This window comes from Streptomyces sp. NPDC048481, assembly GCF_043200075.1.
GTDB lineage: Bacteria > Actinomycetota > Actinomycetes > Streptomycetales > Streptomycetaceae > Streptomyces.
Genome location: NZ_JBICXC010000004.1, coordinates 1 through 226,629, shown reverse-complemented (window position 1 = coordinate 226,629; position 226,629 = coordinate 1). Strand labels below are relative to the sequence as shown.

The following is a 226,629-nucleotide window of genomic DNA, read 5'->3' as shown; positions in this document are numbered from 1 at the left end:
CGGTGTTGACGATGTCCGGCACGGACGCCTCCTGCGGTGGAAGACAGAGAATGGGCGTGTGCCCAAACAGTATGGGCACATGCCCAGACTGGCAATCCCCGCTACCATCCGAGGGCTACGGCCTTCGAGGCAGAACGGGAGAGCGACTCATGTCACCGCGCGGAGTGGCGACGCCGGACGTGCGGGAGCGGCTGTTCGCCGCCGCCGAGCGCGTCGTGGAACGGGACGGGCCCGGCGCCCTCACCAGCCGGGCGGTCACCGCCGAGGCGGGCTGCGCCAAGGGGCTGCTGCACGCCCACTTCGCGGGACTCGACGAATTCGTGGCCGAACTCTGCCTCGACCGGTTCGCGCGGACGGCGGCGAAGGCGCAGGCCTTGTCCCGCATGGCCGGGCAGCGCTCGGTGGCGGACAATCTCGGCGTCGTCGTCCTCGCGTTGTTCGACTCGGGCGGCCCCGCCCTGTCCGGTCTCGCCATGAGCCGCACCGAGGCCGCGCAGCGGGTCCGGGCCGCCCTGGAAGCCGGGGCCCCCGGCTTCACCGCGATCCAGGAGGCCGTCGCCGGCTATCTGGAGGAGGAGGCCGGGCTCGGCCGTGTGGCGGGGTCGACCGACCCGGAGACGGCGGCCCTCGCCATCGTCGGCACCGCCCACCATCTCCTGATGACCAGTTGGCCGGGCGCCCCCGACCCCCGGCCCGCGATGACGCGCCTGGTCGCCACGCTGGTGGGCTGAGCGCAGCCGCGCGGCAGGGCGCCGGCCCGTCCGCCTCCCCGTCGTCCGTCGGCAGCTCTCCGTGCCGCGCGGCCCCCTGATCCCTGCCGCCTGCCGCCTGCCGCCTGCGGCCGCCGCCTGCCGTCCGTCGGCGAGCAGGCCGAGGCCGGTCTTTTCCAGGACGCCGCGGGGAGCGGGGCCGGGAGCCGGCGAGGCCCCCCGCCGGCACGGCGCTCGCCCCGCCGCCGCCCCACCCTCCGACCGGGCCCTCCGACGGGTCCCCCAGGCCTGGTCCCCGCGGCCAGGACCGGCTCGTCCAGGCGGCGGAAAAAGGCACCTTTGCACTCTGCAAAGGTGGGTACTCGGCGGTCGCGGCGGCAGGGAAGGAGACCGGCGGAGCCGCGTCGGCGTGTCGTCGCGTGCGGTGAACGGCTTGGGAAGGCGGATCGTGCCATGAATCACCCCCTCACCGACGCCCCCGTGCCGGATGTTCCCGGGCTGGAGGCGGCGCTGCGCGCAGCCGTGGACGGCGAGGTCCGCTTCGACGCGGGCAGCAGGGGCGCCTACGCCACGGACGGATCGAACTACCGGCAGGTGCCCGTCGGCATCGTGGTGCCCCGCACCGTCGAGGCCGGGGCGAGGGCGGTGGAGGTCTGCGCCCGCTTCCGCGCCCCGGTGCTGTCGCGCGGCGGCGGCACGAGTCTGGCGGGCCAGTCGACGAACACGGCCGTGGTGATCGACTGGAGCAAGTACTGCCACGCCCTGGTGAGTGTCGACCCCGACGCGCGCACCTGCGTGGTCGAGCCGGGGATCGTCCTGGACGAGCTGAACCGGCGGCTGGCGGACCACGGGCTCCAGTTCGGGCCGAAGCCGTCCACGCACAGCCACTGCGCCCTCGGCGGCATGATCGGCAACAACTCGTGCGGCGCTTCCGCCCAGGCGTACGGCAAGACCGTCGACAACGTGCGCCGACTGGAGGTGCTCACCTACGACGGCGTGCGGATGTGGGTCGGGCCCACGTCGCGCGCCGAGCGGGCGCGGATCGCCGCGGAGGGCGGCCGCCGCGCCGAGCTGTACGACGGACTCGACCGCATCGTCGCCGAGTATCTCGCCGACATCCGGCAGGGCTATCCGAAGATCCCGCGCCGGGTCTCCGGCTACAACCTCGACTCCCTCCTGCCGGAGAACGGCCTCGACGTCGCCCGGACCCTCGTCGGCAGCGAGGGCACGCTGGTGACCGTGCTGCGCGCCGAACTCGACCTGGTGCCCGTGCCCGCCCGCCAGTCGCTGCTGGTCCTGGGCTACGACGACATCTGCGCGGCGGCGGACGACGTCACCCACCTCCTGGAACACTGCCGACCGGATCAGCTGGAGGCGCTCGACGGCCGCATGGCCCAGCTGATGCGCGAGGAGCACGCCTACCTGGAGTCGCTCGACGCCCTGCCCGAGGGCGACAGCTGGCTGATGCTTCAGTTCGGCGGCGACAGCCAGGAGGACGTCGACGCCCAGGCCCACGCGCTGCTGCGCGCCGTCGGCCGGAGCGAGAAGGACGCCACGGTCGCGTTCTCCGACGACCCCGAGCGCGAGCAGCGCATGCTCAGGGCGCGCGAGGCCGGCCTCGGCGTCACGGCACGCCCGCCGGACGACCGGGAGACCTGGGAGGGCTGGGAGGACTCCGCCGTCCCGCCCGAACGGCTCGGCGACTACCTGCGGGACCTGAAGAAACTGTTCGAGGAGTTCGACTACGACCACCCCTCGCTGTACGGCCACTTCGGGCAGGGCTGCGTCCACACCCGGATCCCGTTCGGCCTCAGGACGGCCGAGGGCGTGGCCCGCTTCCGGCGCTTTTTGGAGCGCGCCGCCGACCTCGTCGCCTCCTACGGCGGTTCCCTGTCGGGCGAGCACGGCGACGGCCAGGCGCGCGGCGAGCTGCTCACCCGCATGTTCGGCGACCGCCTGGTGACCGCGTTCGGCGAGCTCAAGACGCTGTTCGACCCGGACGACCGGATGAACCCGGGCAAGATCGTCCACCCCCACCCCGTCGACGGGCAGCTGCGTCTCGGCCCCCACTGGCGCCCCGCGACCCCCGCGACGCACTTCGGCTTCCCCGACGACGACCACTCCTTCAACCGGGCCGTGATGCGGTGCGTCGGCATCGGCAACTGCCGCGGCCACTCCGGCGGCGTGATGTGCCCCTCGTACCGGGCGACCCGGGAGGAGGAGCACTCCACCCGCGGCCGGGCCCGGCTGCTGTTCGAGATGCTCGGCGGGCACGCCGACTCGGCCGTCGAGGACGGCTGGCGCTCCACCGAGGTGCACGACGCGCTGGACCTGTGCCTGGCCTGCAAGGGCTGCAAGTCGGACTGCCCCACGGGCGTCGACATGGCCACCCTCAAGGCGGAGTTCCTCTCTCACCACTATGAGGGCCGGATGCGGCCGGCGGCGCACTACTCGATGGGCTGGCTGCCCGTGTGGGCGCGCCTGTCCCGCCTGGCCCCCTCCCTGGTCAACGCGGCGCTGCACGCGCCGGGACTCTCCCGCGCGGGCAAACTCCTGGCCGGCGTCGACGCGGCCCGCTCCGCGCCCGTGTTCGCCGGGCAGTCCTTCGTGCAGTGGTGGCGGGCCCGCGACGCCGAGGCACCCGATCCGGCGGACCCGCGCACCGTCGTGCTGTGGCCCGACACCTTCAGCACCTACTTCCACCCCGCGATCGCCGTCTCGGCCGTCCGCGTCCTGGAGGACGCCGGTTTCCGCGTCGCCGTGCCCGACCGGCCGGTCTGCTGCGGCCTGACCTGGATCTCCACCGGCCAGCTGCCCCGAGCGCAGAAGGTCCTGCGCCACACCCTCGACGTGCTGCGCCCCTACCTGGAGGCCGGCACCCCGGTCATCGGCCTCGAACCCTCCTGCACGGCCGTCTTCCGCTCCGACGCCCCTGAGCTGATGCCCGAGGACCAGGACGTGCAGCGGCTGGCCGGGCAGGTCCGCACCTTCGCGGAACACCTCGTCCACCACGCGCCCGACGGCTGGCGGCCGCCCCGGCTCGACCGGCACGCGACCGTGCAGACCCACTGCCACCAGCACGCCGTCATGAAGTTCGACGCCGACCGCGAACTCATGGGCCGCGCGGGCCTGGACGCAGACGTCCTCGACGAGGGCTGCTGCGGGCTGGCCGGCAACTTCGGCTTCGAGAGCGGCCACCACGAGGTCTCCATGGCCGTCGCCGAACTGGGCGTCCTGCCCGCCGTCCGCGGCGCGTCCCCCGACAGCCTGGTGCTCTGCGACGGCTTCAGCTGCCGCACCCAGATCGAGCAGGGCGGGACCGGACGGCGGGCCCTGCACCTGGCCGAGGCGCTGGCCCTCGGCCTCGACGGCCCGCTGCCCGGTGAGCACCCCGAGCAGTCGGCCATGCGCCCGGCACGGCCCTCCCGGGCGGTCCGCTGGTCGACCACGGCGGCCGCCGCCGTCACCGTGGGCGCCGCCGCCACGGCAGCCGGCAGAGGGGTCCTGCGCGCGCTGCGCCGCGCGTAGCCACCGATCGCACGCCCGTCAGGAGAGGGCACGCCCACCAGGAAGGGCACACCCACCAGGAAAGGTTCTGGAACATGTCGAAGAAGGTCTCCGACCACATTCTCGAGCGCCTGCGCGAATGGGGGGTGGAGCACGTCTTCGCCTACCCCGGCGACGGCATCAACGGGCTCCTCGCGGCCTGGGGCCGGGCGCAGGACAACCCCCGCTTCATCCAGGCCCGCCACGAGGAGATGGCCGCCTTCGAAGCGGTCGGCTACGCCAAGTTCTCCGGACGGGTCGGCGTGTGCGCGGCCACCTCGGGACCCGGCGCCATCCACCTGCTGAACGGCCTGTACGACGCGAAGCTGGACCACGTGCCCGTCGTCGCGATCGTCGGCCAGACCAACCGCAGCGCCATGGGCGGCTCCTACCAGCAGGAGGTCGACCTCGTCAGCCTGTACAAGGACGTCGCCTCCGACTTCTGCGAGATGGTCACCGTCCCCGAGCAGTTGCCCAACGTGCTGGACCGGGCCATGCGCACGGCGATGGCACGCCGCTCCGTCACGGCCGTGATCGTCCCGGCCGACGTGCAGGAACTCGACTACTCGCCGCCCGGGCACGCCTTCAAGATGGTGCCCTCCAGCCTCGGCATGTCGCAGTACGCGCCCGTGCCCGCCGACGCCGACCTCGAACGGGCGGCCGAGGTCCTGAACGCCGGCGAGAAGGTCGCGATCCTGGTCGGGCAGGGTGCGCGCGGAGCCCGCCAGGAGGTCATGGCCCTCGCCGACCGGCTCGGCGCGGGCGTGGCGAAGGCGCTGCTCGGCAAGGACGCCCTCGACGACGACCTGCCCTACGTCACCGGGTCCATCGGCCTGCTGGGCACCCGGCCCTCCTACGAGCTGATGACCGGCTGCGACACCCTGCTGGTCATCGGATCGTCGTTCCCCTACACCCAGTTCCTGCCGGAGTTCGGGCAGGCGCGGGCCGTGCAGATCGACATCGACCCGCACATGGTGGGGCTGCGCTACCCGTTCGAGGTCAACCTGGTCGGCGACGCCCGTGCGACGCTGACCCGGCTGCTGCCGCTCGTCGACACGGCCGCGCACACCGGGTGGCGCGAGAAGGTCGAGAAGGACACCGCGCGCTGGCAGGAGGTCATGCAGCGCCGGGCCGCGGTCGACGCCGACCCCGTCAACCCCGAGTACGTCGTGCACGCGCTGAACGACCTGCTGCCGGAGAACGTGATCCTGTCCTCCGACTCCGGATCGGCCGCCAACTGGTACGCCCGCCACCTGCGGCTGCGCGGCGCCATGCGCGGCTCGCTGTCCGGCACGCTCGCCACCATGGGACCCGGCGTGCCCTACGCGATCGGCGCCAAGTTCGCGCACGGCGACCGCCCGGCCATCGCCCTCGTCGGCGACGGCGCGATGCAGATGAACGGACTGGCCGAGCTGATCACGATCGCCAAGTACTACCGGGAGTGGGAGGACCCGAGGCTCGTCGTGGCGGTCCTGAACAACCGGGACCTCAACCAGGTCACCTGGGAGATGCGCGCCATGGAGGGCGCCCCGCAGTTCGAGGCCTCGCAGTCGATCCCCGACGTCGCCTACGCCGACGTGGCCCGCCTGTTCGGCCTGGAGGGCATCCGCGTCGAGAAGCCGGGCGACGTGGTGGGCGCCTGGCAGGCCGCGCTCGCCGCCGACCGGCCCTGCGTCCTGGACTTCGTGACCGACCCCGCCGTGCCGCCCATCCCGCCGCACGCGAGCCTCGACCAGATCGAGGCGGCCGCGATGTCCGTCCTCAAGGGCGACAGCGACCGCGCGGGCATGGTCCGCCAGGGCTTCAAGGCCAAGGTGCAGGAGTTCCTGCCCGGAAGCCGCCACCGCGAGGACCGGCCGGGCGCACAGGACGGCACATGAGCGACACCCCCGTCGTGACCGGCGTGGACACAGCCGTCTACACCGTGCCCACCGACGCGCCCGAAGCGGACGGCACCCTCTCCTGGGACAGCACCACGCTCGTCCTGGCCACCGTCCGCTGCGCGAACGTCACCGGCCTCGGCTACACCTACGCGCCCGCCGCCACCGCCCGCGTCGTCCACGAGCTGCTGGCCGACGTGATCACCGGCCGCCCGGTCCTGGACGTGCCGCGCCTGAACGAGGCCCTGCGGCGCGCGGTGCGCAACGCCGGAGCGCCCGGCGTCGCCGCCCAGGCGATCGCGGCGCTCGACATCGCCCTGTGGGACCTCAAGGCCCGCCTGCTCGGGCTGCCCCTGGTCCGCCTGCTGGGCGCGGCCCGCGACGACGTGCCCGTCTACGGCAGCGGCGGCTTCACCACCTACGACGACGACCGCCAGGAACGGCAACTGCGCGGCTGGGTCGAGGAGGACGGCATCCCCCGCGTCAAGATCAAGATCGCGCAGTCGTGGGGGCGCGAGGAGGCACGCGACCGGCACCGTGTCGCCCGGGCACGCGCCGCCGTCGGCGACACAGCGGCCCTCTACGTCGACGCCAACGGCGGCTACACGGCCAAACAGGCCCTGCGCATGGCCGAGGCGCTCGACGACGAGGACGTGACGTGGTTCGAGGAGCCCGTGTCCTCGGACGACCTGACCGCCCTCGCCGCCGTCCGCCGCCGGACGACCCTCGACGTGGCGGCCGGCGAGTACGGCTACACCCTGCCCTACTTCGCCCACATGATCGCCGCGGACGCCGTCGACTGCCTCCAGGCCGACGTCACGCGCTGCGGCGGAATCACCGTCTGGCTGCGGGCCGCCGCACTCGCCCAGGCCCACGGCCTGGAGATCTCCGGGCACTGCGCCCCGCACGCCCACGCGCACGCCGCGGCCGCCGTGCCCAACCTGCGGCACCTGGAGTGGTTCCACGACCACGTCCGCATCGAGCGTCTCCTCTTCGACGGCGTGCTCGCCCCGGACGGCGGAGCCCTGGCCCCGGGCGCCGACGGCAGACCCGGCCTCGGCCTCGCACTCGCCGAAGAGCGGGCCCGCCCCTACCGGGTGGGCTGAGAGGCCGGGACCGGACCGGCCGGGCACCGAGCAGGAGGAAGCACCACCCATGAGCACCACGTCGCATCCCCTCACCGGCAGCACGTCGCAGCCCGCGCACGCGCTGCACGACTACGCCCTGCTGGCCGACGGCGAACGCGGAGCCCTCATCGGCCCCGACGGCGCCGTCGACTGGCTGTGCGCACCCACCTGGCACGACGACGCCGTCTTCGCCGCCCTGATCGGCGGCCGCGGCGCCTGCACCGTCACCCCGCACGGACGGTACGTCCCCGGCGGCTACTACGAGGAAGGCACGCTGATCTGGCGCAGCCGCTGGGTCACCACCGAAGGCGTCGTCGAGTGCCGCGAGGCCCTGGCCTTCCCCGGCGAGCCGGACCGGCTGGTCCTGCTGCGCCGGCTGATCGCCGTCGACGGGCCGGCCGACGTCCGCGTCGTCCTGGACCCGCACGACGACTACGCCCGCGCACCGGCCGGCCCGCCGCGCCGCGACGACGACGGCGTGTGGCACATCGACACCGGCCGCGTCCGCCTGCGCTGGCAGGGCGCCCCCGGCGCCGCCGCCCGCCCGCAGGGCCTGACCGCCGACGTCCACCTCGACGCCGGCGCCGTACACGATCTGGTCCTGGAGTGCTCCACCACCGCACTGCCGCACCGGCTCCCGGCGGCCGACCGGGCGTGGGCCGCCACCGAACGGGCCTGGCGCGAGGCCGTGCCCCCGCTGACGCACACCGTCGCCGCCGGGGACGCCCGGCGCGCCTACGCCGTCCTGCGCGGGGTCACCAGCCGGGGTGGAGGCATGGTCGCAGCGGCCACCACCAGCCTTCCCGAACGCGCCGAGACCGGCCGCAACTACGACTACCGGTACGTGTGGATCCGCGACCAGAGCTACGCCGGACAGGCCGCGGCCGCCGCCGGAGCGCCCGGCCTGCTCGACGCGGCCGTCCGCTTCGTCAGCGAGCGGCTCCTCGCCGACGGCCCGCGTCTGGCCCCCGCCTACACCGTGCACGGCGACCCGGTACCGCGCCAGCGCGACCTCGACCTGCCCGGCTACCCGGGCGGCTTCAGCCGCGTCGGCAACCACGTCTCCCAGCAGTTCCAGCTCGACTGCTTCGGCGAGGCGCTGCTGCTGTTCGCCGCCGCCCACCGCGCGGGCCGGCTCGACGGCGACGGCTGGAAGGCCGCCGATCTCGCGGTACGGGCCATAGCCGAACGCCGGCATCAACCGGACGCAGGAATCTGGGAGTTGGACGCCAGGCGGTGGACCCACAGCCGGCTCGCCTGCGTCGCCGGGCTGCGCGCCCTGGCCGGCGCGGCGCCCCGCCGTCCCCTCGCCGGCCCCTGCACCCGCCTCGCCGACACCGTGCTCGCCGAGATCGCGGCCGACTGCGTCCACCCCGACGGCCACTGGCAGCGCGCCCCCGACGACCCGTCGGTCGACGCCGCCCTGCTGCTGCCCGCCGTGCGCGGCGCCCTGCCCCCCGACGACCCACGCACCCGGGCCACCCTCGCCGCCTGCCGCGACCGACTGGCCCGCGACCACTACGTCTACCGCTTCCGCCACGACGACCGCCCGCTGGAGGAGGCCGAGGGCGCCTTCCTGCTCTGCGGTTTCGTCATGGCGCTGGCCGAACACCGGCAGGGCCGGACGACCGATGCCTTCCGCTGGTTCGAACGCAACCGCGGCGCCTGCGGGGCATCCGGTCTCTACGCCGAGGAGATCGACATCGCACAGCGCCAGCTGCGCGGCAACCTCCCGCAGGCCTTCGTGCACGCCCTGCTGCTGGAGACCGCCGTCCGCCTCGCCCAGGACCCCGACCCACGCGGCGCCCGCCGCGAGCAAAGGAGCTGACCCCATGTCCGAGACCGTCGTCATCACCGGAGCCAGCGCCGGCATCGGCCGCGCCACCGCCCGCCTGTACGGCGAGCGCGGCGCCGACGTCGTGCTGATCGCCCGCGGCAGGGCCGGGCTCGAGGCGGCCGCGAAGGAGATCGAGTCCCTCGGCGGCCGCGCCCTCGTCCAGATCGCCGACACGGCCGACGCCCGCCAGGTCGAGGCGGCCGCCGACGCCGCCGAGGAGGCCTTCGGGCCCATCGACGTCTGGATCAACTGCGCGTTCACCAGCGTCTTCGCACCGTTCGACGAGATCACCGCAGAGGAGTACGACCGGGTCACCCAGGTGACCTACCTCGGCTTCGTCAACGGCACGCGCAGCGCGCTGAAGCGCATGCTGCCCCGCGACCGCGGCACCGTGGTGCAGGTGGGCTCCACGCTCGGGGAACGGGCCATCCCGTTGCAGTCGGCGTACTGCGGGGCCAAGCACGCCATCAACGGCTTCACCTCGTCGCTGCGCACCGAACTGCTGCACCGCGGGAGCAAGGTGCACGTCACGGTCGCGCAGATGCCCGCCGTCAACACGCCGCAGTTCTCCTGGGTGCGCACCCGCCTGCCCCGGCACCCGCAGCCGGTGCCCCCCATCTACGAGCCCGAGGTGGCCGCACGGGGCGTGCTGCACGCCGCCGACCACCCGCGCCGCAAGCAGTACTACGTCGGCGCGACGACCCTGGCGACGATCCTGGCCAACCGGCTCGCCCCCGCGGCGCTCGACCGCTACCTGGCCCGCACCGGCTTCGACTCCCAGCAGAGCCCGAACCGGCCCCCGACCGGCGAGAGCAACCTCTTCGAACCTGTCGACCGGCAGGAGGGCGACGACCACGGCGCGCACGGCGTCTTCGACGGGAAGGCGCACAGCCGCTCCTTCGAGTCGGCCCTGGCCCGTCACCCCGCGGCCGTCGCCTCGGTCCTCGCGGCCGGAGCCGCCGTCGCGGCGAGGTCCCTGGCCACCAGGCGCGGCCACACCTCATGATCCCCGCCGCCCCCGGACCACAAGCCGACCAGGACCGCGATCGGGAGCCGGCATGACGAGACGCGAGACAGGACCACGCACAGGACCCGAGCCGGAAGCCGGCCCCGACCCGGCACCCGGGTCCGGCCCGGAAGCCGGAACGGGGCACGGACCGGATCAGCACGAACTCGACCGTGAGGCAGAGGAGCTGAGCGCCGTGGTGATGGCCGCCTCCCGTCTGTTCGTGGCCATCTCCGCCCGTGCGCTCGCCAGCGCCGCCCGGACGCTCACGCTTCCGCAACTGCGGGCGCTGGTCGTCCTGGACACCTGTGGGCCGGTCAGGCTCACCGCGCTGGCCGCGACCCTCGGCGTCAACCCGTCCACCGCCCTGCGCATGGCCGAGCGGCTCACGGCGGCCGGCCTGGTCGACCGCAGGACCAATCCCGCCAACCGGCGCGAGGTCCTGCTGAGTCTCACGGACGCCGGAGGCGACCTGGTGAGCACGGTGCTGGCCCGCCGCAGAGCCGAGATACGCACCCTCGTCGAACGGCTGCCCGCCGAGGAGCGCGCCGCGCTCGTGCCCGCCCTGAGAGCGCTGACTGCGGCGGCCGGCGAGATGGCGGTGGAAGCGGACCCGGCACCGCGCACGGTCGCGGACGTCCTCTGACACCGGACGCCTCCGCCCCGGCGGACGCAACCCGTCCGCCACCGGAGTGAAGTGTCGGACCGGCGTGAGGCCGCCCGCGCCCGCGTGGCAGGTATCGGTGCTGGGCGGCCGAGTCGGCGAAGGGCCGGACGAGGCCCGTCGCCCGGCGGCCTCGGAGCGTCAAGGAGTGGAGAACGCATGGGACACGGCGGCAACGTCATCCAGGAACTGACCACGGACCACAGGGAGGTGGACGAGCTCTTCGCGCAGATCGAAGCACTGCCCGGGACCGACCCGCGGCGCCGTGAACTGGCGGACCGGCTCACCATGGAGCTGATCCGGCATTCGGTGGCGGAGGAGGAGCACCTGTACCCGACGGTGCGCCGGTACGTCGACGGGGGCGACGACCTCGCCGACAAGGAGCTGGCCGACCACGCCGAGGTCGAGAACATGCTCAAGGAGCTGGAAGGCTGCGAGCCCGGGGACGGCAGCTTCGACACGCTGATCCTGCGGCTGAAGAACTCCGTCACGGCCCACGTCGCCGACGAGGAGAACCGGCTCTTCCCGATGCTGGCCGACGTCTGCTCCGCCGACGCGCTGGACGAGCTGGGCGACAAGGTGCGCTCGGCCAAGCGGCACGCTCCCACCCGCCCGCACCCGGCCGCGCCGGACACCCCGCCCGCGAACAAGCTCCTCGCCCCCGGCGCCGGCATGGTCGACCGGCTGCGCGACATGCTCACCGGGCGCGGAAAGCAGGACTGACCCGCCTCGAAGAGCAACGCGGCCGTCCGCCCGGACGCGGGGGTCCACCGGGCCGGCGGCCGACGACGCCGACGGTGCCGACGGCAGGGGAACGCCGTCGGCACCGTGCCCGGAGGAAGGTGAGAAGGTGGGACCGTGACCGACGCCGCGTCCGCCGACCCGGCCGCGGGCTTCGGCCGCGAGGCGATGGAGTCGCTCGCGCTCGACTTCGCGCGCGAGAGCGGCGCCAGCGTGGTCGCGGTCTACCTGCTCGCGCCGGACGAACCCGTGCTCCAGCTGGCCCTGCTCAGCGGGCTGTCCTGGCGGATCGCCGTCCCCTGGGCACGGGTGGCCCTGGACAGGCCGACCCCGATCGCCGACGCCGTCCGGGAACGCCGGCTCGTGTGGATCGGCAGCGAGGAGGAACGGGCGCGCTCCTACCCCAGACTGGCGCTCGTCCTGCCCCACCCCTTCGCCCTGGCCGCCGTCCCCGTCACGACGGGCCCGGTCGCCTGGGGCGGCCTCGTGGCGCACTGGCCCGCCTCGCACCCGGCCGCCCTGAGCCCGAGCGAGCGGGACGCCCTGTACGCCGTCGGCGACCGGCTGGGCCTGATCCTGCGGCAGGCCGCCGAGAGCGGACACCGGGTGCGGGCCGGGACCGAGCCGCGGCTCCTGCCCCCGAGGCCGGCCCGCACCGCGGCGGACGCGGAGGCGCAGGCCGCGGTCGGCTTCGCCGAACGGCTTCCCGACGGCTGCTGCGCCCTCGACGTGGACGGACGGATCACGTTCATCACCACCGCCGCGGCCGGCCTCCTCGGCGTCGGCGTCCCCGAGCTGCTGGGGGCCCGGCCCTGGGAGGCGCTGCCCTGGCTGGACACCCCCGTCGCCGAGGACCGCTACCGCTCGGCGGCTCTCAGCCGTGAGCCCACGTCGTTCACGGCCCGGCGTCCCCCCGACCACTGGCTGTCCTTCCACCTGTACCCGGACGCCACCGGCATCAGCGTGCGCGTCGTCCCCGCCGAGCCGGGCCACACGGCGGATCCGCCCCGGCTGGTGCACCCGGCGCCGCCCGTCGAACCGGGCCGGGCGACCGCGCTGTACGCCCTGACGCACCTGGCGGTCGCCCTCACCGAGGCCGTGGGCGTGTCCGACGTCGTCGAACGGGTCGCCGACCAGGTCCTGGCCGCGTTCGACGCCCGCGCTCTCGCCCTGACGACGGTGCAGGACGGGCGGCTGCGCATCATCGGCCACCGCGGCTACGACGCCGGCCTCATGGAGCGCTTCGACGCCGTGCCCCTGACCTCCGACACCCCGGCCGTCCATGTGCTGACCACCGGCATCCCGTCGTTCTTCGCCGATTTCGCCGAGCTGAAACGGGCCCACCCCCCGGCCGTCCTCCAGGACGGCATGGCCTCCTGGGCGTTCCTGCCGCTCATCACCACCGGCCGCCCCATCGGCTCCATGGTGCTCGCCTACGACCGGCCCCACCCCTTCGCCCCGCAGGAACGCTCCGTCCTGACCGCCCTGGCCGGACTGATCGCCCAGGCGCTGGGCCGCGCCCATCTCTACGACGCCGAGCACCACCTGGCCCGCAACCTCCAGGCCGGCCTGCTGCCGCACGCCCTGCCCCAGGTCCCGGGCCTGGAGGTGGCGGCCCGCTACCTGCCCGCCGGCCACGGCACGGGCATCGGCGGCGACTTCTACGACTTCATCCGCCTCGACGACACCTCCGCCGGCGCGGCCATCGGCGACGTACAGGGCCACAACGTGCAGGCCGCCACCCTCATGGGACAGGTCCGCACCGCCGTCCACGCCACCGCCGGCGCGCCGCCCGGCGAGGTCCTCGCCCGCACCAACCGCCTCCTCACCGACCTCGACCCCGGCCTCTTCACCAGCTGCCTCTACGTCGCCCTCGACACCGCCCGCCACCACGCCTGCCTGGCCACGGCCGGCCACCCCCCGCCCCTGCTGCGCCGCCCGGACGGCCGCACCGACGTCCTCCCGCTCACCCCCGGGCTGCTGCTCGGCATCGACCCCACGGCCGACTACCCGGCCACCGAGATCTCCCTGCCTCCCGGCGCCGTGCTCGCGCTGTACACCGACGGGCTCGTCGAAGCGCCGGGAGTCGACCTCGAGGACGCCGTCCGCGGCCTGGCCGGCGCCCTGTCCCGAGCCGACACCGCGAGCCTGGAGGCCCTCGCCGACCACCTGGTCGAGCACACCCGCCCGTCGGCTCCGCAGAGCGACGACATCGCCCTGCTGCTCATTCGCGCGCTGTAGTCGGCGGGGACGGGAGAATGCGTGCGGGCGCGACCCGCGACCCTGCCCCGCCCTCTTGCACCACCCCGACCCGACCCGACCTGACCACCGGAAGGTGCGCACACCATGAGCAGCCGACGCGACCGCTGGGCCGAACTGACCGGCGGACAGGACGGAGAGGCGTACGCCCGGCGGTTCGCGCGACTGGCCGAGGCGGGCCAGGACGTCCACGGCGAGGCCGCCTTCTGCCATGCGCTGCTGGAGCCCGGCGCCCGCGTCCTGGACGCCGGCTGCGGCACCGGACGCGTGGCGATCCGGCTCGCCGAGCTGGGCCACCACTGCACGGGCGTGGACCTCGACCACTCCATGCTCGCCGTCGCCCGGCGCGAAGCCCCCGGACAGACCTGGATGCACGGCGACCTGGCCCGCCTGGACGAGCTCGGCCTCGACCCCGGGTTCGACCTCGTCCTCGCGGCGGGCAACGTCGTCCCCCTGCTGGCTCCCGGGACCGAGCCGGCCGTCGTGCGCGGACTCGCCGCCGTCCTGCGCCCCGGCGGACTGCTCGTCACCGGCATGGGGCTGGACGCCGCTCATCTGCCCCTGCCGGAACCGACGGTGACCCTGGCGGACTTCGACCACTGGTGCGCCGAGGCCGGACTGACCCTGCGTCAGCGCTGCGCCACCTGGTCCGGCGAGCCCTACCGGCCGGGCGGCGGCTACGCGGTCAGCGTCCACGCCCGCCCGGCCGCCTGACGCCCGCCCGGCCGCCTGACGCCCGCCCGACGGCTGCCGACGAAGGCCGGCGAAAGCCGGGTGAGCGACGTCTTCGCAGGCGTCATGCGCCCTGTGGGTAGCCTTCGTTGTCATGATGCGCGCCTGGATCCTGCCGCTACTGCTCCTGCTCTGCGGCTCGGTGGTGGGCGCCCGGACGGCGTCCGGCGGGAGCCCCGGTGTCGCCGTCGCGGTCCTGGCGGTGTTCCTGCTGCTCGCGGGCGCGAACTCACCGCTGGTCTTCCCGCGGTCGGTCGGCGCCCTGGAGGCGCGACGCCGCAGCGAGGCCGACGGCCGGCCGATCGTCTACTGGCGGCCGGGCTGCCAGTACTGCGTGCGGCTGCGCCTCCGTCTGGGCCGCACCGCCCGCCGGGCGCACTGGGTCGACATCTGGCGGGACCCGGCCGGAGCGGCGGAGGTGCGGGCGGCCAACGGAGGCGACGAGACCGTGCCGACGGTCGTCGTGGCGGGCCGGCCGCACACCAACCCCGACCCCGCATGGGTCCGGGAACAGCTCTCCCACGCCGCCTGACCTGACCTGATCCGGCCGCCTGAGGCGTCCCGCCGGCGGCTCCGAGGCAGCCTCCCGGGGACGTCGGGCCGCCGTACGCCGGGGGACCGGAGCCGCGGCCCGGCGCCCGGCCGACACCCACGACCGGCGGGACCCCCTGCCCTGCCGTGCCCTGCCCGCCCCGCTCGACCTGACGGCCTGACGACCTGTCGGGCCGTCGTGCGCACCCGTGCCGCGGTGCGTCGCTCCGACGGTGTGTGCGGTATCACCCCATTCCGATCCCGCCCAAGTTGTGTGAGTCACAGCGGAAATGTCCCATTGGCGGCCATGCTCGACACGCGGCACGCACAACGGCTCCCGTACACGGAACCCGTCGCCATGGGTGTGCGCCGGTGAAGCGGCCCATGGCGCAGTCCTCGTGCCGTCCTCCCCCTTCCCCTGGAAAGGTGCCCCAGCATGGCCGCTTACCTCTGCCCCCCTGCCGTGATACACGGTGAGCACGCCGTGGAGACCAGTCAGATAGTGGCGGAGGTGCGCGACCGGCACCCGCATGCGCCGTGGGCGCCGCGCGTCGACGGCATCGCCCGGAGCACCGGCATCGGCAGCCGGGGCTGGATGCTGCCGCTCGAGACCGCCGTCGCCCCCGGCAGCGGCGGCGGGCTCGGCGCGGTCGGCGCCGCTCCCGTCCAAGAGGCGCTGGCCCGCGACGGTTTCGCCCAGCAGGACGTGGACCGCGTGATCGCCGCTCTGGAGGCGATACCCGCGCCGCAGACCGTCCAGGAGCGCACCGCCCCGGCCTGGGAGGCCGTGCAGGCCTACGGGGAGCGCGCGGCGCGCGGGGCCCTCCAGATCGCCGGCCTGGACGCCGCGGACGTCGACTGCCTGATCACCAGTCACTCCACCACTCCGGCCCTGCCGGGACTGGACCTCGCCCTGTCCAACCGGCTCGGACTGCGCGGCGACGCGATGCTGCTGCCCGCCACCCAGTGGGCGTGCGTCGCGGGAACCCGCTCCCTGGCGCTCGCGGCGGACCTCGTGGCCGCGGATCCCGACCGGGTGGTCCTGGTCGTGATCTCGGAGGCGCTGAGCACGACCTACCAGCCCGCGGACGACACCCTGGAGTCCCTGATCGTCCGGCTGCTCTTCGCGGACACCGCGGTCGCCGCGGTGGTCACCGGCCGTCAGAAGCGCGAGTCGGTGCTGCGCCTGGACGCCGCCTGGCACCACACGCTGCCCGGCACCCAGGACCTGCACCGTCTGGAGACGCGGGCGGACGGCGCCCACTTCGTGATGGACCGGCGCGGACCGCGCGCCGTGCAGGAGACGGTCACCGCGATGTGGGAGTGGCTGCGCCTGCGCTACCAGGACGACCCCGGCTCCTGGCACCCCGACGTCCTGCTCGCGCACCCCGGCGGCACCCGCGTGCTGGAATACATGGAGCAGACGATGCCCGACACCTGGCCCGCCGGGCTGCTGAAGTACAGCCGGGAAAGCTACACGAGCGGCAACCGCGGCGGCGCGGCCGTGTTCGACATCCTGAGGCGGGCGCACGACGCGGGGCAGAAGCCGGGCGACCACGCCGTCCTGTACGCGGCGGCGCCGGGCCTCACCGCCACCGCCCTGGCGGGGGAGTGGCTGTGACCCGCCACTCCTGCCGGGCCACTTGAGCCGCCCGAGACGCTCGAGCCGCCTGCGCCCCTCGCCCCGCTGACGCCGTCGGAGCCGGGCACGCCCCTCCGCGCGCGGCCGGCGCCGGGACCGGTCATCCCGGGACCTCCGCCCACACCACCTTGCCGGTGTCCGTCCACCGCACGCCCCACCGGGCGGTGAGCCGGTGCACGATGTGCAGGCCGCGCCCGCCGTCGTCGAGCAGGCCGCCCGCGCTCAGGCGCGGCCTGCCGTTGCCGGTGTCGCCCACCTCGCACAGCAGCCCGTGCCCCGCCCTGATCAGCCGGACCGTGACCGGGCCGGAGGCATGGCGCACCGCGTTGGTGACCAGCTCGCTGACCAGCAGCGGCACGTCGTCCCGGGTCTCGGCCCGGGTGCGCCACTGCGCCAGCACCGCGCTCACGTGCGCGCGGGCGCGGGCCGGAGCGTCGTCGCGCGCGGGCAGCCGCCAGGTCGCGGTGTCGCCCTTGCGGTAGCCGATCATGCGCGCCAGCAGCAGCGTCACGTCGTCGCGCTGACGCGCGGGCGCCAGCGCCGAGACGACATGCCGTGCCGCCTGCTGGAGGGCGTCCCAGGGGTGCACCGCGGACACGACCTCCGCCAGCCTGCCGATGCCCTCGTCGATGGACAGCGCGGGATCCTCCACCAGACCGTCGGTGTACAGGGCGAGCAGGGAACCCGGCGGCGCGGCGAACGTGTGCACGTCGAACGGCTCCCGCAGCGCGAACTCGGTGCCCAGTCCGGGGTGCGGGCGCAGGGCGAGCGGGCTCGCGTCGCCGTCCGGGAGCACCAGGACCGGGGGGAGGTGGCCGGCGCTGGAGAGCGTCACCTGATGGCTGACCGGGTCGTAGAGGGCGATGCAGCAGGTGGAGCCGAGGGCGCTGTATCCGGCCGCCAGCCCGGACTCCGCGTCGTCCAGCAGGGTGACGGTCTCGTCCAGGTGCTCCAGCACCTCGTCGGGGGCCAGCCCCGCGGACAGCAGTGCCCGCGCCTCCATGCTCAGCTGGCCCATGGTCGCCGCGGCTCCCAGGCCGTGCCCGACGACGTCGCCCACCACCAGCGCGGTGCGGCCGTCCGGCAGCGGGAAGCTGTTCACCCAGTCGCCGCCGACCCCCGCGCTGTCGGGGGTGGCGGGCTGGTAGACACTGGCGATGTCGATCGTGTGGCCGCCCGTCCTGGGCAGCAGCCGGCGCTGGAGCGCGAGCACCTGGGTGTGCTCGCGCTGGTGCTGGCGTGCCAGGTCGACGTGGTGGGCGGTCCTCGCCACCAGTTCCTGGAGGTCGAACAGGTCGCTGTCGTGGAAGGGGCGGTCGGCCCGCCGCCAGACCTCCGCCACGCCCAGCACGACGGGCGGCTCGCCGTCCAGGACCAGCGGGATGCAGGCCACGCTCGCCGACCGGTCGCCGGGCACCAGGGCACGGATCACGCGCGGACTGCCGAGCAGCCGCTCCACCGACGCGCGGTCCGGGATGACGATGGCCTGCGGGGCGTCGTTGCGCCGTACCGCCTGCGCCAGCAGACGGCTCGCGTCGTTCGGAAGGTCGCCGCCCGGAGTCACATACCCCTCGGGCCACGCCCGGTCCGGGACCAGGGCCGCCCGCCGCAGCCGGATGCGTCCCTGTGCCCGCTCGGTGACCCCTTCGCCCGTCCACACGGCGAAATCGAGGTCGACGGCGGCCACGTCGCCCCAGGCCAGCAGGGACTCGGCCAGTGACTGGGCGGTCTCGCCGATGTCCAGCGAGGTGCCGATCGCGGTCTCCGCCGCGTACAGGTGCAGCCGCCTGGCCATCGCGATCAGGGAGACGGTCAGGCCCTCCTGCGGGGCGGCGGCGGGCAGGATGCTCATCGACACGACCAGCTCCGAGCCGTCGCCGCGCCGCAGTCGCTGGATCCGGGCGACGTGCGCCTCGCCGATCTCCAGGACCTGCCGCAGCCGCCGGGTCACCGTCGGCACGTCCCCCGGGGGCAGCAGCTCGGCGAAGGGCCGGCCGGGGGCCGCGTCGAGGCCCGCGAACACGGCGGCGTCCAGGTTGCTGCGGGTGATCCGCAGCTCCCGGTCCAGGTTGACCACGGCGAGGATCTGTTCCTGACGGTCGGCCGCCGGGTCCTCGGGCGCCGGCCCGCCCGGCGCCGGCTGCGCCCGCGCGTCCTCACGGCCGGCGGCCGCCGCCGGTCCGCCGCCCGGGACATAGCGCCCCAGAGCGCTGCTGACCAGGTCGAACGGCGACGAGGACGGGGAGGAGGGCGTGGAGTCCATGCGGCTCTCTCAGCAGTCCCCGGCACAGCACCGGGGCTCGTTACTCGGACCCGTGCGTCGGGGCCCCGAGATCCCTGGCGCACACCTCATTGAATAACACGGGGGGTCGCACCGCCCACACCAGCGACCCCGGCCCACGTCGGCAGACCCCGGCCCTGCGCACGGACCCTCGGCGGAAAAACTCCCGGGCCCCGCGCGAGGTGTCACGACGGGGCCGGCCGGGGTCCCCGCGACGCGGGACCCCGGCGGTTCGCCGCGCAGGCTGCGAGCCGCATCCCCGGGCCAGCCCGCCCCCGCCGGGCCTCAGCTCCCGGCGGGGGCGGGGTCCTCGTGCGGGTGACCGCGCTGGGCCGGCGCAGCCGCCCGGCGGCCCGCCGCGTCCGGGGCCCGGTCCTCCGCGGCGTCCGCCGTCGGGCGCAGGCACTCGATCAGGTAGTCGCCCGTGTCCGGATCGACCGTGACGCCGTGCGTCTCGCTGCGGAAGCCGGGGAAACGTCGGTCGAAGGACTCCAGGGCGCCCAGATAGCGCAGCAGCGGGCCGTCCGGGCCGCCGACGCCCTCGCCGGGCATGAGGACGGGGATGCCGGGCGGGGTGACCGTGACCATGGCGGCCGCCACCTGCCCGGCCGCCTCGGCCAGCCGCACCCGGTGCGTGCCTCCCCGCACCAGCCGCTGGTAGCACAGCTGCGGCGGGGCGACAGGCTCGGGCAGCTCGCGGAACGCGGTGTCCAGCAGGTCGACGAGGCGCGCAGCACGCAGATGGTCGTGCATGTCCTGGCACAGCGCGCGCAGGGTCAGACCGGCGTAGCGCCGCGGGTGCTCGGCCACCAGGGCGGGCAGCACCCGGTCGAGGCGGGCGTCCTCGTCGTACAGGGCCTTGAAGTCCATCAGCGCGTCGAGGAGCGTCCCCCACTTGCCCTTGGTGATGCCCATCGAGAACAGCACGAGCGTGGTGTAGCTGTCGGTCTTCTCCACGACGATGTTCCGCGTGGCCAGATAGGCGGTGAGCACCCGCGCCGGGATGCCCCACGCGGCCGTCCGCCCGGTCGCGTCGATGCCCGGGCACGTCACCGTGACCTTGACCGGGTCGAGCATGCAGTAACCGTCGGCGAGTCCCGGGAACCCGTGCCAGTCGGCCCCGGGTTCCAGCTGCCAGCACGACGGCTCGGTGCGCAGCAGGTCGGCGGGGGCGTCCTCGAACGGCAGCCGCGCACCGGTGCCCGGGTCGGTGACCGCCTCGGGCTGCCACACGCCGAAGAACCACGGCGGGCGGTCGCCGGCCTCCTCGACACGGCGGCGGACGCGGACCATCTCCTGCCGGAAGCGGACCGCCTCGGTCACCGCCTCGTCGAGGAGCCAGCGCCCCTGCGGCCCGTCCATCATCGCGGTCGCCACGTCCAGGGAGGCGATCATCGGATAGAGCGGGGACGTGGTGCCGTGCATCATCAACGCCTCGTTGAACCGGTCGTGTTCGACGGGCGCCCGGGGAGCGGGCCGCACATGGACCATGGCGCTCTGCGACAGCGCGGCCAGCAGCTTGTGCGTGGACTGCGTCGCGAACACCGTCGGCCGGTCCGGGCCGGGGAAGGCGTCCTCGTCCACCGACATGCCGTAGCGGCCCGCGTACAGCGGGTGGAAACGGGCGTAGGCGAACCAGGCCTCGTCGAAGTGCACCCGGGGCGTGCTGGCGGCGAGCGCCCTGGCCGCCGCCGAGGCGTCGTAACACAGGCCGTCGTAGGTGGAGTTGGTGAAGACGGCGTACTGGGCGCGCGGTGACAGGGCCTGCTCGGTCAGCGGGTTCGCCGCGATCCGGGCGGCGACCGCGTCGGGCGCCAGCTCCGCCGGGGGCAGCGGCCCGGCCAGTCCGTAGCCGTTGCGGGTCGGGACGAGGTACACCGGCCGTGCGCCCGACACGACGAGCCCGTGCAGCACCGACTTGTGGCAGTTGCGGTCCACCAGCGCGATCTCGTCGCGGGTGACGCTGAAGTGGCCGACCACACGGTTGCAGGTGGAGTCCCCGTGCAGCACGAAGTACGTGAGGTCGGCGCCGAACACCCGCGCGGCGTTGCGCTCCGCCTCGCCGATCGGACCGGTGTGCTCGAACAGCGAGCCGAGTTCGCCCACCGAGATCGACAGGTCGCTGCGCAGCAGCCGTTCCCCGAAGTAGTCGTGGAAGGCCCGGCCCGCGGGCGACTTCAGCAGGGCGACGCCGCCGGAGTGGGCCGGCGTGTGCCACGAGTACTCGTGCGCGTCGTCGAAGCGGCGCAGGGCGCGGAAGAACGGCGGCAGGACGGCCTCCCGGTAGGCGCGGGCGGCGGTGGCGATCCGGCCCGCGATGAAGGCGGGCGTGTCCTCCAGCGGCCACACGTACCCCACGACCGACTCCGACACCCACAGCGGCAGATCGGTGACGCCGTCGCCGGTCATGACCAGGAAGACCGGCAGATCGCGGAAGCGCCGGCCGAGCGAGCGCAGCACCCCGGCCCCGCCGGGCTCCTTCCCGCCGGCGTCGTGGTCCGGCAGCTCCCAGGCGATCAGCGCGGCCGTCAGGCCCGCCTCGGTCCGCAGCACCGCCTGGGCGTCGGCGGCGTCGACCGCCCACCGGACGTCGAACCCCTGGTGCTCGACGGCGTCCCGGATGCGCACCAGTTGCCGGGCCACCGCGCCCTCGTCCCGGGGGTGCTCCGGCACCGCGATCAGGAACCTGCTGTCCGACATGGGCCTCCCTCGTCCCGGCGGCAGCGCGCCGCCCCGGCAAGTCTGCGAGGGCAGCGGAGCGCGCCCGCGGCCGCACGAGCGCAAACCACCCCTGAGACGGAAAGGGGGGCGGCCGCGGCTGACGAGGCCCGAGGGGACGGGCGGAGCGGACGGGCACGGGGGGCAGGAGAGGCCGACAGGAGGGGCGAAGCCGCCGGGGCTCAGTCTGCGGCAGGGGTGCGGATGGCCGCGATGTCGAACTGCAGACGCACCTTCTCGCTCACCATCGCGCCGCCCTCGGCCAGCCGGGCGTTGTAGGTGAGGCCCCATTCGGAGCGGTCGATCGTGGTGGTGCCGTCGAAACCGGCGCGTTCGTATCCGAACGGGTCGACGACGTGGCCGATGTAGGTGAGTTCGAGGACCACCGGACGAGTGGCGTTTTTGATGGTGAGGTCGCCGGCCATGCGGTAGACGTCCGGCCCGGCGAGTTCCACGGCGGTGCTCGTGAAACGCATCTGCGGATAGTTCGCGGCGTCCAGGAAGTCACGGCCGGTCAGATGGGCGTCGCGCTGCTCCACACCGGTGTCGACGCTCGCCGTGGCCAGCGCGATCTCGGCCCGTGAGCGGGAGGGGTCGCGTCCGTCGAACCAGAGGCGGCTGCGGTACTCGGTGAAGGCCCCGCGCACCGTCGTGACCAGGGCGTGCCGCACGGAGAAGCCGATGCGGCTGTGCGCGGGGTCGATCATCCACTCGCCGGACAGCGCCGCCAGGGCGGGGTCCGGCGAGAAGGCGGGCGTGTCGACGGCTGGGTGCGGACGTCGGGCGGACGCGCCGCGGGTGAACAGGTTCATGGTGCACCTGGTTACTGCACGGCGGATACCGTCGCAAGCCGTCCCCGCCGGCGGCGGCGGACCGAATCCGTACCGAAGGGCCTATAGGCAGGCACCGCGCGGCCTCCGGGTACAACACCCACACATCGCCGTCACCGGAACACCAACGCGAAGCGGCGCGCGCGGACCTGACGGCGTGACTCCCGTGACGCGCCCGACCGACGCCCGAGGGACGCCGTTCCGAGGGGGGCCGCTCGGCTCGTTCGCGCCCACCCGTCCGCACCCGCCCCTGTGCACCGTCCTGCGCGACATCTTGACGTGTACTCGACGCAATGGCTTCATGGGAGCGCTCCCACATGTTCGAGACCGTCTCCCTTCCTTTCCCCCCACCGTCGCCTGGGTCCCTGGGCCTCACTTCTGGAGTCGCAGTGAGAACGCCGAGAAGCACGTCCCCACGCACGACCGGAAGCGCAACGAGCAGCACGACGAACACGATCAGCACGACGAGTACGGCGGCCGGCAGCGCGGCCGCAGGCGCGAGCGGCTTGCCCGCGGGGCGCGCGGGCCTCGCCCTGGGCACGTTGCTGACCAGGCTGGCGGCCCTTCTCGGCCTGGTCCTCCTCGGCGCGCTGTGCCCGTCCGTCGCGCACGCGCAGACCCGCTCGCCCGAGGCCCAGGGCGCCGGACTCCACATCAGCGACGGCCGCCTGGTGGAGCGCAACGGGAACGACTTCGTGATGCGCGGCGTCAACCACGCCCACACCTGGTACCCGGGCCGGACGCAGCAGTCGCTGGCCGACATCAAGGCGATGGGCGCCAATGCCGTGCGCGTCGTCCTCGCCGACGGCCACCGCTGGAGCGCCAACAGCCCCTCCGACGTCGCGAACGTCATCGCCCAGTGCAAGGCGAACCGCCTCATCTGCGTCCTGGAGGTGCACGACACCACCGGCTACGGCGAGGACAGCGCGGCCGGGACGCTCGACCAGGCGGCCGACTACTGGATCGGCCTCAAGGACGTCCTGGCCGGCCAGGAGGACTACGTCATCGTCAACATCGGCAACGAGCCGTGGGGCAACACCGATCCGGCGGGCTGGACGGCGCCCACGACCGCCGCGGTCAAGAAGCTGCGGGCCGCGGGGCTCCAGCACACGATCATGGTGGACGCCCCCAACTGGGGCCAGGACTGGCAGGGCGTGATGAAGGCCAACGCCCGGTCGGTGTACGACGCCGACGCCACCGGCAATCTGATCTTCTCGATCCACATGTACAGCGTCTTCGACACGGCGGCGAAGGTCACCGACTACCTCGACACCTTCGTCGACGCCGGACTGCCGCTCCTGATCGGCGAGTTCGGCGGCCCCGCGGACCAGTACGGGGACCCCGACGAGGACACCATGATGGCGGCCGCCCAGCGGTTGAGGCTCGGCTACCTGGCCTGGTCGTGGAGCGGAAACACCGACCCGATCCTCGACCTGACGCTCGACTTCGATCCCGCCCGGCTCAGTTCGTGGGGCAAGCGCATCTTCAACGGTGTCGACGGCATCGCCCAGACCGCGAAGGAGGCGACCGTCTTCGGCGGCGGAACGCCGGGTGACACCCACGCCCCGACCGCCCCCGGCGCCCCGGTCGCCTCCGCGGTGACGGCGACGTCGGCCACGCTCTCCTGGGCCGCCGCCACCGACGACGTCGGCGTCACCGGCTACGACGTCGTGCGGGTCGACGGGACCACCGAGACCGGCGTCGCCGCGTCGACCGGCGCCACGGCCACGGTGACCGGCCTGACGGCGAGCACGGCGTACACCTTCGCCGTCTACGCCCGGGACGCGGCCGGCAACCGGTCCGCCCGCTCGGCCGCCGTCGCCGTCACGACCGCGAGCGCGCCCGCCGTGGCCTGCTCCGTCGGCTACCGCGTGGTGGGGGAGTGGCCGGGCGGTTTCCAGGCGGAGATCACCCTGCGCAACACCGGCGCGGCCCCGGTCAGCGGCTGGCGGCTCGGCTTCGTCTTCGCGAACGGCCAGAGCGTGGCCAGCATGTGGGGCGGGACCGCGGCCCAGAGCGGCGGCTCGGTGACCGTGACCCCCGCCGCCTACACCTCCACCGTCCCCGCGGGCGGCTCGGTCACCGTCGGATTCATCGGCAACAAGGGCGCGACCAACACCGCACCGACCGCGTTCACCCTGAACGGCGGGGCGTGCGCCACGGTCTGACGGGCCGCACCGCGGACCGGCAGGCCGGCGGCCGGCGTGAGGCGTTCGCCGCCTCCGCCGGTCGCCGGTCCGCCTCGCCGGGCACACCGTACTGTGTGGCCATGTCCACGACGCCCCGCTGGCTCAACGCCGACGAACGACGAGCCTGGCTGGCCTACGTCGAGTTCTCCACGCTGCTCGGGGACCACCTCAACCGCCAGCTGCGGCGCGACGCGGGGATGACGCACGCCGACTACAGCCTGCTGGCCTACCTCTCCATGGCGCCCGACGGCACCCTCGGGATGTCGGACCTCGCCGAGCGTCTGAAGATCACCCGCAGCCGGCTCACCCATGCCGTGGACCGGCTGCGCGAGGCGGGGCTCGTCGACCGCCGGGTGGACCCCGCCGACGGCCGCGGACAGCTCGCCTTTCTCACCGGCCGGGGCAGGGAGCTGCTGGAGGAGGTGGCCCCCGGCCACGTCGAGGCCGTGCGCCGGGCGGTGTTCGACGTCCTCACGCCGGAACAGGTGCGTCAGTTCGCCGAGATCGGCGAGGCGATCAGCCAGGCCCTGCACCGGGCCGAGAGCGCCGAGACCGACCCGGCCGCACTGCCCTGGCGCCGCCGGTAGCGGACAGGACGCGGACACGGCGCGGGGCGCGCCCCGGACGGCCGCCCGGCTTCGGCCCCTGCCTCCGACCGGCCGACCGGCCGACGGGACCCGGCACCCGAACATCCGCGATCCGGCGGGCGGGCGGGCGGCAGGCAGGCGGCCGTGTTCCGCCGGGAGTCGGCAGGCCGTGGTCCGGGCATCGGCCGGAGACGAGCCGGAGATCGATCAGGGCTCGACGGGGACCGGCGGGGGACGAGCCCGGGATCCCGTCCGCGACGATTCGGCGCGGAATCGAGAAGAACCGGCCGCCGGTCCGTACCTGGGGGTACCGGGGGCCGCCCGCCCCTCCGACCGCGCCATCGATCCAAGGGACGTACCTCGTGAACGCAACCGCCGCCATCGGCGTCACCGGCCTCGGCGTGATGGGCCGCAACCTCGCGCGCAACTTCGCCCGCAACGGCTACACCGTCGCCGTCCACAACCGCAGCGCCGGTCGCACCCGTGCGCTCGTCGAGGAGTTCGGCCACGAGGGCGCGTTCGTCCCCGCCGAGTCGGCCGCCGACTTCGTGGCGGCGCTGGAACGCCCCAGGCGACTGATGATCATGGTGCAGGCGGGCGAGGTCACGGACGCGGTCATCGAGGAGTTCGCCCCGCTCCTGGAGCCCGGCGACATGATCATCGACGGCGGCAACGCCCACTACGCCGACACCCGCCGCCGCGAGGAGGCCCTGCGCGAGCGCGGCCTGCACTTCGTCGGCGCCGGCGTCTCCGGCGGTGAGGAGGGCGCGCTCAACGGGCCCGCCGTCATGGTCGGCGGCTCCCCGGAGTCGTACGACGTCCTCGGCCCGATGTTCGAGTCCATCAGCGCGAAGGTCGACGGCGAACCCTGCGCCACCCACATCGGCACCGACGGCGCCGGGCACTTCGTCAAGATGGTGCACAACGGCATCGAGTACGCCGACATGCAGCTCATCGCCGAGGCGTACGACCTGCTGCGCCAGGTCGCCGGCTACAGCCCGGCCGAGATCGCCGGCATCTTCCGCACCTGGAACGAGGGCCGGCTCGGCTCCTACCTCATCGAGATCACCGCCGAGGTGCTCGCCCACACCGACGCCGGCACCGGACGGCCCTTCGTGGACGTCGTCGTCGACGCCGCAGGCCAGAAGGGCACCGGCCGCTGGACCGTGCAGACCGCCCTGGACCTCGGCTCGCCGGTCACGGCCATCGCGCAGGCCACCTTCGCCCGCGCCGCCTCCGGCCAGCGCGAACTGCGCGCCGCCTACGCCGGGCTCCCCGGCGGCACCACGCCCCCGCTCAGCCGCACCGAGGCCTCGCGCTTCACCTCGCAGGTCGAGCACGCCCTCTACGCCTCGAAGGTCATCGCCTACGACCAGGGCTGGAAGATGATCCAGGACGCGGCCGCGGAGTTCGGCTGGAAGATCGACCTGGGGGCGGTCGCCCGGATCTGGCGCGGCGGCTGCATCATCCGCGCCTCCTTCCTGGACCGTATCCGCGCCGCGTACGCGGCCGACCCGAAGCTGGTCAGCCTCCTCGGCGAGATGGAGTTCGCCATGGAGATCACCGACGCGCAGGTGCCGTGGCGGGAGACCGTGGCGTCGGCCGCCCGCCGGGGCATCCCCGTGCCGGCCTTCTCCGCCGCGCTGGCCCACTACGACACCCTGCGTTCCGAGCGGCTCCCGGCGGCCCTGCTCCAGGGCCAGCGTGACTACTTCGGCGCCCACACCTACGGCCGCACCGACCGCCCCGGCGCGTTCCACACCCACTGGGCCGAGTCCGGCCGTCCGGAGACGTCCGCCTGACGCGACCGTCCGCCGGGCGGGAGCCGCGGCGGCGGAGGCGGGGGACGCGAAACGGCGGGGGCGGGCACTCGTGGAGTGCCCGCCCCCGCCGTCCGGTTGCGGCCGGAGCCGGTCAGGCGCTCGTCGCGGGGTACGTCGGGTACTCGACGCCCGAGACGTGCTGGACGACGCGGACGACCTGGCAGGAGTAGCCGAACTCGTTGTCGTACCAGAGGTAGAGGATCGCGTTGTCGCCGTCGACCTTGGTGGCGCCGGCGTCGATGATCGAGGCGTGGCGTGAACCGATGAAGTCCATCGAGACGGCGTCCGGCGCCGTGGTGAAGTCGATCTGACGCCGCAGCGGCGAGGTCAGCGAGATGCCGCGCAGGTACTCGAGCACCTCCTCGCGGTCGGTCTCACGGCCGAGCCGCAGGCTCAGGATCGCGATCGAGACGTCCGGCACCGGCACCCGGATCGAGCTGCCGGTGATGGGCGCCTTGAGGTCGGGCAGCGCCTTGGCGACCGCGGACGCGGCGCCGGTCTCGGTGATGACCATGTTCAGCGGCGCCGAACGCCCGCGCCGGTCGGCCTTGTGGTAGTTGTCCAGCAGGTTCTGGTCGTTGGTGAACGAGTGGACCGTCTCCACGTGGCCGCGCAGCACGCCGTACTCGTCGTTCATCGCCTTCAGTGGCGGCACGATCGCGTTGGTGGTGCAGGAGGCGCAGGACAGGATCCGCTCGTCCGGCTTGATCGTGTCGTGGTTGACGCCGTGCACGATGTTCGGCACGTCGCCCTTGCCGGGCGCGGTCAGCACCACCTTGTCGATGCCGGGCCGCAGGTGCTGCGAGAGCCCCTCGCGGTCGCGCCACTTGCCGGTGTTGTCGATCAGGATGGCGTTGTCGATGCCGTACGCCGTGTAGTCGATCTCGGACGGATCGTCGGCGTAGATGACCGTGATCTCGTTGCCGTTGGCGATGATGCGGTTGCTGGCCTCGTCGACCGTGATGGTGCCCTGGAACTGGCCGTGCACGGAGTCGCGGCGCAGCAGGGAGGCCCGCTTGACGAGATCGTCGGCGGCCCGGGACCCGCCGCCGCGCACCACGATGGCGCGCAGCCGCAGACCGTTGCCGGAGCCGGACTTCTCGATGAGCAGCCGGGCGACGAGCCGGCCGATGCGGCCGAAGCCGTACAGCACGACGTCGCGCGGCTCACGGCGGTCGATCTTGCCGGCGCCGGTGGCGCCCGCGACGGCCTCGGCCGTGAAGTCGAGCACCGACAGGCCGCGGTCGTCGGCGCGGTGGCTCTCGGCGAGGATGCCGATGTCGATCTGGGCCGGACCGAGGTCCAGGGTGGTGAGGGCCTCCAGGAACGGCAGCGTCTCGGTGACCGAGAGCTCCTCGCCCGCGATCTGCCGGGCGAACCGGTGGGTCTTGAGGATGCTGACCACCGACTTGTTCACCAGGGAGCGGCTGTGCAGCAGGACGGTCACGTCCCGCTCGCGGTGCAGCTTCCCGATCATCGGGATCATCGACTCCGCGATCTCCTCGCGGTTCTTCCAGTCAGTGAACGAATCGTCGTTGAGCGTCACGGGCCTATCTTTCGAGCTAGGTGGCGCTCATATGCTAACCCTAGGGATTTTCGATCATTCCAGCGGCCCCGCGCTCAGGTGTGCGTGGGGAGCGCGCGGGTGCACGCGGGCCCGCGAGGCAGAGCGCGGGGCGGGGCCGAGGAGCCGTGGCGACGGGGTGCGGCCGGGACGCGCGCCGGCCGCCTGCCGCCGGTCAGGGGGCGCCGGGGCTGTCCGGCGTCTGTTCCACCGGCTGCCGGCGGCGCGGGATGCCCAGGGCGCACAGCGCGCCGGCGAACACCACCGCGACGCCGACCCACACCGCGGGGTGCAGCCCGTCGACGAACTGCCGGGGGCCCAGCATGCTGCCGTGGGCCACGAACACGGTGCTCAGCACGGCGATGCCGAGGGCGCCGCCGATCTCGCGGACCGTGCTGTTGGCGCCGGACGCCTTGCCCGCGTGATCCCTGGCGACGGAGCCGAGCACCACGGCCGCCGTCGGCGCGAACACGAAGCCCATGCCGACGCCGGCCACGACCATCGGCCCGACCAGTGCCGAGTACGCCGTGTCCACGTCGGCCACGAGGTTGATCCAGCCCAGGCCGACGCCCTGGAGGAACAGGCCGAGGGCCATGAGCCGGCCGCCGCCCACCCGGTCCGTCAGCATTCCGGCGACGGGGGCGACGAACATCGGCATCAGCGTCCAGGCCAGGGTGCGCACACCGGCCTCCAGCGGCGTGCGCGCGGGCACGATCTGAAGGTACTGGGCCAGCAGGAACAGCGAGCCGAAGACACCGAAGTACATGGTCGCCGAGACGATGTTGGTGAGCGTGAACGAACGCGCCCGGTAGAACGACAGCGGCAGCATCGGCTGCGGCGTCCGCGCCTCCCACGCGACGAACCCGGCCAGCAGTGCCGCGCCTGCCGTGAACCCGCCCAGCACCCTCACCGACGTCCAGCCGTCGGGCTCGCCGTGCACGATCGCCCACACCACCGCGCACAGACCGGCCGCGGCGAGCACCATGCCCACCAGGTCGAGCCGGACGCCGGGCAGTGCGCTCTCCCTCAGGGCGAACAGCACCAGCGGGATCGCGATCACGCACACCGGCACGTTGATCCAGAAGATCCAGCGCCAGTCCAGGCCGTCGACGACCGCGCCGCCGACCACCGGGCCCATCGCCACGGCCAGACCGCTGATCCCGGACCACACGCCCAGTGCCATGCCGCGCAGCCGGTCGGGCACGGCCTGGGCGAGCAGGGTCAGCGACAGCGGCATCACGGCCGCCGCGCCGAAGCCCTGGACCGTGCGGAACGCGATCAGCTGGGCGCTGGTGTCGGCGAGGCCGCAGCCGACGGAGGCCAGGGTGAACACCGCGATGCCCGCGACGAAGACCCGCCGCCGCCCGAACCGGTCGCCGAGCGCCGCGCCGGTCATGAGCAGACACGCGAAGCTGAGCACGTACGCGTTGACGAACCACTGCAGTTCCTGGGTGTCCGCCTCCAGGTCGACGGCCAGGGTGTGCAGGGCCGTCGAGACGACGAGGTTGTCGAGCGCGACCATGAACATCGGCACGCTCGCGGCGACGACGGCGAGCCACAAGGGGGTGCGGCGGCGTTCGGACGGCGGTGATGCGGCCGGTCCGTCGAGGACCGGGCTTCTCTCGGACAGCGTCATGACGGTGCCTTCTCTCGGGCGGCGCATGGGAAGATTGGATACCTCTACTCTCCAAGTTGGAGAGTAGAGGTATCCAATAGCTGCCGCAAGACCGAACACCGAACCGGAGCCGACCGCATGCGCATCTCCGAACTGAGCCGCCGCAGCGGCGTGTCCGTGACGACGATCAAGTACTACCTGCGTGAGGGGCTGCTCCCGCCGGGCCGTCAGACCTCCGCCACCCAGGCCGAGTACGACGACCACCACCTGCACAGGCTGCGGCTGATCCGTGCGCTGACGGGCGTGCGCGGTCTGTCGGTCGGCGCCGCCCGGGAGGTGCTCGACGCCCTCACGGAGCACGCCGGCGACATCCACCGCACGCTGGGGGTGGCCCTGGGATCCGTGCGGGTGGGCGGCACACCCGCCGAAGGCGCCGCGGAGGCGGCCGAGGTCGCCGAACTCGTCGACGAGCTGGGCTGGCGCGTGCACGAGACCGCGCCCGCCCGCGCGGTCCTGGCCGAGACCCTGAGCAGTCTGCGGGCCCTCGGCGTCCCGCTCGACCGGCGCGCCCTCCTGCCGTACGCGCGCCTGGCCGAGCGCACCGCGGTCCTCGACCTCGACCAGCTCGACGGACTCGACGACCCCCTGGAGGCCGCCGAGCGTGCCCTGCTGCTGACCGTCCTCCTCGAACCCGCGCTGATGGCGCTCAGGCGCCTGGCCCAGGAGAACGAGTCGGCCCGCCGTCACATGCCGTGACACCCGGCGCCGGAGCGTCCCCGGGCGCGCCCGCCCGCCCCCGGCCGGGGGATTGAGCCCCGCACGGTCGGGTACGCGAGGCCGGACCGCCGCTACCAGGGAGCTTCCATGGAGACACCCGCGCACGACCGCTCGAACAACCCCGCCGCGCTCGCGCTGGACGCGCTGGCCCGGGACACCGAGAACACCGTCGCACTGGACACGCTCGCGCACAGCGACGTGCTCGTGCCGGTGCCCGACGACGCCACCGACGAGGACGTCACCGACCCGACCACGGTCGCCCTGCCGGTCCTCGAACAGCCCGGGGGCGCTCCGGTGGTGCCGGTGTTCACCTCCGAGCCGGAGATGGCCGACCTGCTGCCGGAGGTCGACCGCTACCGGCTGGTGCCGCTCGCCGCGCTCGCCGCGCAGTGGCCGAGCGGGGAGCTGTCGCTCTCGATCGACGGGGCCGGCGACCACCCGCTGACGCTCACCTCCGAAGGGGTGCGCACCCTGCTCGTCCGCTGAGGCGACGGCGGGCGAGGCCCGTCCGGCGATGCCTCAGCGCCGCCCCGGCCCCGCTCATCTCGCCCGTCGCGCCCGGGTGGGCGTACGTCGTCCCGACGGCCGTCACCGCCGGGCGGGGCGTGACGCGGCAGGCGCGACGAGGGACACCGCCGCACGCCGGGGCGGGCGCCGTCCCGACGACGTCTGTCAGGCGCCGTCCGTCCAGCGCCGTCCGGCCGCGGCGGTCCCGTCATGCGCACGCGGTCATGAGCCAGGAGTCGTGAGCCGCGAGTCAGGGGTCCGAAACGTGCCGGACGCCATCGCCGCCGAGCGCAACGCCGGGGTCAGGGCCCCGTCAGCATCCGCTCCAGCACCTGCCGCTGGAGCGGCAGCACCTCGGCGTGCAGGTCACGTCCCTTGGGGGTGAGGGCGACGTACACCCCGCGGCGGTCCTCCACGCAGACGGACCGCTCCACCAGGCCTTCCTTCTCCAGGCGGCCGATGAGCCGGGACAACGCGCTCTGGCTGAGATGCACGCGGCCGACGAGGTTCTGCACCCGGCACTGGTCGCCGTCCCGGGGCGTCTCGGAGGCGAGGATGTCGAGCACCTCGAAGTCGCTCGCGCCGAGGCCGTGCGGATGCAGTGCCCGGTCGATCTCGCACATCGTGCGCGCGTGCACCGACAGGATGTCCCGCCACCGCTCCTCGAGGCCCGCCCCGGCCGTTTTCGCTGCCATACCCGCACGGTACACCGATCGGGCTATTCATTGACGGTGCAACTAGTGCGGGTGCAAGCAGGTCGGCGCGACCGTGCTCAGGCGGCCGGGTCCTGGATCAGGCCCACCAGGTTGCCGTCCGCGTCCTTCACGAAGGCGATGAGCCGGCCGCCGCCCACGTCCTGGGCGTCCTGGAGCAGCTCCGCGCCCGCCGCGAGCAGCGCGGCGAGACGCTCGCGCAGGTCCGTGACGTGCCAGTAAGGCACCGGTCCGGTCACGCCCTTGGCGTGCCCGCTGGGGTCGAGGCCGACGTCCTGACCGGCGGCCTTGAAGCCGACGTAGTAGGGCTCGTCGGCGTACGGCTCGACCTCCAGCAGCGCGCTGAACAGGGCCTTCGCCCGGTCGAGGTCCTTGACGGGGTAGATGATGGTCTGCAGGCCGGCGGTCATGACGTTCTCCTCGTGTGCGGTGCGGGTGAACACGTCCGTGTTCTCGCACCACTCACGCTAGGCCGGGACGGGGCCCGACGGCTTCTCCGATCCTGACCGGTCCGCCCGACCGGCCGCGGGAATTCACCGCCCGCCTTCCCGCCCGCCCTCCCGGTCCCGGCCGCCACCGGCCGGGTGAGCCCGCGGGCCGCCCCACCGACCCACCGGCCCACCGATCGGCCGGGTGCGGGCGCCGTCAGGTCGACTCGCGTCTGACCAGTTCCGTCGGCAGGATCACCGCCGCCGGGTCCTCGCCGCCGATCTGGGCGAGCAGCACGCGGACCATCTCACTGCTGATGCGGTCCCAGGGCTGGCGGATGGTGGTGAGGGTGGGGCTGGCCGCGGTCGCGGCGGGGGAGTCGTCGAAGCCGCCCACCGCCACGTCCTCGGGTACCCGCCGGCCCGCCCGGTGCAGCGCCGTGAGGACGCCCTGCGCCATCAGGTCGGACGCGACGAACACCGCGTCCAGCTCCGGCGCCCGCGCCAGCAGCTGTTCGGCGCCTGCCTCGCCGCTGGCCCGGCTGTAGTCCCCGGAGACCACGATCCGCTCGTCGTACTCGACGCCGGCCTCGGCGAGCACCTCCCGGTAGCCGGCCAGCCGCTCCACGCCGCCCGGGGTGTCCAGCGGTCCGGTGACCACGCCGACGCGCCGGCGGCCCTGCGCGAGCAGATGGCGCACCATGTCCCGGGCGCCGTCGCGGTCGTCGGCGGCCACGTAGCTCACCTTGGAGCCGATGCCGATCGGCTTGCCGCACGCGACCAGCGGCACGCCCGCCTCGCGCAGCTCCGTCGCGATCGGGTCGCCGGAGTGGCTGGAGACCAGCAGCACCCCGTCGACGTGTCCGGCGGTGATGTACCGCGTGATGCGCCGCCGCTCGTCCTCGGTCCCGGCCAGCATCAGCAGCAGGGGGACGTCGTGCGCGGCCAGGGCCTGGGTGCAGCCGCGGAGCAGGACGTTGAAGTTGGGGTCCTCGAAGAACCGTTCCTGAGGCTCCGTCAGCAGGAAGCCCACGGAGTCGGAACGGCCGGTGATCAGCGAGCGGGCGTGCCGGTTCACGACGTAACCCGTCCTGCGGATGGCGGCGTTGACCGCCTCGGCCGCGGTCGGGCTGACGTAGTGCCCGCCGTTGAGCACGCGCGAGACGGTGCCGCGCGAGACGCCCGCCTCCCGCGCGACGTCGTGGATGGTCGGCGGTCTGCGCCGGCCCCCGGCCCCATTGTTCATAATCATGACTTTACGGCTCCGGAGAGCAGATCCAGACTCCAGAACCGCTGAACCACCAGGAAGAGCGCCACGAGCGGGATCACCGCGAGGAGCGCGCCGGTGATCACCAGGGTGTACAGGGCCGGGGTGTTGGCGCCCTGTTCGAGGAGGGTGAACAGTCCGAGGGTGATCGGGAACTTCTCGTCGTCGCTCAGCATGATGTAGGGCAGCAGGAAGTTGTTCCACACGGCGACGAACTGGAACAGGAACACCGTGACGAGTCCCGGGATCATCATCGGCAGCGCGATGCGGGTGAAGATCCGCCACTCGCTCGCCCCGTCCATGCGGCCGGCCTCGACGACGTCCCCGGGGACGGCCGCTGCGGCGTAGATGCGCGCGAGGTAGACGCCGTAGGGGGAGAGGATCTGCGGCAGCAGCACCGACAGGTACGAATCCGTGAGGCCGGCCTTCGCCAGCAGCAGGTACTGCGGGACGGCGAGAATGATCGGCGGCATCAGCACGCCCGCCAGCAGGATGTTGAACATCGTCTCGCGTCCGCGGAAGCGGTAGGTGGCCAGCGCGTATCCGCTGACCGCCGACACGCATGTCGAGAGCAGGGCGCCCAGGCCGGCGTAGAGGGCGGAGTTGCCCATCCACCGCCAGTAGACGCCGTCGCGGTAGGCGTTGAGGTCCTTGACGTTGTCGGTGAAGCCCGTGCCCGGCAGGAACGTGAACGTGGTGAACAGCTCGCGCCCGGACTTGGTGGACGCGATCACCACCCACGCCACGGGCAGCAGGCAGTAGAGCGCCCCCAGGAGCAGCGTCAGCGTGGGGACCGGCGCGATCCGGCGGCGCAGCGGCGGACGGCCGCGGGCGGCGTCCGCACTGCCTGCCGCCGAGGGGGCCTTGTGGACGGCAAGAGAACTCATCGTGCTGCCTCCTGCTTGTTGCGACGGTTCGCGCCCCGCAGGAAGCCGAAGGACAGCACCAGTGTGGCGAGCGCGATGATCACGGCCTCGGCGGCCGCCTGGTGGACGTCCCCGGTGCCGAACGCGTCCCGGTACACCTTCATCAGCGGACTCCAGGTCGTGGAAACGGAGTTGGTGAGGGGCTTGAGGGTGGTCGGTTCGCTGAACACCTGGAGCGTGGCGATGATCGAGAAGAAGAAGGTCAGCACCAGCGAGGGCGCCACCATCGGGATCTTGACGCGCAGCGCGATCTGGAGCGGGGTGGCGCCGTCCAGCTTCGCCGCCTCGTACACCTCGGCCGGTACGGCCTGGAGCGAGGTGTAGATGACGATCATGTTGAAGCCGGTGCCGCCCCAGACCGCGATGTTCGACAGGGCGAGGTACAGCGGGCCGCCGTCCAGCAGGTCCGGCTGCGGCATGCCCAGCTTCTGCAGGACGTAGTAGAAGGGGCTGACGTCCGGCAGGTACAGGAAGCCCCAGAGCAGTGCCGCCACGACGCCGGGGACGGCGTACGGCAGGAAGATCGCGAGCCGGGTGAACGGGGCGAGCCGCACCCGCTCGGAGTCGAGCATCAGCGCGAACAGCAGCGCCAGGCCGAGCATCACCGGGACGACGATGCAGCCGTAGCCCAGGACGCGCAGCGCGCCGTCGAGCAGTTCGCCGTCGGTGAAGGCGTCGGTGTAGTTCTCGACGCCGGCCCAGACCTCCTTACGAGCGCCCGAGCCCAGGCCGAGCCCGGAGACGCGCACCTTGTGGAGGCTGAGCCAGACCGCGTAGCCGATGGGCAGCGCGAAGAAGAGGGCGAAGAGGGTCGCCGCCGGCAGGAGGAAGCCGTACGGGGCCGCCTCGACCCCGTACGGCCTGCGGCGGTGTGCGGTGGTCACTCGGAGACCTCGAAGCCCTGCTTCTTCATGTCGGCGACGGTGGCCGACTGCATCTTCGCCAGTGCGGCCGAGAAGTCCGACCTGTCCTTGGCGGCGGCGCCGAACGCGTCCTTGAAGGTCGTGTAGGCGACGTTCACGTTCGGGCCCCAGGCCGACGGCGCCGTCGTCTTGGCGATCCTGGCGGCCAGGGTGTAGAAGTCCGCCTGGTTCGAGAAGTAGTCCGGCGGGGTGGTGAAGGCGCCGCTGAGCTGGGCTGAGGTGGAGGCGGGGTAGATGCCGCCCTCCTTGGCCAGCGCGTTGAGGGCGTCGCCGTCGGTGTTCAGCCAGGCGGCGAACTTCGCGGCGGCCGCCTTGTGCTTCGAGTCCGTCGTCACGCCCGTGGAGGAGCCGCCCCAGCTGCCGGTGACATCCTCGCCGTTCGACCACTGGGGGAGCGGGGCCATGGCCCACTTGCCCTTGGTGTCGGGTGCGGCGGTGGTCAGGGTGCCGGGGGCCCACACGGCGGAGACCCAGGCGATCTGCTTGCCGGTGTCGAGCGCCTTGTTCCAGGCCGGGGTGTACATGGGCTGGTTGTCGACGACGCCCTCCTTGACGAGACCGCCCCAGAAGTCGGCGACCTTCTTGGTGGCCGGGTCGTCGATGGCGACCTTCCACTGGTCACCGGAGGTGGTCCACCACTTGGCGCCGGCCTGCTGGGCGAGGCCCGCGAAGAGGCCCGAGTCGTTGGCGGAGAACGTGGTCAGGTCCGTGCCGGGGGACTTCTTCTTCAACGCGCGCGCGGTGTCGGCGAACTGCTCCCACGTCGTGGGGACCGTCAGGCCGTACTTCTCGAAGAGGTCCGCGCGGTAGTAGAACATCATCGGGCCGATGTCCTGCGGCACCGCGTAGACGGCGTCGGTGCCGAGCGTCGTCTGCTGCCAGACCCCGTCGGCGAACCGGGCCTTCGCGTCCCCGACGTCCTTCGCTATGTCCGCCAGCGCGTCGTTGCTGACCAGCGTCGGCAGGGCCTGGTACTCGGCCTGCACCAGGTCCGGGGCCTTGCCGGCCTTGTGCGCGGTGAGGATCTTGGTGATCAGGGTGTCGCCGGACGCCTGCTTCTTCACCGTGACGGTGATCCCGTCCTTCTTGCCCTCGCCCTTGTTCCACAGGTCCACGACCTTGTCCATGCCGGGCGTCCACGTCCAGTACGTGAGCGAGACCGGGCCGGACGCGTCGGCGTCGTCGTCGGACGAGCCGCAGGCGGCGAGTGCGGTGGCGCCGAGGGTGACGGCGAGGGCGGAGGCCGCGCCTCTGACAAGGAGCCGACGGCGCTTCGTGTTGGGCATGGATCTCTCCCCTGACCTGGGCTTCCGCCCGATGCGGAAACCTGCCATGCGAATCGCACGACCGGGGGTCCGGCCGTCGCCGGACCCCGTCATGCTGTCTGTGAGCGTTCACAGTAGAGAAACATCCCGGACACTTGTCAATGGTTGTTGCTGTGCGGTTATGTTGGCCTCAGAACGACATCGCAGTGTGTGCACGTTCCCAAATGATCGATGACACGGGAGACATCCATGCCGGAGACCAGCCCCAGGGGCCTCACCAGGCTCGCCTTCGGGGGGGACTACAACCCCGAGCAGTGGCCGGAAACCGTCTGGGAGGACGACGTCCGGCTGATGCGGGAGGCCGGCGTCACCATGGTCAGCGTCGGGATCTTCTCCTGGGCGCTGCTGGAGCCCGCGCCGGGCGTCCACGACTTCGGCTGGCTCGACCGCGTCCTCGGCCTGCTGCACGACAACGGCATCCGCGTCGACCTGGGCACGCCCACGGTCGCACCGCCCGTGTGGTTCTACCGCGACCATCCCGAGGCGCTGCCGGTCACCGCCGACGGCGTGCGCTACGAGTTCGGCTCCCGCGGCGCGATCTGCCACAGCAACGCGGACTACCGCGCGGCCGCGGCGGACATCACCACCCGCCTCGCCGAGCGGTACGCCGGCCACCCGGCGCTGGCGATGTGGCACGTGCACAACGAGTACGGCGTCCCCGTCTCCGCCTGCTACTGCGACTCCTGCGCCGCCCACTTCCGCCGCTGGCTGACCACCGCGTACGGCACGATCGACGCCGTCAACGCGGCCTGGGGAACCGCCTTCTGGGGCCAGCGCTACGCGAGCTTCGAGGACGTCAACCCGCCCCGCGCCACCCCCACCGTCGGCAACCCCGGCCAGGCCCTGGACTACAGGCGGTTCGCCGACGCCACCATGCGGGAGAACTTCCGCGCGGAACGCGACATCCTGCACCGCCTCGCCCCCGGCGTCCCGGTGACGACCAACTTCATGACCGCCCTCAGCCAGTGCGACTCCGTCGACTACTGGGCCTGGGGCCGCGAGGTCGACATCGTCACCAACGACCACTACCTGATCACCGACGGCCGCCGCACCCACGTCAACCTGGCGATGGCCGCCGACCTCACCCGCTCCGTCGGCGGCGGCGCGCCCTGGATCCTGCTGGAGCACTCCACGTCGGGCGTCAACTGGCAGCCGCGCAACCCCGCCAAGGCCCCCGGCCAGATGGCCCGCAACTCCCTGGCGCACGTGGCCCGCGGCTCCGAGGGCGCCATGTTCTTCCAGTGGCGGCAGTCCCGGCGCGGCGCCGAGAAGTTCCACTCGGCGATGGTCCCGCACGGCGGCGCCGACACCCGCGTGTGGCGTGAGGTCGTCGAGCTCGGCGCCTCGCTCGACTCCCTCGCCGCCCTGCGCGGCACCCGCACCGAGGCCGACGTGGCCGTGCTGTGGGACTGGCAGTCCTGGTGGGCGCAGAACCTCGACTGGCGCCCCAGCGAGGACGCCGACCCTCGCGAGCGCGCCGACGCCTTCTACGAGGCCCTCTACGACCGCCACCTCACCGTGGACTTCGCCCGCCCAGAGGCCGACCTGTCGGCCTACCCGCTGGTCGTCGTGCCCGCCCTGTACCTGATGACCGAGGCGGCCGGGGCCAACCTCCGGGCCTACGTGGAGAACGGCGGCACCCTGGTGGTGTCGTACTTCTCGGGCATCGTCGACGAGCACGACGCCGTCCACGAGGGGGCCTGCCCGGGGGCGCTGCGCGACGTCCTCGGCCTGACCGTCGAGGAGTTCTCCCCGCTGCTCCGGGGCGAGAGCGTGCGGCTGACCGGCCCCGACGGCGGCGGACTCGACGGCGACGTCTGGACCGAGTTCGTGGTGCCGCGCGGCGCCGAGACCGTCTGGCGCTACGCCGACGGCCTCACCGCCGGCCGCCCCGCCGTCACCCGCCACCGCCTGGGCGAAGGCGCCGCCTGGTACGTCTCCACCCGCCTCGGCCAGGACGGCCTGGACGCCGTGCTCGGCCGGGCCGCCGAGGACGCGGGGATCGCCCCCCGCACCGGCCTGCCCCGCGACGTCGAGGTCGTGCGCCGTTCCGGACCGCAGGGCAGCTACCTCTTCGCCATCAACCACACCGCCGCCGACGCCAAGGTGGCGCTGGAGTCCTCCGGTGCCGAACTGCTGACGGGCGAACGCGCCGCGGGCCGCCTGGCGGTCCCGGCCGGAGCCGTCCGGGTCGTGCGACTCGACGGCTGAGCCGACTCCCCTGCGCCCGTGGAGCCGCGAGCCGCGGGCGCAGGGGGCCCCTCACCCACGAGGGAACCCCCACCCCCATCACGTCGAAGGGACGACGGACGACGATGTTCCATCCCAGACGCACCCTCAGGGCCCTGCTCCTGCCGCTCGCAGCCGGGCTCGCCCTCACCGCCCTGCCCGCGCAGAGCGCGCGGGCGGCCGCCACCCTCGCCAACGCGGGCTTCGAGAGCGACGCGACCGGCACCGCGACCCCCGCCGGCTGGTCGACGTACTCGGCCGCCGGGCAGAACTCCGCCTCCTTCACCGAGTCGGGCGGCCACGGCGGGAGCCACCGCCTCTCGCACTGGTCGGCCTCCGCCTACAAGGTCGAGACGTACCAGTACCTGTCCGGGCTCGCCAACGGCCCCTACAAGCTCACCGCCTGGGTGCGCTCCGGCGGCGGCCAGAAGGCCGCATACCTGGCCCTGAAGAACTGCGGGAGCCCGGAGCAGCGCACCGACCTGCCGGTGTCGTCCAGCAATTGGGTGCGGATCGTCACGTCGGTCAAGGTGACCAACGGCCAGTGCACCATCAGCATCAACAGTGATGCGAACGCGGGCAACTGGATCAATGTTGACGACCTGACCTTCACGCCGGGCTCGACCGGACTGTCCGTCAAGGGCGCGGACATCTCCTCCCTCGCCAAGAGCGAGGCCAGGGGCGGTGTCTACCGGACCGCCTCCGGCTCCGTCGGTGACGCGGTCGCCATCCTGAGGAAGGCCGGGATGAACTACGCGCGACTCAAGGTGTGGGTCGACCCCGCGGACGGCTACAACGACAAGACGCACGTCCTGGCCACGGCCAAGCGGATCAAGGCCGCCGGCATGAAACTGCTGGTCGACTTCCACTACTCCGACACCTGGGCCGACCCCGGCAAGCAGACCAAGCCCGCCGCCTGGACGGGCCACTCGTACAGTCAACTGAAGACCGACGTCTATCAACACACCTACGATGTCCTCAACGCCCTCAAGGCGCAGGGCACCACGGCGGACATGGTCCAGGTCGGCAACGAGATCAACGGCGGCATGCTGTGGTCCGAGGGCTCAACCGACAACTGGCCGCAGCTCGCCGGGCTCCTCAACTCCGGCTACAGCGCCGTCAAGGCGGTCTCCTCCGCCACCCCGGTCGCGCTGCACCTGGCGAACGCCGGCGACGACGCCACCGTGCGCTGGTGGTTCGACAACGCGAAGACGTACGGCATCGCCTACGACGTGATCGGCCTGTCGTACTACGGCTACTGGCACGGCTCTCCGGCCGCCGCCCAGACCACCCTGGACGACGTGGCGTCCCGCTACGCCAAACCCGTCTTCATCGCCGAGACGGCCTACCCCTTCCGTCTCGACAGCGACGACTCCCTCGTCAACCAGATCGACACCACGGGCGAACTGGTCGCCGGCTACCCGGCGACCGCCGCGGGCCAGCTCGCCTGGATGAACACCGTCGCCGACATCGTGGAGGCCGTCCCCGGCGGCCGCGGCCTCGGCGTCTTCTACTGGGAGGCGACCTGGACCGCCGTCACGGGCAACGGCTGGGACCCGGCCGACGCCGCCTCCGGCAACGGCTGGGAGAACCAGGCGCTGTTCGGCTACGACGACAGGGCACTGTCCTCCATGGCCTGGTTCGGCCACCGCTGAGCCGGCGCTCCGACCGGACGGGGCCCGGCCGCGGCACGCGGCCGGGCCTCCGCCCGTCCCTCGCGCACCACGGCGAACAGCCCCGCGCGGCGGGGGAGTTGCATCCCGGCCAAGGCTTCCGGAGTCCGGGACACGGCGGCTTCGGCTGCGTCAGAGTGGGAAGGCGCGGTACGACGGAGCCCCGAGCCGGGGCGGAGGGGGGCCGAGGATGCTGAGGACTCCGGTGAGCGAGAGGCGGCTGACCATCCTGGAGTGGCTCAAGGAGCCGTCCCGGCACTTCCCGCCGCAGCGCCACGGCGACCCCGTCGAGGACGGCGTCCCCGCCGACGTCATCGCGACGAAGCTCGGCGTCCGCCGGCAGGTGGCGGACACCCATCTCCTGCTGCTCGCGCACCTCGGCGTGCTGCGCGCCAAGCGGATCAGGCGCCGCACCTACTACCGGCGCGACGAGATGCGCATCGCGGAAGTGGCGCGCATGTTCGACAAAGGGTGGTAGCCGCGTAGCTCGACGACGGCGACACACGGCGGGGCCGCCGCACAAAGCACCCTGCCGCACAAAGAGCCTCGGCGGGTCGCGGGGTTCCCGTACCCCCGCGGCTCCCCGCCGCTCCGCAGCGTGGGCCGCCCCTCCTCGCCCGGTGGCGCGCCGCGATCCGCAGGGTGACCGGCGTCCGCGGGACCGGCGGCCGGCCGGCCCCCGGCACGGCCCGGTGGAGCGGGGTTACGCTGGTGCCCGGCCGTGATCACCCCCAGGCGCTGGAACGGCCCCGGACCGGGTGGGAGACGTACGACATGACAGCTCCGCAGGCCGGACGTCTGCGTACCGGCGTCCCGCGCGGGCCTCGCACGGCGGGGCAGCTGCCGGTGGTCGCCGTCGTGGCCGTCGGCGGCGGCCTCGGCGCCGTCGCCCGCTACGCCGCCGCGCTGTGGTGGCCCGCGCGGACCGGCGGGTTCCCGTGGGCCACGTTCTGGGTGAACGTCACCGGCTGCGCGGTGATCGGCGTGTTCCTGGTGCTGGTCACCGAGGCGGTGACCGCCCACCGGCTGGTGCGGCCCTTCTTCGGCACCGGTGTGCTCGGCGGCTTCACGACCTTCTCTACGTACGCCGTCGACGCCCGCGGGCTGTTCGGCGCGGGCCGGCCGGCGACCGCCCTGACCTACCTCGCCGCGACGCTGTGCGCGGCCCTCCTCGCGGTGTGGCTCGCGGCCACGGCGACCCGCCGCGTCCTCTCCCGGAGGCAGCGATGACCAGGCTGACCGGCAGTGCCCTGCGGCTGACCGTCCTCATCGGCGAGAACGACACCTGGCACCGCAAGCCCCTGTACACGGAGATCGTGCACCGCGCCCACGCCGCCGGGCTCGCGGGCGCCAGCGTCTTCCGCGGCATCGAGGGCTTCGGCGCGTCCTCGCGCATCCACACCTCCCGGCTGCTCTCGCTCAGCGAGGACCTGCCGGTGGCGGTGGTCGTCGTGGACACCGAGGAGCGGGTGCGCGCCTTCCTGCCTCAGCTCGACGAACTGGTCACGGAGGGCATCGTCACCCTCGATCCGTGCGAGGTGATCAGGTACGTGGGGCGCGGCGGGAACCGGGGCGAACCGGGCACGAAGGGTAAGAACTGGTTGTGAACTGGCTGCTCGTCGTCCTCGGCGGGGCGGTCGGCGCCCCGTTGCGGTACCTGACCGACCGCGCGGTGCAGTCCCGGCACGACTCGGTCTTCCCGTGGGGCACCTTCGTCGTGAACGTCACCGGCTGCCTGATCCTCGGCACGCTGACCGGCGCCGTCGGCGTCGCCCCCGACCTGCGGTTGTTCCTGGGTACAGGCCTGTGCGGGGCGCTGACCACGTACTCCACGTTCTCCTACGAGACGCTGCGCCTGACCGAGACCGGGGCCGGGCTCTACGCGGCCGCCAACGCCGTGGCGAGCGTGGTGGCGGGGCTGGGGGCGGCGTGCGCGGGGGTGGCGCTCGGCCAGTGGGTGTGGCCTTAGGCGGTCGAACCCGCGTCCGGTCTGATGCGGGCCTGGTAGGACTGTGCACGACACCGGACCGTCCAGGCCTGTCGTGTGGATCGGCTCGCAGGGCGCAGGCGGCGGCTCGTCGCTGCCGCCCCCGCGTCCGCGAGGTGATCCGGACGGCGGCCCCGCGACGCCGTCGACCGATTCGTCTTCTCAGAACTGGATTCCATGAGCGCCATCTCCGTCGGCCAAGCCGTCGTCCTCGGAGCCGTCGAGGGAGTGACCGAGTTCCTCCCCGTCTCCTCGACCGGCCATCTGAAGATCACCGAAGGCCTGATGAACATCCCGGTCGACGACGACGCCGTCGTCGGCTTCTCCGCCGTCATCCAGGTCGGAGCGATCGCCGCGGTGCTCGTGTACTTCCGCAAGGACATCGTGCGGATCGTGTCGGCCTGGTTCCGGGGACTGCGCGACCGCGAGGAGCGATACCACCACGACTACAAGTTCGCCTGGTGGGTGATCTACGCGACGATCCCGATCGTCGTCGTGGGGCTGGCCGCCAAGCCCCTCATCGAGGGCCCGCTGGCCTCGCTGTGGGTGGTGGCCGGCTCGCTGATCGTCGGCAGCGGCGTGATGTGGGCGGCCGACCAGATGGGCCGGCACAAGCGCGGCGAGGACGACACCTCGTTCAAGGACGCGATGCTGGTCGGCAGTTCGCAGATCCTCGCGCTGCTCTTCCCCGGCTTCTCCCGTTCCGGCGCCACGATGTCCACCGCGCTCATCCTCGACCTGGACCGGGTCGCCGCCACCCGGCTGTCGTTCTTCCTCGGCATCCCCGCCCTGACCGGCGCCGGGATCTACGAGCTGAAGGACGCGCTGGGCACCGGCGCGGGGGCGGCGCCCCTGGCCGTCGGCACGGCCGTGTCCTTCGTGGTCGCCTACGCCTCCATCGCCTGGCTGCTGAAATTCGTCGCCAAGCACTCGTTCAACGCGTTCGTCGTCTACCGCCTCGTCGTCGGTGTGGCGCTGTTCGGCCTGCTGGCCTCCGGGGTCCTCGAAAGCTGACCGGTCGACCCTTCAGGGGGCGGGAAATCGCCATTCAGGCGACCCGCCCCCTGAATCTGTTCTTTCATCCGTCTTGACAGGGGCCTCGGCCCCCCGGAGTATCACTCCCGTGAACCTGTCAGACAGCCAGACAGGTGGTCGGGCCCCGCGGCGCGTCAGCGCCATGGAAGCGGTCCTCACCCACCTCCGCGGCGCCATCGAGCGCGGCGAGTACGCCATCGGCGACAAGCTTCCCTCCGAGGCGGAGCTGTGCCGCACCCTGGAGGTGTCCCGGCCCGTCCTGCGCGAGGCCCTGCGGGCGCTTCAGACGATGGGGCTGACCGTCGCCAAGACGGGCAAGGGGACCTTCGTCATCGCGAACACCGTCGAGGACCCCACCTTCGGCGACTACGCGGCCAGCGACCTGCTGGAAGTGCGCCGTCACGTCGAGATCCCGGTCGCCGGGTACGCGGCCCTGCGCCGCACCCCGGAGAACCTGGACCACCTCGCCCACCTGCTGGACCGCATGGAGCGCGAGACGGACACCACCGCGTGGGTCGCGATGGACACCCTCTTCCACCTGGCTGTCGCAGAAGCCGCCCAGAACCCGGTCTTCCGCCGGGTCATCGAGGAGATCCGCGACGCACTGGCGCGTCAGTCGGCCTTCCTCAACGAGCTGGGCGACCGGCGCGAGCAGTCCAACCGCGAGCACCGGGCGATCGTCGAGGCCCTGATCGACGGTTGCGAATCCGACGCCGTGGAGGCCATGAGCCACCACCTCGACCGCGTCGAGACCACCCTCACCGACATCCTGCGCGCCCCGCGCGCGGACACCCCCCTGGAAGGCGGACCCGAGGCGTGAGCGAACAGCACCTCAAAGACGAGACGCGCCCCTCGACCCCGCACGTCGACGCCGGAGACGCGGGCTACAGCAAGTCGCTGAAGTCCCGGCACGTCAACATGATCGCCATCGGCGGCGCCATCGGCACCGGCCTCTTCCTCGGCGCGGGCGGCCGGCTCGCCGACGCCGGACCCTCCCTCTTCATCGCCTACGCGGTGTGCGGCGTCTTCGCCTTCCTGGTCGTGCGCGCCCTCGGCGAACTCGTCCTGTACCGGCCGTCCTCCGGGGCCTTCGTGTCCTACGCCCGCGAGTTCATGGGCGAGAAGGGCGCGTACACGGCCGGCTGGATGTACTTCCTGAACTGGGCCACCACCGGCATCGCCGACATCACGGCGGTCGCCACCTACACCCACTACTGGGGCATGTTCTCCGACATACCCCAGTGGGTGATCGCCCTGATCGCCCTGGCCGTTGTCCTCACCGTGAACCTCATCTCGGTGAAGATCTTCGGCGAACTGGAGTTCTGGTTCGCCATCGTCAAGGTCAGCGCGCTGGTGGTCTTCATGTGCATCGGCATCTTCCTGCTGGTCACCCGGCACCCGGTCGACGGCGCCACCCCCGGCCCCTCGCTCATCACCGACAACGGCGGCGTCTTCCCCAACGGCCTGCTGCCCATGCTGCTGATCATCCAGGGCGTCGTCTTCGCGTACGCCTCCGTCGAACTGGTCGGCGTCGCCGCCGGCGAGACCGAGAACCCCGAGAAGATCATGCCGAAGGCGATCAACTCGATCATGTGGCGCGTGGGCCTGTTCTACGTCGGCTCGGTGGTCCTGCTGTCGATGCTGCTGCCGTGGAACAAGTACACCTCCGGCGAGAGCCCCTTCGTGACGGTCCTGTCCAACGTCGGCATACCGGCCGCGGGCGGGGTCATGAACCTCGTCGTGCTCACCGCGGCCATGTCCTCGCTCAACTCCGGCCTGTACTCCACCGGCCGCATCCTGCGCTCCATGGCGATGTCCGGCTCCGCCCCGAAGTTCACCTCGGTGATGAGCCGCAGCCAGGTCCCGTACGGCGGCATCCTGCTCACCAGCGGTATCTGTGTCCTCGGCGTCGCCCTGAACTTCGTCGTCCCGGCCGACGCCTTCGAGATCGTCCTGAACTTCGCGGCGATCGGCATCCTCTCCACCTGGGGCATGATCATGATCTGTCACCTCCTCTTCTGGCAGAAGACCCAGAAGGGCGAGCTGACCCGCCCGGCCTACCGGCTCCCGGGCTCCCCCTGGACCGAACTCGTGACGCTGTTCTTCCTCGTCTCGGTCCTGGCCCTCATGTACGCCGACGGCGGCGCCGGACGCACCACCGTGCTGTGCCTGCCGCTGATCGTCGCCGCGCTCGTGGCGGGCTGGTACGCCGTCCGCCGCAACCTCGCGCGCACCTCGTCCAAGGCCGGCGCGTGACCCCTGCGCCGGCCCACGCCCACCCACAAGTGATCAGGCAGTGATGTTCAGCAGTTCCCTCGCCGAGGCCCCCGCGATCCGCGAACCCCTCCACGCACCCGTCGCCCACCTCGTCCGCGGCGGGGTGACCGAGGGCGTCCACCACGGCTCCGTCGTCGTCCTCGGCGCGGCCGGTGCGGTCGAGCTCCAGCTCGGCGACGTCGAGGCCGCCATGTACCCGCGCTCGGCGCTCAAGCCCGTCCAGGCGGTCGCCATGGTCCGGGCCGGGCTGCCGCTCGACGGCGAGCTGCTCTCGCTCGCCGCCGCCAGCCACTCCGGCGAGGAACGCCACCTCGCCGGGGCCCGCCGGATCCTGGAACTCGCCGGCGTCGACGAGACGCACCTGCGCAACGTCGAGGACATGCCCTACGGGGCACCGGTCCGCGACGCCTGGATCCGAGCGGGACGCGCGCCCTCCCGACTCGCCCAGAACTGCTCCGGCAAGCACGCCGCCATGCTCTACACCTGCGCGCTCAACGGCTGGTCCCTCGACGGCTACCTGGACCCGGCGCACCCCCTGCAACAGGCGATCGCCGAGATCGTCGAGGACCTCACCGGGCAGCGGATCGCCCGGGTCACGGTCGACGGCTGCGGCGCTCCGCTGTTCGCCGTCTCCCTGCACGGTCTCGCCCGGGCCGCCGCCCGGATCACCGCGGCGGCGCCCGGCACCCCCGAGGCACGGGTCGCCGACGCCATGCGCGAGCACGCCGAGATGGCCTCCGGAGCGGGCCGCGACGTGGCCGCCCTGATGCGCGCCGTGCCCGGACTGCTGACCAAGGACGGCTTCGAGGGCGTCCAGGTCGCCGCCCTCCCGGACGGCCGGTCCGTCGCCGTCAAGATCTCCGACGGCGCCGACCGGGCCCGGGTGCCGGTCACCGCCGCGGCCCTCGCCCGGGCCGGCGTCGACCCCGCCCTGCTCACCGCGTTCGCCGGCGGGCCGCTCCTCGGCGGCGGCGTCCCGGTCGGCTGCGTCCGCCCGGTGCGCGCGCTGGACCCGGTCACCGTGCGGGCCTGCGCCTGAGGCTCCGGTGGCCACCGGGTGTGCGCGGTGGCCACCGGCGGACCCGGCCCGCGCGGCCCGGCACCCACCCCGGCCGGGCCGTGCGCCCGGCCCCCGGACCGCCGTTCCGGTCACCACCGGGCCGGCGCCCGACCGGCTCGGGCGGACGCCATCCCGTACCGCCCGAGCCGGCCGCCCCTCGCACCCTCCCTCACCCGCACTCTTCCTCGCCCCGCACGGTCCTTCACCTCGCCACCCCGCCCTCAGAAAGAGGCCGCACCCTCATGACCGCCTCCGCCGCCACCCGCAGCGAACACGACCTCCTCGGCGACCGGGACGTTCCCGCCGACGCGTACTGGGGTGTCCACACCCTGCGTGCCACGGAGAACTTCCCGATCACCGGGATGCCGATCTCGGCCTACCCGCACCTCGTCGACGCGCTCGCCGCGGTCAAGGAGGCCGCGGCCCTGGCCAACGAGGAACTCGGCCTGCTGGCCCCCGAGAAGGCCGCCGCGATCGTGGCCGCGTGCCGGGAGATCCGGGCCGGGAAGCTGCACGAGCAGTTCGTCGTCGACGTCGTCCAGGGCGGCGCGGGCACGTCGACCAACATGAACGCAAACGAGGTGATCGCCAACCGGGCACTGGAGCTGCTCGGGCACGGCAAGGGCCACTACGGTCGTCTGCACCCGAACGAGGACGTCAACCTCGGCCAGTCCACCAATGACGTCTACCCGACCGCCGTCAAGATCGCGACGGTCTTCGCGGTGCGCGGGCTGCTCAAGGCGATGGCCGTGTTGCAGGACTCTTTCGCCCGCAAGGCCGTCGAGTTCCGCCACGTGCTCAAGATGGGCCGTACACAGTTGCAGGACGCGGTGCCCATGACGCTCGGTCAAGAGTTCTCGGCCTATGCCGTCATGATTGACGAGGACCGCAACCGACTTGACGAGGCCGTCCAGTTGATCCATGAGATCAACCTGGGCGCCACGGCCATCGGCACCGGCCTCAACGCCCCCGCCGGATACGCCGAGTCCGCCCGCCGCCATCTCGCCGCGATCACGGGTCTGCCGCTGGTCACGGCCGCCAACCTGGTCGAGGCCACCCAGGACTGCGGCGCGTTCGTCCAGATGTCCGGCGTGCTCAAGCGGGTCGCGGTCAAGCTGTCGAAGAGCTGCAACGACCTGCGGCTGCTGTCGTCGGGGCCGCGGGCGGGACTGGGCGAGATCAACCTGCCGCCGGTCCAGGCCGGTTCGTCCATCATGCCCGGCAAGGTCAACCCGGTGATCCCCGAGGTCGTCAACCAGGTCGCCTTCGAGGTGATCGGCAACGACGTCACCATCACCATGGCGGCCGAGGCCGGACAGCTCCAGCTGAACGCCTTCGAGCCGATCATCCTGCACTCCCTGTCGGAGTCCATCACCCATCTGCGCGCCGCCTGCCTCACGCTCGCCGAGCGCTGCGTCGACGGCATCACCGCCAACACCGAGGCACTGCGGGCGAGCGTGGAGAACTCCATCGGCCTGGTCACCGCCCTCAACCCGCACATCGGCTACACCGCGGCCACCGACATCGCCAAGGAGGCGCTCGCCACCGGCCGCGGCGTCGCCGAACTCGTCCTCGACAAGGGTCTCCTCCCCGCCGACCGCCTGGCCGCCCTGCTTCGCCCGGAAATCCTCGCAGGCAGCGGCTCACCTCTGGCCTGACCCCGGCGCCCCTCGGGCGCGCTCTCCACCCCCCTTCGACATCCCCTTCGGCCCTGCTCGAAGGCCGCCGGCCGGCGGCGGACGCGTCAGGACCGGCACGGAGGCAGAATGGCGATCATGACACCGACGTCGTCCCCCGTCTTCCAGCCGGTCCTGGAACGCATCGCCGAGGAGATGGAGCGCACCCCGGGGCGCGGCCGGCCCGCCGACTACATCCCCGCCCTCGCGGCCCGCGACCCGCGCAGTTTCGGCATGGCCGTCGCCGAACTGGACGGCACGGTGTACGGGGTGGGGGACTGGCGGGAGCCCTTCTCCACGCAGTCGATCACCAAGGTCTTCACCCTCGCCCTCGACCTGGCCCGCGAGGGCGACGAGCTCTGGGAGCACGTGGGCCGCGAGCCCTCGGGCAACCCCTTCAACTCCCTGGTGCAGCTGGAGTACGAGCAGGGCATCCCGCGCAACCCCTTCATCAACGCGGGCGCGCTGGTCGTCACCGACCGGCTCCTCACCCGCACCGGGGACGCGGCGGGGGAACTGCTCGGCTTCCTGCGCGCCGAGAGCGGCAACCCCGCGCTCGACTTCGACGAGGACGTCGCCGCCTCCGAGGCCGCGCACGGCGACCGCAACGCCGCCCTCGCCCATTTCATGGCGTCCTACGGCAACGTCGACAACCGTGTGCCGGTCCTTCTCGACCAGTACTTCCGCCAGTGCTCGCTGACCGCCTCCTGCGCCGATCTCGCCCTGGCGACCGGGTTCCTCGCCCGCCACGGCATCCGCGCGGACGGCAGCCGGCTCCTCACCCGCAGCCAGGCCAAGCAGGTCAACGCGGTGATGCTGACGTGCGGCACCTACGACGCGGCCGGCGACTTCGCCTACCGGGTCGGCCTGCCCGGCAAGAGCGGCGTCGGCGGCGGCGTCATCGCCGTGGTGCCCGGCCACTGCACGCTGTGCGTGTGGAGCCCGGGTCTGGACGAACGCGGCAACTCGGTGGCGGGGGTGGCCGCCCTGGACCGGTTCACCACGCTCACCGGCCTGTCGGTGTTCTGAGTCAGGCCCGGCCGGGCCGGTCCTCGTCGGATCCCTCCCCGCTGCCCAGGAACCCGGTCAGCAGCGGGAGCAGCACCGTCGTGCGCCGCATCAGGGCCATGTGCGTGGTCGCCGGCAGCACGGCCAGTTGCGCGCGCGGGATGAGGCGCTGCATCTCGGCCGCGTGCTCGATGCGCACGAAGTCGGTGTCGCCGATGACGAGGAGGGTGGGCGCGCACAGTCCGCGCAGGTCGTCGGCCGTCCAGGGGAGCGGGGCGTGGGCCGCGGCGGTGCACTTGGCGACGAGGTCCTGGAAGCGCTCGGGATGCGGTGCGACGGCGGTGTAGGCGTCGGTCATCTCCTGGAAGTCGGCCTGGCCCGGCAGCCGCGGCGAGCCGTGGCCGGGGGCGACGACCTCGTCGTGGTAGCCGTCCTGGGAGTACGGGGTCGCGGCGAGCACGAGCCGTCCGACGCGTTCGGGGCGTGCGAGCGCGAGGTGCAGCGCGGTCAGGCCGCCCAGGCTGAATCCGAGCAGGTCCGCCTGTTCGATGTCCAGTTCGTCGAGCAGCGCCACCACGTCGGAGGCCAGGTTCGCCGGTGTCATGGCACGGTCGACGTCGGCGGTGTGGCCGTGCCCCTGGAGTTCGGGCGCCACGACCCGCCGGCCGGCGGCCAGGGCGGGCAGCACGCCCGCGAAGGACAGCCCGACGGTGAGCACGCCGCCGTGCAGGAGCACCAGGGGACGCCCGGCCGCTTCCTCGCCACCGTGGCTCTCGTAGTACATCTCCAGGCCGTTGACCTTGGCGTAGTCGGAGCTGCTCGGCACGTTCACCACGTCCGTTCGGTAGGGGGGCGTCACAGGAGAGACCGTCCGGGCGGACGGAACTCATCGCGGCGACCCCGCCGGCTCCGGCGAGCCGGGCGACACCGGGCCCCTCGGCTCGCGTTCGGCCCACCGGAGCGGGCGCCCGCGGCTCGGTCCGCCGCTCGGTGGGCCGACCGGCCCGCCGGTCATCTCCCGCTGTTACCGCGGCTCGCGAGCCGCAGCACCAGGGCCATGGCGGCCCCGCCGAGCGCGGCTGCCCCCACGACGAGCCCCGCCTCGGACCAGCCGCCGCCGTCCCCGCCGACGTCGGCCCGGAGCGTGGCCGCGCTCGCGGAGGCGGCGGCCGGGGCGGAGCGCGTCGGCGGGACGGAGCGGTCCGACGGCGCGGGGGAGGCCGTCGAGCGCATGGAGGGCCCGTGCCCGGGCGCCGGCGGCGGCGTGGACGCCGCCGCGGGTCCGGACCGGGGGTGAGGTCCCGGGCGCGCCCGCAGAGCGTCGAGCGAACCCACCGGATCGACGTGGCCGGCTGCCGCGAAACCCCAGTCCAGCAGCTTGCGCGCCTCCTCGTAGACCGTGAAGCCGCCGCCCGCCTGAGGGTTCATCACCGTCACGACGAGGGTGCGTCCGCCCCGGCGGGCCGCGGCGACCAGGGTGTTGCCGGCATTGCTGGTGTAGCCGTTCTTGATGCCGATCAGCCCCGGATACGCTTCGACGCCGTCCGCCCCGGTGAGCAGCCGGTTGGTGTTGGCGATGCCGTAGGACCCGTCTCCGTCCCCCGGGAACTGCGCCTCGGCGGTGGCGCAGTAGCGCGCGAAGTCCGGGTTGCGCAGTCCCTCCCGTCCGAACACCGTCAGGTCGTAGGCGGACGACACCTGGCCGGGGGTGTCGTAGCCGTCGGGGGAGCGCACATGGGTGTCCAGCGCGCCCAGGGACCGTGCCTTGGCCTGCATCCGGCCGGCGGTGGCGTCCCAGCCGCCGCTGAGGTGCGCCAGTACGTGCACGGCGTCGTTGCCGGAGTTGAGGAACACGCCTCGCCACAGGTCCGAGATCCGGTAGGTGTGGCCCTCGGCGACGCCGACGAGGCTGCTGCCGGGCCCGATGCCCGTCAGTTCCTCCGGGCTCACCCGGTGCTGGAGCTCACCGGGCAGCACCGGCAGCACCGTCAGGGCGAACAGGGTTTTCAGCGTGCTGGCGGGGGGCAGCGCCCGGTGTGCGTTCGACGCGGCGAGCACCTCGCCGCTCTCCGCGTCGGACACCAGCCACGACAGGGCGGAGACGTCCGGGACCTCGGGCGCGCCGCGGCGCGGCCTGACCTGGGTGCCGGAGCGGTACAGCAGCGCCGGCCGAGGGATCGCCGCGCCCGGTGAGCCGGCTTCGCCCGGCGCGCCGGGCTGCGCCGGGTCCGCGGCGGTCGGGGCGGCGGCCGCCGAGGACCCGAGGGCGAGGACGCCGGCCACGCAGAACGCGCAGGCCGTCGATGCGGCCCGAGAAGAGAATCCGATCGTCATATGATCAACGTAGGAACCCGGGACGGCTTCCCCGCGCTGCCCGTGCCGGACGGGCCCGCGCGAGCACCCGGATGCCGCACGCCCCGCGAACCGCCGCCCTCCGGCCGCACACCGCTGCCCCGCCGGCACCTGCCGGCCGGTGGGTGGCTAGGCGGCGGGCAGCGTGGGCTGGATGCGACGCAGGAAGGCCGCGTTGTCGGGGGTCTCGCGCATCCGCTCCAGGAGGGTCTCCAGGTTCGCCTGGCCGTCCCGCGTCTGGAGGGCCCGGCGCAGGCCGCGCACGGCGGCCGACTCGGCCGGTGAGTGGAGGAGTTCCTCCCGGCGGGTGCCGGAGCCGTTGACGTCGACGGCCGGGAAGACGCGGCGGGAGGCGGGTTCGCGGTCGAGGCGCAGCTCCATGTTGCCGGTGCTCTTCAGCTCCTCGAAGTAGAAGTCGTCGGCGCGGGAGCCCGTTTCGACCAGGGCGGTGGCGAGGATCGTGAGCGAACCGCCCTCCTCGGCGGCGCGCGCCGCGCCGAAGAACCGCTTGGGGCCGATCAGCGCGGTCGCGTCGACGCCGCCGCTGAGGGTGCGGCCGCCCGCGGCCGCCGTGTTGTTGTGGGCCCGGCAAAGCCGGGTCAGGGAGTCGAGGAGGATCACGACGTCCTCGCCCGCCTCGACGAGCCGCTTGGCCCGTTCGACGACGAGTTCGGCCAGGGCGATGTGGTGGGCCGGCGCCCGGTCGAACGTCGAGGCGTACACCTCGCCGCGCACGGAGCGCCGCATGTCGGTGACCTCCTCGGGCCGCTCGTCGAGCAGGACGACCATCAGCCGGGCCTCGGGGTGGTTGCCGGCCACGGCCGCCGCGATCTGCTGGATCAGCACGGTCTTGCCCGTCCTGGGCGGCGCGACGATCAGCCCGCGCTGTCCCTTGCCGACGGGCGTGAGGAGGTCCACGACCCGTCCGGCGAGACCCGACGCGCGGTGTTCGAGCCGGAGGCGCTCGTGGGGGTGAAGGGGGGTCAGGTCGCGGAAGTGGCGGCGGCCGTGCAGGCCGTCGGGGGTGCGGCCGTCGACGCGGGTGACCTCGGTCAGGGTGCGCTGTGCGCCGCGCACCCCTTCGACGAGGTCGCCCTTGCGCAGGCCGTGACGGCGGATCAGCGCGGCCGGGACCTGGAGGTCGTTCGGTGTGGGCAGGCAGTCGGCGGCGCGCAGCCGTCCCTTGCCGCTCCCGTCCACGTCGAGGACGCCGAGGGCGGTCCGGGCCGGGGACTGCTGGAGCGGGGGGTGTTCGAGAGTGGTGGTCATGGTCGCGCGGTCCTTTCACGGACGGAAGGCATGAGGCATGCGAAGAGGGGGAAGCGGCCGCGAGGGGAGGGCGCCAAGCGCGCCTCGGGCGGCGGGAACGGCACCGCGGCACGGCGTAGCAGAGCCGTGGACGGTGGTGCGGGAAAGCCGCTGCACCGGCCGGAGACGGCGGGTGGTGGACGGCGGTTCGAGAGAGAACGGCACTGGCGCCCGGCGGGGCGTACACACGTGCCAATCGCACTGTAGCACAGGCGTTGGCCGGGGCGGGGAAGAGGCGGGAGAGGGCGGGAGAGGCGGGGTGAGGAATCCGGCCTCTTCGAGGTTTACCGCAGATGTCCGCAGAGAGTAACGATCTGTGACGGCGGCGGACTTGACCGCCATATCTGCCTTATCTTCACGTCATGTCCACGCCGCCTCAGTCTCCGCAGCAGCCGGAGCAGCCGTCCGGGGCGCCGGCCCAGCCGAGCGCGTATCCCTATCCGCATCCTCAGTCGCCGGCCGCCGGCGGGCCGATGGGCTTCCCGCCGGCGGCGCCGGCGACCCAGACCGGTCCGCAGAGCATCTACGCGCAGCCCACGCTGGTCGGCCATCCCGTCCAGCCGCAGCCGGGCAACCCCTACGCCCAGCCGGGCCCGTATCCCGTCGTCGGCCCGCCGCCCGCGGGGAGCGGCGGCGGCGCCGGACGGGCGGTCCTGTGGGCCGTGGTCGGGGCGCTGGCGGCGTCGGCCGCGTGGGCGGCGGGAGTCTTCCTGGCCGGGTCCGGGGCCGACGCGGACCTGCGCGGCTACACCGCGCCGGTGAACCTGTGCACGTCCACCGACTACTCGTCCTTCAAGGGGGAGTACACGGCCGAGGACAGCGCCCCGACCCACAACGGCATCAAGGACGAGGCTCTCGACGAGGGCCTGTGCAACATCAGCCTGAAGAAGTCCGGTTCGAGCTACTCGGACGCCTACCTGTACACCCAGCTCGACCTGCACAAGAAGACCGATCCCGGGCCCGAGTTCACCGCCGCGTGGAAGAACTACGGCGACAGCCACAAGGGTTACGACGTGGAGAGCGTCACCGGCATCGGCGACGAGGCCTACCTCGTCAGCGAGGACACCACCTCCGGGTCGAAGAGCGGCTCGGTGTACGCGACGCTCGCCGTCCGGGACGGCTGGGTCACGTACACGATGAGCTACAGCGCCTACTACACCTCGTACGACACCGATACCGATCCGCCGACGCTCGCCGAGGTCTCCGGCTACCTGAAGAACGACACCCGGGCGACCCTGCGCGAACTGCGCGGCTGACGCCCGGCGGGCACGCGTCGCGCGCGGGCGAGGCCCGGGAGCGAGGCCCTTCGGGGGCGCCGGATCTCAGGAGGCGGAGGCCGACCGGGCCTCCGCCTCCCGGACGATGTCGTCGAAGCGCGCGCCCATCGCCGCCGCGAGCGCCTGCGCACCCGACAGGGGACGCACCATGACGGTCAGTTCGTCGATGAGCCCGTCGTCGTCGAGGTGGATGAAGTCGCACCCCGTCAGCCGCCGCTCGCCCACCCGGGCGCTGAACACCAGCGCGTGGTCGCGGCCGCCGTTCCCGTCGAGCTCCCGCTCGTAGCGGAAGTCCTCGAACACCTGCGACACCGCGCGCAGGATCGAGGCGGTGATCGCCTTGCCCGGGTAGGGCTTGAACACGACCGGACTGGTGAACACCACGTCGTCGGCCAGCAGCGCCTCGACGGCGTCGAGATCGCCGGCCTCGACCGCCTCACGGAACGCGCGCATCGGATCACCCCATCGCAGACAGTAAATTTGTTGAGTAGGTGCGGATGACAATAATCATCCGCTGCTACCGTGTCCACATGTCCCTGAAGTACGCCGTGCTGGCCGCCCTGCTGGAGGGCGAGGCCTCGGGCTACGAGCTGTCCAAGGTGTTCGACGTCTCCCTCGCCAACTTCTGGCCCGCCACCCCGCAGCAGCTCTACCGCGAACTGGAGCGCCTGGCTCAGGACGGCCTGATCGAGGCCAGGGTGGTGCAGCAGGAACGCCGTCCGAACAAGCGGATGTTCACCCTCACCGCGGCCGGCCGGGAGGATCTCAGCTCCTTCGCCGTCACTCCACCGCGCAGGCCCACCGCCGTACGGGACGAACTCCTCGTCAAGATCCAGGCCATGGACGCCGGGGACCCCGAGGTCACGCGCGCGCTGATCGAGGAGCGGATGGCCTGGTCGCGCGGCAAGCTCGACCGCTGCGAGCGGCTGCGCGAGCGCATGCTCGACGGACGCGGCGAGGACGAGTACCTGGCCGGGGCGGACCGGATCGGACCCTATCTGACCCTGATGGGCGGCATCACCTTCGAGGAGAGCAACCTGCGCTGGTGCGAGCAGGCCCTGGCGCTCCTGCGACGGCGCGCCGCCGTAGGCTGACGCCGATGTTCAGCCCCGAGGGCCCCACCCTGCGCGAACTGGCCGTCCAGGCCCTGTCGTCCGTCGAGCACGGCTACGACCTCCTGGCGCCGAAGTTCGACCACACGCCCTTCCGCACCCCCGACTCCGTGCTCGAAGCGGTCGCCTCGGCCCTCAAGGGCTCCGGCCCCTACGAGGACGGCCTCGACCTGTGCTGCGGCACGGGCGCCGGGGTGGACGTCCTCGCCGCGGTGTGCCGCACCGGTGTGACCGGGGTCGACTTCAGCGCCGGCATGCTCGACGTGGCCCGCGCGCGGACCCCCGCGCCGGGCCCGCGCGTGTCCTGGGTGCGGGCCGACGCCCGCGCCCTGCCGTTCACGGCCGCCTTCGACCTCGTCGTCAGCTTCGGGGCCCTCGGGCACTTCCTGCCCCGTGAACTGCCGGGGCTGTTCGCCGGCGTGCACGGTGCGCTGCGGCCCGGGGGCCGTTTCGCGTTCCCCGTCCTCGCACCGCCGCGGCCGTCCTCCCCGGCCCACTGGATGCTCCTCGGCTTCGACGCGGCGATGCGCGTGCGCAATGCCCTGTGGCGGCCCCCTTTCGTGATGTATTACCGGGCCTTCCGGCTCGGCGACGTGCGGCGCGCGCTGGAGGGCGCGGGGTTCTCCGTGTCCCTGCGCGCCCTGCCCGAGTTCGGCGCGAGACGCGACGGAAGCCCGCGGGCGCGCCTCGTCGAGGCGGTGCGGGCATCCGGCGCCGACGCCGGCCTGAGCGCAGTGGCGGAGGCCCGGGCCGGGGGCGTCAGGCCGCCGGGAGGGTGAACGCGTAGACCAGCGCCTCGCGCCGGGCGTCCACCACCAGGTCGGTGATCTCCAGGGGGCGCGCGTACTGGTCGTGCACCTGCCGGGTCACCCGCATCGAGGGGGCGTCGTCGAGCGGGGTGATGAGGTCGCGGTGGTGCAGGGTCAGGCCGGCCCGGCGCATCCAGTCGTAGGCCCGTCGCAGCTCGGGAGCGGCGTCGCCGTCGGCGCGGTCGCGGTAGCGGGCCAGCTCCTCCACCTCGCTCAGCGCCACCGCCGAGAACGACGTGACGGCCGTGCGCCGCCCGCGGCCGTCGGCGCGGGCGGACTCGTAGCGGTGCACGAGCGTCGGCCGGTGCGGGGCCAGCCCCAGCGCCTCGGCGTGGCCGGGCGGGGGCGCCTCCCAGCTCACGGCCGCACGGGCCACCGCCGACGGATCGTCGGCGGGCCGCGCGCCCACGGGGAAGGCGAGGAACGACGGCGTGCCGAGCGGCCTGTCCGGCAGGGCCGCGTAGCTGCCCCGCCGGTCGGTCTCGACCAGCCCGTCGCGGCGCAGGACCTCCAGGGCCTGCCGTACGGTCTCCCGGCTGACGCCGTAGTGCTTCGCCAACTGCCGTTCGCTGGGCAGCCGTTCGCCGGGAGCGAGGGTGCCGTCACGCAGCTCGCCGAGCAGCCGCTGAGAGATCCGCCAGTACAGCGGCCGGCCCTCGGGGCTCGGGTGGACGTGGTCGGTGGTGGGGATGGTGCTGCGGGCCATGCCGCGCGCCTCCTGTGGGTGACGTGCCGTGTTCGTGCGGACTCGGTGCGCCACCAGATCTAGCATTGGTCTAAACCACCAGGGAAGGGCGGATCGCCGGATCGGCCGAAACCGGTTCGCCCCGCACGCCCGTCCCGCCCCGTCGCCGGCGCGTCGCGCCCGTCCTCACAGCGAGCGGTAGACGGCGTCGACGAGCGCCGTCTTGCGCGGGTCGTCGGCGATGTGCGGCCCCATCCGGTTCATCACGTACCCCAGCGACACGCCGGCCTCCGGGTCGGCGAGACCGCAGGAGCCGCCGAACCCGTCATGACCGAAAGCGCGCGGGTTGGGGCCGTACGAGCCGTTGGGTCCGCTGAGCCACAGTCCCAGGCCGATCTCCGTCTCGTGGTCGAACCCGGCTCCCAGGACCAGGTCCCGGCAGGCGCCCTGTCCCTCGCGCACCCGCTCGGCCGCCCCGGCGGACAGGACGCGATGCCCGCCGTACGCGCCCCGGCCGGCGAGGACGCCGTAGAGCGCGGCCACGGCCCGCGCCGTGCCGTGCCCGTTGGCGGCCGGGATCTCCGCGGCCCGCCACCCGGGCGAGTTGGCCTCGGCCGCGCCCGCCAGGGGGTTGGTCAGCGCGGCGACGGCCGCGGGCGCCAGCCTGCCGAAGGCCGCCGCCTGTCCGCTCGACGGCGCGGCCGGCGGATGCACCAGCTCCGCCGCCCTCCCGGCTTCCTTCTCCGCGAGCCCGATGGTGAAGTCGACGCCCAGCGGACCGGTCACCTCCCGCTCCAGGAAGGCCCCCGGCAGCAGTCCCGACACGCGCCGGACGACCTCCCCGACCAGGAACCCGAAGGTGAGGGCGTGGTAGCCGGACCGGGTGCCCGGCTCCCACCAGGGCTCGGTGGCCGCCAGGCGCGCGGTGGTCAGCTCCCAGTCGTAGAGCTGCTCCAGCGAGTGCGGCTCGCGCAGCCCGGCCAGTCCGGCCCGGTGCGAGAGCAGATGCCGTACCAGCACCCCCTCCTTGCCCGCGGCGGCGAACTCCGGCCAGTACGCGGCCACCGGGGCGTCGAGGTCCAGCAGCCCCCGGTCGGCGAGGACGTGCGCGCACAGTGCCGTCGGCCCCTTCGACGTGGACCACACGTTGACCAGCGTGTCCCGTTCCCACGCGCGCGTGCGCGCCGGGTCGGCCCAGCCGCCCCACAGGTCGGCCACCGTCACGCCGTCGACCGTCACGCTCACCGCCGCGCCCAGCTCGCCCCGGGCGCGGAAGTTCTCCTCGAAGGCGGCGCGCACCGCGGCGAACCGCGGGTCGCAGTGGCCGTGAACCTGGGGAACGTGCTCGGACATGGGCCCTCCGTGGTCCGCCGGAACGCACGGGCCGCGAGAATGCGGCCCGGCCCTTGAACGTACCGACTGGTCGGACTGGAGGGAAGGCCGTGGGCCCGGATCGCCCCCGCGGTACCGCCCCGGGGCGTCCGGGGCGGCACGGCCCGGGACCGCCCGGACCGGCGGCGCGCCGTTTCCGCGGTGGCGCGCGTCGGCGGGTGTCGGGCTGCGGGCGTCGGCGCCTGGCGCCGGGTGCCGGCTCAGATGTACGAGCGCAGCCAGCCCAGCTTGGCCGCCTCCTGGTAAGGGCCGCCGCCTTCATGGTCGTTGAACTCGTACACCTCGATCTGCTTGTCCGCGTGCGCCCATGCGTTGAAGGCGGCGAACACCGTCGAAGGCGGGCAGGTCTGGTCCTCCAGCGCGGCCGAGAACAGGGCCGGGGCCGAACCGCGCGAGGCGAAGTGGACGCCGTCGAAGTAGGAGAGGGTGCGCAGTACGTCCTCGGTGCGGCCGCGGTGCGTCTTGAGGAACAGGCCTATCTCCCGGTACGGGTGACGGTCCGTCAGTGTCGCCGCGCGGGGGAAGTCGCACAGGAACGGCACGTCCGGCGCGATCGCCGCCAGGTCGGGCACCAGGCCGCCCACGGCGATCGTGATGCCGCCGCCCTGGCTCCCGCCGACGGCCGCGGTGCGCGAGGCGTCGGTCAGCGGATGCGAACGGGCCGCCTCGACCGCGCGGACGCCGTCCGTGAACACCCGCCGGTAGTAGTAGTTCTCGGGGGCGTCGATGCCCCGGGTCATGAATCCGGGGTACGAGGGCGCGCCGCCCACCGGGTCCGCGGTGCCGCCCCCGCCGCCCCACGCGCTGCCCTGACCGCGGGTGTCCATGATGAAGTGCGCACGGCCCGTCGACGCCCACAGCAGGTGCTCGTGCGGCAGCCCCCGTCCGCCGCCGTACCCGACGAACTCCACGACCAGGGGGAGCGGCCCTTCGGCCCCGGCGGGCAGGGTCAGCCAGCCCTTCACCGGGTGACCGCCGAACCCGGCGAACGTCACGTCGTACACCCGCACCGTCGTCAGACCCGTCTCGACCGGCTCGAAGCGGGCGTCCAGGTCGTGTTCGCGCGCCTCCTGGAGCGTCTTGGACCAGAACGCGTCGAAATCCTCCGGAGCGACGGAGTCGCTGCGGTACTCGCGCAACTCGTCGCGGGACAGGTCGAACAGGGCCATCGAGGACCACCTTTTGTCACTTGCCCATACGAATGATCACACCGTACGTGGGGCGCGGGAGGCGTCGCCAGGGTGCCGTGGACGCTTCAGGCGGGCCTGCGCCGGGTCCACTGCGGCTCGGTGAGCGCCCATTCGCGCTCCCACTCGGCCAGCCGGTGCCGCATCGCCACACGGCGGACGGCGGCGTGCCCGAGCAGGACCGTGGCGGCCGAGCCGCCGGCCACGCAGACGCCCAGGGTGAGGGTGTGCTGCCACACCATCGTGTCGTTCGGCGGCGGCGCGACGCTGCGGCCGTGGCCGTCGAACCAGACGTCCACCACGTCTCCCCGGTGCGTGCCCGCCGGCACCCGGGCCGTCGCCGTGCGCGCGTGGCCGCCCGGCGGCGCCCACCGCACGCTCACCGAGACCCTCTGCTGTCTGCCGCCCTCGACGGAGGGCACGGTCTCGGGCGGGCGGCCGACCACCTGCGCGCTCACCCGGTGCCGGTCCGCCCGCTGGCGGAGCGCGGCCGCCTGGGCGTCGTCATGGGCCCAACGGCCCGCGAGCGCCCCCGCCAGGGGCGCGACCACCAGCAGCAGCGCGGCGACGACCAAGGCCGTCCACGCCTCGACGACATCCGACCGGCGCCGCAGCGGATTGTCCCGCCGACGCCAGCCGCGCACCCCGCTTCGCATGTCGACCTCCTCGCCGTCACGCGTACGAGTGCCCACCGCAGGGAGGTACCCCGTCCGGAGTACATCGTTTCACGCATCGTTCGCGACGGCCCCTCGGCAGCCGCGGCGGCGGCCCGCGCGGCCCGGCCCCCTGCCCCGGCCCGTGTCAGCCGAAGCGTTCGATCCTGATGCGGTCGACCGGCTGCCCGGCCGCGACCAGCAGCCGCGACGCGTGCTCGGCGAACCCGTTCGAGCCGCACACGTACGCCTCCCAGCCGCCCGCCGGTGGCCCGGCGAGCAGCGGCGCCAGGTGTTCGGCGCCGAGCCGCCCCACGGGCGTGCCGCGGGGCGCGGTCCGGGTGAACACGCGTGTCGTCTCCGCGCCCAGTTCGCGCGCGTAGATCAGTTCCTCGGGGCCGCGTGCGGAGACCACGAGCCGCAGCGGCACGTCGAGCCCGCGCGCGCGGTGGTGGCGGACCATCGACATCAGCGGGACGATCCCGGAGCCGGCGCCGATCAACAGGGCGGGCCGGTCGCCGGGCCAGGCGAAGAAGCCGCTGAGCGGGCCGCGCACCTCGATCTCGTCGCCCGGCTCGGCCGTGCTGTGGAACCAGCCAGAGACCTCGCCGCCGTCCACGTGGTCCAGCGTCAGCTCGATGTGCCCCTCGTCGTCGGGCGCGGACGCGATCGAATAGTGCCGCTGCGCGGTGTAGCCGTCGGCGGCGGTGAGCCGCAGCATCAGGTGCTGGCCGGGCAGATGACCCGCCCAGGCCGGGGCCCTGAACCGGAAGGTGGACGCCCAGGGGGTCTCCCGGCGGATCTCGGTCAGCGTCACCGTCTGCCATGCGGAGGCGGCCTCGTCGGCCACGGCGATCCGGCCCGGCACGGCGAACCGGGTCGCGGGCGTGAACGTCCCCGAAGGGGGAGCGGCGGGCGGGGCCGGGGCGGCGGAGGTCTCAGTCACCGGAGTACCTCTGTTCCTCCCACGGGTTGCCCCGCGCGTGGTAGCCGTTCTGCTCCCAGAATCCCGGTTCGTCGTGGTCGAGGAGGCGCAGGCCCGCGATCCACTTGGCGCTCTTCCAGAAGTACAGGTGCGGCACCAGCAGGCGGGCCGGACCGCCGTGCTCGGCCGGGAGGGGCCGGCCGTCGTGGTCCCAGGCGATCCAGGCCCGTCCGCCGGTCAGGTCGGACAGCGGCAGGTTCGTGGTGTACCCGGTGTGCGAGTAGGCCACCACGTGGGTGGCGGACGGCTCGGGCCGCACGGCGTCCAGGAACGCGTCCAGGCTGACGCCCCCGAACCGCACCCCGAACTTCGACCAGCTCGTGACGCAGTGGATGTCGCCCTCGTAGACGGACTCCGGCAGCGCGTGCGCCTCGTCCCAGTTCCATGTGCGGGGGGCCCGGACCAGTCCGTCGACGCGGAAGGTCCAGTCGGCGGGCGCCAGGTCCGGCGTGACCTCGGCGGAGAGCACGGGCCAGTCGTCGCCGGCGTCGTACTGGCCGGGGGGAAGCCCCGGATCGGCGACGCGGGGGCGTCCGGTGAAGCCTCGGGTGACGTTCATGGGGTTCCAGCGTGAGGACGGCGGATGGTCGTGCGGTCCACGGTACGTGCAAGTCAGGGGCGTCCCGCACGGGGTCCGCCCGTCGGTCGCCAGGCGGCGGGCGGACTCCCGGGTCAGTCGGCGTCCGGGGCGTGGCCGGGCCCCGCGTTGTAGCGCACGAGGTACCGCGCGAACCGTTCCAGGTCCCCCGGCGCCCACCCGGCCAGGCGCTCGTGGAAGGCGGTGCGACGGCTCTCGGTGACCTGCGCGAGGATGCGCTGTCCGGCGTCGGTGAGGTGGAGGACCTGGACGCGGTGGTCGTCGGGATCCTGGCGCCGGGCGATCAGACCGGCGCGTTCCAGGGCGGCGACCTGCCGGCTGACGGTGGACTTGTCCAGCGCGTAGTGCGCGGCCAGGTCGGTGGCCCGGCAGCCGTCGCTCTCCTCCAGGTGGCCGAGCAGCGTGTACGACACCAGCGACAGCTCGGGATGCAGCCGCCCCGCCGACGCGCGGGCCCGCCGGGCGAAGCTCGTCATCTCCCGCTGGATCGTCTCCACGGCCTCGGCTGCTTCCACCGGTCCTCTCCTCCCACGTCCCCGCACCCCCTCGGTTGTATAATACAACTGGAGCGGCCGGAGCTGTCATGAACAGGGGACGGGCGCTGCGGTAGGGTGGCCGACGGCCGTGGAGGGTCCCGGCCGTGCGAGTCCTGGGAGGTGAGACCCATTACCGCTGTGTCAGGTCGGGTGCTCCCCTCTCGTGACGGCGTGGACCGCCGCGCCCCAGCGATCGCGTGAGCGCCCTTCGGCTCCCCGAAAGGCTCTCGGCTCCATGCCTCCCCTCACCCCTCCCGCCTCTTCCTCGTCCTCCGCGCGCCCTCCGTCCTCCGCGTGGCACGCGTCGTCCCGTGACGTGCTCGTTCCCGTCCTGCGCGCCGCCGGGTGCGTCTTCGCGGAGGAGGAGGCGGAGCTGATCCTCGACGCCGCCTCCACCGCGGACGAGGCCGCCGCCATGGCACGCCGCCGTGCGCAGGGCCTGCCCCTCGAACACGTCGTCGGCTGGGCCGGGTTCCACGGACTGCGCGTCGGCGTCGAACCGGGCGTCTTCGTGCCCCGCCGCCGCACCGAGTTCCTCGTCGACCAGGCGCTCGCCGCCGTGCCGCACGCGTCGGTGGTGGTGGACCTGTGCTGCGGCTCGGGGGCGGTCGGCGCCGCCCTGGCCGCCTCTCTCGGGCCGGTCGAGCTGCACGCCTGCGACATCGACCCGGTGGCGGTCGCCTGCGCGCGCCGCAACCTCGCCGGGTACGGCGGACACGCCTACGCCGGCGACCTGTTCGGGCCGCTGCCCGCGCGGCTGCGCGGCCGCGTCGACATCCTGGCCGCCAACGTGCCGTACGTCCCCAGCGACGAGGTGCCCCTGCTGCCGGCCGAGGCGCGTGAGCACGAGCCGCTCACCGCGCTGGACGGCGGCGGCGACGGGCTGGACGTGCTGCGCCGGGTCGCCGCCGGGGCGCCGCTCTGGCTCGCCCCCGGCGGCTGCGTCCTCGTCGAGACCGGCGAGCACCAGGTCCCGGCCGCCGTGGAGGCGTTCACCCGCGGCGGTCTGACGGTCCGGGTGGCGCGGGACGAGGAGCGGTCCGCCCAGGTGATCCTGGGGACCGTGCTCAGGTAGCGGCGCCGCCGGCCGTGGAGCCGGGGGAGCGGCCGTGGCCGCCGCGGTCCCACGGCCCGTGCCCGGGGAAGCCGTCGCGGCGGTCGTGGTCGTTGCCGTTGCCGTTGCCGTGGTCGTCGTCGCGTCCGTGCTCGCCGAAGGAGCCGGACAGGACCCGGTCGGCCGTGTTCGTGTCACCGGCACGGGTTCCGACGACGAACACGGTGTCGCCCTTCTTCGGCGCTGCGGTCCCGGAGCCCGGGGCGCCGTCGGCGAGGACGCGCGTGTCCTTGCCCAGCGTCCACGTCCACGAGAGGCCGTCCGCGCTCTTGACGGTGAGACGGGTGTCGTCCGCCTTCTCGACGGCGCCCCGCTGCCAGACACGCACGACCCAGTCACCGGTGCGCGGATCCTTGACGGTCGCCTCGCCGTGGGCCGCGTCGGCGCCGAGGCCGAACCAGGGGCCGCCCCGGCCGTGCCGTCCGCCGGGCCCCTCGGAGGAGGAGGCCGACGGCGTCGCGGACGGCGAGCCGCCGCCCGAGCCGTCCGCCGTGGCGGCGTACGCGACGGTGCCGCCCAGCGCCAGGACGGCGACGGCCGTGGCCGCGATCAGCGCCCGCGCGCGGGCGGAACGGCGAGGCCGCGGCGTCCGCGCCGGGACGTCCGCGCGGTGCCCTGCGCCGTCGGCCGGTCCCCGCACCTCCCGGAGCGCTTCGGCCTCCGGAGTCGGCCGCCGCGGATCCCGTGGGCCGTACGGTCCTTGCGGTCCTTGCGGTCCCAGCGGTTCGTGCGGCTCCTGCATGGCGGCTCACCCTCCTCGGCGACGAACGGCTCCGCTCCTGTCACGCCTCTCTGCGATTGTCCGCGGCGCCGGTTGAAGAAGCGGTAACGGGAACCTGTGAAGCGGTGCGCCCGCCCGTCTCTCCCCGCGGCCCGGCCGTTCAGCCGTCCGGGCCGCCGGGGGGCAGCGCCCGTGCCACCAGCAGCGCGACGTCGTCCTGGTTGTCGGGGTGGTGCAGCGCCCGCAGCAGAAGGTCGCACAGTTCCTCCAGCGGCCGGGCGGGATCGTCGAGCAGGGCCAGCAGCGCCGCCAGACGCTCGTCGAGGGAGTGGGTGCGGGTCTCGACCAGCCCGTCCGTGTAGAGCACCAGCTGGTCGTCGGGGGCGAAGTCGACGTCGGTCGTGGAGAACGCGACCCCGCCCACGCCGAGCGGCACGCCCGTCGGCAGCTCCAGCAGCTCCGGCGGGCTGCCGGGCCGCACCCGCACCGGCGGCAGATGCCCGGCGTTGGCGATCCTGCACCTGCGCAGCGCCGGGTCGTGGACGGCGTACACACAGGTGGCGATGGAGTGGTCCAGGCCCTGCGTGATGCGGTCCAGGTGTTCCAGCAGCACCGCCGGGTCCAGGTCGAGGGAGGCCAGCGTGGTCGTGGCCGTGCGCAGCCGGCCCATCGTGGCGGCGGCGTCGATGCCGCTGCCCATGACGTCGCCGACGACGAGCGCCGTCTTGCCGTCCGGCAGCGGGATGACGTCGAACCAGTCGCCGCCGACCTCCGTGGTGGCGCCCGCGGGCTGGTAGCGGGAGGCGACCGCCAGGCCGCCGGTGACGGGCGGATGGCTCGGCAGCAGACTGCGCTGGAGGGTGAGCGCGGTGGTGCGGGCGTTCTGGTACCAGCGGGCGTTGTCGATCTGCACGGCCGCGCGGGCCGCCAGTTCGCGGGCGAGCAGCAGGTCGTCGTGGCCGAACGGCGAAGGGTTGCGGGTCCGCTTCAGGTCGAGGGCGCCCAGTACCTCGCCCCGCGCGATGAGCGGCACCGCCAGGTAGGAGTGCACCTTGGCCCGGGCGAGCAGGGTTGCCGCCTCCGGGGAGCGGGCGATGCGGGCGAGGTCGGCCTCCTCCACCTGCGCCAGCATGACCGGCCGGCCCGAGCGCACGCACTCGGTGACGAGCCGGTCGGGTGCGTAGCGGGCCACCTCGCCGGGCTGGTCGGCCGCCCGCAGCGCGTCCGGCTCGTCGTCGGCCCGCACCGCGAGGGCGCGGATGACGGCGGGTTCGGCGGGCCCGAGGCTGGTGCGCCGGCCCGCGACCACCGCGTCGAGCAGATCCACCGCGGCCACGTCCGCCAGCTCCGGCACGGCCACCTCGGCGAGTTCGCGGGCGGTGCGCTCCAGGTCCAGGGTGGTGCCGATGCGGGCGGAGGCGTCCGCGACGAGCGCCAGCCGGCGGCGCGCGGCCTCCGCCTCGACGGCCGCCCGGTGCCGGTCCGTGACGTCCCTGACCGAGACGGCGACGCCCAGCACGGTGCCGCGCGCGTCCTCCAGGCGGTACAGGGAGACCGACCAGGCGTGGTCCCTCTGCGGGTCGGCCGGGGTGCGGCCCGCGGAGAAGCGGTCGACGAGCGGTTCCCCCGTCCGCAGCACCTGGCGCGCCGCGTCCTCCAGGGCCTCGGCGTCCACCAGCGGCAGCACCTCGCGGACCGTGCGCCCGAGATGATCGGCGGCCCGCACGCCGTTGATGCGCTCCAGCGCCGGGTTGACCGACAGGAACCGCAGATCGGTGTCGAGGACGGCGAGGCCGTTGGGTGACTGTGCGACCATCCGGGTGGCCATGGCGACGTCGCGTTCCAGTCGGCGCACCGTCGTCTGGTCGGCGGCCAGCCCCAGGGCGTAGACCTCGCCCCGTTCGTCCGTGAGCCGCATGTTGCGGAACTCCACCAGCACGGTGGAGCCGTCCTTGCGCCGGATGGGGAACGCCCCGGCCCAGCTCCGGCCGGTGGCCATGACGTCGGCGAACAGCTTCACCACCAGGTCGACGTGGCGTTCGTGGACCATGACCCGGGCCGCGTACCGGCCGAGGGCCTCCCGCGCCGTGTAGCCGAACAGTTCCTCGGCCTGGGGGCTCCACAGCGCGATACGGCCTTCGGTGTCGAGCACCACCGAGGCCACGTTCAGCACGTCCAGCAGCCCGCTCGGCCCCGTGGGGCCGGCCTCGCCGGCCGCGGACGGTCCGTCTGCGCTCATGCCACGCACCGCCTCCGCGCTTCGATGCGGCACGCCTTCCCCCATGCCGTCTCTCCCTGTTCTCTCGCGCTCAACCCATTTCCGCCAGGCCCGGACATCCGTCTCCATGGTCCTCCAGTACGGCCCGGCGCGCCGTTCCCCTCAGGGCCCGCTCCCGTCCATTCGATTGGTCTGTACATGACCACGATGGCGGGCCAGACTGTGCGCCGAGCGCGCCCCACCCCCCGTCACGAGGAGTCCCATGCCCCTGCGCCCCGTCCGCCGCCGCGCCCGCCAGGCCGGCGCCGCCCGCACCGTCCGCGCCTCCCTGCTCGCGCTGGCCGTCGCGACCGTCACCGCCCTGGCCGCGGCCCCGCCGGCCGCGGCCGCGGACGCCTGGAAAGAGATCGGCTCCGACCGGGCCGCCCCGCTGACCGAGAGCCAGGGGCTGGCCTCGGTCGAGGTTCCGGCGGGCAGTCCCAACCGCTACACCGGCATCGGCACCATCCCGCTGTCCCTCTCGTTGCGGGGCTGGAACCACGTCGGCGACCCGGACGCCTCCTACGACGGCTACTACGTCGAGCCCTACCAGAGCGACTCGGCGGGCGCGAAGATGTACCGCGTGCAGGCGCCCGGCGGCGCCTGGTCGGAGTACGTCCACGCGCTCCGTCCCGGCGAGGCCCTCAACAACTCCTGGGTGGCGATCACCCCGGACAGCCAGTGGATGCTCTCGGGCGAGTGGGGCACCATGACCCGGTTCCTCGTCTTCCCGACCCCCGGCGCGAACCCGGCCACCTCGCCCTCCGCCGACCTGCCGCAGGCGTCGGCCGTCCGCCTCGACCACGCCGTGCGCGACGTCCAGGGCTGCGACTTCAGCGGCCCGACCACCCTGCTGTGCTCCTCGGACGACCCGGAGGGCACTCTCTTCGGCGTGACCAAGCCCCTGCTCCAGATCGACCTGTCCGCGCCGCCCGGCGGCGGCTCCGACGTCACCGGCCATGTCACGGCCCTGCGCCAGCTGCCCCTGCGCAGCTCCTGCTCGGGCTCCTTCGAAGCGGAGGGCGTCGACTACGACCGCCGCAGCGGCACCCTGCGCGTGATCGTCGTCTCGCCCGGCTTCTGCGTGCTGACCGACAGCAAGACATACCGGCTCACCCGCGGCTGAGCCGGCGGCCGGCGGCCCCGCGCCGCCGGCCCGTCGCTGGTCCGGCCGGGAAACTGATGCTTTTCTGGGGATGTGGAGCGGTCTGCGGGGAACCCGCACAGCCGCGCCACCCCACGAGAGGAGCGATCACGATGGATCGCGAGCGATCGCACGAGGAGTCCGTCTCCGTCGAGATCAGCGGATGCAGCAAGGAAGATGCCCGGATCGTGTTCGACACGCTCAACGCGTGCTTCGAGTCCGACCGAGGCGCCGGTGAGGAGCCGCAACAGCTCCACGAGTCGCGCCCCATGGTGTGGCTCGGGACCTTCGAGGTCACCGAGGCGCGCGACTGCGCCGAGCCGGCCCGGCTCTCGTCGTCCGTCGAGGCCGACGCCCAGGGCAGCTACTGGGCGATCGAGCGGCTCCGCTCGACGCTCGACTCGGTGTTCTCCGTGCGCGACCTGTCCTCCGCCTCCGGCGACCAGGAGCGCGAGCTGCACGTACTGCTCGAGAGCAGGTGAGCACCCGGCCGGGCGGGCCTGCGTGACCGTGAACCGGAAGACGGAGCGCCGGTGACCTGCGGCACATGAGCGGGCCTCATTGTGCAACTAGTTGCACAACCCGTGCGCGGTCCTCTAGAACTGTGAGGGACTACCGCCGCGCACGGAGGCCCGCCATGAGCCGTTACCCCCATCTGCTGAGCCCGCTCGACCTGGGCTTCACCACACTGCCCAACCGCGTCCTGATGGGCTCGATGCACATCGGGCTGGAGGAGGCCGAGCGCGGCTTCGAGCGCATGGCCGCGTTCTACGCCGCCCGCGCGCGCGGGGGAGTGGGCCTCATCGTCACCGGCGGCATCGCCCCCAACGACGAGGGGCGGCCCGCCGCGGGCGGCGCCAAGCTCACCACCGAGGCGGAGGCCGAGCAGCACCGGATCGTCACCGACGCGGTCCACCGCGAGGGCGGCCGCATCGCGATGCAGATCCTGCACTTCGGCCGGTACGCCTACCACCCCGAGCTGGTCGCCCCTAGCCCTTTGCAGGCCCCGATCAGCCCCTTCGTGCCGCGTGAGCTGACCGACGCCGACGTCGAGCGCACCATCGACGACTACGCCCGCGCCGCCCGCCTCGCCCGGCGGGCCGGCTACGACGGCGTCGAGATCATGGGCTCCGAGGGCTACCTCATCAACGAGTTCATCGCGGCCCGCACCAACCGGCGCACGGACCGCTGGGGCGGCTCCTACGAGAACCGGACGCGATTCCCGGTCGAGATCGTCCGACGGGTGCGCGAGGCGGTCGGCGAGGACTTCATCGTCGTCTATCGGCTGTCCATGCTGGACCTGGTGCCCGGCGGCTCCACCCTCGACGAGGTCGTCGCCCTCGCGAAGGCCGTCGAGGCGGCCGGCGCGACCATCATCAACACCGGCATCGGCTGGCACGAGGCGCGCATCCCCACCATCGCCACCTCGGTGCCGCGCGGCGCCTACACCTGGGTGACGAAGAAGCTGATGGGCGCGGTCTCCGTGCCCCTGGTCACCACCAACCGGATCAACACCCCCGAGGTGGCGGAGCAGTTGCTCGCCGACGGCTGCGCCGACATGGTGTCCATGGCCCGCCCGATGCTCGCCGACCCCGACTTCGTCAACAAGGCCGCCGCCGGCACCCCCGAGGCCATCAACACCTGCATCGGCTGCAACCAGGCCTGCCTCGACCACACCTTCAGCGGGAAGATCACCTCCTGTCTGGTCAACCCGCGCGCCTGCCACGAGACCGAGCTGGTCCTCGCCCCCACCCGGCTGCGCAAGCGCGTCGCCGTCGTCGGCGCGGGGCCCGCCGGCCTGGCCTGCGCGGTCAGCGCGGCCGAACGCGGCCACCAGGTCACCCTGTTCGACGCGGCGAGCGAGATCGGCGGCCAGCTCAACGTCGCCCGCAAGGTGCCGGGCAAGCAGGAGTTCGACGAGACGCTGCGCTACTTCCGCCACCAGCTCGACGCCCACGGCGTGGACGTCAGGCTCGACACGCACGTCACCGCCGAGGACGTGGCCGGCTACGACGAGGTCGTCGTCGCCACCGGCGTCAGCCCCCGCACCCCCGACATCCCCGGCGTCGACCACCCGAGCGTCGTCGGCTACCTCGACGTCCTGCGCGACGGCGCGCCCGTCGGCGACCGCGTCGCGATCCTCGGCGCGGGCGGCATCGGCTTCGACGTCGCCGAGTTCCTCACCGACGGCGGCGACAAGACGAGCGAGGACCCGGCGGCCTACTTCCGCCAGTGGGGCGTCGACATGGACTACCGCGAGCCCGGCGGCCTCGCCGCGCCCGAGCGTCCCGCGCCGCCGCGCACGGTCCACCTCCTCCAGCGCAAGACCACCAAGGTCGGCGCGGGCCTCGGCAGGACCACGGGCTGGATCCACCGCACCGAGCTGAGGCACCGGGGCGTCACCATGGTCCCGGGCGTGCGTTACGACCGCATCGACGACGCCGGGCTCCATGTGACCGTCGGTGAGCAGAGCACCGTCCTGGAGGTCGACACGATCGTCCTGTGCACCGGCCAGGACCCGCGTCGCGACCTGTACGAGGCCCTGGTCGCCGCCGGCGGCTCCGTGCACCTCATCGGCGGCGCGGACGTGGCCGCCGAACTGGACGCCAAGCGGGCGGTCCAGCAGGGCACGGAGCTGGCGGCGGCCCTGTAGAGGCCCTCGGGTCCGTCCCTAGGATGACTCCATGTCACTCCCGCACGCGATCCTCACCGCCCTGCTAGAGCGGCCCTCCTCGGGGCTGGATCTGACCCGCCGGTTCGACAGGTCGATCGGCTACTTCTGGTCGGCCACGCACCAGCAGATCTATCGCGAACTGGGACGACTGGAGGCCGCGGGCCACATCCGCGCCCTGCCGGCCGAACAGCCGGCCCGCGGGCAGAAGAAGGCCTACGAGGTCCTGCCCGCGGGCCGCGCCGAACTGGCGCGCTGGACGGCGGCCGCCCAGGACCCGAAGCCGCACCGCGACGCCATGCTGCTGCGGCTGCGCGCCGCGGCCGTCGTCGGCACCGCGGGCCTGGAGGCCGACCTGCGGCGCCATCTGGAGCTGCACCGGCGGCAGTTGGCCGAGTACGAGGAGATCGAGAAGCGCGACTTCCCGCCCGGCGAGGACAGCGCGCAGGCCAGGTTGCAGCACCTGGTCCTGCGCGCCGGCATCGAGCTGGAGACCTTCTGGACGCAGTGGCTCACCGAGGCCCTGGCGGGGCTGCCCGCCGCGGAGGACCGGCCTCAGGAGCCGTGAGCGGTCTCACCGGCCGTGCCGCCGCACGAGCCGTGCGGGCCTCGGGACTCGGCGGTGAGGGGGGTGAACTCGCGGTCGGGGACGGACCTCAGAGCCGGTAGGGCTTCGACCGGCGGCGCAGGAACCAGGCCGCCGCGATGGCGCCCGCCCCCACCAGCGCGCCGCCCACCGCCATGGTGACCGTGCCGTAGTCGCGAGCCGCGCCGCCCAGGCCGCCCATGACCCCCCGTGAGGGCGAGGCCGTTGCCGTGGCGGTCGAGGAGATCGTCGGGGCCGACGGGGCGGAGACGATCACGGACTGGGTGCCGGCGGTGTCGCCCCGGGAGCACATCACGACCACCGTGTAGGTGCCCGGCGAGACGGCCGACCAGGCGGCGGACTGCCCGGCGGCCGTCCCCGACAGGGCCACCTGGCGGCCCTGCGAGAAGCTCGCCTGGCTGCCGGTGAGCAGGGCGGCCGTGCCCCAGCTGCCGTTGATCTGGGTGCAGGAGCTGGTGACCACCGACACCGTGGAGCCGGTCGTGCTGACGGAGATGCCCGAGGCCCGGGCGGCGGCCGGCCCGGAGGCGAGGGTGAGGGGCAGCGCGGCGGCGGCTGCCACGGTCAGCCCAGAGCGGACGAGAAGACGGGAAGTGCGCATCGGATGTCCTCCGGCGGCGGCACGGTTGGCGGTACATCCCTTGCGCCGCCGAGGATCGGGTACGCCCGTGCTGCCTCAGGGTCAGCCAATGCGCCTTCCGTCCGCCCCGCACCCGGGCCGCCCCCGGGCAGGTGACGGATTCCCCCGGACGGCCCACGCGGCGCCTCCGCTCACGGCCCCCTCACCCGCCCCCGCCCGTCGTCACCGTCCGCCGCGCCGAGTACGCGCCCCAGGTGCCGTCCGGCAGCCGGGCCCGCAGCCGCACCCGGTGGACCACCCCCGCCTCCCGCCCCGCGTAGAAGCTGTACGCCGCCCGTCCCCGCGGCGGGGCGCCGCCCCAGACCAGTGAAGTGGCCTGCCGACCGTCGAGTTCGACCTGGTACTCGGTGACGACGCCGTCCACCTGCGGAGGCGTCCAGGAGAGGTCGAGATAGTAGGCGCCGTCGGCCGGCCGGGAGGCGGCCAGGAAACCGGCCGGCGCGGTGTCCCGCCCCCCGTCCGTGCCCGCCGCCGTGGTCAGGCGCACGGGCGGACCGGCGGGTGAGACGTTGTCGGCCGCGTCGCGGGCCCGGACGGTGAACGCGTAGCGGGTGTGCGGCCGCAGCCCCGTCACGACCGTCGCCGTCTGACCGCCTCCGACGCTGTGGATCTTCGTGCCGCCCTGGTAGACGTCGTACGACACGACCTGGCGGTCGTCCGTGGCGGCCGACCAGGACAGCTGGACGGCCCGGCTCCCGACGGCCCGTCCGGTGACGTGGCCCGGCGCGGTCGGGGCCGAGCCGTCCACCACGGCGGCCGGCATCGTCGCCCGCGCCTCCCGGCTGGGCGGTCCCAGCCGTCCGCCGGCGTCGCGGGCGCGCACCGTGAAGACGTACGCGGTGGACGGCGCGAGGCGGACGACGTCCAGCATGTGCGCGGAGCCGGGCGCCTCGCCGACCTTCCGCCCGCCCCGGTACACCTCGTAGGCGCTGACCTCGGGGCCGTCGGCGACCGCGTTCCACATCACGTGCACGCTCGTCGCGCTTCCGGCCCGGGCGCTCACACCGGTCGGCGCGCCGGGCGCCCGCCCCTCGTCGGAGCCGCCCCCGGCCGCGCAGCCGCACGCCACGGCCGCCACCAGCGCACTCCCCGCGATCCCCAGCGCAACACGTCGCACGGCTTCGCCTCCCGGCCCGGACCGCGGCAATGGTCCGGACCAATATGACCCGCTCCCGCGAGCACATCAAGAGGGCGAAGAGAGTGCGCAGGGCGGACGAAAGGGGCGAGGAGGTTTTGGAGGCCGCCGTTGGCGACCGCGTCCGGACGTTACGTATGCTGAAGCAGCTCGCGGCTGAACTCTCCCTGAGGGCTCGGAAGTTCATGCCGGTGGCGCGGACCGCTGTCGTCGCTGATCCCGCGCCGGCGGAGTCGCCCGGGGGTCCGCGGCCAGACGGCCGCCGGACCCCCGGCCTCCTGCCCGCGACGCGCCCGGCCGAAGCCGCTCACCCGGCCTGCGGCAGCGACCGTTCCCCCGCGACGGCGCCGTCCTCGCTGTGCCCGCTGTCCTCGTCGTCCACCCGGTAGCCGGGTACCGACGGCCAGCGGACCGTGAGCACCACGGACTCCTCCTCCGCGAACCATGAGTGGTCGACGCCGTGACCCCACACGACGTAGTCCCCCTGCCTGGACAGGACGACGCTGCGCCCGGGCAGCTCCACCCGGAAGCGCCCGCTGACGAGGACCAGGAGGGCGGTGCGCTTCTCGCCCCGCACCCACCGGGCGCGCTCGTCGCCCCGTGGGTGGACGCCCCACTTGATCTCCACGGCCTCGCTGTGCCGGGGATCGGAGACGTCCTTGAAATGCCCCAGCAGCCACCCGCGGTCCAGCGCCGCGTCCTGGCCGGCATTGCCCACATACACGCTGTCGTTCATGGCAGCGCAAGGTAGCAGCAGGTCGCGGGCCCGGAGCGCGCGGGCGGGCGCTCCCGCCCGGGGACCGACGCTCAGCCGCGCGGGGAACGCCCTGGCCCTCCCGGTGGCCGCGGACCGCGCGTCGTGCTCCGTACGGCCCTCTCGAAGTGGCCGCGTGACGACCCCGGCACCAGATTGTTCCGAGTGTCCGTCACCGTCCTCACGAGAGGGTCCCGCATCGTGCGCGTCAAGTCGCTGACGCTGGCCGCGGCCGGCCTGGCCCTGCTGGCCCCGGCCGCCCCGTCCCTGGCCGTGCGCCCCTCCCCGGCCGCCGCCGGCGCCCCCGCCTCCCGGCAGGAGGGCTCCGTCCGCGCCGCCGACCTGCTGGCCCGGGTCCGTGACTGCGCCCCCGTCTCACACGGCCGGTACCGCACCGACGACGACGCGCCCGCCACCGTCCAGGTCTGCGGCACCGACGAGGCGGTCTTCTGGACGGCCGACATGGACATCGACTGCGACGGCCGCCCCGGCCCCCACTGCAACAGCGCCACCGACCCGCTGTTCTCCGACGCCACCGCCTTCCAGCAGTCCGACGGCCGCTACCTGAGCGCCGAGCAGCTGCCCTACATCGTGGTGCCCGGCGTCAGCGCCGTGTGGGATCACCGTGCCCACGGGGTGGGCGGGGGGTCGGTGGCGGCCGTCGTCTACGGGGACCGGGTCGAGTACGCGGTCGTCGGGGACGTCGGGCCGCGCGGGATCATCGGCGAGGCGTCCTACGCCACCGCCCGGGCGCTCGGCATCCGCGCCGACCCGCACGGCGGCGGCACGCCCTCGGGCGTCACGTACATCGTGTTCAGGAACGCCCGTGCGACGCCCATCGAGAGCCATGCGTCCGCCGTGGCGGTGGGAGAGCGGCTGGCCCGGGCGTTCGCGCAAGGACCCGCTTCTCCGTCTCCGTCGTCGTCCCCGTCCCCGTCCTCTGCGTCTGCGTCCCCGTCTCCGGTCCCGGCGACGAGCGCCGCCGCGGCCCCGCGGGAGGAGGACGCCGAGGACGACTGGGCGCCGAACACGGAACCGGAGGCCCAGGAGCCCCCGGAGACCCCGGACGGGACGGACGGCGAGGCCTGGACGCGGGCCGGCGCCACGCAGGACGCCGGGACGCACGCGGACCGGGCCGCCGACGACGGCGGAGGAGCCGGACAGGACGGCCCGGAAGGCTGAGGTCGGCCGGCGGCGGGCGGGTCGGGGCGAGAGACGGGCCCCGACGGACCGCTCACCCCCGGCCGTACCTGCGGACGGACGATCGGTCGTCGTCATGCCTTGCGGTAGGTGTACGCCTCCTGGGCGGCGGCCTCGACCGCGTCGAGGTCCGCGCCCGCGGCGGAGGTGACCACCGCGGCCACGGCGCCCTCGACGAACGGGGCGTCCACGAGCCGCGATCCGTCGGGCAGTTCGTCGCCCTCCGCGAGCAGCGCCTTGACCGTGAGGACGGCGCTGCCCAGGTCGGCGAGGACCGCGACCCCGGCGCCGCGGTCCACCGAAGCGGCCGCGGCGGAGATCAGCTCGGCGCTCGTGCCCAGCCCGCCGCCTTCGGTGCCGCCCGCCGCGGCGACCGGCACGGCCGCGCCGCCGCCCGCCAGCCCCCGCGCCAGCTCGGCCACGGCCTCGGCCACCTGCGCGCTGTGCGACACCAGCACGACCCCGACCGGCTTCTGCGTGCTCACGGCCGCCTCACTTCCCCTCGGCCTCGGTCTCGGCCAGGGCGGCGACGAGGAGGGCCGCCGAGGTCGCGCCCGGGTCCTGGTGACCGATGCTGCGTTCGCCGAGATAGCTGGCCCTGCCCTTGCGGGCCCGCAGCGGGATTGTCGCCTCCGCGCCCTCCTCGGCGGCGGAGCGGGCCGCGCCGAAGCCGTCGTCGAGGCGGTCGACGGCCGGCGCCAGCGCGTCGATCATGGTCTTGTCGCCCGGGACGGCCCCGCCGAGCTTCATCACGGCGTCCACACCGACCCGCAGCGCCTCCGCGAACTGCCGCTCGTCCACTTCCGCCGCGTCGCCCAGCGCCTTGCCGGTCCTGCGCAGCAGAGTGCCGTACAGCGGCCCGGAGGCTCCGCCGACCGTCGAGATCAGCTGACGGCCGGCGAGGGTCAGCACGGCGCCCGGAGTCGCGGGCGACTCCTTCTCCAGGGCCGCGGTCACCGCGGTGAATCCGCGCCGGAGGTTGCTGCCGTGGTCGGCGTCCCCGATGGGCGAGTCGAGAGCGGTGAGCCGGTCCGCCTCGCGGTCCACGGACGCGGCGGTCGCCGTCATCCAACGGCGGAAGAAGTCGGCGTCGAGCACGGGATCTCCTTGTGTGGTCGGTACGGTCCGGGACGCTCGTGCCCCGCCTCAGACGCCCCAGCGCAGCCCGGCGGTCTTCACCGGCGCGTTCCACAGCCGCAGCAGCTCCTCGTCGACCTCGCAGAGGGTCACCGAGGCGCCGGCCATGTCGAGGGACGTCACATAGTTGCCGACGAGGGTGTGCGCCACTACCACTCCGCGCTGCGCCAGCACCCGCTGCACCTCCGCGTTGAAGCCGTACAGCTCCAGCAGCGGCGTCGCGCCCATGCCGTTGACCAGCACCAGGACCGGGTTGCGGGGCGTGATGTCGTCGAGGATCGCCTGGACGGCGAAGTCGGCGATCTCGCCCGACGTCATCATCGGACGCCGCTCGCGGCCGGGCTCGCCGTGGATGCCGACGCCCAGTTCCAGCTCGCCGGCCGGCAGGTCGAAGGTCGGGCTGCCCTTGGCGGGCGTCGTACAGGCGCTGAGCGCCACGCCGAAGCTGCGGGAACGCTCGTTGACCTGCCGGGCGAGCGCCTCGACCCGCTCCAGCGGCTGGCCCTCCTCGGCCGCGGCCCCCGCGATCTTCTCCACGAACAGCGTCGCGCCCGTACCACGCCGGCCGGCCGTGTAGAGGCTGTCGGTGACCGCGACGTCGTCGTCGACCAGCACCTTCGCGACCCGGATGCCCTCGTCCTCGGCCAGCTCGGCCGCCATGTCGAAGTTGAGCACGTCACCGGTGTAGTTCTTCACGATGAACAGGACCCCGGCCCCGCTGTCGACGGCAGCGGCGGCCCGCACCATCTGGTCCGGCACCGGGGAGGTGAACACCTCGCCCGGACAGGCGGCGGAGAGCATCCCCGGACCGACGAACCCGCCGTGCAGCGGTTCGTGCCCCGATCCTCCGCCGGAGACCAGGGCCACTCGCCCGGCCACCGGAGCGTCCCGCCGTACGATCACCCGGTTCTCGACGTCGACGGTCAGCTCGGGATGAGCCGCCGCCATCCCGCGCAGCGCGTCCGCGACGACGGTCTCGGCAACGTTGATCAGCATCCTCATGGATACCTCCCAGGGGGATTAGTAGATGCGGCACCACTCCCATTCTGCGCGCCGGGCCGGTCCGGGTCACTTGCCGGACACGCCGACGCGCGGTGAGAGGCAAGGGAAGCGGGCCGAAAACCGGCCTCCCCGCGGCCCGGGACGGGGGAGGGAAGGCCGATCGCCCGGCCCCTGTCGCACGCGGGCGCCAACCACGCTCGCGCCGAAGGCAGTTGTACGCGCGCCGGCTTCTGCGGGCCGATCGACGGGGACGTGACCCTGCCGAGAGCGTCCTTCGCCGCAGGCGCGGACAGACGGACGGATCGGCGGACGGGCGGACGGCTCGCGCCCGGACCGTGGCCGACCGCCCGGCCCCCACCGGCGGAACCGGGGCCGCAGACGCCCCGACCGAGGCCTCAGGACGGCAGTTCCGCACGTGACGGGGGCGCCGGGCGACGGGCGCCTCAGGCCGCGAGCGCCCTGCCGGGTCCGAGGCGGTCCAGGAGACGGGCGCGGTGCAGGCCGGCCACCGGGGCGAGGAGATCGGGGTGGCGCAGCAGCGCCGCCGCGCCGAGGTCGCGGTCGTCGGGTGCGACCAGACGCCGGAAGGCGGGCGGCGTCCCCGGACCGGGGTCGTCCTCCGCGAGTGCGGCCACCGCCGCGGCTGCCAGCTCCGGGTCGCCGAGCAGACAGGCCGCCCAGCTGACGACGACCTCGTCGACCCAGGTCCGCCAGGCATGGTCGTCGAGGAAGCCGTCCGCGTCCGCGCCGCTGACCCAGTCCAGGCGGCCCGAGCCGCCCGGGCCCGCCAGGCCGACCAGGGCGGCGTCCGTGGCGGTCGGATAGCGCAGCCGGGCCGCCACCGTCGCCGCCTGCCGGGCCTGCGCCTCGCACAAGGCGTCGGCGAGCGCGCCGCCGCTCGCCGGGTAGGCCCGGGTCAGCCAGTGGGCGCCGGCGGCTATGAGCGGGGAGAGATCAGCGAACAAGGCGGGCCGTCCGAGGGGTGCGGCAGCGGGGAGCAGCGATGATCAGTGGGGGAGGGGCAGCGCAGGAGGCTGCGGACGATGCGGGAGCTGCGAAGAACCGTAGCCCGAGACGCCCGCGGAACGACATGTGTCCTCAGCCACAGCGGCCGGTGCTCCCGGGCCGCCGTCGGGGATACTGGGGCGGTGCCGCACATACCGCAGCCATCGGTCCCGGTCCCGCCACACCCCGTCACGCCCGACGCTCCGGGCCTGATCGCGCGCCCGCTGCTGACCCAGTCCTGGCTCGACCTGACCTTCCTGCACTGGGCGGCCGACCCGGCGGACGTCGCCGGGCTGCTGCCGCCCGGAACGGTCCCGGACACCCTCGACGGCGTCACCTACGTCGGCCTGGTGGCGTTCCGTATGCACCGGGTGGGCTGGTTCCGCCTGCCGGGTGTGCCGTATCTCGGCTCCTTCCCCGAGACGAACGTGCGGCTGTACTCGGTGGACGCGCACGGGCGCCGCGGTGTGGTCTTCCGCTCGCTGGACGCCTCCCGGCTGGTGCCGGTGGCCGTGGCGCGGGCCGGCTTCCGGCTGCCCTACGCGTGGTCGCGCATGGCGATCGACGCCGACGGCGACACCGTCGTCTACACCAGCCGCCGCAGGTGGCCCGGCCCGCGCGGCGCCCGCAGCCGGATCGCGGTGCGGGTGGGCGAGCCGATCGGCGAACCCACCGCGCTGGAGCACTTCCTGACCGCGCGCTGGGGGCTGCACAGCGCCTTCTTCGGCCGGTCGATGTACCTGCCCAACGCGCATCCGCGCTGGCCGCTGCACCGGGCCGAACTGGTGGAGTGCGAGGAGGACCTGATCGCGGCGGCGGGTCTGCCGGCGCCCGAGCGGGATCCCGTGAGCGTCCTGTACTCGCCGGGCGTCCCGGTCCGCTTCGCCCGCCCCGCCCGCCGCCCCGGCCCGGCCGGCATCCCGACGCCCTGACCCGTTACCCGCCGCGCCACGGGCCTGCCCCACCTCCGCCGCCCCCGGCCCGCACGGCCGGCCCGCCCCGGTCGGAAGGGCGGCGACCGGGGGATGTTCCGGGGCCCTTCCGGGCGGGGCGACAGTACCGGGCGCCGCGTCGCGGGTCCCGTGCGCGCGCGTCCACCGCCCGCGGGCGGCGGACCCGTCGGGACGGCGGGGTTGTTATGACCGCCGTCATGACGGATGCTGCATGACGGCACACGAGGCACCGCGTGCCGGGCGGGACGCCCGCGACGCACGGTGCCCGCGAGGCACGACATGCGACGTACGGGGCGGGACGCGCGACGCCGCGCGCCGCGCGGGACGACGAACCGGGAGGGCCGGGCAGTGGGCGACACCGTCGCACGGGCGATGTGGGAGAGGTTCGAGCCGGTCCACCAGCTCGTCTACTTCGCCCCCGAGGTACGCGAGGCGGCCGACGGCCTCGGGATGCGCGGCTACTGGATGGGGTACTTCGCGCTGCGCGCGGCGCCCCTCGGGCCCGCTCCCGCCGCGGTGGTCACCAGCTGCTTCCACGTCTTCCATCCCGACCGGGTGGCGCGCGCCCTGCCGGACGCCTGGGGCCACGCCTCGCCGCAGGAGGTGCTCCGGGCGCGCGAGCGGGCCGTGGACGCGGCGATGACCGCCCTGTACGGCGCGGACGTCGTCGCCTCCCCCGAAGTGGCCGAGGCCGCCGACCTGGCCTGGCGGGCGGCCTGCGCCGCGGACACGGCCGGGCGCGTGCTGGGGGCCGCCAACCAGGCCCTGCCCCGTCCCACGCAGCCCCACGTCAGGCTCTGGCAGGCCGTCACCACGCTGCGCGAACACCGCGGCGACGGCCACTTCGCGGTGCTGGTGGCCCGTCGACTGGGGCCGGTCGCGGCGATGGCGCTCAAGAGCGCGGCCGGCGAGACCGACGCGGAGTTCCAGCGCAGCGCCCGCCAGTGGGACGCCGACGCGTGGCGGGCGGCCGAGAAGGAGCTCGCCGAGCGCGGCTGGCTCGACGGCGCGGGACGCCTCACGGCGGCCGGGACGGCGGCCCATGAGCGGATCGAGGCGGACACGGACGCCGCCGCGGCCGCGCCGTGGACGGCCCTGGGCCCCGACGCCACCGCCCGCCTCGCCCACCTGCTCGAGCCGCTCGCCCGCACCGTCCTCGACTCCGGGATCGTGCCGGCCGCCAACCCGGTCGGACTCACCGACGGCACCTGGGGCTCTCCCGGCTGAGAACCGCGCCGCGACGGGCGGCCACGGGCGCGGCTCCGGGCGGCAGTGCGGGAACGCCGTTCCGGCGGCGGCGCCCCGTCGCCCTCAGTAGGCTCCCCCGTATGCGGATCTCCGTCTCCTCGGACATGGACGAGCCAGTGGCCCGGGCCCTGGTGGCCGAACTGCGCGGGCGCGGGCACGACGTGGTCCCGCACGGCGCGCTGCGCAGCGGCGACGACCCGCGCTGGGCGGTGTGCTCGGAGGCCGCGGCCCGCGATGTCGCCGACGGCACCTCCGAGCAGGCCGTGGTGTGCTGCTGGACCGGCACCGGCGCGTCCATCGCCGCCAACAAGGTGGCCGGCGTCCGGGCCGCGCTGTGCGCCGACGCCTACACCGCCGACGGGGCCCGCCGCTGGAACGACGCCAACGTCCTCGCGCTCAGCCTGCGCCTGACGTCCGAGCCGCTGCTCAAGGAGATCCTGGACGCCTGGTTCGCCGCCGAGGCCGGCGGGGACGCCGAGGACCGGCAGAACGTCGCCCACGTCGAAGGCCTCGACGCCCGCAGGGCGGGGGCACCCGGGTAGCGGACGGCCCCCGTACGGACGGCTGCGCTCCTCCGTACGGGTCGCCGCGCTCTGTCGGGCACCCGGGGAACACGGCAGGGTGGGCAGGTACGGACCGGCAACACCCGCGAGCCAACCCGACCGGGAAGGGAACCCGAGATGTCCGTCGACCCGCGAGCGACGTCCACCCGGCTCACCGACGACGAGGTCAGGACGCTGCACGCCCACTGGCGCGCCGCGAACTACCTGGCCGTCGGCCAGATCTACCTGATGGCCAACCCGCTGCTCACCGAGCCGCTGCGGCCCGAGCACGTCAAACCCCGGCTGCTGGGGCACTGGGGGACCTCGCCGGGACTGAACCTGGTCCACACCCACCTCAACCGCGTGATCCGCGCCCGGGACCTGAACGCGCTCTGCGTCTGGGGCCCCGGCCACGGCGGGCCCGCGGTGGTCGCCAACTCCTGGCTGGAGGGGTCCTACACCGAGACCTACCCGGACATCACCCGGGACGCGGCCGGCATGGCCCGGCTGTTCCGGCAGTTCTCCTTCCCCGGCGGCGTGCCCAGCCACGTCGCGCCGGAGACGCCCGGTTCCGTCCACGAGGGCGGCGAACTCGGCTACTCCCTGTCCCACGCCTACGGCGCCGCCTTCGACAACCCGGACCTGCTGGTCGCCTGCGTGATCGGCGACGGCGAGGCGGAGACGGGCCCGCTGGCCGCCGCCTGGCACTCGAACAAGTTCCTCGACCCCGTCCACGACGGCGCGGTCCTGCCGATCCTGCACCTCAACGGCTACAAGATCGCCAACCCCACCGTGCTGGCCCGGATCCCCGAGCCCGAACTCGACGAACTGCTGCGCGGCTACGGCCACGACCCGATCCACGTCACCGGCGACGAGCCGGACGCCGTCCACCGCGCGATGGCCGAGGCCATGGACACCGCACTCGACCGCATCGCGGCGTTCCAGCGCGCGGCCCGCGAGGAGGGGTCCGGCGAGCGCCCCCGCTGGCCGGTGATCGTGCTGCGCACCCCCAAGGGCTGGACCGGCCCCGCCCACGTGGACGGGCTGCCCGTCGAGGGCACCTGGCGCTCCCACCAGGTGCCCCTGTCCGCGGTCCGGGACGAGCCCGAGCACCTGCGGCAACTGGAGGCCTGGCTGCGCTCCTACCGGCCCGAGGCGCTCTTCGACGAGGAGGGCCGCCCCCGCCCCGACGTCCTGGCCTGGATCCCCGAGGGCGCCCGCCGGCTGGGCGCCACCCCGCACGCCAACGGCGGACTGCTGCTGCGCGAACTCCCGCTGGGCGACCTCGACGCGTACGCCGTCCCCGTCGACAAGCCGGGTCTCGGCCGGCACGAACCGACCAGGGTCCTCGGGGGCTTGCTGGAGGACGTCATGCGGGCCACCGCCGCCCGGCGCGACTTCCGCCTCGTCGGCCCCGACGAGACCGCCTCCAACCGGCTCCAGGACGTGTACGGGGCCAGCGGCAAGGCCTGGCAGGCGCAGACCCTCCAGGTCGACGAGAACCTCGACCGGCACGGCCGGGTGATGGAGATCCTCTCCGAACACACCTGCCAGGGCTGGCTGGAGGGCTACCTGCTGACCGGACGGCATGGACTGTTCTCCTGCTACGAGGCGTTCGTCCACATCGTCGACTCGATGGTCAATCAACACGTCAAGTGGCTCAAGTCGTCGAGGGAACTGGGCTGGCGCGCACCCGTCGCCTCCCTCAACTACCTGCTGACCTCGCATGTGTGGCGCCAGGACCACAACGGCTTCTCCCATCAGGATCCCGGCTTCGTCGACCACATCCTCAACAAGAGCCCGGCCGTCGTGCGGGTCTACCTCCCGCCGGACGCCAACACCCTGCTGGCCGTCGCCGACCACGCCCTGCGCAGCCGTGATCACGTCAACGTCATCGTGGCCGGAAAGCAGCCCTGCTTCGACTGGCTGACGATGGACCAGGCGCGCGTGCACTGCGCCCGGGGGGCAAGCGTGTGGGACTGGGCCGGCACCGGGGACGGGACCCGCGAACCCGACGTGGTCCTCGCCTGTGCCGGCGACGTGCCCACGCAGGAGGTGCTCGCCGCCGCCCAGCTGCTCCGCCGTCACCTCCCGGAAGTCGCCGTGCGGGTGGTCAACGTCGTCGACATCGCCCGTCTCGCGCCGAGCGGCGAACACCCGCACGGGATGAGCGACTTCGAGTACGACGGCCTGTTCACCGCCGACAAGCCGGTGATCTTCGCCTACCACGGCTACCCGTGGCTCATCCACCGGCTGGCCTACCGGCGCACGGGCCATGGCAACCTGCATGTGCGCGGCTACAAGGAGATCGGCACCACCACCACGCCGTTCGACATGGTCGTCCGCAACGACCTCGACCGCTACCGCCTCGTCATGGACGTCATCGACCGGGTCCCCGGCCTCGCCGTGCGGGCCGCCGCCGTACGCCAGCGGATGGAGGACGTCCGGCTGCGCCACCACGACTGGATCCGCGCCCACGGCACCGATCTGCCCGAGGTCGCCGACTGGGCCTGGGACGGCTGAGGCGACGGCCGCGCCCGCGGTCCGGCAGGGCGCACGGACCGGGGCGGACGGCGCAGGAACAGGGGCAGGAGACGGACGGCCGTGCGCCCTGGCACGGCGTCCCGCGGGGTGCCTACAGTGGTCGGCCAGCCCCGCGGGCGCAGCCGGCGGGGCGAGCCCCACCACCTCGTGGTCACCCGTCCCGACCGGCGCCGTCCGGACCGGGCACGGCTCCGCACACCGGCGCGGCTCCCGCGGGCGACGGGTGCGACGACCACCCACGCGACAGGCACCATCCGTGACACCGCTCGGGCCGCGCGTGGGCCGCCCGCGGCACGAGCGCGCGTCGAGAGCCCCTGGAGGCCGCTGTGTCCCGACCGTGCATCGCCCTGATCGCCGACCCCACCTCGCCCGAAGGCTGCCGTGAGTACCTCGCCGACGCCGTGGAACTGCTCACCGGCGCACCGCCCGTCCGGGTCGACTCCCGCCACTTCGCGACCGGCGGGACCGGCCGCGGCGTCCGGCACGGAAACCGCTTACGCCTACAGGTCCCCGAGCAGCGGCTGGACTTCGTGCCCGACGTCGTCCTGCTCTACGAGATCCCGCCGCACCACCGCCGCGCGCTCGCCGGTTTCCAGCGGCTCCTGGAGAGCCACGGCGTGGTGACCCTCGCCGCCGGCCCGGACGCCTGGCGGACCGCCACCGAGAAGAACCTCACCGTCGAACGCTTCCGGCGGGACGGCATCGCCCAGATGGAGACCGCGGTGCTGTCGCGGCCGTCCCCGCGGGAGGCGGCCGACGTGTTCGAGCGCCTCGGCGGCGACACCTGGGCCAGGCCCGTCGTCGGCACCGGCGGCAACGACACCTTCCACGTCGACAGCCCCGACCGGCTGGAGCGCGCGGCCGCCTACTACGCGGACCGCGGCACCGACTGGCTCCTGTCCCGTGACGCGGGCAACGTCACCGCCGACGGCCTGCGCCACCAGTTCCGCGTGTTCGTCCTGGGCGACCGGGTCGTGCACGCCCGCGAGCACCTTCAGCCCGCCGGCGACACCCCGTGCAACACCTGCCAGGGCGCCACCGCCGTGCACCTCGCCCCGCCGGACCTGCCGCCCCGGCTGGCCGAACTCGCCGTCGCCGCCACCACGTCCGTGGGTCTGCCCTTCGCCGGCGTGGACCTCGCCGCGGAGAACGGCGGGGTCGTCTTCGAGGTCAACGTGCAGCCCGCCTTCGTCGACGGCGAACGCGAACTGCACGCCGTGGCCGTGCCCTACGTCCAGGCGCACCTGAACGCCCTGTCGCGCACCCGCGGCGGTCCGCGCCGGGGGCTCACAGCCTCAGCGTGAACCAGGTGGTCTTGCCCTCGTCCGTCGGCCGCACCCCCCAGTCGGCGGCGAGGGCCCGGACCAGGATCAGACCGCGGCCCGACTCCTCGTCCTCGACCGCCGTGCGCGGCTGGGGCAGCTGCGGACTGCGGTCGCTGACCTCGACCGTGAGGTCGGTGGCCGTGCGGTGCAGATGCACGCCGACCGGGCCCTCGGCGTGCTGGACGGCGTTGGTCAGCGTCTCCGACAGCAGCAGGAGCGCGTCGTCGGCGCTGTCCGCGCAGTCCCACCCGGTCAGCGCCGCACGCAGAAAGGCACGCCCCTGCGGCACGGAGGCCGGGACGGCCGGCAGGTGCGTCGTGACGGCGGCCAGCGGCGCGGCCGGCAACTGCGCCAGCAGCAGGGTGACGTCGTCGTTGTGACCGTCGGCGTCCGGCAGCAGACCCGCGAGGACATGATCCGCCGCGGCCTCCAGACACGGCGTGCCGACGAACAACTGGCCCAGCAGGTCCGTCAGTTCGTCGATGCGCACTTCGATGTCGCTGCCGGGGGTCTCGATGAGGCCGTCCGTGTACAGCACGAGCGTGGCCCCCGGCGGTATCTCCGAACTGGACTGCTCGTACACCACGTCGCCCACCCCGAGCGGGGCGTTGACCGGACAGGACAGCCGGCTGATGCCCTCGCCGACCCCGGCGACCAGCACCGGCAGATGCCCCGCGGAGCACACCGTCACCGTGCCCGCGTCCGGCGCGATCACCAGATAGCAGCAGGTGACGAGCTGGTCGGGGACGTCCAGGTCGGCGACGCAGGTGTCCAGGGCCCGCATCAGCTGCCGCGGCTGCATCCCGGTCTTCGCCAGGGCGTGCGCGGCCGACCTCAGCTGGCCCATCACGGCGGCCGCCTCCAGCCCGCGGCCCATGACGTCGCCTATCAGCACGCCCACCCGGTCGGCGCCCAGCGGGATCAGGTCGAACCAGTCGCCGCCCACCCCGGCGCCCTGGGTGGCGGGCCGGTAGCGGCTCGCGGTGGCCAGACCGGGCAGCGCCGGCGGCGTGCCCATCAGGCTGCGCTGAAGGGTGAGCGCGATGTGCCGCTGCTGTTCGTACAGGACCGTCAGCTCGGCTTCGGCGCGCTTGCGGTCGCTGATGTCGCGCACGATGGCGCAGGCGCCGGCCACCCTGCCGTGGGTGTCCCTGGTCGGCCACAGCGTGACGTCCACGTCCAGCAGCGCCCCGGACTTGGTCAGCCGCAGCGTCTCGTAGTGCTCCACCTTCTCCGCGTGCCGCAGCCGCTTGAGCAGCTCGCGCACCTCGCCCCGCAGCTCCGGCGGGGCCAGCACCGAGACGTGCCGGCCGATGGCCTCGTCGGCGGTGTAGCCGTACAGGCGCTGTGCGGCCGCGTTCCAGTAGGTGATGTACCCGTCGAGGGTCTTGGCGAGGATCGCGTCCTGCGACGACTCCACCAGCGCGGCCAGCTCGTTGATGCGCGCCTCGGCCGCCTTGCGGTCGCTGACGTCGCGCACCGCCGCCGACACGAGCAGCCCCTCCGCGGTCTCGAGCGGACTCAGGCTGATCTCGACGGGGAACTCGGTGCCGTCCTTGCGCAGCCCGTGCAGTTCGAGCCCGGCGCCCATGGGACGCACCTGGCGGTTGGCCGTGTACCCGCGCCGGTGCGCGGTGTGCTGGCCGTGGAAGCGGTGCGGGATCAGCAACTCGACGGGACAGCCGAGCAGTTCCTCGCGGCCGTGCCCGAACAGCGCCTCCGTCTGGGCGTTGACGAGTTTGATGATGCCCGTGTCGTCGACGATGACCATCGCGTCCGGCGCCGCCTCCAGCAGGCCCCGGAACCGTTCCTCGGCCCCGCCGAGCGCGTCACCCGGCGCTCCCGCCGGGCCGCCGCACCGTTTCTGCTCGGCCTTGCCCGGCCCGCCCTTCTTCCCGTCCTGCCCGACGTTGTGCGTCGCGGCGCCCGCCCCCGCCCCCGTACCCGTGCGCCGCGCCGGTTCCGCCCGCATCACCTCGGCCATGTGCCACCTCATCCCGCACGACGAATCAGGCCATCCCAGCGCCTTCGCGCCGCCCCCGCTCCGCGTTGTCGTTTACTGTCCAGGGCCTGTCCGAACATGAACGCCGCCGAACCGATCACGTTTGGAGAAGCGCCGGCCCCGGTGGCCCGGCTAGCGTGGCGTCGAACGCAACGAGCCGGGCGACGCCGACACGGACCGGGCGGTCCGCGCGACGGATGGAGAGAGATGAGCATGGCCCACAGGACGCAGTCACAGCCGCCCGAGCCGCACGCCGCCGACAGTCACGACCTGATCCGCGTGCACGGAGCGCGCGAGAACAACCTCAAGGACGTCAGCATCGAGATCCCCAAGCGCCGGCTGACGGTGTTCACCGGGGTGTCCGGCTCGGGCAAGAGCTCGCTGGTGTTCGACACGATCGCCGCGGAGTCGCAGCGGCTGATCAACGAGACCTACAGCGCCTTCGTGCAGGGCTTCATGCCGAACCTGGCGCGCCCCGAGGTCGACGTCCTCGACGGGCTGACCACCGCGATCATCGTCGACCAGCAGCGGCTGGGCACCGACCCGCGCTCCACCGTGGGCACGGCCACCGACGCCAACGCGATGCTGCGCATCCTGTTCAGCCGGCTCGCGCAGCCGCACATCGGGCCGCCCACCGCGTACTCCTTCAACACCGCCTCCGTGCGGGCGAGCGGCGCGATCACCGTGGAGCGCGGCAACAAGAAGGCGGTGAAGGCGACCTACACGCGCACCGGCGGCATGTGCCCGCGCTGCGAGGGCCGCGGCACGGTCTCCGACATCGACCTCACCCAGCTCTACGACGCCGGCAAATCCCTCAACGAGGGCGCGCTGACGATCCCCGGCTACAGCATGGAGGGCTGGTACGGCCGGATCTTCTCCGGCTGCGGCTTCTTCGACCCGGACAAGCCGATCAACAGGTTCACCAAGCGGGAACTGCACGACCTGCTCCACAAGGAGCCCACCAAAATCAAGGTTGACGGGATCAACCTGACGTACGAAGGCCTCATCCCGAAGATCCAGAAGTCCATGCTGTCCAAGGACATCGACGCACTCCAGCCGCACGTCCGCGCCTTCGTCGAGCGGGCGACGACGTTCTCCGTGTGCCCCGAGTGCGAGGGCACCCGGCTGAGCGAGGGCGCCCGGTCGTCGAAGATCGACGGCGTCAGCATCGCGGACGCCTGCGCGATGCAGATCACCGACCTGGCCGAGTGGGTCCGCGGGCTCGACGATCCGTCGGTCGCGCCCTTGCTCGCCGCGCTCCAGCACTCCCTCGACTCGTTCGCGGAGATCGGCCTCGGCTACCTCTCGCTCGACCGCCCTTCGGGCACGCTCTCGGGCGGCGAGGCCCAGCGCGTCAAGATGATCCGCCACCTCGGCTCCTCGCTGACCGACGTCACCTACGTCTTCGACGAGCCCACCACCGGCCTGCATCCGCACGACATCAGCCGGATGAACGACCTGCTGCTGCGGCTGCGCGACAAGGGCAACACGGTGCTCGTCGTGGAGCACAAGCCGCAGACGATCGCGATCGCCGACCACGTCGTGGACCTCGGCCCCGGCGCCGGCACGGCGGGCGGCAGCGTCTGCTTCGAGGGCACGGTCGAGGGACTGCGGGCCGGCGACACCATCACCGGCCGCCACCTCGACGACCGTGCCGCCGTCAAGGAGACGGTGCGCGAGCCCACGGGCGTGCTGGAGATCCGGGGCGCGTCCGCGCACAACCTGCGCGACGTGGACGTCGACATCCCGCTGGGCGTGCTGGTGGTCGTCACCGGCGTGGCCGGCTCGGGCAAGAGCTCGCTCGTGCACGGCTCGCTGCCGCCCGGCGAGGGCGTGGTCTCGGTCGACCAGGGGGCGATCCGCGGCTCGCGGCGCAGCAACCCCGCCACGTACACCGGGCTGCTCGACCCGATCCGCAAGGCCTTCGCCAAGGCCAACGGGGTCAAGCCGGCGCTGTTCAGCGCCAACTCGGAGGGCGCCTGTCCCACCTGCAACGGTGTCGGCGTCGTCTTCACGGACCTGGCGATGATGGCGGGCGTCGCCACCACCTGCGAGGAGTGCGAGGGCCGGCGGTACCAGGCGTCGGTCCTGGAGTACCGCCTCGGCGGGCGCGACATCAGCGAGGTGCTCGCGATGCCGGTCTCTGAGGCCGAGGAGTTCTTCGGCGCGGGCGAGGCGAGCACTCCGGCCGCGCACCGCGTCCTGACCCGGCTGGCCGACGTCGGCCTCGGCTACCTGAGCCTGGGCCAGCCGCTCACCACCCTGTCCGGCGGCGAGCGCCAGCGGCTCAAGCTGGCCACCCACATGGCGGAGAAGGGCGGCGTGTACGTCCTGGACGAGCCGACCACCGGCCTGCACCTCGCCGACGTGGAACAGCTGCTCGGCCTGCTGGACCGGCTGGTCGACTCGGGCAAGTCGGTCATCGTCGTCGAGCACCACCCGGCGGTCATGGCGCACGCCGACTGGATCGTCGACCTCGGCCCCGGCGCGGGCCACGACGGCGGCCGGATCGTCTTCGAGGGCACACCGGCCGACCTCGTCGCCGCCCGCTCCACCCTCACCGGCGAGCACCTCGCGGCGTACGTCGGCGCCTGACCGGCCGCCTGGCCGTCCGGCCGGCCTGCTGCCCACGTGGCCGACGGCGTGCCGGGTGGCCGACGGCCAGGTGCTCGTCGGCACGCGCGCCGCGCCGTGGCCCGGCGTCCTGTTCGGGCGCCCGTACGCGGAAGCGGCCCTCGCGGCGGCCGAAGCGGCCCGGTGAGGGCCGCTTCGCATCGCGCACGCCGCAGGAAACGGGCGGGGTGTGACGGGCGTGAGGTGTGACCGGCGCGGGGCGTGAAACGGTGCGCTGTCAGCGTAGGCCGCTCAATGCGCTCCCAGACCGCCGCCGCCGAACGAGCCGCTGCTGCCCCGGCTCCAGCGCGGCCGTTTCTTGTCCGAGCTCGCCCGGGTCTGCATGTTGGTCAGCTCGTACGGGGTGAGGGGACGGCCGCCCTCCGCTGTCCGGGGCACCTCGTCGGGTTCCCGGTTCTCGCGGATCTCGTGCACGGCGCCGCCCGGCGGGAGGTGCGGCTGCTCCTCGGGGCGCGGCCGTGCCGGCTCACGCGACTTGACGCGGGCGCCCAGCCAGAAGCTGCCGCCGAGCACGGCGAGCAGGGCCATTCCGACCACGAACAGCCCGAGACTGATCAGGCCGCTCGCGGCGGCCAGCTGTTGGCTTGCGGTAGTCATACCAGCTGAATACCCGAAGAAAACGGGACGAATCGCCCCCGAAGGGCCGACGGACCGGACGGCCCCGGAGACGCCCGCCCCGGGTTTGGCGGCGGCCTCCCCGGCTACCCGCCCCCTGTGACTACGACGACATCCCAACAGGAGCTGTTCCGGTTCCTGGAGGACCGCTTCGCCTGCGCCCAGGCGTGCACCGAGTGTGCGCGCGCCAGCGCGCTGCGCGCGAGCCTCGTGGATCCGGACGGCAGAGAGCATCACGAACTGGTGCGGCGCAAGGGCATCATGTGCGCGGAGGTCTGCGACGCCACCTGCCGCGTGCTGTCCGAGGAGAGCGCGACGGACGAGGCCGGCATCCGGGCCCAGCTGGAATGGTGCCGGACGGTCTGCCTGGAGAGCGCGCACGTCTTCGACCGACAGCCGGGCGCCGAGGACAGCGCGGCCGCGTGCCGCGCCTGCGCCCAGGCCTGCACCGACTTCATCGCGACCCTGCGCTGAGCCCCGGAGTGCGGGCACGGCCCGCGCCGGACCGGTCGGACCACGCACGCGCCCGCCGATTGCCCTTTTCCGCTTCGCGCGCCCTTCGTCATTCCCAATTTCTGGAACACGTTCTACGGTGTGCGCCGTCAGGACACCGGCCTTGGGAAGCCAGGAGGCGCCGTGCACCTCGACCACACGCCCGAGCAACTGCGGTTGCGCACCGAACTGCGTGCCTACTTCGCCGAGTTGGTGCCGGACAACGCCTACGCCCGGCACGCCGACCCGGTCGCCGCCAAGCGGTTCTACCGCAGGACCGTCCGGCGCCTCGGCGAGGACGGCTGGCTCGGCGTCGGCTGGCCGAAGGAGTACGGCGGGCGCGGCCTCACGCCCATCGAGCAGTTCGTCTTCTTCGACGAGGCCGCACAGGCCGGCGTGCCGCTGCCCCTCATGGCCCTGAACACCGTCGGGCCGACGATCATGCGCTACGGCACGGACGAGCAGAAGTCGTACTTCCTGCCCAAGATCCTGGCCGGGGAGATCGACTTCGCCATCGGCTACAGCGAGCCCGACGCGGGCACCGACCTGGCCGCGCTCAGAACGCGCGCGGTGCGCGAGGGGGACGAGTACGTCGTCGACGGCCAGAAGATCTGGACGACCAACGGCGACACCGCGGACTGGGTGTGGCTCGCCGTGCGCACCGATCCCGAGGCCCCGCCGCACAAGGGCATCACCATGCTCCTGGTGCCGACCTCCGACCCCGGCTACTCCTGCACCGTCATCCGCACGCTCGCCTCGCACGACACCACCGCCAGCTACTACGAGAACATCCGCGTCCCCGTCTCGCGGCGGGTGGGCGCCGAGAACCAGGGCTGGCGGCTGATCACCAACCAGCTCAACCACGAACGCGTCACCCTCGCCGCGCACGGCACGATGGCGATCCGCGCACTGCACGACGTCCAGCGCTGGGCGGCCGGGACCAAGCTCGCGGACGGCCGTCGGGTGGTCGACCTGCCCTGGGTGCGCCGGCGGCTGGCCCAGACCCATGTGAAACTCGACGCGCTCAAGCTCCTCAACTGGCAGATGGTCGGCGCCCTCCAGGACGGCACCCTCACCCCGCAGGACGCCTCGGCCGTCAAGGTCTACGGCTCCGAGGCCCGCCGCGACGCCTACGGCTGGCTGATGGAGGTCGTCGCGGCCCCCGGCGCGCTCCAGGAGGGCTCGGCGGGCGCCGTCCTGCACGGCGAGCTCGAACGCGGCTACCGGTCCGCCGTGATCTTCACCTTCGGCGGCGGCAACAACGAGATCCAGCGGGAGATCATTTCCTGGATCGGCCTGGGGATGCCGCGGGTACGGCGTTAGCCTTCCGGTATGACGGCCGACCCGGGGCTGTTCGGCCCGACGAGCGTGACCTGGCAGGCGCACGGCGACCCGATGATGTGGGTCGCCGGGATCCGGGCGCTCTACCTCCAGGCGCTCCACCCGCGGGCCGTGCGCGGCGTCCTGCAGAACTCCGACTTCCGCCGCGACGCGTGGGGCCGGCTGATGCGCACCGCCGACTTCGTCGGCACGACCACCTACGGGACCGCCGAGGCCGCCGAGAAGGCGGGCGCCCGCGTCCGCCGGATCCACCGCCTGCTCTCCGCCACCGACCCGGACACCGGGGAAACCTACGGAGTCGGCGCACCCGCACTGCTGCTGTGGGTGCACTGCGCCGAGATCGACTCCTATCTGCACGTCCTGCGCCGTTCCGGCTACCCGCTCTCCGACGCGGCCGCCGACCGCTACATCGGCGAACACCGCGTCAGCGCCCGCCTGGTGGGCCTCGATCCGGACACCGTGCCCGGCGACCGGGCCGCGATGGAGGCCTACTTCGAGAAGGTGCGCCCCGAACTGGCCGCCGGAGCCGAGGCGCGCGCGGTGGACGACTTCCTGCTCCGCCCGCCGGCCCACCCGTTGCTGGTGCCCGCACGCGCCCTGCTGTGGCGGCACGTCGCGGATCTGGCGTACGCCTCGCTGCCGCCGTACGCGCACGAGCTGTACGGCAGACGCGCCGCCGAACCCGCCGTCGTCACCCGGCGGCTGCGGGCCGCCGGGGCCGTGCTGCGCCGCGTTCCCGCACGTCTTCGCTGGCGGCTCCCGCCCCGGCACATCCTGCGGGCCATGGCCCGACTCGGCCCCGAAACCCGCCCCGCCCCGTACAAGGTCCGGCCGTAGGCCGCCCCGTCGGACGGGCCGCACGAGCCGGACGGGTCGGGGGAGCGGCGGCCCGCGCCCCCGGGCCGGAGGGACGCCGCTCCCCGAGCGGGCCCGGAACGGCCTCTGGCGGACCTTGATCGCCTCGTGCTAGCAAGAACCATGCCAGCACACGAGGGACACACGGGACATACAGGACAGTCGGAACAGGCGGGACACGCGGGGCCCGGGAGGAGGCGCTCCTACGACGTCGTCGTCGTGGGCGGCGGCCACAACGGCCTGGTCGCGGCCGCCTACCTGGCGCGGGCCGGCCGGTCGGTGCTGGTGCTGGAACGACTGGACCACACCGGCGGCGCCGCCGTCTCCACCCGGCCGTTCGCCGGGGTCGACGCCCGGCTGTCGAGGTACTCGTACCTGGTGAGCCTGCTCCCGTCGAAGATCGTGCGGGACCTGGGGCTGCGTTTCCGGGTGCGCGGCCGCACGATCTCCTCGTACACGCCCGTGGAGCGTGCGGGGCGGGCCACCGGGCTCCTGGTGGGCGGGGGCGAGGAGCGCACCCGTGAGGCGTTCGCACGGCTCACGGGCGGCGAGCGCGAGTACGCGGCCTGGGAGCGTTTCTACGGCATGACCGGACGCCTCGCCCAGCGGGTCTTCCCCACGCTCACCGAGCCCCTGCCCACCCGCGAGGAACTGCGCCGCACGGTCGACGACGAGGAGGCCTGGCGGGTCCTGTTCGAGGAGCCGATCGGAGCAGCCGTGGAGGAACGCTTCGCCGACGACCTCGTGCGGGGTGTGGTCCTCACCGACGCGCTCATCGGCACCTTCGCCGACGCCCACGACCCCTCCCTGCGGCAGAACCGCTGCTTCCTCTACCACGTCATCGGCGGCGGCACCGGCGCGTGGGACGTGCCGGTGGGCGGGATGGGGGCCCTCACCGACGCCCTGGCCGACGCCGCCCGGAACGCGGGCGCGGTCCTCGCCACCGGCCACGAGGCCGTACGGATCGACACGGACGGCCGCAGCGCCGAGGTGGCCTACCGCAGTACCGACGGCGAGGGCGTCGTCGCCGCCCGGCACGTCCTGGTGAACGCCTCCCCGCAGGCTCTGGCGGCCCTCACCGGCGACGAGCCGCCCGCCCCCGCCGAGGGCGCCCAGCTGAAGGTGAACATGCTGCTCACGCGCCTGCCGAGGCTGCGCGACACGTCCGTCGACCCGCGGGAGGCGTTCGCCGGGACCTTCCACATCGCCGAGGGGTACGAGCAGCTCGCCGCCGCCCACGCCCAGGCCGCCGCCGGTGAGCCGCCGGCCGCCCCGCCCTCGGAGATCTACTGCCACTCGCTGACCGACCCGAGCATCCTGGGCCCGGACCTGGCCGCCTCGGGGCACCACACGCTGACGCTGTTCGGTCTGCACACCCCGGCCCGGCTCTTCCGCGCGGACAACGACGGCGTGCGCGAGGAGCTGCTGAGGTCGACCCTGGCCCAGCTCGACGCGCATCTGGCCGAACCCCTCGCCGACTGTCTGGCCCTCGACGCCGACGGCCGCCCCTGCGTCGAGGCGCGGACCCCGCTGGACCTGGAGCGCGACCTCGGACTCCCCGGCGGCAACATCTTCCACCGGGAACTGTCCTGGCCCTACGCGCAGGACGGTGCGGGCCGCTGGGGCGTGGAGACCCGGCACGGCAACGTGCTGCTGTGCGGGGCGGGCGCGGTGCGCGGGGGAGGGGTGAGCGGGGTGCCGGGGCACAACGCGGCGATGGCGGTGCTGGAGGCCGCGGGGAACCCGGGCGACTGAATCTGACGGTCTATCAGAAAAGGTCTTCCGTCGTCCGCTCCGCTGCGGCATCCTGCGCCCATGCAGACGGAGCTGAGCACACAACTGGGAGTCGAGCACGCCGTCTTCGGCTTCACGCCGTTCCCCGCCGTCGCCGCGGCCATCAGCCGCGCGGGCGGCTTCGGCGTGCTCGGCGCGGTCCGGTACACCGCCCCGGACGACCTCAGACGCGACCTCGACTGGATCGAGGCCCACGTCGACGGCCGGCCGTACGGACTCGACGTCGTCATGCCCGCCAAGAAGGTCGAGGGCGTGACCGAGGCCGACGTCGAGGCGATGATCCCCGAGGCGCACCGGGACTTCGTACGGGACACCCTCGCCAAGTACGGCGTCCCCGAACTGGCCGAGGGCGAGGCCGCGGGGTGGCGGATCACCGGCTGGATGGAGCAGGTGGCCCGCAGCCAGCTCGACGTCGCCTTCGACTACCCGATCCGGCTGCTGGCCAACGCCCTGGGCTCGCCGCCCGCCGACGTCGTCGCCCGCGCCCACGACCGGGACGTCCTCGTCGCCGCGCTCGCCGGAAGCGCCCGCCACGCCCGCAAGCACAAGGACGCCGGCATCGACGTCGTCGTCGCCCAGGGCTACGAGGCGGGCGGCCACACCGGCGAGATCGCCTCCATGGTGCTCACCCCGGAGGTCGTCGAGGCCGTGGACCCGCTGCCCGTGCTCGCCGCCGGCGGCATCGGCAGCGGACGGCAGGCGGCCGCCGCCCTCGCGCTCGGCGCCCAGGGCGTCTGGCTCGGCTCCGTCTGGCTGACCACGTCCGAGGCCGACATGCACTCGCCCGCCCTCACCCGCAAACTTCTCGCGGCCGGCTCCGGCGACACCGTCCGCTCCCGCGCCCTGACCGGCAAACCCGCCCGCCAGCTGCGTACCGAGTGGACCGACGCCTGGGACGATCCCGACGGACCCGGCGCCCTCCCCATGCCTCTCCAGGGCCTGCTCGTCGCGGAGGCCGTCTCCCGCATCCAGAAACACGAGGTCGACCCCCTGCTCGGCACGCCCGTCGGCCAGATCGTCGGCCGGATGAACGAGGTGCGCAGCGTCCGGGCGGTCTTCGACGATCTCACCCGCGGCTTCGAGCAGGCCGTGGACCGTGTCAACCGCATCGCCGGAAGGAGCGGACAGTGACCGGCACACCCCCCGCGGGCTTCTGGGCCCAGGCCGCCCAGGACCCCGACCGCACCGTCCTGATCGCCCCCGACGGCCAGGAGTGGACCGCCGGACGCCTGCACGCAGCCGCCAACCGGCTCGTGCACGGCCTGCGCGCCGCCGGCCTGGAACGCGGCGACGCCTTCGCCGTCGTCCTGCCCAACTCGGCCGAGTTCTTCACCGCCCATCTGGCCGCCACCCAGGCCGGGTTCTACCTCGTGCCCGTCAACCACCACCTCGTCGGCCCCGAGATCGCCTGGATCGTCGCCGACTCGGGGGCCAAGGTGCTCATCGCCCACGAACGCTTCGCCGACCAGGCGCGGCGGGCCGCCGACGAGGCCCGGCTGCCCGCCACCCACCGCTACGCCGTCGGCGAGGCCGACGGTTTCCGGCCGTACCCCGAACTCCTCGACGGGCAACCGGAGTCGCCGCCCGCGGAGCGCACCCTGGGCTGGGTCATGAACTACACCTCGGGCACCACGGGCCGCCCGCGCGGCATCCGGCGTCCGCTGCCCGGCAAGCTGCCCGAGGAGTCCTACCTCGGCGGCTTCCTGGGCATCTTCGGCATCAGGCCCTTCGACGACAACGTGCACCTGGTGTGCTCGCCGCTCTACCACACGGCCGTGCTGCAGTTCGCGGCCGCCTCCCTGCACCTGGGCCACCGGCTGGTCGTGATGGACAAGTGGACGCCCGAGGAGATGCTCCGTCTCGTCGACGTCCACCGCTGCACCCACACCCACATGGTTCCCACCCAGTTCCACCGCCTGCTGGCCCTCCCCCCGGACACCCGGGCGCGCTACGACGTGACCTCGATGCGGCACGCCATCCACGGCGCCGCGCCCTGCCCCGACCACGTGAAACGGGCCATGATCGACTGGTGGGGCGCCTGCGTGGAGGAGTACTACGCGGCCAGCGAGGGCGGCGGCGCGTTCGCCACGGCCGAGGAGTGGCTGAAGAAGCCGGGCACGGTCGGGAAGGCCTGGCCCATCAGCGAGCTGGCGATCTTCGACGACGACGGCGAGCGGCTGCCGCCCGGCCGACTCGGCACCGTGTACATGAAGATGACCACCGGAGGCTTCGCCTACCACAAGGACGAGGACAAGACGCGGAAGAACCGCATCGGCGACTTCTTCACCGTCGGCGACCTCGGGGTCCTCGACGAGGACGGCTACCTCTTCCTGCGCGACCGCAAGATCGACCTGATCATCTCCGGCGGCGTCAACATCTACCCCGCCGAGATCGAGTCCGTGCTGCTCGCCCACCCCGCCGTCGCCGACGCCGCCGCCTTCGGCATCCCGCACGACGACTGGGGCGAGCAGGTCAAGGCGGTGATCGAGCCCGCCCCCGGCAGGGAGCCCGGCCCGGACCTCGCCGCCGAACTCCTCGCCCACTGCGCCGAGCGGCTGGCCGGCTACAAACGGCCCAGGTCCGTCGACTTCATCGCCGAGATGCCCCGCGACCCCAACGGCAAGCTCTACAAGCGGCGACTGCGCGAACCGTACTGGGAGGGACGCACCCGCCAGGTCTGAGCGACCCGCACCCGGCCGGCCGCCGGGTCCGACGCCCCCGGGGCGCCGACGACTTGACCTGCTCCGGCCGCCGTCCCAGGATCATGAGCCATGACGCCCCCCGGACATGGCAGCACGGTCGACGGGGTGCTGCGGCGCAGCGCCCGCCGCACCCCGGCCCGCGTGGCGGTCGAGTACCGCGACCGCACCTGGACCTACGAGGAACTGGACGAGGCGGTCTCGCGCGCGGCGAGCGTCCTGCTCGCCGAGGGCCTGGCCCCCGGCGACCGGGTCGCGGCCTACGGCCACAACTCCGACGCCTACCTCATCGCGTTCCTGGCCTGCGCCCGCGCGGGCCTGGTCCACGTCCCCCTCAACCAGAACCTCACAGGCGACGACCTGGCGTACCTGGTGAACCAGTCGGGCAGCGCGCTGGTCCTGGCAGACCCCGGCCTCGCCGGCCGACTCCCCGCGGGCGTGCGGACCACGCCCCTGCGCGACGCCGAGGACTCGCTCCTCGCGCGGCTCGCCGCCGCCCCCGTCCACGAGGGCCCCGAGCCGCGCACCGACGACCTCGTGCAGCTGCTCTACACGTCCGGCACCACGGCCCTGCCCAAGGGCGCGATGATGACCCACCGCGCCCTGGTGCACGAGTACCTCAGCGCGATCACCGCCCTCGACCTGAGCGCCGGCGACCGCCCCGCGCACTCGCTCCCGCTGTACCACTCGGCGCAGATGCACGTGTTCCTGCTGCCCTACCTCGCCGTCGGCGCCACGAACCTCGTGCTGGACGCCCCCGACGGCGACCGGCTCCTCGACCTGCTCGAGGCCGGCCGCGTCGACAGCCTCTTCGCCCCGCCGACCGTGTGGATCGCTCTGACGAACCGACCCGACTTCGCCACCCGCGACCTGGCCGGCCTGCGCAAGGCCTACTACGGGGCGTCGATCATGCCGGTGCCGGTCCTGGAGCGCCTGCGCGAACGGCTGCCCCGGCTCGCCCTGTACAACTGCTTCGGGCAGAGCGAGATCGGCCCGCTCGCCACCGTCCTCGCCCCCGACGAACACAAGGGCCGCATGGACTCCTGCGGCCGCACCGTCCTGTTCGTCGACGCCCGCGTGGTCGACGAGGACGGCGCCGACGTCCCCGACGGCACGCCCGGCGAGATCGTCTACCGCTCCCCGCAGCTGTGCGAGGGCTACTGGGAGAAGCCCGAGGAGACCGCCGCGGCCTTCAAGGACGGCTGGTTCCACTCCGGCGACCTCGCCGTGCGCGACGCCGACGGCTACTTCACGATCGTCGACCGGGTGAAGGACGTCATCAACTCCGGCGGCGTGCTGGTCGCCTCCCGGCAGGTCGAGGACGTCCTCTACACCCATGAGTGCGTCGCCGAGGCCGCCGTGATCGGCCTGCCGGACGACAAGTGGATCGAGGCCGTCACGGCGGTCGTCGTCGCGCGGGGCGACGTGTCGGAGGAACAGCTCATCGCCCACGCGCGCGAGAAGCTGGCCCCGTTCAAGGCCCCCAAGCGGGTGCTCTTCGTGGAGGAGCTGCCCCGCAACGCCAGCGGGAAGATCCTCAAACGGGAGCTGAGGGACCGGTTCGCCTCCTGACACCACGGCCGGCGTGACGTGCGCGGTCGCCGTCCCGCGGCCGTCACGCGCGCGGGCGCTCGTCCACGATCCGCCGGATCTTGCCCACCGACCGCTCCAGCGACTCCGGGTCGACGATCTCCACGGCGACCGACACGCCGATGTCGTCCTTCACCGCCGCCGCGACCGCGCGCGCGGCGGTGTCGCGTTCCGCGGGCGTGGCGTCGGGACGCGCCTCGGCGCGCACCGTCAGGGCGTCGAGCCGGCCCTCGCGCGTCAGGCGGAGCTGGAAGTGGGGCGCCACCCCCGGGGTCCGCAGCACGATCTCCTCGATCTGCGTGGGGAAGAGGTTCACCCCGCGCAGGATGACCATGTCGTCGCTGCGCCCGGTCACCTTCCGCATCCGCCGGAAGACACGGGCCGTGCCCGGCAGCAGGCGGGTGAGGTCGCGCGTGCGGTAGCGCACGATCGGCATGGCCTCCTTGGTCAGCGACGTGAAGACCAGCTCGCCCTCCTCGCCCTCCGGCAGGACCTCGCCGGTGATGGGGTCGACCACCTCCGGGAAGAAGTGGTCCTCCCAGACGTGCAGCCCGTCCTTGGTCTCCACGCACTCCTGGGCCACGCCCGGCCCGACGACCTCCGACAGCCCGTAGACGTCGACGGCGTCGATCGCGCACCGCTCCTCGATCTCCTGCCGCATCGCCTCCGTCCACGGCTCCGCGCCGAAGACGCCCACCCGCAGCGAGGTGGACCGCGGGTCCACGCCCTGGCGTTCGAACTCGTCGAGCAGCGTGAGCATGTAGGACGGGGTCACCATGATGACGCGGGGCTCCAGGTCCAGGATCAGCCGGACCTGACGGGACGTCATCCCGCCGGAGGCGGGAACCACCGTGCAGCCGAGGCGCTCGGCGCCGTAGTGGGCGCCGAGACCGCCGGTGAACAGGCCGTACCCGTAGGCCACATGGACGGTGTCACCGGGCCGCGCACCCGCCGCGCGCAGCGAACGGGCCATCATGTCCGACCACATGGACAGGTCGGCGTCCGTGTAGCCGACGACGGTCGGCCGGCCCGTGGTGCCGCTGGAGGCGTGGATGCGGCGGATTCGGTCCCGGGGGACGGCGAACATGCCGTACGGGTAGTGCGCGCGCAGGTCGGCCTTGGTGGTGAAGGGGAAGCGGGCCAGGTCGGCGAGGTCGCGGCAGTCGTCCGGGTGGACGCCCGCCTTGTCGAAGGCCTCGCGGTAGAAGGGCACCCGGGAGTAGGCGCGGCGCAGCGCGGTCCGCAGCCGCTCCAGCTGAAGGGCGCGCAGCGCGCTCTCGTCGAGGCGCTCGCCCTCGTCCAGCAGGTTCCGCGCATCCGTCATGGGACGCCTCCCTCACCGACCTGTCCGCGCGCCGCGGGGCGCCCGGCGCGGGACGCTCGCCGACGCCGGACGGTCCCGGCGCCGGACGTCCCGACACCGAACTGTCTCAATCCGGGCGACCGATCATTCGGTCGACCCTCGCGTGATCAGTAATCCAGGCCCGGGCGCATCAGGCAAGGGCCGGGCGGCGACTTTCCCCGCACGAGCACCGGGAACACCGGGAACACGGGTGGCGCCGGGGAGCGCCGGGCAGTGCCGGGAAGCGGGGAACCCTCGGCGCACGGGGAGTGAGGAGAACCCCGTTGCGCGCGGCCGCCGATCCTGCCGAGAATCGGGGCATGCCGATCTTCACCGCGCCGGACGGGACCCGGCTCGCCTACCGCGAGGCGGGCGAGGGCGAGCCGCTCGTCGTCCTGCCCGGCGGCCCCCTGCGGGCCTCCGCCTACCTGGGCGACCTCGGCGGCCTCACCGGCCGGCGTCGTCTCGTCCTGCTCGACCTGCGCGGCACGGGCGGATCCGCGTGCCCCGCGGATCCGGCGACCTACCGCTGCGACCGGCAGGTGGACGACGTCGAGGCGCTGCGCGTGCACCTGGGGCGGGAGCGGATCGACGTGCTGGCCCATTCGGCGGGCGGCGGCCTCGCGATGCTGTACGCGGCGCGGTATCCGCACCGGGTGTCCGGGCTCGTGCTCGTCACCGTCAATCCGTGGGCGCTCGGCCTGCCCGCCACGCCGGAGGAGCGGCTGGCGGCCGCGCGGCTGCGGCGCGGCGAGCCCTGGTTCGAGGACGCGTTCCCGGCGTTCGAGGCCTGGCTCGGGGGCGGGGGCGAGCCCGACCCGGCGGTGGTGGGCGCCTTCTTCCACGGCAGGTGGGACGACGCGGCCCGCGCCCACGAGGCCGCCGTGGACGAGCAGACCTGCGCCGAGGGCGAGGACCGCTTCCTCGACCCGGCCGCCTTCGACCCGCCGGCCCTGCGGACCGCGCTGGCGCAGGTGAGCGCTCCTGTGCTGGTCCTTGCGGGCGAGCTGGACGGCGGGCCCCGGCCCGCTCGCGCCCGGCTGGTGGCCGACGCCTTCCCGAAGGCCGAGTTCGCTGTACAGGCCGGCGCCGGCCACTACCCGTGGCTGGACGATCCGGGCCGCTTCGCCGACAGGGTCGGCGACTTCCTGGAGAGTGCCGGGCGCGCGAGTGCGGCGCGGCCCGGCTGAGGGCGAGGTCCCCGGACGGGCGCGGGCGCGGGCCGGGGCGCAGCGGTCAGCCGCTCCGCCCCTGCGCGGCGGCGACCTCGCGCGCCCACCGGTAGTCCGCCTTGCCGCTCGGGGAGCGGCGGATGGACTCGGCGAGCACCAGCTGACGCGGGATCTTGTAGCCGGCGAGCCGGGTGCGGCAGTGGCTCTGGATGTCCTCCAGGGACGGCGGCGGGGCCCCGTGGCGGATCTGCACCACCGCCGCGACATGGTTGCCCCATGTCGGGTCCGGCACCCCCGCCACCAGGGCGTCGTACACGTCCGGATGCGCCTTGAGCGCCTGCTCGACCTCCTCGGGGTACACCTTCTCGCCCCCGGTGTTGATGCACTGCGAGCCGCGCCCGAGGACGACGACCACGCCCTCCTCGTCGACGGTGGCCATGTCGCCGAGCAGCACCCAGCGTTCGCCGTCCTTCTCGAAGAAGGTCTCCGCCGTTTTCGCCGGGTCGTTGTAGTAGCCGAGGGGGACGTGGCCGCACTGGGCGACGCGGCCGATCCCGCCCGCCGCCACCGGCTCGCGGGTCGCCGGGTCGACCACCCGGGTACGCGCGTTGACCCGCACGCGGAAGCCCCGGTCGGGCCCGGAGTCCTCCGTCGCCGTGCCGTTGAAGCCGGACTCCGAGGAGCCGAAGTTGTTCAGCAGCATCGCGTTCGGCATCAGCGACCGGAACTGGCGGCGGACCGTGTCCGACATGATCGCCCCGGACGAGGAGACGCTGAACACCGACGAGCAGTCGGTGCCCTTCAGGGGGCCTTCCAGGGCGTCGATGAGCGGCCGCAGCATCGCGTCGCCCACCAGGGAGATGCTGGTGACCTTCTCCCTCTCGATCGTCCGCAGCACTTCCTCGGGCACGAACTTGCGGTGGATCACGACGCGTTGACCGAAGTTGAAGCCGATGAACGCGGTGAGCGTGGAGGTGCCGTGCATGAGCGGCGGCGTCGGGAAGAAGGTGATGCCCGTGCCGCCGGCGGCGACCCGCTCGGCGAGCTCCTCGGGCTTGCTCACCGGCTCGCCCGTGGGTGAGCCGCCGCCCAGCCCCGCGAAGAACAGGTCCTCCTGACGCCACATCACGCCCTTGGGCATGCCGGTCGTGCCACCGGTGTAGATGATGAACTGGTCGTCGCCCGAGCGGGCCGGGAACCCGCGTCCGGGCGATCCGCCCGCCTCGGCCCGCGTGAACGGGATGGCGCCGGCGGCCGGGCCGGCGCCTTCGGCGAAGGCGGCGCCCTCGGCCGGCGGCCCGACCCGGATCAGGTGCCGCAGGGCCGGCGTCTGCGGCAGCGCGGCCGCCACCCGGTCGGCGAACTCGGCGTCGAAGACCAGCGCCGCCAGATCCGCGTCCCGATAGAGATATACCAACTCCTCTTCCACGTAGCGGTAGTTGACGTTGACGGGGACGATGCGCGCCTTCAGGCAGCCCAGCACCGTCTGCACGTACTCCACGCCGTTGTACAGATGCAGCCCGAGATGCGCGCCGGGGCGCAGGCCGCTGTCGAGGAGGTGGTGTCCGATGCGGTTGGCCGCCGCGTCGAGCTGCGCGTACGTCAGCCGGCGTTCCGCTCCCGTGCCGGGATGGTCGACGTACACGAGCGCCTCGCGGTCCGCCGCCACGTCGACGACCGACTCGAACAGGTCGGCAAGGTTGTACTCCACCGTTCCTCCTGACCGGGGCCGGGTTCCCAGACGGTTCGCCGGTCATCAGAGCAAAGGGTGCGGTAAGTGGGAAGGGGCCGAGCCAAGAAATCTGACTGCCTGTCAGAAAACCCTTGAACTGCCGTCACGCCTCCTGCAACCTGTTCTCGTTCTTTCCGAGGGGAGATGTGCCATGGGCGGTACCGAACACCTCACCGTGCGCCGCGAGGGCGCCACGCTCGTGCTCACGCTCAACCGGCCGCAGGCCAGGAACGCGCTCTCGCTCGCCATGCTCGTCGGCCTGTACGACGGCTGGCTGGAGGCCGACGAGGACGACTCGGTCCGCTCCGTCGTCCTCACCGGCGCGGGCGGCTCCTTCTGCGCCGGCATGGACCTCAAGGCCCTGGCGGGACAGGGCATGGAGGGCGAGCAGTACCGCCACCGGCTCAAGGCCGACCCCGACCTGCACTGGAAGGCGATGCTGCGCCACCACCGCCCGCGCAAGCCGGTGATCGCCGCCGTCGAGGGCCACTGTGTCGCCGGCGGCACCGAGATGCTCCAGGGCACCGACATCCGCGTCGCCGGCGACTCCGCCACCTTCGGCCTCTTCGAGGTCCGGCGCGGACTCTTCCCGATCGGCGGCTCCACCGTGCGGCTGCCACGGCAGATCCCGCGCACCCACGCCCTGGAGATGCTGCTCACCGGACGCCCGTACAGCGCCCGGGAGGCCGCGGACATCGGCCTGGTCGGACACGTCGTCCCGGAGGGAACGGCCCTGGAGAAGGCCCTGGAGATCGCCGACCGCGTCAACTCCTGCGCCCCGCTCGCCGTCGAGGCCGTCAAGGCGTCCGTGTACGAGAGCGCCGAACTCACCGAGACCGACGGCCTCGCCGCCGAACTCGCCCGCGGCTGGCCCGTCTTCGACACCGCCGACGCCAAGGAGGGCGCCCGCGCCTTCGCGGAGAAGCGCCCGCCCCGCTACCGGCGCGCATGACACCGGACGGGCCCGCGGTGCGGGCCGCCGCGCGGCCCGCGAGACCGTCGTGACCGCCGGGCCCACCCGCCGCGACCGCACAGCCGACCGCCCCGCGCCCGCCACCGGGCGCCCCCCCTCGACGTCGGCCCCCTAGGAGGCAGCCCCGATGCCCGAAGTCCTGAAAGCACCCCTGGTCGTCGAGTTCCCGTTCACCCGGTCCCTCGGTCCCGTGCAGAGCGCCTTCCTGACCGGCCTGCGCGAGCGCGTCGTCCTCGGCGTGCGCACCGGCGACGGCCGCACCCTCGTCCCGCCCGTCGAGTACGACCCCGTGACCGCCGAGGAGATCCACGACCTCGTCCCGGTCGCGCCCACCGGCACCGTCACCACCTGGGCCTGGAACCACGCCCCCCGCCGCGGGCAGCCCCTCGCCACCCCGTTCGCCTGGGTCCTGGTCCGCCTCGACGGCGCCGACACCGCCCTCCTGCACGCCCTCGACGCCCCCGGCCCCGACGCCGTCCGCACCGGCATGCGGGTCCGGATCCGCTGGGCCGCGGAGCGCGTCGGCGCCATCACCGACATCGCCTGCTTCGAACCCCACACCGGCGAACCCGAGCCCCCCGGCGGCGCTCCCGACGCCCTCGCGCACGACCCGGTCACCGGCATCGTCGCCCCCGCCCGCCTCGACTACACCTACTCGCCCGGCCGCGCCCAGTCCGCCTACATCGCCGGCCTGTCCGCCCGGCGCACGGTCGGCGAACGCTGCCCGTCCTGCCGCAAGGTGTACGTCCCGCCCCGCGGGGCCTGCCCCACCTGCGGCGTCCCGACCGCGGAACGGGTCGAGGTGGGACCGCGCGGGACCGTCACCACCTTCTGCATCGTCAACATCAAGGCGAAGAACCTCGACATCGAGGTGCCCTACGTCTACGCCCACATCGCCCTCGACGGCGCCGACCTCGCCCTGCACGCACGCATCGGCGGCATCCCCTACGACCAGGTCCGCATGGGCCTGCGCGTCGAGCCCGTCTGGACGGAAGGTGCCCGCTACCCCGACCACTACCGGCCCACCGGCGAACCGGACGCGGACTACGACGTCTACAAGGAGCTGCTGTGACCCGCGAGGAACCCCCCGGCCGCCGCGACGTCGCGGTTGTGGCCTTCGCCCAGACCGACGTCCTGCGCACCACCGACGAGCTCTCCGAGGTCGAGATGCTCATGCCGGTCCTGCACAGCGTCCTCGACCGGACCGGCCTGAAGACCGCCGACATCGACTTCACCTGCTCCGGCTCAAGCGACTACCTCGCCGGCCGCGCCTTCTCCTTCACCCTCGCCCTCGACGGCGTCGGCGCCTGGCCGCCCATCTCCGAGTCCCACGTGGAGATGGACGGCGCCTGGGCCCTGTACGAGGCGTGGACCAAACTGCTCACCGGCGACGCCGACACCGCCCTCGTCTACGCCTACGGCAAGTCCTCGCCCGGCTCCCTGCGCGACGTCCTCACCCGCCAGCTCGACCCGTACTACGTCGCCCCCCTGTGGCCCGACTCCGTGGCCCTCGCCGCACTCCAGGCGCAGGCGCTGATCGACGCCGGCGACACCGACGAGCCGGCCCTCGCCGCGATCGGCGCCCGCAGCCGGCGCACCGCCACCCTCAACTCCCACGCCCAGCTGCGCGGTCCCGTCCCGCAGGGCGACTACGCGGTACGGCCGCTGCGCACCGGGGACTGCCCGCCGGTCGGCGACGGGGCCGCCGCCGTCATCCTCGCGGCGGGCGAACGGGCCCGCGAACTGTGCTCGCGCCCCGCCTGGATCCGGGGCGTCGACCACCGCGTCGAGGCCCACTCGCTCGGCGTGCGCGACCTGACCGACTCGCCCTCCACCCGCCTCGCCGCGCAGCGCGCGGGCGCGTTCGACCGGCCCGTGGACACCGCCGAACTGCACGCGCCGTTCAGCTCGCAGGAGGTCGTCCTGCGCAAGGCGCTGCGGCTGGACGACAGCGTCCGGGTGAACCTGTCCGGCGGCGCGCTCGCCGCCAACCCCGTGATGGCCGCCGGACTGATCCGCATCGGCGAGGCCGCCGCCCGCATCCACCGGGGCGAATGTGACCGCGCCCTCGCCCACGCCACCTCCGGCCCGTGCCTCCAGCAGAACCTGGTCGCCGTACTCGAAGGGGAACCGCGATGAGCAAGGAGCCCGTGGCCGTCGTCGGCATCGGCCAGACCAAGCACGTCGCGGCCCGCCGGGACGTCTCGATGGCCGGACTGGTCCGCGAGGCCGCCCGGCGCGCCCTCGACGACGCCGAGCTGACCTGGGCCGACGTCGACGCCGTCGTCATCGGCAAGGCCCCCGACTTCTTCGAGGGCGTCATGATGCCCGAGCTGTACCTCGCCGACGCGCTCGGCGCGGTGGGCAAGCCGATCCTGCGCGTGCACACGGCCGGCTCGGTCGGCGGATCCACCGCCCTGGTCGCCGCGAACCTGGTCGCCGCCCGCGTCCACGGCACCGTGCTCACCCTGGCCTTCGAGAAGCAGTCCGAGTCCAACGCGATGTGGGGACTGTCCCTGCCCATTCCCTTCCAGCAGCCCCTGCTCGCCGGAGCCGGCGGCTTCTTCGCCCCGCATGTGCGCGCCTACATGCGGCGCAGCGGCGCCCCCGACACCGTCGGCTCGCTCGTGGCGTACAAGGACCGCCGCAACGCGCTGAAGAACCCCTACGCCCACCTCCACGAGCACGACATCACGCTGGAGAAGGTCCAGGCCTCGCCCATGCTCTGGGACCCGGTCCGTTACTCCGAGACCTGCCCCTCCTCCGACGGGGCCTGCGCGATGGTGCTCACCGACCGGGCCGGCGCCGCCCGCGCGCCCCGCCCGCCCGCCTGGGTGCTCGGCGGCGCGATGCGCAGCGAACCGACTCTCTTCGCCGGCAAGGACGCCGTCTCGCCGCAGGCCGGCAAGGACTGCGCCGCCGACGTCTACCGCCAGGCCCGGATCACCGACCCGCGCCGCGACATCGACGCCGTCGAGATGTACGTGCCGTTCTCCTGGTACGAGCCGATGTGGCTGGAGAACCTCGGCTTCGCCGCCGAGGGGGAGGGCTGGAAGCTCACCGAGGCCGGGGTCACCGAGCTGGACGGCGACCTGCCCGTCAACATGTCGGGCGGTGTCCTGTCCACCAATCCGATCGGCGCCTCCGGCATGATCCGCTTCGCGGAGGCCGCCCTCCAGGTGCGCGGGCAGGCCGGGGAACACCAGCTGGAGCGGGCCCGCAGGGTGCTGGGCCACGCCTACGGCGGCGGTTCGCAGTTCTTCTCCATGTGGTTGGTGGGGGACCGGCCGCCGATGTCCTGAAAGGTCCCCCTCGCGTGCTCTGTCGGCGTCCGGGACCGATCGCTAGGCTGGCCCGCGGACGACGAACCGGGAGGAGCACGGACGTGGCCGAGAGCACCATCCAGCAGCAGCCGCTCACGGGCTGGGACAAGCCGGAGCTGGACCTCAGCAACGCCGAGTGGCAGTCCAGCAGCCGGGGGCGGGGGGATGTCCAGATCGCCTTCGTCGAGGGGTTCATCGCGATGCGCAACAGCGGCAGCCCTCAGAGCCCCTCCCTGATCTTCACACCCGCCGAGTGGGGGGCGTTCGTGTCGGAGGCGCGGGCGGGAGAGTTCGACCTGACCTGACTGCCCGCGGCACGGCGCCGACGCGGCCGCCCGGACGCCGGGCGGGGGTGCGGCGACGTCCGTGCGGGGCCGGGCCCGCAGGGGCGGGGGAGCGCCGCGGCGGTGGCGCGCGCACCGGCTCGCGCGCCGCGGGACGCGTCCCGCCCACGCGCCACCGGGGGGCTCCGGCCACGTACCATGGCCGCATGTCGTTCCTCCGCCGCCGCAGCGCCACGCCCGCCGGGCCCGACTTCGACGTCCTGGCCATGGACCCGGGCGACTGGCCCGGCAACCTGGGCGCCGGCCTCCTGCCCGCGCCCGACGGCAGCTGCCAGGGCGTGTTCCTGCGCTACGACCTCTTCGGCGGCCGCGGCCCCGCGATGATCATCGGCAACCTGCCCGAGGGATCCCCGGCCCGCGAGGTGGAGGAGGGCGAGGTGCCCTTCGAGGTCGCGCAGCTCCTGCTCGCGCTGGAGAACGACGAGGAGGTGAGCGTCGTCGGCACCGAGGACATGCCGGTGATGCAGGGCGACAACCTGCTGATCGTGCGCCGTCTCAAGCTCTCCGAAGGGCGGATCTCCTGCGTGCAGTTCGACCGCAGCGACAACGTCCTGGTGACCATCGCCGCCTGGGACCGGCCCATCACCGACGACCTGTACGCCCTGCTGAAGCCGCTCCCGGCGGAGCTTTTCCAGCAGGGCTGAGGCCCGGCCCGCGCCGATCCGGACGACAGGCGCTACGCCGCCGGGCTCACCGTCACGTCCGCGGCGCGCACGAACGCCACCCGGTGGCCGTACTGGATCTCGTAGTACCGCTCGGTCCCGGTGACCAGCCGGTGCGCGGCGCCGTCGAAGGTGACCGCGTAGTAGTACTCGCCCGGCACCTTGTCCCCGGCCACGTACTTCTGCCCCTTGGGCAGGGTGTACGGCAGCGGCGAGAGCGCCTGGGCCGGCACGCCCGCGGGATAGGCCCCCGCCTCGGGGTAGGCCCTGCCGTACACGGGCACGCTGTCGCGGCCCTCCTTCGGGGTGACCACCTGGCCCGCGGCGGGCACGGCGGTGGGCCGGGCCGCAGGGTTGAGGAACCACGCCTTGCGGCCGAGGTACCAGATCGCCGTCCAGTCGCCCCACCGGTCGGCGACCGCGTACTGCTGGCCGGTCGACGCCCGTGAGGAGACGTCGTTCACGCCCGTCGTGGGCGCCGCGCCGTCGCCGACGTCCTTCACCAGGGCCGACTTCTCGTCGTGGTCGGAGAACAGTCGCACGTCGCCGGAACCGTGCGCCGCGCACGCCACGCCCTGGCCGCCGCAGTCCGTGTAGGCAGGCCGGTTGGCGGCGTAGTCGGGCCGGATCGTCACCACGGCGCCCTCGCCGCCGGGCGTCGCCTCGAAGGGCCGGCCCAGCAGCTCGAAGTAGTGGCGCCAGTCCCAGAACGGGCCGGGATCGGTGTGCATCCCGGGGATGCTCGCGGAGCTGGGGCCGGGCACGTTGTCGTGGCCCAGGACGTGCTGCCGGTCCAGCGGGACGCCGTACTTGCCGGCCAGGTAGGTCACCAGGCGCGCCGAGGCCCGGTACATGGACTCCGTGAACCAGGCGTCGGGCCGGGCGAGGAAGCCCTCGTGCTCCAGGCCCACCGACGTGGAGTTGACGTACCAGTTGCCCGCGTGCCACGCCACGTCCTTCGCCTTGACGTGCTGGGCGATGTGACCGTCGGTGGAGCGCAGCGAGTAGTTCCAGGACACGTACGTCGGGTCCTGGACCGAGGACAGCACGCCGTCCCAGCCGCCCTCCGTGTCGTGCACGACGATGTACCTGACGGGAGGCGAGGCGGGCCGGTCGGCCACGTCGTGGTTGCCGTAGTCGTCCGCGCCGAACCGCTCGTGCGGCGCCGGGATCCACTCGCAGGACACCGTCGCCGGGCACTCGGCGCCGGCCGCGGAGAGCGTGCGCAGACCGGCCCTGTGCAGCGGGGCCGTCCGCGGGACCAGGTCGGGCTGCGCGGCCAGCGCGACCCGCTGGCCGGCGTCCGTGGTGCGCGCCTCGCCGCTGCGCAGGACCGTGTAGACGTCGTCGGCGTAGGCGGCGGCCGTCGCGGTGTCGTCCGCGCCCGTGAAGCGCGCCACCGCGCCGTACCAGTCGGCCGGGTCGGCGCTGAGCGGCTCGCCCAGCGCGCGCTGGGCGGCGGCGAGGAGCGCCGCGCCGCCCGCGATGTTGGCCGCCGGGTCCGTGCGCAGGGCCGCGGGGCTCGCTCCCGTCAGCCGCGCCGCCTTCGGCAGCGTCTTCAGCCGGGCCGGCAGCTGCGCGTCCGAGGGGACCCGGACGTCCGGGAGCCGCGCCGGACGCCGCGTCGGCCGGAGGGGGTCGCCCCGCATGTCCCGGATGCTGCGGCCGCGCGGCGAGGCCGCCGTGAGCGCCGTGCGGGCGTCGGTGAGGTGCATCGGGCCGTAGCCGCCGGTCACGCTCGGCGCCCCCGCGTGCGCGTCCCAGCGCGACTGGAGGTAGGAGACGCCCAGCAGCACGCTCTGCGGCACGTGGTACTCGGCGGCCGCGGCGGCGAAGGCCCGTTGCAGGCCGGTCGCCGGGGCGGGCCGGAGGTCCGCGGCGTCTGCGGGGGACGCCGCGCACAGCGGGAGCAGCAGAGCCGCCGACGCCATGGCGCCTGCGGCTCTGCGGGAACGTCTGTGGGATCCGGGGGGAGTGACGGGTTCTCGCACTGCGGTCTCCTGGGGACGGGCGGGCGGCGGAGCGCGGGTCCCGCGGGGTCCGCGCGGTTCCGCCTTGTCGACAACCCGTCAATCATGACCACAAAAAGGGCATTTCCTCCGTCAAGACACCGTCCGGGCGCGCGGAAGAGGAGTCCGTGGTCCGCCGCGTCCACGGCGTGCCGCGGACCCCTCGGCCCGTCAGCGGGTGCCGACCGCAGCGCGCACGGCCCGGCGGGCCAGCTGGCAGTCGTCGTGCAACCGCCGCAGCAGCAGGCGCTGTTCCTCGCCGGACGGCACGGCGCCCGGGTGGCCCGCGGCCGGGACCGCGTCGTGCATCGAACGCTGCACGGCGGTCTCGTAGGTGCGGATCTCGCGGGTCAGCACCAGCATCAGGTTCACCAGGAAGGCGTCCCGCGCGGCGGGTCCGGCCGACTGGGCGATCTGACTGATCTGACGGCGCGCCACCGGCGCGTCGGCCAGTGCCGACCACAGCGTCGCCAGGTCGTAGCCCGGCAGGTACCAGCCCGCGTGCTCCCAGTCCACCAGCACCGGACCGGCCGGTGAGAGGAGGATGTTCGACAGGAGGGCGTCGCCGTGGCAGAACTGGCCCATGCCCTGCCGGCCCGCGCCCGCGGCGATGCCGTGCAGCAGCTTCTGCAGGTCGCCCAGGTCGCGGTCGGTGAGCAGCCCCAGCTCGTGGTAGCGGGAGATGCGGGCCGCGTAGTCCAGGGGCGCGTCGAACGTCCCGGCCGGCGGCCGCCAGGCGTTGAGCCGGCAGATCGCGCCGAGCGCCGCGCGGACGTCGGCCCGCGGCGGGGCCTCGGTGGGGTGCCGTTGCAGTGCCGCCACCCGCCCCGGCATCCGCTCGATCACCAGGGTGCAGTTGTCCGGGTCCGCCGCGATCAGTCTCGGCGCCCGCACGGGGGGGCGGTGCCGGACGAACGTGCGGTACGCGGCTATTTCGTGCCGGACGCGCTCCGCCCATACGGGGGAGTGGTCCAGTAAGCACTTGGCGACGGCCGTGCTGCGTCCCGTCGTGCCGACCAGGAGGACCGAGCGGCCGCTGCGGCGCAGCACCTGGACCGGGGCGAACTCCGGGCAGATCCGGTGCACCGCGGCGATCGCCGTGCGCAGCTGGGCCCCTTGGGGGCCGGACAGGTCGAGTCTTCCGCTGAGCGGTTGCGTGCCGAGCCCCGCGGGGTGGCGGACCGGGCCCGCGCCGAGCGCGGGGCCCGCCGACCGTGCGGGGTCCAGATAGGGGCCGCCGCCGCCCGGGCGGGTGTGCAGCGACCGGGGCGGGGCGGACACGGAGGACGATGCTGCGTACATGGGAGAAACAGATCCCTTCGTGTGCCGGACGTCAGTGCGCTGCCCCGACCTGCCCTCCACGGGTACACCCTGGGGAATGTCCCTCGGCGACCGGGTCGGGGTGGCGCATTCCTACCTGACACCCGTCGGCCAGTGGCACACCATCTGGCGAACCCTGGCGAACCCTGGCGAATAGTCGCCCGGCAACTTTCCCGGGGCTACTGTCAACTCAGCCGAGAACCTGGGGGCTTGACGTGAGCGGACAACCCAACACCCGCCTGGCGGACCTGTTCGGCCTGGCCGGCTGGTCCAAGGGCGAACTCGCGAGGCTGGTCAACCGGCAGGCGGCGGCCATGGGCCACCCCCAGCTGTCGACCGACACCTCCCGGGTGCGGCGATGGATCGACACGGGAGAGATCCCGCGCGATCCGGTGCCGCGGGTGCTGGCGGCCCTGTTCACCGAGCGTCTCGGCCGTGTCGTGACCATGGAGGACCTCGGTCTGGTCCGGCACGGGCGTACCGGGAAACGGCCGGGCGGCGGGAGTGCGCAACATCCCGACGGCGTGCCGTGGGCGCCCGAACGGACTGCCGCGGTCCTCACCGAATTCACGGGAATGGACCTCATGCTCAACCGACGCGGCTTGGTGGGCGCGGGTGCCGCGCTCGCCGCGGGATCAGCACTCAGCAGTGCCATGTACGAGTGGCTGCACACCGACCCCACGCTCTCCGCCGACGCTCCTGTCATCGACCACCCCCTCGTCCACCACGCCGACCAGGCCGGGTTCGACCGCTACGAGGCAGCTCCCATCGGAACGGAGGAAGTCGACGAACTGGAGCTGTCCGTCGAGGTGTTCCGGTCCTGGGACGCGGCCCGCGGCGGCGGCTTGCAGCGCAAGGCCGTCGTGGGCCAGCTCAACGAGGTGGGCGGCATCCTCGCCTACCGCCACCCCGCCCATCTCCAGCGACGCCTGTGGGGCGTCGCCGCCAACCTCGCGGTCCTCGCGGGCTGGATGTCGCACGACGTCGGTCTGGAGCCGACGGCCCAGAAGTACTTCGTCATCGCCGCCCATGCCGCCCGTGAGGGCGGCGACCGGCCGCGCGCCGGCGAGGCCCTGTCCCGGGCGGCCCGTCAGATGGTCCATCTCGGACGGCCCGACGACGCCCTGGACCTGATGAAACTGGCCCAGTCCGGTTCCGGCGACGACGTGCTGCCGCGCACCCGGGCGATGTTCCACACCATCGAGGCCTGGGCGCAGGCGTCGATGGGCAAGGGGCAGGCCATGCGCCGCACCCTGGGCCGGGCGGAGGACCTGTTCGTCTCCGACCGGGGCGACGTCACCCCGCCGTCCTGGATGCAGACCTTCAAGGACGAGGATCTGTACGGCATGCAGGCCCTGGCCTACCGCACGCTGGCCGAGTTCGAGCCGCAGGCGGCCGCGCACGCCCAGTACTACGCGGAGAAGGCCCTCGCGCTGCGCGTCGACGGCCGGGAGCGGTCCAAGATCTTCGACCATCTGTCCATGGCGTCGGCCTGTTTCATCGCCAACGATCCCGAACAGGCGGACCGGTTCGCACGGCTGGCCCTGATGTCGATGGGGTCGAACTCCTCCCGGCGCACCTGGGACCGGCTGAGCCAGATGTACCGGCTCACCGCGCAGTACGCCGACTCCCCGCGGATCAGCGAACTGCGCGAGGAGATCCGGCTGGCGCTGCCGAGGCAGAAGGGGGCGCGGCCCGGCGGCGAAGCCCGGGCGTGAGGGGGCGCGGTCCGTCCCGGCCGTCGGCGTCGCCGGCCGGTCGCCGTGGGCCGTCAGCGGGCGACGCGGGCGACGAGCACGCAGGCGTCGTGGTCGCGTCCGGTCTCGCCGCACTCCTCCACGACCGTCCGCACGCAGTCCTGTGCCGTGCGCGCTCCGTCCAGGCGGGGGGCGAGGCCGAGGAGGCGGTCGGCGGACAGGCTCTCGGTGTGCAGCAGGAGCACGTCGCCCTCTTCGAGGGTCTCCTCGGCCTGCCCGTAGACGGAGCGAGAGGCGGCCCCGAGGAGTACGCCCTGCGGCGCGTCCAGCCGGCGCCCGGTCCCGGCCCGGAACAGCAGCGGGGCGGGGTGTCCGGCCTGCGCCCATGTCAGGGTGCGGGTGTCCGGCCGGTAGTGGCAGCACAGGGCGCCGGCCAGGGCGGGCTGGACGGTGGCGTCCAGCAACTGGTTCAGCCAGGAGAGGAGTTGGCCGGGCTCGGTGCCCGCCATGGCCATGCCGCGCAGGGCGCCCAGCAGCATCGCGGTGTGGGAGGTGACGGCCGGGCCCTGGCCGGTGAGGTCGCCGACGCCGAGCAGCGTGCGGCCGTCGGGGAGTTCGAGGGCGTCGTACCAGTCGCCGCCGGCCGTCGTGGCGGGCAGCCTGCGGGCGGCGAGGTCCAGGGAGCCGTCGCCCCCGCCGGGCAGGTTCAGGGGGCCGCGCCAGGACGGCAGGACCGCCTCCCGCAGTTCGGCCGCGAGTTGTTGCTCGGCCTGGGCGCGCTGTCGCTGCCGCTGGAGCGAGTCGCGGCTTTCGCGCACCGCCCGCTGACTGCGGCGCAGTTGGCTGACGTCGCGCAGGACCGCCCACATCGACGCGGTGCCGCCCTCGGCGTCGAGCACGGGCTCGCCCATCATGTGCACGGTGCGCGGCTCGCCGTCCGGACGGACGACGCGGAACTCGCCGTCGATGGGCCGGGCGTCGACCAGGCAGCCGGTGACCATCGAGGTCAGCTTCGGCCGGTCCTCCTCCAGGACGAGCGAGGGCAGTTCGTCGAGGGTGAGGGCGGGGGCGGCGGGGTCGCGGCCGAGGATGCGGCAGAGCTCCTCGGACCAGAGGGCCTCGTCCGTGAGCAGGTTCCATTCGGCGCTGCCGACCCGGCTGAGGAGAGACTCGCGCCGGTCGGCCGCGGGTGCGGCGGACGCGGTGCGGACGGCCGGCGGGGGCCCGTCCCGTAACTGGGCCAGGTGGGCGTCGAGGTCGTCGAGTTGGTGCCGGGCGAGTTCGTAGAGCGCGCGTTGCCAGCGGCCTCGGGGGTCCGCCTGGTCGCCCGGGGCGGCCGGCCGGACGGCGTCCATGTCGCCCTTGAGCCGTCGCGTCTGCGTGATCAGCGCGTCCACCGGGCCGCGTCCTGGCGGCTGGGCGGCTGAGCGGTCCGCGGAGACATGGGGCGGCATGACGCACTCCGATACGGGACGGTTCGACGAGGGCTGACACAACGGCCGTCACGACTGTTGCACAGCGCGCGACGACGTGTAAGTGCTTTGGCAACACACGATTCGGTGGTGCTTCTGGCATATGCCACTGTCCCTCGGACGGTGCGGCGGAACGCCGTCCGACGGGCTTCGGTCGGGGTCAAGTCGTATGTGGCGTACGTGACTTGAGGGATGGATGGGGGAGGCGGGAAAGACCGTCAGTCATGTGTTCGACGGCCTTGTGTTCCCCGTTTCGCGAGGCAGCGCTCTCTGTCGCAACCGCTGTGATGCAGGTCACAATAATTGGACCGCGCTTTCCCGTAATGCGAAAGCCCCTTGCGAGGTCGTACATGCATGGACATCACTCTGGAACAGGCCGTCCACGCCCGTCTGATCACCGCGGAGGACCAGGAGCTGCCGGTGCCCGCCACGCTCCGCTACGACTCCGCCGACCCGTTCGCCGTGCACGTCGACTTCCCGCCGGAGGTCTCCCTGGAGGGCGAGCCGGTCACCTGGACGTTCGGCCGCGGCCTGCTGGAGCGGGGAGTGAGCGGCCCGGCCGGGACCGGGGACGTGCACATCTGGCCCTGCGGCCCGGACCTGACGGTGATGGAGTTCCACTCCCCGCTCGGCCTGGCCCTGCTCCAGTTCGACACGGGCGCCCTGCGCCGGTTCCTGCTGCGCAGCTACGCGGTCGTCGCGGCGGGGCGCGAGGACGTCACGGCCGCGGTCGACCGGGGATTGCAGGCCCTCCTCGGCAACGTCTGAGGCCCGCCCGGCGTCAGCGGCCGGTCCCGGCGTACAGGCCCGGGCGCGGGGGGAGTTCGACGGCGGTGCGCGCGCCGCTCTCCAGCGCCCTGACCCCGGCCTCGGCGACGACGGACGCCGCGTAACCGTCCCAGACGCTCGCGCCGGTGACCTCGCCCCGGCGGGTCGCGTCGACCCAGGCCTGCACCTCGCGGTCGTAGGCGTCCGCGAACCGCACCAGATAGTCCCCGGGCACGTCGCTCCCCGCGGAGCCGCGCGCCGTGACGAGCATCCCGTGGTCGTCGCCGACGCGCGCCGCGCCCGCCTCGCACACGGCCTCGCAGCGCACCTGGTACCCGAAGCCGCAGTTGACGAAGACCTCCACGTCCACCAGGGCGCCGCCCTCGGTCTCGAACAGCACGAACTGCGGGTCCAGCAGCCCTTGGGGGGCGCCCGAGGAGGCGCGGGGGCGCACCACGGTCACCGCGGTGAGCTCCTGGCCGAGCAGCCAGCGGGCCGCGTCGATCTCGTGCGACACCGAACTGTCGATCAGCATCGCGCTGGTGAAGCCCGGCGGTGAGGACACGTTGCGGTGCACGCAGTGCAGCATCAGCGGCCGCCCGAGCCCGCCGTCGTCCAGCAACGCCTTGAGCCGCCGGTACCCGGCGTCGTAGCGCCGCATGAACCCGATCTGTGCCAGCCGGCGCCCGCGCCGCAGCTCCGCCTCCATCACCCGCAGCGCCCCGGCCGGCTCCGGGACCATGGGCTTCTCGCACAGCACCGGCAGATCCCGGGCGAACGCGGCGAGCAGGGCCTCCTCGTGCGCGGGACCGGGGGAGGCGATCAGCACCGCCTCGACGCCCGGCGCTTCGAGCGCGGCCGACGCGTCCTCGTGGACCGTCACCGCGTCGATCCCGGCGACGGCCTCCTTCGCGCGCGCGACGTCCGGATCCGCAACGGCGGCGACCCTGGCGCCGCTCACCACGCGGTCGAGCCGGCGAACGTGGTCGGCGCCCATGTGTCCGGCGCCCAGCACGGCGACGCCCAGCAGGTCGGCCACCCCTGATCTCCTCCCCGGTCGACGATCACGGCGTAGCGTACGCCGCCGGGGAAGGCGGGCCGGAGGAGGGCGGGCCGTAAGGGGCGGGCGTCAGTAGCGCAGCACGCCGGCGAGGCCGTCCACCGGGCCCAGGGCGCCGTCCGGGAGGAAGCGCACCTGCGCGCCGGTCTCCAGGCACTGCTCGACGATCTCGTCCACGATGTCCTCGCGGGCGTCGAGGTCGCCGCTCGCGGCGGGGACGAGGTGCTCGCCGTCGTCGCGGACCGTGACGCGGTAGTTCTCCTCGACGGCGAGCAGCCGGACCCGGCCCTCCCGCGCGCTCTGCCACAGCTCGTCGACGCCCGCGGCGAACGTCCGCTGCCCGCGGGCGGAGTCGAGTTCCGCGGCGACGGCCTCGGCGTCCCGCCGGGACCGCTCGTCGAGCACGGGACGCACCGCCTGCCACACCGCCTCGGGTGTGCCGTGCGACAGCCCGCCGTGCGCGATGTGCACGGCGCCGCGGACGGCCGGGCCCTGCTCGTCGAGAAGGGCCAGCGCCGCCGGCTCGCCGGTGACGTACAGCGGCAGCGGGTCCTCGCGTTGCAGCCGGGCCACGGCGGCCTCGGCGTCCCGCAGGAAGTGGCGGGTGTCCTCGTCGCGGAAGGTGCTGGGCTGGTCGCCGATCCGCTGCCGGCGCTCGGCGTCGAAGTTCTCCCGGACCCTGGTCAGCGGGAACCCGCCGCCGCGCGCCTCGGTGACCCGGTCGACGCCCCCGTGCCACAGGGTGACGCGGTCGGCGGAGAGCGACAGCACCCGGAAGGGGCGCTCCGAAGCCTGCGCGGAGACCAGGTTGCGGGTGAGGAACGTGTCGGAGAAGACGACGCGTTCGGGCACGGCGCGGGCCAGGGACCACACCTGGTGCTCGCCGGGGGCGGCGTAGATGACCAGGCCGTCCTCGCTGTGCGCCAGATCGATCTCGGCCAGCGCCCGGTCCAGCTGGCCGGCGACGTCGGCCCGCCGTTCGCGGGTGACCGCCGGGTCGTGCTCCAGCTGCTTCTTCGCCTCGGCCACGACATTGCGCAGCCGTACGCGGTCCTGGGCGTTCTCGGGTTCGCGCCGGTGGGTGGGGGTCAGCACCGACACCGCCGGATAGGGGCGCGGGCGGCGCAGTTCGGAGAGGGTCGCGGGGCTCAGTGCGTGCTCCATACGAGCACCATAGGACCGATCCGCATACAAGGCATTCGGGGCAATATCGGGCCATGCGCGCAATCCGCCGGTGCCCGCGAAAACCCCGGGACCGGACGGTGACGGCGGCCCCGGACGCCGGTTACCGTACGCGTCAGTAACCGGGACAGCACAGGAGGCACCATGCCGCAGCTCGAAGTCGACGGCGCAGCCCTGACGTACGACGACGAGGGCCCGCGCGACGGGGACGGGGCGCCCCTGGTCTTCGTGCACGGCTGGACGGCCGACCGGCACCGGTGGGACCACCAGAGCGCGCACTTCGCCGCGCGCCGCCGGGTGATCCGGCTCGACCTGCGCGGGCACGGCGAGAGCAGCGGAGCCGGCGTGCGGACGGTCGCGGAACTGGCGGCCGACCTCCTCGCCCTCCTCGACCACCTCGGGGTGCGGCGGTGCGTGCTCGTGGGCCACTCGATGGGCGGCATGATCGCGCAGACCGTCGCCCTCTCCCACCCCGAGCGCGTGGAGCGCCTGGTGCTGGTGAACTCCATCGCGCGGATGACCTACAACCGGGGGCGCGGCCTGCTGATGGGCGCCTCCACACTCGTCCCCTTCAAGATGTTCGTCGCCGCCAACATCCGGCGCGCCTTCGCCCCCGGCCATCCCAAAGACGAGATCGACGCCTACGTCGCCTCCTCCGCCGGCACCCCGCGCGAGGTGGTCATGACGCTGTACGGCGCCATGCGCGCCTTCGACGTCCTCGACCGCGTCAAGGAGATCCAGGCGCCGACCCTGATGATCCACGGCTACCACGACATCCAGCTCCCCGTGCGGCAGATGCTGCGGATGGCCATGGCCTACCCCGACGCCGTCGTCCGGATCATCGACGCCGGGCACGAACTCCCGGTCGAGAGGCCCGCCGAGCTGACCGCCGCGATCGACGCCTTCGTGACCGACAGGACGGGTGGGGCGGACAGCACCGGCGAGGCCGAAGAGGTCGGCCGAAGCGAACAGATCGCCTGACGCGGACGGACCTTCGGCCGAAGGCGTCCGGGGCCGCCGCCTTCCGGTCCCCTCCCGTGACGGCGGCGGCCGGGGCCGGTCCGCTCAGTCGTCGTCCTCGTCGGCGCCGCACGAACTGCCGCTGGGCGGGAGGGAGCCGTACAGCAGGAAGTCGTCGACCTTGCGGTGCACGCATTTGGACGTCCCGTATCCGGTGTGCCCCTCGCTCCGGTTGTCGAGCACCACGGCCGACGGCCCGAGCCGCTTCGCCGTCTCCACGGTCCAGCGGTACGGCGTCGCGGGGTCGCCGCGCGTACCGACGAGGAGCATCCTCGGCGTGCGGAGGTCCTTCACCTCGTCACGGATGAAGTCGGTGCCCTTCGGGCGTCCGTAGCACATCAGCACCTCCGTCAGCCGGTAGCGGCCGAACACCGGCGACGCCTTGTCGTAGGCCGCCCGCAGCCGCCGCAGGTCCGCGGTGACCTGCCGGGCGGTCGGACGGTCGGGGTCGTCCGCGCAGTTGATCGCCATCAGCGCGGCGGGCAGGTTGTCCGGCGGGACGTCCTCGGCGTCGACGAGCGCGCCGGGCGAGGGCCCGGCGCCCGGCGACCGGAGCGGGAAGGGCAGCGGGAGCGCGATGCCGCCGCCGGCGAAGCCCAGGACCCCACTCGCGTCGCCGCCTTCGATCAACTGGGCCAGCGCCCGCTCCAGCAGCGGCCACAGCTCCCTGCTGTACAGCCCCTGACCGATGGCCCCGACCAGGTCCTGACCGGTGAAGTCGGCGCCGAAGTCCGTCGGCAGCGGGTTCTCGTCGAGCGAGCGGACCAGCCGCACCACGCCCTCGCGGGCCATCCGCGGATCCTGCCCGAGAGGGCAGGCGATGTCCTTAACGCACCAGCCGACGAAGTCGTCCAGCGCCACCTGCTGCCCGCGCGCGCCCGCGAGGCCCTGCTCGGTGAGCGGCTCGGTCAGCGTGTCGACGCCGTCGAGGACCATCCGGCCCACCTTGCCGGGGAACTGGGCGGCGTACACCGCGCCGAGCCGGCTGCCGTAGGAGAAGCCCAGGTAGTTGAGCTTCTTGTCGCCGAGCGCCTGGCGGATCACGTCCATGTCCCGTGCCGCGTCGACCGTGCCGATGTGCGGCAGGACGGGCCCGGAGTGCTCGGTGCAGACGGCGGCGGCCTTCTTCAGCCGGGGCAGCAGGGCCTGCGGATCGGCGAGGGCCGTGTCGTCGTCGAGCGAGGCCAGGGCGCTCTGCTGTCCGTTGCCGCAGCTCACGGGGGAGGAGCGGCCGACGCCCCGGGGGTCGAAGGCGACCACGTCGTACCCGTCCGTGAGATCCATGAACTCCTTGCCGCTGTGGGCGAGTTCGGGGACCCCCGCGCCGCCGGGGCCGCCGAAGTCGAGCACCACGGAACCGCGTTTGTGGCCGGTGGCCCGGTAACGGGCGATCGCGAGGTCGAGCGTTGCCTTGCCGGGGTGGGCGTAGTCGAGCGGGACGGTCACCTTGGCGCACTGCAGATCCTTCGGCATGCCGTCGCCCCGGCACGCCGACCAGACGACCTTCTGGTCGTGGAACCGGGACAGGTCGAGCGGGCCGTCCGCGTCCGTGCCGCCCTGGGCGGCGAGCGTCGGCAGACCCGCGCCCATCAGGGTCAGTGCGGCGGTGGCGGCGAGCGCGCAGCGTCGCACCAAGGGCCGCGTCGACAGCTTGGCCAGCATCCATGCCTCCAGGGACGCCCGCAGCGGTCCGGGACGGCGTCCTCGCTCACGATAAGCGGCGGTCCGACGGCCCGCCTCCGGGCGGAACGGCCCGGCCCGCTGGGCTCACGGGACCGGTGGGCCGCGGGCGCCCGGGCCACGGGTTCGACACCAGTTCGACGGGAGTGACCTCCGAGCGGGTGAAAGAACGTCCATGCATAACCCGGAACGTTTTGCGGCGTTCTACCCGGTGCGGGCGAGCGCCCGCGACTCATGTCTGGAAGGCAGGGACCCCCATGAGACGGGTTACCCGAACCGGTGTGCTGGCCGTGGCGGCAGCCTCCGGCGCGATGGCCGTGACACTGCCCGCCCACGCCGACTCCGCGGCCGACGGCTCCGCGGTCGGCTCGCCCGGGCTGATCTCCGGCAACGGTGTGCAGCTGCCCGTGCACCTCCCGGTGAACCTGTGCGGAAACACGGTGAACGTGGTGGGCGTGCTGAACCCCGCCGCGGGCAACACCTGCGCCAACACGGGCACGTCGGCCGCGCACGGCGCGCACCGCAGCCCCTCCGGTGGCCCCGGCGCAGCGACGCACGGCGCACACCACGCCTCGTCGTCCTCCTCCGGCTCCTCGTCCTCGCCCTCGTCCTCGTCCGGCCGTGGCGGCGGCGCGAGCGCGCTCGGCGACGCGGTGGGCTCCCCGGGCGTCGTCTCCGGCAACGGGATCAAGCTGCCGGTGGACCTCCCGGTGAACGTCAGCGGCAACAGCGTGAACGTCGTCGGCATCGCGAACCCGGCCCTCGGCAACGTGTCCGTCAACGCCTCCGACGACGAGCCCGGCGAGCCCGCGCCGCAGCCCCCGGTCCGGCACAACCCGCCGTCGCAGCCCCAGCACCCGGGCCCGCGGGCCGAGCCCCCGGCTCACGCCCCGCAGGCCATGGGGCCCGTCGCCGCGCTCGCCCGCACCGGAGCCGACGCCGCCCTGCCCGCCCTCGCCGGCAGCACCGCCCTGATGCTCGGCGGAGCGCTGCTCTACCGGAGGTTCCGTCCGGGCACGGAGCGCTGAGCGGCCGGGACGGGCGGACGGGCCGCGGATCCCGGCGGCCGGGTCCTGCGGCCGCGCCCGGCGGCGGGGCGAGCGCCGGGGCCGGGCCGACCCCGCACGGGTCCGTCCCGTTCGTCCGGCCCGTCCGGCCCGTCGAGCCCCTCCAGTCCGCCGAGTTCACGTCGGCCGCCCGCGGCCGCGCGGCGTGGCGAGACACGGCACGGAGGTGTTCACGGGTCCCGGTCCGCTAATCACGTTGTGCGGGGACGGGCGCGGGTGCTGGAGTGGCGGCATGGATCATGCCGCGGTACTCGCCCTGTACGACCGGGAGATGCGCGAAGGCGCGCGCCCCGAGAGCTCCGACGCCCGGATCGAGAGGGCCGGCGGTGTGGTCCGGCACGTGGGCGGTGACGGGGGCTGGAGCGGCGTGCTGTGGTCCGGCCTCGAGGCGGCCGACGCCGACGCGGCCATCGCCGAGCAGATCGCCTACTTCCGCGGCCTCGGCCACGAGTTCGAGTGGAAGCTGTACGGGCACGACCGTCCCGCCGACCTCGGGCGGCGGCTCGTGGCGGCGGGCTTCGCGGCCGATCCCGAGGAGACCCTGATGGTGAGCGAGACGAGGGAGCAGCTCGTCGACGCCGCCCCGCCCGAGGGCGTGCGCATCGTCACCGTCACCGACCGGGCGGGCGTCGAGCTCATGGTCGAGGCGAACGAGCGGGCCTTCGGCCGCGACGGCTCCTGGCTGCGCGACCTCCTGCTCGCCCGCCTCGCCTCCGACCCCGGCGAACTCGTCGCCCTCGTCGCGCTCGCGGGCGACGTGCCGGTGAGTTCGGCGCGGATGGAACTCGTCCCGGGCACCAGGTTCGCCGGCCTGTGGGGCGGCGGCACCGTCGACGGCTGGCGGGGCCGGGGTCTCTACCGCGCGCTGATCGCCCATCGCGCCCGCATCGCCGCCGAACGCGGCTACCCGTACCTCCAGGTCGACGCCTCCGATCAGAGCCGCCCCATCCTCGGCCGCCTCGGCTTCGCCGCGCTGACCACGACGACCCCGTACGTCTACGCGCCCTGACGGCGACCGGCGCGCCCCGCGTCCGGGGTCAGCGGCGCGACTTGGCGCGGTCAAGTGCCGCGACGCCCACCGCGGCCAGCGCGATCTGGATGAGCCACTCGATCCAGTCGACGCCCTTCGTGTCGTCCACGCCGAGGCCCGCGGCGAGCAGGGAGCCGACCAGCGCGGCCACGATGCCGACCCCGATCGTCCACAGCACGCCGATGCGCTGCCGTCCCGGCACGACGAGCCGCCCGAGCACGCCGATGACGATGCCGATGAAGATGGCACTGATGATGCCGTCGATCTCCATCTCCGCCCCTCCGCTTCTCCGTGGGAGCCCGTCGACCGGAGCCCGCTGACCGATGTCTGCCCACGCAGGGGCGGGACAGTCCGTTCCGCTCCGTTCCGCCCCGGTACGGCCGGACCGCCCCCGGGCCGTCACGACCGCGAGGGGACGTGTGACGGCCGGGGCGACCCGGATCCTCGGGTCGGCCCGGCCGTGCTCCCGGGGGCGGGGAGGGGACTACGGGGTGGTGCTGCGCGTGCTCCGCGTCGCCGTGGCGATGCACATCAGGCCGAGGAGCAGGGCCAGCGCGCCGATGACGATGTTGTTGACCGCGACGCCGGCGTCCGGGCTGTCGCCGACCACCCACGGTGCGACGATCATCCAGATGCCCGCCGCGCACATGGCCCAGCTCAGGCCGTACATCCGGGCGGGAGCCGCCGTGAAGCCGAGCCCCAGCAGGGCGATGGCGATGCCGACGATCAGGTTGTGCGTCACGAGGGCGGGCTGACTGGCGGTGTAGTGGAGGACCCACGGGGACACGGCGCAGTACAGACCGAGCAGGAACACCGGTCCGTCCACGAGTGCCACGTCACGACCGCCGAGCATGCGGGCGTAGCGGGCCTGCATCTCGTGCACGTCGGGGTGCGTCGACATGTCGCCTCTGGTGGGCGAGACGTTGGCCATGATCCGTCTCCTTTGACTCTCAGGGCCGACCGCTTCGGTGCGGTGTGCGGTATGTGCCGCGCATGTTCATTCTGCTCTTATTAATCCTTTATGTGTAGAGTTCGCGCCGCTCGATCCGGCCTCGCCCGCCGGGCGGACCGGGCCGGGCGCACCGGGCCGGGTGCACGGGTCGGGTGGACGGTTCGCGCACCGGATCGTCATGCGTCGTCGGTGCGTCGTATCGTGGCGCCATGAGCGAGTTGCCGAGTCCGGGGGACGCCGGTCTGACCACCGGGGCGCTGGCCCACCGGCTCGGCGTGGCGCCCACCACCCTGCGCTCGTGGGACCGGCGGTACGGCATCGGGCCCGCCGTGCGCGCGGACGGCCGGCACCGGCGCTGGCGGCCGAGCGACGTGGCCGTGCTGGAGGCGATGTGCCGGCTCACCTCGTCCGGCGTGCCGCCGGCCGACGCGGCGCGCGCGGCGAAGGGCGCGGTGCTGCGGACGTCCGCGGCGCCGGCGGCCGCGGTCGTCGCGGGGGCGGACCCGGCCGGTGAGGGGGCCTCGACGCCGGACGGTCCCGGGCCGGACGGCGGCGACGTCCGTCAGGAGTGCCGGGGCCTGGCCCGGGCCGCCGTGCGGCTGGACGCGCCGGCGGTGGGGGAGATGCTGGAAGCGGCCGTGCGCCGGCACGGGCTCGCCGTCGCCTGGCAGGAGGTGATGGTCCCCACGCTGCACGCCGTGGGCCGCAAGTGGGCGTCGTCCGGCGACCGTTACGTCGAGGTGGAGCATCTGCTGTCCTGGCAGGTCTCCACCGCGCTGCGCCGTGCGCCCCACGCCGTCGTGCCCGGCGGACGGGAGGGCGCGCCCGGGCCGGTGCTGCTGGCCTGCGTGCCGGGCGAGCAGCACAGCCTGCCCCTGGAGGCGCTCCACGCGGGCCTTCTCCAACTCGGCGTCCCGGCCAGGATGTTCGGGGCGGCCGTGCCCGTCGAGGCGCTCACCGCGGCCGTGCGGCGGCTGGGCCCGGTCGCCGTGGTGCTGTGGGCGCAGACGCGCTCCACCGCCAGCCTGCCCCTGGCCCGGCACCTCGCCGACACCCGCTGGGGCGTCACCGGGGCGCGCCGGGCCCCGACCGTGGTGCTCGGCGGCCCCGGCTGGGCCGGCCGCTCCGCCCCGGGCCTGCCCCGCCCGACGGGCCTGAGCGACGCGCTGACACTGCTGGCCGGCGTGCACGGATCGCACGGGCCGCAGGCACCGCACGGATCGCTCGGGGCCTGACGGACGGCGACGCCCTCGCCGTCGCTGCGACGGGGCCGCACGGCCGCGCGTCGCACAGGACGGTCACGGCACGGCGTCACCTGCGAGCGGGTCGCGGGGCCCTCGGTTCAGCTCAGCTTCTTCAGCAGTTCGTCGGCGAGCGGGGCCGAGGAGGCGGGGTTCTGGCCGGTCACGAGGTTGCGGTCGACCACGACGTGCGGTGCCCAGGGCTCACCGACCCGCACGTCGACGCCCGCCTCGGTGAGCCGGTCCTGGAGCAGCCACTTGGCCTTGTCGGCCAGACCGGCCTGCTGCTCCTCGGCGTTGGTGAACGCGGCGATCCGGTACCCGGCGAAGGCGTTGGCGCCGTCCTCGGCGACCGCGGCGAGCAGGGCCGCGGGGCCGTGGCAGACGACGCCCAGGGGCTTGCCCGAGGCGAGGGCGTCGGCCAGCAGGCGACCGGAGACGGCGTCGACGGCCAGGTCCTCCATCGGGCCGTGGCCGCCCGGGTAGAAGACCGCCGCGTAGTCGCCGAGGTCGACGTCCTCCAGCCGCAGCGGACGCTGAAGCTCCGTCATGCCCGCGAGCACGGCGGCGACCCGGTCGGCGCCCTCCTGCCCGCCGTTGACCTCCGCGGCCAGGCTGCCCTTGTCCACGGTGGGCACGACGCCGCCCGGCGTGGCGACGACGACCTCGTGGCCCGCCGCGCGGAACGCCTCGTAGGGCGCGGCGGCCTCCTCCGCCCAGAAGCCGGTCGGGTGCTGTGTGCCGTCGGCGAGCGTCCAGTGGTCGGCGCCGGACAGCACGAAAAGAATCTTGGCCATGAGTGATCTCCGAGGGGTCGGCGTCGGCGTTCCGCTCGCGGACCGCCGACGTGGGGGTTCACCAGCGAACCTAGGCGGTCGGGGCATAGGGATCCAATGTGGATTCCGATGCCCGGTATCGAGGATCCTATGGGTGGCGAGGAATACTGGCGCGGTGGAACACAGCGACGGCCGGCCTGCCGGCCCCCTCGACCTGAATCTGCTGCGGACGTTCCTCGCCGTGTACCGCTCGGGCTCGTTCACCGGCGCGGCGCAGCTGCTGAGGGTGTCCCAGCCGACCGTGACGACGCAGATGCGGGCGCTGGAACGGCAGACCGGCCGCGAGCTGTTCGAGCGGCTCCCGCGCGGCGTCGCCCCGACGGCGGTCGCCGACGAACTGGCGGCCCGGGTGTCCGCGCCGCTCGACGCGCTGGCCGTCGTGGCGGGCCCGGACCCGGCGGCGGGCGGGGCCGGGCCCGCCGACCCGGTGCATCTCGCCGGACCGGCCGAACTGCTGTGCACCCGCGCGCTGCCCGCCCTGGCCCCGCTGGTGGCCCGGGGCGTCCGGCTGCGCGTCGCCACCGGCCTGACCGACGCCCTGCTGGAGGAGCTGCGGGCCGGGCGCCACGACCTGGTCGTCGCCACCACCCGCCCCCGTGGCCGCACCCTGCACGCGGTCCCGCTGACGGACGAGGAGTTCGTCCTCGTCGCCGCCCCGCGGTGGGCCGAGCGGCTGCGGGACCCGCTGGCCGCCGACGGCCCGGCGGCCCTGCTGGGCGTCCCGCTGCTCACGTACGCGGAGGACCTGCCCATCGCCCGCCGCTACTGGCGCCACGTGTTCGGCCGGCGTCTGTCGGGCTCCGCCGCCGTGACCGTGCCCGATCTGCGCGGGGTGCTGGCCGCCGCCGTCGCGGGGGCGGGCGTCACGGTGCTGCCCCGCTACCTCTGCCTCGGTGAACTGGCCTCCGGGGCGCTCGTCGCGCTCCACGAGCCGCCGGACCCGCCGATCAACACGGCGTACCTGGTCCAGCGGCCCGGCGCCGTGGCGAACCCGGACGTGAGCGCCGTGCGCGAGCTGCTGCTGAACGCGGCCCGGCAGTGGTGAGGGACGCTCAGGGACGTTCCCGTGCCCGCCTGAACCGGGCCAGCCCGTCGGCGAGCGTGACGACCGGGTCCGGGTAGTCGAGCGCCGCGCGGTCCGCGCCGGTCAGCTTCCACGGCTCGTGCACCGCGGGCGCCGTCAGGTCCACCAGTTCCGGCAGCCAGCGCCGCACGTACGCCCCGTCGGGGTCGTACCGCTTCGCCTGGGTGACGGGGTTGAGGACCCGGTTGGGACGCGAGTCGGTGCCGGTGCCCGCCACCCACTGCCAGTTGAGCTGGTTGTTGGCCACGTCCCCGTCGACGAGCAGGTCCAGGAAGTGCCGGGCGCCGACGCGCCAGTCGACGTACAGCGTCTTGGCGAGGAAGGACGCGGTGAGCAGGCGGCCGCGGTTGTGCATCCAGCCCTCGTGGCGCAGCTGCCGCATCGCCGCGTCGACCAGCGGGTAGCCGGTGCGGCCCTCCCGCCACGCCTCGACGTCGGCGCGGGCGGTGCGCTCAGAACGCCAGCGGTCGTGCTTGGTGCGGTAGTCGGCGGACGCCGCCGAGGGCCGCGCCGCGAGCACCTGCCGGTGGAAGTCCCGCCAGGCGAGCTGCCGTACGAACGCCTCGGCGCCGGGGCCGCCCACCTGGCGCGCGCGGTGCACGAGCTCCCCGGCGGACAGGGTCCCGAAGTGCAGATGGGGCGAGAGCCGTGAGGTGGCGTCGCCCGCCAGGTCGTCGTGGCCGTCCTCGTAGGCGCCGACGTCCGACCGCAGCCAGGCGGCGAACCGGCGGCGGCCCTCCGTCTCGCCGCCCGCCGCCAGCCCGGGCGACAGACCCGCCAGGCCCTCGCGGGCCGGCAGCTCCTCGGAGCCGACGCCCTCCGGGACCGGCACCGAACGGGGCGCGTCCAGCGGCTCCCGCAGCCGGGCCCGCGACCAGTGCCCGAAGTACGGCGTGAACACGGCGAAGTGGTCCGAGGAGGCCGGGGCGAGCGCGCCCGGCGCCACGGCCGTCGTCACCTCGTCGTGCACGTGCAGCCGCACGCCCTCGGACTCCAGGGCCCGCCGCAGCCGCTCCTCGCGCCGCCGCGCGTGGGCGCTCACGTCGGCCGCCAGATGGACCTCGTCCGCCTCGGCCTCGGCCGCCACCCGGCACACCTGCTCCACCAGCTCGCCCGAGCGCAGGACGAGCCGCCCGCCGCGCTCGCGCAGTCCCGCGTCGAGGTCGTGCAGACAGTCGGCGAGGAACGCCAGTCTGTTCGGCGCGGCGAACGCCGCCCGGTCGACGGCCCGGTCGCGCACGAACAGCGGAACCACCTGCCGGGCCTCGTCGAGGGCCGCGCGCAGCGGCGGGTGGTCGTGCAGACGCAGGTCGGCGGTGAACAGGACGAGCGAGACGTTCATGGAGGGGCTCCGGGGGAGGGGTCGGTCGCGTGCGGCGTGGTCGGCGGGGAACGGCGGGGGCGGCCGGGCGGGACCGTGGACCGCCGGGGGCCGCCTTCCGCCGCGGCCGGTCAGCGGGCCGGCTCGTGGGCCCGGGCCGCGGCGTCCGCGGCCGCCGCCTGGGCGATGTTGCGGGCCATGCCGCCGAAGACGAGCGCGTGGAAGGGCGCCACGCTCCACCAGTAGGCGTGGCCGAGCAGTCCGTGGGGGTGGAACACCGCGCGCTGGTGGAAGCGGGCGCGGCCGTCCGCGGCGGCCTCCGCCCGCAGTTCCAGCCAGGCCAGGCCAGGCAGCCGCATCTCGGCCCGCAGCCGCAGCATCCGCCCGGGCTCGATCTCCTCGACGCGCCAGAAGTCGAGCGTGTCGCCCACCCGCAGCCGGGCGGCGTCCCGGCGGCCCCGGCGCAGTCCCACCCCGCCGGCGAGCCGGTCGAGACGGCCGCGGACGGCCCAGGCGAGCGGGAAGGAGTACCAGCCGTTGTCGCCGCCGATGCCCTCGATGACCCGCCACAGCGACGCGGGCGGCGCGTCGACGGCGAGGTCGCGGACGTCGGTGTAGAGGCTGCCGCCGGCCCAGCCGGGGTCGGTGGGCAGCGGGTCGCTCGGGGCGCCGGGGACGGAGGCGGAGGACCAGCGGGTGGCGACCTGCGCCTCGCGCACCTTGCGCAGGGCGAGCCGGACCGCCTCGTCGAAGCCGAGGGGATGGCCCGGCGGGCCCGGCACATGGCGGGCGATGTCGTGCTCGTGGCAGACCACCTCGTGCCGCAGCGACTCGGTGAGCGGCCGGGCGATCGAGGCCGGCACGGGCGTGACCAGCCCGACCCAGTGACTTGACAGGCCGGGGGTGAGCATCGGCAGCGACACGATCAGCCGGCGCGGGAGCTCGGCGATCGCCGCGTAGCGGAGCATCATCTCCCGGTACGTCAGGACGTCCGGCCCGCCGATGTCGAAGGTGCGGCTGACGTGGGCCGGGAGGCGGGCGCAGCCGACCAGGGCGCGCAGCACGTCGCGCACGGCCACGGGCTGGATCCGGGTGTGCACCCAGCTGGGGGTGACCATCACCGGCAGCCGCTCGGTCAGATAACGCAGCATCTCGAAGGAGGCGGACCCGGAGCCGATCACCACCGCGGCCCGCAGCACGGCGGCGGGCACGCCGCAGTCCAGCAGGATCCGCCCCACCTCGGCACGGGAGCGCAGGTGCGGCGACAGCTCGCGTTCGGGCACGTCGGCCGGGGTGAGGCCGCCGAGGTAGACGATGCGGCGCACGCCCGCCGCCCGGCACCGCTCCCCGAAGATCCGGGCCGCCCTGCGGTCCGTCTCCTCGAAGTCGTCGCCCGAGGCGAGGGCGTGCACCAGGTAGTAGGCGACCTCGACGCCGTCGAGGGCCGCGGCGACCGACGCGGCGTCCGTGACGTCGCCGCGCACGGTCTCGACGTCGCCGGCCCACGGGTGGTCGCGCAGCCGGTCGGGATCGCGGGCCAGACAGCGCACCCGGTGCCCGGCGGCCAGCAGTTCGGGGACGAGCCGGCCGCCGATGTACCCCGTGGCGCCGGTCACCAGGCAGAGCGCTCCGTCGTCGCGGGCCGTTGAGGTCATGGGTCCTCGGTCCTTCGTCTCGTCGGCCCGGGGGCCTGTCCGGCGGCGTCCGCCGGGGCGGGCGACGCCCCGCGGACGGTCCCTTGCACATCGCCTCTGCACATCGCTTCCACCCGCAGGCGGCGGGCGGATGCACCCCGGGCTTGTGCGCACGAACGAGTGATCGCGCACGGCGACTACGCTGACCCCGTGGCCACAGCTGACGAGCGTGCGGAGCGGGTGCCGGAAGAGCCGTCCGAGGCGTCCGGCGCGCCGACCGACCTGCATGCCTTCGCCGTCCGGCTGCGGCGGATGAACGGCGAGATCAACCGGCTGGTGCACGGGTTCGCGGGCGACCAGGGACTGCACGCGACGGACGTCCAGGCGCTCGCCGCGATCCTGGACGCGGACGGGCCGATGACCCCCAAGCGGCTGCGCGAGCACCTCGGGCTCACCTCCGGCGCGGTCACCGCGTGCGTGGACCGGCTGGAGCGGGCGGGGCACATCCGCCGGGTACGGGAGAACGCCGACCGCAGGGTGGTCCACCTGCACTACGCGGACGACGCCCGGTCTGCGGCCCGCGACTACTTCCGGCCGCTGGCCGAGGCGACCCGCGCCGCCCGCGCCCGCTTCACCGAGGAGGAGCTGTCGGTGGTGGCGCGCTTCCTCGGCGCGATGGGCGAGGAACTGTCCGGGATCCACGCGCCCGGCCGCTGAGCGGGGCCCGCCCGGCCGGCGCCGGCCGGGAGCGTGTGCGTCGCCACCGGGTCCTCACCGGACGGACGTGCATCCGGGGACCGGCCGAGGGCAGAAGAACCGACGACGTCTAAGATCGCTCGACAGATGACTTGCTCAATGATTGAGATTGTTTTCCGTCGAGCGTCACGGTCGTCGAACTGTCTGTGGGGCCGAGTCCCCGTCCGTCCCGCCTGAGCCGTCCTTGCCGACCCCGCCTGTCCCCCCCCCGGAGCTGGAGAACGATGTCTGCCACCCCCCGACGCGCCCGCTGGCTCGTCCCGGTCCTCCTCGTCGCCGTCTGGCTCGGCGTCGGCGGCGTCCTCGGCCCCTACGCGGGGCGGCTGGGCGAGGTCGCCACCAACGACCAGGCCGCCTTCCTGCCGCGCAGCGCCGAGTCGACCGAGGTCGTCACCGCGCAGCGCGCCTTCCGGCAGAAGGAGACGCTGCCGGCGATCGTCCTGTGGACCGCGAGCGGCGAAGCCGCGTCCGGCGCCGGCGGGAAGGCGGCCGGCGGGGCCGTGATCGAGGACCGGCGCGCGGAGGCCGGCCGGGCCCTCGCCCCGCTCGCCCGCGACCGGGACGTCTCCGGCGCGGTGTCGCCCGCGCTGCTCTCCGAGGACGGCAGGGCGATCGAGGCCGTGGTGCCGCTGCGCCCCGACCTCGGCGACGATCTCGCCCCCGCCCTCGACCGGATCCGCGCCGCCGCCGAGAAGGTCCCCGGCACCACGGTCCAGCTGGCCGGACCGGCCGCGACCCGGGCGGACCTGGGCGACGCGTTCGCCGGCATCGACGGACTGCTCCTCGCCGTCGCCCTCGCCGCCGTCCTCGTCATCCTGCTGCTGGTCTACCGCAGCGTGCTGCTCCCCCTGGTCATCATCTTCAGCGCGGTCCTCGCCCTCGGCCTCGCCTGCGCCGTCGTGTACGCGCTCGCCGACCACGGCATGGTGCGCGTCGACGGGCAGGTCCAGGGCATCCTCTCCATCCTCGTGATCGGCGCGGCCACCGACTACGCGCTGCTGGTGACCGCCCGCCACCGGGAGGAACTCGCCGCGGGCGCCGACCGGTTCGCCGCCGTCACGGGCGCGCTGCGCGGCTCCTGGGGAGCGATCGTGGCCAGCGCCGCCACCGTCGCCCTCGGGCTGCTCGCCCTGCTGCTCAGCGACCTCACCAACAACCGCGCGCTCGGACCGGTCGGCGCCGTCGGCATCGGCTGCGCCGTGCTCAGCGCGCTCACCTTCCTGCCCGCCGCCCTGCTCCTCCTCGGCCGGACCGCCTACTGGCCCTCGCGGAACCCCGCGGGCGGCAAGGGACACGGCGTGTGGCGGCGCGTCGCCGACGTCGTCGACCGGGCCCCGCGCCGGGTCTGGGCGGTCGCCCTCGTGGTCCTGCTGGCCGGGGCCGCCTTCGCCCCGACCCTGGCCTCGCGGGGCACGCCCCTCGACGAGACCTTCGTCGACGACGCCCCCTCCGTCACCGCGCAGCAGACGCTGAACCGGCACTTCCCGGGCGGCTCCGGCAACCCCACCGTGATCGTCGCCGACGCCCGCCGCCTCCAGGAGGTCCTCGCCGCGTCGCGGGACACCGAGGGCGTCGCCTCGGCGGCCGCCGTCGCCGCGTCCGGACGTCCGGGCGGCGCCCCCCTGGTGGTCGACGGACGGGTGCGGATCGACGCCACCCTGACCTCCGCGGCCGACGGCGACGAGGCGCTGCGCACCGTCGCCCGCCTGCGCACCTCTCTGCACGCCGTGCCCGGCGCGCACGCCCTCGTCGGCGGCTACACCGCCCAGCGCTACGACACCCTGCGCACCGCCGAGCGCGACCGCACCCTCATCGTCCCCGTGGTCCTCGCCGTCATCTTCCTCGTCCTGACGGTCCTGCTGCGCTCGCTGCTGACGCCCGTGCTGCTCGTGGCCACCGTGGCGCTGAACTTCCTCGCCACCCTGGGCGTCTCCGCGCTGGTGTTCCGGCATGTGTTCGGCTTCACCGGCACCGACCCGTCCGTGCCGCTGTACGGGTTCGTCTTCCTGGTGGCGCTGGGCGTCGACTACAACATCTTCCTCATGTCCCGGGTGCGCGAGGAGTCCCTGCGCCACGGTGTCCGCGAGGGCGTCCTGCGCGGCCTGGTCACCACCGGAGGCGTCATCACCTCGGCCGGCGTGGTGCTGGCGGCCACGTTCGCCGCGCTCGGGGTGATCCCGCTCGCCTTCCTCGCCCAGATCGCCTTCATCGTGGCCTTCGGCGTCCTGCTGGACACCCTCGTCGTGCGCTCGCTGCTGGTGCCCGCGCTGGTGCGCGACATCGGCGCCCGAGCCTGGTGGCCCGGACGGCTCGGACGTGTCCGGGACACGGCGGACGACGCCCCGTCGACCCGCGACGACGCCCTGTCGGCCCGCGGATGAACATGTTCGCGCCGAACCCGGGAAGCCGGTGTACGGAGAAGCTGTCCGTTCGCATCGGGAGGTGTCCGCCGTTATGAGCGCGAAGGTCTTGGAGCGTTTCCCCGCAGGATCCCCGCGAGGGTCGTGGCCGGCGGAGGAGTACGCGGCACGGCGGCGAGCCGAGGGGGAGCCCGCGACCGTGGTGATGGACCTGAAGTCGGACGCGTTCCTCGTCGTGGTCCCCCTCGGCGACGAGGACTGACGACCCGTCGGAGCGGGCGCCGCCCGGCATATCCCCCGGGCGGCCCCCGGCGACGCCGGCCGGGCCCGCCCCTGGGCGGCGCCCGGTCGCCGTCGGGGGAAGTCGAGCCCGCACCAGAGGTGTTCGGACGGCGTCCCGGCTCCCGCCCTACCGACTGCCGCCTCCCGGCTCCGTTCCGGCTCCCGCTCGGCAAGACCGCCTGGTCCGCGATGCGAGACCGCCCGGGTTCTCCTTGACGGCCGTCCCGGGCTGCTGCCACGATCAACGACATGACGATGCGACTGGACCTCACGCGGCGACGCCACGTCGACCTCGCGCGTGTCTCCAGCGCCTCCTGTAGCGCCGCGGCCTGATCCCTCCACGCGATCCGCCCGCGCTTCTCCCATTTCTCCGGCTTTGAGCCGGTTCCCCGGTTCCCCGTCAGCGGATTCGCCGCTTCAGCGGCGCCCGTCCCTCCATGCGCCGGTTCACCGTCCGCCCGCCCGCCCGGATCCACCGCGCCCGTCTCCCGTCGGCGTCCGCGACATCCGCGGCGGCCGTGGCGTGCGTGCGGTGCGCCCGCGGTGACCCGGTCCGCACCGGGAGTTCCGCACGTCCGCCCGGGCCGGCGGGTCCGCCGTCCCCACGGGCGGACCGCCCGCAGCCGCCCGGCAGTCCCGACCGCTCCCACCCCGGAGCGCCCCGCCGTACCGCGGGCGTCCCCCGGGCCCCTTCGAAAGAGGACCCATGGCCACCGTCCTGTCCGTCTCCGGCAGCCCTTCCGCCTCCTCCCGCACCGGCCGTCTGCTGCGCCACCTCGACCAGCGGCTCGCCGCCCAGGGACACCGGGTGATCCCGCTCGACGTCCGCACGGTCCCCGCCGCGGCCCTGCTCGGCGCGGACTTTCGCCACCCGGCGATCGTCGAGGCGGCCGAGCTGTTCGCGCGCGCCGACGGCGTCGTCGTGGCCACCCCGGTCTACAAGGCGTCCTACTCCGGCGTCCTCAAGGCGCTCCTGGACCTGCTGCCGCAGTACGCGCTCGCCGGCAAGACCGTCCTGCCCCTGGCCACCGGCGGCTCCACCGCCCACGTCCTGGCCATCGACTACGCCCTGCGCCCGGTGCTGACCTCCATGGGCGCGGCCCACATCGTGCAGGGCCGGTTCACCCTCGACCAGGACATCACCGCCCACGAGGACGGGTCCGTCACGATCGCACCGGCCGCCACCGAGGCCCTCGCCCAGGTCGTCGACGAGTTCTCGGCCGCGCTCGGACGCACGCCGTACCTGGCCGCGGCGAGCTGAACGCGCTGTTCCGCCGCCGCGTCGGGCCCGGTTCGTCAGCAGCGTCGAACGGCCACCGCCGCCGCCGTGGTGGCGGCCCCCATCAGCGGCAGACCCGAGCGCCTGATCGCGGCCAGGTGCCCGAGAGGGACCTCCCCTGGTCGACGTGTTCGGCCTGCGGGGCGAGGAACCCGTCGGCCACCCCCGGGCGCGGTCGACGAGGGGGTGGGCTGCGGTCATGGACGCGATTGTTTCCCGGATCCCGGCGCGGGATGTCGATCCCGGACCGCGCCGTTCGTGTAGGAGATGAGACAAGGGCACGACACGGCACGACAGCTCAGGAGGACGTCATGACGCACTACCTGCTCAGCGTGGTCCAGCCCGCCGGCGGCGAACCGCCCGCGGCCGAGGAACTGGCCGGCATCATGCGCCGCGTGCAGGCCTACAACGACGAGCTGCGCGCCGCCGGCGCCTGGGTCTTCGCCGGGGGCCTGCACGGACCGGAGACGGCCACGATGCTGCGGCCGAAGGACGGCGACGTCCTCGTCACCGACGGGCCGTACGCCGAGGGCAAGGAGTACCTCGGCGGCCTGTGCCTGATCAGGGCCGCCGACCTGGACGAGGCCCTGGAGTGGGGGCGCAAGGCGGCTCTCGCCACCACCCTGCCCATCGAGGTGCGCCCGTTCGCCGACGCGCACTGAGCCGTGCCGGACACCACCGACGTCGAGGCCGTCTTCCGCGCGGAGTACGGCAGGGCCGTCGCCGTCCTCGTCCGCTTCCTCGGCGACATCGACCTCGCCGAGGAAGCGGTCCAGGAGGCGTTCGCCACGGCCGTGCGGCGCTGGCCGCATACGGGCGTGCCGCCCAGCCCGGCGGGGTGGATCATCACCACCGCCCGCAACCGGGCCGTGGACCGGCTGCGCCGCGAGTCCACCCGGGACGCCCGCCAGGCCGAGGCCGTCCTGCTGCACGCCGCCGACCCGCCCGTGGAGGAGGGACCCGTGCGCGACGACCGGCTCCGCCTGGTCTTCACCTGCTGTCACCCGGCGCTGGCCCCGCAGGCCCGGGTCGCCCTGACCCTGCGGCTGCTCGGCGGTCTCACCACCGCGCAGATCGCCCGCGCCTTCCTCGTGCCCGAGCCGACCATGGCGCAGCGACTGGTCCGCGCCAAGGCGAAGATCCGTGACGCCCGCATCCCCTACCGGGTGCCCCGTGACGCCGACCTGCCCGACCGGCTCGGCGGCGTGCTCGCCGTCGTCTACCTGATCTTCAACCAGGGCTGCGAGGGCGACTCCGGGCTGTGCGCGGAGGCCGTCCGCCTGGGCCGGCTGCTGACGGAGCTGATGCCGGACGAACCCGAGGCCACCGGGCTGCTGGCGCTGATGCTGCTCGTCGAGTCGCGCCGGGGTGCGCGCGAGGACGCCGACGGCACGCTCGTGCCGCTGCCCGAGCAGGACCGGGGCCGCTGGGACCGGGACCTGATCGCCGAGGGGCAGGAGCTCGTGCGGCGCTGCCTGCGCCGCGACCGCCCCGGCCCCTATCAGATCCAGGCCGCCGTGCAGGCGGTCCACAGCGACGCCCCGGCCGCCGGGGCCACCGACTGGGGCCAGGTGCTGCGGCTGTACGACCAGCTCATGGCCGTCGCGCCGAGCCCGGTGGTGGCGCTGAACCGCGCGGTCGCCGTGGCCGAGACGGAGGGCCCGCGCCCCGCGCTCGACCTGGTCGACGCCCTGCCCCTGGGCGGCTACCGCGTCTGGCACGCCGTCCGTGCCGACCTGCTGCGCCGCCTCGGCCGGGCCACCGAGGCGGCGGCCGCCTACGACGCGGCCCTCGCGCTGAGCGAGAGCCCGGCGGAGCGCGCCTTCCTGGAACGGCGCCGGCGAGAACTGCCCCGTGATCCGGGAATGCATTCCGGCGGCTGAAAGGTTGGCATATACATCGAGCTGATGCTCGTGCCGACACCGCAGGGCCGCGAGGCCCGTACGACCCAGGGCCGACAGGCCCGTGCACCCCAGCGAGGCACCGTGACCACCCCAGCGACCACCGCAGCCACCGCCGAACAGCCCGCCGACGTCGTCGCCCGACTGCGCGCCGCCTTCCGCGCCGGCCGCACCAAGCCCGTCGCCTGGCGCACGGACCAGCTGCGCCGGCTGCGCGCCCTGCTCACGGACCAGGGCGCCGAACTCGCCGCCGCGCTCCACGCCGACCTGGGCAAGAGCTCCGCCGAGGCCTACCGCACCGAGATCGACTTCACCGTCCGCGAGATCGACCACACCCTGGAGCACCTGGACGGATGGCTGAGCCCCGAGGCCGCACCGGTCCCGGCCCACCTCGGCGCCGACGCGCGCGCCTGGACGCTGGTCGAGCCGCTCGGCGTCGTCCTGGTCATCGCGCCCTGGAACTATCCCGCCCAGCTCCTGCTCGCCCCGCTGGTCGGCGCCCTCGCCGCCGGCAACGCCGTGGTCGTCAAGCCCAGCGAACTCGCGCCCGCCACCTCGGCCGTCCTGGCCCGGCTGCTGCCGGCGCACCTCGACACCGGGGCGGTCGCCGTCGTCGAGGGCGGCGTCCCGGAGACCACCGCCCTGCTCGCCGAGCGCTTCGACCACATCTTCTACACCGGCAACGGCGCCGTCGGCCGCGTGGTCATGCGCGCCGCCGCCGAACACCTCACCCCGGTCACCCTCGAACTGGGCGGCAAGTCACCGGCGTTCGTCGACCGCGACGTCGATCTCGCCGTCGTCGCCGACCGGTTGGCCCGCGGCAAGTTCCTCAACGCCGGGCAGACCTGCGTCGCCCCCGACTACGTCCTGACCGACCCGGGGACGGCCGCCGCCCTCGAACCCCTCCTGAAGCACGCGGTCGAGACGCTGTACGGCGCCGACCCGCAGTCCTCGGACGCCTACGGACGCATCGTCAACGAACGCCACTTCGACCGGCTGAGCGGTCTGCTCGGCTCGGGCCGGGTCGTGGTCGGCGGCGACGGGGACCGCGCGGACAAGTACATCGCGCCGACCGTGCTCGCCGACGTCGACCCGAAGTCGCCCGTCATGCAGGAGGAGATCTTCGGCCCGATCCTGCCGATCGTCACGGTCGAGGACCTGGACGAGGCGATCGGCTTCGTCAACGACCGCGACAAGCCGCTCGCCCTCTACGTCTTCACCGAGTCCGACGACACCCGGGACCGCATCGCCGCCGAGACCTCCTCGGGCGGTCTGGGCCTCGGTCTTCCGCTGGCCCATCTCACCGTCTCCGACCTGCCGTTCGGCGGGGTCGGCGAGAGCGGCATGGGCAGCTACCACGGGCGCTACTCCATCGAGACGTTCAGCCACCGCAAGGCGGTGCTGGAGAAGCCGCTGAGCTGAACGGCGGCCGCGGGCGGTCGCACGGGTCGGCCGGGCGGCGGGCGATGACGGTCGGTGACGGCGGATGGGCCGAAGCGGACACGAGTGGACCGAAGTAGTCCGCCGAGGGGCGGCAACGGGACCGGGGTTGGCCCGGAACGGAACGCTCCGTAGTCCGATTCGGCCAAATCCATCGGACTTTCGAATCCGGCTGCACGAAACCCAGCCGCCGGACGCCGTGGTGGCAGAAGGTGTGACCGACGCCTTCCGGGGCCCGTGGGCTCCGCACAGCCAGCGGAAGGACCGACGGGTCCGTGAACGACCAGTACGAACAGCTCACCCGCGACGTGGCGCTCGCCCTGCTCGCCCTGCGGGTCTTCGGCCCCCAGGCCCTCACCCTGGGCCGCCGGTGCGTCGCCGCGCTCGTGAGGGTGGGCGTCCGTGAGATGGACCGCCGCCTCCCCGGGGGCGACCGGTGACCCAGGAGGAGCTCCGCCCGGCAGCGGACCCGCCCACGCCCCGGCTGTCCCTGGACTTCAGCGCCTTCCACCAGATGCACCGCCCCCTCTACGTACGCGAGGCCGAGCGCTGTCTGCGCTGCCGCGCGGACGCCGAGGAGGCGGTCGACGAGGCGTTCGTCCAACTCGCCAGGGAGTGGTCGCGGATACTGCGCGCCGAGAACCCCGCCGCCTACGCGTGGCGCGTGGTGAAGAACCGCGTCATCGACCACGCGCGGGCCCGCGGCCGGCGGGCCACGCTGATGGACACCGCAGTCTTCGAGACCGTCACCCTCCAGGGCGCCGAGGACGCCTACGAGGTGATCGAGCAGAACCTGCGGCTGTTCCACGCGATCTCCACGCTGCCCGAGCGCCAGCGCGACGTCGTCCGGCTGCGCTACTGCGAGGGCTACAGCACCGCGGACGTGGCCTTCCACCTGGGCATCACGGAGGCCGGGGTGCGCTCCCTGGAGCGCTACGCCAAGCGCCGGCTGCGGGAGATCTACGCCAGGTGCGCCGAGGAGGAGGCGGAGCGGTCATGACCTTCGACACCACGGGTGACATCGACACCCTGCTGGCCCGGGCGCGGCTGAGGCCCACGGCCCCCTACCGCCGCTCGGACATCGAGGCGGCCGAGGCCCGGATCGCCGCCCGCGTCGCGGCGGACGCCGCCGACGAGCACCCGGCGGGGGCGCGCCCGCGGCCCGCGCCGGCCGCCCGGCGCGCCCCGCGCACCCACCCCGCGGCCCGCGACCTCGCCGCACTGTGCGAGGCGCTGCTCACCCGCACCGGAGCGCCGGACGGTCTCGGCAGCTTCCTCGGCAGCGCCCTGCCCGAACCCTCCGGGGCGCGGATCCTGGGCAGTCTGCTCTTCCTGGCCGGCTGCGAGGACGGCGCCCGCTTCTGGTGGCAGTACGGCGCGGGCGCGTCCGACACCGTCTCCTCCTACTGCCTCTACCTCCACCACCGGTCGATGGGGGAGGACGAGGAGGCCGACTGGTGGCTGAGCCACACGGAGATCACTCCCGCCACGCTGAGCCGGGAGGCCACCGAGGTGGAGATCGCCACCGCGCTGCACGTGCTCAGCGGACTGCGGCGCGGTCACCGCGGACTGCCGAAGGCGCTGCGGGCGCTCGTCGAGTACGTGCCGGCCGTGGTCGGCTTCGTCGACGACGACCTGGACCTGCCCCTGCCCGACGCGGACCTGGCGGGGATCGTGGCGGCGGCCCTGGCGCACGGCGCCGCGCCGGACGGGCAGCGCCGGCGGGCCAGGCCTGTCGCGCTGCCCGAACGCCGCGAACCCGCCGTGCACACGGTCACCTCGGCCACCCCTCGCGCGGGCCGGCAGTGGAGCCGCGACGTCTCGGAGGCACTGCGCCGGTGCGAGGAGACGGTGGCCTACTGAGGCGGCGCCGCCGGGCCCGCCCCCGCCTCGCCGAGCCGCACCGGGGCCGCGGCCCGCGGACGTCGAGCCGTGCGGGGGAGAGTGGCGCGCTGCAGGTTTTACGTATAACCTCACCCGTCAACCCCTTCCGGAGAATCACTCCGGACCGCTCCGCGCCCGCCCGTGAAAGGTCCCGATGAGCCGCATCGCCCTGGTCACCCTCGTTGTCGACGACTACGACGAGGCGATCCGCTTCTACACCGGGGCGCTCGGCTTCCGGCTCGTCGAGGACGAGCCCCGCGCCGACGGCGCCCGCTGGGTCGTCGTGCGGCCGGGGGACCGCCAGGAGGGCGTGGGGCTGCTGCTCGCCCGCGCCAAGGACGACGCCCAGCGCGCCCGCGTCGGGGACCAGACCGGCGGCCGGGTCGGCTTCTTCCTGCACACCGAGGACTTCGCCGGCGACCACGCGCGCATGCTGGCCGCCGGCGTGACCTTCCTGGAGGAGCCCCGCCACGAGCCCTACGGCTCCGTCGCCGTCTTCCAGGACCTGTACGGGAACCGCTGGGACCTGCTCCAGCCGGCCACCGCCTAGGGGCGTGTCGCGAAAGTCCCGTCTGCCGGGCGACGCCTGGCGCCCGGCCCGCCCCGCGGGCAGACGACGGTTCTTTCGAGACACGCCCCAGCACCGCCCGCCGAACCACTCGCCGAGGAACACGCACATGACCGCGCCCCGCATCGACACCGACACCCTCCGCCGACTCCCCAAGGCCGTCCTGCACGACCACCTCGACGGCGGCCTGCGCCCCGCGACCGTCGTGGAACTCGCCGAGGCGGTCGGCCACACCCTGCCCACCACCGACCCCGACGAGCTGGCCGCGTGGTACTTCGAGGCCGCCAACTCGGGCGACCTGGTGCGCTACATAGCCACCTTCGAGCACACCCTCGCCGTCATGCAGACCCGGGAGGGCCTGCTGCGCACCGCCGAGGAGTACGTCCTCGACCTCGCGGCGGACGGCGTCGTCTACGGAGAGGTCCGCTACGCCCCCGAGCTGATGCTGAACGGGGGACTGACGCTCCCCGAGGTCGTCGAGACGGTCCAGGAGGGCCTCGCGGCCGGCATGGCGAAGGCGGCGGCGGCCGGGACGCCGGTCCGGGTCGGCACGCTGCTGTGCGGCATGCGGATGTTCGACCGCGTGCGCGAGGCGGCGGACCTCGCGGTGGCCTTCCGCGACGCGGGCGTCGTCGGCTTCGACATCGCGGGCGCCGAGGACGGCTTCCCGCCCGCCGACCACCTCGACGCCTTCGAGCACCTGCGCCGCGAGAACGTGCCCTTCACCATCCACGCGGGCGAGGCCCACGGCCTGCCCAGCATCCACCAGGCGCTCCAGGTCTGCGGCGCCCAGCGCATCGGCCACGGCGTCCGCATCACCGACGACATCGTGGACGGCAAGCTCGGCCGGCTCGCGGGCTGGGTGCGCGACCGCCGCATCGCGCTGGAGATGTGCCCGACCTCCAACCTCCAGACCGGTGCCGCCGCCTCGATCGCCGAGCACCCGATCACCGCGCTGAAGGACCTCGGCTTCCGCGTCACCCTCAACACGGACAACCGACTGGTCTCCGGCACCACGATGACCCGCGAGATGGCCCTGCTGGTCGAGCACGCGGGCTGGGGCGCCGAGGACCTGCGCACGGTCACGGTGAACGCCCTCAAGAGCGCGTTCATCCCGTTCGACGAGCGCAACGCCCTCATCGAGGACGTCGTCCTGCCGGGCTACGCGTCCGCGCTCTGAAGGATCCCGCGGACGTAGGCGGCCTGTCCGACGTGCTGGAGATCGTCGGACAGGACGCTGACCAGCCGCACGCCCAGCGTGACCGGCGGATCCCAGCGTTCGTCCACGACGCGTTCCAGGTCCGCCGCGGTGAGCGCGCGCAGCGCCGTCAGGGTCTGCGTGTGCACCGCGTCGTGGTACCCGGTCAGCAGAGCGGCGTCCGGGACCCGCACCCTCGCCACCTGCGCGCCGCTGTGGCCGTACCCGGTGTCCTCGGGCGGCAGGTCCAGACCGAACCGTTTCTCCCAGTCCTGGGCGAGCCACACCTGGTCGAGCCCGAAGGCGCCCGCGACATGGTCGTCCTGGACCCGGGTCAGATGCCACACCAGCCAGGCGACCGAGTTGGCCCCCGGGGCGGGCCGGGCGTCGAGGACGTCGGGGCCCAGGCCCTCGACGGCCGCGTGGACCTCTTCCCGGATGCGGTCGAAGCCGTCGATGAGGATGTCCTTGGCATGCATACGTCCACCATCGCTCAGCGCGCGCTCATCCGCCCCCCGATTCCAGCAGCCCCATCAACGCCCTGGCCGCGGGACTGGTCGCCCGAACGGGCGGCAGCAGGGCGACCGTCTCGTAGGCCGCCTCGCCCGTTCCCTCGAGGGGCAGGGCGGTGAGCGCCTCGCGCTTGTGCCGGAAATGGCGCGGCACGACCGCGACGCCCAGGTTCTCGTCCACCAGGTCCAGCAGGTCGTGCACGTCGTTGACCTCCAGTGCGACCGTGCGCCGCACCCCCGCCTCGGCGAACGCGGCGTCCGTGGCGCGCCGCGGCCCCCAGTCGGGATGGAAGTCGACGAACGCCTCGCCGGCCAGGTCCCGCGGCGTCACCGCCGCCGGCGCCCCGGCGAGCCGGTGGTCGGGATGGCACAGCACGTACATCGGCTCGGCGGCCAGCGGCACACAGCGCAGCTGATCGGTGTCGGACTGGGTGCGGTAGGCGAACGCCAGGTCCAGGCGGCCGGCCGTCACCTCCTCGCCGAGGGCGCCCGAACCCGTCTGGCGCAGCCGGATCTCCACATCGGGGTGGCGCCGCCGGAACGCCGCGAGGAGCCCCGCCACGTGCACCCCGGCGATGCACTGCTCGGTGCCCACCGAGAGCGTGCCGCGGACCACGCCCTGGACGGCGGCCACCGCCTCGTGCGCCGCCCGCACCTGCGCCAGGACGCGCTCCGCCTCGGCCAGCAGCGCCCGGCCCGCCTCCGTCAGCGTCACCCTGCGGGTGGTCCGCACGAACAGGGGCGCGCGCAGCTCCCGCTCCAGCGCCCGGATCGAGGCCGACAGCCCCGACTGGGAGACCATCAGACGTTCGGCGGCACGGGTGAAATGCCGGTCCTCGGCGACGGCGACGAAGTGCTGGAGGTGGCGCAGTTCCATGATTGAGAAGCCTAGCCGCTGAATCGCATCGAATTCTTCTGTTGGACCACTGCCCGCGGACGGGGTCAGAGTGGGAGGAGGTTCGGGGAAGATCGTCCCGGACCGGATCGTCGTGCCAACCCCCTGGAGTCGCGTTGTACACCGCACACCCCGACCGTTACGCGGACATGCCCTACCGGCGCACCGGACGCAGCGGTCTGAAGCTCCCCGCGCTGTCGCTCGGCCTGTGGCACAACTTCGGCCCGGACCGCCCGGTCGAGACCCAGCGGGCGATCCTGCGCCGCGCCTTCGACCTCGGCATCACCCACTTCGACCTGGCCAACAACTACGGCCCGCCGCCCGGCGCCGCCGAGTCCGCGCTCGGCGCCTTCCTGAAGAGCGACTTCAAGGCGTACCGCGACGAGCTGGTCATCTCCACCAAGGCCGGCTACCTGATGTGGCCCGGCCCGTACGGCGAGTGGGGCTCACGCAAGTACGTGCTGTCCTCCCTCGACCAGAGCCTGTCGCGCATGGGCCTGGACTACGTGGACGTCTTCTACTCGCACCGCCCCGACCCGGAGACTCCCCTGGAGGAGACGATGGGCGCCCTGCACTCCGCGGTGCAGCAGGGCAAGGCGCTCTACGTCGGCGTCTCCAACTACTCGGCCGAGCAGACCCGGGAGGCGGCCCGCATCCTCGGCGAACTGGGCACCCCGCTGCTCATCCACCAGCCCCGCTACTCGATGCTGGACCGCCGTCCGGAGACCGAGGGCCTGCTCGACGCCCTGGACGAGCTCCAGGTCGGCTCGATCGTGTTCTCCCCGCTGGAGCAGGGCCTGCTGACCGGCCGCTACCTCGACGGCATCCCCGAGGACTCGCGGGCGGCGAGCGACAGCCCCTTCCTCAGCTCCGACGCGGTCACCGAGGAGCTCGTCGGCAGACTGCGCGCCCTCAACACCATCGCCGAGTCGCGCGGCCAGTCCCTCGCCCAGCTCGCCCTGGCCTGGGTGCTGCGCGGCGGGCGGGTGACCTCCGCCCTCGTGGGCGCGAGCAGCGCCCGCCAGATCGAGGACAGCGTCGGCGCGCTCGACCGGCTGGACTTCGCGGACGAGGAACTGGCCCGCATTGACGCCGTGATCAACGGTTGATCCACGGCTGACGTGATTGATCCACGGGTGGCACGGTTGATCTGCGGCTGATCCACGGCTGTCCGGCGGGGCTTTCGCGACTTCCGTGAGGGCGTCGAATTCGGCATTCCGCATTCCGCGTTCCGCGTTCCGTTCGCGGTCCGGTCCGGTCCGTCGTTCCTTCCGCCGTCCTGCCCGTTGTCACACCGGCGGTTTCCGCAGCCCTTCACGATCTCCTCCGCTCCCGGTGATCCCTTTTCGGGTGGACCGCCGGGAGCGGGGGAATTGTTGTTCCCGCGTCTCAGCTTTCCTTCGGCACGCGGTCCAGGAATCCGAGGACGGCCGTGATCCGGCCGCGGGCGTCGAGGGTGATGACGTCGGATCCGGCCACCGGCGCCACCTCTGCGCCGGAGGGGGCCGCGCCGTCCCCGCTCACCAGCTCCCAGGAGAACCGGGCCATGTCGTGATGGCCGTCCACCGGGCCGACCGGGCGGAAGGAGAGCCCGGGAACTGGGCGTGAACGGCCGCGATGAGGGCGGCGATCTGCTCATGGCCCACGGCGTCGGCGAGAGGGTCGGTGTACCGGCCGTCGGCCGCCCACGCTGCGTCGACAGCCTTGGCCAAAGCATCGGGGTGGCGGGCGTTCCAGGCCTCGAAGTAGCGGGCGACGGCGTTTTCGTGGCGTGCGGTGTCCGCGGACATGGTGGATCAGCCTCCGTCGAGGTCGTCGTCACTGGTCGGAGCCGGGATCCGGCTCTTCGCCGATCCGGTTCCCCCAGCCTGCCCGGGGCCGCCGCGCGGGTCGATTACCCGACGGGTAATGACAGCGCTCACCGCCCGGTGCCGCATTCCGGCCACGATCAAGGGGGAATATGCCAAGAGACTGGCCAAAAAGACATGGTGACAGTGTTTCAGCAGTGAACATACTCGAACGTCAGGGACCCGTTCCGTCATAGGAGCCGCACGGAAAGCGAGGCACCGCCGGCAAACGAGCACCGGGGGAGAGGGACGTGCACGACGAATTCCTGTGCCATGTCACCGCGTACGGCGTCTGCGACGGCCGTCGCATCGGCGTACCGCTCGGCACCTACCGGGCTCCGACGCTGGCTCTCGCCCTGTGGTGGCTGCGGGACCGGGCGTCCTGGATGGCCGAACGCCTGGATCCACAGCCGGACGACGGGCACTTCCCGCCGGGCGCGCTCGTCCCGGTCGCCGACACCGTGCGCGACGTGCCCGCACTGCTGCGGGCCTGGTGCGCCGACCCGGGCCGGCAGGAGCAGGTGGCCGACGAGCTGGCGGGCGGCCGGCTGGTGCGCATCGCGGTCAGCGACGACACCACCGAATACGAACTGCTCGCCGAGTCCGTCGACGCGCTGCGCATGCAGCGGACCCTGCCGGCCCTCGTCCTCCCCGTCGGCTGACCGGTCCGGCGCCGCGCCCTGAGCCGGGCACGAGAGTCCCCGGGCCGCCCGGCCCTTCGTGGCGGTCGCGGACGCGATGTGAGGCACTCCATGGTCGTTGCGTGCGGGAGGTGATAAATGAGGGGGACTGCACCACGCGACTCGGGGTACGAGCATTGGTGCACAGCAGCGTCCGGCACGTCCGGCCTCGTAGAGAGACACGCATGATCGAGCACATCGAGCACCTGGACGGGGCAGTGATACCGATTGGTTTCGATGTACCCGTGGAACCGCTCAGGCGGGCTGCGCACTACACCGGCGAGCCGGGCTGCATAGCCGAGGCCCGCGCGTTCGCCTCCCACTTCGTGGAGCAGCTGCGGACCGAGTGGTGCGCCACGGCCGGCGACCGGGTGGTCGGCGAGGTCATGCTCGTGGTCAGCGAACTGGTCACCAACGCCGACCGGCACAGCAACGGGCCCTACATCCTGGAACTGGAGGGCACGGACTCCTCCGTCACGGTCTGCGTGTACGACAGCAGCGACGCGCTGCCCATGCGGTACCCCAAGGACCCCGAGCGGATCGGCCGGCACGGTCTGGAGATCGTGCACGCCGTGGCCGCGGAGGTCACCGCCGAGCGCGTCCCGGTCGGCAAGCGCGTCCGCGCGGTGCTGAAACTCGAAGCCTAGGCCGGTGGGGCGGCCCCGCCCCACACCGGTCCACTTCCGCGGGTCGACGCCCGCACCCAGCGCCGCGGCATGTCGCCGGACCTGCGCTCGCCGCCTCCGGAAAAAGGGCCCCGGACGATCGCGTCTTCCCGGCGCCGCGGCGGCCGTGGCCTTATGGCCGAGCCGCCGCCGTCACGCCGTCAGGCGCAGCCCATCTCGCCCAGCATGCCCTCGCGCAACCGCGCGATGATCCGCTTGATCAGGCGGGAGACGTGCATCTGGGAGCAGCCCAGCCGCTCGCCGATCTCCGCCTGGGTGGCCTCCTCCACGAACCGCATGTGGATGATCTGCCGGTCGCGCTCGCTCAGCTCGGCCATGAGGGGCGCCAGCGAGTGGTAGTCCTCGACGAGGCGCAGTCCCTCTTCCTCCACGCCGATGAAGTCGGCGAGGACCGCCTCGCCGTTCTCCGGGCCGTCGCCGGTGAGCGCGGCGTCGAGGGAGGAGGAGTTGTAGCCGTTGGCGGCGATCTGGGCCTCGACGACCTGGGCCTCGGCGATGTTCATCAGCACGGCCAGCTCGGCCACCGTCGGCTCCCGGTCGAGGCGGCTGGCCAGCTCGTCGCGCGCCTTGGCCAGCTCGACGCGCAGCTCCTGAAGCCGGCGCGGCACATGGACCGCCCACGTCGTGTCCCGGAAGAAACGCTTGATCTCGCCGACGATGTAGGGGACGGCGAACGACGTGAACTCGACCTCGCGGGCCACCTCGAACCGGTCGATGGCCTTGATCAGGCCGATCATCCCGGTCTGGACGATGTCGTCCATGTCGTCCCCGCGGCCCCGGAAACGGCCGGCCGCGAACCGCACCAGCGACATGTTCATCTCGATGAGCGTGTTGCGCGCGTACTGGTATTCGTGCGTGCCCTCTTCGAGCACCGCGAGTCGCTGGAAGAACTGCCGGGACAGTTCGCGGGCGTCGCGCGGGGCGATACTGCGGGGCTCCTCGATGCCCGGCAGCGGTGCGCCGTCCGTGCTCGCACCGGCGCCGCCCTCGACGACCTCTGCCTCCGACCGGTTCACGGCGGTCTGCATGGTCTCTCCCTCGACAGTCACGGTTCGACGTCTGTTGCTCTCGGTCCGTGAGCGAACACCCGTGTGCACGCCCATTCAGGTGGCGGGTACCCGCTCTTTGCGGACCCATGCACGCGGACGGCGAACAAATTTCCCGGGCGGGAGACCACCCCCGTGGATCTCCCGCGCCGGGTCCCGGTCGATTCCACCGAGGGCGCAACACCGCACCCTTGCGGGACCCACCGGCCCTCCTAGGCTTGAGAGGTGAGCAATCAAGAGGTGAGCAGCCGCCGACCGGACCGCGCACGGGTGATCCCGTTGCGCCCGCCCTCCGCCCGGCCCCACGTCCCGGCCTCAGCGCCCGCCCCCGTTCCGGCCGCCTCCCGGCCCGCCGTCCGGGAGCCCCTGTGGCGGGACCTGATCGGGGACGTCCTGCGCCGTGAGCGTCAGGCGCAGGAGCGCACGCTCAAGGACGTCGCCGACGCCGCCCGCATCTCCCTGCCCTACCTCTCGGAGGTCGAGCGAGGCCGCAAGGAAGCCTCCTCGGAGGTCCTCGCGGCAGCCGCCCAGGCCCTCGGCCTGAGCCTGGGCGACCTGCTGACCCGGGCCCAGGGCGAGCTGATCAGACTCGCCGGCCGGCATCCCGTGCGAAGCCGCACGACGCCCGCCTCCTCCCGCGACGGGCTCTGCCTGGCCGCCTGACGCGTTCGGCGGGGCCGGCGTCTCACACCTTGACGAGACGCCGGCTCACCACCTCGTCGGCCAGCCCGTAGGCCACCGCCTCCTCGGCGGTGAACACCTTGTCGCGGTCCATGTCGGCGCGCAGCGTCGTGATGTCGTGGCGGGTGTGCCGGGCCAGCACCTCCTCCACCTGGGAGCGGATGCGGATCATCTCCTTGGCCTGCAACGCCAGGTCCGACACCGTGCCCTGCCGTCCGCCGCTCGCGGGCTGCCCGAGCAGCACGCGCGCGTGCTCCAGCACGAACCGCCGGCCGGGGTCCCCGCCCGCCAGCAGCACGGCCGCCGTCGAGGCCGCCTGCCCGACGCAGAACGTCGAGATCGGGGCCTGGACGTACGTCATCGTGTCGTAGATCGCCATCAGCGAGGTGAACGAGCCGCCGGGGGAGTTGAGGTAGATCGCGATCTCGCTCTCCGGGGCCGACGACTCCAGATGGAGCAGTTGCGCGATGACGACGTTGGCGACGCCGTCGTCGATCTCCGTGCCGATGAAGATGATCCGCTCGGACAGCAGCCGGCTGAACACGTCGTAGGACCGCTCGCCCTGCGGGGTGCGCTCGACGACGTTCGGAATCGTGTAGGTCCCCATGTCACAGCCCCATCCGTCGCTTGGAGGCGGTGGGCTGGACGTCCGCGAGGGACTCCACGACCCGGTCCACCATGCCGTACTCCCTGGCCTGCTCGGCCGTGAACCAGCGGTCGCGGTCCCCGTCGCGGGAGATGGTCTCCGGGGACTGGCCGGTGTGCTCGGCGGTGATCCGCTCGATGGTCCGCTTGGTGAACTCCAGGTTCTCGGCCTGGATCTCGATGTCCGCGGTGGTGCCGCCGATCCCGGCCGAGGGCTGGTGCATCATGACCCGCGCGTTGGGCAGCGCGTACCGCTTGCCGGGCGCGCCGACGCTCAGCAGGAACTGGCCCATGCTGGCCGCGAAGCCCATGGCGAGGGTCGAGACGTCGTTGGGGATCAGCTGCATCGTGTCGTAGATCGCCAGCCCGGCGTGCACCGATCCGCCGGGACTGTTGATGTACAGGCTGATGTCGGTGCGCGGGTCCTCGGCCGACAGGATCAGCAGCTGGGAGCAGACCCGGTTCGCGGAGACCTCGTCGACCTGGGTGCCGAGCAGGACGATGCGCCGTCCGAGCAGCTGGGCGGCCAGCTGGTCGTCGAACCGGGTGGGCGCCGTGTCGCCCTCCTCGGCCCGGGGGGCGAACGTGGTGAGTGCGGTCATCGGTTCTCCTCGTCGTGGCGCGGATGCCGTCGGCTCCACTGTCGACCGGGAACCGCGCCCGCAGGCCGTTTCTCTGCCCGCGGCAGATTCGCTGCGGGCAGAGCCCCCGCCCGCGCCGCCCGGCACGCGACCGATGAGTTTCCGGGCCCGCCGGGGTCGACACCCCAGACCGACCGCGTCACACGCCCAGGAGGTATTCCATGACCACCGACGGATTCACCACGTGTCTCTGGTTCGACGGCCAGGCCGAGGAGGCCGCGCACTACTACGTCTCGATCTTCAAGAACTCCTCGATCGGCGCCATCGGCCGGTACAACGAGGCCGGTCCCGGCCCGGCCGGCTCCGTGCTGGCCGTGGAGTTCACGGCCAACGGACAGAAGTTCGTCGGGATCAACGGCGGCCCGCAGTTCACCTTCAGCGAGGCGATCTCCTTCCAGATCCACTGCGCGGACCAGGAGGAGGTCGACCACTACTGGGCCAAGCTCACCGAGAACGGCGGCGAGCCCGGCCCGTGCGGCTGGCTGAAGGACCGGTACGGCCTGTCCTGGCAGGTCGTCCCGGACGGGGTGATCGAGATGATCGGCGACCCCGACCCCGAGAAAGCCGCCCGCACCACCCGGGCGATGTACGCCATGGGCAAACTCGACGTCGCCGCCCTGCGCAGGGCCTACGAGGGCGCCGAATAACCGGGCGCGAGGGGCGCGTCGGCCGCCCGGGCCTCGGCGAGGATCTCGCGGATCACATGCCGGGAGTTCTCCGCCAGCGCCGGGTTGGTCTCCCAGTAGTACGGCAGCTGGATGAGCGAGACCGACAGCGCCCAGCCCCGGCCGCGCGCCCACTCGGCGTCGTCCGCGCCCACGGCCGCGCGGAACGCGCCGCGCGCCGGGGCGGGCAGCAGGTTCCACGCGATGATCAGATCGACGGCCGGGTCGCCGACGCCGGCGACGCCGAAGTCGATCACCGCGCCCAGCCGCCCGTCCCGGACCAGCACGTTCCCGGGGGAGAGGTCCCCGTGGGCCCACACGGGCGGTCCCGCGTGCCCGGGCGCCCGCAGCGCCTCCTCCCACAGGGCGGTGACCGCGTCGACGTCGATCCGTCCGGTGAGCAGGGCGAGGGCGTCGCGGGTCGGGCCGTCCCGCTCGGCCAGCGGAACGCCCCGGCTGTTCGGCGGCCCGCCCCGCGCGTCGATCCCGCGCAGCGCGGTGACGAACGCCCCCAGTTCCGCCGCCAGCGTCAGCGGGCGGTCGAGGGCGCCCGCGACCGGGTTGCGGCCGTCCAGCCAGCGGTAGACCGACCACGGCCAGGCGAACCCCTCTCCCGGGCCGCCCCGCGCGAGCGGCTGCGGCGCGGCCACCGGCAGCGCGGGCCCGAGCCGGGTCAGCCAGTGCTGCTCGTGTCCCACGCTCTGGACCGCGCCGGGATGGCGGGGCAGCCGCACCACCTTGTCGTCGCCCAGCCGGAACATCGCGTTCTCCGTGCCGGAGGAGGCCAGCCGCCGCACGGGCAGCCCGGCCCAGCGTGGGAACTGGGCGGCGACGAGCCGGCTCACCAGGTCGGAGTCGAGGTCGACCTCGTCCGGACGCATCTTCTTCACAGCGGCGCACACGCACCCCATTGGACGAGTCCGGCCGCCCCGCCGTCCAGCGAATTCGCGGCCCGCCCCGCCCGCGCACAGCCCGTCGCCCGCCGGCGGCCCGTGTGCTCGACGCGCGGGCCGGGGGCGGGATGGCTAGCGTGAGAACCCGGACCCGGCGCCGCCGCGCCCCGCCGTCGGCCGCGCGGCAAGTCCTGTCCCCGCCGCACCCGTTCCGTGTTCGTCTCATCAGGAGGGCCGTCGTGATGGCCGTACGACCAGAGGGGGCCCCTTGCTGGGCCGACGCGATGTTCAGCGACGTGGAGGGAGCCAAGAGGTTCTACGGCGACGTCCTCGGCTGGACCTTCGGCGAGGCGACGTCGGAGTACGGGAACTACACCCAGGCCTACGTCGACGGCAAGGCGGTGGCCGCCGTCGTCCCGCCGATGCCCGGTCAGGAGGGGCAGTCCCAGTGGTGCCTGTACCTCGCCTCCCCGGACGCCGCCGCGACCGCGGCCAGGATCCGCGAGCACGGCGGCGAGGTGCTGATGGAGCCGATGCAGGTCGGCGAGTTCGGCACGATGTGCCTGGGCCGCGAACCGGGCGGCGCGGTGTTCGGCGTGTGGCAGGCGGGCGTCCACGAGGGCTTCGAGGCCCCGCCCGAGCAGCCCGGCGCGTTCTGCTGGGCCGAGGTCTTCACCCGCGAGCCCGAGAAGACGGACGCGTTCCTCCCGGCCGTCTTCCCGTACAAGGCCAAGCAGATGCGGGACGACGCCGTCGACTTCCGCATGTTCGAGATCGGCGGCGACACCGTGCTCGGCCGTATGCGGATGGGGGAGGATTTCCCGCCCGAGGTGCCGTCGTACGTCAACGTCTACTTCACCGTCGACGACTGTGACGAAGCGGTGGCGCGGGCCACCCGGCAGGGCGGTGTGCTGCGGTTCGGCCCCATGGACACGCCGTTCGGCCGGTTCGCGGCCCTCAGCGACCCGCAGGGCGCGAGCTTCTCGGTGATCGACGTGACCAGGACGGCCGGGGAGATGCCGCAGGCCGACGACGTGCCGTGACCGGACGGCCGGCGGACCGCGCGTTGCGGCCGCCCGGCCGGGACCGTCCGGGGCCCATGGCATGATCGTGCGCATGCGTGAACGAGTGGTGGCCGCGTGCGACGGGGCTTCGAAGGGGAACCCGGGTCCGGCGGCCTGGGCGTGGGTGGTCGCGGACGACGCGGAGGCGCCGGACCGCTGGGAGGCGGGGCCGCTCGGCAGGGCCACCAACAACGTCGCCGAACTCACCGCGCTGGAACGCCTCCTGGCGGCGACCGACCCGGCCGTGCCGCTGGAGGTCCGCATGGACTCCCAGTACGCCATGAAGGCCGTCACCACCTGGCTGCCCGGCTGGAAGCGCAACGGCTGGAAGACGTCCGCGGGCAAGCCGGTCGCCAACCGGGAACTGGTGGTGCGCATCGACGGACTGCTCGACGGGCGCTCGGTCGACTTCCGCTACGTGCCCGCCCACCAGGTCGACGGCGACCCGCTCAACGACTTCGCCGACCGCGCCGCCAGCCAGGCCGCGATCGTCCAGGAGCCGGCCGGCAGCGAGCTGGGTTCACCCGAGCCGCCCGCCTCGCCGGACACCCCGAAGTCCTCCGGACACAAGAACGGCCGCCCCGCCGGGAACAAGTCGTCCCGGCGGAGCGGCGGTTCGTCCTCGCGCACGATCAAGGCCAAGTTCCCGGGCCGCTGTCAGTGCGGCCGCCCCTACGCGGCGGGCGAGGACATCGCCAAGAACGCGCAGGGCTGGGGACACCCGGAGTGCCGTACGGCGGACGCCGGTTGAGCGTACGCGGGGCCGTCACAGCACCGCGCCGCGCCAGCCCCCAGTCTCCAGGCCGCGGTCCTCGATGAACTCCTTGAACCGCTCCAGATCGCCCTTGGTCTGACGCTTCACGAAGCCCAGCTTGTCGCCGACGCTCTCGGCGAGGCCCTCCGGCTGGAACTCCATCTGGAGCATCACCTTGGTGCGGCTGTCGTCGAGCCGGTGGAAGGTCACCACCCCGGCCTGCCGGGCCTCGCCGGACACGGTGGTCCAGGCGACCCGTTCGTCGGGGATCTGCTCCGTGATCTCCGCGTCGAACTCGCGGTGCACCCCGTTGACACTGGTCACCCAGTGCGTGAGCGTGTCGGAGCGCTGTTCGATCCGTTCCACCCCGTCCATGAACTTCGGGAACGTCTCGAACTGCGTCCACTGGTTGTAGGCGGTGTGCACGGGCACGCCGACCTCGATGGATTCCTCGACCTGCGACACGGTCGTCTCCTCCTGCGTTGTCGTGGTTCGTACGGTCGGTGACGTCGGTGCGGGTACCCGCGACCCGCGCCGCAAACCGGCGGTCAGCGGGCGGCGGGGGACGGCCGGTCCGCGTCGAGGGCGTCGAAGGTGTAGAACGCCGTGTGGTCGAGCAGGTCCGCCGGGGCGGTGTCGTTCCACGGCTTCATCGTCTCGTGCAGGTCGACGACGTCCGGCGTCCCGCCGTTCGGCACGTAGGCGGACCCCGGGTGCCGGCGCTGCCACTGGGCCCACAGCCTGTCGATGAAGGCGTGATGCAGCCAGAACACCGGGTCGTTGGGGGAGACCCCGGTGGCCATCTGGCCGCCGACCCACACATGGACCCGGTTGTGCAGATTGACCCCGCGCCAGCCCTCCAGATGGTTGCGGAACCCGTCGGAGGCGCTGTTCCAGGGCGCCATGTCGTACGTCGGCATCGCCAGCACCGAGTCGACCTCGGACCGGGTCGGCAGCTCGCGCACCCCCGCCCCCAGCGCACGCCGCAGATAAGTGCGCCCGTCCACCCGCACGTTGATGGGCCAGCGGCCCGCCGAGGCGGCGAACGGACCGTCCATCACCTGCCCGTCCCGGCTGCGCCCGCTGCCGCCGAGGAAGTCGGGCGCCCACAACGACGAGCGGGGCGAACGGTCGGTGGACCAGTCCCAGTAGGGCAGCGCCACCGACGCGTCCACGGACTGAAGCGCCCGCTCGAACTCCAGCAGGAATCTGCGGTGCCAGGGCAGGAACGACGGTGAACGGTGGCCGGTGCGCTCGCCGTTGTCGGTGTCGCCGAGGATGAACGCGTTGTGGGTGGTGACGAAGGCGTCGTAGCGGCCGCTGCGCTTGAGTTCGAGGAGGGCGTCGACGAAACGCCGCTTCTCGTCGGAGGTCAGGGACGCCTGGTTCTTGCGGACGGTCATGGTGCGGAGCTCCAAGAGTGCGGGAGAGGAGGGCGGACGGCGCCGGGTCAGGCGGCCGGGAACGGTTCGAGCCGGGCGCCCTGCAATTCGTCGACCGCGGCGCGGGCGGCGGCCCTCGGCGTGGACACCGGGTCGTAATGGCTGACCACGCTGATCCAGGAGCCGTCGGCGTTGCGCATCACGTGCAGCTCCACCCCGTCGACGTACACGGCGTAGCCGCCGCCGTGGTGGTGCCCGCCCCCGGCGACGGGCCGGCCCTGTATGCGGCGGCCCCGGTAGACCTCGTCGAAGGACTCGGGGGAGCCGTGGGAACCGTGGGGGTCGTGGGGGCCATGGTGCGGTTCGGCGGCGCGGGCGGCGGTGGCGACGGCGAACGGGGCACCGGCGACGACGGCCGCCGCGGTGAGTGCGCGACGACGGCTGAGTTCCGGCATGCGGGACCTCCTGGAGTGCGTTCGGTTGACGACTCCGCATGCCTATCGGCGGTGTGGAGAGGCGGGGAAATCGCCTCCGACCGGTTGGCCGCGATCCGGACAATCGATAACAAGTCGTACAGTGTTGAACGAAGATGATCTTGTCCCGCGACCGCCCCGATCGCGGCGGAAGGGGCAATTCCTTTGCGCCGGGACCCCGCTTTCGGTGGACTTTCGCGCGGCTCCGCTCCGCCGGTGGTGTGGCTCACGTGCGAAAAGTGGCGCGATCGGACGCGAGAGGCGGCGAGCGGCCTGTTCCCGCCCTGCTACCCTGCGTCGTCAATCCACCACGACCGGTAACCCCTGGGGGTGCGCGTGAAGGTCGCCTGTGTCGGCGGCGGGCCCGCCGGCCTGTATCTCTCGATCCTGCTCAAGGTGCAGGACCCGTCCCACGACGTCACCGTCCACGAACGCGACCCGGAGGGCTCGACCTACGGCTGGGGCGTCACCTACTGGCAGGGACTGCTCGACAAACTCCGCGTCTGCGACCCGGAGTCGGCGGAGGAGATCGAGAAGCACTCCGTCCGCTGGAACGAAGGCGTCGCCCACGTACGGGACCTGGCCACCCGTCAGCCCGGCGACGAAGGGCACGGCATCGGCCGGCACCGGCTCCTGGAACTGCTCGCCGCCCGCGCCCGCGCCCTCGGCGTCCGGCTGGAGTACGAGAGCGAGATCACCGCCGACGACCTGCCGGACGCCGATCTGGTCGTGGCGGGCGACGGCGTCCACAGCGCCCTTCGCTCCCGTTACGCCCAGGACTTCGGCGCCACCCTCACACCGGGCCGCAACCGCTACGTCTGGCTCGGCACGACCAAGGTCTTCGACTCCTTCACGTTCGCCTTCGTCGAGACCGAGCACGGCTGGATCTGGTGCTACGGCTACCCCTTCAGCGCCGAGCAGAGCACCTGCGTCATCGAGTGCGCGCCCGAGACCCTGGCCGGACTCGGCCTCGACCGGGCGAGCGAGGCCGACAGCCTCGCCGCACTGGAGAAGCACTTCGCGCACATCCTCGACGGCCACCCCCTGGTCGGCCGCGCCGCCTCCGACGGGGGCTCCCCCTGGCTGACCTTCCGCACCCTCACCAACCGCACCTGGCACCGGGACCGCCTCGTCCTCCTCGGCGACGCCGCCCACACCACGCACTACTCGATCGGCGCCGGCACCACCCTCGCCCTGGAGGACGCCATCGCCCTGGCCGGGGCGCTCCGCGAAAGCCCCGACCTGCCGCGCGCGCTCGCCCGATACGAAGGCGAGCGCCGCTCCGCGCTGCTCTCCCCGCAGAGCGCCGCCCGCTACAGCGCGCAGTGGTACGAGAACCTGACCCGCTACATCGACCTGCCCCCGGAGCAGATGTTCGCGCTGCTCGGCCAGCGCCACTCGCCCCTGCTGCCCTACGTGCCGCCCCAGCTGTACTACCGGCTGGACCGGGCGGCCGGACGGCTGGAGACGCTGCGCCGGTTCAAGCGCTGGCTGGGGCCGAAGCTGGCGCGCGGCGCGCACGCACGCGCGCTCAGCTCCCGCGAATGACCGACCCCGGCCTCCCGGACCGACGGAGCGCCCTTGGGTGAATGGGAATTCACTGTTACGGTGAATTCCCATTCACCTCGGTCACCGTGCTCCCGCCGCCCCGCGCTCGCGTGTCCACCGTGACCGGTCGTCGCACCGGCCGCTGGAGTGTCCATGGCGTCGCCCGCTCCGATACCCGCCCCGGCCGGGGAGGCCGGCGGCCTGCGGGCCCGCCTCACCGTCCCGGTCCTGGCCTACTGCGGCATCCTCATGGCGGTCATGCAGACCGTCGTCGTCCCGCTGCTGCCCGACCTGCCCCGGCTGACCGGCGCCTCCGCGGGCGCCGTCTCCTGGATGGTCACCGCCTCACTGCTGTCCGGCGCGGTCCTCACCCCCGTACTCGGCCGGGCCGGCGACATGTACGGCAAGCGCCGGGTGCTGCTCCTGTCGTTCGCGCTGATGACCGCCGGCTCGGTGATCTGCGCCCTCACCTCCGACATCGGCATCCTGATCGCGGCGCGCGCCCTCCAGGGCGCCGCGTCCTCCGTCGTCCCGCTGTCCATCAGCATCCTGCGCGACGAACTGCCCCCGCACCGGCGCGGCTCCGCAGTGGCGCTGATGAGCTCCACCGTCGGCATCGGCGCCGCGCTGGGGCTGCCCGCGGCCGCCGTGGTCGTGCAGTACGCGAACTGGCACGTCATGTTCTGGGTGACCGCCGCCCTGGGGGTGACCGGCGTCGCCCTGATCCGGTGGGCGGTGCCCGAGTCGCCCGTCCGCGAGCCCGGCCGGTTCGACGTCACCGGCGCGCTGGGACTGGCCGCCGGGCTGATCTGCCTCCTCCTCGCCGTGTCCCAGGGCGGCCAGTGGGGCTGGACGAGCGCCCGGGTCCTCGGCCTCTTCCTGGGCTCGGCCGTCGTCCTCGCCCTGTGGAGCCGGCAGCAGCTGCGCGCCCCGCGGCCGCTGGTCGACCTGCGCCTGGTGTCCCGGCCCAGGGTCGGCCTGTCCCACCTGGCGGCGCTCCTGACCGGCTTCGCCTTCTACGCCAACTCGCTGGTCACCGCCCAGCTCGTACAGGCCCCGAAGGCGAGCGGGTACGGACTCGGGCTGTCCATCGTCCAGACCGGGCTGTGCCTGCTGCCCGGCGGCATCACCATGCTGCTCTTCTCACCGGTCTCGGCCCGCATCTCCGAGGCCCGCGGCCCGCGCGTCACCCTCGCCCTGGGCGCCGCCGTCATCGCCGCCGGCTACGCGCTGCGCTTCGCCGACAGCCGCGAACTGTGGATGATCATGGTGGGGGCGACCGTCGTGGCCACCGGGACCACTCTCGCCTACTCGGCGCTGCCCGCGCTCATCCTGCGCGCCGTCCCGCCCGGACAGACCGCCTCGGCGAACGGCGTGAACGTCCTGATGCGCACCATCGGCCAGGCGGTATCCAGCGCGGCCGTCGCCGCCGTGCTCGTGCACCACACCGGCCTCGTGGGCGGTCGGCCCGTGCCGACGCTGCACGGCTATCTGGTGGCCTTCGCCGTGGCGGGCGCGGTGGCGCTCGCGGCCTGCGCCATGGCGCTCACCATCCCCGGCGACCGCGCGCCCGACGACCCGCCGCCCGCCCGCAGCCGCCCCCGGCCGGTGAACGACGGGGCCACCGGGGGAGCATGAGCGCCGTGAACACCGAACCGGACGCCCCCGGCCCCGGCGTCGCGCGGCCCCCGGCCCGGCGCGACGCCGAGGCCACCAAAGCGGCCATCCTGCGCGCCGCCCGCCACCTCCTCGCCCGCCATGCGCACGCCGACCTCACCCTCAAGGCGGTCGCCGAGCGCGCCGGAGTGAGCGCGCCGCTGGTGGTGAAGTACTTCGGCAACAAGGACGCCCTCTTCGCCCGCGTGATGTCCTTCGAGGAGGACGCCCACGCCCTCCTCGACGCCCCGCCCGCCGAGCTGGGCCGGCACATGGTCCGCCACGTGCTGGTCAGCCAGCGCGAGCGCGGCGCCGACCCCGTGCTGCGCATCGCCTTCGCGCCCCTGCACGGCGAGCACGGCGACGTCCTGCGTGCCAACTTCCGCGCCCAGGTCACCGAGCGGCTCGCCGCCCGCCTGACCGGCCCGGACACGGCCGTGCGCGCGGAGCTCGCGATCGCCGCGCTGCTCGGCCTCGGCGTGATGTCCGGCATCGCACGCGGCGCCGCCCTGCGGGCGATGCCGGTCGAGGACGTCGTCGACCGGTACGGGCCCACCGTGCAGGCGCACCTCGACGGCCCCGCCCCGCGGCCCCCGTCCGTTCCGGCCGGGGAGTGAGCCCGGCCCGCGGCGGCCGCGGGAGGGTGGTCGGGGCCGCGCCCCCGGGCACCGGGTGACAGACTGACGCCATGGACGAGCGCGAATTCGGTAGGTCTGGTCAGCACGCATCCGTCGTCGGCCTCGGCACCTGGCAGCTGGGCGCCGACTGGGGCGACGTCGACGACAAGGAGGCACTGGCGGTTCTGGAGGCGGCGGCCGAGTCGGGAGTCACCTTCTTCGACACCGCCGACGTCTACGGCGACGGCCGCAGCGAGCAGACCATCGCCGCCTTCCTCAGCGGCCGCCCCGACCTGCACGTGCTGGTCGCCACCAAGATGGGCCGCCGGGTCGACCAGATCCCCGAGAACTACGTGCTCGACAACTTCCGCGCCTGGAACGACCGTTCCCGCCGCAACCTCGGCGTCGACCGGATCGACCTGGTCCAGCTGCACTGCCCGCCGACCCCCGTCTACTCCTCCGACGAGGTGTTCGACGCCCTCGACACGCTCGTCGAGGAGGAGCGCATCGCGCACTACGGCGTCAGCGTGGAGACCTGCGCCGAGGCCCTCACCGCGATCGCCCGGCCCGGCGTGGCGAGCGTGCAGATCATCCTCAACCCCTTCCGTCTGAAGCCCCTGTACGAGGTGCTCCCGGCGGCCCGCGCGGCCGGCGTCGGCATCATCGCCCGCGTCCCGCTCGCCTCCGGCCTGCTCTCCGGCAAGTACACGGCCGACACCGTGTTCCCGGAGAACGACCACCGCGCCTACAACCGGCACGGCGAGGCTTTCGACCAGGGCGAGACGTTCTCCGGCGTCGACTACACGACCGGCGTCGAGGCCGCCGTCGAGTTCGCGGCCCTGGCCCCCGAGGGGTACACCCCGGCCCAGCTCGCCCTGCGCTGGATCGTCCAGCAGCCCGGCGTGACCACGGTGATCCCGGGCGCCCGCTCGCCGGAGCAGGCCCGCGCCAACGCGGCCGCCGCCAGGCTGACCGAACTCGACGAGCAGACCCTCGCGGCCGTGCGCGACCTCTACGACCGGCGCATCAAGGACCAGGTCGAGGGACGCTGGTAGACCAACGCGGCGGCGACCTGCGAAAAGCGCCGTTCACGGGGTACTCGCGATGACGAGGGGGTCGAGGGACCACCCGGAATCGGGAGGACGGCAAAGGTGACGGACACGGGGACGGACGCCGAGCGGCGCACGGGGCGCAACGAGACCCAGGAGGAGAGAGCCGACCGGATGTGGGTGGAGCTCCTCCAGGAGATCCGCGTCGCCCAGACGGGTGTACAGATCCTCTTCGGCTTCCTGCTGACCGTCGTCTTCACCCCGCGCTACGCGGAGCTGCAGGACGTGGACAAGGTCATCTACATCGTGACCGTGGTCCTGGGGGCGTGTGCGACCGGCGCCCTCATAGGCCCGGTGTCGCTGCACCGGCTCGTCTCGGGGCGGCGGGTGAAACCGCAGACGGTGCAGGTGGCGTCCAGGATGACCCTCGTCGGTCTGATCCTGCTGCTCGCCACCATGACCTCGTCGCTGCTGCTGATCCTGCGCGTGGCCACCCACGACGCCTTCGTGCCCTGGCTCGTCGCGGGCGTGGTCTCGTGGTACGGGCTGTGCTGGTTCGTGGTGCCCCTGTGGACGCGGCGCCGCTACACCACGAACTGAACCGGACGACGGCCCGGCCGGATCATCCGGTCTCGGGTGCGTCGCCGCGGGCCCCGCGCAGCGCGGCGAGGCAGGTGCCGATCGCCTGCTGGAGCTCTTCCAGCCGCTGCACCATGTCGTCCTCGTAGAACTCCTGCGTGTCGACGTCGTCGAAGGTGAGCTCCTCGAAGACCCTGGTCGCCCGTTGCAGGCTGCTGTAGAACTTCGTGCGCCGTTCCTGGACGCGCAGTCCGGGATCGGCCTCGACGGTCTCCACGACCAGGGACTTAATGGTGTCGTAGGCCTCGCTCGCCCACTCGCCCGCGTCCTCGTCGTCGTCCAGTTCGTCGAGCAGGGACAGATGCCGCTCGGCCTCCTGGCGCACCTCGAGGGGCGCGTCCACGGTCTGGCCCGCGGGAGTCCTGATCATGCCCGACTCGGCGATCTGCCGGACGTACCCGATCCGGTCGGCCGAGCGGCTCTCGCTCGCCACGGCCTTCTTCAGGTCGTCGGTGCGCACCACGTCCCGCGCCAGCTCCGTCTGGAGGTCCGGGTCCTCCCGCACGCGGTCCAGGAGGGCGGCGCGGGCCGCGCGGGCGGTCGAGGGGTCCGCCAGGATCGCGGCGCGCAGCGCGGTGGGGTTCTCCGCGACCTCCAGGGCCTTGGTCGGACGGATGCCCTCGGCCTCGGCGGCCTGCGCGATCGCGGCGCCGCGATCGGAGGCGGCACTGGAGCGCGGGACGTAGTAGCCGAGCCACACGTCGGCGTCCGGCAGCTCCACCTCCTGGCCCGGCGCCAGCTCCTCGAAGTGCGGGACCAGACCGTCGTCGGCGGCCCGGTCCCACGCCTTGTAGTAGCGCATGACGCGCTCGGGGGAGCAGCCCGCCAGTTCCGCGAACTCCCTCGCCGACACCTTCGGCGTCTCGCCGGCGCCCTGTCCGCCGGGCCGTACGCTGCGCGCCACCATCAGGCCGAAGGCCCATCCGCCGGTGCGGGCGTAGACGCCGAACTCGCGCGCGTCGCGCGCCACGAGGTCCGACAGGGGCGCGGGCGCGGGAAGCGGCTCGCGCGGCGTGTCGTCCGACCTCTCCTCCGGCTTCTCGGCGGACGCCACCACGGGTGTCTCGGGCGCCTCGGGCGTAAGGGGCGTCTGGGGCAGGTCGGGCGCCAGGGTCACGGATGACTCTCCTCTGCGGACTGCGGACTGCGGGCTGCGGGCTGAGACACGGACGGGCCGGCACCGTGGGAGTGCCGGCCCGCAGCCTATATGGACGCCTTGGCGGCGCTTTGCCCGACCCGCCTGCCGTGCGTGCGGCCCGTCGTCCGCCCGCTGCCGGCCCGTGGCCTCAGCCGAACGCCTTGCGCAGGGCGGGCAGCAGGGTCTTCTCCGACCAGTCGAGGTAGGCCGGCTGCGAGTCGCCGCCGATCTGCACCAGGGCGATCTCCGTGAACCCGGCCTCGGCGTAGGGGCGCACGGCCTCGACGAAGTCGTCCGGGTCGTCGCCGCAGGGGATCGACGAGGCGACGTCGTCGGGAGTCACGAACTGGGTCGCGGCGTCGAAGGAGTCGGGGTGGGGCAGTTCGGAGTTCACCTTCCAGCCGCTGCCGAACCAGCGGAACTGGTCGTGCGCCCGCTTCACCGCGGCCTCCCGGTCGGAGTCGTGGCACACGGGGAGCTGGCCCACGCGCGGCTTGCCCGTGCCGCCGTGCCGGTCGAAGGACTCCAGCAGGTCCGGCTTCGGCTCGGTGGCGATCACCAGATCGGCCAGCCGGCCGGCGAGCTTGCAGGAGCGCTCGCCGGAGACGGCGATCCCGATCGGCGGCGGCTCGTCGGGAAGGTCCCACAGCCGGGCCGAGTCCACGTCGAAGTGGGTGCCGTGCCGGGTGACATGACCACCCTCGAACAGGTCCCGGATGATCCCGACGGCCTCCTCCAGCATCTCGTGCCGCACGTCCACCGAGGGCCAGCCGCCGCCCACCACGTGCTCGTTGAGGTTCTCCCCGGAGCCCAGCCCCAGCCGGAAGCGCCCCTCCGACAGCAGTTGCATCGTCGCGGCCTTCTGCGCCACCACCGCGGGGTGGTAGCGGAACGTCGGACACGTCACGTACGTCATCAGGGGGATGCGTGACGTGGCCTGGGCGGCGGCTCCGAGCACGGTCCACGCGTAGGGGGAGTGCCCCTGGGAGCGCAGCCACGGGAAGTAGTGGTCCGACGTCACCGAGAAGTCGAAGCCCGCCTCCTCGGCCCGCACCACGTGGTCGACCAGGTCACGAGGGCCGGCCTGCTCGGTCATCATCGTGTATCCGATTCGCACCATGAGGTCCGAGTCCCCGCCCGCCGCCAGGGGAAACGGGCCGCAGGCGGCCGGAAAACCCGTCGATCGCCGGGCCCGGGCCGGGCAGGATGCGGACATGAGCGCCCACCCCCCGTCCCCCCTGCCGTCCAGCACCCCGTCCGCCGAGGGCGTCGACGCTCTCGGCGTCCTGGCCTTCCTCGACGCCGTCGAGGCGGCCGAGGCCGTGGAGCCGCACAGCCTGATGATCCTGCGGCACGGCCGGCTCGTCGCCTCCGGCTGGTGGGAGCCGTACGCCAGCGACCGGCTCCACCTGCTGTACTCGCTCAGCAAGAGCTTCACGTCCACGGCCGCCGGCTTCGCCGTCGCGGAGGGGCTGATCGGCCTCGACGACCCGGTCGTCTCGTACTTCCCGGAGTTCGAGGCGGAGATCACCGACCCGCGCAGCCGGGCCATGCTGGTGCGCCACGTGGCCGCGATGGCGAGCGGGCACGAGGAGGAGACGTACGACCGGGCGCATGCCCTCGACCGCGACGACCTCGTACGGGGTTTCCTGCTGCTGCCGCCCGAGCGCGATCCGGGAACGGTCTTCGCCTACAACCAGCCCGCCACCTACGCGCTCGCTGCGATCGTGCAGCGGGTGACCGGCCTGTCGCTCACCGCGTATCTGCGGCCGCGCCTGCTCGACCCGCTCGGCGTCGGCGGGGTGGCCTGGCTGACCGACCGGTCCGGGCGTGAACTCGGCTTCAGCGGACTGCACGGCACGACCGACACGATCGCCCGGCTGGGCCAGCTGTGGCTGGCCGGGGGCATGTGGCAGGGGGAACGGCTGCTGTCACCGGAGTGGGTCGCCGAGGCCACCCGCGCGCACGTGCCGACGGCTCCCGGGCTCCCGGCGGACGCGGACCGGACGGACTGGGAGCGAGGCTACGGCTTCCAGTTCTGGCGGTCCCGGCACGGTTACCGGGGCGACGGCGCCTACGGACAGTTCTGCCTGGTCCTGCCCGAGCACGACGCCGTGATCGCGACCACCGCGGCGACCCGTGACATGCAGGCCCTGCTCACCCTCGTCTGGGAGCATCTGCTGCCCGCGTTCGCGCCGGGGCCGCTGGCCGGCCGCGAGGGGGCCGACGCGGCTCTCGCCGGGCGGCTGACCCGGCTCGCGCTGCCCCCGGCCGAAGGCGAGCCCGAGCCGCCGCGGGACGCGGCCGACTGGGCGGGCGCCGCGTTCGCCCCCGCCGGCGGCCTCTGCGCCGACCAGCCGGGACTGACCGGCGTCACGGTCGCGGACGGGACCGGCGGCTGGACGCTGAGCCTCGCCGAGAAGCAGGGCGACCTCAGGCTGGCGCTGCCGCCCGCCGGCGGCTGGCTGGTGAGCGAGGAGCCCGTGCCCACCGCGGTCGGCGGCGGGTGGACGGACGCCGGCACGCTCAGCGCGCACATCGTCTTCCTCGAGACCCCGCACCGCCTGCGGGTGACCTGCTCCCTCGCCACGCGGACCTTCACCGCCCACTGGGACACGACGCCCCTGCACGGCGGCGGCCTGCGCTCGTTGCGTGCGCCGCGCGGCGCGTCCCGGCCGCGAGAGGCGTCCCGGTCAGGCCGCTGAGCCGGGCCGGAAGGTCTTCAGGAACGTGTCGAGGGCCTGCCGGTCGGCCGTGGTGTCCCATTCCTCGGCGGGAGTCGTCCAGCGCAGCGAGAAGCTGCGGCCCCCGCCGAGGAGGAATCCGCGGCCGAACGTCCGCTGCTGCCCGCCGTCGGCGTCGAAGACCCACTCCATGTCGGCGGCCCGGTATCCCTGGTACGTCGTGGCCCTGATCGCGCCGATCCGCCGGAAACCGCCGGCCTTCCTCAGGTTCGGCTCGACGTCGTCGCGCCAGACGGCGACCGGGTCGGGACCGGCGCTCTCGCTGTAGGTCACCGCGAGGGTGCGCGGATCGCCGGACGCGCCGAAGGTGACGCGGTAGGCGTGCCCGGCGCCGCGCGCGGTCTCCAGCCGCTTCCATCCCGCGGGCAGGGCGACCGAGAAGCCCTCGGGCGCCCGGTAGACCCGGAAGCCCCGGGGGAGGGCGGTCGCCGCGGCGGAGGGCGGGGCGGCCGGTGAGGCGCCCGCGGACGGCCGGGCCGGCGCGGCCGGACTCGCGGCCGTCGGCGGCGGGCTCGGCGGGGCGGCCGTGGGCGAGGGGGCGGGCGCGGGGGAGCCTCTGTCGCCGCCGTCGTCGTCGGGCGCCGCGGCGGACGCGGACGGCCGGGCCTGCGTCCCGCCCGCCGCGGCGTCGTCGGCGTCGGGCAGCTGGTGGGTCACGACGAGGGCGGCGACCGCCACGGTGACGACGGCCAGCGCGGTCCCGGCCGCCATGGCCCGCCCGCTCCACTGCGGGCCGGCCTGCCGCGCCGCGGCGCACATGCGCCGCAGCCTCGGGGCGGGCAGGGCGGTGTGCGGATCGTCGTCCAGCACCCGGGTGAGGGACTGGCGCACGACCGTGCGGGTCAGCCGCTCCCGGGAGTCCTTGCGCAGCAGCCCCTGCACGGTCGCGGTGAGGGGGCCGGCCCGCAGGGGAGCGCGCAACGGCAGCCGGTCCACGCCCTTCAGCGTGGCCTCGGGCCGGTCCCGGTCCCGGTACGGCGGCCTTCCCTCGACCATCGTGTAGAGGATCGCGCCCAGCGCCCACAGGTCCGCCGCCGGGCCGATGCGCTCGTCGCGGGCCTGCTCGGGAGAGGCGTACGCCGGCGCGGCCACGCGCGGGGCGAGCGTCGCGCCGGCCAGCCCGAACCCGGTGAGCACGAGCGGGCCCTGGCTGCGCACGAACACCTGACCGGGGCTCAGTTCGCCGTGGGTGATGCCCTCGCCGTGCGCGGCCTCCAGGACCTCCAGCAGCTGCAGTCCGATCGCCGCCGCCCGGGCCGGGCCGAACGCGCCCTTCTGCTCCATGAGCTGGCCGAGCGGCAGGCCGTCGATCCACTCGGTGACCGTCCACAGGGAGCCCGCCTCCTCGACGGCGTCGACGACCGCGGCGATCCGGCCCGGACACAGCCGCGCCATCGTCTCCGACATGCCCAGCACCCGGTCGGCCGCCTGGCGCGCCTTCTCCTCGCCCTGGTCGGCGGGCAGCCCGATCCTGGTGACCAGGCAGGGCCGTGCGGCCCCGGTCTCCTCCACGTACTCGCCGTACCAGCTGACACGGTTCGTCTCCCGGTGGACCACGTCGAGCAGCCGGTACCTCCCGGCGACCAACTCGTGCGTGGAGACGTGCGTCTTGACCATGGCCATCCCTCGCTGAACCGCTGGTACTCACCTTGCCCAGTGGTACGCCCGGCGCGCGGGGGTGCGTTCAACGGGCGCGCAACTCCGGCTCATTCCTGTCTTTCATTCAAGAAAGGCGGTGTTCGAGCGTACGCACAGGCGTGACGGTGGGCGGGAGAGGCGCGGACGTGGAGGGCCGGGAACGCGCGGGACGCGGGCGGCGGACCGTTCGAACGTGCGGGAACCGGCTGCCCGGCCCTGGCCGGATTTCTCGCGCGGACCCGCGGGCGGATCGTCGACGCGGCGTCCGGGAACGAGCCGCCGTGCCGAGCGGATCTCGCGGGGGAGCGCCGCCGCGCCGGACCGGCGCCGCCTCGACGTGCCGTGGCGCCCTCAGCGCAGCCCGTACCGCTCCGTCCAGGCCGCCATGTCCGCGATCGTCGCGTTGCCGCCGCACACGACCAGGCCCAGCCGTACGTCGGGGCCCATGCGCTCGACGATCTGCCGGGCCGCGGGCAGCAGAGCGCCCGCGGCCGGCTCGGTCCACAGCTTGGCGTGCTCGGCGAGTTCCAGACAGCCCCGCACGGCTTCCCGGTCGGACACGCTCAGCACCTCGGTGACCAGGGCGGACACATGGTCGTACGTCAACTGCGAGACGCTCGGCGCGCTGAGCGTGGAGACGATCGACGACAGGGCCACCGGGACCGGCCCGCCCACCGCCAGCGCCTCGGTCATCGCCTGGGCGCCCTCGGTCTCCACGCCCCAGACCCGCACCCGCGGGCGGCGGGCGCGCAGGGCGGCGGCGACACCGGCGATCAGCCCGCCGCCCCCGACGCTGACCACGACGTCCGTGACGTCGTCCGCGTCGTCGGCGAACTCCAGGCCGACCGTGCCCTGCCCGGCGACGACGAAGGGGTCGTCGAAGGGGTGCACCGGTGTGAGGCCCTCCTGCCGCAGCCGCTCCGCCAGCGAGAACGCGCCGTCCATGGTGTCGGTCAGCCGCACCGACGCGCCGGCCGTCCGCGCGATCTCGGCCGCGCGGGCGGGCGCCGAGCGCGGCATGACCACCGTGGCCTTCACGTCCAGTGCGGCGGCCATGACCGCGAGCGCGATGCCGTGGTTGCCGCCGCTCACCGCGACGACCCCGGCCGCCCGCTCCTCCTCGCCCAGCGACAGCAGCTTCGCCGTCGCCCCGCGCGCCTTGAACGAGCCGGTGCGCTGGAGGAGTTCGAGTTTCGCGGTCACGGGTACGCCGAGCAGCGCCGACAGGCCGGGGCTCGGCACGGTCGGGGTGCGGACGACGTGCCCGGCGATCCGCCCGGCGGCCGCCTCGATGTCCGAGATGCCGATCACCACAGCCACCCTTCCGGCGCGGCGGGGAGGAGGTCGGCCGCGCCTTGTTCCGCCTCGCAGCCTCGCCCGCCGCCGGGTCCCGGGTCAACTCGTCCCTGCGCCCGCCGTCCCGCAGTCCGCGTCAGAGGTCCCGGCGCACGGCGAAGCCCGCCAGGGCGCGCAGTTCGCGGACGGCACCCGGGGCCAGGGGCGCCGCCGTGAGCGCCGTCCCGGCGGCGGCGAGCTGCCGGTCCGCCTCGGCGAGCGCCGCGGCCCGTCCGCCCGCCGCCTCGACCAGCCCGGCGGCCTCGACCGGATCGCCGCCCCGCTCCAGCAGGGCGGCCAGCCGGCGGGCCGCGGGATCCGGTGAGTCGAGGGCCGCGAGCACAGGGAACGTCTTCTTGCCCTCGCGCAGGTCCCCGTGGACGGGCTTGCCCGTGACGGACGGGTCGCCCCACAGCCCCAGGACGTCGTCGACGACCTGGAACGCGACCCCGAGGTGGCGGCCCGCCCGGTCCAGCGCGGCCGCCGTGGCCGCGGGCGCACCGCCGAGGACGGCCCCGAGGGCGGCCGCACAGCCCAGCAGGGCGCCGGTCTTGCCCTCGGCCATCGCCCGGTAGGCCCGCGGCCGCACCCGTTCCGGCCCGGTCCAGGGCCGGTCGGCGAAGAGCAGGTCGTCGGCCTGTCCGCGGACCAGGTCGCCGAGGGCGCCCGACAGCATGCGCACGGCCTCGGCGCCGGCCGGGAGGGGACGGCGGGCGAGCGTCTCGACGGCCAGGGCGAACAGCGCGTCCCCGGCGAGCACCGCCGCCCCGGTGCCGTACGCCTTCCACACGGTGGCGCGCCCCCGCCGGACCGGGTCCCCGTCCATGACGTCGTCGTGGAGCAGGGAGAAGGCGTGCACGAGTTCCACCGCCACCGCCGCGGGCACCCCCGCCCGCGCGGGCGCGCCGGCCGCCTCCGCGCCGAGCACCGCGAGCGCCTGGCGCAGCCCCTTGCCGTCGGAGCCGGCCGCGGGCGCCCCGCCGACCTCGCACCAGCCGAAGGAGTAGCCGGCCATCTCGGCCACCCAGGGGTGCGAGCGCCCGACCGCCTCCCGCAGCGCGGGTCCCGTCAACGCGCGGCAGCGGGCGAGGACTTGGCGAGCCTCGGGCGGTGACGTGCGAGCGGTCCCGGGCTCCCGCACCGCGGCGTCCAGCGCGGTCACCGGGCGGCCTCCGTCCTCGCCCGGCCCGCCGCCCCGGCGTCGTCCGGGTCGTCCGGGACCGGTGCGAGACCCAGTTCGCGCTGCGCCCGGGCGACCATCTCGCGGGCGTGCCGCAGCCCGATGCGCTCCAGCACCCGCGCCAGGTCGGCCAGTTCGGCGGCCGTCTCGTCCCGGCCGCGGCCCAGGCGCGCCAGCGACTTGGCCAGGCCGAGGCGGGCCAGGGCCTCGCCGCGCGGCTCGCCCATCGCGCGGAACTCTCCCAGCGCCTGCTCGTACAGGTCGCGGGCTTCGTGGTAACGGCCCGCGCGATAGAGGACGTTGCCGCGCATCTTGTGGTTGTAGGCCAGCGCGCCGGACAGGTTCATCGCGCGGCAGGACTCCTCGGCCTCCGCGAGCAGACGCAGGGCGCGGTCGGGGTCCGCGTCGCGGACGGAGACGATGTCGGCCAGTCCGCGCAGCGCCCAGGCGTGACCGCGCCGGTCCTCCGCCTTCGCGGCGATCTCGGCGGCCTCCTCGAACAGCGCGTACGCGGTGTCGTGGTCGCCGCGGTTGCGGTGCATCTGGGCGATGCCCTCCAGGGCCCACACCGTGTGCCGTGCCTCGCCGCGCCTGCGGGCCTCGGCCAGCAGTTGCTCGTGCAGCCTGCCGACGGCGTCGTAGTCGCCCTGGATGCGCCCGGTCTCGGCGAGCCCGGCCAGCGAGTAGCCGCGCACGACGATGTCGCCGCCGCGCTCGCCGAACTCGGCCGCCAGGCCCAGGAGCCGTCGGGCCAGCGCGAACGCGCCCCGCTGCCGGGCCAGGGTGCCGCCGCTCCACAGGGCCCAGGCCATCGCGGCGACGTCCCCCGCGTCGCGGGCCGCCCGGTAGCTCGCCTTCCAGGCCCGGTCGGCCTCCCGTATCTGCCCCAGCCGCCGGTGGGCCTCGGCGACCGCGAGCCCCGAGCGGGCGGCCTCGCCCGGTTCGCCGGCCTGTTCGGCCGCCCGCAGCCGGGCGGTGCCGGCGGCCAGCACGTCGTCCAGCGAGGAGTTCACGGAGAGGGTGGTGAGGGCGCCCTGGTACTCCGGGGCGAATGCCTTGCCGTACATCGGTTCCTTTCGCCGCCACCGTGCGCGCCGCGAGGCCACGGCACGGGGGAGTGCCGGGTGTGCGCGGCGGCTGCGCGTACGCATATATGCACGCTGTGTATACACGATGGGTATAGCCGGTTGTGTTGCCGGGCAAGACGCCGCTGACGGAGACGGGGTTGCCTGTGAGGCCAAGATCACCTCCCGAGGCGGCCGACGCGAACCGTGCGGCGCGTGAGGGGAGTTGATGTGCGGGAGGCCGAACTCCCGCGTCGGCGTCCGCCGTCGGCCCGCCGGGCCGGGTGCCCCGGTCAGCCCGTCGCGCCCGGCTCCGGTGGGATCAGGTGCTCGCGGTAGGCGATCGCCACCGCCTCCGTGCGGCCGGACGCCCCCAGCTTGGCGAGGATGTTGGAGACGTGGACGCTCGCCGTCTTGCCGCTGATGAACAGTTCCTCCCCGATCTGCCGGTTGCTGCGGCCGAGCGCGAGCAGCCGCAGGACGTCCCGCTCACGGGCCGTCAGGGCCGGCGAGCGGTCGCGGGCACCGGAGGGGCCCGTTGCCGGGCGGGCGGCGCGGACCACGGCGTCCGCCCGCCCGGACAGGGGCGCGGCGCCCAGACGCGCTGCCGCCTCCCGCACCGCGAGCGCCTGCGCCGTCGCCTCCTCGCCCCGGCCCGCCGCGAGCAGGGCCTGCGCGTACCGCAGCCGGCAGCGGGCGAGTTCGTACGGGTCGCCGTACCCGAAGGCCCGCACCGCCCGCTCCCAGGCGTCCGGGTCCGGACCGGAGACGGCCCACGCGCACTCCGCCTCCGCGCGGGCCAGCCAGGCCCGCCCCTCGGGGCCCTGCGACGCGCCGGTCTGGCCGTGCAGGGTCGCCTCCCGGGCCGGCTCCAGCAGTTCGGCCGCGACGGCGGACCAGCGGCGCGCCCCGCTCCCGTCGCCCTCGCGCCGTGCCGCGACGGCCGCCTCCGCGACCGCCGTCAGAGCCAGCGCCGTGAGCCGGACGACGACGTCCGGACGGGTTCCCGCCTCGTCCGTCAACGACTCGACCGAGGACCGCAGCCGCGCCACAGCGGCCTCCGCGTCGCCGCTCAGGGCCGCCGCGTCGGTCAGGACGATCCCCGCGACGAGCGCCGCCATCCAGTCGTGCCGCCCTTCGACGAGCGCCCGCGCCCGCTCGACTGCGCCGCGCTCACCGCGCGCGAGGGCGACGTACAGGGTGGGGCCGAGCGCGAAGCCCCCCGACGCCGGGACCACCGCCAGATCGTTCGCCGCCGTGCGCAGGCACTCGTCCCACCGGCCCAGGGTGTAGAGCACCAGGAGCTGCAGATAGCGCATCTCCAGCGGATACGGCGAGGACAGCAGACCCGCCCGGCGGGCCCGGTCCAGGCCCTCGGCCAGCCAGGGCAGGCACTGGTCGGGCTCCCCGGCCTCGTAGGCCCCGATCGCCAGCGAGAACAGGGCCCGCATCTCCACCGGGGCGTTGCCCCCGCGCCGCGCCAGCTCCCTGGCCTCCTCCAGCCGGGCCCGCCCCTCGGGGGAGCGGCGGCCCTCGCCCTCCAGGTTGGCCAGCGACACCAGCAGGTCGGCGCGCGCGTCCGGCAGCCCGAGCCGCTCGGCCACGCCCAGCGCCTGCCGGGCGACCCGCAGCGCGGTGTCCACGTCACCGACCTGACGCGCCGCCAGGACATGGGTGGCGGCGGCCCACACCCACGTCGGCGACGGCGGTTCGGCCGGAATCATCGCCAGCGCCTCGCTGCTGTAGGAGAACGCGGCCGTCAGACTGTCGACGCCCATGAGGGTGCCGGCCAGCGTGTACCGCACGCGCGCGGCCAGCTCGGAGTCGGCGTCCTGGCCGACTCCGGCGAGCGCGGTCCGCGTCAGGGACACCGCCCGGTGCGCCTCCCCGGCGTGCGCGGCCGCCGCCGAGGCACGCAGCATCAGCGTCACCCGGTCGCCTCCCTCGCCGGACGGCAGGGCCGCGGCGGGCGCGGCCTCCCACAGGTCGAGCACCGCTTCCAGATGGTGCAGTTCCTCGGCCGGCGCGCCGACCCGCCGCGCGTGGTCGGCGGCCTCCAGCGAGGCGGCGAGCGCCTCGCCCGGCTCGTGGCTCTCGCGGTAGTGGTGGGCGCGCTCCGCGGCGGTCTCGGCGCGGCGCCCGCGGCCGGCCAGCAGACCGGCGAACGCCCCGTGCAGACGCGACCGCTCACCGGGGAGCAGATCGGCGTAGACCGCCTCGCGCGCGAGGGCGTGCCGGAAGGCGTACGTGCCGTCGTCGCCCGCGACCAGGAGCTGGCGGCCGACCGCCTCCCGCAGCGCCGACTCCAGCTCCTCCTCGGGCAGCCCGACCGCGTCCCGCAGCAGGTCGTGGTCCACCCGCCGGCCCGCCACCGCGGCCGTACGCAGCACCTGCTGCGCGGTGTCGGTGAGCTGCTCGACCCGGATGAGCAGCAGATCGGCCAGTCCGCTGGGCACGCCTGCGGACTCCGTGTCCCGGGCCGCCACCAGCTCCTCCGCGTAGAAGGCGTTGCCTTCCGCGCGCTCCACGATCCGGCGCACCGTGGCCTCCGGCAGCGGACGGTCCTCCAGGGCGCGCACCAGGCGGGCCACCTCGGCGTCCGCCAGCGGCCGCAGCTCCAGGCGGTCCACGGACGGCAGCCGCACCAGCTCGGCCAGCAGCGGACGGAACGGGTGGCGGCGGTGCAGGTCGTCGGCCCGGTAGGAGGCCAGGACCGCCAGCCGGTGCCCCGGCCCGTCGCCCGCGGGCCGCTGGAGGAACCCGCGGCTGAGCAGGAAGCGCAGCAGGTCGCGGGAGGACGGGTCGGCCCAGTGCAGATCCTCCAGGACGAGGAGCAGCGGGGTGACCTCGGAGAGGTCGGCGAACAGCGACGCCATGCCCTCCAGCAGCCGAAGCCGGCCGCCGCCGTCCCGGGGGGACGCGGCGTCGTCGTCCCCCGCACCGCGGGCGCCGGTGCCGAGCAGCCGGTCGACCACCGGGTGCGCGGCGAGGACGGAGGCGAACCGGCCGTCCGCGGCGAGCAGGCCCAGGATCTCCGTGAACGGCAGATAAGGCAGGCCCACGTCGCCCAGGTCCACACAGTGCCCGGTGAGCACGGTCATGCCGGCACGCGCGGCCCGTGCCGCCGTCTCGTCGAGCACCCGTGTCTTGCCCACGCCCGCGTCCCCGGCGACGAGCACCGCGCGGGCCTCCCCGGTCCGGGCGCGCTCCAGCACGCCGGAGAGCCGGGCGAGTTCCTCTTCCCGGCCGATGAACGGAGTGGCGAACACGGTCTGCGGCACGGCTCCATCCTGGCACGCGCCGCGCGGGACGCGGCCCGCGACCAGGAACGGAGCCCTGCCGGGAGATCCGGCAGGACTCAACGGCGCAGCGAGCGCGCCCAGTCCGCGGGCACCCGGCCGGCCGGCCCCGGCGTCGGCTGCTCCGCGGGGTGGCTCTCGGGCGGGGCGAGGTCGGGCCCGGACTCGTACAGCTCGTCCGCGGAATAGTCCCAGAACCACGCCTCGCCCGGTTCGTAACTGCGCACCACGGGATGTCCGGTGGCCCTGTAGTGCGCGGAGGCGTGCTGGGCGGGGGAGGAGTCGCAGCAGCCGATGTGCCCGCAGGCGGCGCAGCGCCTCAGGTGGAACCACCAGCCGCCGGACGCGTCGCAGTCCACGCAGCCCGCGCCGCTGGGCGGGACGTTCGGGTCGATGGGGTCCACGTCGCTCATACCGTCTCCTCGGCGTTGTCGGCGCTCTCGGCGGGGGCGTCCTCGGGCTCGGGGGCGGTCAGCGGCAGCAGCACCTGGAACCGGGTGTCGCCCGGCACGGACTCCACGTGCAGGCTGCCGTGGTGCTTGTTGACGACGATCCGCCAGGAGATGTCCAGGCCCAGACCGGTGCCCTCGCCGACCGGCTTGGTGGTGAAGAACGGATCGAAGATCCGCTCGCGGATCTCCGGCGGGATGCCGGGCCCCGTGTCCCGGAACTCCACCAGCAGCCGGTCGCTCTCGCGGGCCGTGCGCACGGTCAGCGTGCCCTCCCCGCCGGCGCTGTCGACGGCGAACACGGCGTTGTCGACCAGGTTCGTCCACACCTGGTTCAGCTCGGCCGGGTAGGCCGGGACGGGCGGCAGCGTGCGGTCGTAGTCCTTGACGACCTCGATGCGCCGGCCGATCTTGCCCGAGAGCATCAGCAGCGTGGAGTCGAGCAGTTCGTGCACGTCGACGACCCGGTAGGGGGCGCGGTCGAGCTGCGAGTACTGCTTGGCCGCGTCGACGAGATGCGAGATGCGGTTGGTAGAGTCGCCGATCTCGTCCATCAACAGCTCGGTCTCGACGGTGTAGTTGAGCCATCCGACCGCGCCGGGCAGGATGTCCGGCTCGACGGCGGCCGCGACCTGCTCCAGCCAGTCCACGTCGAGTCCGGCCTGCACGAACGTCGGCGCGACCCGCCAGCCCTCCTCGATGTCGTGGTCGTCGAGCCAGTCGGCGAGCGCGTCCTCCCGGTCGGACGCCTCCAACGGGCTCAGCACCGGGGCCTTGGCGACCAGTTCGGCCGTGCGCTCCTGGATCTCGATCAGCCGGGTCAGCGCCTCCGGGTCGTACGCGCCGGACGCGATGACGGCGAGCTTGTGCCGCATCTTCGCCACCCGCTCGCGCAGCGTGGCGGTGGCCCGCACGGCCGCCGCCGCCGGGTTGTTCAACTCGTGCGTCAGGCCGGCCGACAACGAGCCCAGCGCCAGCAGCCGTTCACGCTGGCCGATGGCCCGCTGGGTGTTCTTCGAACCGAAGAACAGCCCCTCCAGCAGATGGGCCGCCATCGGGAACCACTCCCGCATGACGGCCGAGAACGACTCGGCGGGCAGCACGAAGAACCGCGTCGGCTCGGTCACCCGCATCGAATTGTTGTAGACCTGCGGCACCCGGTCGCCCAGGTAGGCCTGCATGGCCCCGGCGTACACCCCGCGCTGGGAGGTGCGGCTGACCTCGACGTCGTCCGCGCCGACCCGGCGGTAGAGCACGACCGTGCCGTCCAGCATCACGTAGAAGCAGGTCGCCGGATCGCCCTCGGTGTACACCGGGCCCGGTTCGAACCGCTCCACCCGGCCCTCGCCGCACAGCCGCCCCAGCTGCTCCGGGGAGAGCTTCTCGAACAGGAACAGCGAGCTGATCTCGGCCGGGCTGCACGGCATCGGCGTCCCGCTCATGACTGCTCCAGGTATCGGTGGACGAGCATCACGGCCATGGCTCCCTCTCCGACGGCGGACGCGACCCGCTTGGCGGACTCCGCGCGCGCGTCGCCCGCCACGAACACCCCGGGGATGTTGGTCTCCAGGTGGTAGGGCGGCCGGTCCAGCTCCCAGGCCGCCGGTGGCCGCCCGTCCGGCGTGAGGTCGGGGCCGGCCAGGATGAAGCCGCGCTCGTCGCGCAGCACCGTGCCGTCCAGCCAGTCGGTCAGCGGGGCGGCGCCGATGAACACGAACATCCACTGCGCGTCGACGAGTTCGGTCCGCCCGCTCGCCACGTCCCGCAGCGTCAGCTGTTCCAGGCGGCCGTCGCCGTGCGCGGCCTCGACGACGGTGCCGGGGCGCACCGAGATGTTCGGCGCCTCCTCGATCTGCTGGATCAGGTAGTACGACATCGACGCCGCGAGCGACTCCCCGCGCACCAGCAGCGTGACCGACTTGGCGCCCCTGGCCAGGTACATCGCCGCCTGCCCGGCGGAATTGGCGCCGCCCACGATGTACACGTCCTGGCCCTGGCAGGAGGAGGCCTCGGTGAGCGCGGACCCGTAGAACACCCCGCAGCCCGTCAGGTCGTCGCAGCCCGGCGCGGCCAGCTGCCGGTAGGAGACGCCGGTCGCGAGGATCACGCTGTGCGCGGCCACCGCCGAGCCGTCGGAGAACCGCACGACCCGCGCGGACCCGTTGACCTCCAGCCCCGTCACTTCGCGCGCGGTGAGGATCTCGGCGCCGAACTTGCCCGCCTGCCGCCGGGCCCGGTCGGTCAGCTGGGCCCCGGACACACCGTCGGGGAACCCCAGGTAGTTCTCGATGCGCGAGCTCTGACCGGCCTGTCCGCCGGTCGCCGACCGCTCCACGAGGACCGTCCGCAGCCCTTCGGACGCCCCGTACACCGCGGCGCCCAGACCGGCCGGTCCGCCGCCGATCACCACGAGGTCGTAGAAGTCGGCCGTCGGCGTGGTCGCGAGCCCCACGTGGGCGGCCAGTTCGGGCGCGTCCGGCTCGACCAGGGGCGTGCCGTCGGCGGTGACCACCAGCGGCAGCCGCTGCCCGTCCACGCCGGCCGCCGCGAGCAGCCGCCGCCCCTCCGGCTCGTCGGCGGAGTACCAGCGGTAGGGCACCTGGTTGCGGGCCAGGAACTCCCGGACGTCGGAGGAGCGGGCCGACCAGCGGTGCCCGACGACCTTCGTGGCCGGCACCGGCCGGTGGTCGCTGGCCCGCCAGGCCGCCAGCAGGTCGTCCAGGACCGGGTACAGCTTCTCCTCGGGCGGGTCCCAGGGCTTGAGCAGGTAGTGGTCGAGGTCGACGACGTTGATCGCGTCGATCGCCGCGCCGGTGTCCGCGTACGCGGTCAGCAGCACCCGCCGCGCGCCCGGGTACACGTCCAGGGCCTGCTCGAGGAACTCGATGCCGTTCATCTGCGGCATCCGGTAGTCGGCCAGGATGACGGCCACCAGGTCGCCGCGGAGCTTCAGCTCGCGCAGGGCGTCCAGCGCGGACTCGCCGGACTCGGCCCGCACGATGCGGTACGAAGCGCCGTAGCGGCGCCTGAGGTCACGGGCGACGGCCCGGGAGACCCCCGGGTCGTCGTCCACGGTCAGGATGACGGTCCGCGCGCTGTCGGCGGCCTGTGCCATGCGTCTCCCACCCCGAGAGGGTCGTTGCTCGTCGCGGCACGGCGAAGCCCCGTGCCGGCTCCGCCCATCGTATGTTCGATCGCCCCCGCCCGCTCCGGGACGCCGCCGGACCGTGCGCTCCCGGCACAGGGCCGGGCACTCGCCGTCAACCCTGCCGCCGCTCTCCCAGCACGCAGAACTCGTTCCCCTCGGGGTCGGCCAGCACCACCCACGGCTGCTCGCCCTGGCCGACGTCCGCGCGGCGGGCGCCCAGGGCCAGCAGGCGGTCCACCTCGGCGCGCTGGTCGTCGGGGCGGAAGTCCAGATGGAGCCGGTTCTTCACCGTCTTGCCCTCCGGCACCGGCACGAAGACGAGCCCCGGCAGCCGGTCCGGGTGCGGGCGGATCTCGTACTCGTCGGCCGCGTCCTCGACGACCGCCCAGCCGAGGGCCGCCGCCCACCAGCGTCCCAGCGCCGCCGGATCGGCCGCGTCGACGACCGTCTGCTCCCACTCCAAAGTCATGCCGGCAGCGTAGTGAAGACTGGGGCCGACGGATGTGATCACGACACGAGGAGGCGGCGGGATGACGGGCCCGATCACGGCAGGGATCGACGGGACGGACGAGAGCCTCGCGGCGCTCGCCTGGGCGGCCCGCGAGGCCGTACGGCGCGACCTGGCGCTGCGGGTGGTGCACGCCTGGCGGTTCCAGCCGAACGCGGCGGCCGAGGTGGCCGACCGCGACGCGCAGGAGCGATGGGTGCGCGAGGCCGTGCGGCGCGCCGTGGCCGCGGTCGCCGAGCGGCATCCGGCGCCGAGCGTCAGCGTCGACGTCGACGAGGGCGACCCGGTGGAGACGCTGGTCGCCGCCGCGGCCGACGCGGAACTGCTGGTGCTGGGCTCGCGCGGGCACGGCGCCGTGGTCGGGTTCCTGCTCGGGTCGGTCGGCCGGCAGGTGATCGCCGAGGCCGCGCGTCCCGTCGTGCTGGTGCGGGCCGGGGACCGGCCCTCCTCCGAGGTGGCCGGCCACGAGATCGTCGTCGGCCAGCAGGGGGAGTCCGAGGACAGCGCGGCCGCCCTGCGCTTCGCGTTCGAGACGGCGGCCGCGCGCGGCGCGGGCGTGCGCGTGGTGCGGGCCTGGACGCTGCCGCCGGTGTTCGCCTACAGTCCCGGCTCGCTCAAGCTGCTCGACGAGGCCGGCGGCCTGGAGCCGTACGAGAAGAAGGCGCTGGCCGAGGCGGTGCGGCCGTGGCGGGAGCGGTTCCCCGACGTGCCGGTGGTGGAGCACGTGGAGATGGGCAGCGCGGCCGAGGTGCTGCTGTCGGTCTCGGGGCGGGCGCAGCTGTTGGTGGTGGGCCGGCGCGCCCGTCGCACGGCGGTCGGGGCCTGGATCGGTTCGGTGGCGTACGGCGTCCTGCACCACGCGGACTGCCCGGTCGCCGTCGTGCCCCACGACTGACCCGCCCCGGATCCGGCCGGACCCTCCCGGAGTCACTCCGGGAGGGTCGGCTCCAGGGTCTCGCGCGCCTTGGGCAGGATGTGGGCGACGTAGTCCTCGACGACGGTGTCGAGCCCGATGTCGTGCTGCGCGCGCTCCGACAGGTACCAGCGGTGTTCGAGCAGCTCGTGGTAGATCTCCGCCGAGTCCATGGAGCCGCGCAGGTCCGGCGGGACCGCGCGCACGGTGGGCCGGAAGACGTCCCGTACCCACCGGTGCGCCAGCACCTCGGGGCGGGCCGCGAGCGGGTCGCCGGGAGCGTAGTCGTCCTGGGTGGCCATCCAGCTCTCCAGGTCGCTCAGCAGCCGCCGGGCCTGGTTCTCCTCTGTGTCCAGGCCCGTCAGCCGCAGCAGCTGGCGCTGGTGGTGGCCCGCGTCGACGACCTTCGGCACGAAGGTGACCGTGTCGCCGTTGGAGGAGTGCTCGATCTGCATCTCCGCGACGTCGAAGCCCAGCTCGTTGAGGCGGCGGATCCGGCGCTCGATGTAGTGGTACTTGCCCGCCGGATAGACCGAGGTGCGGGTCAGCTCCTCCCACAGCGCGCCGTAGCGGGCGCAGATCTCCATGCCGAACTCGATCGGGTCCACCGAGGGGTGCAGCGCCCCGGAGGCCTCCAGGTCGAGCAGTTCGCCGCTGATGTTGACGCGGGCGAGGTCGAGGTCGTACTCGCGCTGGCCGGTGCTCAGCTGCGGGTGCAGGTCGCCGGTCTCGGCGTCCACGAGATAGGCGGCGTAGGCGCCCGCGTCGCGCCGGAACAGCGTGTTGGACAGCGAGCAGTCGCCCCAGGCGAAACCGGCGAGGTGCAGCCGCACCAGCAGGACCGCGAGGGCGTCCATCAGCCGGTGCATGGTGGCCGGGCGCATCGTCGTCTCGAACATCGAGCGGTACGGCATCGAACCGCCCAGATGCCGTGTGACCAGCACCGGTTCCAGCGGCGCCCCGTCGTCGTCGGCGCGGCCGGTGACGACGGCCAGCGGGTCGACGGCCGGGATGCCGATCCGGTCGAGGTCGCGCAGCAGCTCGTACTCGCGCAGCGCGGGCCGCTCGGCGAGCTCCTTGACGGCGATCACCTCGTCGCCGGCGCGGGCGTAGCGCACCACGTGCCGGGAGATGCCGCGCGGCAGCGGCACCAGGACCTCCTCGGGCCACTCCTCCAGGGGCAGGTGCCAGGGCAGCTCCAGCAGGAGTGCCGGGTGCTCCGGGTTGGTGGCGCTGATCTGCAAAGCCATGGCCCGAACCTTAGACGGCGCGTTCGCGGGCCTGTTCGGCCGCCGCCCGTACGGACCCCTGGTGGAGCGGCCCGTGCCCGGGCAGCAGCAGCTCGCCGGTCAGGCCGGCGATCACGTCCAGCGAGGCCACCGCGCGGGCCTTCTCGTGGTGGAACATGTCCGGCAGCAGCTGCGGGCCGCGCAGCCGCGACGTCGGGTGTCCGCTGACCAGGGCGTCGCCGGACACCAGGATCCCGTGCTCCGGGAGGTGGTAGACGGTGTGCCCGTCGGTGTGGCCCGGGGTGTGCACCGGGACCGGCCGGCCGGGCAGGTCGAGGGGGCCCTCGGCGGCCGGGAACGCCTCGGGCGCGGTGACCGGGTGCTGTTCGGTGCCGCCCGAGCGCAGCGCGTGCACCGTCCACGGCAGCACCCCCGGCCGCCAGGCGTTGCGCAGCACCTCCCCGACGCTCACCTGCTGGAGGAAGTCGCGGCGGGCGTGCGGCACTTCGGCCTCGTGCAGGTACACCGGGACGCCGTACGCGCTGCGCAGGTGCTCGGCGGAGCCGAGGTGGTCGTTGTGGGCGTGCGTGACGAGCACGGCCGTGACGGCCTCCGGCGAACTGCCCACGGATGCCAGGGAGTCGAGGACCAGTCCCCGGTCGCCCGGGTAGCCGGTGTCGATCAGGGTGACCGCGTCCCCGTCCGTGAGGATCACCCAGTTGGTGTTGCTGCCGTGCACCAGGTAGGTGCCGTCCGCCACTTGCCGTACGTCTGCCCGCATGACCCGTCCCGTGTCCTTCGCGAGGTGCCCGACGGGGGACAGCAAAGCAGACCGCCGCGCACGGACGCGGAGCGGGGTTCGGCTCCGCCCTCGGGGGAGGGAACCGTGTCCGGCGCGCTGGCCCGGTGTGCCGCGCGGGCTCAGCGCACCCCGCGCGGGCGGAACTGGACGCTGATGCGCGGTCCGGCGGCGCGGGTCGACTTGGGGACGCAGTGCTCCCAGGTCCGCTGGCAGGAGCCGCCCATCACGATCAGGTCGCCGTGTCCCAGCGGGCGCCGCACGGTCTCGCCGCCGCCCGCGGGACGCAGCAGCAGGTCGCGCGGGGAGCCCACGGAGAGGATCGCGACCATCGTGTCGGTCCGGGCGCCGCGGCCGATCCGGTCGCCGTGCCAGGCGACGCTGTCCCGGCCGTCGCGGTAGTGGCACAGGCCGGCGGTGACGAACGGCTCGCCCAGCTCGTCGGCGTAGTGCGCGGACAGGGCGCGGCGGGCCTCCTCCAGCACCGGGTGCGGCAGGCTCTCGCCCGCCCCGTAGAACGCCAGCAGGCGCGGTACGTCGACGACGCTGTCGTACATCGCCCGGCGCTCGGCGTGCCAGGGGACCTCGGCCGCCAGGTGCTCGAAGAGCGCGTCCGAGCCGGTGAGCCAGCCCGGCAGCACGTCGATCCAGGCGCCCGCGCCGAGCACGGTGCGGCGGATCCCGTCGAGCGGGCCGAGCCGCAGTTCGTCGGCCTGGTCGAAGAGGGAGCCCTGAAGGTGGTGCGCGGTCATACCACCAGCGTACTCCTCATTCGAAAATATGTTCGCAGTAGACGGGCCGTCCCCGTGACGGCGGGACGGTCCGGCTCTTTCGATGCACCGGTGTATCGGATACATTTCCGTATCGAACGGAGGTCCTCCCATGGCCGAACCGCAGCCGGAGCCGCAGCGGGAGCCGGAACCGGCGGTGCGCGTCACGCGGCGGCGGGCCCGCACCCGCGCCAACCTGCTCGACGCCGCCTTCGCCGTGTTCGCCGCCAAGGGCTTCGGGCGGGTCTCCATCGAGGAGGTCTGCGACGCCGCCGGCTACAGCAGGGGCGCCTTCTACTCCAACTTCGCCAGCCTGGACGAGCTGTTCTTCGCGCTCTACCGGGAGCGCGCCGACCTCATCGCCCGGCAGGTCGCCGACGCCCTCGCCGGCGACGGACCCGACCTCGCCGTGCCGGCCTCCGTGGACCGCGTCACCGAGGTCCTCCTCCTCGACCTCGACTGGCTGCTGGTGAAGACGGACTTCCTGGTGCACGCCGCCCGCGACGCCACGGTCGCGCAGACCCTCCTCGAACACCGCTCCAGGCTGCGCAAGGCGATCGCCGACCGGCTGGCCCGCGCGCGCGGCCACACTGCGCTGCCCGCCGTCCTCGGCGACGCGGACTCCGCCGCCCGCGCGGTGGTCGCCGCCTACGACGGCGTCACCGCCCAACTGCTGCTGGACAAGGACGTGGACCGCGCCCGCGGCTGGCTGAAGCAACTTCTCACCGCGCTGCTGACCGACGGCAGCACCCCTCCCGGATGTTCCGAATGAGAAAGGCAACCCACGCCATGGACGCGGACGTCATCGTCGTCGGAGCAGGCCTCGCGGGCCTCGTAGCGGCGCACGAACTCACCAGCAGGGGAAGACGGGTCGCCCTCGTCGACCAGGAGAACGCCGCCAACCTCGGCGGCCAGGCGTTCTGGTCCTTCGGCGGGCTCTTCCTCGTCGACTCCCCGGAACAGCGCCGGCTCGGCGTCAAGGACTCCTTCGACCTCGCCTGGAGCGACTGGCAGGGCAGCGCGCAGTTCGACCGCACCGACGACGAGGACTCCTGGGCCGTGCGCTGGGCGCGCGCCTACGTCGAGTGGGCGGCGGGGGAGAAGCGCACCTGGCTCGCCGGGCACGGCATCTCGTTCGTGCCGACCGTCGGCTGGGCCGAGCGCGGCGACCTGCGCGCCGACGGCCACGGCAACTCCGTGCCCCGCTTCCACGTCGCCTGGGGCACCGGCACGGGCGTCGTCGAGCCGTTCGTGCGGTATGCCAAGCAGGCCGCGAAGGACGGGCTGCTGACCTTCCACCACCGGCACCGGGTGGACGAACTGGTCCTCGCGGACGGCGCCGCCCGCGGGGTGCGCGGCACCGTCCTCGCCCCCGACGACTCCGCGCGCGGCGTCGCCTCCAACCGCGACCCGATCGGCGCGTTCGAGCTGACCGCGCAGGCCGTGGTCGTCACCAGCGGCGGCATCGGCGCCGACCACGACATCGTGCGGCGCCACTGGCCCGAGCGGCTCGGCACACCGCCCGCCGAGATGGTCACCGGCGTGCCCGCCTACGTCGACGGCCGGATGCTCGACATCAGCGCCGGCGCCGGCGCCCGCCTCGTCAACCGCGACCGCATGTGGCACTACACCGAGGGCATCCAGAACTGGGACCCGATCTGGCCCGGCCACGGCATCCGCATCCTGCCCGGACCGTCCTCCCTGTGGTTCGACGCCCTCGGCCGCCGGCTGCCCGACCCCTGCCTGCCCGGCTACGACACCCTCAACACGCTCAAGTACCTGCGCACCACCGAGGACCTCGCCGGCCACGACCACTCCTGGTTCGTCCTCACCCGCAAGATCGTCGAGAAGGAGTTCGCGCTGTCGGGCTCCGAGCAGAACCCGGACATCACCGCCAAGGACCGCAAGGCCGTGCTGCGCGACCGGCTGCTCGGCAAGGGCGCCCCGGCGCCGGTGCAGGCCTTCCTCGACCGCGGCGCCGACTTCGTGACCGCCGACACGCTGGAGAAGCTGGTCGAGAAGATGAACGGGCTGACGGAGAAGCCGCTGCTCGACGCGGACACCCTGCGCCGTCAGATCCGGGCCCGCGACCTGCAGATGGCGAACCCGTACAGCAAGGACGCCCAGATCCAGGGCATCCGCAACGCCCGCCGCTACATCGGCGACCGGCTCGGCCGCGTCGCCACCCCGCACCGCGTCCTGGACCCCGAGGCCGGTCCGCTGATCGCCGTCAAGCTGCACGTGCTCACCCGCAAGACGCTCGGCGGCATCCAGACCGACCTCGACTCACGCGCCCTGGGTGCCGACGGGCAGCCGGTCGAGGGCCTGTACGCGGCCGGCGAGGTGGCCGGCTTCGGCGGCGGAGGCGTCCACGGCTACAACGCGCTCGAGGGAACCTTCCTCGGCGGCTGCCTCTTCTCCGGCCGGGCGGCCGGCCGGGCCGCGGCCAAGCAGACGGGCTGACGGGTTGACGGGCTGAGGAGCGACGCGGTGACGGGCCGAGAGCCGACGTCGTGACGGCCCGCGGCCCGCGCGGCCGGTCAGCTCCGGTCCGCCTCCAGCATCCGGACCAGCACCGCCGTGTGACTGCGCTCCGGGGACTTCGCGGCGGTCAGCAGCGTCACCGGCCCCCGCCCGGCCAGCTCACGCAGCCGGTCGAGCAGTTCGCGGGCCCCGGGCTCGGCCAGCTCGGCCTCGTAGCGGCGCGCGAACTCCTCGTACGTCCCCTCGCCCGCGTGATACCAACGGCGCAGCTCGGTGGACGGGGTGAGTCCCTTGGGCCACTCGTCGACCCGGGCCGCCTCCTTGGACACCCCGCGGGGCCACAGCCGGTCGACGAGGATCCGCGCCCCGTCCTCGGGCTCGGGCGGGTCGTAGACACGGCGGACGCGGACCGTCATGGTGGCCCTCCTCGGGTCGGCAGGGTGTCACCAGAGCCTATGCGCGCGGCGCGCGACATCCCGGCCCGGCTTGACCTGAATGAGGGGGAGAGTCGGCGGGCGCGGTCCCTAGGCTGTGGGGGTTGATCATCCGCCGCCTTCCGAGGAGCGCACGTGACACACCCCCGCAGACGCCCCGCCCCCATGCGCCGCGAGGCCGTCCTGGCCACCGTCCCCGTCGCCGTGGCCGCGCTGCTCACCGCGGCCGGGCCCGCGGCGGCGGCCGGCCCCACCGGCACGGCCGGGGTCGGCGACCCCTACTTCCCGCTCGCCGGCAACGGCGGATACCACGTGAGCCACTACGACCTGACGCTGCGCTACGACCCGGCCCGCCGCCACCTCGACGGCACCGCCGTCCTGACCGCCCGCGCCACCCAGCGGCTCACCCGCTTCGACCTCGACCTCCAGGGCCTCAAGATCACCGGGCTCACCGTCGACCACGTCAAGGCCGGACACCGGCGCGACGGCCAGGAACTCGTCGTCACCCCGCGGCGCGCCCTGCGCAAGGGCGAGCGGTTCCAGATCGCCGTCGCCTACAACGGCACCCCCGGCCCGGTCACCGACCCCGACGGCTCCCCGGACGGCTGGATCCCCACCGACGACGGCGCGTTCGTCGCGGGCGAACCGCAGGGCGCCATGACCTGGTTCCCGGCGAACAACCACCCCCTCGACAAGTCCTCCTACGACTTCCACCTCACCGTCCCCCGGGACCGCACCGCCGTCGCCAACGGCGTCCTGCTCGCACAGCGCACCGCGAAGGGCACGACCACCTTCCACTGGCGCCAGAGCGAGCCGATGGCCGCCTACCTGGCCACCGCCACCGTGGGAACGTTCAAGGTCAACCGCTACACGACGCGGGACGGCGTCCAGGTCTACGACGCCGTGGACCCGCGGGAGGCCGCCGCGGCCGGACCGGTGCTCAAGAAGCTGCCCTCGGTGCTGGAGTGGGAGAGCGGACTGTTCGGGCCCTACCCCTACCGCGCGGCCGGCTCCCTCGTCGACCACGCCCCGGACGTCGGCTACGCGCTGGAGACCCAGACCCGGCCGGTGTACGACAGGGCCCCCGACCTCGGCACCCTCGTCCACGAGAGCGCCCACCAGTGGTTCGGCGACTCCGTCTCGCTCACCTCCTGGAAGGACATCTGGCTCAACGAGGGCTTCGCCACCTACGCCGAGTGGCTCTACGCCGAGCAGCACGGCGGCGTCAGCGCGCAGAAGTCCTTCGACGCCCTGTACGCGCGACCCGCCACGGACGGCCTGTGGGCGTTCCCGCCCGGCGCCCCCGGCAGCGGCGCCCACATCTTCGGCACCCCCGTCTACGCCCGGGGCGCGATGGCCCTGCACGTCCTGCGCACCACCGTCGGAGACCGCGCCTTCTTCCGCATCCTGCGCGCCTGGGCCACGCAACACCGCTACGGCCACGGCACCACCGCCCAGTTCGAACGGCTCGCGCAGCGGCAGTCGGGCAGGAACCTCCACGCGCTGTTCACCACCTGGCTGTACGCGCAGGGCAAGCCCCGCCACCCGTGATCTCCCGCTGAACGGGCAGGGGGAACCTGACGAGTTCCACACATCTCTCGGCCAAGGTCACCTCATGATCACGCACCGCCCCCGTGCAGCGCTGCTCGCTGCCTCCCTTCTCCTCACCGGATGCGGCGGCACGGCCTCCGCGGGCCAGGCGCACCCCACGGTCGCGGTCGGGGGAGCCCCGGCGTCCCCCGCGCCCGGAACCACCGCCGGGGCGGGGGAGATACCCGGGCTGGGGCCCCGGACCCGGGCGGCCGTTCCGAGCACCGCCCGGCAGGCGGTCGTGGTGAGCGGCCGCGGCAGGAACTCGCCGCTCTCCACGGTGGTCCTGTACCGGCGCACCGGCTCCGGCTGGCAGCCCGGCGCGGCCTGGCCCGCGCACAACGCGCTGCGCGGCTGGAGCGACCGGCACAAGGGCGGCGACCTGCGCTCGCCCGTCGGCGTCTACGGCCTCACCGACGCCGGCGGGCTGCGGGCCGACCCCGGCACGAGACTGCCCTACGATCACGGCTCCGGCTTCCATTCGCCGGGCACCGGCTTCGAGGGCGAATCGCTGGAAGGGTCCTTCGACTACGTGGTGGCGATCAACTACAACCGTGAGCCCGGCACTTCGCCGCTCGACTGGACCCGGCCGCTCGGCGCGGGCCGGGGCGGCGGCATCTGGTTCCACGTCGACCACGGCGGGCCCACCCACGGCTGTGTGAGCATCTCCGAGGGGCACATGAGGGAACTGCTGCGCACGCTCGACCCGGCGCTGCGCCCCGTGGTCGTCATGGGCGACCGTGCCTCCCTGGCCCGCTGAGGAAACGGAGTCGTGGCGTGTGCGCTCATGTACTGGTGGCCGAGGACGACCCGATGCAGGCCGAACTCATCCGCCGCTCGCTGATCGCCGAGGGGCACACCGCCACCGTGGTGCACGACGGCTCCGCCGCACTGGACGCGGTGCGGCGCGACCGGCCGGACCTCGTGGTCCTCGACCTGATGCTGCCGGTCATCGACGGCTTCGGCGTCTGCCGGGTGCTGCGCCGCGACGACGACCTGCCGGTGCTGATGCTCACCGCCCGCGCCGCCGAGGACGACGTGCTGCTGGGCCTGGAACTCGGCGCCGACGACTACATGACCAAGCCCTACAGCCCACGTGAGCTGATGGCCCGCATCCGCACCGTCCTGCGGCGCAGCGGCCGCGCGGGCGCCGACCGTCGGGACGAGCGCGTCGTACGGGCCGCCGGGCTCGCCGTCGATCCCGAGCGGCACGAGGTGCGCTGCGACGGAGAGCCCGTGGACTGCACGCCCGCCGAGTTCCAGATCCTGCTGGCGATGGCCGCCGAACCCGAACGGGTCTTCTCGCGGCTCCAGTTGCTCCAGTGCACCCGAGGCTTCGACCGCTCCTCCACCGAACGGGCCGTGGACGTGCACATCATGAACCTGCGCCGCAAGATCGAGGCCGACCCGCGCAGACCGGCACGGCTGCTGACCGTGTTCGGCGTCGGCTACAAACTCAGCGGCGGCCGCGCGTGACGCGCCGGACCGGGGCCCGCATACCCCTGCGCAAACGGCTGTCGGTGCGGCTGCTGAGCGCCTCGGTGCTGATCGCCGTGTGCTCGGTGGCCGCCACCGCGTGGCTGGCGGTCGCCACCACGACCCGCGCACTGCGCGAGGAGCAGGGCCAGGCGCTCTCCGACGACATGGACATCCTCGCCCGGCTCAGCGGCTACGCGGCCACCCACGCCGACTGGACGGGAGTGCGGCGCACGGTGCGCGACCTGTCCGCCAGGACCGGCCGGCGCATCGCCCTGACGAGCCCCGACCGCACCCTCCTCGCCGACTCCGCGCCGCGGGGCACCTCGCTGCCGCCGCGCGCCGCCGCCACCGTCGACCCGCTGCGCACCGACACCTACACCGAGCGCGGAGCCCAGCTCAGCGGCACCGACCCCCGTGTCGTGGGCCCCTACCGCCTCACCCCGCTCGAACGCCAGAAGCTCGACGGCATCGCGCGCGCCCGCCGGCGCTGCTTCTCCCGCTACGGCATCGAGACGACCGTCGCCCACACCCCGTCCGGCCGCCCGGTGCTCGCCGGGGCCGACGGCGGCACGGCGGACGACTACGTGCCCGAGGAGTGCGCGGACGGACGGCTCGACACACCCACGCCCACGGAACGGAAGGCGCTGACCGTGCTCCAGGACCGCGCGGGTCCCTGTCTGGTCCGCGAGGGCCTCGATCCCGGCATACCGCTGTACTTCGGGGCGGCCGTCCCCGCCGTCGGCGGCCGGGACGCCACCCCCGGGCCCGCGTTCGTCAAGGCGGGCGACGGCAGATCCGGCCGCGCGGCCCAGGCCTGCCTCCAGGAGGCCCGCCGGACGCAGCTCGATCCGTACGTGGCGCCGGTCGCCGAGCTGTTCCTCGGCGGCGGGGACAGCGGCGCGGCGCCCCGCTGGGACATGTCGCCGGCCAACAAGACGAAGGTGTTCGGCGCGGCGGGCCTGGTGCTGGCCGTCACCGTCGCCGTGAGCGCCGTCGTCGCCACCCGCCTGGTGCGGCCCCTGCGCGCGCTCACCGAAGCAGCGCAGCAGCCCCCGGAGCGGCACGCGCGCGTGCCCGTCACGACAAGGGACGAGACGGGGATCCTCGCGGAGGCGTTCAACGACCTCGCCGAGCGCCGCGAACGCCTGGAGGGCCAGCGCAAGGCGCTGGTCAGCGACGTCGCCCACGAACTGCGCAGCCCGCTCACCAACATCCGCGGCTGGCTGGAGGTCACGCGCGACGGACTGGTCGAGCCCGACGCCGAACTGCTCGGCGCCCTGCACGAGGAGGCCCTCGTGCTGCAACGCGTCATCGACGACCTGCGCGACCTCGCGGCCGCCGACGCGGGAACCCTGGTGCTGCGCCGCGAGCCGGTCGCCGCGGACGAACTGCTCGCCCAGGTCGCCGCCGCCCACCGCGTGGCCGCCGACGGCGCCGGGGTCGCCCTGCGGACCGAGACCGACGGCCTGCCCTGGCTGGACGCCGACCCGGTGCGGCTGCGGCAGGCGCTCGGCAACCTCGTCGCCAACGCCGTGCGCCACACGCCGCCCGACGGCACCGTCACGCTGGGCGCGCGACGGGACGGCGAGGAGGTGGTGCTGACGGTCGCCGACACCGGCACGGGCATCGCCGAGGAGGATCTGCCGCACGTCTTCGAGCGGTTCTGGCGGGCCGAGAAGTCACGCAGCCGCCGTACCGGCGGAAGCGGCCTCGGCCTGGCGATCGTGCGCCAGTTGACGGCCGCTCACGGCGGTACGGCGCAAGCGGCCGCGCAACCCGGCGCGGGCAGTGTGTTCACTCTGCGGCTGCCCGTGTCCCCGCCGCCCGCGGACGGCTGACGGACGCCGCCCCGAGCGGCCGCGGGGCGCGAGCGGCGGCCCGGCCCGGGCGGCGTGCGTCCGCCGGTCGGGCCGGCGTCGAGAGCGGCGGCCGGTTCCGCGCTGCCGGTTCCACCGGGTCAGGCACTGCGCCGGGCCCTGATGCGGCGCTTGAGGGCGCGCCGCTCGGTCTCGCTCGTCCCGCCCCACACCCCGAGCGTCTGATCGGTCTCCATGGCCCATTCCAGGCACGGTTCACGCACCGGACAGCGCCGGCAGACCGCCTTCGCCTGTTCCGTCTGCATCAGTGCCGGGCCCGAGGTGCCGATCGGGAAGAAGAGGTCGGGGTCCTCGGTGCGGCATTCGGCATGCTCTCGCCAGTCGTCCATCGAAGTCACCTGCGATCGGGTCGTATGTGCCGTTCCGGATGTGTTGCCTCCGATCGGGTCACCGGCACGGCCGCGCTGAAACAGGGCGGACCCGGAAAGACGTTCACTGCTCCCGCAGGCCCCACGGCGAGCCGTACTCCGTCAGCAGGTCGAGGAACGGCCGCGCGGGGAACGCCTCGGGACCCAGCACGCCCACGCCGGACCAGGCTCCGCCGGCGAGCAACTCCAGGGCCACCACCGGGTTCACGGCCGTCTGCCACACCACGGCCTGGCTGCCGTACTCGGCCATGGACCACTGGTTGTCGACCACGTGGTAGAGGTACACCTCGCGCGGCGCACCGTCCTTGACGCCCCGCACCCAGGTGCCCGCGCAGGTCTTGCCGTGCATCAACTCGCCCAGCGTCGCCGGGTCGGGCAGACAGGCGGCCACCACGTCACGCGGCGAGACGGACACCGGCCCCTGCTCGCCCGGCACCGTCACCGGGGCGGTGCGGTCCAGCCCCAGCCGGTGCAGCGTCTTGAGGGTCTCGACGAACTCGCCGCCCAGGCCGTACTTGAAGGTGACCCGGCGCGCCTTCACCCAGCGCGGCACGAGCAGCACCTCCTCGTGCTCGACGTTCACGCACTCCACCGGCCCGATGCCCTCGGGGAAGTCGAACACCTCGGGCTCGCTGAAGGGCTCGGTGGTGAACCAGCCGCGGTCGGCCTCGTAGACCACCGGGGGGTTCAGGCACTCCTCGATCGTGGTCCAGATGCTGAAGGAGGGCGCGAAGTCGTGGCCCTCGACGGTGAGGTTCGCCCCGTCGCGGACGCCGATCTCCTCGATCTCGTCGAAGAGTTCGTCGGCGGCGTACCGGGCGAAGACGTCCGACAGCCCCGGTTCGACGCCCATGCCGACCAGGGCGAGGGCGCCCGCCTCGGCCCACTCGTCGGCCTCGGCGAACTGCGCGTCGCCGAGCCGCACACCGCACTCCTCGTACGGGCGCTCCGGATGCGGCCGCGACAGCGACATCGCCATGTCGACATAACGGGCCCCGCCGGCACGCGCTGCGTGGAACAGGGGCATCACGAACCGCGGGTCGGTGGCGTTGAGCAGGACGTCGCAGCGGTGGCGGGCGAGCAGGGCGGTCACGGCCGCCTCGTCGGACGCGTCCACGCGCTCGGCGTGGAACCGTTCGTCGCCGTCGAGCGCGGCGACGGCGGCCTCGGCGCGCGCCGGATCGTAGTCGGCGACGACCATCGCCTCGAAGAAGGGACGGCGGGCGGCGATCCGGGTGATGGCGGTGCCGACACCGCCGGCGCCCACGAGCAGGACACGCATGGCGAGAACTCCCTCGGGTGAGAGTGCGAGACGAAAGTGTGCGAAGCGGGGCCCGCACCCGATACAACGCCGCCGGTCCGCGTAAGGTCAATGGCGTTGGCATAAGAGCGGACGGGTCCACCCGTCCGGCCGGGCGACGAGGGAGCGTGGGGCCGATGGCGAAGCAGGTCGTCCCGGAGGAGAAGCGGCGCCGGCGCCGGCCCACCCGGAGCGGCACCGTGCTGTCGGAGACCCTGATCGTCGAGGCCGCGCTGCGGCTGCTGCGCGAGCACGGCAGCACGGGGCTCAGCGCCCGCCGGCTCGGGCTCGCCCTCGACTGCGACCCCAGCACCCTCTACCGCTACTTCCGCGGCATGGACGAACTGACTCTCGCCATCGGGGACGCGCTGATCGGAGAGGCGCTGCGCGGCTGGCGGCCGACGGGGGAGTGGCGGGCGGACCTGCACGCCGTGGGCCTGCGCATCCATGCCGCCTACGTCGCCCATCCGCAGGCCGCCCAGCTCACCGCGAGCCGGGTCACCGGCCGGGCCAACGAACTCGCCGCCGACGAGGCCGTCCTGGACGTTCTGCGCACCGCCGGCTTCCCGCTGCCCGACACGGTGCGGATCTATCACGCGTTCATCGACCAGACCCTGGCGTTCGCCGCCCTGGACGCGGCCGCGCTGGCCCTGCCCCGCGCCGCGCAGCGCGCCGACGACGCGATCTGGCGCTCGACCTACGCCCGGTTGCCCGCCGAGACCCACCCGAGGATCGCCGAGGCGGCCCCCCTGCTGTCGAAACGCATGGTGACCAGCGCCTATCCCACCGCGCTGGAGATGCTGCTGGACAGCGCGCAGGCCCGCCTGGCGGCCCTCACGGCGGACCGCCGCCGGCCTTAGGGGTGCGGTGCAGCGACTCCGCCGCCGTCGCGGCCACCGCGTCCGCGACCGCCGCGAGGGCCGGGGAGTCGAGTCTCCACTGCTGCCAGTACAGCGGCACGTCCAGCGGCCTGCCGGGGGCCAGGGCCACCAGACGGCCCGAGCGCAGCAGGGGCCCGGCCTGCACCTCGGGCACCATGCCCCAGCCGAGCCCGGCCACGACCGAGGCCGTGAAGCCCTCCGAGGTCGGCATGGCGTGGCGCACCGGACCCGCGCCCCGGGCGCCCCGGCGCAGCCCGCGCACGAAGGCGTCCTGGAGGTCGTCGCTGCGGTCGAATGCCATGACCGGCGCCCGCGGCAGGGTCTCGTGGAGCGGGCCGTCGGCGAGATGGCGGGCGACGAAGCCGGGGCAGGCCGCGGCCAGGTAGCGCATCGTGCCCAGGGTCCGCACCGAGCAGCCGGTCACCGGCACGGGCGACGAGGTCACCGCCGCCATCACCAGCCCTTCCCGCAGGAGTTCGGCCGTGCGGGTCTCGTCCTCGCGGTGCAGCTCGAAACAGAGCGGCGGCTCCTGCGCGACCCTGGTCAGGGCCGGCAGGAACCAGGTGGCCAGGGAGTCCGCGTTCACCGCCACCGTCACCCGGGTCGGTTCGCCCTCGCCGCTCATGCCCAGCTCGGCCCGCGTGTCGCGCTCCAGCCGCGCCAGCTGGCGGGCGAACCGCACGACGATGTCGCCCGACTCCGTGGGCCGCACCGGTTTGGTGCGCAGCAGCAGGACCCGGCCGGTGCGCTGCTCCAACGCCTTGACGCGCTGGCTGACCGCCGAGGGCGTCACCCGCAGCGCGGCCGCGGCCGCGTCGAAGGTGCCCTCGTCGACCACGGCGAGCAGGGTGCGCACCTGGTCGAGCGGGAGGTCCGTCATCATCGCCGCGTCACCGCCGGTCGCGTCGGCGCCGTCACAGGAATCATCACGCTGGCTAATGATACGTAAGAATCTTTAGCTGTACCCGCAGTGATCGCATGCTTAGCGTGGACGGCATGTCCTCCGCACTCACCGCCGCGGCCGCCGGCTTCGGCACCGGTCTCTCGCTCATCGTCGCCATCGGCGCCCAGAACGCGTTCGTCCTGCGCCAGGGGATCCGCCGGGACGCCGTCCTGGCCGTCGTGGGGATCTGCGCCCTGTCCGACGCCGTGCTCATCGCGCTCGGCGTGGGCGGGGTCGGCGCGGTGGTGGTGGCCTGGCCCGACGCGCTGACCGTGGTCGGCTGGGTCGGCGGGGCGTTCCTGCTCGGGTACGGGCTGCTCGCGGCCCGCCGCGTGCTGCGCCCCGGCACGCAGGCGCTGCGCGGCGAAGGCGAGGCCGCGGGTTCCCGCCGCCGCGCGGTGCTCACGTGCCTGGCGCTGACCTGGCTCAACCCGCACGTGTACCTCGACACCGTCTTCCTGCTCGGCTCGGTCGCCGCCGACCGCGGCTCGCTGCGCTGGACGTTCGGTCTGGGCGCGGCGCTGGCCAGCCTCTGCTGGTTCGCCGCGCTGGGCTTCGGCGGCCGGGCGCTGGGCCGCTTCCTGGCGCGCCCCGCGGCCTGGCGGGTGCTCGACGCTCTGGTGGCCGCCACGATGATCACGCTCGGCCTGCTGCTGATCGTCCGCGCCTGAGTCCGTGATCCGGGACGGCGGGGTCAAAAGAGCGGCCGAATTCCAGGAGGGCTGCCATAGTGACCCTCGGAATCGAAAGATGTAACGAGCAACCAGGAACTGCGTGGACACCAGCGAGAGCACCTCCGTCCCCGACCCCGAGGCCGTGGAGAGCGGGCCGGTTCCCGACGGGCCCGGCCGGCGTCGCTGGGCCATGGACACCCGGCCCCTGCGCCGGCCCGCCTACCGGCGGTTGTGGTCCTCCACCGTCGTCACGGCCGTGGGCAGCCAGCTCACCGCCGTCGCCGTGCCCAAGCAGATCTACGACATCACCGGCTCCTCCGCCTGGGTCGGCTACGCGAGCCTCGCCGGGCTGGCGCCGATGGTGCTGTTCGCGCTCTGGGGCGGTGCGGTCGCCGACACCGTCGACCGCCGCAAGCTGCTGCTGGTGACCAACAGCGGCATCGCCGTCACCTCGGTGCTGTTCTGGGTCCAGGCGGCCTCGGGGCTCGGCTCGGTCGCCGTGCTGATGGTGCTGCTCGCCGTCCAGCAGGCGTTCTTCGGCCTCAACTCGCCCGCCCGCAACGCCTCCATCGCCCGGCTGGTCCCGGCGGACGAACTCGCCGCCGCCAACGCGCTCGGCTCCACCGTCATGCAGACGGGCCTGGTCGCCGGGCCGCTGCTCGCGGGGGCGCTGATCCCCGTGATCGGGCTGCCCGAGCTGTACCTCCTCGACGCCGTCGCGCTGTGCGTGACCCTGTGGGCGGTGTTCCGGCTGCCCGCGCTGCCCCCGTCGACGGGCGCGAGCGTGCGGCGCGCCGGTCTGCGCGAGATCGCGGACGGCTTCCGCTACATCGCCCTGCACAAGGTGCTGCTGCTGTCCTTCCTCGCCGACGTCATCGCCATGGTCTTCGGCATGCCCCGCGCCCTGTTCCCGCAGCTCGCGGCCGAGACCTACGGCTCGTACGGCGAAGGCCTCGCGCTCGGCCTGCTGTTCGCGGCGATCCCGGTCGGGGCGGTGCTGGGCGGCCTGTTCTCCGGCACGTTCTCCCGGGCGCGCCGGCACGGCTGGATGGTCATCGGCGCGGTCGTCGCCTGGGGGGTGTCGATCGCCGGCTTCGGGCTGAGCGGCAGCCTGTGGCTCGCGGTGGCGTTCCTCGCCTGCGCCGGCGTCGCCGACATGGTCTCCATGGTCTTCCGGGGGGCGATCCTGCTGTCGGCGGCCACCGACGAGATGCGCGGCCGGATGCAGGGCGTCTTCACGGTGGTCGTCGCGGGCGGCCCGCGGCTGGCCGACGTCCTGCACGGCACCGCGGGCGCGGCGTTCGGGCCTCGTGCGGCCGTCGCGGGCGGAGGACTCCTGGTCGTCGTCCTCATGCTGGCCCTGGCGGCGGCCGTGCCGGCCCTGCGCCGCTACCGCGTCTGACGCGGCGGGCCGGCCGCCGGACCGGGGATCGCGCGGGGGCCCGGCCGCCGGTCCGGGGATCGCGCGGGGGCCCGGCCGCCGGTTCGCGGACGTCCGCGAGGCCGGGCCGGCGTGCGTTGCGCGAGAGCCGTCGCCGTCGGGGCTACAGCGCTCCGTGCCGGTGGGAGCCGTACTGCTCCATCAGCCGGCCCCGGGTCATCTCCAGCCGGTGCGCGAGGATCTCCGCCACGATCCGCACCAGCGACATCCCGAGCGCGGGCTCCTCCTCGCAGAGCTTGAGCACGGCTTGCGCCTCGAACTCGTAGGCGCGCACGGGGCTGAAGGCCTCGGCGCCGAAGTCCCAGCGGTACGGCGGGAACAGCCATGACCAGCCGAGCAGATCGCCGGCACCGAGACTGGCGACCGTGACCCGCCGCTGGGGCGTCACCTGCTGCGTGAGCGAGACCGCACCGGACCGGACGACCCAGAAGCGGTCGGCCGTGCCGCCCGCCTCGAAGATCGGGGCGTCCTCCGCGAAGGAGACCTCCCTGGCGAGTTCCATCAGGCGTGCGCGCTGGGGCGGGGGAAGGGCGGTCAGCAGTCTGGTCGCTTTGGTCATGGCGCGGGGCTCCTCGCCGACGGTTCGGAGGGGCGTGTTCCTCCCCTTCCCATTGGAGCCGCTGCCGCCGTCCCGGGCACCTCGGCGGACGGTACTTTCCCGGTATCGGCACATCCGGCGATCCGGACCGCCGGTCCCGTACGGCCTCGGGTGCCGGGCGTCCCTGGTGTCCCGGTCGTCCCGGGCGCAGGCCCGGCGCGGACATGAAGAAGCCCTGGCTGGACGGGGGAAGCCAGCCAGGGCAGATGAAGGGTGGCGGACGGAGGAGGAGCAGCTCGACCCCGACCACCACGTATGGATGAACCGTAAACCATTCATGGCGGTTTCCCGCACAGGAAACCCGGTCCAGTGACCCGTTTCACTCCGCCGCCGCCGGGCGGTCCCCTCCTCGCGGCGGCCGTGCGCGATCCGGCCGCCTCCCGCGTCCCGCTCGTCGGGAGCTCGCCAAGGCGGCCCGCAACTGCGGTGCCGTACGCGCGCGTTGCGGTTCAGTCCCCGTCGGCGGAACGGCCGGGGGTCACGATCTCGTCCAGCACTCTCACCACGGCCTCGTAGGCGAGACCCCGCACATGCGCGTCGCGCGCCCCGTCCGGGTCGGTCTGGGAGAGGTCGGCGCTGCGGGCCCGGCAGGCGAGCAGTTCCTCCCGGGCGCAGGTGCGGGAGCGCTGGATGCGCCGCAGCAGTTCGTCGGAGTCCACGACATCGGTCATGCAGGCCGCCTACCCGGACCGGGCCGGACGTATGGCTCCCGGCGCCGCCCGATCCTCCCCGGACGATTGCTCCCGGTCCGGGAGGTTTGGCCGTCGCGGGGAAGGTCAGCCGGTCAGGAGACAACAGCAGACCGCGCCGGCCGGCCCCGGACCGCGCCACCGGACCGTGGCCCACCCTTCGGGCCTCCCGCTGGGAAGTCCGCGCGCCCCGCCATCACCAGACCGCCCCGGTGGGCGCCGGTGCGGCCGCCCGTGGGCGTCGCGCGCGGACGTGCGCCGACGACGCCGACGACGACAGGGACAGGGCCGGGACGACAGTCGCGCGGCGGGAGGTCTGCCAGACCGGCGACCGCCCGGCCCGCAATCCGCGCCGGCCCGCGATCCGCTCGGCTGCGATCCGCCCGGCCTCGGTCTGCCCGTCCGGCGGCCGCCCCGTCCGGTGGCGCTTCCACAACCCGTCGATCCACAGCACGGCCGTCACAGCCGTCACAGCCGTCAAGTCAGGGGAGCGAAAGGATGCGTACGAACGACTCGACCGACCGCGCGAGGGCGCCCGAGGCCCCGCAGTTCCGTTGTGAGGGGCAGGGGCGGTGGCGGCCGGCCGACGTCCGCAGCGCCGTGAGAAAGGCGGTGAACGCCCGCCGCCGAGCCCTCGGACGCCCCTATGACGAGGAGGCCCTCTCGGACGCCCTGCTCGTCGCCACCGAGCTCACCAGCAACGCCCTCCTGCACGGCGGGGGAGTCGCCGGCTTCGACGTCGGCATGGACGGGCGGGCCGTGCGCGTGTCCGTGAGCGACCGCAGCGACCGGATGCCCGTCGCCGTCGGCCCCCTCGACGAACAGGGCAGACGGCGGGTCGGCGGGCGCGGCTGGCCGATCGTCTGCCGGCTCGCCCGTGACGTCGAGGTCGTGGACCTGCCGTCAGGCGGCAAGCGCATCACCGCCGTCGTCCCCGTCTTCCGGCCGGCCCTCTGACCGGTCCTCCGGTCCGGTTCCCGGCCTCCTTCCGGACCGCGTCCGAACACCTTTTTCGCCTGCGGAGTTTGCGCCTCCGGGGGCAGGGCAGACGGAGGTTCGTGCTTCGGACCGGAGGCGCGCCGACGGGAGCGGTGGGACCGCTTCGGGGCGCTGCACGCTCCCCGGGTGTCAGGAGCCCTCCCGTCGTCAGTCACCTGAAACAACCGTTCAGGAGCGTTTACGCATGCTCATCGACATGTCGACAAGCCGTCCCGCCGCACCGGCCGCCACCGCTGCGCCGCGACGTACCCACGACGACGCGCCCGACACCGCGAGCCGGTTCGCCCGGCTGGTCGCCCTGGAGGAGGGGCCCGAACGGGACGCGGTGCGCGACGAGATCGTCACCGCCTGGCTGCCCATGGCCCACCGGATCGCCGGCCGCTTCCGCGACCGCGGCGAGTCCCTGGAAGACCTGCGCCAGGTGGCGGCCCTCGGACTGGTGAAGGCGGTGGACCGCTTCGACCCCGAACGCGGGGCCTTCGAAAGCTACGCGGTGCCCACCATCACCGGTGAGATCAAGCGGCACTTCCGCGACCGTATGTGGGCCCTGCGGGTGCCCCGCCGGGTGCAGGAACTGCGCAACAAGGTGCGCGTCGCCCGCCGTGAACTGGCCCAGAGCCCGGGCGCACCCGAACCGTCGGTCGCCGACATCGCCGCCCACACCGGGCTGACCGAGGACGAGGTCACCGCCGGCCTGGAGGCCCTGGAGAGCTTCAGCACCCTCTCGCTGGACGCGGAGGCCCCCTCGGGCGACGACGGCTACAGCCTCGCCGACACCCTCGGGGCCGCCGACTCCTCCTTCGACGTCGTGGTCGACCGCGAGTCCGCGAAGGAAGGACTGCGCCGCCTTCCCGAGCGCGAGCGCGCCATCCTCTACATGCGCTTCTTCGAGGACATGACGCAGAGCAGGATCGCCGACCGGCTCGGCATCTCCCAGATGCACGTCTCCCGGCTCATCAGCCGCAGCTGCGAGCGCGTGCGCCAGGAAGCCCTGCGCTGACAGCCCGACACCGAACCCCCTTCCCCCTCTCGACGTCAGGAGTAGCCCGCCGATGCTCATGCCCCATCCCGCCGTCCTGCGCACGCTCGTCGACGAGTACGAGGCACTGTCCGCCGACGGCACCGCCGAGGCGCGCGCGCAGGAGCGCGACCTCGCCTACACGTTGTGCGTGTCCACCGGCACCCGCGAGGTCGACGACGCCCTGCGCACGGCACGCCGCTGGCTGGAGGCGGCGTCCGCCGCCGACACCGCTGCGCCCCGCCCGCAGACCACCGTGGTCCGCCGGCAGACGGCCCCCGGCCTTCAGCAGAAGCCCGTCCCGCGTCCGCAGACGGCGGGGGCCCGTCCGCAGAGCGACGACGGCCCCCGCGTGTACGCCTGAAAGGCGCCGGAGGCCGCGCCCGTCAAGGCGGTGCGCGGCCGTCCGCCCGGCCACCGTGCCTGCGTCCGGCCCGCCCCGCCCGGGCCCCGCACCACCCGCACGCCCCGCACTCGCGGCCGGCCGCCCCCATCAGGGGCGGCCGGCCGCAGGTGTGTGCGCACCCGTACGTGTGTGCGCCTGGAGGCGGGGCAGTCGGACTCTGCCAAATTCGGGGAGACTTCAGGGAGGGGACGCGATGAACGCGAGCGCCATGGCACGCAACGGCCGTGCCGGAGCGGAACGGGCCGCACGCGGCTCGGTGACGAAGGGGGCCGCAAAGGCCGGCTTCGCCGCACGGGGCGTGATCTATCTGCTGGTGGGGCTGCTCGCCCTGCAGATCGCCTTCGGCGACACCAAGGAGGAGGCGGACCGCCAGGGCGCCCTGGCCGAGATCTCCGAGAAGCCCTTCGGCTCGGTGGTGCTGTGGGCGCTGGGCGTCGGCCTGGTCGGCATGGCCCTGTGGCGGCTGTCCGAGGCCGTCTTCGGCGCCGTCGGCGCCGACGGGCGCAGCGCGAAGAAGCGGCTGGTGGCGCTCGGCCGGTGCGTCTTCTACTCCTTCGTCGCCTACTCCGTCCTCGCCTTCGCCGCGGGCTCCGGCAGCGGCGGCGGATCGAGTGACGAACAGTCCCGCGACGTCACCGCGCGGGTGCTGGAGCTGTCCGGCGGACAGTGGATCGTCGGCGTCGCCGGCGTCGGGATCGTCGTCGCGGGCCTGTGGATCGCCGCCCGGGCCGTCATGCGCTCCTACCACAAGAAGCTGCGGCTGGGGGAGATGTCCCCCCGCGTGCGGCGCCTGGTGGACGTCACCGGCGTGGGCGGCGGCGGCACCCGCGGCCTGGTCTTCGCCGCGGCGGGCGTCTTCGCCGTGCGGGCCGCCGTCGAGTACGAGCCGGACAAGGCCAAGGGGCTGGACGACACGCTGCGCTCGTTCGCCGGCACCCCCGCCGGACCTGGCCTGCTGGCCTGCGTCGCGGCCGGGCTCATGCTCTTCGGACTGTTCTCGTTCGCCATGGCCCGCTGGCGCAAGGTCTGACGTCGGCCTCACGGGGAACACGGACGAGATGAACGATGCAGAGTTCCCGCGCGACGGACGGCCCGTGGACATGTACCTCGACCTGCTTCGCGTCCGCATGGACAGCGAGGACTACCAGCTCCTGCTGAAGGTCGTGGCGCCCGCGCTGCGCGCCCTGGACGAACAGCCCCCCGAGAGCCTCGACTTCGCCCTCGACCCCGAGGAGACCGAGGACCTGCCCCAGGAGATCCGCGACGAGGCGGCCCTCGTCATCGCCACCGCGGTCACCGGCCGGCTGGACAACCAGCTGGTCGAGATCCAGGTCGACGGAACCGGCCCGGTCCGGGTGGTCACGGACGCGGCCACCGCGTCCGACCCCGGCCGCCTCGCCGAGATCGCCGGCTGCATCCAGCAGCGTCAGCAGGACACCGAGGCGCTGCGGGGCATAGCGGCCGCGAGCGGCATGTCCACGGACTTCTGAACGGACCTCCGAGCGTGCGCCCGGGCCCGGCGGCCGGGGCCCGCCCTCACCGCGGCCGGGCCACCGGCGCGTCGAGCGGGCGGGCCAGGCCGACCACCGCCTCGTCCAGCCGCTGGAGATGCCGCAGCACCCGGTCGGTCACCCGGCCGTAACGCGGCGTCCCCGGCACCCCCGGCTTCAGCAGGGCCGCGATGCTCGGCCCGGTCACGACCTCGGCGGCGCCCGGCTCCCGCGCGACCCGCGCGGAGATCGCCCCGATGTTGTGCCGGATGCGCTGCCCCGCCCGCCGCAGCCGGGGATCCGCCGCTATCGACGGATGCGTCGGCAGCAGTTCCGCGGTGGCCGCCAGCGACCGGGCGTGATAGGCGCAGGTCTCCAGGAGTGCCACGACGTACCGGGCGGTGTCCCGTCTGGTGCGCAGCGGCGTCACCGGATGCGTCAGCGGCTGCACCGCCGCCCGCAGGTCGGCCAGCGCCTGGTCGAGATCGCGGGCCCGGTCCAGCAGATCGGCCGCGGGAGCGCCGCTCAGCTGCTCCACGGCGGCCTCGGTGACCTCGTCCAGCCGCTCCAGCACCGCCGTCAGCAGTTCGTTGGTGCGCCGGTCCGTGTGCACGGGCAGCACCAGCGCCGCCGCGACGATCCCGCAGGCCGCCCCGAGCGCCGTCTCCTCCACCCGCAGCACCAGCACCCACAGGCTGTAGGTGTGCAGCAGCGTGTACAGCACGCCCAGGGCTGCCGTGACGAAGAACGACATCAGCGTGTACGACAGCGGCGCCGTGTAGAACATCGCGAACACGCACAGCAGCACCACGGCGAACGCGGTCCACGTGTGGTGTCCGACCAGCCCCGCCAGCACGATGCCGGCGACCACGCCGAGCACCGTGCCCAGCAGCCGACGGTAGCCCTTGACCAGGATCTCCCCGGTGGAGGCGGTGTTGATGAACACGATCCAGCAGGTCAGCACCGCCCAGTACCAGCGGTGCGAGGAGAGCAGCTCGCCGCCGACGATGGCCAGCGCCGAGCCGACGGCGACCTGCACGGCGGCCCGCGTCGTCGGCCGTCGCAGGCCCGTCGGCTGCTCCGCCGTCTGCTCGTCCTCCTCGGCTCCGCCGATCGCGGCGTCCTCGGCGTCCAGCTCCTCGCGCGAGCGCGCGGTCTCGGGGCTGTCGGCGGACTCGTCCTGCGGGCCGTCCAGCGCGATCCGCAGCCCCAGCACCGCCCGCGCCGCCTCGCCGACCCCCCGGAACACGTCCTGCACCGCGGGCGGCGCCTTGGGCAGGTTCTCCTCGTCCCGGTAGCCGAGCAGCCGGTTGCGCACCTGGGACAGCGCGGTCCCCGTCCCCGCGGCCGCCGGATGGCGCACCAGCAGCCGCAGGGCCAGCAGGTCGCGGCGCAGGGTCTCCAGCGCGTCGTCGCGCACCGGCAGCCGGCCGCTGTCCGGCAGGGGCGCGCCCGGCAGGTGCATGGTCAGGGTGTCGGCGCGTTCCGCGCTGCGGGCCGTCAGCAGCAGCAGGCCGAGGCGCTCGGCGGCGATCTCCGCGTCGGCGATGCGCCGCTGCACCAGGCGGGCCACCGACTCGTCCGGGGTGCCCTCGTCCAGCCGGCCCTGGATCATCATGGCCGTCTCGTGCAGCCGGGCGGTGCCCTCGCGCACCTGGGCGACGGCCTTCGCCACGTCGTCCGGCGCCGCGTCCAGGAGGTCGAGCTGGGCGTCGAGCAACTGCGCCAGCCGCGCCCGGAAGGCCTGGCGCAGCCGCCCCAGGATCCCGGCCGGCGTCTGCGGCACGAGCGCGAACCGGGCCACCGCGCTGCTCGCGAAGGCCACGGCGATCACCCCGTAGTACCCGGGCAGCGACGACGTCCCGACGCCGACGAACAGCGACATGAAGTAGACCTGGAAGCCGATAAGTCCCAGCGCCGTGCCGCGGTCGCCGAACCGGCGGCCGTAGACCGCGCAGAAGATCAGCGCGACGAAGAACAGATCGCCGGCCACCGTCCGGGAACTGAGCAGCGCCGCCACCGACACCGAGGCCAGCGCGACCGGCAGGCCCAGCGCCAGGGTGACGGCCTGCCGGTCGCGCTGTTTCTCCCGGACCGCGAACGTGGCGACCATCGAGGCGATCGCGCCGGCCACCAGATGGGAGATGTCGGCGCCGAACAGGGACAGCCCGGCCAGCGTCACGGTGATCGCGCCCACCGTCCGCAGTCCGGCGGCCAGCCGCAGCAGCCCGGGGTCGGACGCCGCGACCCGGTCCCGCCCTCGTGTGCCGAACGCCCGTGCCGCCGTCCTCACGCCGCCGTACTCTCCCTTGCCCGTGCTGTGCTTCGCGGTGCGGGTGTCAGGCGGGGTCCGGCCCGCTCCCCTCCGTCCGGCCCGCCTGCTCCACCTGCGCCCGCACCTGCTCCGCCGTCAGATAGCTGTCGGTGTACTCGAAGTCCTTCAGCTTCGCCGCCCGGCGGGCCTGGAACCCGGTACGGACGAAATCGTCGCCCGCGATCGCGTTCAGAGTCCAGTTGGTCAGGACGCGGGCCTTGGCGACGCCCGTGCGCAGCGCCGACCAGTGGTAGCCGCGGGCCACGGCCTGCGCCGGCAGCCCGCGCAGTTCCACGCCGAGCGGCTTGGACACGGCGTCCGTGCCGCCGAGGTCGACGACCAGACCGAGGTCCTTGTGCTCGTAGGGCCGCATCGGCTGCCCGCGCAGCGCGGCGATGACGTTGTCGGCGACGACCTTGCCCTGCCGCATCGCGTGCTGCGCCGTCGGCGGGCAGACGGCGCCCTCCTCGCCCTTGGCCCGGTCGGGCACGGCGGCGGCGTCGCCGAGCGCGAACACCCCGTCCTCGCCGGGCAGGTTCATCTCGGCCGACACGGCGAGCCGCCCGCGGACCGTCTCGGCCCCCAGGGTGGCGATCAGCGGGCTCGCCACGACGCCCGCCGTCCAGATGAGCGTCCGCGTCGGGATCACCCGTCCGTCGGTGAAGGTGACCTCCTGCGGGCCCGCCTTGGCGATGGACACGCCCAGCGAGATGTCGATGCCGCGCTTGCGCAGCACCTCCTGCGCGCTGCGGCCCAGCTTGTCGCCCAGCTCCGGCATCAGCTTCGGCGCGATGTCGATCAGATGCCACTTGATCAGGGCGGGGTCCAGCCGCGGATAGCGCTTGACGGCGTTGTGGGTGAGCAGTTGCAGGCACGCGGCGGTCTCGGTGCCGGCGTAACCGCCGCCGACGACCACGAACTGGAGCCGCGAGGCCCGCTCGGCCGGGTCGTTGCTGGCGTCGGCGAGGTCGAGCTGGGTGATGACGTGGTCGCGGATGTACGCGGCCTCCGCGAGGGTCTTCATCCCGAAGGCGTGGTCGGTCAGCCCCGGGATGTCGAAGGTGCGGGTGACGCTGCCGGGAGCCAGCACGATGTAGTCGTAGGGCTCGTTGACGATCTCGTCGGTGATGGTCCGGATGACGCAGACCTTCGACTTGAGGTCCACGCCGATGGCGCCGCCGGGAATGATCCGCGTGCGGTACTTCTTGCTGCGGCGCAGCGATACGGCGATCGACTGGGGCGTCAGCACCCCTGAGGCGACCTGCGGCAGCAGCGGCAGATAGAGCTGGTAGGCGAACGGCGTCACCAAGGTGACGTCGGCCTCCGCGGCGGAGAGCGCGCGTTCCAGACGCTGCACGCACCCCACTCCGGCGAAGCCCGCGCCCACTACCAGGATCCTGGGTCGTGTCACGTTGTCCATCCCTTTCTGCGGCTCCAGGCGGTCTGCCCGACCTGATGCGCGTGCCCCGCCCCCGGGCCTTCGCACCTCATCGATACCACCGCGCCCGAACCGGTGGCGCCAGTCGGACGAGGCATGCAGACGAACGTTTCTCCTGAGGCTGCCTCCGTACCCCCGGATGGCCCTTTGTACGCCCTCGCCTCCGCACGGACCGGCATGCGGGACGATCACGGCCGCCGCGGAGCGGTCACGACGGCCCCTGGCGAGGGGCGGGAACCGGCCGCGGAGGCGGGCGGTTGAGCCTCCCTCAGGAACCGGTCGGCAGGTGGCCGTCGAGGCGGCTCCCGCCGAACCGGCCGGCCGGCGCGCCCGGGAGGCCCTCGAGACCGCCGGCGAACGGGCCGCCGAGCCCGCCGCCGGGGCTGCCGTCCAGGTGGCACAGCAGCAGGCAGACGTCGTCGTCGCGTTCGGAGTCGCTCAGCATCGGCTCCAGGATGCGCTCCGCCGAGCCGTCCAGGTCCGCGTCGAGTTCGTCCGTCCGGAACGAGCCCAGCGCCGCCGACAGGCGCTGGATCCCCGGGTCTATGCCCTGCGCGCGGCGCTCCACCAGCCCGTCGGTGTACAGCGCCAGCGTCGATCCCGGCTCCAGCGGCACGGTGTGGTCGGCGATCTCCTGGTGCAGCGGGATGCCGAGCATCGCCCCCGGCTTCGCGTCCAGCGTGCGCACCCGCCCGTCGGGCCCGCGCAGCACGGGCGGCGGATGCCCCGCGGCCGCCCACGTCAGCTCGGGCTCGCCGGGCTGGAAGCGCGCGATCACGGCCGTGGCGTACAGATCGGGCTGGAGGTGGTGCAGGAAGGTGTGCAGCCGCGTCAGCAGTTCGCCCGGGGTGCCGCCGTCGACGGCGTAGGCGCGCAGCGCGGTGCGCAGCTGGCTCATCATCACCGCCGCGTGCAGCCCGTGCCCGGTCACGTCGCCGATGACGGTGATGAGGCTGCCGTCGGGCTGCCGGAAGGCGTCGTACCAGTCGCCGCCGATGTTCAGCCCGTAGGTCGCCGGCAGATAGCGCGCCGCCAGGCGCAGTCCGGGCAGGGCCGGCAGCTCGGTGAGCAGGGCCCGCTGCAACGTCTCGGCGATGTCCCGGTTGTGCTCGAAACGCCGGGCGTTCTCGAGCGCGCCGCCCGCCCGCCGGGTGAGCTCCAGCAGCATCACGGCGTCGTCGGGGTCCCAGCGTTCCCCCGGCGGGGTCAGCGTCAGCACGCCCAGCGTGGCGCCGCGCGCCGGCAGCGGCACGCACAGCAGGGGCCGGCCGGGCAGCAGCGCCGACGGCGGCTGGTCGTCGACCCCGGGCAGGCGGCCCGGCTCCGCCGCCGCGTACTGCGGCCGCCCGGTGCGCGCCGCCAGCACGGCGGCCGCCGGACGGGGGACGGACGGGCCGTTGTCCTCCTCGGCGTCGAGGAGCCACACGTCGAGCGAGCGCGCGTACTCGGGGACCAGCAGCTCGGGGAGCCGGCGCACGATCTCCTCGTGGTTCAGGGACGCCGTCAGCGCCGCGCTCGCGTCGGCCAGGAAGGTCAGTCTGCGCCGGGCCGCCTCCGCCTCCCGGCGCGCCGCCCGCTCCGCCGCGAAGGCCTCGCGCTGGGCGCGTCCTGCGGCGTCGAGTTCGGCGTGCAGCGCGAGGACGCCCTGGTTGGTCTGGTGCAGCTCCTCGCGGTGGAAGGCGACGAGTTCCTCCTGCTCGACCAGCCGGTCCAGCACCACGGCGGTGTCCTCGTCGGCGCCGAGCAGGGCCTCGGCGAGCACCGGGGCGTCGTCCGCGACCGAGTCGCCGACCGGGCCCGCGGCGGGTTCCGGGCAGGGGACGCTGATCAGCCACGGGCGTTCGCCGTCGGCGGGGGAGGAGGTCAGCTCGATCAGCAGGGTCCCGTCGGCGGGTGCCAGGACCAGCCGCCAGACACCGCCCTTGGCCAGGCACTGGCGCAGCCGCGCGCTGAGCGCCGCGGCCAGCCGGGCGCGCTCCAGCGGCGGCACGCCGTGGGCGGCGGCCACCCGCGCGGTCGCGATCCGCGCCCGCGCGGCGTCGGTGACGGTGCTGATCTCCCAGGTGCGCGTCATGGGCGGTCCGGCGGGGTCGGGGACAGGACGGCCACGGCGGTGTCGTCACGCACCGGGCGGGCGGAACTTCCGGCGTCGCGCACCGTCACGGCGGCGACGAGCGCGGGGTCGGCGCCGAGCAGACGGGGATCGACGGGCGGCGCCCAGCGGCTGGGCAGCCCGTCGCTGTGCAGGACCAGGAGCCGGTCCGGGCCCCAGGCCGCCTCCGTCTCGGGCAGGGTCCTGGGCCGGTGGGTGCCCACGATGCCGGGCCGCGACAGCAGATGCCGCCAGGAGTCGCCCTCGCGCAGCCGCGCCCCCACGTTGCCGACGCCGCAAAAGCGCAGCCGTCCGGCCCGGGCGTCGAGCTGAGCGACCGCGGCCGCCGCTCCCCGGGTGCCGCGCAGCGCGTCGTCGAGCCGGCGCAGCAGCTCGGCCGGCGGCAGATGACCGGAGCCGCGCACCGCCTCCGCCGCCGCGGTCGAGGCGAGGGCCGCGTCGGGGCCGTGCCCCAGGCCGTCGGCCAGCATCAGCGTCAGCAGATGTCCGGCCCGCACGCAGGTCCAGGCGTCCCCGGAGTGCTCGGCGCCCCGGAAGGGGATGTTGACGCCGCCGGCCCGCACCCCGAGGGGCGCGTCGGCGGCGTCCTCGCCCGCCGGGCCGGAGCCGCTCGGGTCCGCGGCCGTGTCGCGGCCGCCGCGGGAGGCCGCGGCACCGCCCAACCGGGCGATCGCGACGGTCCCTCGCCCCGGCACGCTGTGCAGGTCGAAGTCCTCCGCGAGCCGCCGGCAGGTGCCGAGGCCGGCGCCGAGCGAGCCGGCCGTGGAGAACCCGTCGCCGAGGGCCGCCGGGACGTCCGCCATGCCCGGCCCGTGGTCCACGGCGGCGATCTGCACCATGAGGCCCGCCGCCCGTCCGCCCGGCCCGCAGACGGCTTCCACCAGGAGCTGCCCGCCGTGCGCGTGCTTGAGCAGGTTCGTCGCCAGCTCCGTCGCCACCAGGGCGGCCGCGTCGGCGCGCGCCCGGTCCAGACCGGCCAGCGCCGACGCGCACTCCGCGGCCACGCGCGCGTCGCGCAGCCGCGTCGAGTCGTGCACGGGCACGTCCCACACCCGGGTCATCGCAGCTCCTCGCGCGGCCGGGGCGGACGGGCGGCCCAGGAGGTCACCGTGACGGTGGTGCCCGAGCCGGGCGCGCTGTCGATGGCGAACTCGTGCACCAGCCGGCGCGCTCCGCCCAGGCCCAGGCCCAGTCCGTCGCCCGAGGTGTAGCCGTCGCTCAACGCCTGTTCGAGGTCGGGGATGCCCGGCCCGCGGTCGGTGAAGGTCAGCCGCAGCCCGTGCGCCGACCTCCCGTCCGACACGCGCTCGGTCGCCACTTCGCCGCCCCCGCCGTACACCAGGGTGTTGCGGGCCAGCTCGCTGGCGGCCGTCACCAGCTTGGTCTGCTCGACCAGGCCGAAGCCGACCGCGGCGGCCGCCTGGCGCACGTGCTGGCGCACCCACACCAGGTCCAGGTCGGAGCGGATCGGCAGGCGGGCGTCCACGCCCGCGGCCGTCCCGCTCACCGCGGCTCCCCGTGCGGGCGGTCCGCGGACGCCGCGAGCAGTTCCAGGGCGGCCTCCGTGCTCAGCGCGGTCCCCAGTCCCGGCAGCGTCAGCCCCAGCTCCACGAGGGTGATCGCCACCGCGGGCCGCATGCCGGCCACGACGGTCCGGGCGGCGAGCAGACGTGAGCCGGCCGCGATCTCGGCCAGCACGCGCCCCAGGTAGGAGTCGATGATCTCGACCCCGGAGATGTCGATGACGACTCCCGTCACCCGCCTGCGGACGATCGACTCGGCGATGTCGCGCTGCAGCTGCTCCGCGGTGCCGTCGTGCAGATCGCCCTGCAGCGTGATCAGCAGGACGTCGCCGAGTCTGAGCACCGGCACGGGGGCCGCGCCGCCCGCGCGGAGGAGGTCGTCGTTCACCGGGGACCAGCACCGCCGGGCGACACGGACACGATGTCGGCGCCCAGCCGGTGTAGGGCGTACGCCAGCGCGTCGGCGAGGCTGGACCGGGTGACCACGGGCAGGTCCAGGCCGAGGTGGACGATCGTCTGCGCGATGGCGGGCCGGATGCCCGAGACGACGCACTCCGCGCCCATCAGCCGCACGGCCGCCACGGTCTTCATCAGGTGCTGCGCCACCAGCGAGTCGACCGTCGGCACCCCGGTGATGTCCAGGATCGCGAACCGCGCCTGCTGGTCGACGACCGACTCCAGCAGGGTCTCCATCACGACCTGGCTGCGGGCGCTGTCCAGCGTGCCGATCAGCGGGACGGCGACGATGCCGTCCCAGAGCCGGATCACCGGCGTGGCGACCTCCAGCAGCTGCACCTGCTGCCGGTCGATGAGGGCCTGGCCCTCCGTCAGCGACGTCTCCATCACCACCAGCCGCAGCGTCCCCATGAGCGCGGTGAGGGTCGTCGCGCACTCTCTGACGTGCTCGGACGAGGCCTGCGGGAGGTCGGCGACGAGCAGGTCCACCGCGGGCACGCGCAGGGCGTCCACCTCGCGGGAGATCTGCGCCGAGGTCAGGCCGGCCCGGCCCCGGGAGGCCGCCATCCGGGCCAGCTGCTCGCGCACCGCCGTGAAGCCGGCGCCGTCGGTGTCCTCCACCCGGCCCGATCCGGCCACCTGGGCGAGCGCGTCGGCGACCGCGCGGCCCGCCTCCACCGCCTCGTCCCGCGAGACGGTGAACACCGCGCGGAAGAGGGGTTCGTCGGCCCACCGCTGGGCGATCTGCTCACGGCGCCGGCCCAGGAACGCACCCACCACCTGGGCGGGCGCCGGGTTCTCCGTGTTCCGTGCCGTCGTGTCGTGTTCCGGCAAGTGCTTCACTCCTCGTCCTCGTGTCGCTGTGGTCCCGACGGTGGCGAGGGGACCGTGCTGTGCCCGTCGCCGGGCGACAGGTCCGTTCCGGGGCCGCCGGACGACGACCGGGGCCGCCGTCCGGACCAGTCGAGGCAGACGACCAGCGCGTCGTCGTCCGGCTCGGTTCCGCCGCGGTGGCCGGCGAGCTCGCGCAGCACCGCGGCGGGCACGTCCGCCGCCGGCAGCAGGGCCGCCGACGCCACCGCCCGGGCGAGCGCCTGCTCGCCGTACATCTCGCCGTCCGGCGACGCGGCGGCGTGCACCCCGTCGCTGACGAAAAGCAGCCGGTCGCCCGGGAGCAGCGTGAACTCCTGCGCCGTGTAGCCGGCCTCCTCGGCCAGGCCCAGCGGCGGAAGGGCGTCGGTAGTGATCCGGGCCGGGATCCGGTCGCGCACGAGCAGCAGCTGCGCCGACCCGGCGTCGACGACCCGCAGGCGTCCCGTGGCCGTGTCGAGGTCCGCCAGCAGCACCGACAGATGCGCCTCGCCCGCGTAGTGGGCGTGGACGGCCCGTCCGGCGAGGGCCGCCTGCTCGGCGATCGGCGCCCCGGCCCGGCGCGCGTGGCGCAGCGCGTTGACCCCGAGCCCGGTCAGCAGCGACGCCTCGATGCCCTCGCCCATGCCGCCGGTGACGTACACCGTCAGCCGGTCGGCGGTGGCGGCCCAGTCGAAGTTGTCGCCGAACACGGCGTAGGCGGGCTCCAGTTGGGCGCCCAGCGCGTAACCGTCGCCGGCGCAGGAGCGGGCCGGGAGCAGCTGCCACTGCATCTCGGCCGCCAGCGTCAGCCGCTCCGTGCGGCGCGCTTGGCGGTAGACGTCGGTGTCGCGTTCGGCGACGACGATCTCGTGCCCCAGGAGCCGCGCCAGTGCGGCGAGTTCGGCCAGTCCGCCGTCGCCGAGCCCCGGGCCGGGCAGCGTGACCGACAGGACGCCCAGCCGGTCGCCGCGCACGGTCACGGGCAGATGCGCGAGGACGCGCCCGCCGTCCAGCTCCTCCACGAAGGGCTCCTGGGCGCCGTAGGCGCGGCCCGGGGCGCTGCCGTGCAGCGGCAGCGGCCGGCGGTTGCGCGCGCCGCGCCCGTCGGGCGCCACGCTCAGCAGGGCCCTCTGCGCGTAGTCGGCCAGCCGCAGGTCGGTCCGCTCGGCCGCGTAACCGGCGTGCAGCACGGTGTGCAGCGTGCCGGGCAGCCGGTGCGGCGCCGCCGCGCGCAGGGCGCGTGCGGCGGTGACGAGTGCGTTCACGCGGCCCATCCCGTCGTCGCCCGGCGGCCGGGGCGGGCTGACAGCCGTGCGGAAGCCTGCGAGAGTGTCACCGTGACGTCCCCTTCCTCACGCTCCCCGCGCCCGCAGCCGCACCAGGTGGCGCGTGTGACCTCGCAGGCGTCGGAGCTGCTGGAAGTCCTCTGGGGGCGGGCCTCCACGGCGCCGGTCTCGGCCTCCCAGCTGCGGGTGCTCTTCATCCTCGAACACCACGAGGGCATCAACCTGCGCACGCTCGCCGACTCCCTCGGTTCCACTCCGCCGTCCACCAGCAGGCTGTGCGACCGGCTCCAGGCCGTCGGCTTCGTCGAGCGCCGCACGTCCGCCGGCAGCCGCCGGGAGCTGGAGCTGTTCCTCAGCCGCCGCGGGAGAGCCTTCCTCGACGACCTCAGGTCGCGCCGCGAGGCGGCGCTGGAGGACGTGCTGGAGCAGATGCCGGCGGCGCAGCGCGCCGCCCTGCTGACGGGCCTGGAGGCGTTCTGCGCCACCGCGGCCGCGCAGATCCACGAGTCCGACGCCGCTGACGCCCGGACCGCCTGACGCCGTTCCCGGGTGATCGGGTCCGCCCACCGGCGCATCCGTGATCCCTCCCGCATCTGTCCCGCTCACTCTGTTGCCTGCCCTGCACAGTTGTCAAATGACAACTGTCGGGCAGCATTCGTCGGCATTCGTCAGCACTGGTCGGCATTGGTCGGCATACGTCGGCATCTGTTCCTGGGCGGGCCGGCGCCGGAACCCGGTGGGCGGCCGTCCGCCGCTCAGTTCCCCGAGGACCCGGCGGCCTGCTGGTCGATCAGCTCCAGGGCCTGTTCCGGCTTGTCGGATATCGGCACGGTGATGCTGACCCCCGTGAGGTCCAGGACGCGGCGCACGGCCGGCGTCGGATTGATCACATGCACGCTGCCGGGCAGACTCCGGGCCTCCTGGTACACCCGCAGGATGATGTTCATCCCGGACGAGTCCATGAACGGGACCTCGGAGAGATCGATGAGGAAGTGCCGTCGTCCGTGATGCAGCTGGTTGGCCAGATGGGCCTGGAACTCGGTCGCGGTGTCGAGATCGAGGTGGCCCGCGACCGTGACCAGGGCGACGTCCTCACGAGGCAGGGTGACCTCGACGGACAGGGGGTTCTGGGCGATGGACACGTGTTCCTCCGGAAAAACTGGCGGTCGGGGGCACTGCCCCGGCGGGCGGCAGCGACACGCCGGGACGGCGGACGGGGACGAAGGTCGGCGCGGAGACGTTCCCCATGGTCCGGTCCAGCCCCTTCCACCCGTCGATCCCCGGCCTGTCGTTGCGCCCAGCCGGATACCCCCGATTCGCCAGGACATGCATCGAGGCAGTGCCTCGCCGGCCGGCGCCCGTGCGGCCGGCGGGCCTACCGCAGCCTGATGCCCACGATGCAGGTGTCGTCGTCCGTGTCGGACCTGCTGTAGGTGAGCAGCCGGTCCAGCTGCTGGTCCAGGGTCGGCGGCACGGTGCGGGCCTGTACCAGCAGCTGCGTCAGCGACTCCTCCACGGACCGGTCGCGCCGCTCGATCAGCCCGTCCGTGTACATGAGCAGTGTGTCGTCCGCGGCGAGCTGGACCTCCTCCTCCTCGTACTCCGTGTCCGGCACCGCGCCCAGCAGCATCCCCCTCAGCAGGGGCAGGGGCGCCGCCTGGGTGTCCCGCACCAGCACCGGCGGCAGATGGCCGGCCCGGGCCCAGCGCAGGGTGTGCCGGGACGGGTCGTACAGACCGCACACCGCCGTGGCCGTGATGGAGCCCGTCAGATGGTGGGCGACGATGTTGAGCCACGACAGCAGCTGCCCCGGCCCCGCCCCGGTCACCGCCAGCCCGCGCAGCGCGTTGCGCAGCACCACCATGCTGGTGGCCGCCTCGATCCCGTGCCCGGCGACGTCGCCCACGCACAGCATCACCAGCCCGGAGGGCAGTACGACGGCGTCGTACCAGTCCCCTCCCACCAGGTGCTCCTCCTCGGCCGGCCGGTAGCGGACGGCCACCTGAAGACCGGGCGCCTCCAGCGGGGCCCGGGTGGGCGGCATGATGGCGTGCTGGAGCTGGAGTGCGAGCCGGCTGCGCTCACTGGCCTGTTGCTCGGTCTGCGCCAGCTGGTCGCGGGTGGCGGCCAGCGCCACCTCCGTCCAGTGCTGGGACGAGATGTCCTGGTAGGCCCCGCGCACCGCGACCAGCCGCCCGTCGGTGTCCAGCACCGGCTCGGCCACGATCCGCATGTGCCGGGTCACCCCGTCCGGCCGCTGGAGCCGGAAGGCGGCCGACGCGGGCCTGCGGTGGTGCAGCAGGGTGCGCAGCAGGCGCCCCACGACGACCGAGTCGTCGGGGTGGGTGTGCTCCGACAGCTCGTCCAGGCGGACCGGAGGGCTCGACAGCGGCCGCCCGTACAGGGCGAACAGCTGCCCGTTCCACGTCGTCTCGCCGGTGAGGAGGTCCTCCTCGAAACCGCCGATGCGGCCGAGCCGCTGTGCGTTCTGCAACAGGCTCGCCAGCCGCGCCGCCTCGTCCTCGATCCGCCAGATCAGCAGCACGCAGGTGCCGTGCCGGCTGATGCTGAGATCGGCCACCGCCGCCAGCGGCACCTCGCCGACCAGCGCCGTCAGGCTCATCCGGCGGGCCCGGAACGGCTCGCCCGTGGCGTGCACGCGCTCGATGCGCTGGAAGAGGTCGCTCCCGCCCGCCGCCATCGGATAGGCCTCCAGCAGCAGAGCGCCGTTGATCACCGCCCGCGGCCGGCCCGCCGGGTCCAGGAAGCGGTCGTTGGCGTGCTGGATGCGGAAGTCCAGGAGCTTGCCCGCCCCGTCGACGTGCGGCACGAGCACCAGGGCGGGATCGTGCAGGCCGTCCGTGAGGTCCATCAGCTCCGACGCGTCCGGCAGCACGACCGGCTGCTGGTCGGTCCCGCGCACGTACGCGTACGACTGGAGGGTGTGCGCGCACAGCTCCGCGAGCGCCTCCACCTGGCGTACCACCTGCGGAGGCTGCGGGGCCAGCGGCGCCGGCCAGGCGATCTCCAGGACCCCCTGGACGCGTCCGGCGGTCGCGGCGGGCATGGCGACCCGCCCGCCCTCGGGGTGCAGCTGACGTCCCACCGTGGGCAGCCCGGTCCGCTCGAGCGAACCGATCCACTGCGCCGCCCCCTCGGTGAGGGCGTTGCGCGCCACCGTGGCCACGTCCGGCGGCACATACCGCCAGCGCTCCGCCTCGCCGGGGGAGAAACCCGCGCTCCCGGCCAGCGTCAGCGAGCCGTCGGAGCCCACCGCCCAGATCGCCACGGCGACCGCGCCCAGTGGGCCCAGCGCGTGCTGGAGCAGCGAGTCGGCCACCGCCTGCGTGTCGTGCGCGGCCGCCAGCGCCGCGCTCTCGGCGGTCCGCAGCCGCACCGCCGTCGACGCCTGCTCCGGATCGTCCGCGTCGCGCACGGCGGCGAGGAACGCCTCGGCCACCTCCGAGACGCGGTCCTTGGCCGCCTGGTTGATGACGTCCACCGCGAACTCCAGCGCGGTGGTGCCGGCCTGCTCGGCGAGCGCCGTCAACTGCTGCGCCGCCTCGGCCGGCCCGCACCCCAGGCGCTCCACGAGGATGCCCTTGGCCAGCTCGACCAGGGCCCGCCCGTCGGCCTCGGCCTGGGCCGCCCGCACCTCCTGGCGCAGCCGGTCCACCGTCGCGGCGAGCCGGCCCACCGGAGTCGCGGCGTCCGCCTCCGACAGGCCCGCCTCCTGCGCGGACACCACCTCGTGCCCGGCCGGCGCGGCCGGGCCCGCCGTGGCGGTCGCGGCGCCGGCGGCGCCGGCCGGAGCCGGCAGCGAACGGGCGTCGCCGGATTCTGTGGGCTGGGCGGGAATGGTCACGGTGTGCGGTCTCCTCGGCTGGGGACGCCTGGGGCGCGGGGCGGGCAGGACGTCCTCAGGCGGTCAGCCAGCGTCGTACGCAGGCCATGAGGTCGTGCGTGTCCACCGGCTTGGTGACGTAGTCGCTGGCCCCCGAGGCGAGACTCTTCTCCCGGTCGCCGGGCATCGCCTTGGCGGTCACCGCGACGATGGGCAGCTCGGCGTACTCGGGCATGCGGCGGATCTCGGCCGTGGCCGTGTACCCGTCCATCTCGGGCATCATCACGTCCATCAGCACCATCGCGATGTCCGGGTTGTTGCGCAGGGTCTCGATCCCCTCGCGCCCGTTCTCGGCGTGCAGCACCCGCACGCCGTGCAGCTCCAGGATGCCGCTGAGCGCGAACAGGTTGCGCGCGTCGTCGTCGACCACCAGGACCGTGCGGCCCACCACGGCGTCGTCGACCGGCGGCGGCCCCTCGGGCTGCTGCGGCTCCTCCGGCCGCACCAGCGCCAGCACGTCGCCCGGCTGCTCGGCCGACAGGTGCAGCGTGATGCGCTCGCGCAGCTCGTCCAGGCTGGAGAGGAACTCCATCGGCTTGCCCGCGGCACGCGACTGAAGGCTCCGCTCCTGGGCGAGGTCCGCCCGGTGCCCGCTGTGCACGAGCACCGGCACCCCGGTCAGCGCCGAGTCGTTGTGCAGGGCCTCCAGGAACCGCGACGCCTCCGCGTCGGGCATGCCCAGTTCCAGGACGACGCAGTGGCACGGCTCCGCGGCCAGCGCCCCCGCCGCCTCGTGCGCCCCGACCGCGGTGACGATGTCGACGGGGGCCGCCGACGCGCCGTCCTCGCGGCCGCGCGCCATGTCCGCGACGACGCTCTCGGCCACCAGCGTCAGCAGACCTCGGGGCCGCTCCTCCACCACCAGCAGTCTGCGCGGACGCCGGGCCGCAGGACCGGCCGCCAGCGGCACGCCCTGGACACCGGCGGGGATCGCCGCCGCCGGTTCGCCCACGACCCGCTCCACCGGCCGGCCGCCGTCGATGACCTCCTGGAAGTCCCGCCGCGCCACCGGCAGATAGAGCGTGAACGTGCTGCCGCGCCCCGGCGTGCTGTCCACCGTCACCGCGCCGCCCAGCAGATGCGCGATCTCCCGGGTGATGGACAGCCCCAGGCCCGTGCCGCCGTACTTGCGGCTGGTGGTGCCGTCCGCCTGCTGGAAGGCGCCGAAGATGGTCTCCAGCTGCTGCTCGGGGATGCCGATGCCGGTGTCCTTCACCCGGAACGCCACGATCGTGCCGCCGCGCACCACACCGCCGGGCACCTCCTCGTCGGAGGCCGGCTCGATGCGCAGCTCCACGCGGCCCTGCTCGGTGAACTTCACCGCGTTCGACAGCAGGTTGCGCAGCACCTGACGCAGCCGGGAGTCGTCGGTGAGCAGGTCCGCCGGGGCGCCGGCGGCCGTGTCGATGGTGAACTCCAGGCTCTTCTGCGACGTCATCGGCCGGAACGTGGCCTCGACGTACTCGATGAGCTGCCGCAGCGAGACCCGCTCCGGCGAGACGTCCATCTTCCCGGCCTCGACCTTCGACAGGTCCAGGATGTCGTTGATCAGCTGAAGCAGGTCCGAGCCGGCCGAGTGGATGATGCCCGCGTACTCGACCTGCTTCGGGGTGAGGTTGCGCGAGGGGTTCTGGGCCAGCAACTGGGCCAGGATGAGCAGGCTGTTGAGCGGGGTGCGCAGCTCGTGGCTCATGTTCGCCAGGAACTCCGACTTGTACTTCGACGCCAGCGACAACTGCTGGGCGCGCGCCTCCAGTTCCTGGCGCGCCTGCTCGATCTGGAGGTTCTTCGCCTCGATGTCGCGGTTCTGCGCCACCAGCAGCGAGGCCTTCTCCTCCAGTTCGGCGTTGGAGTGCTGAAGTTCCTCCTGCTGCGACTGCAACTCGGCCGAGCGGGCCTGGAGTTCGGCGGTCAGCCGCTGCGACTCGTCGAGCAGCTCGTCGGTGCGCGCGTTCGCCACGATGGTGTTGACGTTGACGCCGATGGTCACCCGCAGCTGCTCCAGAAAGTCCACGTGCGTCTGGGTGAAGGCGGTGACCGACGCCAGCTCGATCACGCCGAGCACCTGGCCCTCGAAGACGATGGGCAGCAGGAGCAGGGCGCTGGGCTCGACCTCGCCCAGGCCCGAGGAGACGGTGACGTAACCGGGCGGCAGCTCGTCGACGGTGATCGTGCGGCGGCTGCGCGCGGCCTGGCCGACGAGGGAGCGGCCGAAGGGGATGCGGGTGGGGCGGGTGTCGTCGGCGGGGTAGCCGTAGGCGCCCACGAGCCGCAGCTCGGGGCCGTCGGGCCCGTCCTCGGCGAGGTGGAAGGCGCCGAACTGGGCCGACACCAGCGGCACCAGCTCGTCCATGATCAGCTCGGCGACCACCGGCAGGTCGCGGTGGCCCTGCATGAGACCCGAGATGCGCGCCAGGTTGGTCTTGAGCCAGTCCTGTTCCTGGTTGGCCCGGGTGGTCTCGCGCAGGGACTCCACCATGGAATTGATGTTGTCCTTGAGGTCGGCGACCTCGCCGGACGCCACCACGGTGATCGACCGGGTGAGGTCGCCCTCCGCGACGGCGCTGGTGACCTCGGCGATCGCGCGGACCTGCCGGGTCAGGTTCCCGGCCAGTTCGTTCACGTTCTCCGTGAGGCGCTTCCAGGTGCCGGAGACGCCCTCCACCTCGGCCTGGCCGCCGAGGCGTCCCTCGGTGCCGACCTCGCGGGCGACGCGGGTGACCTCGTCGGCGAAGGCGGAGAGCTGGTCGACCATCGTGTTGATGGTCGTCTTCAGTTCGAGGATCTCGCCGCGGGCGTCGACGTCGATCTTCTTCGACAGGTCGCCGCGGGCCACGGCCGTGGTCACCAGCGCGATGTTGCGGACCTGGCCGGTGAGGTTGTTGGCCATCGAGTTGACGTTGTCGGTGAGGTCCTTCCAGGTGCCGGCCACGTTCGGGACCTGCGCCTGGCCGCCGAGGCGTCCCTCGGTGCCGACCTCGCGGGCGACGCGGGTGACCTCGTCGGCGAACGCGGACAGCGTGTCCACCATGGTGTTGATCACATCGGCCAGCGCGGCGACCTCGCCCTTGGCCTCGACGGTGATCTTCTGCGACAGGTCGCCGCGGGCCACGGCGGTGGCCACCTGGGCGATGGAGCGCACCTGGCCCGTCAGGTTCGACGCCATCACGTTGACGTTGTCGGTGAGGTCCTTCCACGTGCCCGACACCCCGCGCACCGTGGCCTGACCGCCCAGGTTGCCGGCCGTGCCGACCTCGCGGGCGACGCGGGTGACCTCGTCGGCGAAGGCGGAGAGCTGGTCGACCATCGTGTTGATGGTGTTCTTGAGTTCCAGGATCTCGCCGCGGGCGTCGACGGTGATCTTCTGGGAGAGGTCGCCCTTGGCCACCGCGGTCGCCACCTGGGCGACGTTGCGGACCTGGTTGGTCAGGTTCCCGGCCATGAAGTTCACGGAGTCGGTGAGGTCCCGCCAGGTGCCCTTGACGCCCTTGACGTCCGCCTGGCCGCCGAGGCGTCCTTCGGTGCCGACTTCGCGGGCGACGCGGGTGACCTCGTCGGCGAAGGCGGAGAGCTGGTCGACCATCGTGTTGATGGTGTTCTTGAGTTCCAGGATCTCGCCGCGGGCGTCGACGGTGATCTTCTGGGAGAGGTCGCCCTTGGCCACCGCCGTCGTCACCTGGGCGACGTTGCGGACCTGGTTGGTCAGGTTTCCGGCCATGAAGTTGACCGAATCGGTGAGGTCGCGCCACACACCCGCCACGCCCGGAACCTGCGCCTGGCCGCCGAGCCGCCCTTCCGTGCCGACCTCGCGGGCGACGCGGGTGACCTCGTCGGCGAACGCGGACAGCTGGTCGACCATCGTGTTGACGGTCTCCTTCAGCTGGAGGATCTCGCCACGGGCCGGCACGTCGATCTTCTGGGAGAGGTCGCCCTTGGCCACCGCCGTCGCCACCTGCGCGATGTCGCGCACCTGCGTGGTCAGGTTGCCGGCCATGGCGTTCACGGAGTCCGTGAGGTCCGCCCAGGTCCCGGACACCCCGGGCACCTCGGCCTGGCCCCCCAGCGTGCCCTCGGTACCCACCTCCCGGGCCACCCGGGTGACCTCGGACGTGAAGACCGACAGCTGGTCGACCATGCCGTTGAAGACCGTGGCGATGTCGCCCATGAGGCCTTCGCCGTCGGTGGGCAGACGGGTGCCGAAGTCCCCGTCCCGGACGGCTGTCAGACCGGCCAGGAGCTGGCGGAGCTCGTGGTCGCCGGGAACCGTGTCCAACGACTCGGTCGCGTTGCTGGTCATGCGTACCCTCGTTCCGCTCCCCAGGAGCCCCCGGTCGGGGACTCGGAACCGGGCCGTCCGGGTGGGCGGCCCCGCATGTCGCGCCAGTGTTTCCGCAGTTCACGGAAGTGTGCGATGAGAGAAATCCGCCGCAGGCTAACCCACCGGGGCACACGGAAACAAAGCCGTACGTCACTTCGTCCACACAGGAATTCCAGACCGTGCACACCAGGCATGTATGGCCGGATGCGGGGTACCCGATCATATTTCAGGCCTGGGACGGCGGCCTGCGCCGTCCCGGGTGAAAAGGTGACGAAGAGGGATGCGGTTCCGGTTCCGCCGGGCACGTCCGGGCGTCCTTCGCGGTCCTACCCGGGGACCGCGTAGGTGCGGACGGGGCCGAGGTGCAGTTCGAAGGGCCCGAAGCAGTCGGCCGCGAGGGTCGCGACCGGAGCGCCGCAGGGGCAGGCCAGGTTGAGCCCCTCGTTGCCCGACGGTCCGCAGCACCCGCCGCTGTTCTCCCAGTCGGGCCGCGGCTGAAGGCCGCCGGCGTCATCGGGGTGCAGCAGCGGCGTGCGCCGGGCGCCGGCCGAGATGACGTAGCCCTCTTCACGGCAGACCACGGGCCCGCGCGACTGAGCCGGCTCGGGGTCCTCCTGATCGTCCTGCACGACGTAGGGAGGTCCCCAGGGCTCGGGATCGATCGCGTAGTGGCCCCGCGGAACGGTGGAAGGCGCCCGGCGCGTCTTCTCGTCCCGGTCGAGGTCGCCGTCCGGGCCGCCCGGAACGGCGGCCAGCTCGGCCAGGTCCGGCGTGATCGCGGTGCCGCACCGGGAACAGAGGAAGACGGTCATGCTCCAGTTGTAGTGCTCAGGACCGCCCGTTCGCATCCCCGGTCCGCTCAGGAGCCGATCGGCGCGACGACGCCGCGCGGGCGTCCTGCCCGTCGCGGGGACGTCCGAAACGGGCTGACACGCCCCGAATGCGGCTGCGCCGACCGGGTAGTTGGAGCTGTGCAACGCGAGAAGGGAGCAGCGTGACCATCAACGGAATCTGGTCGTACGCGCAGGGCAGCGGTCATGTCGAGGGACAGGACCTCACCGGCTACGCCGTCGTGACGGCCGACGGAACCCTCGGGCATGTGGAACGCGAGGCCGGCCCGCAGGGAATGCGGCACCTCGTCGTCGACACCGGCGTCTGGGTGTTCGGCAGGAGCGCAGTCGTCCCGGTCGGCGTGGTCGCGGGCGTCGACCACGAGGCCCGCGAGGTCTCTTTGGCCTGCACCGCGGACGAGGTGAAGGAGGCGCCCCGCTTCCGCACCGACAGCGAGACGAGCGACCCGGCCTACCTCACCGCCGTCGGCGAGCACTACGGCCGGCCGGCCCCGCGGGGGACGTCGTCGCCATGAGGGAGCAGGAGTCCGCGACCGTGCGGACGCCCGCGCCCGCGACGCAGGTGACGACCGCGGCGTCCGCCCGGGCACATGCCCGCGCGGTCGTCCACTCCCGATGGGACCCCGCGACGCGCCCGGCGCGCGAGGAGGACGTGATCGACCTGCTGCTGGTCGTGTCGGAGCTGGTGAGCAACGCCCTCCGGCACGGCGGCGGACTGGCCGGCTTCGAGGCGGCTCCCGTGGCGGGCGGGGTCCGCGTCGCCGTCCGTGACCACAGCGACGCCCTGCCGGTCGCGGCGTTCGGTCCCGGCTCCCCGCCCGTCACGCACCGTGCGGGCGGCTACGGCTGGCCGCTGGTGGTGCGTCTGGCCCGGGACATCGACATCGAGAAGCGTTCCGCGGGCGGGAAGACGATCAGCGTGTTCCTGCCGGTCCGCGAGGCCGGCCGCCCGCTCTGAGGAGCGCGCCCGGCACGCCCGTCGCGCCGCGCTCCGGCCATGCGGCTCACCAGGGCAGGAAGACGTGGACGTCCTTGCCCGGCTCCTGGCCCTCGTCCGCCGTCACCACGCTGACCTGGCTGCACAGCGTGTGCACCAGATACCAGCCGATGCCCCCGCCGCCGCTGTCGGGGTGGAAGGGACGCGGGGTCGGCGGAGTGCTGTTGGTGTCATGCACCGTGACGTGTACCCCGTCGAACGTGCGCCGCAGCTGCAGCTCGAACGGCCCCGGAGCGTACTGGACCGCGTTGGCGGCCAGCTCCGTCACGATCAGCACGATGTCGTGCCAGCACTCCGGCGCCGTCGGCGGCGACGCCCGAGCCAGTTCGTGGAGGAACTCCTCGGTGGTCAGCCGTGCGCCCGTCACGTCATGCGGTTCGCCCGCAAAACGGGCCGTTCGGCTCGGAATCGCCCAGGAGGACACTGCTTCGTTACCCCGCGGCTCGGTTGCCATGTCAGTGTGCGGTCCCGCTTGGGCCGGGACCGTCGTCCTTTCTCGTGCGACTCGCTGTGGCTTCGCCCCTTGCTGGGTTCCCGGGGCTGCCCAGGCTACGCGTCCCTCTCGTCGCGGCCTGTGCCCCGGCCGGGCCGGGTGCGACGGCCCCTCACGGACGCGCCGCGCCGATCCGGACCGTCCGTCACCGCACGGCCACCGCGCGTCCGTGGGCGCCCGGCCGGCCCGGGCCGGCTCAGCGGAACACGTCGTCCGCGTCGTCCCAGCTGAGGACCTCTTCCTGGGGCCCCTGCCGGGGCAGCCGCGCACGGGCCTGGTACATCGCCTCGATCTCCGCCGCGTAATGCGTCACGATCGAGTCGCGGCGCAGCTTCATCGAGGGGGTGAGCAGCCCGTTGGCCTGGTCGAAGGGCTGCGGCAGGATGCGGAACGCCCGGATCGACTCGGAACGGGACACCGCGCTGTTGGCGGCGGCCACCGCCCGCCCGATCTCCTCCCGCAGCGCGTTCTCCTCCCGTGCCTCCCGGCTCTGCTTGTCGCCGTGCAGCGTCAGGCTGCCGCGCCAGTGCGCCAGGAAGTCGGGGTCCAGGGTGATCAGGGCCCCCACGCAGGGCCGGTTGTCGCCCACCACCACCGCCTGATGGACGAGCGGATGCATCCTCAGCCGCTGTTCCAGCGCGGTCGGCGCCACGCTCTTGCCGCCGCTGGTGATGATGACGTCCTTCTTGCGGCCGGTGATGGTGAGATAGCCGTCGGAGTCCAGGTACCCGAGGTCACCCGTGGCCAGCCAGCCCCCCGACAGGGCCGCCCGCGTCGCCGCCTCGTCGTTGACGTAGCCCTGGAAGACCGACGGGCCGCGCACCAGGATCTCCCCGTCGCTCGCCACCCGCACGTCCGTGCCCGGCAGGGGCTGCCCGACGGTGCCCGACTTCTCCCGGCCGAGCGGCTGCATCGTGATCCCGCCGCCGGTCTCGGTCAGGCCGTACCCGTCGTGCACGTAGATGCCGATGCCCTCGTAGAAGAGGGACAGGTCGCGGTGCAGGGGCGAACCCCCGGAAGTCGCGCGGTGGACCCGGCCGCCGAGCGCGGCCCGGAGCCTGCGGTACACCGTCCGCTCGAACACGGCGTGCTGGAGCCGCAGATCGAGCCCCGGACCCGAGCCGCGGCCCAGGCGCTGCCGCTCGACGGCCGCCGCGAACACCCGGGCCGTCTCCGCCGCCCGCTCGAACAGCGTGCCGCGGCCCGCCTCCTGGGCCACCCGCAGGAAGTTCTTGTAGATCTTCTCGAACACCGAGGGGACCGCATAGAGATACGTGGGACGGAAGGTGCGCAGCGACTCCGTGAGCGACTCGGCGGCGAGGTCCGGCTCGTGGCCCATGAGGATGCCCCCGCGTAGGCACAGGCCCTGGATCATCAGCCCGTAGACATGGGAGAACGGCAGGAAGGCGAGGACGCTCGCCTGCTCGCCCGCGGGCGCCGCCGTGTGCCCCCAGCCGGCGAGGAGCGTGTCGCACGGACTGGCCAGACTGCGGTGGCTCAGCGCACAGCCCAGCTGCCGCCCGGAGGTGCCGGAGGTGTAGGCGATCACCGCCGTGGAGTCCGGCAGCACGATCCGGCGCAGCGAGTTCACCGTGGTCAGCGCGACCGACTCGCCGCGCTGCGTGAGCTGTTCGAGGGCTCCCGCGTCCAACTGCCATACGTGCCGCAGCGACGGCAGCGCCGCGCACACCGATCCCACGGTCATGACGCTCTGTTCGTCCTCGACGACCACTCCGACGCAGCGGGCGTCCCGCAGGATCCACTCGACCTGCTCGCGCGAGGACGTCGGATAGACGGGCACCACCTCCGCGCCCACCGCCCACAGCGCATGACACAGCACCGTCCACTCGTACCGGGTGCGCGCCATGACGGCGACGCGGTGCCCCGGCGAGATGCCGGACGCCACGAACCCCTTGGCGAGATCGACGACTTCGTCGCGCAGCTCGACGGCGGTGACCTCTTCCCAGCCACCCGCCCCTGCCGCGCGCCGGGCGAGCACCGGCAGCGCGGGGGTGCGCGCGGCTGTCTCGAAAACGCTGTCGGCGAGCCCTCCGGTCAGGGGCGAGGCGGCTGGGGGAGCGAGGGCGAAGTCGCGCATGCGCTGCTCCTGACGTGTACGGGCTGTGACTCCGCCGACGAGGACTGTCATCGACGGTGGTCGAATGTAGCCCAGGTAAGACCACTTGTGGCCAGGAACGAATAAGTAATCCGCCTTGATGATCTCGCCCCGAGGCCGGGCGCCTCAGGCCTGGGTGTGCTCGACGCAGGCGGCCACGACCTCGCGCAGACTGCCGGTGCGCTCCCACACCTCGCGCTGGATCCGAGCCCCGCTGCCGTGCCGCAGCAGGCCGGCGCACGAGGTCCGGGCCCGCTCCAGGTCACCGGTGTCCGACAGCGCGTCCTCCACGTGTTCCAGCAGGGCCCGCACGACCGTCTCGGCGGGCGCGCGCCGCATGGTCACGGGGTGCAGCAGGTCCTTGTCGAGTCCGGTACGGGCCGCCTGCCAGTTGGCCAGCCGCAGCAGGCTCACACTGTGGTCGAGGGCATCGCGTCCCGACCGCCACTCCCGGGAGGCCGTCTCGACGAGCCCGCGCACCAGCGTGGCGACCAGCACCGCGGTGTCCGCGTGCAGGCAGACGTCCGCCACCCGCACCTCCACCGTGGGATAGCGCGCCGAGAGCCGGGCGTCGAAGTAGACCATGCCCTCGTCGAGGATCGTGCCCGTGTCCACCATGTCCGCCACCCGCCGGTGGTAGCGCTCGGCCGAGCCGAACAGCTCGGTCGGCCCCGCCGACGGCCAGCGCTGCCACACCCGGCTGCGGTAACTGGCGTAGTCGGTCTCCCGCCCCTGCCAGAAGGGCGAGTTGCCGCTCAGCGCGATCAGCACCGGCAGCCACGGCCGGATGCGGTCGACCACGGCCACGCCCTCGTCGTCCGAATCCACGGACACGTGCACATGGCAGCCGCACACCATCTGCTCACGCGTGGCGATCCCGTACTGCTCCGCCATCCACTGGTAGCGCCGGTTCATGCTGATCGCGGGACGCACCGGAAGCGGCGACGCGGCGAGCGCGGCGACGGCGCACCCGGCCTCCCGGGCGTGCCGCGCCGCCTCCCCGCGGATGCGCACGATCTCCGCGGCCAGCTCGTCCATGCCCGACTGCGGATGGGTGCCGAACTCGAGCATCTGGCTGTGCAGTTCCTTCTCGAAGACGTCGTCCTCCTCATCGCACCGGGAGGCGCGGGCGAGGACGGCGGCGGACAGGGACTGCGGCTCCCCGGTCTCGGGGTCGACCAGGAGGAGTTCCTCCTCCACTCCGACGGTGCGCACGCGAGGTGACCTTCCTGTGGTGGGTGGTACGCACCCGACTGCCCCGTCCGCCGGTGTTCAAGCGGGCGAGGGGGCCAGCCACACCGTGGCCAGCGGCGGCAGCGTCAGCCCGAGCCCGCCCTCGACGGCCGCCACCGGACCGGTCCCGCCGACACCGCTGCCGCCGTACCGTGCGGCGTCGGTGTTGAGCACCTCGCGCCAGGCCGGGACGTCACCGGGGACGGCGAGCCGGTAGTCGTGCCGCACGACCGGCGAGAAGTTGCTGACGGCGAGCAGCGGAGCGCCCTGGGCGTCGTGCCGCAGGAACGCGAAGACGTTGTCGTCCGCCGCGTCGCCCAGCACCCAGCGGAAACCGGCCGGGTCCGTGTCCCGTTCCCACAGCGCCGGGGTCGACCGGTAGACGGCGTTCAGATCGCGCACCAGGTCCTGCACACCCCGGTGATCGCCCGAGGAGGCGTAACCCGGGTCGAGCAGCCACCACTCCGGCCCGTGCTCCTCCGACCACTCCGCGCCCTGCGCGAACTCCTGCCCCATGAACAGGAGCTGCTTGCCGGGGTGGGCCCACATGAAGCCCAGATAGGCGCGGTGGTTGGCGCGCCGCTGCCACCAGTCGCCGGGCATCTTGGAGACCAGCGCCTGCTTGCCGTGCACCACCTCGTCGTGGGAGATGGGCAGCACGTAGTTCTCGCTGTACGCGTACACCATCGAGAACGTCATCTCGTTGTGGTGGTACTTGCGGTGCACCGGCTCCTTGGCGATGTACTGCAGAGAGTCGTGCATCCAGCCCATGTTCCACTTCAGCCCGAACCCCAGCCCGCCGCTGTCGGTCGGCCGGGTGACGCCCTCCCAGGCGGTCGACTCCTCCGCGATGGTGACGACGCCCGGACTGCGGCGGTACACCGTCGCGTTCATCTCCTGGAGGAACGCCATCGCGTCCAGGTCCTCCCGGCCGCCGAACACGTTCGGCGCCCACTGACCGGAGTCCCGCGAGTAGTCGAGGTAGAGCATCGAGGCGACGGCGTCCACCCGCAGCCCGTCGACATGGAACTCCTCGCACCAGTACGTGGCGTTGGCCACCAGGAAGTTGCGCACCTCCACGCGTGCGAAGTCGAACTCGAAGGTGCCCCAGTCCGGGTGCTCGGCCCGCCGGGAGTCACCGGGTTCGTACAGCGGGTCCCCGTCGAAGCGTCCCAGCGCCCAGTCGTCCTTGGGGAAGTGCGCCGGCACCCAGTCCACGATCACGCCGATGCCGGCCCGGTGCAGCGCGTCCACCAGGTACTTGAAGTCGTCCGGCGTGCCGAGCCGGGAGGCCGGCGCGTAGAACCCGGTGACCTGGTAGCCCCAGGAGCCGGAGAACGGGTGCTGCGCGACCGGCATGAACTCCACATGGGTGAACCCGAGGTCGCCGACGTACGCGGGAAGCACCTCGGCCAACTGACGGTAGGTCAGTCCCGGTCGCCAGGAAGGGAGATGGACCTCGTAGACCGAGAACGGCGCCACGTGCACGGGGACGTCGCCCCGGTGCGCCATCCACTCCTGGTCCGCCCACTCGTAGTGCGAGGCGTGCACGATCGACGCGGTGTCCGGCGGTACCTCGCAGCGCCGGGCCATCGGGTCCGCCTTGAGGAAGCGGTGCCCGTACCGGGAGGTGATCTCGAACTTGTAGCGGGCGCCCTCGCCGATCCCGGGCAGGAACAGCTCCCACACCCCGCTGGCGCCCAGTGAGCGCATCGGGAAGGCGGTCCCGTCCCAGAAGCAGAAGTCCCCCGCGACCCGCACCCCCTGCGCGTTCGGCGCCCACACCGTGAACCGGGTGCCGGCCACCCCCTGGTGCGCCATCGGCTCCGCGCCCAGCGCCTTCCACAGCTCCTCGTGCCGGCCCTCACGGATCAGATGCAGATCGAGATCGCCGAGGGCGGGCAGAAAGCGGTACGGGTCGTCCACCTTCTGCTCGACGCCGTCGTACGACACCAGCAGCGTGTACGCGGGCGTCCCGGCCAGCGGCAGCACGGCGGCGAACAGACCGTCGCCCTCGGAGACGAGCGGCGTGGCGACGCCGTCGATCACCACGCTCACGGCGTCCGCGAAGGGCCGCAGGGCCCGGAACAGCACACCGCCCGGCACCGGGTGCGCGCCCAGCAGCGCGTGCGGATCGTGATGGGCGCCCGACAGCAGACGGCCGCGATCGGCCGGACCGAGCGCGGGCGCCGTGCGCGGGCGGGGGCCGGCCGACTCGGGCGGAGAAGTGTCACGCAGGGCCACGGGGGTCAGCCTCCTCGGACGGCGAGTCGTTCGATCGCCGCCATGGGTACGGGCAGCCAGTCGGGACGGTTACGGGCCTCGTACAGCACTTCGTACACGGCTCGGTCGGTCTCGTAGGCACGCAACAGGGCATGTTTCTTCCGGGGGTCCCAGCCCGCGCGGGCCGCGTAGCCCGCGCAGTAGGCCTCCCGGCAACGCCGTGCCCACTCCGGCCGCCACGGGCGGCGCTGGCGGGCGGCGTAGTCGAAGGAGCGCAGCATCCCGGCGATGTCCCGGACAGGGGAGTGGGCGCTGCGCCGCTCGGCCAGCGGACGCGACGGCTCGCCCTCGAAGTCGATGACGAACCAGTCGCGCCCGGCGCGCAGGACCTGGCCCAGATGCAGGTCGCCGTGGATGCGCTGGGCGGGCGGACCGGAGTCGCACACGGCGAGCGCGCCGAACGCGGTGGTCAGCCCCGGAACGAACGGCCGCAGCGCCGGCACGTGGTGCGCGGCCGCCTCCAGCCGCTCGGTCATCGCCGCGGCGGTGCGTCCGTCCTCGGCGTCCGGCCCGGCCGGCAGCGCCGCGGCCAGCGCCAGGTGGACGTCCGCGGTGGCCCGGCCCAGTTCCTCGGCCTCGGCCGTGAAGTCCTCGCCCCGGGCAAGGGCCCGCAGCGCCAGCGTCCAGCCGTCCGAGGCGTCGGGCAGGAACGGCTGGAGCACGCCGAGGGTGGCCTCCTGCGGATGCGTCGTGCGGAACCAGGCGACGGGTGCGGGCACCCGCCCGCACCCCTGCCCGGCCAGCGCGACCGGCACCTCCAGATCGGGGTTCACCCCGGGCTGGACGCGCCGGAAGATCTTCAGGATGAACGCGTCCCCGTACACCAGCGAGGTGTTGGACTGCTCGGCCTCCAGCAGACGCGGCGCGAGCCCCGGGGGCAGCGACACGGACGGGTCCGACTCGAAGCACAGCGGGCCCAGGGCGCCGGGATGACGCATCCGCTCCAGCAGCAGCTGGGCCGACCGGGGGTCCTGCAACGCGTCGTGGACCGTCAGCCCCGCCAGCGGCCCTTCCTCGACCCTGCCGATCAGCGCACGCCCCAGCCGCGGCGACAGATGCTCCTGGAGGCCCAGCAGCAGCTGGTAGCAGTCGCCGGCCGGGGGAGTGCCGCCGGGGGTCGGGACCCCCGACTGGTCGGCGTGCACGAGCAGGTGCAGACAGCCCGGATACAGCTCGGTCATCGACAGCATGCGCAGATCGGTGAGCGGCCGGTCCTTGCCGGCGAACCAGCGCTGCCGGGGCAGCCACTCGCACAGCAGCGCGGCGAGCGGTCCGGCGGTGCGGACGGCGTCGGCGCTGCCCGGTCGCAGGGGTGCGGTCCTCGTCACGGTGACCCATCCTTTCCGCGGCGCACGCTCACTGGCGGCGACCGATCCGGGACGCGGCTCTGGTGAGCCGGAACCAGTAGAAGCCGTGGCCCGCGAGGGTGAGCAGGTAGGGCAGTTCACCGATGGCGGGAAAGCGGACTCCGCCGAACAGCTCGACGGGATGGCGGCCGTCGTAGCGGCTGAGGTCGAGTTCGGTGGGCTGTGCGAAGCGTGAGAAGTTGTGCACGCACAGCACCAGGTCGTCCTCGTGTTCGCGCAGGAAGGCGAGG

203 protein-coding genes and 2 pseudogenes (1 of these 205 only partly in view) are annotated in these 226,629 nt (G+C 73.8%); 109 read left to right on the top strand and 96 right to left on the bottom strand.

The window, feature by feature from the left end; all coding sequences use genetic code 11:
- Positions 1–22, bottom strand: partial view of a class I SAM-dependent methyltransferase gene (locus tag ACGFSH_RS15100; protein WP_393348529.1) — the 5' end (the start) only. Its footprint begins 860 nt before the window's first position; the window shows 22 of its 882 coding nt (coding positions 1–22); its start codon is at positions 20–22; the stop codon falls past the left edge of the window.
- Between the two features lie 127 nt (positions 23–149).
- On the opposite strand from ACGFSH_RS15100, the gene ACGFSH_RS15095 reads away from it, so the two are divergent.
- From ACGFSH_RS15095 to ACGFSH_RS15040, 12 genes are all read left to right on the top strand, one after another.
- Complete coding sequence (locus ACGFSH_RS15095; RefSeq protein WP_393348527.1) at positions 150–731, top strand: TetR family transcriptional regulator; 582 nt, start codon at positions 150–152, stop codon at positions 729–731.
- Between the two features lie 432 nt (positions 732–1,163).
- Entirely contained in the window at positions 1,164–4,238 is a 3,075-nt protein-coding gene (locus ACGFSH_RS15090) for an FAD-binding and (Fe-S)-binding domain-containing protein (RefSeq protein WP_393348525.1), read from the top strand.
- Between the two features lie 74 nt (positions 4,239–4,312).
- Positions 4,313–6,136 (top strand): thiamine pyrophosphate-requiring protein, encoded by a 1,824-nt coding sequence (locus tag ACGFSH_RS15085; protein ID WP_393348523.1) that lies wholly within the window; start codon positions 4,313–4,315, stop codon positions 6,134–6,136.
- Positions 6,133–7,242 (top strand): enolase C-terminal domain-like protein, encoded by a 1,110-nt coding sequence (locus ACGFSH_RS15080; RefSeq protein ID WP_393348521.1) that lies wholly within the window; start codon positions 6,133–6,135, stop codon positions 7,240–7,242. The genes ACGFSH_RS15085 and ACGFSH_RS15080 overlap by 4 nt, the downstream gene beginning before the upstream one ends.
- A 49-nt stretch (positions 7,243–7,291) precedes the next feature.
- On the top strand, positions 7,292–9,091 hold the full coding sequence (locus tag ACGFSH_RS15075; protein WP_393348519.1) for a glycoside hydrolase family 15 protein: 1,800 nt from the start codon (positions 7,292–7,294) through the stop codon (positions 9,089–9,091).
- A 4-nt stretch (positions 9,092–9,095) separates the two neighbouring features.
- Positions 9,096–10,106, top strand: coding sequence for an SDR family oxidoreductase (locus tag ACGFSH_RS15070; protein ID WP_393348517.1), 1,011 nt, complete (start codon positions 9,096–9,098; stop codon positions 10,104–10,106).
- A 202-nt stretch (positions 10,107–10,308) separates the two neighbouring features.
- Positions 10,309–10,752: a MarR family winged helix-turn-helix transcriptional regulator gene (locus ACGFSH_RS15065; protein WP_393349145.1), complete on the top strand. Its 444-nt coding sequence runs from the start codon at positions 10,309–10,311 to the stop codon at positions 10,750–10,752.
- A gap of 177 nt (positions 10,753–10,929) precedes the next feature.
- On the top strand, positions 10,930–11,493 hold the full coding sequence (locus ACGFSH_RS15060; protein WP_393348515.1) for a hemerythrin domain-containing protein: 564 nt from the start codon (positions 10,930–10,932) through the stop codon (positions 11,491–11,493).
- 135 nt (positions 11,494–11,628) lie between these two features.
- Positions 11,629–13,752, top strand: coding sequence for a SpoIIE family protein phosphatase (locus ACGFSH_RS15055; protein ID WP_393348513.1), 2,124 nt, complete (start codon positions 11,629–11,631; stop codon positions 13,750–13,752).
- A gap of 105 nt (positions 13,753–13,857) precedes the next feature.
- Positions 13,858–14,484, top strand: coding sequence for a class I SAM-dependent methyltransferase (locus ACGFSH_RS15050; RefSeq protein WP_393348511.1), 627 nt, complete (start codon positions 13,858–13,860; stop codon positions 14,482–14,484).
- 112 nt (positions 14,485–14,596) lie between these two features.
- On the top strand, positions 14,597–15,034 hold the full coding sequence (locus ACGFSH_RS15045; RefSeq protein WP_393348509.1) for a glutaredoxin domain-containing protein: 438 nt from the start codon (positions 14,597–14,599) through the stop codon (positions 15,032–15,034).
- Between the two features lie 435 nt (positions 15,035–15,469).
- Entirely contained in the window at positions 15,470–16,654 is a 1,185-nt protein-coding gene (locus ACGFSH_RS15040; RefSeq protein WP_393348507.1) for a type III polyketide synthase, read from the top strand.
- 121 nt (positions 16,655–16,775) lie between these two features.
- Here ACGFSH_RS15040 and ACGFSH_RS15035 read toward each other — a convergent pair whose 3' ends face one another.
- From ACGFSH_RS15035 to ACGFSH_RS15025, 3 genes are all read right to left on the bottom strand, one after another.
- Complete coding sequence (locus ACGFSH_RS15035) at positions 16,776–18,938, bottom strand: SpoIIE family protein phosphatase (protein ID WP_393348505.1); 2,163 nt, start codon at positions 18,936–18,938, stop codon at positions 16,776–16,778.
- A gap of 303 nt (positions 18,939–19,241) precedes the next feature.
- On the bottom strand, positions 19,242–21,656 hold the full coding sequence (locus ACGFSH_RS15030) for an Orn/Lys/Arg decarboxylase N-terminal domain-containing protein (protein WP_393348503.1): 2,415 nt from the start codon (positions 21,654–21,656) through the stop codon (positions 19,242–19,244).
- Between the two features lie 200 nt (positions 21,657–21,856).
- On the bottom strand, positions 21,857–22,486 hold the full coding sequence (locus ACGFSH_RS15025) for a YceI family protein (protein WP_393348501.1): 630 nt from the start codon (positions 22,484–22,486) through the stop codon (positions 21,857–21,859).
- 524 nt (positions 22,487–23,010) lie between these two features.
- Here ACGFSH_RS15025 and ACGFSH_RS15020 point away from each other — a divergent pair.
- The 3 genes from ACGFSH_RS15020 (at position 23,011) to gndA (ending at position 27,082) form a co-directional block, all read left to right on the top strand.
- A complete protein-coding gene (locus ACGFSH_RS15020; RefSeq protein ID WP_393348499.1) occupies positions 23,011–24,672 on the top strand; it encodes a cellulase family glycosylhydrolase in 1,662 nt (553 codons plus the stop codon).
- Between the two features lie 101 nt (positions 24,673–24,773).
- On the top strand, positions 24,774–25,280 hold the full coding sequence (locus ACGFSH_RS15015; protein ID WP_393348497.1) for a MarR family winged helix-turn-helix transcriptional regulator: 507 nt from the start codon (positions 24,774–24,776) through the stop codon (positions 25,278–25,280).
- 362 nt (positions 25,281–25,642) lie between these two features.
- A complete protein-coding gene (gene gndA / locus ACGFSH_RS15010; RefSeq protein ID WP_393348495.1) occupies positions 25,643–27,082 on the top strand; it encodes an NADP-dependent phosphogluconate dehydrogenase in 1,440 nt (479 codons plus the stop codon).
- 112 nt (positions 27,083–27,194) lie between these two features.
- Here the strand turns inward: gndA and ACGFSH_RS15005 are convergent, their stop codons facing one another.
- Both ACGFSH_RS15005 and ACGFSH_RS15000 read right to left on the bottom strand, forming a co-directional pair.
- Positions 27,195–28,649, bottom strand: a complete 1,455-nt coding sequence (locus ACGFSH_RS15005) for a glyceraldehyde-3-phosphate dehydrogenase (RefSeq protein ID WP_393348493.1) — start codon at positions 28,647–28,649, stop codon at positions 27,195–27,197.
- Between the two features lie 193 nt (positions 28,650–28,842).
- Positions 28,843–30,303 (bottom strand): MFS transporter, encoded by a 1,461-nt coding sequence (locus ACGFSH_RS15000; protein WP_393348491.1) that lies wholly within the window; start codon positions 30,301–30,303, stop codon positions 28,843–28,845.
- 117 nt (positions 30,304–30,420) lie between these two features.
- On the opposite strand from ACGFSH_RS15000, the gene ACGFSH_RS14995 reads away from it, so the two are divergent.
- Together ACGFSH_RS14995 and ACGFSH_RS14990 are read left to right on the top strand one after the other, a co-directional pair.
- On the top strand, positions 30,421–31,038 hold the full coding sequence (locus tag ACGFSH_RS14995) for a MerR family transcriptional regulator (RefSeq protein WP_393348489.1): 618 nt from the start codon (positions 30,421–30,423) through the stop codon (positions 31,036–31,038).
- A gap of 108 nt (positions 31,039–31,146) precedes the next feature.
- Positions 31,147–31,545 (top strand): SseB family protein, encoded by a 399-nt coding sequence (locus ACGFSH_RS14990; RefSeq protein WP_393348487.1) that lies wholly within the window; start codon positions 31,147–31,149, stop codon positions 31,543–31,545.
- A gap of 323 nt (positions 31,546–31,868) precedes the next feature.
- Here the strand turns inward: ACGFSH_RS14990 and ACGFSH_RS14985 are convergent, their stop codons facing one another.
- From ACGFSH_RS14985 to ACGFSH_RS14960, 6 genes are all read right to left on the bottom strand, one after another.
- Positions 31,869–32,261 carry a MarR family winged helix-turn-helix transcriptional regulator gene (locus tag ACGFSH_RS14985; protein WP_393348485.1) on the bottom strand — a complete coding sequence of 131 codons (393 nt, stop codon included), beginning with the start codon at positions 32,259–32,261 and terminating at the stop codon, positions 31,869–31,871.
- Between the two features lie 77 nt (positions 32,262–32,338).
- Positions 32,339–32,689 (bottom strand): VOC family protein, encoded by a 351-nt coding sequence (locus ACGFSH_RS14980; RefSeq protein WP_393348483.1) that lies wholly within the window; start codon positions 32,687–32,689, stop codon positions 32,339–32,341.
- A gap of 235 nt (positions 32,690–32,924) precedes the next feature.
- Positions 32,925–33,959 (bottom strand): LacI family DNA-binding transcriptional regulator, encoded by a 1,035-nt coding sequence (locus tag ACGFSH_RS14975; protein ID WP_393348481.1) that lies wholly within the window; start codon positions 33,957–33,959, stop codon positions 32,925–32,927.
- Positions 33,956–34,861, bottom strand: a complete 906-nt coding sequence (locus ACGFSH_RS14970; RefSeq protein WP_393348479.1) for a carbohydrate ABC transporter permease — start codon at positions 34,859–34,861, stop codon at positions 33,956–33,958. Before ACGFSH_RS14970 ends, ACGFSH_RS14975 begins: the two co-directional genes overlap by 4 nt.
- Positions 34,858–35,784, bottom strand: a complete 927-nt coding sequence (locus tag ACGFSH_RS14965; protein ID WP_393348477.1) for a carbohydrate ABC transporter permease — start codon at positions 35,782–35,784, stop codon at positions 34,858–34,860. Before ACGFSH_RS14965 ends, ACGFSH_RS14970 begins: the two co-directional genes overlap by 4 nt.
- Positions 35,781–37,109 carry an ABC transporter substrate-binding protein gene (locus tag ACGFSH_RS14960; protein WP_393348475.1) on the bottom strand — a complete coding sequence of 443 codons (1,329 nt, stop codon included), beginning with the start codon at positions 37,107–37,109 and terminating at the stop codon, positions 35,781–35,783. Before ACGFSH_RS14960 ends, ACGFSH_RS14965 begins: the two co-directional genes overlap by 4 nt.
- A 228-nt stretch (positions 37,110–37,337) precedes the next feature.
- On the opposite strand from ACGFSH_RS14960, the gene ACGFSH_RS14955 reads away from it, so the two are divergent.
- From ACGFSH_RS14955 to ACGFSH_RS14900, 12 genes are all read left to right on the top strand, one after another.
- The gene (locus ACGFSH_RS14955) at positions 37,338–39,359 is read left to right on the top strand and encodes a beta-galactosidase (RefSeq protein ID WP_393348473.1); all 2,022 of its coding nucleotides are present in this window, start codon (positions 37,338–37,340) and stop codon (positions 39,357–39,359) included.
- 104 nt (positions 39,360–39,463) lie between these two features.
- Positions 39,464–41,032: an arabinogalactan endo-beta-1,4-galactanase gene (locus ACGFSH_RS14950; RefSeq protein WP_393348471.1), complete on the top strand. Its 1,569-nt coding sequence runs from the start codon at positions 39,464–39,466 to the stop codon at positions 41,030–41,032.
- A gap of 208 nt (positions 41,033–41,240) precedes the next feature.
- Positions 41,241–41,528, top strand: a complete 288-nt coding sequence (locus tag ACGFSH_RS14945) for an ArsR family transcriptional regulator (protein WP_393348470.1) — start codon at positions 41,241–41,243, stop codon at positions 41,526–41,528.
- Positions 41,529–41,824: 296 nt separating this feature from the next.
- Positions 41,825–42,280, top strand: coding sequence for a fluoride efflux transporter CrcB (gene crcB / locus ACGFSH_RS14940; RefSeq protein WP_393348469.1), 456 nt, complete (start codon positions 41,825–41,827; stop codon positions 42,278–42,280).
- On the top strand, positions 42,277–42,657 hold the full coding sequence (locus tag ACGFSH_RS14935) for a DUF190 domain-containing protein (protein ID WP_393348467.1): 381 nt from the start codon (positions 42,277–42,279) through the stop codon (positions 42,655–42,657). The genes crcB (ACGFSH_RS14940) and ACGFSH_RS14935 overlap by 4 nt, the downstream gene beginning before the upstream one ends.
- Positions 42,654–43,019 carry a fluoride efflux transporter CrcB gene (gene crcB, locus ACGFSH_RS14930; RefSeq protein ID WP_393348465.1) on the top strand — a complete coding sequence of 122 codons (366 nt, stop codon included), beginning with the start codon at positions 42,654–42,656 and terminating at the stop codon, positions 43,017–43,019. Before ACGFSH_RS14935 ends, crcB (ACGFSH_RS14930) begins: the two co-directional genes overlap by 4 nt.
- 195 nt (positions 43,020–43,214) lie before the next feature.
- The gene (locus tag ACGFSH_RS14925; RefSeq protein ID WP_393348463.1) at positions 43,215–44,051 is read left to right on the top strand and encodes an undecaprenyl-diphosphate phosphatase; all 837 of its coding nucleotides are present in this window, start codon (positions 43,215–43,217) and stop codon (positions 44,049–44,051) included.
- A gap of 163 nt (positions 44,052–44,214) precedes the next feature.
- Positions 44,215–44,892, top strand: a complete 678-nt coding sequence (locus tag ACGFSH_RS14920; RefSeq protein WP_329406804.1) for a FadR/GntR family transcriptional regulator — start codon at positions 44,215–44,217, stop codon at positions 44,890–44,892.
- On the top strand, positions 44,889–46,328 hold the full coding sequence (locus ACGFSH_RS14915) for an amino acid permease (protein WP_393348461.1): 1,440 nt from the start codon (positions 44,889–44,891) through the stop codon (positions 46,326–46,328). Before ACGFSH_RS14920 ends, ACGFSH_RS14915 begins: the two co-directional genes overlap by 4 nt.
- A gap of 43 nt (positions 46,329–46,371) precedes the next feature.
- Entirely contained in the window at positions 46,372–47,388 is a 1,017-nt protein-coding gene (locus tag ACGFSH_RS14910; protein ID WP_393348459.1) for an asparaginase, read from the top strand.
- 263 nt (positions 47,389–47,651) lie between these two features.
- Positions 47,652–49,067 (top strand): aspartate ammonia-lyase, encoded by a 1,416-nt coding sequence (gene aspA, locus ACGFSH_RS14905; RefSeq protein WP_393348457.1) that lies wholly within the window; start codon positions 47,652–47,654, stop codon positions 49,065–49,067.
- A gap of 108 nt (positions 49,068–49,175) precedes the next feature.
- Positions 49,176–50,114, top strand: coding sequence for a glutaminase (locus tag ACGFSH_RS14900; protein ID WP_393348455.1), 939 nt, complete (start codon positions 49,176–49,178; stop codon positions 50,112–50,114).
- Between the two features lies 1 nt (position 50,115).
- On the opposite strand, the gene ACGFSH_RS14895 is transcribed toward ACGFSH_RS14900, so the two are convergent.
- The 3 genes from ACGFSH_RS14895 to rho all read right to left on the bottom strand — a co-directional run bounded on the left by ACGFSH_RS14895 (position 50,116) and on the right by rho (position 53,714).
- Positions 50,116–50,928 carry an alpha/beta fold hydrolase gene (locus ACGFSH_RS14895; RefSeq protein ID WP_393348453.1) on the bottom strand — a complete coding sequence of 271 codons (813 nt, stop codon included), beginning with the start codon at positions 50,926–50,928 and terminating at the stop codon, positions 50,116–50,118.
- Positions 50,929–51,104: 176 nt separating this feature from the next.
- A complete protein-coding gene (locus ACGFSH_RS14890; RefSeq protein ID WP_393348451.1) occupies positions 51,105–52,427 on the bottom strand; it encodes a D-alanyl-D-alanine carboxypeptidase family protein in 1,323 nt (440 codons plus the stop codon).
- A gap of 147 nt (positions 52,428–52,574) precedes the next feature.
- Positions 52,575–53,714, bottom strand: a complete 1,140-nt coding sequence (gene rho / locus ACGFSH_RS14885) for a transcription termination factor Rho (RefSeq protein ID WP_393348449.1) — start codon at positions 53,712–53,714, stop codon at positions 52,575–52,577.
- A 401-nt stretch (positions 53,715–54,115) separates the two neighbouring features.
- Here rho and ACGFSH_RS14880 point away from each other — a divergent pair, with 401 nt between their 5' ends.
- Positions 54,116–55,009, top strand: coding sequence for a hypothetical protein (locus ACGFSH_RS14880; RefSeq protein ID WP_393348447.1), 894 nt, complete (start codon positions 54,116–54,118; stop codon positions 55,007–55,009).
- 66 nt (positions 55,010–55,075) lie between these two features.
- On the opposite strand, the gene ACGFSH_RS14875 is transcribed toward ACGFSH_RS14880, so the two are convergent.
- Entirely contained in the window at positions 55,076–55,483 is a 408-nt protein-coding gene (locus ACGFSH_RS14875; RefSeq protein WP_393348445.1) for a nuclear transport factor 2 family protein, read from the bottom strand.
- Between the two features lie 77 nt (positions 55,484–55,560).
- Here ACGFSH_RS14875 and ACGFSH_RS14870 point away from each other — a divergent pair, with 77 nt between their 5' ends.
- Together ACGFSH_RS14870 and ACGFSH_RS14865 are read left to right on the top strand one after the other, a co-directional pair.
- Positions 55,561–56,124, top strand: a complete 564-nt coding sequence (locus ACGFSH_RS14870; protein ID WP_393348443.1) for a PadR family transcriptional regulator — start codon at positions 55,561–55,563, stop codon at positions 56,122–56,124.
- 5 nt (positions 56,125–56,129) lie between these two features.
- The gene (locus ACGFSH_RS14865; RefSeq protein ID WP_393348441.1) at positions 56,130–56,921 is read left to right on the top strand and encodes a class I SAM-dependent methyltransferase; all 792 of its coding nucleotides are present in this window, start codon (positions 56,130–56,132) and stop codon (positions 56,919–56,921) included.
- Here the strand turns inward: ACGFSH_RS14865 and ACGFSH_RS14860 are convergent.
- The 7 genes from ACGFSH_RS14860 to ACGFSH_RS14830 form a co-directional block, all read right to left on the bottom strand.
- Positions 56,902–57,657, bottom strand: a complete 756-nt coding sequence (locus ACGFSH_RS14860; RefSeq protein ID WP_393348439.1) for a GntR family transcriptional regulator — start codon at positions 57,655–57,657, stop codon at positions 56,902–56,904. The genes ACGFSH_RS14865 and ACGFSH_RS14860 overlap by 20 nt on opposite strands.
- Positions 57,658–57,822: 165 nt before the next feature.
- Positions 57,823–58,989 (bottom strand): serine hydrolase domain-containing protein, encoded by a 1,167-nt coding sequence (locus ACGFSH_RS14855; protein ID WP_393348437.1) that lies wholly within the window; start codon positions 58,987–58,989, stop codon positions 57,823–57,825.
- A 239-nt stretch (positions 58,990–59,228) separates the two neighbouring features.
- Complete coding sequence (locus tag ACGFSH_RS14850) at positions 59,229–60,197, bottom strand: acetylxylan esterase (RefSeq protein ID WP_393348435.1); 969 nt, start codon at positions 60,195–60,197, stop codon at positions 59,229–59,231.
- Between the two features lie 86 nt (positions 60,198–60,283).
- Entirely contained in the window at positions 60,284–60,871 is a 588-nt protein-coding gene (locus ACGFSH_RS14845; protein ID WP_393348433.1) for a hypothetical protein, read from the bottom strand.
- Positions 60,872–61,016: 145 nt separating this feature from the next.
- Positions 61,017–61,814, bottom strand: a complete 798-nt coding sequence (locus tag ACGFSH_RS14840; protein ID WP_393348431.1) for a ferredoxin reductase — start codon at positions 61,812–61,814, stop codon at positions 61,017–61,019.
- Positions 61,807–62,412 carry a sulfite oxidase-like oxidoreductase gene (locus ACGFSH_RS14835; protein WP_393348429.1) on the bottom strand — a complete coding sequence of 202 codons (606 nt, stop codon included), beginning with the start codon at positions 62,410–62,412 and terminating at the stop codon, positions 61,807–61,809. Before ACGFSH_RS14835 ends, ACGFSH_RS14840 begins: the two co-directional genes overlap by 8 nt.
- Positions 62,413–62,525: 113 nt before the next feature.
- Positions 62,526–62,966 carry a MarR family winged helix-turn-helix transcriptional regulator gene (locus tag ACGFSH_RS14830; protein WP_393348427.1) on the bottom strand — a complete coding sequence of 147 codons (441 nt, stop codon included), beginning with the start codon at positions 62,964–62,966 and terminating at the stop codon, positions 62,526–62,528.
- Between the two features lie 256 nt (positions 62,967–63,222).
- Here ACGFSH_RS14830 and ACGFSH_RS14825 point away from each other — a divergent pair, with 256 nt between their 5' ends.
- Positions 63,223–64,062: a putative protein N(5)-glutamine methyltransferase gene (locus tag ACGFSH_RS14825; RefSeq protein ID WP_393348425.1), complete on the top strand. Its 840-nt coding sequence runs from the start codon at positions 63,223–63,225 to the stop codon at positions 64,060–64,062.
- On the opposite strand, the gene ACGFSH_RS14820 is transcribed toward ACGFSH_RS14825, so the two are convergent.
- Together ACGFSH_RS14820 and ACGFSH_RS14815 are read right to left on the bottom strand one after the other, a co-directional pair.
- Positions 64,055–64,843 carry a hypothetical protein gene (locus tag ACGFSH_RS14820; protein ID WP_393348423.1) on the bottom strand — a complete coding sequence of 263 codons (789 nt, stop codon included), beginning with the start codon at positions 64,841–64,843 and terminating at the stop codon, positions 64,055–64,057. The two genes, ACGFSH_RS14825 and ACGFSH_RS14820, sit on opposite strands and share 8 nt — an antisense overlap.
- Positions 64,844–64,982: 139 nt before the next feature.
- On the bottom strand, positions 64,983–67,061 hold the full coding sequence (locus ACGFSH_RS14815) for a SpoIIE family protein phosphatase (RefSeq protein WP_393348421.1): 2,079 nt from the start codon (positions 67,059–67,061) through the stop codon (positions 64,983–64,985).
- A 241-nt stretch (positions 67,062–67,302) separates the two neighbouring features.
- Here ACGFSH_RS14815 and ACGFSH_RS14810 point away from each other — a divergent pair, with 241 nt between their 5' ends.
- The 4 genes from ACGFSH_RS14810 to ACGFSH_RS14795 all read left to right on the top strand — a co-directional run bounded on the left by ACGFSH_RS14810 (position 67,303) and on the right by ACGFSH_RS14795 (position 71,462).
- Positions 67,303–68,205 carry a hypothetical protein gene (locus tag ACGFSH_RS14810; RefSeq protein WP_393348419.1) on the top strand — a complete coding sequence of 301 codons (903 nt, stop codon included), beginning with the start codon at positions 67,303–67,305 and terminating at the stop codon, positions 68,203–68,205.
- A gap of 131 nt (positions 68,206–68,336) precedes the next feature.
- Entirely contained in the window at positions 68,337–68,705 is a 369-nt protein-coding gene (locus ACGFSH_RS14805) for a hypothetical protein (RefSeq protein WP_329406755.1), read from the top strand.
- Between the two features lie 155 nt (positions 68,706–68,860).
- Positions 68,861–70,876, top strand: a complete 2,016-nt coding sequence (locus tag ACGFSH_RS14800) for an FAD-dependent oxidoreductase (RefSeq protein WP_393348417.1) — start codon at positions 68,861–68,863, stop codon at positions 70,874–70,876.
- 31 nt (positions 70,877–70,907) lie between these two features.
- Complete coding sequence (locus tag ACGFSH_RS14795; RefSeq protein ID WP_393348415.1) at positions 70,908–71,462, top strand: PadR family transcriptional regulator; 555 nt, start codon at positions 70,908–70,910, stop codon at positions 71,460–71,462.
- 88 nt (positions 71,463–71,550) lie between these two features.
- Here ACGFSH_RS14795 and ACGFSH_RS14790 read toward each other — a convergent pair whose 3' ends face one another.
- The 3 genes from ACGFSH_RS14790 to ACGFSH_RS14780 form a co-directional block, all read right to left on the bottom strand.
- Positions 71,551–72,102: a hypothetical protein gene (locus ACGFSH_RS14790; protein ID WP_393348413.1), complete on the bottom strand. Its 552-nt coding sequence runs from the start codon at positions 72,100–72,102 to the stop codon at positions 71,551–71,553.
- Positions 72,103–72,283: 181 nt separating this feature from the next.
- Entirely contained in the window at positions 72,284–73,258 is a 975-nt protein-coding gene (locus ACGFSH_RS14785) for a fibronectin type III domain-containing protein (protein WP_393348411.1), read from the bottom strand.
- 325 nt (positions 73,259–73,583) lie between these two features.
- Positions 73,584–74,012, bottom strand: a complete 429-nt coding sequence (locus ACGFSH_RS14780) for a signal peptidase I (protein ID WP_393348409.1) — start codon at positions 74,010–74,012, stop codon at positions 73,584–73,586.
- Positions 74,013–74,231: 219 nt separating this feature from the next.
- Between ACGFSH_RS14780 and ACGFSH_RS14775 the strand changes: the two are divergent.
- Positions 74,232–74,930 (top strand): annotated as a pseudogene (locus ACGFSH_RS14775) (glycoside hydrolase family 75 protein); the annotation flags it as partial.
- A gap of 374 nt (positions 74,931–75,304) precedes the next feature.
- On the opposite strand, the gene ACGFSH_RS14770 reads toward ACGFSH_RS14775, so the two are convergent.
- The 4 genes from ACGFSH_RS14770 to ACGFSH_RS14755 form a co-directional block, all read right to left on the bottom strand.
- Complete coding sequence (locus ACGFSH_RS14770) at positions 75,305–75,715, bottom strand: PTS-dependent dihydroxyacetone kinase phosphotransferase subunit DhaM (RefSeq protein ID WP_393348407.1); 411 nt, start codon at positions 75,713–75,715, stop codon at positions 75,305–75,307.
- Positions 75,716–75,722: 7 nt separating this feature from the next.
- Positions 75,723–76,328: a dihydroxyacetone kinase subunit DhaL gene (gene dhaL, locus ACGFSH_RS14765; RefSeq protein ID WP_393348405.1), complete on the bottom strand. Its 606-nt coding sequence runs from the start codon at positions 76,326–76,328 to the stop codon at positions 75,723–75,725.
- A gap of 48 nt (positions 76,329–76,376) precedes the next feature.
- A complete protein-coding gene (dhaK, locus tag ACGFSH_RS14760) occupies positions 76,377–77,369 on the bottom strand; it encodes a dihydroxyacetone kinase subunit DhaK (protein ID WP_393348403.1) in 993 nt (330 codons plus the stop codon).
- Between the two features lie 443 nt (positions 77,370–77,812).
- Positions 77,813–78,334, bottom strand: coding sequence for a hypothetical protein (locus tag ACGFSH_RS14755; RefSeq protein WP_393348401.1), 522 nt, complete (start codon positions 78,332–78,334; stop codon positions 77,813–77,815).
- A 183-nt stretch (positions 78,335–78,517) separates the two neighbouring features.
- Here ACGFSH_RS14755 and ACGFSH_RS14750 point away from each other — a divergent pair, with 183 nt between their 5' ends.
- The 5 genes from ACGFSH_RS14750 to ACGFSH_RS14730 all read left to right on the top strand — a co-directional run bounded on the left by ACGFSH_RS14750 (position 78,518) and on the right by ACGFSH_RS14730 (position 84,965).
- Positions 78,518–79,306 carry a YqjF family protein gene (locus tag ACGFSH_RS14750; RefSeq protein ID WP_393348399.1) on the top strand — a complete coding sequence of 263 codons (789 nt, stop codon included), beginning with the start codon at positions 78,518–78,520 and terminating at the stop codon, positions 79,304–79,306.
- 369 nt (positions 79,307–79,675) lie between these two features.
- A complete protein-coding gene (locus ACGFSH_RS14745; RefSeq protein ID WP_393348397.1) occupies positions 79,676–80,554 on the top strand; it encodes a hypothetical protein in 879 nt (292 codons plus the stop codon).
- 101 nt (positions 80,555–80,655) lie between these two features.
- Positions 80,656–81,117 carry an RpiB/LacA/LacB family sugar-phosphate isomerase gene (locus tag ACGFSH_RS14740; protein ID WP_393348395.1) on the top strand — a complete coding sequence of 154 codons (462 nt, stop codon included), beginning with the start codon at positions 80,656–80,658 and terminating at the stop codon, positions 81,115–81,117.
- 138 nt (positions 81,118–81,255) lie between these two features.
- Positions 81,256–83,640: a phosphoketolase gene (locus ACGFSH_RS14735; RefSeq protein WP_393348393.1), complete on the top strand. Its 2,385-nt coding sequence runs from the start codon at positions 81,256–81,258 to the stop codon at positions 83,638–83,640.
- A gap of 347 nt (positions 83,641–83,987) precedes the next feature.
- Complete coding sequence (locus tag ACGFSH_RS14730; protein ID WP_393348391.1) at positions 83,988–84,965, top strand: RimK family alpha-L-glutamate ligase; 978 nt, start codon at positions 83,988–83,990, stop codon at positions 84,963–84,965.
- Here ACGFSH_RS14730 and ACGFSH_RS14725 read toward each other — a convergent pair.
- A complete protein-coding gene (locus ACGFSH_RS14725; protein WP_393348389.1) occupies positions 84,949–86,970 on the bottom strand; it encodes a PAS domain S-box protein in 2,022 nt (673 codons plus the stop codon). The two genes, ACGFSH_RS14730 and ACGFSH_RS14725, sit on opposite strands and share 17 nt — an antisense overlap.
- Before the next feature lie 225 nt (positions 86,971–87,195).
- On the opposite strand from ACGFSH_RS14725, the gene ACGFSH_RS14720 reads away from it, so the two are divergent.
- Complete coding sequence (locus ACGFSH_RS14720) at positions 87,196–89,583, top strand: ATP-binding cassette domain-containing protein (protein ID WP_393348387.1); 2,388 nt, start codon at positions 87,196–87,198, stop codon at positions 89,581–89,583.
- A gap of 270 nt (positions 89,584–89,853) precedes the next feature.
- On the opposite strand, the gene ACGFSH_RS14715 is transcribed toward ACGFSH_RS14720, so the two are convergent.
- A complete protein-coding gene (locus ACGFSH_RS14715; protein WP_393348385.1) occupies positions 89,854–90,219 on the bottom strand; it encodes a DUF6479 family protein in 366 nt (121 codons plus the stop codon).
- A gap of 117 nt (positions 90,220–90,336) precedes the next feature.
- On the opposite strand from ACGFSH_RS14715, the gene ACGFSH_RS14710 reads away from it, so the two are divergent.
- The 7 genes from ACGFSH_RS14710 to ACGFSH_RS14680 all read left to right on the top strand — a co-directional run bounded on the left by ACGFSH_RS14710 (position 90,337) and on the right by ACGFSH_RS14680 (position 98,990).
- Positions 90,337–90,711: a ferredoxin gene (locus tag ACGFSH_RS14710; protein ID WP_329406713.1), complete on the top strand. Its 375-nt coding sequence runs from the start codon at positions 90,337–90,339 to the stop codon at positions 90,709–90,711.
- 162 nt (positions 90,712–90,873) lie between these two features.
- A complete protein-coding gene (locus tag ACGFSH_RS14705; RefSeq protein ID WP_393348383.1) occupies positions 90,874–92,052 on the top strand; it encodes an acyl-CoA dehydrogenase family protein in 1,179 nt (392 codons plus the stop codon).
- A gap of 9 nt (positions 92,053–92,061) precedes the next feature.
- Positions 92,062–92,907 carry an oxygenase MpaB family protein gene (locus ACGFSH_RS14700; RefSeq protein ID WP_393348381.1) on the top strand — a complete coding sequence of 282 codons (846 nt, stop codon included), beginning with the start codon at positions 92,062–92,064 and terminating at the stop codon, positions 92,905–92,907.
- A gap of 141 nt (positions 92,908–93,048) precedes the next feature.
- On the top strand, positions 93,049–94,680 hold the full coding sequence (locus ACGFSH_RS14695; protein WP_393348379.1) for a phytoene desaturase family protein: 1,632 nt from the start codon (positions 93,049–93,051) through the stop codon (positions 94,678–94,680).
- A 60-nt stretch (positions 94,681–94,740) separates the two neighbouring features.
- A complete protein-coding gene (locus ACGFSH_RS14690) occupies positions 94,741–95,850 on the top strand; it encodes an NAD(P)H-dependent flavin oxidoreductase (RefSeq protein WP_393348377.1) in 1,110 nt (369 codons plus the stop codon).
- Positions 95,847–97,400 (top strand): acyl-CoA synthetase, encoded by a 1,554-nt coding sequence (locus tag ACGFSH_RS14685; protein ID WP_393348375.1) that lies wholly within the window; start codon positions 95,847–95,849, stop codon positions 97,398–97,400. The genes ACGFSH_RS14690 and ACGFSH_RS14685 overlap by 4 nt, the downstream gene beginning before the upstream one ends.
- A 90-nt stretch (positions 97,401–97,490) precedes the next feature.
- Positions 97,491–98,990: an acyl-CoA synthetase gene (locus ACGFSH_RS14680; RefSeq protein ID WP_393348373.1), complete on the top strand. Its 1,500-nt coding sequence runs from the start codon at positions 97,491–97,493 to the stop codon at positions 98,988–98,990.
- A gap of 43 nt (positions 98,991–99,033) precedes the next feature.
- On the opposite strand, the gene paaK is transcribed toward ACGFSH_RS14680, so the two are convergent.
- Positions 99,034–100,332, bottom strand: a complete 1,299-nt coding sequence (paaK, locus tag ACGFSH_RS14675; RefSeq protein WP_393348371.1) for a phenylacetate--CoA ligase PaaK — start codon at positions 100,330–100,332, stop codon at positions 99,034–99,036.
- A gap of 338 nt (positions 100,333–100,670) precedes the next feature.
- Between paaK and ACGFSH_RS14670 the strand changes: the two genes are divergently transcribed.
- On the top strand, positions 100,671–101,540 hold the full coding sequence (locus tag ACGFSH_RS14670; protein WP_393348369.1) for an alpha/beta fold hydrolase: 870 nt from the start codon (positions 100,671–100,673) through the stop codon (positions 101,538–101,540).
- A 46-nt stretch (positions 101,541–101,586) separates the two neighbouring features.
- On the opposite strand, the gene ACGFSH_RS14665 is transcribed toward ACGFSH_RS14670, so the two are convergent.
- Complete coding sequence (locus ACGFSH_RS14665; RefSeq protein WP_393348367.1) at positions 101,587–103,233, bottom strand: acyl-CoA synthetase; 1,647 nt, start codon at positions 103,231–103,233, stop codon at positions 101,587–101,589.
- Between the two features lie 172 nt (positions 103,234–103,405).
- On the opposite strand from ACGFSH_RS14665, the gene ACGFSH_RS14660 reads away from it, so the two are divergent.
- The 6 genes from ACGFSH_RS14660 (at position 103,406) to ACGFSH_RS14635 (ending at position 108,538) form a co-directional block, all read left to right on the top strand.
- Positions 103,406–104,206 carry a crotonase/enoyl-CoA hydratase family protein gene (locus ACGFSH_RS14660; protein ID WP_393348365.1) on the top strand — a complete coding sequence of 267 codons (801 nt, stop codon included), beginning with the start codon at positions 103,406–103,408 and terminating at the stop codon, positions 104,204–104,206.
- Between the two features lie 148 nt (positions 104,207–104,354).
- The gene (locus ACGFSH_RS14655; protein ID WP_393348363.1) at positions 104,355–105,299 is read left to right on the top strand and encodes a Zn-ribbon domain-containing OB-fold protein; all 945 of its coding nucleotides are present in this window, start codon (positions 104,355–104,357) and stop codon (positions 105,297–105,299) included.
- Positions 105,296–106,366, top strand: coding sequence for a thiolase domain-containing protein (locus ACGFSH_RS14650; protein WP_393348361.1), 1,071 nt, complete (start codon positions 105,296–105,298; stop codon positions 106,364–106,366). Before ACGFSH_RS14655 ends, ACGFSH_RS14650 begins: the two co-directional genes overlap by 4 nt.
- Entirely contained in the window at positions 106,363–107,529 is a 1,167-nt protein-coding gene (locus ACGFSH_RS14645) for a thiolase domain-containing protein (RefSeq protein ID WP_393348359.1), read from the top strand. Before ACGFSH_RS14650 ends, ACGFSH_RS14645 begins: the two co-directional genes overlap by 4 nt.
- A gap of 83 nt (positions 107,530–107,612) precedes the next feature.
- On the top strand, positions 107,613–107,855 hold the full coding sequence (locus ACGFSH_RS14640; protein WP_329406677.1) for a DUF397 domain-containing protein: 243 nt from the start codon (positions 107,613–107,615) through the stop codon (positions 107,853–107,855).
- 185 nt (positions 107,856–108,040) lie between these two features.
- Positions 108,041–108,538 (top strand): hypothetical protein, encoded by a 498-nt coding sequence (locus ACGFSH_RS14635; RefSeq protein WP_389510002.1) that lies wholly within the window; start codon positions 108,041–108,043, stop codon positions 108,536–108,538.
- A 32-nt stretch (positions 108,539–108,570) separates the two neighbouring features.
- On the opposite strand, the gene ACGFSH_RS14630 is transcribed toward ACGFSH_RS14635, so the two are convergent.
- Positions 108,571–110,487, bottom strand: a complete 1,917-nt coding sequence (locus tag ACGFSH_RS14630) for an N-acetylmuramoyl-L-alanine amidase (RefSeq protein ID WP_393348357.1) — start codon at positions 110,485–110,487, stop codon at positions 108,571–108,573.
- Between the two features lie 249 nt (positions 110,488–110,736).
- A complete protein-coding gene (locus ACGFSH_RS14625) occupies positions 110,737–111,867 on the bottom strand; it encodes an aminoglycoside phosphotransferase family protein (RefSeq protein WP_393348355.1) in 1,131 nt (376 codons plus the stop codon).
- Between the two features lie 233 nt (positions 111,868–112,100).
- On the opposite strand from ACGFSH_RS14625, the gene ACGFSH_RS14620 reads away from it, so the two are divergent.
- Complete coding sequence (locus ACGFSH_RS14620) at positions 112,101–113,603, top strand: hypothetical protein (RefSeq protein WP_393348353.1); 1,503 nt, start codon at positions 112,101–112,103, stop codon at positions 113,601–113,603.
- A 53-nt stretch (positions 113,604–113,656) separates the two neighbouring features.
- Here the strand turns inward: ACGFSH_RS14620 and ACGFSH_RS14615 are convergent, their stop codons facing one another.
- Positions 113,657–115,036, bottom strand: a complete 1,380-nt coding sequence (locus tag ACGFSH_RS14615; protein ID WP_393348351.1) for a PP2C family protein-serine/threonine phosphatase — start codon at positions 115,034–115,036, stop codon at positions 113,657–113,659.
- Positions 115,037–115,408: 372 nt separating this feature from the next.
- Here ACGFSH_RS14615 and ACGFSH_RS14610 point away from each other — a divergent pair, with 372 nt between their 5' ends.
- On the top strand, positions 115,409–115,822 hold the full coding sequence (locus ACGFSH_RS14610; RefSeq protein ID WP_393348349.1) for an SsgA family sporulation/cell division regulator: 414 nt from the start codon (positions 115,409–115,411) through the stop codon (positions 115,820–115,822).
- Between the two features lie 13 nt (positions 115,823–115,835).
- Here the strand turns inward: ACGFSH_RS14610 and ACGFSH_RS14605 are convergent, their stop codons facing one another.
- On the bottom strand, positions 115,836–116,861 hold the full coding sequence (locus tag ACGFSH_RS14605; RefSeq protein ID WP_393348347.1) for a Gfo/Idh/MocA family protein: 1,026 nt from the start codon (positions 116,859–116,861) through the stop codon (positions 115,836–115,838).
- Positions 116,862–116,951: 90 nt separating this feature from the next.
- Positions 116,952–118,046, bottom strand: coding sequence for a chemotaxis protein (locus tag ACGFSH_RS14600; RefSeq protein WP_393348345.1), 1,095 nt, complete (start codon positions 118,044–118,046; stop codon positions 116,952–116,954).
- 162 nt (positions 118,047–118,208) lie between these two features.
- Between ACGFSH_RS14600 and ACGFSH_RS14595 the strand changes: the two genes are divergently transcribed.
- Positions 118,209–119,045 carry an alpha/beta fold hydrolase gene (locus tag ACGFSH_RS14595; protein ID WP_393348344.1) on the top strand — a complete coding sequence of 279 codons (837 nt, stop codon included), beginning with the start codon at positions 118,209–118,211 and terminating at the stop codon, positions 119,043–119,045.
- Positions 119,046–119,129: 84 nt separating this feature from the next.
- Here ACGFSH_RS14595 and ACGFSH_RS14590 read toward each other — a convergent pair whose 3' ends face one another.
- On the bottom strand, positions 119,130–120,746 hold the full coding sequence (locus ACGFSH_RS14590) for an alpha/beta hydrolase (RefSeq protein WP_393348342.1): 1,617 nt from the start codon (positions 120,744–120,746) through the stop codon (positions 119,130–119,132).
- Between the two features lie 275 nt (positions 120,747–121,021).
- Here ACGFSH_RS14590 and ACGFSH_RS14585 point away from each other — a divergent pair, with 275 nt between their 5' ends.
- Both ACGFSH_RS14585 and ACGFSH_RS14580 read left to right on the top strand, forming a co-directional pair.
- On the top strand, positions 121,022–121,792 hold the full coding sequence (locus ACGFSH_RS14585; RefSeq protein ID WP_393348340.1) for a chaplin family protein: 771 nt from the start codon (positions 121,022–121,024) through the stop codon (positions 121,790–121,792).
- A 271-nt stretch (positions 121,793–122,063) separates the two neighbouring features.
- Positions 122,064–122,840, top strand: coding sequence for a GNAT family N-acetyltransferase (locus ACGFSH_RS14580; protein WP_393348338.1), 777 nt, complete (start codon positions 122,064–122,066; stop codon positions 122,838–122,840).
- Between the two features lie 28 nt (positions 122,841–122,868).
- On the opposite strand, the gene ACGFSH_RS14575 is transcribed toward ACGFSH_RS14580, so the two are convergent.
- Positions 122,869–123,132, bottom strand: coding sequence for a GlsB/YeaQ/YmgE family stress response membrane protein (locus tag ACGFSH_RS14575; protein WP_393348336.1), 264 nt, complete (start codon positions 123,130–123,132; stop codon positions 122,869–122,871).
- Positions 123,133–123,345: 213 nt separating this feature from the next.
- Complete coding sequence (locus ACGFSH_RS14570; protein WP_393348334.1) at positions 123,346–123,792, bottom strand: SPW repeat protein; 447 nt, start codon at positions 123,790–123,792, stop codon at positions 123,346–123,348.
- A gap of 230 nt (positions 123,793–124,022) precedes the next feature.
- On the opposite strand from ACGFSH_RS14570, the gene ACGFSH_RS14565 reads away from it, so the two are divergent.
- Entirely contained in the window at positions 124,023–125,048 is a 1,026-nt protein-coding gene (locus tag ACGFSH_RS14565; protein ID WP_393348332.1) for a MerR family transcriptional regulator, read from the top strand.
- Between the two features lie 107 nt (positions 125,049–125,155).
- Here ACGFSH_RS14565 and ACGFSH_RS14560 read toward each other — a convergent pair whose 3' ends face one another.
- Positions 125,156–125,851 carry a type 1 glutamine amidotransferase domain-containing protein gene (locus ACGFSH_RS14560; protein WP_393348330.1) on the bottom strand — a complete coding sequence of 232 codons (696 nt, stop codon included), beginning with the start codon at positions 125,849–125,851 and terminating at the stop codon, positions 125,156–125,158.
- Positions 125,852–126,005: 154 nt separating this feature from the next.
- On the opposite strand from ACGFSH_RS14560, the gene ACGFSH_RS14555 reads away from it, so the two are divergent.
- Complete coding sequence (locus ACGFSH_RS14555; protein ID WP_393348328.1) at positions 126,006–126,935, top strand: LysR family transcriptional regulator; 930 nt, start codon at positions 126,006–126,008, stop codon at positions 126,933–126,935.
- Positions 126,936–126,942: 7 nt separating this feature from the next.
- Here ACGFSH_RS14555 and ACGFSH_RS14550 read toward each other — a convergent pair whose 3' ends face one another.
- Together ACGFSH_RS14550 and ACGFSH_RS14545 are read right to left on the bottom strand one after the other, a co-directional pair.
- Positions 126,943–128,316, bottom strand: a complete 1,374-nt coding sequence (locus ACGFSH_RS14550; RefSeq protein WP_393348326.1) for a cryptochrome/photolyase family protein — start codon at positions 128,314–128,316, stop codon at positions 126,943–126,945.
- Positions 128,317–128,426: 110 nt separating this feature from the next.
- The gene (locus ACGFSH_RS14545) at positions 128,427–129,950 is read right to left on the bottom strand and encodes an SDR family oxidoreductase (protein ID WP_393348324.1); all 1,524 of its coding nucleotides are present in this window, start codon (positions 129,948–129,950) and stop codon (positions 128,427–128,429) included.
- A gap of 189 nt (positions 129,951–130,139) precedes the next feature.
- Between ACGFSH_RS14545 and ACGFSH_RS14540 the strand changes: the two genes are divergently transcribed.
- The 13 genes from ACGFSH_RS14540 to ACGFSH_RS14480 all read left to right on the top strand — a co-directional run bounded on the left by ACGFSH_RS14540 (position 130,140) and on the right by ACGFSH_RS14480 (position 141,579).
- Positions 130,140–130,646 carry a MarR family winged helix-turn-helix transcriptional regulator gene (locus ACGFSH_RS14540; RefSeq protein WP_393348322.1) on the top strand — a complete coding sequence of 169 codons (507 nt, stop codon included), beginning with the start codon at positions 130,140–130,142 and terminating at the stop codon, positions 130,644–130,646.
- A 263-nt stretch (positions 130,647–130,909) separates the two neighbouring features.
- A complete protein-coding gene (locus ACGFSH_RS14535) occupies positions 130,910–133,066 on the top strand; it encodes an MMPL family transporter (RefSeq protein WP_393348320.1) in 2,157 nt (718 codons plus the stop codon).
- Between the two features lie 73 nt (positions 133,067–133,139).
- Positions 133,140–133,307, top strand: coding sequence for a hypothetical protein (locus tag ACGFSH_RS14530; RefSeq protein ID WP_176741484.1), 168 nt, complete (start codon positions 133,140–133,142; stop codon positions 133,305–133,307).
- A 269-nt stretch (positions 133,308–133,576) separates the two neighbouring features.
- Positions 133,577–133,660 carry a putative leader peptide gene (locus ACGFSH_RS14525; RefSeq protein ID WP_393349143.1) on the top strand — a complete coding sequence of 28 codons (84 nt, stop codon included), beginning with the start codon at positions 133,577–133,579 and terminating at the stop codon, positions 133,658–133,660.
- Between the two features lie 373 nt (positions 133,661–134,033).
- Positions 134,034–134,588, top strand: a complete 555-nt coding sequence (gene ssuE, locus ACGFSH_RS14520; protein WP_393348318.1) for an NADPH-dependent FMN reductase — start codon at positions 134,034–134,036, stop codon at positions 134,586–134,588.
- Positions 134,589–134,917: 329 nt separating this feature from the next.
- The gene (locus ACGFSH_RS14515; RefSeq protein ID WP_393348316.1) at positions 134,918–135,268 is read left to right on the top strand and encodes a YciI family protein; all 351 of its coding nucleotides are present in this window, start codon (positions 134,918–134,920) and stop codon (positions 135,266–135,268) included.
- 3 nt (positions 135,269–135,271) lie between these two features.
- Complete coding sequence (locus tag ACGFSH_RS14510; RefSeq protein WP_393348314.1) at positions 135,272–136,489, top strand: RNA polymerase sigma factor; 1,218 nt, start codon at positions 135,272–135,274, stop codon at positions 136,487–136,489.
- Positions 136,490–136,513: 24 nt separating this feature from the next.
- Entirely contained in the window at positions 136,514–137,929 is a 1,416-nt protein-coding gene (locus ACGFSH_RS14505) for an aldehyde dehydrogenase family protein (RefSeq protein ID WP_393348312.1), read from the top strand.
- A 293-nt stretch (positions 137,930–138,222) separates the two neighbouring features.
- Complete coding sequence (locus ACGFSH_RS14500) at positions 138,223–138,387, top strand: hypothetical protein (RefSeq protein WP_393348310.1); 165 nt, start codon at positions 138,223–138,225, stop codon at positions 138,385–138,387.
- The gene (locus tag ACGFSH_RS14495; RefSeq protein ID WP_393348308.1) at positions 138,384–138,947 is read left to right on the top strand and encodes a sigma-70 family RNA polymerase sigma factor; all 564 of its coding nucleotides are present in this window, start codon (positions 138,384–138,386) and stop codon (positions 138,945–138,947) included. Before ACGFSH_RS14500 ends, ACGFSH_RS14495 begins: the two co-directional genes overlap by 4 nt.
- Positions 138,944–139,810, top strand: a complete 867-nt coding sequence (locus ACGFSH_RS14490) for a hypothetical protein (RefSeq protein ID WP_393348306.1) — start codon at positions 138,944–138,946, stop codon at positions 139,808–139,810. The genes ACGFSH_RS14495 and ACGFSH_RS14490 overlap by 4 nt, the downstream gene beginning before the upstream one ends.
- Positions 139,811–139,985: 175 nt before the next feature.
- Complete coding sequence (locus ACGFSH_RS14485) at positions 139,986–140,381, top strand: VOC family protein (protein WP_329406618.1); 396 nt, start codon at positions 139,986–139,988, stop codon at positions 140,379–140,381.
- A 127-nt stretch (positions 140,382–140,508) separates the two neighbouring features.
- Positions 140,509–141,579: an adenosine deaminase gene (locus ACGFSH_RS14480; protein WP_393348304.1), complete on the top strand. Its 1,071-nt coding sequence runs from the start codon at positions 140,509–140,511 to the stop codon at positions 141,577–141,579.
- Here the strand turns inward: ACGFSH_RS14480 and ACGFSH_RS14475 are convergent.
- Both ACGFSH_RS14475 and ACGFSH_RS14470 read right to left on the bottom strand, forming a co-directional pair.
- On the bottom strand, positions 141,561–142,076 hold the full coding sequence (locus ACGFSH_RS14475) for a DinB family protein (RefSeq protein ID WP_393348302.1): 516 nt from the start codon (positions 142,074–142,076) through the stop codon (positions 141,561–141,563). The genes ACGFSH_RS14480 and ACGFSH_RS14475 overlap by 19 nt on opposite strands.
- 25 nt (positions 142,077–142,101) lie before the next feature.
- Positions 142,102–142,986, bottom strand: coding sequence for a LysR family transcriptional regulator (locus tag ACGFSH_RS14470; protein ID WP_393348300.1), 885 nt, complete (start codon positions 142,984–142,986; stop codon positions 142,102–142,104).
- Positions 142,987–143,120: 134 nt separating this feature from the next.
- Between ACGFSH_RS14470 and mgrA the strand changes: the two genes are divergently transcribed.
- A complete protein-coding gene (gene mgrA, locus ACGFSH_RS14465; RefSeq protein ID WP_393348298.1) occupies positions 143,121–144,113 on the top strand; it encodes an L-glyceraldehyde 3-phosphate reductase in 993 nt (330 codons plus the stop codon).
- A 280-nt stretch (positions 144,114–144,393) separates the two neighbouring features.
- Here the strand turns inward: mgrA and ACGFSH_RS14460 are convergent.
- Positions 144,394–144,794 (bottom strand): annotated as a pseudogene (locus tag ACGFSH_RS14460) (nuclear transport factor 2 family protein).
- Between the two features lie 308 nt (positions 144,795–145,102).
- Between ACGFSH_RS14460 and ACGFSH_RS14455 the strand changes: the two are divergent.
- Both ACGFSH_RS14455 and ACGFSH_RS14450 read left to right on the top strand, forming a co-directional pair.
- Positions 145,103–145,513: a hypothetical protein gene (locus tag ACGFSH_RS14455; RefSeq protein WP_393348296.1), complete on the top strand. Its 411-nt coding sequence runs from the start codon at positions 145,103–145,105 to the stop codon at positions 145,511–145,513.
- A gap of 203 nt (positions 145,514–145,716) precedes the next feature.
- The gene (locus ACGFSH_RS14450) at positions 145,717–146,178 is read left to right on the top strand and encodes an ATP-binding protein (RefSeq protein ID WP_329406606.1); all 462 of its coding nucleotides are present in this window, start codon (positions 145,717–145,719) and stop codon (positions 146,176–146,178) included.
- 179 nt (positions 146,179–146,357) lie between these two features.
- On the opposite strand, the gene ACGFSH_RS14445 is transcribed toward ACGFSH_RS14450, so the two are convergent.
- Positions 146,358–147,245, bottom strand: a complete 888-nt coding sequence (locus ACGFSH_RS14445; protein WP_393348294.1) for an RNA polymerase sigma factor SigF — start codon at positions 147,243–147,245, stop codon at positions 146,358–146,360.
- A 258-nt stretch (positions 147,246–147,503) separates the two neighbouring features.
- Between ACGFSH_RS14445 and ACGFSH_RS14440 the strand changes: the two genes are divergently transcribed.
- The gene (locus ACGFSH_RS14440; RefSeq protein ID WP_393349141.1) at positions 147,504–147,926 is read left to right on the top strand and encodes a helix-turn-helix domain-containing protein; all 423 of its coding nucleotides are present in this window, start codon (positions 147,504–147,506) and stop codon (positions 147,924–147,926) included.
- 22 nt (positions 147,927–147,948) lie between these two features.
- Here ACGFSH_RS14440 and ACGFSH_RS14435 read toward each other — a convergent pair whose 3' ends face one another.
- A complete protein-coding gene (locus ACGFSH_RS14435; RefSeq protein ID WP_393348292.1) occupies positions 147,949–148,551 on the bottom strand; it encodes a ClpP family protease in 603 nt (200 codons plus the stop codon).
- A 1-nt stretch (position 148,552) separates the two neighbouring features.
- On the bottom strand, positions 148,553–149,191 hold the full coding sequence (locus ACGFSH_RS14430) for an ATP-dependent Clp protease proteolytic subunit (RefSeq protein WP_393348290.1): 639 nt from the start codon (positions 149,189–149,191) through the stop codon (positions 148,553–148,555).
- A 200-nt stretch (positions 149,192–149,391) separates the two neighbouring features.
- Here ACGFSH_RS14430 and ACGFSH_RS14425 point away from each other — a divergent pair, with 200 nt between their 5' ends.
- Entirely contained in the window at positions 149,392–149,877 is a 486-nt protein-coding gene (locus ACGFSH_RS14425; protein WP_393348288.1) for a VOC family protein, read from the top strand.
- Here ACGFSH_RS14425 and ACGFSH_RS14420 read toward each other — a convergent pair.
- Positions 149,859–150,806, bottom strand: coding sequence for an aminoglycoside phosphotransferase family protein (locus ACGFSH_RS14420; RefSeq protein WP_393348286.1), 948 nt, complete (start codon positions 150,804–150,806; stop codon positions 149,859–149,861). The two genes, ACGFSH_RS14425 and ACGFSH_RS14420, sit on opposite strands and share 19 nt — an antisense overlap.
- A gap of 224 nt (positions 150,807–151,030) precedes the next feature.
- Here ACGFSH_RS14420 and ACGFSH_RS14415 point away from each other — a divergent pair, with 224 nt between their 5' ends.
- The gene (locus ACGFSH_RS14415; protein WP_393348284.1) at positions 151,031–151,831 is read left to right on the top strand and encodes a VOC family protein; all 801 of its coding nucleotides are present in this window, start codon (positions 151,031–151,033) and stop codon (positions 151,829–151,831) included.
- Positions 151,832–151,892: 61 nt separating this feature from the next.
- Entirely contained in the window at positions 151,893–152,603 is a 711-nt protein-coding gene (locus tag ACGFSH_RS14410; protein WP_393348282.1) for a ribonuclease H, read from the top strand.
- Positions 152,604–152,618: 15 nt separating this feature from the next.
- On the opposite strand, the gene ACGFSH_RS14405 is transcribed toward ACGFSH_RS14410, so the two are convergent.
- From ACGFSH_RS14405 to ACGFSH_RS14395, 3 genes are all read right to left on the bottom strand, one after another.
- A complete protein-coding gene (locus ACGFSH_RS14405; RefSeq protein WP_393348280.1) occupies positions 152,619–153,071 on the bottom strand; it encodes an SRPBCC family protein in 453 nt (150 codons plus the stop codon).
- 83 nt (positions 153,072–153,154) lie between these two features.
- Positions 153,155–154,009 carry a tyrosinase family protein gene (locus ACGFSH_RS14400; RefSeq protein ID WP_393348278.1) on the bottom strand — a complete coding sequence of 285 codons (855 nt, stop codon included), beginning with the start codon at positions 154,007–154,009 and terminating at the stop codon, positions 153,155–153,157.
- 47 nt (positions 154,010–154,056) lie between these two features.
- On the bottom strand, positions 154,057–154,443 hold the full coding sequence (locus tag ACGFSH_RS14395; RefSeq protein WP_393348276.1) for a tyrosinase cofactor: 387 nt from the start codon (positions 154,441–154,443) through the stop codon (positions 154,057–154,059).
- A gap of 348 nt (positions 154,444–154,791) precedes the next feature.
- Between ACGFSH_RS14395 and ACGFSH_RS14390 the strand changes: the two genes are divergently transcribed.
- From ACGFSH_RS14390 to ACGFSH_RS14370, 5 genes are all read left to right on the top strand, one after another.
- Complete coding sequence (locus ACGFSH_RS14390; protein ID WP_393348274.1) at positions 154,792–156,009, top strand: FAD-dependent monooxygenase; 1,218 nt, start codon at positions 154,792–154,794, stop codon at positions 156,007–156,009.
- Positions 156,010–156,162: 153 nt separating this feature from the next.
- On the top strand, positions 156,163–157,647 hold the full coding sequence (locus ACGFSH_RS14385; RefSeq protein WP_393348273.1) for an MFS transporter: 1,485 nt from the start codon (positions 156,163–156,165) through the stop codon (positions 157,645–157,647).
- The gene (locus ACGFSH_RS14380; protein ID WP_393348271.1) at positions 157,644–158,282 is read left to right on the top strand and encodes a TetR family transcriptional regulator; all 639 of its coding nucleotides are present in this window, start codon (positions 157,644–157,646) and stop codon (positions 158,280–158,282) included. The genes ACGFSH_RS14385 and ACGFSH_RS14380 overlap by 4 nt, the downstream gene beginning before the upstream one ends.
- 71 nt (positions 158,283–158,353) lie before the next feature.
- The gene (locus ACGFSH_RS14375; protein WP_393348269.1) at positions 158,354–159,337 is read left to right on the top strand and encodes an aldo/keto reductase; all 984 of its coding nucleotides are present in this window, start codon (positions 158,354–158,356) and stop codon (positions 159,335–159,337) included.
- 96 nt (positions 159,338–159,433) lie between these two features.
- A complete protein-coding gene (locus ACGFSH_RS14370; protein WP_393348267.1) occupies positions 159,434–159,931 on the top strand; it encodes a DUF6328 family protein in 498 nt (165 codons plus the stop codon).
- Positions 159,932–159,953: 22 nt separating this feature from the next.
- Here ACGFSH_RS14370 and ACGFSH_RS14365 read toward each other — a convergent pair whose 3' ends face one another.
- Positions 159,954–161,087, bottom strand: a complete 1,134-nt coding sequence (locus ACGFSH_RS14365; protein WP_393348265.1) for a hypothetical protein — start codon at positions 161,085–161,087, stop codon at positions 159,954–159,956.
- Positions 161,088–161,256: 169 nt separating this feature from the next.
- Positions 161,257–162,228, bottom strand: coding sequence for an LLM class F420-dependent oxidoreductase (locus ACGFSH_RS14360; RefSeq protein WP_393348263.1), 972 nt, complete (start codon positions 162,226–162,228; stop codon positions 161,257–161,259).
- A gap of 94 nt (positions 162,229–162,322) precedes the next feature.
- On the opposite strand from ACGFSH_RS14360, the gene ACGFSH_RS14355 reads away from it, so the two are divergent.
- A complete protein-coding gene (locus ACGFSH_RS14355) occupies positions 162,323–163,813 on the top strand; it encodes a serine hydrolase domain-containing protein (RefSeq protein WP_393348261.1) in 1,491 nt (496 codons plus the stop codon).
- On the opposite strand, the gene ACGFSH_RS14350 is transcribed toward ACGFSH_RS14355, so the two are convergent.
- From ACGFSH_RS14350 to ACGFSH_RS14310, 9 genes are all read right to left on the bottom strand, one after another.
- A complete protein-coding gene (locus ACGFSH_RS14350; protein WP_393348259.1) occupies positions 163,802–165,475 on the bottom strand; it encodes a protein kinase in 1,674 nt (557 codons plus the stop codon). The two genes, ACGFSH_RS14355 and ACGFSH_RS14350, sit on opposite strands and share 12 nt — an antisense overlap.
- 366 nt (positions 165,476–165,841) lie before the next feature.
- Positions 165,842–166,801 (bottom strand): pyridoxal-phosphate dependent enzyme, encoded by a 960-nt coding sequence (locus ACGFSH_RS14345; RefSeq protein WP_393348257.1) that lies wholly within the window; start codon positions 166,799–166,801, stop codon positions 165,842–165,844.
- A gap of 121 nt (positions 166,802–166,922) precedes the next feature.
- Entirely contained in the window at positions 166,923–167,987 is a 1,065-nt protein-coding gene (locus tag ACGFSH_RS14340; RefSeq protein ID WP_393348255.1) for a polyprenyl synthetase family protein, read from the bottom strand.
- On the bottom strand, positions 167,984–169,072 hold the full coding sequence (locus ACGFSH_RS14335) for a tetratricopeptide repeat protein (protein WP_393348254.1): 1,089 nt from the start codon (positions 169,070–169,072) through the stop codon (positions 167,984–167,986). The genes ACGFSH_RS14340 and ACGFSH_RS14335 overlap by 4 nt, the downstream gene beginning before the upstream one ends.
- A 290-nt stretch (positions 169,073–169,362) precedes the next feature.
- Entirely contained in the window at positions 169,363–172,350 is a 2,988-nt protein-coding gene (locus tag ACGFSH_RS14330) for an AAA family ATPase (protein ID WP_393348252.1), read from the bottom strand.
- 77 nt (positions 172,351–172,427) lie between these two features.
- Positions 172,428–172,781, bottom strand: a complete 354-nt coding sequence (locus ACGFSH_RS14325; protein ID WP_393348250.1) for a UBP-type zinc finger domain-containing protein — start codon at positions 172,779–172,781, stop codon at positions 172,428–172,430.
- Positions 172,778–174,259 (bottom strand): ATP-binding protein, encoded by a 1,482-nt coding sequence (locus ACGFSH_RS14320; RefSeq protein WP_393348248.1) that lies wholly within the window; start codon positions 174,257–174,259, stop codon positions 172,778–172,780. Before ACGFSH_RS14320 ends, ACGFSH_RS14325 begins: the two co-directional genes overlap by 4 nt.
- Positions 174,256–175,932 carry an FAD-dependent oxidoreductase gene (locus tag ACGFSH_RS14315; RefSeq protein ID WP_393348246.1) on the bottom strand — a complete coding sequence of 559 codons (1,677 nt, stop codon included), beginning with the start codon at positions 175,930–175,932 and terminating at the stop codon, positions 174,256–174,258. The genes ACGFSH_RS14320 and ACGFSH_RS14315 overlap by 4 nt, the downstream gene beginning before the upstream one ends.
- Positions 175,933–176,077: 145 nt before the next feature.
- Positions 176,078–176,434, bottom strand: coding sequence for a VOC family protein (locus tag ACGFSH_RS14310; protein WP_393348244.1), 357 nt, complete (start codon positions 176,432–176,434; stop codon positions 176,078–176,080).
- Positions 176,435–176,495: 61 nt separating this feature from the next.
- On the opposite strand from ACGFSH_RS14310, the gene ACGFSH_RS14305 reads away from it, so the two are divergent.
- The gene (locus tag ACGFSH_RS14305; RefSeq protein ID WP_393348242.1) at positions 176,496–177,368 is read left to right on the top strand and encodes a universal stress protein; all 873 of its coding nucleotides are present in this window, start codon (positions 176,496–176,498) and stop codon (positions 177,366–177,368) included.
- Between the two features lie 32 nt (positions 177,369–177,400).
- Here ACGFSH_RS14305 and ACGFSH_RS14300 read toward each other — a convergent pair whose 3' ends face one another.
- From ACGFSH_RS14300 to ACGFSH_RS14290, 3 genes are all read right to left on the bottom strand, one after another.
- Positions 177,401–178,636: a DUF4032 domain-containing protein gene (locus ACGFSH_RS14300; protein WP_393348240.1), complete on the bottom strand. Its 1,236-nt coding sequence runs from the start codon at positions 178,634–178,636 to the stop codon at positions 177,401–177,403.
- Between the two features lie 10 nt (positions 178,637–178,646).
- Positions 178,647–179,396 (bottom strand): MBL fold metallo-hydrolase, encoded by a 750-nt coding sequence (locus ACGFSH_RS14295; RefSeq protein WP_393348238.1) that lies wholly within the window; start codon positions 179,394–179,396, stop codon positions 178,647–178,649.
- Between the two features lie 140 nt (positions 179,397–179,536).
- Positions 179,537–180,166: an alpha-ketoglutarate-dependent dioxygenase AlkB gene (locus tag ACGFSH_RS14290; protein ID WP_329406561.1), complete on the bottom strand. Its 630-nt coding sequence runs from the start codon at positions 180,164–180,166 to the stop codon at positions 179,537–179,539.
- A 130-nt stretch (positions 180,167–180,296) separates the two neighbouring features.
- Between ACGFSH_RS14290 and ACGFSH_RS14285 the strand changes: the two genes are divergently transcribed.
- Both ACGFSH_RS14285 and ACGFSH_RS14280 read left to right on the top strand, forming a co-directional pair.
- Positions 180,297–180,956 carry a TetR/AcrR family transcriptional regulator gene (locus tag ACGFSH_RS14285; RefSeq protein ID WP_393348236.1) on the top strand — a complete coding sequence of 220 codons (660 nt, stop codon included), beginning with the start codon at positions 180,297–180,299 and terminating at the stop codon, positions 180,954–180,956.
- Positions 180,957–180,973: 17 nt separating this feature from the next.
- Entirely contained in the window at positions 180,974–182,647 is a 1,674-nt protein-coding gene (locus ACGFSH_RS14280) for an FAD-binding dehydrogenase (protein WP_393349139.1), read from the top strand.
- A gap of 77 nt (positions 182,648–182,724) precedes the next feature.
- Here the strand turns inward: ACGFSH_RS14280 and ACGFSH_RS14275 are convergent, their stop codons facing one another.
- Positions 182,725–183,084: a DUF488 domain-containing protein gene (locus ACGFSH_RS14275; RefSeq protein WP_393348234.1), complete on the bottom strand. Its 360-nt coding sequence runs from the start codon at positions 183,082–183,084 to the stop codon at positions 182,725–182,727.
- Between the two features lie 153 nt (positions 183,085–183,237).
- Between ACGFSH_RS14275 and ACGFSH_RS14270 the strand changes: the two genes are divergently transcribed.
- The 4 genes from ACGFSH_RS14270 to ACGFSH_RS14255 all read left to right on the top strand — a co-directional run bounded on the left by ACGFSH_RS14270 (position 183,238) and on the right by ACGFSH_RS14255 (position 188,009).
- Positions 183,238–184,653: a M1 family metallopeptidase gene (locus tag ACGFSH_RS14270; protein ID WP_393348231.1), complete on the top strand. Its 1,416-nt coding sequence runs from the start codon at positions 183,238–183,240 to the stop codon at positions 184,651–184,653.
- A gap of 64 nt (positions 184,654–184,717) precedes the next feature.
- Positions 184,718–185,452 carry a L,D-transpeptidase family protein gene (locus ACGFSH_RS14265; protein ID WP_393348229.1) on the top strand — a complete coding sequence of 245 codons (735 nt, stop codon included), beginning with the start codon at positions 184,718–184,720 and terminating at the stop codon, positions 185,450–185,452.
- A gap of 17 nt (positions 185,453–185,469) precedes the next feature.
- Positions 185,470–186,168: a response regulator gene (locus ACGFSH_RS14260; protein WP_393348227.1), complete on the top strand. Its 699-nt coding sequence runs from the start codon at positions 185,470–185,472 to the stop codon at positions 186,166–186,168.
- Positions 186,165–188,009 carry a sensor histidine kinase gene (locus tag ACGFSH_RS14255; protein WP_393348225.1) on the top strand — a complete coding sequence of 615 codons (1,845 nt, stop codon included), beginning with the start codon at positions 186,165–186,167 and terminating at the stop codon, positions 188,007–188,009. Before ACGFSH_RS14260 ends, ACGFSH_RS14255 begins: the two co-directional genes overlap by 4 nt.
- Before the next feature lie 119 nt (positions 188,010–188,128).
- Here ACGFSH_RS14255 and ACGFSH_RS14250 read toward each other — a convergent pair whose 3' ends face one another.
- Together ACGFSH_RS14250 and ACGFSH_RS14245 are read right to left on the bottom strand one after the other, a co-directional pair.
- Positions 188,129–188,377 (bottom strand): WhiB family transcriptional regulator, encoded by a 249-nt coding sequence (locus ACGFSH_RS14250; protein WP_393348222.1) that lies wholly within the window; start codon positions 188,375–188,377, stop codon positions 188,129–188,131.
- A 103-nt stretch (positions 188,378–188,480) separates the two neighbouring features.
- Positions 188,481–189,698, bottom strand: a complete 1,218-nt coding sequence (locus tag ACGFSH_RS14245; protein ID WP_393348220.1) for a saccharopine dehydrogenase family protein — start codon at positions 189,696–189,698, stop codon at positions 188,481–188,483.
- Between the two features lie 155 nt (positions 189,699–189,853).
- Between ACGFSH_RS14245 and ACGFSH_RS14240 the strand changes: the two genes are divergently transcribed.
- A complete protein-coding gene (locus ACGFSH_RS14240; protein ID WP_393348218.1) occupies positions 189,854–190,576 on the top strand; it encodes a TetR/AcrR family transcriptional regulator in 723 nt (240 codons plus the stop codon).
- Here the strand turns inward: ACGFSH_RS14240 and ACGFSH_RS14235 are convergent.
- The gene (locus tag ACGFSH_RS14235; protein ID WP_393348215.1) at positions 190,551–191,480 is read right to left on the bottom strand and encodes a LysR family transcriptional regulator ArgP; all 930 of its coding nucleotides are present in this window, start codon (positions 191,478–191,480) and stop codon (positions 190,551–190,553) included. The genes ACGFSH_RS14240 and ACGFSH_RS14235 overlap by 26 nt on opposite strands.
- Before the next feature lie 113 nt (positions 191,481–191,593).
- Here ACGFSH_RS14235 and ACGFSH_RS14230 point away from each other — a divergent pair, with 113 nt between their 5' ends.
- A complete protein-coding gene (locus ACGFSH_RS14230) occupies positions 191,594–192,211 on the top strand; it encodes a LysE/ArgO family amino acid transporter (protein WP_393348213.1) in 618 nt (205 codons plus the stop codon).
- A gap of 103 nt (positions 192,212–192,314) precedes the next feature.
- Positions 192,315–193,616 carry an MFS transporter gene (locus ACGFSH_RS14225; protein ID WP_393348211.1) on the top strand — a complete coding sequence of 434 codons (1,302 nt, stop codon included), beginning with the start codon at positions 192,315–192,317 and terminating at the stop codon, positions 193,614–193,616.
- 142 nt (positions 193,617–193,758) lie between these two features.
- On the opposite strand, the gene ACGFSH_RS14220 is transcribed toward ACGFSH_RS14225, so the two are convergent.
- The 3 genes from ACGFSH_RS14220 to ACGFSH_RS14210 form a co-directional block, all read right to left on the bottom strand.
- On the bottom strand, positions 193,759–194,214 hold the full coding sequence (locus tag ACGFSH_RS14220) for a cyclic nucleotide-binding domain-containing protein (RefSeq protein ID WP_393348209.1): 456 nt from the start codon (positions 194,212–194,214) through the stop codon (positions 193,759–193,761).
- A gap of 488 nt (positions 194,215–194,702) precedes the next feature.
- Entirely contained in the window at positions 194,703–194,924 is a 222-nt protein-coding gene (locus ACGFSH_RS14215; protein ID WP_393348207.1) for a hypothetical protein, read from the bottom strand.
- A gap of 214 nt (positions 194,925–195,138) precedes the next feature.
- Positions 195,139–195,414: a hypothetical protein gene (locus tag ACGFSH_RS14210; protein WP_393348204.1), complete on the bottom strand. Its 276-nt coding sequence runs from the start codon at positions 195,412–195,414 to the stop codon at positions 195,139–195,141.
- 26 nt (positions 195,415–195,440) lie between these two features.
- On the opposite strand from ACGFSH_RS14210, the gene ACGFSH_RS14205 reads away from it, so the two are divergent.
- The 5 genes from ACGFSH_RS14205 (at position 195,441) to ACGFSH_RS14185 (ending at position 198,855) form a co-directional block, all read left to right on the top strand.
- Complete coding sequence (locus ACGFSH_RS14205; RefSeq protein ID WP_393348202.1) at positions 195,441–195,899, top strand: ATP-binding protein; 459 nt, start codon at positions 195,441–195,443, stop codon at positions 195,897–195,899.
- Positions 195,900–196,125: 226 nt separating this feature from the next.
- Positions 196,126–196,941 carry a SigB/SigF/SigG family RNA polymerase sigma factor gene (locus ACGFSH_RS14200; protein WP_393348200.1) on the top strand — a complete coding sequence of 272 codons (816 nt, stop codon included), beginning with the start codon at positions 196,126–196,128 and terminating at the stop codon, positions 196,939–196,941.
- Positions 196,942–196,993: 52 nt separating this feature from the next.
- The gene (locus ACGFSH_RS14195; protein ID WP_393348198.1) at positions 196,994–197,323 is read left to right on the top strand and encodes a DUF5133 domain-containing protein; all 330 of its coding nucleotides are present in this window, start codon (positions 196,994–196,996) and stop codon (positions 197,321–197,323) included.
- Between the two features lie 235 nt (positions 197,324–197,558).
- Positions 197,559–198,395: a DUF1206 domain-containing protein gene (locus ACGFSH_RS14190; protein WP_393348196.1), complete on the top strand. Its 837-nt coding sequence runs from the start codon at positions 197,559–197,561 to the stop codon at positions 198,393–198,395.
- A 28-nt stretch (positions 198,396–198,423) separates the two neighbouring features.
- A complete protein-coding gene (locus ACGFSH_RS14185; RefSeq protein ID WP_069772077.1) occupies positions 198,424–198,855 on the top strand; it encodes a hypothetical protein in 432 nt (143 codons plus the stop codon).
- A gap of 46 nt (positions 198,856–198,901) precedes the next feature.
- On the opposite strand, the gene ACGFSH_RS14180 is transcribed toward ACGFSH_RS14185, so the two are convergent.
- The 8 genes from ACGFSH_RS14180 to ACGFSH_RS14145 form a co-directional block, all read right to left on the bottom strand.
- Positions 198,902–201,148 carry an FUSC family protein gene (locus ACGFSH_RS14180; RefSeq protein ID WP_393348194.1) on the bottom strand — a complete coding sequence of 749 codons (2,247 nt, stop codon included), beginning with the start codon at positions 201,146–201,148 and terminating at the stop codon, positions 198,902–198,904.
- A gap of 46 nt (positions 201,149–201,194) precedes the next feature.
- Positions 201,195–202,589, bottom strand: coding sequence for an NAD(P)/FAD-dependent oxidoreductase (locus ACGFSH_RS14175; RefSeq protein ID WP_393348192.1), 1,395 nt, complete (start codon positions 202,587–202,589; stop codon positions 201,195–201,197).
- Between the two features lie 286 nt (positions 202,590–202,875).
- Complete coding sequence (locus ACGFSH_RS14170; RefSeq protein ID WP_393348190.1) at positions 202,876–204,681, bottom strand: PP2C family protein-serine/threonine phosphatase; 1,806 nt, start codon at positions 204,679–204,681, stop codon at positions 202,876–202,878.
- Positions 204,678–205,781 carry a SpoIIE family protein phosphatase gene (locus ACGFSH_RS14165; RefSeq protein ID WP_393348188.1) on the bottom strand — a complete coding sequence of 368 codons (1,104 nt, stop codon included), beginning with the start codon at positions 205,779–205,781 and terminating at the stop codon, positions 204,678–204,680. Before ACGFSH_RS14165 ends, ACGFSH_RS14170 begins: the two co-directional genes overlap by 4 nt.
- Positions 205,778–206,227, bottom strand: a complete 450-nt coding sequence (locus ACGFSH_RS14160; RefSeq protein ID WP_393348186.1) for an anti-sigma regulatory factor — start codon at positions 206,225–206,227, stop codon at positions 205,778–205,780. Before ACGFSH_RS14160 ends, ACGFSH_RS14165 begins: the two co-directional genes overlap by 4 nt.
- A complete protein-coding gene (locus ACGFSH_RS14155) occupies positions 206,224–206,631 on the bottom strand; it encodes an STAS domain-containing protein (protein WP_393348184.1) in 408 nt (135 codons plus the stop codon). Before ACGFSH_RS14155 ends, ACGFSH_RS14160 begins: the two co-directional genes overlap by 4 nt.
- Positions 206,628–207,533, bottom strand: a complete 906-nt coding sequence (locus ACGFSH_RS14150) for an STAS domain-containing protein (protein WP_393348181.1) — start codon at positions 207,531–207,533, stop codon at positions 206,628–206,630. The genes ACGFSH_RS14155 and ACGFSH_RS14150 overlap by 4 nt, the downstream gene beginning before the upstream one ends.
- A 5-nt stretch (positions 207,534–207,538) precedes the next feature.
- Positions 207,539–208,825, bottom strand: a complete 1,287-nt coding sequence (locus ACGFSH_RS14145) for a PP2C family protein-serine/threonine phosphatase (protein ID WP_393348179.1) — start codon at positions 208,823–208,825, stop codon at positions 207,539–207,541.
- Between the two features lie 117 nt (positions 208,826–208,942).
- Here ACGFSH_RS14145 and ACGFSH_RS14140 point away from each other — a divergent pair, with 117 nt between their 5' ends.
- Positions 208,943–209,374 (top strand): MarR family winged helix-turn-helix transcriptional regulator, encoded by a 432-nt coding sequence (locus ACGFSH_RS14140; protein WP_393348177.1) that lies wholly within the window; start codon positions 208,943–208,945, stop codon positions 209,372–209,374.
- Positions 209,375–209,592: 218 nt separating this feature from the next.
- Here the strand turns inward: ACGFSH_RS14140 and ACGFSH_RS14135 are convergent, their stop codons facing one another.
- The 4 genes from ACGFSH_RS14135 to ACGFSH_RS14120 form a co-directional block, all read right to left on the bottom strand.
- The gene (locus ACGFSH_RS14135) at positions 209,593–209,979 is read right to left on the bottom strand and encodes an STAS domain-containing protein (RefSeq protein ID WP_393348175.1); all 387 of its coding nucleotides are present in this window, start codon (positions 209,977–209,979) and stop codon (positions 209,593–209,595) included.
- A 233-nt stretch (positions 209,980–210,212) separates the two neighbouring features.
- Positions 210,213–212,585, bottom strand: a complete 2,373-nt coding sequence (locus tag ACGFSH_RS14130; RefSeq protein ID WP_393349137.1) for a SpoIIE family protein phosphatase — start codon at positions 212,583–212,585, stop codon at positions 210,213–210,215.
- 172 nt (positions 212,586–212,757) lie between these two features.
- Complete coding sequence (locus ACGFSH_RS14125; RefSeq protein ID WP_393348173.1) at positions 212,758–217,038, bottom strand: HAMP domain-containing protein; 4,281 nt, start codon at positions 217,036–217,038, stop codon at positions 212,758–212,760.
- Between the two features lie 347 nt (positions 217,039–217,385).
- Positions 217,386–217,871 carry a hypothetical protein gene (locus tag ACGFSH_RS14120; RefSeq protein WP_393348171.1) on the bottom strand — a complete coding sequence of 162 codons (486 nt, stop codon included), beginning with the start codon at positions 217,869–217,871 and terminating at the stop codon, positions 217,386–217,388.
- Positions 217,872–218,053: 182 nt separating this feature from the next.
- Here ACGFSH_RS14120 and ACGFSH_RS14115 point away from each other — a divergent pair, with 182 nt between their 5' ends.
- Both ACGFSH_RS14115 and ACGFSH_RS14110 read left to right on the top strand, forming a co-directional pair.
- A complete protein-coding gene (locus ACGFSH_RS14115; RefSeq protein ID WP_393348169.1) occupies positions 218,054–218,425 on the top strand; it encodes a PRC-barrel domain containing protein in 372 nt (123 codons plus the stop codon).
- Positions 218,422–218,868 carry an ATP-binding protein gene (locus ACGFSH_RS14110; protein ID WP_393348167.1) on the top strand — a complete coding sequence of 149 codons (447 nt, stop codon included), beginning with the start codon at positions 218,422–218,424 and terminating at the stop codon, positions 218,866–218,868. The genes ACGFSH_RS14115 and ACGFSH_RS14110 overlap by 4 nt, the downstream gene beginning before the upstream one ends.
- A 46-nt stretch (positions 218,869–218,914) precedes the next feature.
- Here ACGFSH_RS14110 and ACGFSH_RS14105 read toward each other — a convergent pair whose 3' ends face one another.
- From ACGFSH_RS14105 to ACGFSH_RS14080, 6 genes are all read right to left on the bottom strand, one after another.
- The gene (locus ACGFSH_RS14105; protein ID WP_393348165.1) at positions 218,915–219,361 is read right to left on the bottom strand and encodes an ATP-binding protein; all 447 of its coding nucleotides are present in this window, start codon (positions 219,359–219,361) and stop codon (positions 218,915–218,917) included.
- Positions 219,362–219,596: 235 nt separating this feature from the next.
- Positions 219,597–221,498, bottom strand: a complete 1,902-nt coding sequence (locus tag ACGFSH_RS14100) for an AMP-dependent synthetase/ligase (protein WP_393348164.1) — start codon at positions 221,496–221,498, stop codon at positions 219,597–219,599.
- Positions 221,499–221,642: 144 nt separating this feature from the next.
- Positions 221,643–222,731, bottom strand: coding sequence for a glutamate--cysteine ligase (locus ACGFSH_RS14095; RefSeq protein WP_393348162.1), 1,089 nt, complete (start codon positions 222,729–222,731; stop codon positions 221,643–221,645).
- A gap of 57 nt (positions 222,732–222,788) precedes the next feature.
- Positions 222,789–224,993 carry a 1,4-alpha-glucan branching enzyme gene (glgB, locus tag ACGFSH_RS14090; RefSeq protein ID WP_393348160.1) on the bottom strand — a complete coding sequence of 735 codons (2,205 nt, stop codon included), beginning with the start codon at positions 224,991–224,993 and terminating at the stop codon, positions 222,789–222,791.
- A 5-nt stretch (positions 224,994–224,998) separates the two neighbouring features.
- Positions 224,999–226,360 carry a maltokinase gene (locus tag ACGFSH_RS14085; protein WP_393348158.1) on the bottom strand — a complete coding sequence of 454 codons (1,362 nt, stop codon included), beginning with the start codon at positions 226,358–226,360 and terminating at the stop codon, positions 224,999–225,001.
- 28 nt (positions 226,361–226,388) lie between these two features.
- On the bottom strand, positions 226,389–226,629 hold a 241-nt coding region (locus ACGFSH_RS14080), incomplete at its 5' end, for an alpha-glucosidase C-terminal domain-containing protein (protein WP_256912555.1).

Coding starts and splice junctions, on each gene's coding strand:
- ACGFSH_RS15095 (WP_393348527.1), top strand. CDS start 150: ATGTCACCGCGCGGAGTGGCGACGCCGGACGTGCGGGAGCGGCTGTTC.
- ACGFSH_RS15090 (WP_393348525.1), top strand. CDS start 1,164: ATGAATCACCCCCTCACCGACGCCCCCGTGCCGGATGTTCCCGGGCTG.
- ACGFSH_RS15085 (WP_393348523.1), top strand. CDS start 4,313: ATGTCGAAGAAGGTCTCCGACCACATTCTCGAGCGCCTGCGCGAATGG.
- ACGFSH_RS15080 (WP_393348521.1), top strand. CDS start 6,133: ATGAGCGACACCCCCGTCGTGACCGGCGTGGACACAGCCGTCTACACC.
- ACGFSH_RS15075 (WP_393348519.1), top strand. CDS start 7,292: ATGAGCACCACGTCGCATCCCCTCACCGGCAGCACGTCGCAGCCCGCG.
- ACGFSH_RS15070 (WP_393348517.1), top strand. CDS start 9,096: ATGTCCGAGACCGTCGTCATCACCGGAGCCAGCGCCGGCATCGGCCGC.
- ACGFSH_RS15065 (WP_393349145.1), top strand. CDS start 10,309: ATGGCCGCCTCCCGTCTGTTCGTGGCCATCTCCGCCCGTGCGCTCGCC.
- ACGFSH_RS15060 (WP_393348515.1), top strand. CDS start 10,930: ATGGGACACGGCGGCAACGTCATCCAGGAACTGACCACGGACCACAGG.
- ACGFSH_RS15050 (WP_393348511.1), top strand. CDS start 13,858: ATGAGCAGCCGACGCGACCGCTGGGCCGAACTGACCGGCGGACAGGAC.
- ACGFSH_RS15045 (WP_393348509.1), top strand. CDS start 14,597: ATGATGCGCGCCTGGATCCTGCCGCTACTGCTCCTGCTCTGCGGCTCG.
- ACGFSH_RS15040 (WP_393348507.1), top strand. CDS start 15,470: ATGGCCGCTTACCTCTGCCCCCCTGCCGTGATACACGGTGAGCACGCC.
- ACGFSH_RS15035 (WP_393348505.1), bottom strand. CDS start 18,938: ATGGACTCCACGCCCTCCTCCCCGTCCTCGTCGCCGTTCGACCTGGTC.
- ACGFSH_RS15030 (WP_393348503.1), bottom strand. CDS start 21,656: ATGTCGGACAGCAGGTTCCTGATCGCGGTGCCGGAGCACCCCCGGGAC.
- ACGFSH_RS15025 (WP_393348501.1), bottom strand. CDS start 22,486: ATGAACCTGTTCACCCGCGGCGCGTCCGCCCGACGTCCGCACCCAGCC.
- ACGFSH_RS15015 (WP_393348497.1), top strand. CDS start 24,774: ATGTCCACGACGCCCCGCTGGCTCAACGCCGACGAACGACGAGCCTGG.
- ACGFSH_RS15000 (WP_393348491.1), bottom strand. CDS start 30,303: ATGACGCTGTCCGAGAGAAGCCCGGTCCTCGACGGACCGGCCGCATCA.
- ACGFSH_RS14995 (WP_393348489.1), top strand. CDS start 30,421: ATGCGCATCTCCGAACTGAGCCGCCGCAGCGGCGTGTCCGTGACGACG.
- ACGFSH_RS14990 (WP_393348487.1), top strand. CDS start 31,147: ATGGAGACACCCGCGCACGACCGCTCGAACAACCCCGCCGCGCTCGCG.
- ACGFSH_RS14985 (WP_393348485.1), bottom strand. CDS start 32,261: ATGGCAGCGAAAACGGCCGGGGCGGGCCTCGAGGAGCGGTGGCGGGAC.
- ACGFSH_RS14980 (WP_393348483.1), bottom strand. CDS start 32,689: ATGACCGCCGGCCTGCAGACCATCATCTACCCCGTCAAGGACCTCGAC.
- ACGFSH_RS14975 (WP_393348481.1), bottom strand. CDS start 33,959: ATGATTATGAACAATGGGGCCGGGGGCCGGCGCAGACCGCCGACCATC.
- ACGFSH_RS14970 (WP_393348479.1), bottom strand. CDS start 34,861: ATGAGTTCTCTTGCCGTCCACAAGGCCCCCTCGGCGGCAGGCAGTGCG.
- ACGFSH_RS14960 (WP_393348475.1), bottom strand. CDS start 37,109: ATGCCCAACACGAAGCGCCGTCGGCTCCTTGTCAGAGGCGCGGCCTCC.
- ACGFSH_RS14955 (WP_393348473.1), top strand. CDS start 37,338: ATGCCGGAGACCAGCCCCAGGGGCCTCACCAGGCTCGCCTTCGGGGGG.
- ACGFSH_RS14950 (WP_393348471.1), top strand. CDS start 39,464: ATGTTCCATCCCAGACGCACCCTCAGGGCCCTGCTCCTGCCGCTCGCA.
- ACGFSH_RS14945 (WP_393348470.1), top strand. CDS start 41,241: ATGCTGAGGACTCCGGTGAGCGAGAGGCGGCTGACCATCCTGGAGTGG.
- crcB (WP_393348469.1), top strand. CDS start 41,825: ATGACAGCTCCGCAGGCCGGACGTCTGCGTACCGGCGTCCCGCGCGGG.
- ACGFSH_RS14935 (WP_393348467.1), top strand. CDS start 42,277: ATGACCAGGCTGACCGGCAGTGCCCTGCGGCTGACCGTCCTCATCGGC.
- ACGFSH_RS14925 (WP_393348463.1), top strand. CDS start 43,215: ATGAGCGCCATCTCCGTCGGCCAAGCCGTCGTCCTCGGAGCCGTCGAG.
- ACGFSH_RS14920 (WP_329406804.1), top strand. CDS start 44,215: ATGGAAGCGGTCCTCACCCACCTCCGCGGCGCCATCGAGCGCGGCGAG.
- ACGFSH_RS14910 (WP_393348459.1), top strand. CDS start 46,372: ATGTTCAGCAGTTCCCTCGCCGAGGCCCCCGCGATCCGCGAACCCCTC.
- aspA (WP_393348457.1), top strand. CDS start 47,652: ATGACCGCCTCCGCCGCCACCCGCAGCGAACACGACCTCCTCGGCGAC.
- ACGFSH_RS14900 (WP_393348455.1), top strand. CDS start 49,176: ATGGCGATCATGACACCGACGTCGTCCCCCGTCTTCCAGCCGGTCCTG.
- ACGFSH_RS14890 (WP_393348451.1), bottom strand. CDS start 52,427: ATGACGATCGGATTCTCTTCTCGGGCCGCATCGACGGCCTGCGCGTTC.
- rho (WP_393348449.1), bottom strand. CDS start 53,714: ATGACCACCACTCTCGAACACCCCCCGCTCCAGCAGTCCCCGGCCCGG.
- ACGFSH_RS14880 (WP_393348447.1), top strand. CDS start 54,116: ATGTCCACGCCGCCTCAGTCTCCGCAGCAGCCGGAGCAGCCGTCCGGG.
- ACGFSH_RS14875 (WP_393348445.1), bottom strand. CDS start 55,483: ATGCGCGCGTTCCGTGAGGCGGTCGAGGCCGGCGATCTCGACGCCGTC.
- ACGFSH_RS14870 (WP_393348443.1), top strand. CDS start 55,561: ATGTCCCTGAAGTACGCCGTGCTGGCCGCCCTGCTGGAGGGCGAGGCC.
- ACGFSH_RS14865 (WP_393348441.1), top strand. CDS start 56,130: ATGTTCAGCCCCGAGGGCCCCACCCTGCGCGAACTGGCCGTCCAGGCC.
- ACGFSH_RS14860 (WP_393348439.1), bottom strand. CDS start 57,657: ATGGCCCGCAGCACCATCCCCACCACCGACCACGTCCACCCGAGCCCC.
- ACGFSH_RS14855 (WP_393348437.1), bottom strand. CDS start 58,989: ATGTCCGAGCACGTTCCCCAGGTTCACGGCCACTGCGACCCGCGGTTC.
- ACGFSH_RS14850 (WP_393348435.1), bottom strand. CDS start 60,197: ATGGCCCTGTTCGACCTGTCCCGCGACGAGTTGCGCGAGTACCGCAGC.
- ACGFSH_RS14845 (WP_393348433.1), bottom strand. CDS start 60,871: ATGCGAAGCGGGGTGCGCGGCTGGCGTCGGCGGGACAATCCGCTGCGG.
- ACGFSH_RS14835 (WP_393348429.1), bottom strand. CDS start 62,412: ATGAACGTCACCCGAGGCTTCACCGGACGCCCCCGCGTCGCCGATCCG.
- ACGFSH_RS14825 (WP_393348425.1), top strand. CDS start 63,223: ATGCCTCCCCTCACCCCTCCCGCCTCTTCCTCGTCCTCCGCGCGCCCT.
- ACGFSH_RS14820 (WP_393348423.1), bottom strand. CDS start 64,843: ATGCAGGAGCCGCACGAACCGCTGGGACCGCAAGGACCGCAAGGACCG.
- ACGFSH_RS14815 (WP_393348421.1), bottom strand. CDS start 67,061: ATGAGCGCAGACGGACCGTCCGCGGCCGGCGAGGCCGGCCCCACGGGG.
- ACGFSH_RS14810 (WP_393348419.1), top strand. CDS start 67,303: ATGCCCCTGCGCCCCGTCCGCCGCCGCGCCCGCCAGGCCGGCGCCGCC.
- ACGFSH_RS14805 (WP_329406755.1), top strand. CDS start 68,337: ATGGATCGCGAGCGATCGCACGAGGAGTCCGTCTCCGTCGAGATCAGC.
- ACGFSH_RS14800 (WP_393348417.1), top strand. CDS start 68,861: ATGAGCCGTTACCCCCATCTGCTGAGCCCGCTCGACCTGGGCTTCACC.
- ACGFSH_RS14795 (WP_393348415.1), top strand. CDS start 70,908: ATGTCACTCCCGCACGCGATCCTCACCGCCCTGCTAGAGCGGCCCTCC.
- ACGFSH_RS14790 (WP_393348413.1), bottom strand. CDS start 72,102: ATGCGCACTTCCCGTCTTCTCGTCCGCTCTGGGCTGACCGTGGCAGCC.
- ACGFSH_RS14780 (WP_393348409.1), bottom strand. CDS start 74,012: ATGAACGACAGCGTGTATGTGGGCAATGCCGGCCAGGACGCGGCGCTG.
- dhaK (WP_393348403.1), bottom strand. CDS start 77,369: ATGAGGATGCTGATCAACGTTGCCGAGACCGTCGTCGCGGACGCGCTG.
- ACGFSH_RS14740 (WP_393348395.1), top strand. CDS start 80,656: ATGCGGATCTCCGTCTCCTCGGACATGGACGAGCCAGTGGCCCGGGCC.
- ACGFSH_RS14735 (WP_393348393.1), top strand. CDS start 81,256: ATGTCCGTCGACCCGCGAGCGACGTCCACCCGGCTCACCGACGACGAG.
- ACGFSH_RS14725 (WP_393348389.1), bottom strand. CDS start 86,970: ATGGCCGAGGTGATGCGGGCGGAACCGGCGCGGCGCACGGGTACGGGG.
- ACGFSH_RS14720 (WP_393348387.1), top strand. CDS start 87,196: ATGAGCATGGCCCACAGGACGCAGTCACAGCCGCCCGAGCCGCACGCC.
- ACGFSH_RS14715 (WP_393348385.1), bottom strand. CDS start 90,219: ATGACTACCGCAAGCCAACAGCTGGCCGCCGCGAGCGGCCTGATCAGT.
- ACGFSH_RS14700 (WP_393348381.1), top strand. CDS start 92,062: ATGACGGCCGACCCGGGGCTGTTCGGCCCGACGAGCGTGACCTGGCAG.
- ACGFSH_RS14695 (WP_393348379.1), top strand. CDS start 93,049: ATGCCAGCACACGAGGGACACACGGGACATACAGGACAGTCGGAACAG.
- ACGFSH_RS14690 (WP_393348377.1), top strand. CDS start 94,741: ATGCAGACGGAGCTGAGCACACAACTGGGAGTCGAGCACGCCGTCTTC.
- ACGFSH_RS14680 (WP_393348373.1), top strand. CDS start 97,491: ATGACGCCCCCCGGACATGGCAGCACGGTCGACGGGGTGCTGCGGCGC.
- paaK (WP_393348371.1), bottom strand. CDS start 100,332: ATGACGGATGCGCGGAACCTGCTGGACGAGGGCGAGCGCCTCGACGAG.
- ACGFSH_RS14670 (WP_393348369.1), top strand. CDS start 100,671: ATGCCGATCTTCACCGCGCCGGACGGGACCCGGCTCGCCTACCGCGAG.
- ACGFSH_RS14660 (WP_393348365.1), top strand. CDS start 103,406: ATGGGCGGTACCGAACACCTCACCGTGCGCCGCGAGGGCGCCACGCTC.
- ACGFSH_RS14655 (WP_393348363.1), top strand. CDS start 104,355: ATGCCCGAAGTCCTGAAAGCACCCCTGGTCGTCGAGTTCCCGTTCACC.
- ACGFSH_RS14645 (WP_393348359.1), top strand. CDS start 106,363: ATGAGCAAGGAGCCCGTGGCCGTCGTCGGCATCGGCCAGACCAAGCAC.
- ACGFSH_RS14635 (WP_389510002.1), top strand. CDS start 108,041: ATGTCGTTCCTCCGCCGCCGCAGCGCCACGCCCGCCGGGCCCGACTTC.
- ACGFSH_RS14630 (WP_393348357.1), bottom strand. CDS start 110,487: ATGGCGTCGGCGGCTCTGCTGCTCCCGCTGTGCGCGGCGTCCCCCGCA.
- ACGFSH_RS14625 (WP_393348355.1), bottom strand. CDS start 111,867: ATGTACGCAGCATCGTCCTCCGTGTCCGCCCCGCCCCGGTCGCTGCAC.
- ACGFSH_RS14615 (WP_393348351.1), bottom strand. CDS start 115,036: ATGCCGCCCCATGTCTCCGCGGACCGCTCAGCCGCCCAGCCGCCAGGA.
- ACGFSH_RS14610 (WP_393348349.1), top strand. CDS start 115,409: ATGGACATCACTCTGGAACAGGCCGTCCACGCCCGTCTGATCACCGCG.
- ACGFSH_RS14600 (WP_393348345.1), bottom strand. CDS start 118,046: ATGGAGCACGCACTGAGCCCCGCGACCCTCTCCGAACTGCGCCGCCCG.
- ACGFSH_RS14595 (WP_393348344.1), top strand. CDS start 118,209: ATGCCGCAGCTCGAAGTCGACGGCGCAGCCCTGACGTACGACGACGAG.
- ACGFSH_RS14590 (WP_393348342.1), bottom strand. CDS start 120,746: ATGCTGGCCAAGCTGTCGACGCGGCCCTTGGTGCGACGCTGCGCGCTC.
- ACGFSH_RS14585 (WP_393348340.1), top strand. CDS start 121,022: ATGAGACGGGTTACCCGAACCGGTGTGCTGGCCGTGGCGGCAGCCTCC.
- ACGFSH_RS14580 (WP_393348338.1), top strand. CDS start 122,064: ATGGATCATGCCGCGGTACTCGCCCTGTACGACCGGGAGATGCGCGAA.
- ACGFSH_RS14575 (WP_393348336.1), bottom strand. CDS start 123,132: ATGGAGATCGACGGCATCATCAGTGCCATCTTCATCGGCATCGTCATC.
- ACGFSH_RS14570 (WP_393348334.1), bottom strand. CDS start 123,792: ATGGCCAACGTCTCGCCCACCAGAGGCGACATGTCGACGCACCCCGAC.
- ACGFSH_RS14565 (WP_393348332.1), top strand. CDS start 124,023: ATGAGCGAGTTGCCGAGTCCGGGGGACGCCGGTCTGACCACCGGGGCG.
- ACGFSH_RS14560 (WP_393348330.1), bottom strand. CDS start 125,851: ATGGCCAAGATTCTTTTCGTGCTGTCCGGCGCCGACCACTGGACGCTC.
- ACGFSH_RS14550 (WP_393348326.1), bottom strand. CDS start 128,316: ATGAACGTCTCGCTCGTCCTGTTCACCGCCGACCTGCGTCTGCACGAC.
- ACGFSH_RS14545 (WP_393348324.1), bottom strand. CDS start 129,950: ATGACCTCAACGGCCCGCGACGACGGAGCGCTCTGCCTGGTGACCGGC.
- ACGFSH_RS14535 (WP_393348320.1), top strand. CDS start 130,910: ATGTCTGCCACCCCCCGACGCGCCCGCTGGCTCGTCCCGGTCCTCCTC.
- ACGFSH_RS14530 (WP_176741484.1), top strand. CDS start 133,140: ATGAGCGCGAAGGTCTTGGAGCGTTTCCCCGCAGGATCCCCGCGAGGG.
- ACGFSH_RS14525 (WP_393349143.1), top strand. CDS start 133,577: ATGACGATGCGACTGGACCTCACGCGGCGACGCCACGTCGACCTCGCG.
- ssuE (WP_393348318.1), top strand. CDS start 134,034: ATGGCCACCGTCCTGTCCGTCTCCGGCAGCCCTTCCGCCTCCTCCCGC.
- ACGFSH_RS14515 (WP_393348316.1), top strand. CDS start 134,918: ATGACGCACTACCTGCTCAGCGTGGTCCAGCCCGCCGGCGGCGAACCG.
- ACGFSH_RS14505 (WP_393348312.1), top strand. CDS start 136,514: ATGCTCGTGCCGACACCGCAGGGCCGCGAGGCCCGTACGACCCAGGGC.
- ACGFSH_RS14490 (WP_393348306.1), top strand. CDS start 138,944: ATGACCTTCGACACCACGGGTGACATCGACACCCTGCTGGCCCGGGCG.
- ACGFSH_RS14485 (WP_329406618.1), top strand. CDS start 139,986: ATGAGCCGCATCGCCCTGGTCACCCTCGTTGTCGACGACTACGACGAG.
- ACGFSH_RS14480 (WP_393348304.1), top strand. CDS start 140,509: ATGACCGCGCCCCGCATCGACACCGACACCCTCCGCCGACTCCCCAAG.
- ACGFSH_RS14475 (WP_393348302.1), bottom strand. CDS start 142,076: ATGCATGCCAAGGACATCCTCATCGACGGCTTCGACCGCATCCGGGAA.
- ACGFSH_RS14470 (WP_393348300.1), bottom strand. CDS start 142,986: ATGGAACTGCGCCACCTCCAGCACTTCGTCGCCGTCGCCGAGGACCGG.
- ACGFSH_RS14450 (WP_329406606.1), top strand. CDS start 145,717: ATGATCGAGCACATCGAGCACCTGGACGGGGCAGTGATACCGATTGGT.
- ACGFSH_RS14445 (WP_393348294.1), bottom strand. CDS start 147,245: ATGCAGACCGCCGTGAACCGGTCGGAGGCAGAGGTCGTCGAGGGCGGC.
- ACGFSH_RS14435 (WP_393348292.1), bottom strand. CDS start 148,551: ATGGGGACCTACACGATTCCGAACGTCGTCGAGCGCACCCCGCAGGGC.
- ACGFSH_RS14430 (WP_393348290.1), bottom strand. CDS start 149,191: ATGACCGCACTCACCACGTTCGCCCCCCGGGCCGAGGAGGGCGACACG.
- ACGFSH_RS14425 (WP_393348288.1), top strand. CDS start 149,392: ATGACCACCGACGGATTCACCACGTGTCTCTGGTTCGACGGCCAGGCC.
- ACGFSH_RS14420 (WP_393348286.1), bottom strand. CDS start 150,806: ATGGGGTGCGTGTGCGCCGCTGTGAAGAAGATGCGTCCGGACGAGGTC.
- ACGFSH_RS14415 (WP_393348284.1), top strand. CDS start 151,031: ATGGCCGTACGACCAGAGGGGGCCCCTTGCTGGGCCGACGCGATGTTC.
- ACGFSH_RS14410 (WP_393348282.1), top strand. CDS start 151,893: ATGATCGTGCGCATGCGTGAACGAGTGGTGGCCGCGTGCGACGGGGCT.
- ACGFSH_RS14400 (WP_393348278.1), bottom strand. CDS start 154,009: ATGACCGTCCGCAAGAACCAGGCGTCCCTGACCTCCGACGAGAAGCGG.
- ACGFSH_RS14395 (WP_393348276.1), bottom strand. CDS start 154,443: ATGCCGGAACTCAGCCGTCGTCGCGCACTCACCGCGGCGGCCGTCGTC.
- ACGFSH_RS14385 (WP_393348273.1), top strand. CDS start 156,163: ATGGCGTCGCCCGCTCCGATACCCGCCCCGGCCGGGGAGGCCGGCGGC.
- ACGFSH_RS14380 (WP_393348271.1), top strand. CDS start 157,644: ATGAGCGCCGTGAACACCGAACCGGACGCCCCCGGCCCCGGCGTCGCG.
- ACGFSH_RS14375 (WP_393348269.1), top strand. CDS start 158,354: ATGGACGAGCGCGAATTCGGTAGGTCTGGTCAGCACGCATCCGTCGTC.
- ACGFSH_RS14360 (WP_393348263.1), bottom strand. CDS start 162,228: ATGGTGCGAATCGGATACACGATGATGACCGAGCAGGCCGGCCCTCGT.
- ACGFSH_RS14355 (WP_393348261.1), top strand. CDS start 162,323: ATGAGCGCCCACCCCCCGTCCCCCCTGCCGTCCAGCACCCCGTCCGCC.
- ACGFSH_RS14350 (WP_393348259.1), bottom strand. CDS start 165,475: ATGGCCATGGTCAAGACGCACGTCTCCACGCACGAGTTGGTCGCCGGG.
- ACGFSH_RS14335 (WP_393348254.1), bottom strand. CDS start 169,072: ATGTACGGCAAGGCATTCGCCCCGGAGTACCAGGGCGCCCTCACCACC.
- ACGFSH_RS14325 (WP_393348250.1), bottom strand. CDS start 172,781: ATGAGCGACGTGGACCCCATCGACCCGAACGTCCCGCCCAGCGGCGCG.
- ACGFSH_RS14320 (WP_393348248.1), bottom strand. CDS start 174,259: ATGAGCGGGACGCCGATGCCGTGCAGCCCGGCCGAGATCAGCTCGCTG.
- ACGFSH_RS14315 (WP_393348246.1), bottom strand. CDS start 175,932: ATGGCACAGGCCGCCGACAGCGCGCGGACCGTCATCCTGACCGTGGAC.
- ACGFSH_RS14310 (WP_393348244.1), bottom strand. CDS start 176,434: ATGACTTTGGAGTGGGAGCAGACGGTCGTCGACGCGGCCGATCCGGCG.
- ACGFSH_RS14305 (WP_393348242.1), top strand. CDS start 176,496: ATGACGGGCCCGATCACGGCAGGGATCGACGGGACGGACGAGAGCCTC.
- ACGFSH_RS14300 (WP_393348240.1), bottom strand. CDS start 178,636: ATGGCTTTGCAGATCAGCGCCACCAACCCGGAGCACCCGGCACTCCTG.
- ACGFSH_RS14295 (WP_393348238.1), bottom strand. CDS start 179,396: ATGCGGGCAGACGTACGGCAAGTGGCGGACGGCACCTACCTGGTGCAC.
- ACGFSH_RS14290 (WP_329406561.1), bottom strand. CDS start 180,166: ATGACCGCGCACCACCTTCAGGGCTCCCTCTTCGACCAGGCCGACGAA.
- ACGFSH_RS14285 (WP_393348236.1), top strand. CDS start 180,297: ATGGCCGAACCGCAGCCGGAGCCGCAGCGGGAGCCGGAACCGGCGGTG.
- ACGFSH_RS14280 (WP_393349139.1), top strand. CDS start 180,974: ATGGACGCGGACGTCATCGTCGTCGGAGCAGGCCTCGCGGGCCTCGTA.
- ACGFSH_RS14275 (WP_393348234.1), bottom strand. CDS start 183,084: ATGACGGTCCGCGTCCGCCGTGTCTACGACCCGCCCGAGCCCGAGGAC.
- ACGFSH_RS14265 (WP_393348229.1), top strand. CDS start 184,718: ATGATCACGCACCGCCCCCGTGCAGCGCTGCTCGCTGCCTCCCTTCTC.
- ACGFSH_RS14250 (WP_393348222.1), bottom strand. CDS start 188,377: ATGGACGACTGGCGAGAGCATGCCGAATGCCGCACCGAGGACCCCGAC.
- ACGFSH_RS14245 (WP_393348220.1), bottom strand. CDS start 189,698: ATGCGTGTCCTGCTCGTGGGCGCCGGCGGTGTCGGCACCGCCATCACC.
- ACGFSH_RS14240 (WP_393348218.1), top strand. CDS start 189,854: ATGGCGAAGCAGGTCGTCCCGGAGGAGAAGCGGCGCCGGCGCCGGCCC.
- ACGFSH_RS14235 (WP_393348215.1), bottom strand. CDS start 191,480: ATGATGACGGACCTCCCGCTCGACCAGGTGCGCACCCTGCTCGCCGTG.
- ACGFSH_RS14230 (WP_393348213.1), top strand. CDS start 191,594: ATGTCCTCCGCACTCACCGCCGCGGCCGCCGGCTTCGGCACCGGTCTC.
- ACGFSH_RS14220 (WP_393348209.1), bottom strand. CDS start 194,214: ATGACCAAAGCGACCAGACTGCTGACCGCCCTTCCCCCGCCCCAGCGC.
- ACGFSH_RS14215 (WP_393348207.1), bottom strand. CDS start 194,924: ATGACCGATGTCGTGGACTCCGACGAACTGCTGCGGCGCATCCAGCGC.
- ACGFSH_RS14205 (WP_393348202.1), top strand. CDS start 195,441: ATGCGTACGAACGACTCGACCGACCGCGCGAGGGCGCCCGAGGCCCCG.
- ACGFSH_RS14200 (WP_393348200.1), top strand. CDS start 196,126: ATGCTCATCGACATGTCGACAAGCCGTCCCGCCGCACCGGCCGCCACC.
- ACGFSH_RS14195 (WP_393348198.1), top strand. CDS start 196,994: ATGCTCATGCCCCATCCCGCCGTCCTGCGCACGCTCGTCGACGAGTAC.
- ACGFSH_RS14190 (WP_393348196.1), top strand. CDS start 197,559: ATGAACGCGAGCGCCATGGCACGCAACGGCCGTGCCGGAGCGGAACGG.
- ACGFSH_RS14185 (WP_069772077.1), top strand. CDS start 198,424: ATGAACGATGCAGAGTTCCCGCGCGACGGACGGCCCGTGGACATGTAC.
- ACGFSH_RS14175 (WP_393348192.1), bottom strand. CDS start 202,589: ATGGACAACGTGACACGACCCAGGATCCTGGTAGTGGGCGCGGGCTTC.
- ACGFSH_RS14170 (WP_393348190.1), bottom strand. CDS start 204,681: ATGACGCGCACCTGGGAGATCAGCACCGTCACCGACGCCGCGCGGGCG.
- ACGFSH_RS14165 (WP_393348188.1), bottom strand. CDS start 205,781: ATGACCCGGGTGTGGGACGTGCCCGTGCACGACTCGACGCGGCTGCGC.
- ACGFSH_RS14145 (WP_393348179.1), bottom strand. CDS start 208,825: ATGGGCCGCGTGAACGCACTCGTCACCGCCGCACGCGCCCTGCGCGCG.
- ACGFSH_RS14125 (WP_393348173.1), bottom strand. CDS start 217,038: ATGACCAGCAACGCGACCGAGTCGTTGGACACGGTTCCCGGCGACCAC.
- ACGFSH_RS14120 (WP_393348171.1), bottom strand. CDS start 217,871: ATGACCGTCTTCCTCTGTTCCCGGTGCGGCACCGCGATCACGCCGGAC.
- ACGFSH_RS14110 (WP_393348167.1), top strand. CDS start 218,422: ATGAGGGAGCAGGAGTCCGCGACCGTGCGGACGCCCGCGCCCGCGACG.
- ACGFSH_RS14105 (WP_393348165.1), bottom strand. CDS start 219,361: ATGGCAACCGAGCCGCGGGGTAACGAAGCAGTGTCCTCCTGGGCGATT.
- ACGFSH_RS14100 (WP_393348164.1), bottom strand. CDS start 221,498: ATGCGCGACTTCGCCCTCGCTCCCCCAGCCGCCTCGCCCCTGACCGGA.